This window comes from Sanguibacter biliveldensis (genome assembly GCF_033798665.1).
GTDB classification, from domain to species: Bacteria; Actinomycetota; Actinomycetes; order Actinomycetales; family Cellulomonadaceae; genus Sanguibacter; species Sanguibacter inulinus.
In genome coordinates this window covers 227,952-456,965 of the sequence record NZ_CP138359.1, presented here as the reverse complement: position 1 = coordinate 456,965, position 229,014 = coordinate 227,952, and the positions used below count along the sequence as shown (strand labels likewise).

Genomic DNA, 229,014 nt, shown 5'->3' with positions numbered 1-229,014 from the left:
GTCGGCTACGACGGCAGGGTCGACCCCGACGCCGAAGACTCAGCCGCTGGCCCGCTGTCGACCGACGACTTCATGCCCGGCATGGTCGAGCCCTTCGCCGTCGCCGAGCTGCCGACCGACCCCGACGCCATGGAGTCCGCGCTCCTCGCAACCATGCCCGCGGAGTACGTGGAGAACCCGGAGTACCGCGACACGCTGCTGGTCGAGGCGACCGCCAGCCTCTCCAGGACCTCGATCGTCCCGCAGGACGTCGCCTCGGCGATGCTGACGGTGCTCGCCGACGCGCCGTCGATCCAGCTGCTGGGGGACACGACCGACAGGCTCGGGCGCCCCGGGGTGGCTGTCGCGGTCCCGGACTCCCTCATGAAGGACTCTGACGTCGAGGCAGTCACGGTCCTCATCATCTCGCCGACCGACGGCCAGCTCATGGGCACCGAGACGGTCACGCTGACGAACCTCATGATCGACGTCGACGAGCCCACGGTCACGGGCTTCACGACGGTCACCGACCGACGCTGGGTCGCTGCCATCGGAGACTGACGGGCACGTTCGGTCCGCAGCGTGCCCTGCCGTCGCTGCCGACCGCTCGGGCAAGGCTGCCGGTCGGGCACGGTCAGCCGGTCAGACGAAGCCGACCGGTCGGGCACGGCCAGCGGTGTCAGCCGACGACGGGCATCAGACGGGCGGGAACCGCTCAGGCGGAGACGATCCTGCCGGAGGCGAGCTCGACGACCCGGTCGGCCGCAGCGGCGACGCACGAGCGTGCCGTCACCAGGACGACGGCGGCGCCGGTGAGCCGCGGCACGGCGAGCAACAGCCCGGCGACAGCGTCGGCAGCGTCCCGGTCGAGGGAGGTCGCCGGCTCGTCGGCGAGGACCAGGGCCGGGTCGAGGACGAGGGCCCGGGCGATCGCGACGCGCTGCCGGTCCTCCTCGCACATGTCGGCGGGCCGGCGGTCGGCGAGGTGCACGCCGCCGAGCAGGTCGAGCACCCCGAGCGCGCGCTCCTTCGCCGTGCGCCGCGCCGTGCGGCCGTGCCGGAAGTACCACGGCAGCATGACGTTCTGCACGGCCGAGAGGGATCCCTCGAGGTGGAAGGACTGGAAGACAGTGCCGACGCGGCTGCTGCGCAGGCTCACCAGCTCGGAACGGTCCAGGCCGCTCGTCTCGTGCCCGTCGACCGCGACGCTGCCCGAGGTGGGACGCCGGACGAGCGCCAGGACCGACAAGAGGGTCGACTTGCCGCTGCCAGACGCGCCTGTCACGGCGAGCGAGCTCGCTGCGTGCACGTCGAGGTCGACGTCGCGGAGCGCGTGGACGGTACCGCCCGGAGCGGCGAGGACGACGTCGACCGTCGTCAGCCGTGCGGCCTGGTGGCTCGCCACGAACGGCGCGCGGCGCGCGGCCTCGGTGCTGATGGACATGCTCTCCCCCCGGATGTGCAGGAGGGGTGCGTCCGGCGCGAGGTCTCCCTCAGCCAGCCGCACCCCCGTCCCTTGCGCCACGGACCGAGCCCACCAACCGGGAGACGCCCCCCTGCGACGTCCGGTTCCAGCGTGCTCGACCATGCCCTGCCCGGATGACCGGCCCGAGAGACGCAGCAGCGGTTCCCCTGAGCTGCTCGACTCTCGTGATGGCCTGCTCACCCCTGCGACGATGTTCCGTCGTACATACATCGCCGCTGCAGACCTGGTTGTCACACGTCGATCTGTGGCACGCATCACATTCTTCGGCCGCTGGCGAGAAGGTCGGGGTGCGCCGCGTCAGAGCGCGGGTCCGAGCCCTCTCGGCGGAGCGGTGGGACCGGCCCGGTGGCTGCCGACCACGTGGGTGTCGACCATCCCGACAGCCTCCATGAGCGCGAACATGGTGGTCGGCCCGACGAAGGCGAAGCCCTTCGCGCGCAGAGCCTTCGACAGGGCGAGGGACTCGGGTGAGCGTGTCGGGATCTCGGCGAGGCTCGCCGGGGCAGGTGCTGCGACAGGCTGGAAGGACCAGACGAGGTCGACCAGCCCGCCCTCGTCACGCAGGGCGAGGGTCGCGCGGGCGTTCGTCACAGCCGCGCGGATCTTGGCCCGGTTCCGGATGATGCGGGCGTCGACCAGCAGGCGCTCGACGTCGGCCTCCTCGAAGGCGGCGACCCGTCCCGGGTCGAAGGCGCAGAAGACCTCCCGGAAGGCGTCGCGCTTGCGCAGGATCGTCGCCCAGGACAACCCAGACTGGAAGGCCTCGAGGGTGATGCGCTCGTACAGCCCGTGCTCGTCCCGCACAGGGACACCCCACTCGGTGTCGTAGTAGGCGCGGAGCATCGGGTCGACGGCCGCCCACGGCGGGCGGGCGAGGCCGTCTTCGCACAGGACCAGCCCGTCGTCGCGGGCCGTCACCTGTGGCTCGCTGCGCAGGGGCGGCGGGCGGCGGGCTCGCAGGTGGTGCGGCCTGCTCCGGTGGTCTCGGTGCGCACAGCGCCTCCTCGGGGTGCACCCCTGCCAGAGCAGAGGAAGGGTCGGGCGGAGACGATCGTCCCACGCCCCACCCACGCTCCGGCGCCGGCGCCGCTGGACCTCGGCCCCACGCGGGGGTTGACTGGAGCGGTGACGACACTCTCGACGGCTGCGGCACAGCCGCCCACCGACGCGCCCGCGCCTGCAGACGCCCCGCTGCTGACCATCGCCCAGGTGGCCGGAAGGACCGGGCTCACGGCCCACACGCTCCGGTACTACGAGCAGGACGGCCTGCTGCTCGTGCCGGTCACGCGGTCGAGCAGCGGCCAGCGGCGGTACAGGGAGGAGGACGTGGCCTGGATCGTGCTCGTGACGCGGCTGCGGTCGACCGGGATGTCGATCACCGGGGTGCGCGAGTACGCGGAGCTCGTCCGGCAGGGTCCCAGCACCGAGCAGGCGCGGCTCGACCTGCTGCAGCGGCACCGGGAACGGGTCCTCGCCCAGCTCGCGGAGGTCACCGAGCACCTCGGAGCCGTCGACCGGAAGATCGACGTCTACACCGCCCGGCTCGCAGCACGAACCTGACCGGGCTCCTCGTCGCCTGCTGCTGCACCCCGCCACCCACCGTCGATCTCCGGGGCCCCGAGAGGTCTGCGACGGTCCGACGGTCCCGCCGTCGCAGGACCTGCGTCCGCAGGGCTTGACTTCGAGCGCACTCGAAGGAGTTGGCTGAGGTCATGACTCCTCGACCCACCCTCCAGACCCGCACCCTCGGCACAGCCTCACCCCTGACAGTCTCGACGCTGGGCCTCGGCTGCATGGGCATGTCCGAGTTCTACGGCACGACCGACGAGGCCACCGCGACCTCGACCATCCACCGGGCCCTCGACCTGGGTGTCACCCTGCTCGACACCGCGGACATGTACGGGCCCTTCACCAACGAGCGCCTCGTCGGCTCGGCTGTCGCCGGTCGGCGCGACGAGGTCCAGCTCGCCACGAAGTTCGGCAACGAGCGCCTGCCCGACGGGACCAGGATCGGCATCAACGGCCGTCCCGAGTACGTGCGGGCAGCCTGCGACGCGTCGCTCGAGCGTCTCGGCGTGGACCACGTCGACCTCTACTACCAGCACCGCGTCGACCCGGACGTGCCGATCGAGGAGACCGTCGGCGCGATGGCCGAGCTCGTCGCGGCAGGCAAGGTCCGCCACCTCGGCCTGTCGGAGGCCTCCTCCGAGACCATCCGCCGCGCGCACGCCGTGCACCCGATCACCGCACTGCAGACCGAGTACTCGCTCTTCACCCGAGACCTCGAGGACACGATCCTCCCGACGATCCGTGATCTCGGGATCGGGCTGGTCCCCTACTCGCCGCTCGGCCGCGGGATCCTCACGGGCACCGTGACGGGTGCGACCCTCGAGGCCGGCGACTCACGGCGCACAGCCTACTTCCCGCGGTTCCAGGGCGAGGCGCTCGAGCGGAACCTCGCCCTCGTCGACGCCGTGCGGCGCCTCGCCGAGGCCAAGGGCATCACCTCGGGTCAGCTCGCGCTCGCCTGGGTGCTCGCCCAGGGCGAGGACGTCGTCCCCATCCCCGGGACCCGGCGGATCCCCTACCTCGAGGAGAACGTGGGGGCAGCGGCCGTCCGCCTGGACGCCGACGACCTGGCCGCCCTCGACCGAGCCGTCCCGCGCGACGCCGTCGCGGGGGCCCGGTACGGCGACCTGTCCTCGATCGACGACTGACCGCCCTGCCTCCGGGCTAAGCCGCGGCCTCCGGCTGCGAGGCCGCGGCTCAGCGCGGGACGCGGGCGGTCCGCGCGGGGTCGAGGTCGAGCCCGACGACTGCCCCTCGGGCCAGCTCGACAGCACTCACTGCACCGCTGGCGCTGTCGGCACTGACCGGGCCGCTCCGGACGGAGACGCGGACCGGACCGTCGCCGAGGTCGGTCTCGACAGAGACCTCGGCGAGCCCGCGGCGGAAGGTCGTGCTCAGCACGGTCGCCCTCCAGCGGGCGGCCGAGGCGTCCCCGAGCACGAAGCCGTCGGGGCCGACGGCCGTCCAGCCGTCGCCGTCAGGCACGAAGGCCTGGTACCCGAGGAACGACGCGACCTCCAGGTCGGCCGGAGCCGCCCACAGGCGCGCCGGTGCGTCCACCTGCAGCAACCGACCGCGGGACATCACGGCGACCCTGTCGGCCACCGTGAAGGCCTCGTCGTGGTCGTGCGTGACGAAGAGGGCCGTCGTGCCGGTCTCGACGAGGGCGGCACGCAGGTCTGCCGCGAGACGCTCGCGCAGCGCGCGGTCGAGGGCCGACAGGGGCTCGTCGAGGAGCAGCAGACCGGGCTGGGGCGCCAGGGCTCGGGCGAGGGCCACACGCTGACGCTCGCCGCCGGACATGGTGGCGACCGAGCGACGGCCGCTGCCGGGCAGACCGACGACCTCGAGCAGCTCGGCGACCCGGGCGCGGCGCTGGTCGCGTGGCACCCGCTGCATGCGCAGCCCGTACTCGACGTTGCCCGCGACGTCGCGGTGCGCGAACAGCTGGCCGTCCTGGAACATGAGCCCGAAGCCGCGCCTGTGCACGGGCACCCCGGCGACGTCGGCTCCGTCCCACAGCACCCGGCCGCCCGCGACAGGCTCGAGCCCTGCCACAGCACGCAGCAGGCTCGACTTGCCGCAGCCCGACGGGCCGAGGATCGCGACGACCTCACCCCGTGCGACGTCGAGGTCCACGCCGTCGACGGCTGTCGTGGCGCTGCCCCGGTGCCGTCGGGCCGGGCGGGTGGTCGGCAGCTCGGCGTCCGTGACCTGCTCGTCCGCGGCCCCCGGGCCGGCCGCATAGGTCACGACCAGCTGCTCGACGCGCAGACCGCTCCCGGGTGCTCGGCTGCCGGGCGCCGCTCCTGCGGGGCGCGCTGTCGTGGTGCTCATCAGAACTCTCCTGTCCTGTCTCCGCGCAGCCGCTCGGCGAGGAGCATGACTGTCGCGGTGAGGAGCGCGAGCACGACGGAGGCGGCGAGCGCCATGCCGTAGTTCTCGGCGCCGGGCCGGCCGACGAGCCGGAAGATGACGACGGGCAGGGTCGCGCCGTCGGGTCGGGCGAGGAAGGACGTCGCCCCGAACTCGCCGAGGGACACGGCGAAGGCGAAGCCGATGGCGAGCCCGAGCGAGCGGGCGACGATGGGCCAGTCGACAGTCGCCAGGACACGTCCGGGCGGTGCGCCGAGGGTCGCGGCCACCTCCCGCTGGCGCGGGTCGATCGCGCGCAGCACGGGCAGCACGGTCCTCACGACGAGCGGGGTCGCGACCACTGCCTGGGCGATCGGGACGAGCAGCCCGGAGGTCCGCAGGTCGACGCTCAGGCCGAGCGGCCTGTCGAGGGTGATGAGGAACCCGAAGCCGACGGTCACCGCGGAGACCCCGAGCGGCAGCATGAACACCGAGTCCATGACCGAGACCGCGCGTCGGGCCGCCGGGTCGCGCGGGCGGCGTGAGGCGACCAGGGCGACGAGGCCGCCGACGACGAGCGCGACGACAGTCGCCCAGGCCGCTGTGCGCAGGGAGGTCGCGGCTGCCTCCCACACCGTGACGGTGAGCGCGTTGCGCCCGCCCGTCGTGCCGAGCGCGGCGTAGTTGCCGAGCCCCCAGCCGTCAGGGGTCCGGAGGGAGCGGAGCACGAGGTTGGCGATCGGCCAGGCGAGGAGCACGAGCACGACGACGGCCGTGAGCGCTGCGGGCAGGGCGTCGGCGCTGCGCAGCCGCAACGGGTGGGTCGAGCGGGTGGCGGCGGTGAGGGCGAGCGCGGTCTCGCGGCGCGAGCGCGCCCTCGAGGCGACCGCGAGAGCGGCGCTCACCACGACGAGCTGCGCGACGGACAGCACCGCGGCCGTGCGCAGGTCGAGGAACTGGACGGTCTGCATCCAGATCTCGGTCTCGATGGTGCCGTAGCGCTGACCGCCGAGGACCAGGACGACCCCGAAGGCCGTCGCGCAGAAGAGGAAGACGACCGCGGCGGCCGAGGCGACGGCCGGGCCGAGGGCCGGGAGGGTCACGGTCCAGAACGCCCGGGCGGGTGAGGCTCCCAGGGCGCGGGCGGCCTGCTCGGCGCGCGGGTCGAGGTGCTCCCACAGCCCGCCGACGGTGCGCACGACGACGGAGTAGTTGAAGAAGACCAGGGCGATGACGATCGCTGTGAAGGTCCCGTCGAGCCCGAGGGAGCCGAGCGGGCCGGACTCCGCGAGCAGCGCGCGGAAGGCGACACCGACGACGACCGTCGGCAGCACGAAGGGCACGGTGACGAAGGCGCGGACGGCCGCCTGCCCACGGAAGGTGCACCTGTAGAGGACGTAGGCGCCGGGGATGCCGAGCAGCAGCGACACGGCGGTGCCGAGCGTCGCCTGCGCGAGGGTCAGGCCGCCGATCCGCCAGGTGCGGGGCTGAGAGAAGACGTCGGCAAAACCGCCGAGGTCGAGCGTCCCGTCGGCCCAGAAGCCGCGCCCGACGAGCGCGCCGACGGGCCACACGAAGAAGATCCCGAGGAAGGCGACGGGCACGGCGACGGCGAGCACCCACGAGGTCCGGCGCAGCAGGGCCCCACGGCCGGCGGGACGCTCGGGGCGTCCGGCCGGTCGCGGGGCGGAGGGACCCGTGCGACCCTCGCGGGTCGTGGTGCCGTCCTGGAGGGTGGTCATGGGGCTCAGCCGACGACCTGGGCGGTCCAGTCCTTGATCCACGCGTCACGGTTCGCGGAGATCTCGGCGGGGTCGAGGGCGATCGGGTCCGTGGGCACGGGCGCGAAGGACTCCCAGTCGGCCGGGACCGTCACGTCAGGGCTCACGGGGTACACGTACATGGTCTCGGGGATGTCAGCCTGGAACTGGTCGCCGAGCAGGAAGTCGACGAAGGCCTGGGCGCCCTCGGGGTTGTCGCCGTTGGCCAGGACCCCGGCGTACTCGACCTGGCGGAAGCAGGTGTCGAGCAGGGCTGCCGTGGTGCTCGACGCACCGTCGTCGCTCAGCGTGAAGGCCGGGGAGGACGCGTAGGAGAGGACGATCGGGCGGTCGCCCTCGCCGTTGGCGGAGAAGTCCGTGTAGTAGGCGTCCTCCCAGCCCTCGACGACCTTGAGGCCGTTATCGGTGAGGCTCTTCCAGTAGTCGAGGTAGCCGTCGGTGCCGAAGTGCCCGATGGTCGCGAAGAGGAAGGACAGGCCGGGCGTCGAGGTCGCCGGGTTCGTCACGACGGTGAGGTCCTGGTACTCGGGGTCGGCGAGGTCTTCGAGGGTGACCGGGGCGTCGATGCCCGCCTCGGCGAACCATCCGGTGTCGATGTTGAGGCACACGTCGCCGTAGTCGACGGGGGTGAGGGTGCCGGAGTCGTCGACCGCGAGGTCGGCGGCGCTCTCGGGCAGCTCGGGGGAGGTGTAGGGCTCGAAGACGCCCGCGTCGATGGCGCGCGACGCGAAGGACGTGTCGATGCCGAAGGCGACGTCGCCGAGCGGGGAGTCCTTGGTGAGCACGAGCTTGTTGGCGAGCGCGCCGCCGTCACCGGTCGTGATGATGTTGAGCGTCAGCCCGCTCTGCTCTTCGAAGGCGGCCTTCGTCTCGTCGGTGATGCCGAAGGAGTCGTGGACGACGACGTCGACAGTCGTGGAGCTCCCTGACCCCGACGCGTCGCCTGTGCCGCCGGTCGCGGAGTCGCTCGAGCAGGCCGCGAGCGCGAGGACCAGGGTCCCGGCGATCGTCGCTGTGGTCAGCCGCACGGAGCGTGTGGTGCGTGCTGTCCTGGTGCTGGTGGTGCTGTGCATGATGCTGCGTCCTCCTGGACATGTGCCTCAGAAGGGGTACCACGCGTGCGTGGCGAGATAGCCCGACTCCCTACGCCGGTGCAAACCGGATCAGGTTCGAGGGTCTGCGGGTGGTTCCGCACTCTCAGCGCTCCTGCGCTCCCCTGTCGTTCGCTCCCAGGTTACCTCGCGGTCGGCGGTGCGGTATGCGGCTGCGAGCCCGGACGGCTAGCGTGGTGCGACAGGAGCGGATCACCTGCTCAGACGACCAATCGCGGAGGAATCGTGGCCCAGGACCAGTCGGTACCGATGAAGATCACCACGCTCGCTGTCTCGCTCGGTGCCGGGTGGATCGCCCAGAAGGCCGTCGCCGCGCTGTGGACCAAGGTCACCGGGCACTCCCCCGTGCACGGGGACGACGACGACGCGACGGTCGCGAGCATCGTGGCCTTCGCCGCGGTGACGAGCGCGACCGCCGCCCTCACCCGGGTGCTCGCCACGCGGGGGACCTCGCGCGTCGCGAAGCGTCTGCACGCCCGCAAGCGCTGACCCTGGCGCGGCTGCAGCGCCGCCGTGCGCTGCGGCACGGATGGGCGCTGCGGCCGCGTGAGCACCGCGGCCCGGCTGAGCACCCGCGGTCCGGTTGAACGTCGCGGTCTGGCTGTGTGCAGTGCTGCCGCCGGACGTCGCGGCACGCAGGCTCAGCGACGAGCAGCGTCCTCGAGAGCCCCGAGGTCCAGGACAGAGACCCCCCGGCGTCCCTGGAGCGCGATGACGCCCGAGGCCGACAGCGCCGCCAGGCGCCGGCTCAGGGTCTCGGGGGTGGTCCCGAGATAGGCGGCGACCTCGTGCTTCGCCATCGGCAGCAGCACCGTGGCCCGGCCGGTCCTGCTGGTGGTCGCCGTCACGAGGTCCAGCAGGTAGGCCGCGACCCGGACGCCGACGTCGTCCGACGTGATGGCCGACAGCAGCCGCTCGACCGAGGCGAGCCTGTCGGAGAGCGTCCGCAGCATCCGCTGGCTGATGTCGGGATAGTCGCGCAGCAGAGCCGAGAACCTCGCTGGGTGGAACACGCACATCTGGCTGTCGTCGAGGGCGACGACAGTGTCGAGGGGCGGGCGACCTGTCAGGAAGGCGCGCTCGCCCACGACGTCGCCGGCGGTGACTGTCCTGAGGATCTGCTCCTGACCGTCGGCGGACGTCCGGCTGACCTTGAGCTGCCCGCTGTGCATCACGAGCAGGCTCGACGCCGGGTCTCCGGGGTCGGAGACGACCTCGCCCTTCTGGAACGACACGGACCGCGCCGCCCCTGCCACCCGGAGCTGCTCCTGGCGCGACAACCCGTGGAAGATCGGGACGCGGGCCACGCAGAGGTCGTCCTCAGCCATGCCCCGAACCTACCCGGACCACCCGGCACCTACGGGTTGCCGAGGCTGCTCCGGCGCCTCCCGGCAGGCAGGGCCGACGGACGGTGCCGGTGCTTGACCTGCGTCAAGGAGTCTCCAGGAGATCCCTCCTACCGTGAAGGTGTCGCTGAGAACCGTCACCAACGAAGGGATCCGACCATGTCCACCTCGACAGCACCCGCCACCTCCACCACCCGCACAGTCCTGAGAGCCGAGGGGTTCTCCTGCCCGTCCTGCGTGGCCAAGATCGAGAAGCAGGTGGGCCGGCTCGACGGTGTCGAGCGCGTGCGGGTCCAGTTCGCCTCGTCACGCATCGAGATCGACCACGACGCCGGACGCGTCACCGTGGACCAGCTCGTCGCCGCCGTGGCCAAGGCCGGCTACAGGGCCGCACCCTCGAAGGTCTGACCTCTGATCTGTGCTCTCCGGGCACCCGCGGGTGCCCGACCCGTAGTTCCTCCAGGCGCGCCGGGCGACCGGCGCGCCCCGCAGAGAGGTGGTGCTCCGATGGGGAGCAGGTTCGAGAGATGGGTCCACGGGGACTGGTCGACGCCCGTCGTGTCAGGGGTGCTCGTCCTGGTCTCCTTCGTCCTCAGGCAGTCGGCCGGAGGCGCGGGTGAGGTCACGCTGAGCCCGCAGTGGTGGCTCGATGCCGGTGAGCACGCCACAGGCCCCGGCACGGTCTTCACCCTCGCGGACGCCGTCATGCTGGCCGCCGCGGTCACCGCCGGCTGGGGGATCACCATCACGGCCCTGCGCGCACTGGTCGCCAGGGTCGTCGGGATCGACCTGCTCGTGGCGGCTGCGGCGATCGGGGCCGTGGTGATCGGCAACTTCTGGGAGGCTGCGGCAGTCACGTTCTTGTTCGCGACAGGTCACGCCCTCGAGGCCGCGACCCTGGGCAAGACGCGCTCCGCCCTGGCCGAGCTGGTCGCGGTGGCCCCGGACCACGCCGTCGTCGTCCGCGACGGTGAGCAGCTGGAGATCCCTGCGGCGCAGGTGAGGGTCGGCGAGGTGGTCCTGGTCAAGAACGGCACGAAGGTCCCTGTCGACGGAGAGGTCCTGGACGGGACCGGTGCGGTCGACGAGGCGTCCATCACGGGCGAGTCGATACCGGCCGAGAAGTCCAGAGGTGACCGCGTCTACGCAGGGACGATCTCCCGAGCAGGCTTCTTGCGGGTGCAGGCCACCGGGACCGGAGCAGACACCACCCTCGCCCGCATCATCCACCGCGTCGAAGAGGCCCAGGACGCCAAGGCCCGCACGCAGGCCTTCATGGACAAGTTCTCCAGGTGGTACACACCCGCCGTGATGGTGCTCGCCGTAGCGGCCGGCGTCGTCACGGGTGACGTGGTCCTCGCGCTGACCCTGCTGGTCATCGGGTGCCCCGGCGCGCTGGTCGTCTCGATCCCCGTCGCGATCGTCGCCGGCATCGGCCGGGCCGCTCGTCGAGGGATCCTCATCAAGGGTGGTGAGTTCCTCGAGACCTCGGCGAAGATCTCCGTGGTCGCCATGGACAAGACCGGGACGCTCACCGAAGGCCGGCCCCGCCTGACCGACGTGGTGGTCCTGGACCCGCGCCTGGGTCGTGCCGACGTGCTGCGCTGGGCTGCGGCCGCCGAGGCCGGGTCCGAGCACCCGCTGGCACGTCCCGTCCTGGCGGCTGCGGACGAGGACGGGGTCGGTCCCTCAGAGATACCGAGCACGGTGGTCCCGGTGCCCGGCATGGGCATCATGGCCGAGGTCGACGGTCAGCGGGTGCTGGTCGGCAGCCCGCTGCTGCTCGAGCGGTACGGGGTGGCCGACGCCCGCGGAGCCTCCCAGGTCGCCGCGGCGCTCGCCGCCGACGGCAAGACGCCCATGACGGTGGCCGTCGACGGCTCCGTGATCGGCGTCCTCGCCGTCGCCGACCAGGTCCGCGCGGACGCCGCTGAGGCCGTCTCGATGCTGCACAGGGCCGGCGTCACGAAGGTCGTCATGCTCACCGGGGACAACCGGCTGGTCGCCGAGGCTGTCGGGAAGGCCACCGGGATCGACGAGGTCCACGCCGCGCTGCTCCCCGAGGACAAGCTGGACGTGGTCGAGCAGCTGCAGCGGCAGGGCCGCACCGTGGCCATGGTCGGCGACGGGGTCAACGACACCCCTGCCCTGGCGGCGGCAGACATCGGCGTGGCGATGGGGGCAGCAGGCTCCGCGGCGGCCGTGGAGACCGCCGACATCGCACTGATGGGTGACGACCTGCTCAGGCTGCCTGAGGCGATCAGCCTGGCCCGACGGACCGTGGCGGTGATGAGGCAGAACATCGTCGTCGCCCTGGGCACGGTCGTGCTGCTGCTGGCCGGCGTCGTCGCAGGGGGGCTGACCATGTCTGTCGGCATGCTCGTCCACGAGGCCTCTGTCCTGGTGGTGATCGTCAACGCGATGCGCCTCCTGCGCAGCAGCGGCCACGACGCGGTCGACCAGCGCTCCAGGCCCAGCCTGACGTCCGTCGGCTCCCGGGGTTGAAGATCTCGTCCCTGTGGACAACGTCCGCGCACCGCTGCGCGCTCCTAGTGTCGGTGCAACGGCAGCGACCGGTCCGAGGTCGCCGCCCTGTCACGGCAGGAGCAGGGCATGAAGTTTGCGATGGGGGCAGGCGTGCTGACGGCGCTCGCACGGAAGACGTCGACGTCGAGCGACGACCTCGGCGCCGTCGTCCGGGAGCTCTCCGCGGCGGCCGAGCCGCTCGAGGGGCGTTTCCACGGCGCTGGCCGGCAGGCCTTCGACAGGTTCCGCCGACGCACCGAGGAGATCGCCGTCGAGCTCGACGCGGCTCTCGCATCCGTGCTCGTGGGCATCGGCGGGATGGACCGCGCCTTCACCGAGGGCGACCAGACGATGGCCGACGAGACCCGGGCGACCGAGGGCAGCGCGTCCTTCGCCTCCGCGCGGTTCTCTGGCCGCTGACCACAGACCTGCTGACCACCGACCTCAGGAGACGACGACGATGAGCACGACGAGCACGACAGACCGCAGGGACTACGACACCGCAGCATCGACGGCTGCTCAGGAGAACTTCGACAGGGTGGCAGCGCGGCTCGACGGTCTGATGGACCAGCGCTCGGCCGACGTCCGGGACGCGATGGCCGACTACGAGGCCACAGGTGTCTCCGGTGACTACCAGGCGCAGGAGCAGCGCTGGGCGACGGTCGCCGCGGAGGTCCGCGGGATCGTCCAGGCCCTGCGCCGCGCGCTGACCGACAGCGACGCGAGCGCCCAGGACTCGCTGCGGCGAGCCCAGTCCGCGGTCGAGGCGATCGGCTGACCTGGGACGACGTGACGTACGAGCGCCGCGCCGGAGGTGCCGCACGGCAGGTCCCCTGTCGCGTGGTCCCCTCGGCGCAGAGCCGCGGATCTTGATAGCGTCGAGCGATGCCACGGACGCCACTTCCCAGCCCGCGCCCTGACCGACCGCTCCGAGCCCGATCGCTCCAAGCCCCTGGAGCCGCCACGCTGGTGGCCGCGCTCGTCCTCACCGGGTGCTCCTCCTCCTCCGACGACAGCGAGACCGAGCCCACATCGACGGCCTCGAGCACGTCGACGACCTCGACCCCGGTCGAAGAACCATCCTCCGAGCCCGCCGAGCTCCCCGAGGGCCCCGCGGGAGAGCAGGCCGCCTGGTTCCTCGAGCAGCTCGACCCCGAGACCACCGTGAGCGCCGACGAGATCACGTCCCGCGTCTCCGAGGCTGTGCTCGCCGAGATGAGCGCCGAGGACCTCGCGGCGACCCTGACAGCGCTCGCCGCAACAGGCCCGTGGACGCCTCGGGCTGTCGCTGGTGAAGGATCCGCCGTCTCGGTGACGATCGTCGACACGGCCGCGACCTACCTCGAGATGCAGGTCGCGACCGACGAGGCCGGCCAGGTGACGACCCTGTTCTTCGCGCCCGGGAGCAACCCCGACCGCGCACCGGCCGCGAGCTGGGACGAGCTGGACTCGCTGCTCGGCGACACCGGCGTCGACCACTCGCTCCAGGTGTCGACCGTCGACGAGGCCGGTCTGTGCACACCCGTCCACCAGGCCGGCGAGACGGCCACGCCGATGCCCGTCGGGTCGATCGTCAAGCTCTACGTCCTCGGGGCCGTGGTGACGGCCGTCGCCGACGGCACCCTCACCTGGGACACCGAGCTCACCCTCACCGACGACCTCAAGTCCTTGCCCTCAGGCACCCTGCAGGACCAGCCGGCCGGGACCACCGTGACCGTCCAGCAGGCAGCGGCGGGCATGATCTCGATCAGCGACAACACCGCGACAGACCTGCTCATCAGCACGGTCGGCCGCGACGCCGTCGTCTCCGCGATGGACGACATGGGCCACCACGACCCGGCGCTCAACACCCCGCTGCTCACCACGCGCGACCTCTTCTGGTTCGGCTGGGGCGCCCCGGAGTCCGTCCCGAGCTGGACCGACCTCGACGTGAACGCGCGCGAGGCGCTGCAGGACCAGGTGCCGGCGGGCGTGCTCGACATCGACCCGATGTCTGTCACGACCCCGCGCTGGGACGACGGCCTCGACTGGTTCGCCACGGCTGCCGACCTCTGCTCCGCGCACGCCGGCCTGCAGACCATGGCAGGGACCGAGGCCGGCGAGCCCGTCCGCGACATCCTGTCGGCGAACACCGGGATCACCCTCGACGAGGCCGACTGGCCTTACGTAGCCTTCAAGGGCGGCAACGCACCCGGTGAGATCGCCGGGTCCTGGCTGGCCGAGACCGCCGACGGGGAGACCGTCGTGGTGAGCCTCCAGCTCGCGACCGACGACCCGCTCGCCCTGCCCGCCCCCGTCGACCTGTTCTCCCTCGCCGAGGACGCCTTCGGGCTGTACGGGTCGTGACACAGCAGAGCCCGACGTCGGACCTCCGACGACGGGCTCTGCTCGGCGCCCAGGCCCCGGCGTCCGCCGTGCCTGTCAGGCCTCGGTGATCACCGAGCCGGCCGCCACGTCGGCCCGGGCGACGGCGAAGCCACCGGCCCGCACGAAGACCTCGCCGTCGACCTCGTCACCCACGAGCACCTGGCCCGCCCCGGGGACCACGACGTCCTCGGTCCCGTGGTTGAGCACCACGGTGAACTCCGTGGACCCGTCGACCGACCGGCGGCGCACGACCTCGACCTCGTCGGGCAACGTACGGTCCGGGACGATCCCCGCGTCGGCGTAGGCGCCGTCGAGGAAGGTCGTCAGCGACGCACCGGTCAGGCGCGTCGAGGTGTACCAGGCAGCACCCTCACCGTGGACGTTGCGGGTGATCGCCGCCTCGCCCTCGGCGGGGCCGTCCACGTAGGTCGCCACGACGTCGGCCGTCGTCACCACGAGGTCTTCGGCCCAGACGTCGGCCGCAGCACCCTCGAAGCGTCCGCCGGCCAGCGTCATCGAGTCGCCCTCGCGCAGCGGGAGCAGCTCGTCGACCCGGACACCCAGCACGTCGTGCAGCGCAGCGACCAGGCCACCGGCACGCACGGCATCGTTCTCGTCGACCAGCCCGGAGAAGCACGAGACGGCCAGCGTCCCACCAGCAGCCGTGTACGACGTGAGGTTCGCCGCCGCCGCGTCGGTCAGCAGGTACGACGCCGGGGCGAGCACGAGCCTGTACCCGCTGAGGTCGGCCTCGGGGTGGACCAGGTCAGCCGTGACGTCGTCGCGCCACAGCTGGTCGTAGAAGGCGACGATGCGCTCGCGGTGCGAGTGGTCGACGCTCGGTCGCCACTCGAGGTCCTGGGCCCAGAACGACTCCCAGTCCCAGAGGATCGCGACGTCGGCGTGCACCTGCGAGCCGCGCAGCTCGGAGAGGTCGGCCAGCGTGCCGCCGAGCTCGACGACCTCTTTCCACACCCGGCTCGAGGTGCCCGCGTGGGGCAGCATCGCCGAGTGGAACTTCTCGGCGCCCGAGCGCGAGGCCCGCCACTGGAAGAAGAGGATGCCGTCAGCCCCGCGACCGAGGTGGGACAGCGCGTTGCGGGCCATCTCGCCGCGGCGCTTGGCCACGTTGCGCGGCTGCCAGTTGACGCCCGAGGTCGAGTGCTCCATGAGGATCCACGGCTTGCCGCCCGCGAGCGAGCGGGTGAGGTCGGCGTCGAGGGCCAGCGTCACGTGGTTGCGGACCTCGGCGGCCGTCAGGTAGTGGTCGTTGCTCACGATGTCGACCTCGCGCGCCCAGCGCCACAGATCCATCGAGGGGCAGCTCGTCGCCATGAAGTTGGTCGTCACCGGGACGCCGGGCGAGAGCTCGTGCAGGATGTCACGCTCGGCCGTGAAGCACGCGAGCAGCGCGTCGGAGGTGAAGCGCGCGAAGTCGAGGCGCTGCGCGGGGTTGACGACGCTGGCCGACGTGGCCGGGGCCCCGACGTGCTCCCACTCGCGGTAGGTCTGGCCCCAGAAGGCCGTGCCCCAGGCGGCGTTGAGACCGTCGAGGGAGCCGTGGCGCTCCTGCAGCCAGGTGCGGAAGGCACGGACGCTGTGCTCGTCGTAGCTGTCCGAGACGGGGGCGCCGTACTCGTTGTGGACGTGCCACAGCGCGAGGGCCGGGTGGGAGCCGTAGCGCTCGCCGAGGGCGCGGGTGATGCGCGCGCAGGCCCGGCGGTAGTCGGGGGAGGACGGGCTGACCATGCCGCGCGAGCCGTGGCCCAGCACGACGCCGTCGCGGGTGACGACGCGCGAGTCGGGGTACGTGGCGTAGAACCAGGCCGGCGGGGCTGCGGTCGGGGTGCCGAGGTCGACCCGGATGCCTGCCGAGTGCAGGAGGTCGAAGAGCCTGTCGAGCCACTCGAAGTCGAAGACGCCCTCGGTCGGCTCGAGCCGGGCCCACGAGAAGATGCCCACGCTCACCAGGTTGACCCCGGCCTCGCGCATGAGGGCGACGTCCTCGACCCAGACCTCTTCGGGCCACTGCTCGGGGTTGTAGTCCCCGCCGTAGCTGATGGTTCCCACACCCGGGAGCCAGCCTGCTGGGGCTCCTGCGGTGCGGACGGCGGTGGACTCGCTCATGGCTCTCCTTGCCGACAGGCGGCGGTTGACGTGGATCTCTCAGCGACGTGCGGCTCCGGGCTCCTGCGCTCTAGACCCGCTGCCCTGTGCTCCCCTGTGCTCGCACCTGTGCGCGCTCACAGACTTCGACATCGCTGTACAACGACGAGGTAACACTATTTTCTGATGTTTGACAACCAGCAGGAGTGTGCCGGTACTGTGACCGGTCACAGGTACAGTGGCGTTTCTGAGTACGACGTCGTACCCCACCTCAGCGACGAAGCGGAGGTGACGATCAAGGAGGACACATGCGTCTGGCCCGCACACGACTCACCGCAGCTGCGGTGACGATCGCAGCACTCACCCTCGGCGTCGCAGCCTGCGGGAGCGACTCCGAGGGCTCGTCCGCCGACGGCCCCGTGAACCTCACGTTCTGGACGTGGGCCCCCGAGATGGAGGCTGTCGTCGACATCTGGAACGAGGCGAACCCCGACATCCAGGTGACCGTCAACAAGCAGGACGGCGGCGACGCAGCCGTCACCAAGCTGCTCACGGCCATCAAGGCCGGCAGCGGCGCACCCGACATCATGCAGGCCGAGTACCAGGCCATCCCGACGATGGTCTCGGCCGACGCCCTCGCGGACGTCTCGGCCGAGGTCGGGGACGACCTGTCGGGCCACTTCGCGGACGGCGTGTGGAACTCCGTGACCCTCGGGACCGACGCTGTCTACGGGATCCCGCAGGACTCCGGGCCCATGCAGTTCTACTACCGCGCGGACATCTTCGAGGACATGGGCCTCACCGTCCCGACCACCTGGGACGAGTACGCGGACGTCGCCGCCCAGCTGCACACGGCCGACCCGTCCAAGTACCTCGGGACCTTCTCGGCGACAGACGCCGGGTCCTTCACGGGCCTCGCGCAGCAGGCCGGCGCCTCGTGGTGGGGCATCGACGGCGAGTCCTGGACCGTCGACATCGACGACGAGGCCACCCTCAAGGTCGCGCAGTACTGGGGCGACCTCGTCGAGGCGGGCACGATCGACAACAAGCCGATGTACACGCCCGAGTGGAACGCCGCGCTCAACGACGGCTCGCAGGTCGGCTGGCTCAGCGCCGTCTGGGCACCCGGCGTCCTCGCCGGCAACGCCCCCGACACCGAGGGCCTGTGGAAGATGGCTCCGATGCCGCAGTGGGACGCCTCGGCCCCCGCGACAGGCAACTGGGGCGGCTCGGCCACCGCGGTGACCACGCAGTCCGAGCACGCCGAGCAGGCCGTCGAGTTCATCACCTGGATGAACACCTCCGAGGAGGGCGTCGCCGCCCTCGCGGACGTCTCCGGCATCTACCCGGCCGACATCCCCGGACAGTCGACCGCGCTGACCGACCCGCCGGCGTTCTTCGCCAACCAGCCGGACTTCTACGAGATCGTCGCCGAGACGGCCGGCACGGCCAACCCCTTCACCTACGGCCCGAACGTCAACGTCGCCTACTCGGCGTTCAACGACGCCTTCGGCAAGGCCGCCGAGTCCCGCTCGGCCGCAGGGTTCGTCGAGGGCATCGAGTCGATGCAGACCACCACGGTCGAGGACCTCAAGAACTCCGGCTTCTCGGTCGCCGAGTAGTCGCTGCGTAGCCGCCGAGCAGTCGCCGCGGGCCAGCGGCTGCTCGACCGGCACCAGCACCACCCGCACGACCCGGTCGGCCCCAGCGGCACGGCCGACCGCTCGACCAGCACCCTCAGCAGCACCCTCCCCGCGGGGCGTCACGTCAGCGACGCCCCGCGGCACGGCCCGGCCCTGCGCCGGGCACTCGACTCCGGCGCACCGCGCGCACGCCGACCCCCTCGCTCTGTAGGAGTACGACTCTCATGCCGCCGACCACCCAGAAGCTCGCCCCGCCGACACCCGGGGCCCCTGCGCCCCTCCCGACCACGCGCCGGGGTCGCAGCAAGGGCACCCGCGACCTGCCCGCCTGGGGCTTCCTCGCTCCGGCCATCGCACTCTTCGTCATCTTCATGGCGCTGCCCATCGGCTACGCCGCCTACCTCAGCCTGCGGACCGTCAAGGTGTCCGGGCTCGGCCTCGGGGCCGGGGCGCGGACCGAGAGCTGGGCCGGGTTCGCCAACTACTCACGGGCCCTGAGCGACCCGGAGTTCCTCTCGAGCGTCGGGCGGGTCGGTCTCTACGGGCTGCTGCTCGTGCCGACGATGATCGTCCTCGCGCTGCTCTTCGCCCTGCTGCTCGACTCGCGCGGTGCGCGGGCCAAGGGCTTCAGCCGCATCTCGATCTTCTTGCCCTACGCGGTCCCGGCCGTCATCTCGTCGCTGCTCTGGGGCTTCCTCTACCTGCCCGCGGTCAGCCCGTTCTACTACGTCTTCGAGAAGCTCGGCTGGGACGCTCCGTCGCTGCTCTCCTCCGACCTCGTGCTCTTCGCGATCGCGAACATCGCGCTCTGGGGCGGCGTCGGCTTCAACATGATCGTCATCTACACCTCGCTCAAGGCGATCCCGACGGACATCTACGAGGCCGCGCGGATCGACGGGGCCAACGAGCGCACCATCGCGCTGCGCATCAAGGTCCCGATCGTCACGCCGTCGCTCATCATGACCTTCGTCTTCTCGATGATCGCGACGCTCCAGGTGTTCGCGGAGCCCACGACGCTGCGCCCGCTGACCAACACCATCTCGACGACCTGGTCGCCCCTCATGAAGGTCTACCGCGACGCCTTCACGCGCGACGACCTCTACTCGGCCGCCGCCACGTCGATCATCATCGCGGCCGCGACGTTCATCCTCTCGTTCGGGTTCCTGCGCCTCGTGCAGAGCCGTGCCTTCAGCCAGGAGAAGTGACATGAGCACCACGACCCCCTCCCGGACGAGCGCGCACTCCCGTGGCTCCTCCGCCCTCCAGCACTCTGTCGTCCGCCCGACCCGTCGTCCGCGCATCGGCTGGGGCGGCACCATCGTGCTGCTCGTCGGCGCGGCGTACTGCCTGCTGCCCGTCGCCTGGGTGCTCGTCGCCTCGTCGAAGAGCGCGGCCGAGCTGTTCTCGACCTTCACCTTCGCGCCGTCGTCGCACCTGGTCGACAACATCTCGGAGCTCTCCGCGTACCGCGGCGGCCTGTTCTGGCGCTGGATGCTCAACACCGGTCTCTACGCGGGGGTCGGCGCGCTGCTCTCGGTCGTCGTCTCGGCGATGGCTGGCTACGGGCTCGCCAAGTACAGCTTCGCGGGCAAGAAGGCCGTCTTCAACACCCTGCTCGCCGGGGTGCTCGTGCCGGCCGTGGTCCTCGCGATCCCGCAGTACCTGCTGCTCGCCAAGCTCGGCATGACCAACACCTACTGGTCGGTCCTGCTGCCGAGCATCATCAGCCCCTACGGCATCTACCTGGCACGCATCTACGCGGCGGCGTCGGTCCCCGACGACGTCATCGAGGCGGCCCGGACCGACGGCGCCAAGGACTTCCGGATCTTCCGGACGATGGCCGTGCCGATGATGCTGCCCGGCCTGGTGACGGTGTTCCTGTTCCAGTTCGTCGGGATCTGGAACAACTACATGCTGCCGTACATCATGCTCGGCGACGACAAGCTGTTCCCGCTCACCGTGGGCCTCTCGGGCCTGCTCAACCAGGGCGCCTCACAGCCCGCGATGTACACCTCGGTCATCACCGGAGCCCTGCTGTCGATCCTCCCGCTCATCGCGCTGTTCCTCACGCTCCAGCGCTACTGGCAGGTCGACCTCGCCGCAGGCGCCGTCAAGAGCTGACCCGCACGACCGGCGCAGGGGTGCGGTCACCCGCTCCCCTGCGCCTCGTGGCACCACCAGGTGCCACCTGTTGACCTAGAGTCTGGAACGTGGAACCCGAGATGGAAGCACGCACCGCGCGCAAGCGCCCGACCATCCGCGACGTCGCGGCGGCAGCGGGAGTCTCCCGCGGGACGGTCTCCAGGGTCATCAACGGCGGCCACTGGGTGTCCCCCGAGGCGCTGACCGCGGTCCAGGAGGCGATCCGCACCACCGGGTACTCCATGAACCAGCACGCCCGCTCGCTCGCGACGGGCCGCTCCAACTCGATCGCCTTCCTGCTCACCGAGCCCCAGCACCTGCTCTTCGAGGACCCGACGTTCTCGATCTTGCTGCGCGGCGCCGCCGAGGCCCTCGGGCAGCGCGAGATGCCGCTGCTTCTCATGGTCGCGGGCACCACCGAAGAGCGCCGACGGATCACCGACTACATCACCGCCGGTCACGTCGACGGCGTGCTGCTCATCTCCTCCCACCGCGACAACCCCATGGTGAAGTCCCTGCTGCGCGCCGAGATCCCGGTGATCGCCTGTGGTGTGCCGATCGGCTACGAAGACTCCGTGGGGTACGTCTCGGCCGACGACGTCGGCGGCGCGCGCAAGATGACGCAGCACCTGGTCGACTCGGGTCGCACGCGGATCGCGACGGTCACCGGGCCGCTCGACACCCCCGGTGGGACCATGCGCCTCGCCGGCTACCGCGAGGCGCTCGGCGAGAGGTACGACGAGACCCTCGTCCGCCACGGCGACTACTCCCGCGAGGGCGGCCGCGCCGCGATGGCCGAGCTCCTCGAGGCCCGTCCCGACCTCGACGCGGTGTTCGTGGCCTCCGACCTCATGGCCGCGGGTGCGATGACCGCGATCAAGGACTCCGGCCGGTCGATCCCGGGCGACGTCGCCGTCGGCGGCTTCGACGACTCGGGCCTCGCCGCGACCCTCGACCCGCCGCTCACGACGATGCGTCAGCCCTTCGAGCGGATCTCCTCCGAGATGGTGCGGCTGCTCCTCGAGGTCGTCGACGGCCAGGAGCCCGCCGCGGTGACGCTGCCCGCGACGCTGGTGCGGCGCGAGTCGGCCTAGAACGAATGGGCGCTTCAGTAGACCACCGTTGAGTGTGGCAACACAGAACATTGCTGCACGCTAAGATCACTGCTGTCCACCAGAAGGACTGACGCGACGAGACTCGTCGAATCGGTCGAGAACTTCACCCGGCAACAGGGCCACGTAGGCTCTAGTCTGAGGCAATGATCTCACGCAACTTCCTCAAGTGCCCTGGTTGCGGTGAAAATTTTGTGGCTCGTATCGGCACCGACGCGACTGTGCAGACAAAATTCTACCTTCCATGCCCGTATTGCAGCTTGCCAATTCGAGCGCGAATGTCGGGCGAAGATCTCGATGATCATCGTGTTCGGTTCGAATGTGAGAAAATCTCAGAAGTTGATGTTTCCGAAGATACTCTCGTCATTACTGTGGATCCGTTCGTTCCGTCAAAATACAATGCAGACTCCCACGACGGCTTGGGTGCCTTCCCGACCCTAACCGTGAGGCAATTACTGAAGAACGAAGAGCACTCGGCGTACTACCACGACCGCAGTATGGCCGCATCGGCGATTGAGGGCTCCTGGCCTTCAACCCGAATGATCTTCGAGTACTATCTCCAACAAGATTGGGCTATGTTTAATTCTACAGTCAAATCGGCCCTAGAAATTTCCCGGCCCGGGGAGACAGCCCATGAGCGATCGACCATCGCGTACCAGAGCCTGGCCTTCGTCGCTTTCGCCGTTACAGGAAGCGCAAACAGACGAAGCGTGAGGTTGCTCGAGCGATTCAATAGCAAGCACACAGCGGCCATCAAGAAGGCGCCCTACGTCCGATTCCTAAGAGCACAGCGCGACCCCACCGCCCAACTCGAGCGCGAAACCTTCGACATGGTCGCCTCATTCATTGCCGACTACGAGTCTTGGTCCATGGGCAGAATCGCGCGTCACACATCCGATGAAGGCGAAGAGGCCTTGATGAAGCTCACGTTATTTCGTGACGAGTTCTCGCTACTTCGTGATCTTTACCAGCAGGGCTTCGAAGTCATCTGCAAATCTCTGTGGATCCTAGTCTCGGCACAGAATACTGCCATCAGAGGTGATCCAAACGGCTTCGGCTCGGCACACCCCGTCGAAGTTCCGCCCAAGAGCCATGTCCACACAATGGCGCAGTTTGCCCGCCTTCCAAATTCGCACAAGATCGCTTATGTGTCCCAAGTCCCGGGTTGGGAACCGCTCAGAGATTTCCTCAACAGTCGGCGTCGAAACACCATCGGGCATGCTAGCGCACGGCACGATCTTCGAACTGGTCAGATCTTTAGCGATCTCGATCCCACCGGGATCACTTATCTCTCATTCACACGCGAGGTTTTTGGTGTCTTCGAAGCGCTTGGCGTTACGTCGCAGATCCTCCGAGCCGCTCGCATTACTTCTTCGCCAGATTTCGTAGGTTAGCAGACTCAATTACTGCCAAATGCTCGACAACGCCCCTTAGGGGTCGCGGACGAGAACCAGTTACTTCTATCCCGTGTATTGATCGGCTTCTTCTGCTAGATCCACCCGTGCCGGCGGGCCGTCGCGGCGGCCTCGTGGCGGTTGGAGACGCCGAGCTTCATGACGGCTGTCGACAGGTAGTTGCGGACCGTCCCGACAGACAGCGACACCCGCACGGCGATCTCGTCGACCGGCGATCCGTCGGCTGCGAGCGCGAGGACGTCGGCCTCGCGGGCGGTGAGCGGGCTGTCACCCGACGCGATCGCCTCGGCGGCGAGCTCGGGGTCGACGTAGCGTCCGCCGGCGTGGACCGAGCGGATGACGTCGGCGACGACGAGGGCCGAGGCGGTCTTGGGCAAGAAGCCGCGGACCCCGACGGCGAGGGCACGCTTGAGGTAGCCGGGGCGGCCGTGGCTCGTGACGATGATGCAGCGGCAGCCGGGGAGCTGGGCCGCGAGACGCTCGGCGACCTCGATGCCGTCGAGGCCGGGCATCTGGAGGTCCAGCACCGCGACGTCGGGGGACGTGCGGAGCGCGACGGCGAGCGCCTCGTCGCCTGTCGCGGCCTGGGCGACGACGTCGAGGTCGTCCTCGAGACCGAGCAGCGTGGCGACGGCTGTGCGGATGAGGTTCTCGTCGTCGGCGAGCAGGACCCGGATGGTCGTCGGGACGGGGCCTGCGAGGGTCGGGGTGTCAGTCACGGTGCATGGCTCCGTCGGTGGGGTCGGTCGCGTCGGTCGAGACAGTGGGGCTGGTCGGCTCGGAAGGCACCGGGCTGCGCCCGTCGGCGTCCCGGGTGGCGGCACCCGAGCGCTCGGCGTGATCTCCTGCACTGTCCGCAAGGCCGGGGACCGTCGCGGAGACGACGAAGGTCCCGCCCTCGACCCGCACGTCGAGCCGGCCGCCGACGGCCGAGAGCCGCTCGCGCAGCCCGGTGAGGCCACTCCCGCTGACCGGTGCCGACGCGTCGGGCGCGATGCCGTCGTTCGTGACGACGAGCAGCACCGTGGTGTCGTCGTCGCCCTGCATGAGGTCGAGCGTGCACCGGCGGGCGTCCGAGTGGCGCACCACGTTGGTGGTCGTCTCCCGGACGACCCAGGCGAGCACCTCGCGCTCGGCCGGTCCGGGGAGCTCGGCGAGCATGGTCGTCCGGGCGTCGATGCCAGCCGATCGGAGCAACGACCGCGCCCCCGCGAGCTCTGCGTCGAGGTCCGCCGTGCGGTACCCGACGGCGAGGGTGCGGACCTCGCGGAGCGAGTCCTGGGCGATCTGCCGCACCTCGAGCATCTGCTCGGCGGCACCGTCGAGACCACGCCGGGCGAGCTCGGCCGCCAGCTCGCTCTTGACCGCGACGACGGACAGGGTCCGCCCGACGACGTCGTGCAGGTCGCGCGAGAAGCGCAGCCGCTCCTCGGCGACGGCAAGCTGGGCCTGAGCCGTGCGAGCCGCGTCGAGCTGCCAGACGAGCAGCAGCATCCAGCAGGTCATGCGGCCGGCGACGACCACCACGAAGAGCGGCCAGAGGAAAGAGAAGAGGACGATCAGCACGACGTCTTCTCCGGCGACGCCGTCACCCACCGCCAGCGCGACCACGGCGAAGGACAGCAGCAGCGAGGCGAGGGTGAGACGGCGGGCAGACCGGATCGGGGAGACTGCGTAGAGCGAGAAGGAGCCGACCACGAGCAGCGACAGACGGATCCCCCCGGCGAGGTCGTCGCCGCCCTGGAGCGCGAGGATGGCCGCGACCATGACGACGGCGGCACCCCCGAGCGCCCACCAGAGGCGGCGGTCCATCGGTTCCCCGCGGAGCATGGTCGCGAGGCTGCCGCGCAGCACGAGACCGCACACCGCGGCGTGCGCGAGGCCGAGCAGCGCGCCGAGGGCGACCCGCCCGCCCTGGCCGTCCCCGTCGCCGGCGAAGACCTGGGCGAGGAGGACGACCTCGAAGAGCAGGATGGAGTAGAGGGTCCCGCGGATGAGCAGGTCGAGGGAGTCGGTCTGGTTGCGCCTGGGACGCGAGACCTGGCGTAGTTCCACGGGTGACACCCTGTCACACGCGCCGGTCAGCGGCGCGGTTCCCAGCGGAAGTACCGGATGGTCGCCCACACCCCGATCGCACCCCAGGCGACGAGCACCACGAAGGGCAACGCCGCTGCGGAGAAGGTCCCGGCGAGGTCGAGGACCTCACCGGACCTGTCGACCCCCGCGATCCCGAGCTCGATCAGCTCGACGACAGGGCTCATCGGCAAGAAGCGCGCGACGGCGAGGAAGGTGTCCGGCATGACCGAGGCGGGGACGGCGAAGCCGGGGGCGGCCATGAGCACGAGGATGAGCGGCAGCGTGGTGACCTGGACAGACTCGACGGTGCTGCTGAAGGCCGAGCTCACGGCGGCGAGCAGCGCGACGACCACACCGCCGCCCAGGACGGCGACGACGACGAGCGCCACGTTGACGGGTGTGTAGGTCCCGACGAGCACCGCGGCGAGGACCGCCGCGACGACGGCCTGGACGATCATCGTGAGCATCGACGGCAGCGAGATCGACGTGAGGACGTCGAGCACCGAGCTCTCCCCCGAGCGCAGGCGCTTGAGGACGAGGTCCTGGCGGCGCGCGACGAAGGTCGAGACGAGGGAGTAGTACACACCGAAGAGCAGCGCGAAGCCGGTGATCGTGATGATGAGTCGGGTGGCCTGCATCTGCGTGGTGTCCCCGGAGTCGGGGAGGACGCGGAGCATGAACAGCCCACCGAGGATCGGCAGACCGGCCGAGTAGAACAGGAGCGCCCGGTTGCGGAGCAGCAGGCGGATCTCGGCGGCGGCGAGGGACCAGGTGCGGCGCACGGAGAGCCTGCGGTCGCTCGGCGACGTGGTGGGGGCCGACCCTGTGCGCGGCGAGGTGGCGGTCGTGCTGGTCAGGGTGCTCATGCTGCGTGCTCCTTCGGTGCGGTGCGCAGGGTGGTCGGCGCCATGGCGCCAGGCTGCTGGTCGTGGGCGGGCTGCTGGTCGTCGACGCGCGGCTGCGCGGCGATCGACAGGAAGGCCTGCTCGAGGGTCGACGCCCGTGCGTCGAGGTCACCGAGCACGACCTGGTGCTGCTGCGCCCAGGCGAGCAGCCGGGTGAGGTCGCCCTGGAGGTCGTCGGTCTCGACGAGCGCGCGGGGCCCGTCGCCGCGCAGCCCGCGGACCAGCTCGGGCGGGAGCGGCGGGGCGTCCGCCGGGAGCGTCGCGCCGATGCGTGACGGGTAGCCCGAGACGATCTCCGACTGGGTGCCGGTGACGACCACCTGCCCGTGGTGCATGATCGCGAGCCTGTCGGCCAGGCGCGCGGCCTCGTCGAGGTAGTGGGTCGTGAGCATGATCGTGGTGCCGGCGTCGCGCAGCGAGGCGATGAGGTCCCAGGCGGCGATGCGGCTCTCCGGGTCGAGGCCTGTGGTCGGCTCGTCGAGGAAGAGGACCGACGGGCGACCCATGACGGCGAGTGCGAGGTCGAGGCGGCGACGCTCACCGCCCGAGAGGCTCTGGATCGCGACGTCGGCGCGGTGGCCGAGGTCCACGAGGTCGAGGGCCTCGGCGACCGGGCGCGGGTCGGTGAGCGTCCCGGCCCAGGCCTTGGCCATGTCCTTGACCGTGAGGTCGGCCGGGAAGCCGGCGTCCTGCAGCATGATGCCGGTGTGCCGGCGGACCTCGGAGCGCTCCATGAAGGGGTCTCTGCCGAGGACACGGATGCTGCCGCCGCTCGGGGCGGCGATGCCCTCGATCATCTCCATGAGGGAGGTCTTGCCGGCCCCGTTGGTGCCGAGGAGCGCGAAGAGCTCGCCGCGGTGGATCTGGAGGTCGACCCCGCGGACGGCGTCGAAGCCGCGGGACGCACCCTTGCGGCTGGAGGCGGGCGCACCGTAGCGGCGCCTGGCGTCGCGCACGTCGATGACGAGGTCACCGCTCTGCGCGGGGCTGTGTGTCGTGTGCTGGCTCATACCTCCACTCTCCCGGCGGTCCGGGGCGGAGGTCAGTGCGCGGGCTCACCAGTGCGGGGTGAGGGTGTCCCGGGGTGGGCATGACATCTGTCATGCCTCTTGCAGGAGTCGGGTCCGAGGCCGCTGCCGGGAGGCTGTGAGCGGGCCCAGGGGCCGGCGGGCATCCTCCTGCGCGGGCCGACAGCCTGGGCAGGAGGACACCGGGACCGGCGGCTCGCCGGGAGGCCTCAGGCCGCCGCAGACACCGCGATCCGGTTGCGCCACGGGTCGTCGAAGCGGAGCAGCTCGCCCGGTCCGCCGGCGCCCTCGTGGGCGACGGTGACGGAGTGGTGCCGCAGCCTGTCGGCGAGGGCGCTGACGTCGTCCGCGGTCGGCACGACGATCGACACCTCGCCGAGGCCGAGCGACACCGCGCGCGGTCCGGCGCCCATCGAGGACCACGTGTTCATGGCCATGTGGTGGTGGTAGCCGCCCGCGGAGACGAACAGCGCGCTGTGCATCTCGGCGGTGGCCTCGAAGCCGACGGTGTCGACGTAGAACTGGCGGGCGCGCTCGACGTCGCCGACCTGCAGGTGGACGTGCCCGACGACGGCGTCCTGGGCGTTGGGGGCCGCAGCGACCTCGTCGGTCAGGTGGGTGCGGATGAAGCCGTTGGGGTCGAGCGGCCGGTTGTCCATGACGACGTGGCTGCCCTGCCAGGACCACTGGTCGCGGGAGCGGTCGACGTAGAGCTCGATGCCGTTGCCCTCGGGGTCGTCGAGGTAGAAGGCCTCGGAGACGAGGTGGTCGGCGCTGCCCGTGTAGAGCTGCGGGGCGTGCTCGGCGACGCGCAGCATGGTCGCGGCGAGGGCAGCCTGCGTCGGGAAGAGGATCGCGGTGTGGAACAGGCCGGCCTCGCCCGGGCGACGGGCGGGCATGTCGGGGGCGTGACGGAGCACGACGAGCGGCGTGCGGCCTCGGCCGAGGGTGACGATCCCGGACCGGCGGTCTGCGGCGGCCGACGAGGCGCCGCCCGCGGGTGCGATGACGTCGAGGGCGATCGCCGTGGAGTAGAAGGCGACCATCGCGTCGATGTCGTGGACGTAGAGCGTCACGGCGTCCATCGAGGTGTCGGCGGCGAGCAGGTCGACGGCGCCGAGGGCGTGCGGCGCCTGGACGCGCGCCTCGTGCTCGGCGGCGCGGGCGTCGGCCTGCGCGGGCGAGGTGGACGTGTCGATCATGTCGCGGCTCATGCGGGTGCTCCTCCGGGGTGTGGAAGAACTAGTTGATCATTCATTAGTTGTAGTGTCAAGTATCTAGGCGGCTCAGCCGCCCAGCCGTCCCGACACCTTCGAGAGCCGTCCGAGGTCGTCGAAGGTCGCGACCACGGCGCCGTCCGCAGCGCGCAGCGTCGTCTCACCGGCCGCCTCCTCGACGCCGAAGCCACGCATCCGGCCGTAGGACGACACGGCACGAGGCCAGTCCACGACCACACCCGAGGCTGCGACCTCCGGCAGCAGGGCCGCAGCCCGCACGGCGCTCGGCGCAGGCAGCGTCACCTCGGGCCCGTCGAGCAGCAGCGCCACCACGGTCCCCGCACCCACCACGCAGGTGTAGGTGGTCATGCCGCCGCAGACCGTGGCCGCGAGCGCCGCGTAGTGCCGCGCGTCCTCTCGCGGTGAGGAGCGCAGCTCCTGCTGGGCTTGCGAGAGCTCGGTGAGACCGTAGCGGGTGCCGAAGTCGCTCACGTGCCGGGCGTAGGCGAGGACCTCGTCGGGGAAGCCGGCGTCGTTCCCCCACGCCCACAACCACGTGCCGGGGCCCGGTGCCGCCGACCCGAGCAGGTGGGCGCGCAGCACGACAGGGGGCACACCCGCACCGGAGAAGGTGAGCGTCCCGGCCGCCAGGTCGACGTCGTAGCGCCCACCCGCGGCGGCCGCGTACGGCGTCCCCTCCCCCACGACACCCTCGAGGGTGCGCTGGTAGTCGCAGACGAGGACGAAGCCGTCGTCGAGCACGTCCTGGGCCGAGGTGATCTGCGTCGTCATGCACCCAGCCTAGGGAGGCGGTCCCCGGCTGTCGCGGCACCTGCGAAGATGAGCCCAGCACCCACCCCTCGACGGACGGACACCCGCATGGCCCTGCTCGACGGCAAGACGATCTTGGTGACAGGGGTCCTCACGGACCACTCGATCGCGTTCCACGTGGCACGCCTCGCCCAGCAGGAGGGCGCTCAGGTGATCCTCACGTCCTTCGGGCGTCAGCTCCGCCTCACCCAGGCGATCGCCAAGCGCCTGCCCGCCCCTGCTCCTGTCGTCGAGCTCGACGTGACCGACGACGCCCACCTCGCGGCGCTCGCCGACACCGTCCGCGAGCACACGGACCGCCTCGACGGGGTCGTCCACTCGATCGGCTTCGCCCCGCAGTCTGTGCTCGGCGGCAACTTCCTCGCCGGGCAGTGGGCCGAAGTCGCGACGGCCCTCCAGGTCTCGGCCTTCTCCCTCAAGTCCCTCGCCGTGGCGGCCCAGCCGCTGCTCTCGGGCGGCGGATCGGTCGTCGGCCTGACCTTCGACGCGAGCGTCGCCTGGCCGGTCTACGACTGGATGGGCGTCGCCAAGGCGGCCTTCGAGTCCACCTCGCGCTACCTGGCCCGCGACCTCGGCCCGCACGGCATCCGCGTGAACCTCGTGGCAGCAGGTCCGGTCAAGACCACCGCCGCGAAGTCGATCCCGGGCTTCGAGGCCGTCGAGGGCGGCTGGGACGAGCGCGCGCCGCTCGGCTGGGACGTCAGCGACCCCGAGCCCACGGCCCGCGCCGTGGCCGCGCTGCTCTCCGACTGGTTCCCCGCGACGACGGGCGAGATCGTCCACGTCGACGGCGGCGTCCACGCGATGGGCATGTAGCCGAGCAGTTCCGGTACCACCGGGCGGGCCGGGGACGTTGGTCCCGGGCCCGCCCCACCCCTCGAACCTACGGTTCAGTAACCTACGTCACCGTAGCCTGACAGAGGGGTCGATCCGTGACCGCACTCCCGTTCTCCCTGCCCACCCCGGGCCGGTCGCTCCCTCGTGTCATCCAGGGCGGGATGGGCGTCGCCGTCTCGTCGTGGCGGCTGGCCTCGGCCGTCGCCCGCACAGGCCAGCTCGGCCTGGTCTCCGGGACGGCCCTCGACCTCGTGCTCGCGCGACGCCTGCAGGACGGCGACCAGGACGGCGCCGCACGACGAGCGCTCGGCGCCTTCCCCGTCCCCCGCATCGCCCAGCGGGTGCTCGCCCGGTACTTCAGGGCCGACGGCCGCCGGGCGGGTCAGCCCTATGCACCGGTCCCCAGGCTCGCGCTGCGCCAGACCCGGCTGGCCCAGGAGCTCATGGTCCTCGGCAGCTTTGTCGAGGTGTGGCTCGCCAAGGAGGGGCACGACGGCCTGGTCGGCATCAACTTCCTCGAGAAGGTCCAGATGGCCACCCCGACCGCGACCTACGGCTCGATGCTCGCCGGTGTCGACTACGTGGTCATGGGTGCAGGTATCCCCCGAGACATCCCCCAGCTGCTCGACCACCTCTCCGGGCACGAGGCGGTCAAGCTCCCGGTGACTGTCACCGGCGGGTCTGGGCACACTGTCGACCTCGACCCCGAGGCGCTCCTCGGCATCCCGCTCGAGCCTCTCGTCCGGCCGACCTTCCTCGCGATCGTCTCCGCGCACGCCCTCGCGGCGCACCTCGTGCGGGACGAGAAGGTCCGTCCCGACGGGTTCGTCGTCGAGGGCCCGCCCGCGGGCGGCCACAACGCGCCGCCGCGTGGCCGGCTCACCCTCGACGACACAGGTCAGCCGGTCTTCGGACCGCGCGACCAGGCCGACGTGTCGAAGGTCGCCGAGCTCGGGCTGCCGTTCTGGCTCGCCGGGGCGCACGGGACGCCCGAGGCGCTGGCAGCGGCTGAAGAGTCTGGGGCTGCCGGGGTGCAGGTCGGCACGCTGTTCGCGCTCTCCGAGGAGTCCGGCCTCGACCCTGCGCTCCGCGACGACGTGCTCGCCCGGCTGCGGGCTGGCACCCTCGACGTCCGGACAGACCCGCTCGCCTCGCCGACAGGCTTCCCCTTCAAGGTCGTCCAGCTCCCCGCGACCCTCTCCGACGCCTCCGTGGTCGCCGAGCGCCCGAGGCTCTGCGACCTCGGCTACCTGCGGACCCCGCTCGAGCGCACCGACGGGACCATCACGTACCGCTGCCCCGCCGAACCTGTCCACATGTACGAGCGCAAGGGTGGCGACGCCGCGGACACCGTCGGACGGTCCTGCCTGTGCAACTCCCTCGCCGCGAACGTCGGGCTCGGCCAGACGCGCGGCGACGGCTACGTCGAGCCGCCGCTGGTCACCCTGGGGGTCGACGTCGACGGGGCGACACGACTGGCAGCGCGCCACCCCGGCACGTGGACGGCCGTCGAGGTGGTCGACTGGCTCCTCGGGAGCCCGCAGACCCGGCCGCTCTAGGCGCCGGGCGCCGCCACCCACTCGCGCAGCGCCGACGTGTCGGCCGCGGTCCAGCCCTCGGGCGGCACGATGGCGGCCCAGGAGTCGACGGTCCCGAGCTCGTAGCTGTGCCCGTAGCCGTCGGGCATGTCGATCGAGAACACCATGTCGACAGTCACCTGCCAGAAGGTGACGAAGGGGTACCACTGCATGTCCGGGTTGACCGAGGGCGCGAGGTCCTCCTTGAGCCAGTCGGGCTGGCGGAGGATGAGGTCGGGCGACCACCAGACGACAGGGTCTGTCGCGTGCTGCAGGTACACGATCCGCGGTGCCTCCCACGGGCCGAGGTCGGTCAGCCCGTCAGGGGTGTCGACGAAGCGCACGTGGTCGCCGCCGTCGACGACCGGCAGCCGCTCGGGCGAGCCTGCGTCGCGCTCGTCGGTGATCCGCCCCCACGGCTCGGAGAAGTTCGGGGAGCCGATCCACAGCGCGCCGTCGACCCGCGCAGCCATGTCGTCGACGCCGCTGAAGGCGGCCTGCCCGCCGTAGGAGCCGAGGCTCTCGCCGAAGACCACGAGCTTCGGCCGTGAGTCTTCGGGCATCTGGTCCCACACCGCGTAGACGGCCTCGAAGAGCGCCCGCCCGGCGTTCTCGGGGGTCTCGCGGTCGGCGATGAAGGCGAGCGGGCTCGGCAGGTAGGAGTACTGCATGGCGGCGATCGCGGTGTCACCGTTGTGCAGGTACTCGAGCGACGTGCTCGGGGCCTCGTTGACCCAGCCGCTGCCCGTCGTCGTCGCCACGGCCAGCACCTCGCGGTCGAAGCCGCCCTCGCGGGCGAGCTCGGCGACGACCGTCGCCGCGACCTCGCGCAGGTCGTCCGAGGTCTCCAGACCCGCGTAGGCACGGACCGGCGTCATCGCGGGCTCGCCGCTGAACTCTTCGAGCTCGTCGACCGTCGGGCCGCCCGCGACGAAGACCTTGCCGTTGCGGCCCATCCCGTCCCAGTCGACGAGGGAGTCCGGCGACCCGGAGCGCTCGGGGTCGACAGGCTGCTCGACACCCGGGACGTCCGCCTGGTCGGTCTGCGCCGCGAGACGTCCGCCGACGGCCAGGATGCCGGGCAGCACTCCGTCCTGGACCAGCAGCACGGCGACCACCACAGCCGTGACGGTGCCGAAGATCTTGGCGGGGAGCACGGGTACGAAGCGCGAGCCGAAGCGCGCGAAGATCTTGCCGAGCTGGATGAGGGCCCTGAACAGCCCGATGAGGGCGACCGCGACGAGGGCCGCGACCGGGATCGCCAGGACGTGGAACCAGCGGTTGTCGACGGGCATGCCGACCAGCTCGGCCGTCACGGTCTGGGCGTGACCGCCGAGGAAGAAGGCGAGCGGGACGACGACAGCCGTCACGACGGCCAGGACGATCCATGCCCAGCGGCGGCGGTTCGCCTTCCAGTCGGGCGAGAACCCGAGCCTGCGCAGCAGGGTCGCGATGCTCACCCCGACCCCGTAGCCGAGCGCGACGCAGATGCCCGTCGCGAGAGCCTGCAGGTACCAGGGGCGTGGGAGCAGGGACGCGCTCATCGACCACGAGTAGAAGATCACACCGAACCACGCGCCGACACCGTGCAGCGACCACCAGTGCGGGGTCTTGGGCACGGGCGGGAGGCGCGGGTCGTTGATGTGCGAGGCCCACCGGTGCCAGCTGCGCAGCGCCGCCTCCCCGAGGCTGACGGTGCCGACCTGCTGGACCGTCGTGGGGTCCGTGGCGGTGGCGCTGTCCGCAGTCTCCGTCCTGGTCGCGCTGTCCGCGGTCTCCGTGGCGCCTGCGGACTTCTCGACCGCGGCGGTCTCCTCGATGGTCGCGGTCGAGCCGCCGACCACAGCCTCGCCCGCCGCAGCACCCTCGTTGAGGGCTCGCGCCGCGGCGGCTGCGCTCGTGGCGTCGGGCGCCGCGGGGCGCTGCTCTGTGGTCATGCCGGTGAGCCTAGGCGACAGGCGGCCTCGTCGTCTCGGACGCCCGGCAGTCTCAGTCCTGCTCGGTGCCCGTGGTCGAGGGGCCGGGCTCCGTGGCGGTCGACGGTGCCGGCACGGCGCAGACACCGTCGACGCACACGCCGACGTCGTCCGAGCCGAGCATCTGGAAGGCGGGGACCACCTGGACCTGAGGGACGGCGAGCACGGGCGGCACGGCCACAGGGGTGGCTGGCTCTGCGGCAGCGGGCTCGGCATCCTCAGGCGCCGGACCAGCAGTCTCACGCCTGGCCGCTCGACCGGCAGCGAGGGCGTCGGGCGCGAGCGCCACGCCGCCCTCGCACGCACCGCTCGGCGCCGTGCCCGCCGCGTCGGCGGGCACGGCCGAGGTGCGGTCGTCAGCCACGGCTGGCGGCGTCGGCCGGGACGTCGGCGTCGGCCGCGGCCTTCTCGAGGACCTGCACGAACACTGCGGGCTCCTGCGCGCCGCTCACGCCGTACTTGCCCTCGACGACGAAGAAGGGCACACCCTGGATGCCGTAGGCCTGCGCCTGGGCGATGTCCTGGGCGACGTCGCCGGCATGCTCACCGGACTCGAGGACAGCACGAGTGGTGTCGGCGTCGAGGCCGACCTCGGCCGCGAGCGCGACGAGCTCGTCGACGCGCCCGAGGTGACGGCCCTCTTCGAAGTAGGCGCGCAGCAGGCGCTCCTTCATCTCGCCCTGGACGCCCTGCGCCTTGGCGTGGTGCAGCAGCTCGTGGGCCTTGAGGGTCTTGGTGTGCTGGAGCGCGTCGAAGTCGTAGCTCAGGCCGACCGACGCGGCGACCTCGGTCATCTGACCGAGCATCTGCGCGACCTGCTCGCGCGGCATGCCCTTGTGACCGGCGAGGAAGTCCACCTCGGAGCCGTCGAAGTCGACGGGGGTGTCGGGCGCGAGCTCGAAGGAGTGGTACTCGATCTCGACGGGGCGCGCGGCGCCTGTCGCGTCGAAGGCCACGAGGGCCTCTTCGAAGCGGCGCTTGCCGACGTAGCACCAGGGGCAGGCGATGTCCGACCAGATGTCGACCTTGAGGGGAGCAGTCATGCTCGGGTCAACCGGTACGCGGGCCGCAGCATTCCCGTCGGTCGTCCTCGCGTGGCGGGGGCCCGCCGGCGTGACCGTGGAAGAGTGGGCCGCTGGAGGACACCATGACACGAGTGACCAGAGCGACCAGCACGACCCGAGAGCTGTACGACGAGCTGGACAGGATCTTCGCAGCTCGTGACCGTGACGACATGGCGCCGACGATCGCCGCCCTGCTCCCGCTGCACGACGAGCACCCGCACGACGCCCGCGTCCTCTACGAGCTCGCCGGAGCCTACGACACGGCCGGAGACGAAGAGAGGGCCCTCGGGCTGTACGAGCAGGCGACCGCTGAGGGGCTCGAGGGGGACCTCCGCCGACGGTGCTACCTGCAGCACGGCAGCACGCTGCGCAACGTCGGGCGCGTCGAGGACTCCCTCGCGCTCTTCGCCCAGGCCCGGGCCGAGTTCCCGGAGTCTGTCGCCCTCGGCGTCTTCGAGTCGCTGAGCCTGCACGCTGCCGGGCGTGCCAGCACGGCCCTGGCGAGCGTGCTGCTGCTCCTCGCGGACCACGTGGAGTCCGAGGACCTCGACAGGTACAAGCCTGCGGTGCGGGGGAACGCGGAGTACCTGGCCTCGCTCGACGAGGCGTCGTCGGCGGCTGAGGCTGCGGCTCTCTAGCCGGTCGTCTGCTCGACCTCCGTGTCGCACAGGCCAGGCGACGGACGTCAGCGCTTCTGGGCTCCGACGGCGAGGCGCAGGTCCTTGTCGACGCGGACCTCGAGGGTCAGGCCGGTCTGGCTGCCGTCAGCCCACTCGGCGGTGGGGTACGTGCAGCTGAAGACGAAGTTCTGCCCGTTGCCTGTCGGTGCCTTGACGTCGCCGACGGCGCTGCGGTCTTCCGAGCCGTCGCTCGCAGACACGAGGCGATCGGCGTCAGGGTCGGACACCGTGAGGGTGGCCCACTGGTCCGCGAGCTCCGGGCAGCCGATCCCGACGATCCCGAGGTCCTCTGCCGAGAGGCCGTCGCCGGACTCGCGGTCGGTCATGGCGTAGCCGAGGGCGAAGATCGCGAGGCAGGCCAAGAACGCCGCGAGGATGCCGATCTTCACGGCCTTGGGGGTGCCCTGCGAGGGGGCGGCGTCGGCGGTCGGGACCTGCTGGGCGCCGCCGAACTGGAAGCCGGCGGTCGGCGACTGCGGCTGCTGCGGCTGGCGGGCCTGCGACTGCTGTGCTTGCCATGACGGCTGGCTCTGCGCGGGCTGCTGACCCTGCTGCTGGGCGGCGGTCTGCCACGAGGGTGTCTTCTGCGCGCCGGGCTGCTGGCCGCGGGCAGGCTGCTGGGCGCCCTGCACCCAGGCCGGGCGTGCGTCGTGGGTGGCGGCGGGCGACGAGGGCTGGGCCGCCGGCGACGACGGCTGGCTCGCGCCGGGGCGCGGGGCCGTCTGCGTGGTCCAGCTCTCTCCGTCGAAGTACCGGATCAGCTGCTGGTCCTGCGGGTCGTCGTACCAGCCGGCGGGGGCGCCCATGAGTGTGCTCCTAGAAGGTCGGGAGGCGCACCACAGCGCCCTCAGGAGACTAGGTCGCGCGCGGGGACGGCGCAAGGACGCCGACCTCGTGCCTCGCTCGTGATGACGACGCCGACACCTGCAGCGCACAGCGCGAGCCCGGCGACGGTCAGCGGCGTGAGCGGCTCGCCGAAGACCAGCGCCCCCGCGACGGCTGTCGTCGGTGCCACGCAGAACAGCAGCGCGTTGAGCACGGTGATCCCGAGGCGTCGCACGAGGTACCAGTAGAGGCCGTAGGCGGCGAGGGTCGGTGAGACGGCCACGAAGGCGACGGTCCCCCAGAAGACGGCCGTCGTCGGGGGCACGGCCTGTCCCGTGAGCAGCGCGAACCCGCCGATGACCACGAGCGCGACGGTCGCGTGCAGCAGGAGCGTGTCGACCACGGAGGCCTCGGACGGGTGGCGACGCTCGACCAGGGTCGCGGCCACGAGGCTCGCCATCGCGACGAGCGGCAGCAGGTAGGCCCACCAGGACGCCGTCCCCGACCCGAGGTCCGCAGAGACCACGAGCGCGACGCCCACGGCACCGGCGGCCAGGCCCGCCCACTGGGCGCCGCGGACCCGGAGCCCGAGGACCGGTCCGACGAGGGTCGCGACGACGAGCGGCTGGACGGCGTCGATGAGCGCCGTGGTCCCCGTGCTCACCCCGAGCCCGACCGAGACGTAGATCGGCACGACGTACCCGACCTGGGAGAACAGCCCGACGAGCCCGTGGCGCCCGAGCTCGTCGCGCCGGGGCGGCTGGTGCTGACGCCGGCGACGGACCACCCCGGTCGCGACCGCGAGCAGGAGCACGACGACCGCGAAGCGCCAGGTGAGGAGGGTGGCGACAGGCGCGCCGACGTCCACGGCGGCCACGAGGAACCCGGAGGACCAGCAGAGCACGAAGACGACCGAGAGCAGGACTGGCACGACGACAGCAGGTATACCGATCTGTTTAGTCATGGCGTTGACTATACAGATCGGTATACCTGGTGCTCCACCGATCGGTAGAGTGGCTCAGATGCAGACCTCCCCAGCCGCTCCCGTCCTCACGCCGGCCGCCCAGCGCGTGCTCGACGCGGCGTCCGAGCTGTTCTACGAGCGCGGGATCCATGCCGTCGGGGTCGACCTGGTGGCCGAGACCGCAGGCGTCACCAAGAAGACGCTCTACGCGCGCTTCGGCTCGAAGGACGCCCTCGTCGTCGCCTACCTGCAGGGGCGCGACAGGCGGTGGCGCGAGTTCCTCGACGGCTTCATCGCCGGTTCCGAGGCGACGGGACTCGACAGGCCGCTCCTCGTCCTCGACGCGGCGGCCGCGTGGTCCGACGACCACAGCCCGCGGGGGTGCGCGGCGATCAACGCGCGCGCCGAGACGGCCGAGATCTCGGACCCGATCGCACAGGAGGTCACCCGGCAGAAGGTGTGGCAGCTCAGCGTCTTCGCCGAGCTGTGCCGCGAGGCCGGGGTCGCCGACCCCGAGGCGATCGCGCAGATGCTCATGCTGTTCTACGAGGGCGCGATCGTCACCGTCGGGACGGCGACCTTCGCGGCACCCTTCGCCGTCGCCCGCGAGGCGGCGCGAGAGATCCTCGCGCGCGCCGCGCGGGTCGAGGTCGAGACGACCTGAGGTCGGCGGGCGGGACGGTCAGCGGCCGTCGGTGCACCGCGACGACGACACGACCTCGAGGCGCGAGACCGGTCACCCGTCGAGACGCTCGTCCCGGCCTCTCTCAGAGAGCGAGCGGCAGGCGCTCGGAGTAGACGGTCTTGACGGGCGGTGCCGCGAGGATCTCGCCGAGCCGGCCCTGACCCTCGGGCGTCGTGCGCCAGGCCGCGTAGGCGTCGTGGTCCGCGGTGGTCGCCCAGCGCTCGACGACGAGGACGTGCCCGGGGTCGGCGTCGTCGACCAGAGCCTCCAGGCCCTCGTTGCCCGGCCACGCCCGTGTCGCAGCCAGCGTCGCGCTGAGGTGCTCGGCGGCGTCGGCGAGGTGGTCGGGGTGGATCTGGATCTCGAGGTGGACGATCGTCGTCATGGTGGACGCCCTTCGGTCGGCTGGACGGCGCAGCACCAGCCACGCCCACCCGCGAGCCTAGGTCCGCCGACCCTCCGCAGCCCTACCAGTCGTGGATAGTCCCGTCGGCGAGGCGGTTCACCGGGAGGTAGGCCGGGGCGTAGGGGTAGCCTGCGGCCATCTCCTCGTCGAGCTCGACGCCGATGCCGGCCACCTCGCCCGGGTGCAGGTGGCCGTCGGTGAAGGTGAAGGCGTGCTGGAACACCTCGTGCGTACGGGCGGTGTAGCCGGAGTACTCCTGGATGCCGAAGTTGTGGATCGCGAGGTCGAGGTGGATCGCCGCGGCCATGCCCACGGGCGAGATGTCCTCGGGGCCGTGGATCGCGCTCTTGATGTTGTGCTGCGCGGCGTAGTCGAAGAGCTTGCGCAGCGGCGACACCCCGCCGAAGTGCGTCACGGCCGAGCGCACGTAGTCGATGAGCTGCTCCCCCACGAGGGTCTGGTAGTCGAAGACCGTGTTGAACACCTCGCCGATCGCGAGCGGGGTGGTCGTGTGCTCGCGCACCAGACGCAGTGCGTCCTGGTTCTCGGCGGGCGTGCAGTCTTCGAGCCAGAAGAGGTCGTAGGGCTCGAGGGACTTGCCCAGGCGTGCCGCCTCGATCGGTGTGAGCCGGTGGTGGGCGTCGTGCAGCAGCGGGATCTCGGGACCGAACTCGTTGCGGACGGCCTCGAAGACCGTCGGGATGTGCCGCAGGTAGGCGCGGGTGTCCCAGTCCTCGACGACCGGTCGAGCCGTCTGGTCGAGGCGCGGGGCCCCCGCGACGCCGTCGGCCTCGGCGATCGCGGTGCCCTGGTGCACGCCGTAGACGGTCTTGAGGCCGGGGACGCCGGTCTGGATGCGGACGGCCGTGTAGCCCTCGGCGAGGCGTGCGCGGACCGAGTCGAAGAGCTCGGGCAGGTCGGCGCCGTTGGCGTGGCCGTAGGTACGGACCCGGTCACGGCTCGCGCCGCCGAGCAGCTGGTAGAGCGGCAGGCCCGCGACCTTCGCCTTGATGTCCCACAGCGCGACGTCGACCGCGGCGATGGCGGCCATGGTCACCGGGCCGCGGCGCCAGTACGCACCGCGGTAGAGGAGCTGCCAGGTGTCTTCGATGCGGTGCGGGTCTGTGCCGATGAGCAGCGGCGCTACGTGGTCACGCAGGTACGACACGACCGACAGCTCGCGGCCGTTGAGCGTCGCGTCCCCGAGCCCTGTGTACCCGGAGTCGGTGGTGATCTTCAGGGTGACGAAGTTGCGTCCGGGGTTGGTGACGATGACCTGGGCGTCGACGATCTTCATGAGGTTCTGCGCTCTTCCTGTGGGGGTGCGGTACGGCTGTGCTGCGGACGGCCCCGGGTGGCGGACCGTGCGGTGGAGGCTGTGCGGTGGAGGACCGAGGACGTGCTGCGGTCGGGTCGTCGACGAGGAACTCTCGACGACCCGACCCGCGTCAGCCCTTCGTCGCTCCAGCGGTGAGCCCGGCGACGAGGTACTTCTGCCCGAAGACCGCGGCGAGGACCACCGGCACGGTCATCAGGGCTGCTGCGGCCATCAGACCACCCCAGTCGGTGCTCGCGTAGGAGATGAAGCTGAACAGCGTCACGGGCATGGTCTTGGTGTTCTCGTCGGCGAGGATCAGCGCGAACATGAAGTTGTTCCAGCTGAAGATGAAGGCGAGGACCGAGGCCGTCGCCGTGCCGGGTGCCGCGAGCGGCAGGGCGATCCGCCAGAAGGCCCCGAAGGCCGTGAGGCCGTCGGTCCGGGCAGCCTCTTCGAGCTCGACCGGGAGCCCCTCGAAGAACCCGATCATGATCCACAAGATCAGCGGCACCGAGACGAACATGTGGCTGAGGATCAAGACCGTGTACGTGCCGACGAGGCCCACCTGCGCGAAGAGGTAGTACCAGGGCACGAGCAGCGAGACGGCCGGCACGATGCGCGCGACGAGCACGACCGACCCGGTCCGCTGCATCGAGAAGCGCCCGACGGCCCAGGCGGCTGGCACGGCGATGACCACCGAGAGCGCTGTCGACGCGACACCGACGATGAGCGAGTTGCCCATCGACCGCAAGATCTCGCCGTCGGCGAGGATGCTGCGGAAGTTGTCGAGGGTCGGGGAGAAGATCAGGCCGACGCTCGGGTCGGTCACCTGGACGTTCGTCTTGAGGGCCGCGGCGATCATCCAGACGACGGGCATCGCGAAGATCAGCGAGACGACGGTGATCGCGACACCGCGCAGCCAGCCCCAGGGGGACCGGGGAGCCTCGCGCAGGACGACGGGCGGCCGGGTCCCGGTGCCCGCAGGACGGGGCGAGCCGGCAGCTCGCGTGGCGACGGCGCTCATGCGGACTTCCTTCCGGAGCGGAGACGCAGCAGGACGACGACTCCGATGATGAACAGGGTGAACAGGACGAGGACCGCCGAGGCGAGGCCGTACTCCTGGTAGTCGAAGGTGAGGCCGTAGGCGTAGACGTTGAGGGTCTCGACCTCGAAGCTCGAGCCACCCCCGGCACCCTTGGTGGCGTAGAGGATGTCGAAGGTCTTGAGGGCGTCGACCGCGCGCAGCACGAGGGCTGTGAGCAGGGTGGTCCACAGCATCGGCAGGATGATGTGCCGGAACCGCTGCCAGGCTGTCGCGCCGTCGACGCGGGCGGCTTCTTCGGGCTCTTCGGGCAGGGTGGTGAGCCCGGCGAGCAGCAGCAGGGTCATCATGGGCGTCCACTGCCACACGTCGATGAGCATGAGGGTCGGCAGCGACTGGCTGACCGAGCCGAGGAACTCCTGCGGCGGGATCCCGACGAAGCCCAGCAGGTGGTTCGCGATCCCGTTGGTCGGGTCGAGGATGAGCAGCCAGAGGATGCCGATCGCCACGGGCGTGGCGAGCAGCGGGATCATGAGGACCGTGCGGACCATGCGCATGCCGCGGAAGGCCTTGCGCATGAGCATCGCGAGGGCGAGCCCGAGGACCACCTCGAGGGTCACCGCGACGACGGTGAAGATCACGGTGCGCCAGGCTGCGGGCCAGAAGCGTCGGGCGTCGCTCAGCGCGTCGGCGTAGTTCTGCAGGCCGATGTACCGGTTGTCGGCGTTCACGGCACCGAAGGCGTCGGTGAAGCTGAGGTTCACGGTGAAGATCAGCGGGAACACGATCATCAGCCCGACGAAGGCGAGGGCCGGGGAGAGCATGAGCCACTTGAGCCGGCGGTTGGCCTGCTCGAAGGTGCGGGGCGCCTTGAGGCCCCGCGCGGTGCGGCCAGCCGGCCGGGTCGAGGTCGGGCGGGTGTCGGGGAGCGACGGGGCGTCCGTCGTGCTGCGGCTCATCAGAACTCCTGCTGACGGTTGTCACGGTCGAGGAAGTCGCGGAACTCCGCGTCGGCGTCGGCCGCGACCGACGCGACGTCCTCGCCGAGGATCCCGGCGACCAGCGGGCGGCCGACGATGTCGCGGGCGCGCCCCACCTGGATGACCTCGGGGCGGTCGTGCCCGATGCCGTTCTCGGCGTTGATCCGCATGGTCTCGGCGAGCTCGGGCGGGAAGGACGCGAGGGTCTCGGGGTCCGACCACGCCGACTGGCGTGCGCCGGGGATGCCCTCGGCCTGGAGCCTGGCGACCATCTCGGGGCTCGACGCCCACTGCACGAAAGCCCACGCGTCGTCCTGCATCCGCGAGAACGCGTTGACGCCGATGCTCCACGACGGGATGTTGTGCGGCTTCGAGCCCGCCGGGCCGGCCGGGAAGGGCGCGAAGCCGACGGTCTCCTGGACCGTCGAGATCGACGGGTCGAGGAAGTTGGAGTAGATCGCGTCGGCGTCGACGTAGAAGGCGGCCTTGCCCTGCGCGAAGATCGGCATGGCCTGCTCGAGGCTCATGTTGGTCGCCCCGGGCGGACCGGCCTCGTGCAGAAGACGGCCGTAGTACTCGTAGGCCGCGACGGCCTCGGGCGTGCCGATGCCCGACGAGCCGTCCTCGAGGGTGAAGTCGCCGCCGAAGGAGTAGAGGAAGCTCGACCACTGGCTCACCGCACCGGCGCGCTGCCCGCGGCCGACAAATCCGAACTGGCCGTTGTCGCGGTCGGCGAGCTCGAGGGACATGGCGAGCAGGTCGTCGAGGGTCTGCGGGGCACCGCCGAGGCCCTCGACGAGGTCCTTGCGGTAGTAGAGCGCCGGGCGCTCGGTGACGACGGGGACGCTGAGGACGTGGCCTCGGGTGACCGAGCGGTCGCGCGGAGCCTCCTGGAAGTCCGCCCAGTCGAAGGCGGTGTCCTCGACGCGGTCGGTGAGGTCGGCCATCCAGCCGTTGCGCGCGAAGAGCAGCTGCTCCTGGAGGGCGCGGACCATCATCACGTCGATGTCCGTCGCCGAGGCGTTGAGCTTGACGTTGTAGGAGTTGGACAGCTGGTCCGCCGTGAGCATCTGCATGGAGACGCGGCGGCCGATCATGTCCTCGAACTCGGGGAAGTACGCCGAGATCGCCTGCGACCAGACGTGGTTGATGGCCATGACGCGCAGGGGGGCGTCGGGGCTCGGGGTGCCGCTGCGGGGGGCGCAGGCGGTGAGCGCTGCCGTGCCGGCGGCTGCGACGAGCAGCTTGCCGAAGGACCTGCGGGACAGCGCGGTGCGCGCGAGCGAGCCGCTCGTGAGCCCGCTGCTCGCGGCATCGGCGCGGCCGGGCACGGGGGACCCGGGGGTCGCAGGGTCCGGGCTGCCGGTCGTGCCGGTGGCGGGGCGGATCAGGGACATCGTCATCCTCGTCGCTCTCTGCCCCGCAGCGTCGCGGGGCCTCGTGCTCTGGGTGTGCGTGATCTGGTGGTGTGCTGCTCTACGGTGCTGGGGTCGTGCCGGTGAGCTGGGTCCGCTGCCCGTCGGATCCACTGGTCCAACTGGTAGGACCAGTTGGACCGTACCAAAGTCCACGGAGTGACACCAGTCCCGCCAACGCTGCAGTCCGGGTCCGTCTCTGCCGATAGACAAGGAGCAGCGGACGTCTCCGCGGCCTCTACCCGTGTCCCAGGAGGACAGCCATGCGCACCCGTCGCACGTCGGCTCCCCGCTCGACTCTCCACCGAACCTCCGGCCTGCGCCGCGTAGCCGCGGTCGCACTCGCCCTGCCGCTCGCACTCGGCGCGCTCGCCGCCACGGCGCTGCCCGCGTCGGCCGGGGTGTCACTCGCCCACATCGAGCACAGCCAGCAGGCCTACGCCGGGATCCCCGGACCGGCGACCTTCACGTGCGAGGACACCCCAGAGCGGCCGCTCGTCGAGGCACGCTGGGACGCGTCGGGGCAGAGCAGCGGCTCGGCCAGCCCTGCAGCGCCGGGCAACGGCACCTTCTCCTTCACCACAGACGTCACGTTCTCCATCCCCGGCACGATGTGGACGCTCGGGCTCACCTGCGACTACTCCTCCGACGAGACCGACGCGGACTACGCCAACGTGATCGTGCACGTCGAGGCCCAGAAGCAGGGCACGTCGACCGTCATGACCCTCGACCCCGCACGCGTCAACCCCGGCTCCGCGGTCTATGCCACGGTGGCCGTCACCACGGCCGACGGCCCCGCGACCGAGGGCTCCGTGCAGTTCTCCGTCGACGGCAACCAGCTCGCGGGCACCTCAGAGCTCGACGGTGCCGGCACGACGATGGCCGTGATCCCTGGCCTGGGCACCGGCTCGCACGAGATCTTGGCCGAGTACTCCGGCTCCGGCACCCTGGCCTCCTCGTCCTCAGTGGAGACAGTCTGGGTCAAGGCCGTCCCGGGGATCGACCTCAGCGTCCCCGTCTCCGCCACCTCCGCCGAGGTCGTGCTCTCCGCCACCGCGACGGCATCCTCAGGCTTCGGCACCCCGACCGGGTCGGTGACGTTCTTCACCGACCAGGAGGTCGCCCTCGGCCAGGCGGTCCTCGTCGACGGGCACGCGACCCTCTCGATCCCTGGGCTGCTCCTCCCCCGCGACTACGAGATCTTCGCCGTGTACTCAGGAGACGACGACTACACCGGCAAGGCCTCCGCAGCACGGGGCCTCACCGTCGTCCAGCCGCCCGTCGCGCAGCAGACCACGACCACGCTGAGGTTCTCGCCCACGCCGGTCTACTCCGGTGACCCGATCATGGCGACCGCAGCCGTCACCACGACAGACGGCACTCCCGTGACCACCGGGACCGTCCAGTTCTCGTTCAAGGGCCAGGACGTCGGCAGCCCCGTCGGGCTGGGCACGGACGGGACCGCGAGCATGCCCATCGCGTGGCAGGCAGCAGGCGAGTACAAGGCCGCGGCCACCTACACGGGCGTCGAGACCTTCTCCGGGTCGAGCACCGAGGGCCAGAAGCTCACGGTCCTCCAGCGCCCCCAGGAGACGTTCAAGGCGACCCCGACCGTGACGCTCACCGTCCCGGCGAAGATCTCGACGCCGAAGGTCGAGGTGTCGGTCGCCGTCACCGGTGAGGTCATCTGGACCCTCGCCGACGTGACGGCCGCCAGCCCGGTCCCGTCGACGCCGACCGGCACTGTCACCGTGAGGTTCGTCAAGGGAGGGACGCCGTACACGGGGACGCTCGTCGACGGCGTCGCGACCTTCACCGTGGACGCGCCGGCTCCTGGCACCTACGAGGTCGAGGCGTCCTACTCGGGCGACGACTTCTACTGGGCAGCCTCCGACGTCGCCCCCACCGTCGTCGAGGCTCCGGTCGTCACACCCCCGGTCACTCCGACGCCGGACCTGACCGGGTCGACCACGACGCTCGCGCCTGGCGAGAAGATCACGCTCGTCGCGCGCGGGTTCCTGCCCGGCGAGACCGTCGAGTTCGTCCTGCACTCTGACCCGGTCGTCCTCGGCACCGCCGAGGCCGACGCCGACGGCGTCGCGACGCTGGTCGTCGCCCTGCCCGCCGGGGTCCCGGCCGGTGAGCACCACGTCGAGGCCACCGGGATGACCTCCCTGCGGACGGCCCAGATCCCGGTGACGGTCACCGCGGACGTCGCCGTCGTCACCCCGCCGGTCGTCACGGCACCTGTCGTGACGGTGCCCGTCGCCGCTGCACCCGCCGCCGCCCCGGTCGTCACCGCGCCGGTCGTGGCCGTGGCTTTGCCTGCGGCTCCGCTCGCGTCGACCGGCGCCGAGCTCGGGTCGACCGCGCTGCTCGTCAGCGTGCTGCTCGGGTCGGGCGTGCTCCTGGTCGTCGGGCGACGCAGGTTCGGTGCGCTCGCGGGCTGAAGCGTCCCGCCGCACCGCCAGAGCCCTCGACCGTCCGACGGTCGGGGGCTCTGGCGTCTCCGGGTATGAGATTCCACCGCGGGCACCTCTCACGGGTGCAGCGGTCCTGCCGATAGATCGTCAGCAGCGGACGTCTCCGCCGCTTCGGCCCTTGTCCCAGGAGGACAGCCATGCGCACACGTCGCACCCCGGCTCCCCACACGTCCCAGCCCCGTGCCACCCGACTCCGCGGCCTCGTCGCCGCGCTCCTCACGGCGCCGCTCGCCCTCGGCACGCTCGCCGCCACGGCGCTGCCGGCTGCAGCCGAGCCCGAGGCACCGAAGGGAAAGGTCACGGTCGACTCGACCGTCCCGGTCGGGGAGCCCGTCCAGGTCTCGTTCACCTGCCCGACCGACCCGGACCACGTCCTGGGCTCCATGGGGTACATGGTCGACGAGACGACGGGCCTGGTCTCCCTCGGTGAGGGCTTCCCGGTCACCCCCGCCCCCGGAGTCACCTCCTTCACCGCCGAGCGCACCGTGACCTTCCCGGTCGCCGGCGAGTACCGCGTCGAGCTCTTCTGCCACAACGGCTTCGACGGTGACGCCGTGTGGATCCAGGCCGGCGACCTCGCACCCGTCGCGGAGGCCACCTCGGTCGAGATGCGCTTCTTCCCGGACGTCGTCGAGTCGCACAACCCGATCAGCGTCGAGGCCACGGTCACGACCAAGACCGGCCGCGCCACCGCAGGCACAGTCCAGTTCTCGATCGGTGGCACGCCCGTCAGCCAGGTCCTCAGCGTCGACTCTGCAGGTTACGTGTCCACGACCTTCCCGAGCCCGGGCCCGGGCACCCAGAGCGTCACCGCCACGTACACCGGCACCGAGCTCTTCACGGGCTCGTCGAGCAGCCGCGACGTCTTCGTCAAGGCGAAGGCCGTCGTCTCGACCGTCGTCCCCGACCGTGTCCGCGCACCGCACACCGCCCTGAGCGCCACGGTCGCGAGCGCCGGGGGCCTCCCGGTCCCGACCGGCACGGTCACCTTCCGGTACAGCGAGGGCGCCGTCCTCGGCGAGGCGCCGCTCGTCGACGGGACTGCGAACCTCGCCCTCCCCGACCTCGCCCCCAGCGTCTACGACGGTGTCTTCGCGGTCTACTCGGGCGATACCTCCTACAGCCAGGGTGGGAGCGCCCGTCGCGACATGATCGTCGACCGGCCGCTCGCGCCGCTCAAGTCCCCCGCCGTCGTCACGGTCGGCGTCCCCCTCGCGATCACCGGCACCCAGGTCCCGGTCAAGGTCACGGTCGCGCCCGGCATGCACGAGACGTCCACGAGCGTCGCCGGTGTCGGCACGCCGTCAGGCACAGTCGCCGTCTCGCTCGGCAAGGGCGGACCGCGCCAGACGGTCACCCTCGTCGACGGGACCGCGAGCGCCGTCTTCGACAGTGTCGCACCAGGCACCTATGAGGTCGAGGCCTTCTACACCGGCGACACGCACTTCGACGTGGGCGCTGGCTACGCGCCGACCACGGTCACCGCGCCGGTGGTCACCCCACCTGTCACTCCCCCTGTCGTGACCCCGCCGGTCGCGCCCGACCTGTCCGGCTCGACCTCGACCCTGCCCGCCGGCGGGACCATCACCCTGGTCGCCCGTGACTTCCTCCCCGGGGAGACGGTCAGCTTCTACCTCCACTCCGACCCGATCTTCCTCGGGACCGCTGTCGCCGACGCGAACGGTGTCGCGACCCTCGTCGTCGCGATCCCGGCGGGTGCTCCCGCCGGCGAGCACCACGTCCGCGCGACAGGCGCCACCTCGCTGCGCACCGCGGAGATCCCGGTCACCGTCACCGCGGCTCCGGTCGTGACGGCCCCGATCGTCACCGTCCCGGTCGCCGTGCCGGTCGTGACGCCCGTCGCCGCGGCACCCGTCGCAGCAGCGGTCCCGGCCGTCGCTGCTCCGCTCGCCTCGACAGGTGCCGAGCTCGGCTCGACGGTGCTGCTCGTCAGCGTGCTGCTCGGCTCGGGCGTGCTGCTGCTCGCCGGTCGCCGACGGTTCGCCTCCCTCGCGGGCTGAGTCCTCCAGCTCCATCTCCAGAGCCCTCGACCGTCCGACGGTCGGGGGCTCTGGTGTCTGCGCTCCCGCGCAGCCCCGCTGCGCCTGCCCGGTCGCACGGGCCGCACCAGCTGCGCAGCCGGCAGCTGCACGGCCGGCCCCGCGGCGACGAGGCGGCGAGGCGGCGAGGCGGCGAGGCGGCGAGGCGAGTCTCTCGACGTGATTTCCACCGCCTGCACCTCTCACGCGCGCTGCGGTCCTGCCGATAGACCGTCTGCAGCGGACATCTCCGCAGTCTCGACCCTTCGCCCAGGAGGACAGCCATGCGCACTCGTCGCACCCCGGCTCCCCACACGTCCCGGCCCCGCGCCACCCGACTCAGCCGGCTCGTCGCCGCGCTCCTCGCCGCACCGCTCGCGCTCGGCACGCTCGCAGCGACGGCTCTGCCCGCCGCAGCGGTGCCTGCTACGCCCTCGATCACCCTCACAGGGAGCGAGGTCGTCGTCGGCAAGGAGTACCGGGCGGAGATCGTCTGTCCGGAGAACGTCGACTTCCCGCTCCTCAGCGCTGCCTGGGAGGCCTCTGACGAGAGCGGCGGTCCCGCCTACGAGAGCGGCAGCGACGGGTCGCAGCGCTACTACGACGCGTCGGTGACCTTCGCGACCCCCGGGACCCACGGCCTCGTCGCGGTGTGCAGGTACTCCGACATCGACGACGTCCGGAGCCAGCCTCAGCAGGTCGTCGTGGCCTCCGACGTGCCCGAGGTCCGCGAGACGACGACAGGCCTCAACGTGTTCTCGAGCGTCGTCGAGCCTGGCGAGAAGATCGACGCCCAGGCCGTGGTCTTCAGCGAGAGCACGCCGGTCACCGGAGGGAGCGTCACGTTCTCCCTCGACGGCACGCCGATCGTCCCCGCGTCGCTCGTCGTCGACGGCACAGCCTCCGCGCTCATCGACGCCGCACCCGGTCACCACGAGCTGATGGCGACCTACAGCGGCTCGAAGGACCTCAACCTCAAGGAGTCCGTCTCCCTGGTCCAGGACGTCCGCGTCAGGTGGAAGTCCGACGTCCTCGCGCCGGTCCCCCCGCTCGTGACTGGTTCGGAGGTCACCCTGACGGCCCAGGTCGTCCAGGCTCCGGAGCTCTCGACCCCCCGGGGCACGATCACCTTCACCTACGACGGCGGGAAGCCCCTCGGCACGGCCACCGAGCTCGACGGCGGCGCCGTCTCCCTGGTCGTCTCGGGCCTGGTGCCGGGCGTGTACAGGGACGTCATCGCCACCTACTCGGGTGACAAGAGCTATTCGAAGGGCGTGTCCGAGGGCATGCAGATGGTCGTCGAGGCACCCCGGCCGGCGGCCAAGGCGCCCACCACCGTCACGGTCGACGTGCCCAAGACCAGCAGCCCGCGCGTCGAGATCACGGTGACGGTCGAGCGCGCTCAGCTGCCGACCTTCGCCGGCGTCGCCGAGGTCGTCCACCCGACGGGCACAGTCCTCGTCAGGCTCGGCACGAAGGGCATGCAGAAGGAGGCCGCCCTGGTCGACGGCGTCGCGACCGTCGTCTTCGACGGCACACAGCCGGGCGACTACACAGTCGACGCCTCGTACTCCGGAGACGAGCGCTTCAAGGAGTCCTTCGGCATCTCCTCGACGACCGTCGGAGCTCCGCCCGTCACCCCGGTGACCCCGAAGGTCACCGTCCCCGCGACAGTCACCACCACCGTCGGCACCCCGGCGACCTTCACAGTGGGCCTGCCTGCCGAGAACCGTCCCGCAACCCTGCGGATCACCGGGGCCCGGGAGCCTGTCGACATCCTCGTCCCCGCCGCCGGCGACGTCACCGTCACGGTGCCCGTCCTCGACCTCGGCACGCACGAGATCGTGGTCGAGACCGCGGCCACGAAGACCCTGGACGCGACCGCGCACACCGTCCGGATCGTCGTCGCCGGTGAACCCGCCAGAGGCTCGTCCACCCCGGACGCCGACCTCACCGGGTCGACCACGACTCTCGTGACCGGCAAGAAGATCACGCTCGTGGCCCGCGACTTCGAGCCCTTCGAGACTGTCGCGTTCTTCCTGCACTCCGACCCGGTCTTCCTGGGCACCGCCGTGGCCGACGAGAACGGCGTCGCGACCCTGGTCGTCGCACTCCCGGCGGGCGTGCCCGCAGGCGCGCACCACGTCCAGGCGACCGGCGGGACCTCGGGCCGCTGGGCCGAGATCTCCGTGACCGTCACCGAGGGCACACCTGCCGCCGAGGCCCCAGTGGCGACAGGTCCGATCGTCACTGTGCCCATCGCCGCACCGGTGGCACCCGCAGCGCCCGCTCCCGTGGTCGCCGCACCGGCAGCACCGGCGGCGGTCACGGCAACCCCGCTCGCCGCGACAGGCGCCGAGCTCGGCTCGTCCGCGCTGCTCGTCAGCGTGCTCCTCGGCTCGGGCGCTCTGCTCATCGCCGGACGCCGACGGTTCACCACGTCGGCCCGCTGAGCATCAGCACGACGCACCTGCTCGACCAGGAGAGCCCCCGACCGCCAGTGGTCGGGGGCTCTCCTGCATCACGGCGCACTGCCCTCCGAGGCACCCGCGGTCTGGCAGCCTTCGGAAGCCCCTCGGCCCCGGTGCCAGCCGCCGTCCTGCGCGGGGGGTCACCCGCCCTGCTGGCTCCGGAGCAGCGTCTCGATGTGCCGGGTGGCCATGACGTCGAGGGACACGTCGAGGTCGGCGCCGTAGGTGCGCAGGCCGAGGGACAGGTGCTCGCGCATGCGGTGACGGGCGAGGTCGACGTCGCGGGCCTTGACCGCCTCGAGGATCTCCGGGTGGTGCGGCACACCAGGCTCGCCGATCGACGGGTCAGAGTTGGACCGCAGCATCATCTCGAACATCATGCCGCTGATGGACGACAGCATGATGCGCAGCACAGGGTTCCCCGAGGCCGCCGCGATCGCGTCGTGGAAGTCGAGGTCGGCCCGGGCCTGCGTGACGACGTCCTGAGCGGTGAGCAGCAGGTCGTTGGCGACGGACATCGCGGCGATGTCGGCCTCGGTCGCGCGCTCGGTCGCGAGGCCGATGATCTCGACCTCGAGCGGGATGCGCGCCTCGATGAGGTGCCGGGCTGTCGGCCGCTCGGCGCGGTAGAGCGCGTCGTAGCCGCGGGCCTGGGCCGAGGAGTGCTCGCTGACGAAGGACCCGCGCCCGGGCGCCACCTCGATGAGGCTCTGCGCCTCCAGGCGCCGCAGCACCTCGCGGACGACGTTGCGGCTGGCACCGAACTGGACAGCGAGCTCACGCTCGGAGGGCAGCTTGGCGCCGATCGCTATGTCACCGGAGCGGATGTCGTGCTCGAGCCTGCGGGCGATCTGCTCGGTGAGCAGCCCGCGCTGCTGCGGCGGGACAGGGTCGTGCCGGGTGCTCGGTGCTGACGTGGTCGCCCGTGCACCCGCTCCCCCGGTCGGGCTCGACGTCGTCTGGTCGGGCGTCGGTTCCGGCGGCACAGGCATGACCCCGAGGATAGTCGAGCACGTGGTCAGGGCAGGAGGACCCGAGCACCGAGCAGCGCCGCCCCGAGCACGGAGAGCCCACCGCGCAGGCTGTTGGCCGTCGTCCACTCGCGGGCGAGCGACAGCCACCGGGCCTGGTCCGTCACGGAGATGGGGTCGAGCGCAGCGACCAGGTCGTTGCGCGGCACGTTGTAGACGACGGTGACGACGAGGCTGGCGAGGGCGAGCGCAGCCCCGACCAGGCCCGTCACGGTGCCGACGCCGATCCCGCCGTCGGTGCGCGCCCGGACCACCTCGACCACCACGACGGCGACCGCTGCTGCCGCACCGCCGAAGAAGACGAGCATGAACGGCGCCCGGACCGCCTGGACGTTGATGTGCTGCATGGTGGCGATCGCGTCGGCGGCGGGCCGCGAGCGCAGTGCGGGCATGACCATCGCCGAGAAGGCCAGGTAGACCCCGCCGGTGACGGCGGCCGCACAGGCGGCGACGAGATGTGTCGATGAGAAGAGCATGCGCCCAGTCCACAGCCTGTGGACGAGACTGTGAATAGTTCATCCGCGTCAGGACATACGCGAGCGTCTAGGGTCGAGGGATGGACCCGTTGTCCGGTCTGCTCGACCACCCCCGCGCTCGCGGAGCCTTCACGCTCCGCGTCGTCATGGACCCGCCGTGGTCGATCGACGTCCGGGACGAGGCGGCACTGACCCTCGTCGTGGTCCTGCGTGGGAGCGGAAGACTGGTGGCCGACGGCCGCAAGACCGAGATCCGGCCCGGCGACGTGGCGGTCGTGAGGGGGCCGCAGCCCTACGTCGTGGAGCACCTGGAGGACGACACCGACGACGGGACGGGGCCTCCGGCACAGGCCGACGCACTCCCTTCCGTCCCGGCCCACCCCTCCCTGACCAGTGCGGTGATCGGCCCAGACCAGTCCTGCACGACCCCCGACGGCACCGACCTGCACCTCGCGATGGCCCACGGCACGCACACGTGGGGCAATACCGCCGACGGCACCGACTCCCTGCTCGTGGCGACCTACCCGGGCGCGAGCGAGGTCGGCCGGCTCGCGACCGAGGCCCTCCCCCGGGTGGCGCACGTCCCCGCCGGCTCCGGACCTGAGACGGCGCTCGTCGACCTGCTCGTCCACGAGCTCACCGCAGACCAGGTCGGGCAGAGCACCGTCGTCGACAGGCTCGTCGACGTGGTGCTCGTGGCCACGGTCCGCGCCTGGCTCGCCGCCCACCCTGACGATGCACCCGGGTGGCTCTCGACAGCGCACGACCCCGTGGTCCACGGGGCACTGCGAGCGATCCACGACCGCCCGGCCGAGCCCTGGACGGTCCTGACGCTGGCCCGGGAGGTCGACGTCTCGCGCGCGACCTTCGCGGCACGCTTCCGCATGCAGGTCGGCTCACCGCCGATGGCCTACCTCACGCGCTGGCGCCTGACCCTCGCGGCCGACCTGCTGACGACGACAGACCGCACCCTCGCCTCGATCGCCGCCGACGTCGGCTACAGCAGCGCCTTCGCGCTGAGCGCGGCCTTCTCCCAGCAGATGGGCACGAGCCCGAGCCGCTACCGCCGCCAGCACGTCTGAGCCTCTCCGGTCGACCTCGTCGTCGTCCCGCGAGTGCGAGCACACGTGTCAACGTATGACGACACCTCATGCATGTCGTCATACGTAGACATGCATGAGGTGTCGTCGTATGCTGACACCATGTCCGGCCAGTCGATCGCGCTCGCTCGCTCGCTCCCCAAGCTGGGGGAGGCCGTCCGACGTCTGCGCTCCGACCGCGGCTTGACCCAGGCGCAGCTCGCCGAAGCCGCCGGCGTCTCTCGACAGTGGGTCGTCGCGGTCGAGAGCGGCTCGAAGCACGGCCTCAAGGTAGGGCTTGTCATGCACCTGCTCGACACGCTCGACGCCTCGCTCATGGTCCGCGACGACAGGCCCGACGAAGACCTCTGACAGTCCGCTTCGTCGCTACGCTCCGCGGCGGGCTCGCCGAACCCGACCGTCGATGTCGCATGCTCGGACTCGAGGTCGCCTAGACACGCCGGTTACAGTCACGCTTGCAGCCGGTCTGGCGTGTTCGTACGACCTCGACGTCAGGCGTCCGACCTGGTTGGGGACGGGAGGGACCGTCGAGTCAGACCTCCGCGCCGAGCGCTCCTAGCAGGTGCTCGCTCCGCTTGCTGCGGTACTGGTTGATGGTCAACGTCTGGAGCCTGGACCCGCGGCCTGTCGGGTTGTCGACGTATCCCACAGCGGAGATGAACGGCTCGATGACGTGGATCTTCTGCAGCGGCGTGACGATCAGCAGCTGCAGCCCGAGGTTGCGGAACAGCTGGAGCGCGAAGCGCGTCGACTCGTCGGACCCGCGCCCGAAGGCCTCGTCGATGACCACGAACCTGAAGGCCTTGGACCGGACAGCGCCCCAGTCGAGGCGGAACTGGTAGGCCAACGACGCCGCGAGGATCGTGTACGCGAGCTTCTCCTTCTGCCCACCCGACTTTCCACCCGAGTCGGAGTAGTGCTCGAGCTCGACGTCGTCGGCCTTGGAGCGCTCCGAGGCAGACAGCACGAACCAGTTGCGGACGTCGGTGACCCGGCGCGTCCACGCCTGGTCGGCCTCGGTCTGGCCCTCGCGCCCACGGAAGCGCTCGATGATCTCCTTGACGCGCAAGAACCGCTGCTCGGAGTACTGGTCGAGGTCCTCACCCAAGATGCCGTCGGTGCAGGCCCGCAGCTGGGTACGGAAGTCGCGCACCTCCGTGTTGGGGGTGTTCGTCATCTCGAGCCGGATGTAGGTGCCGGGGTTGTAGTCGATCGCGCGCAACGAGTCGTTGATGACGTCGACGCGGTCGCTCATGAGGTCAGACTGCTTCTGCAGCTCGGCCGCGAACTGGGCGACGTCTCGGATCGTGTTGGTGTTGAGGTACTCCTTGAAGTTCTCCTCGAAACGCGGCAGGTCGTCGCGCTCCAGGCGCTCGAGCAGCTCGCGGTACTCCCCGGCAGCCCGCACGTCGTTGTCCATCTCGGAGGTCTCGACGGGGAACTGCTGGCTGAAGGCCGTCATCTGCTTCGCGATGCTCGTGGCCAGCTGACCCTGCTCGCGCTGGCGCGCCTCGACGACCCCCGTGAGCTGGGTGCGCAGAGCGGCCTCGGCCGCGTCGATCTCCGACATCGTCGCAGCTGCGTCACCAGAGCCTGGTCCGCCGGCGCTGGCGGCGCCAGCACGGCTGCCACCCTGCTCGGGCAGCGCCTCCCACAGGGCAGCGACGGCGTCGAGCGCCTCCTGGGCGACACCCGAGACCGTGGTTCCGGACGCCGTGCCCGCCGCAGGCGCAGCACCCGTCGGCGCCGACGCGCCCACGCTCGCGGCAGCGACCCCGCCGATCTTCCGCGCGGCCTCGCGCTGCGTCCGGAAGGACTCGACGGCGTGCCGCTCCCCACCGTTGCGGCTGATGAGCCTGTCGCGCTCCTGCGCCAGCTCGGCGCTGCGGTGGGTCTGCTCCTGGAGGGTCGCCGCGAGCTCGGCGAGCTCGACAGAGTTGGCCTCGATGCGGCGCTTCTCGGCAGTCAGCTCGCCGACCTGGTGGACGACCTGCTCCCAGTCGAGCTCGGTGAAGTCGCGGAACATCTCGAGGCGGTTGAGCGCGTGCGCGCGGTCCACCACGGCGTCCTTGGTCGCGATGAGCACCGCACGCTGCTCGGTGAGGTCGGTGACCGTCTCGGAGACCGTCGTCGCCTGGGCGAGGAGCGTGTCGACCTTCGTCTGGTTGCTCCACCCGAGCACGTAGGTCGAGCGGTCGTCGACGCGGTTGCGGTCGTTCTTCACGTGGTGGCTGGCCGAGTGCTTGATCTGCCCCTCGCGCGTCACGGCGCGGTGCGCGCGGCGGAACTCGTCGAGAGAGTCGACGCAGGCGTAGTCGGCGCGGCGCGCGAGCTCCTGCTCGAGCCAGCGCGAGACCGTCGACTCCTGGATCTCGAGCATCTCGGACAGGTGCGGCCAGTCGGCGCCGCCATCAGCCTCGACGCGCGGACGGACCTCGGCCGGCACGCGGTAGTACTCGAGCCGCTGCCCGAGGTGGTTGCTGTTGATCCACCCGGACACGGCGTCGTAGTGAGCTGCGGGTACCAGCAGGGACAGCGCGAAGCTGCGGAGCACACGCTCGGCGGCGCCCTCCCAGTCGCGGTGGTCGTCGCGGACCGCGATGAGCTCACCGGCGAAGGCCAGCTCGTCCTCGGCGATGCCCAGCTCGTCGCTGATCTGCGCGCGGACCTGCAGGCTGCGGGCGGGCAGGCTCGAGCTGCGACCCTGGAGGCTGCGGATCTCCTCGGTGATCTCGCGGGAGACCACCTTCTGCTCGCGCAGCGCGTAGTCGAGCTCGCCGATCGCGGTCTCGACCTGCTGCAGCTCAGACTTCTCGGTCGCGACCTGGGCGAGGACCTGCTCGCGGCGGGCCGCGAACTCAGGCCCGTCCGCGACGCCCTCGAGCCCGGCGGCCTCGAGGTTGCTGCGGTACTCCGCGGCGCGCTTCTCCCGGTCGGCACGCACAGACTCCAGGCGCGCAGCCTCGGCCTCGATCTGGGCGAGACGGTCGCCACCGTGCCCAGCCCGCTCGAGCTCGAGGCGACGGCGCTCGGCCTCGACGGCCTTGATCTCGGTGTCGAGGGCGACGAGGCGCTCGTCGCGCGCCCGGATCGCCGCGTCGTAGGCATCGATCTGCTGCGTGAGGACCGTGTCCTTGCGCTGAGCCGTGAACACCCGCAGCGCGTCACGCTGCGCTGTCGCCGCAGCTGCCTGGTCGACGAGCCCGGCGAACCTGTCGCAGTCGGCCACGAGCGGGGTCAGCTGCATGATCTGCGCGCGGGCCCGGGTGACGGCGTCGTGCGCGCGGGTGAGGTCGTCGAAGTGCGCGACGAGCCTGTCGGTCCACTGCCCGGAGTCGAAGGGCTCGAGCATGTGCTGGCGGACGAACTCGTTGAGGTCGCCGACAGACTTCATCGACACGGTCTGGTGGAACAGGTCCATGGCCTGGTCGGACTCGATGCCGAGCAGCCTGCGGAAGTCCTTGCCGTACTCGGGGAAGGTGTCACGAACCTGCGCACCGGCCTCGCGCAGACGCTTGCGCAACCGCGTGATGTCCCCGTCGAAGTTGGCGAAGTGCTCGGCGATCGTCATGCTCGACGTCGCCGTCACGTAGAAGCGGCTCGGCTGCCCCTGGTCGCCCTCCTTGAGCCAGAACACCTGCGCGAGCACGCCTGTTGACTCGAATCCACGGTTGACGAACTCACCGAGGATCACCGAGTACGTGGAGCCCTCCCGCAGCCCGACGGGGCGCGAGGTCCCAGTCGCCTCGTTGCGCTCGGACTTGTAGTAGCCGGACACGTAGGAGCGCAGCGTGCGCTCCTTGGCCTCCGCGCCGGCCGCCTTGTTGTAGCTGATCCGGTTGGCAGGCAGCAGGAGCGTGGTGATCGCGTCGACGATGGTCGACTTGCCCGAGCCGATGTCACCCGTGAGCAGCGCGTTGCGCCCCTCCAGGTCGAAAGACCACGTGGTCCTGTCGAAGGTGCCCCAGTTGAGCACCTCGAGGCGTTCGAGCCTGAACCCGGCCCGCTGGTCGACGTCAGCCTCCGCGTCGTGCAGCTCGACTGCGCTGAACAGGCCTTCCATCACTCCACCGTCCCGTCGGTCTGCACGTTCTGCCCTGCTGCCGCGTACCCCGAGTACTCCGCGAGGCGCGCGTCGAGGTCGGCCAGCCACTGCGCGTCGACGAAGGCCTTGAGCACACGCCGCACCTCGTACTGCCCCTCACCGAGCGCCCTCAAGAACCCGAGCTCGACGGCCCTGTGGACCATGCCCTCGACCCGCGTCACGAGGCGGACCTCGTTGCTCGAGGACGGCAGGAACACCCGGACCATCTCGACGATCTCGTCCCGCCCGAGGATCAGGCGCGTCTGCCCGCCCTCGGAGTCGAAGAGCGCGAGGCGCTTGCGCAGCAGCGCGAGCAGCAGGCTGACCTCGAAGGGCAGGGCGCGCCGCGCGACGAGGCGCAGGGTGCCCTCGCGCTCTTCGTCGTCGTCGGCCATCGACCGCAGGTAGGCGTAGCCCTCGGTGTCGTCGACCACGACGCTCAGCCCGATGACGGCGACGTAGTCGCGCACCTGCGGCTGGAGGGTGACGAGGTCGGCGAAGAGCTGGGCGTGGGTGTCGCGGTACACGACCCCCTTCATCAGGGCCGTGACGACGTGCGACAGCTCCGACTCGGCGCGGGCCGTGGGCTGGCTCATGAGGTCTCCTCGTGCGGTGCGTGCTGTGCGTCTGATGCTTCTGGGGCGGCCCCTGCAGGTCCGTCGCCCGGGGCTGGTACGTCGGTCTGCACGGAGGCAGGTGCGGATGGCGTTACCGGTGCCGCGCCCCCGGGCTCCCGCCTGCCGGGCGCTGCGCTCGGGTCCGGTCCTGTCCCGACCACCGGGGTCGACCCCGCCCTGCGGACGAAGGTCACGCGCGGCACGGTCGCGACGCGCTCGACGTCGCCGAGCATCCAGCGGACCTCGTCGGTGTGCTCGGCGTCCACGACGATGGTGAAGCGCGGGTCGTCGAGCGACAGGTACGTGACGAGCTCGGCGAGGCCCTGGTCGAGGGGCTGCGCGGCGACCACGTCGGGCAAGGACACCTGCGTCTCGTGCCGCAGCGCGTCGCGGACGCCCGCCACGAGGCGGGCCGGGTCGACGTGCACCTGGTCGAACAGTCGGCTCGTGTCGAAGTCGACCTCACCGGGTGCCACGTGCTCGGAGTCGATCTTCGCGACAGCCTGCGGCCTGAACAGCGGGCGCTCCATCGGCAGCACGATGTCGAGGCTGACCCCGTCGATCTCGGTCACCAGGTCCGGCGAGCGGTCGCGGAGCGCGAGCGCGTGCCCCTCGATGCTGCGCAGCAGGTCCATCACGCGGCGGTTCTCGAGCCACACCTGGTCGTCGAGGAACCTGCGCAGCTGCTCGGACAGCACCCGGACCGTGGCCTGGGTGCGCTCACCGGCGTCGAGCCAGTCGTAGTGGATGCGGCGCAGCCGCTTGTCCCCGCCGCTCATGGCGCTCACGGCGTCGAGGGTCTGCACCTTGGTGATGAGCTCGGTGAACTCTTCCTGCCGCTCGCGGGAGAGCAAGAAGTCGTAGAAGGCGTGGAAGGAGCGGCCCTGGTCGGACTCGGCGATCGCGTCGCGGCTGCCGACGACCTGCTCGAGCAGCTCGCCCTTGGCGCCGTCCCACCCGGTGATGCGCTCGCGCATCTCACGGTCGAGGGTGCGGAAGTTGTCCTCGACCTCGCGGAAGTCGGAGAGCAGCTCGGCGGCCATCGCGGCGAACTGCTGGTAGCGGTCGCGCTGCGACCCCGCGTCGAGCACAGGCACCACGCCGGCGCGGACCTGCTCGATCTCGGCGTCGATCTGCGCGCGCCGCGCCTCGAGCTGACCGAGGCGGACGTCGGGGTCGGTCTCGGTGCCGACGGCCAGCTGACGGAGCAGCTCGAACACGGTGTTGAGGCGGGACTCGGTCCCGACGAAGGACCGCCCGCGCAGGGTCGCGACCCAGCCGACGGCCTTCTCGACCGAGGGCGTCGCGTCGTACTGCGGCTCGTCCGACCCTGGCCTGTAGTACTTGCGCAGCCACCCGGCGTCGGGCGCAGCCCAGGTGTCGAGGTACGCCTTGGGGCTGCGGGGGTAGGGGGCCGGTTCGTGGCCGGCGTTGAGGTCGTAGAGGGCGTCGTCGAGCAGCGAGACCAGCTCGGTCTCCCCGATGGCCCGGACGTTCTGCTCGATGAACACCCGCCCGAGGAAGCTCAGCACGAGGGGCGCAGAGTCGGCGCGGAGCAGCCGCCAGGCGGCGTTGTCGCGGCGCAGGGACTCGACGTCGTCGTGGTTCATCGCTCACTCTCGTGGCTCGGCAAGGGGTGGGGAATCGGGGCTCAGCCTACGTGGTCGAGGGCTCCTGGACGGCAGGCGTCGGGAGCCTGTGGACGACGCAGCGGCACACCCCTAGGTGGGACCGAGGGCTCGGTCTTCGGCCCTGCGGGCGGGCTACGGTGATTCTCAGCGGCACGGCCCCACCGACGAGGAGATGCGCGTGACGACACCGACGGAGACCGATCTCACGACAGAGCAGCGCAGCCGGTACGCGCGGCACCTCTTGCTCCCGGAGGTCGGCCTCGCAGGGCAGCGCAGGCTGCTGCGGTCCAGGGTGCTGGTGATCGGTGCGGGCGGGCTCGGCTCACCCGTCCTCACCTACCTGGCGGCGGCCGGCGTCGGGACCATCGGCATCGTCGACGACGACACGGTCGACCTGACCAACCTGCAGCGTCAGGTCGTCCACAGGACGGCTGACGTCGGACGCCTCAAGACCGAGTCTGCCGCCGAGCGTCTCGCCGCGATCAACCCGGGCGTCCGCACGGTCCTGCACAGCGTCCGGCTGACCGCCGAGACCGTCTGGGACCTGCTCGAGGGCTACGACGTGGTGGTCGACGGCACCGACAACTTCGCGACCCGCTACCTCCTCGGTGACGCGTGCGCCCTGCGCGGGCTGCCGTACGTCTGGGCGGCGCTGTTCAGGTTCGACGCCGCGCTGTCGGTCTTCGACGCGACGACAGGGCCCTGCTACCGCTGCGTGCACCCCGTGCCCCCGGCCCCGGGGTCCGTGCCGTCCTGCGCCGAGGGCGGTGTGCTCGGGGCGATGGCGGGTGTGGTCGGCGCCGCCCAGGCCACCGAGGCCCTCAAGCTGCTGCTGGGGGTAGGCCGCCCCCTGGTGGGTCGGCTGGCCACCTTCGACGCCCTCGACGGCGAGTGGCGCTACGTCACCGTCGCCAAGAACCCGGGCTGCGCCCTGTGCGGGCCTCGCGCGACGATCCTGTCGCGGGCCGACGTGGCCGACGCCTGGGTCGAGGCGTGCTCGGTCGACGCTCCGGCGCCGACCGCGGGTCACGTCCGTCCGGTCGACCTCGCCCTGTACCTGTCGAGCCGGCCGGGCACCGTGCTGCTCGACGTGCGCAGCCAGGACGAGGCCGCGATCGTCTCGATCCCCGGTTCGACGCTCCTCCCCCTGCCCGACCTCCTCGACGACCCTGGCGTGGTGGCCCAGGACCGGCCCGTCGTCGTCGTCTGCAGGTCCGGCGCACGGTCGGCACGTGCGGCCGACGCGCTGCGCGCCGCCGGGCACCCCGACGTGGCAGAGCTGGCGGGCGGCGTGCTGCGCTGGGTCTCGGACGTCGCCCCCGACCAGCCCACCTACTGACAGGCCCTGGCCAGGACCTTCGCCCCAGTCACTGCGCGGAACCGGCGGCGAGACTGGACAAATGGCCTCTTCGAGACACACGGGCGGAGAGGGACGCAGGCCCCGCCGACGGGCAGGGTCCCTCCCTGCCCTCGTCTCGGTGGTCGCCCTCGCGCTCTGCGGCACGTCCCTCGTCGGCTGCACCCCGGGATCTGCCGGCTCGAGCGCCGACCAGGGGTTGCAGGGGGCACAGGGGTCGCAGACCGTCACAGTCCTGGCCGCGGCCTCGCTCACCGACTCCTTCGAGGCGATCGCCGCAGACCTCGAGGCCGCCAGCCCGGGCACCGAGGTCGTGCTGTCCTTCGGGAGCTCGTCCACCCTCGCACTCCAGGTGCGTGCAGGGGCACCCGCGGACGTGCTGGCGACAGCCGACCCGACCACCATGGCCACAGCCCTCGACGGACTGACGCTCGAGGGTTCCGGAGCCGCTCCGTCCCCAGTCGTCTTCGCCCGCAACGACCTCGTGATCGCGGTGGCCCCGGGGAACCCGCTCGGCATCACGGACCTGACCGACCTCGCTGCCGACGGCCTGGTCGTGTCCCGGTGCGCCCCAGCCGTGCCCTGCGGCACCCTCGCCGACGCTGCGCTCGCAGCCGCAGGGATCACCCTCGTCGGGGCGAGCGAGGCCCCCGACGTCAAGGCGGCGTTCGCGCCCCTGGTCGCCGGGCAGGTCGACGCCGCGCTCGTCTACCGCTCCGACGTCGTCGCGTCGACAGGTGCCGACCACGTCGAGCTGGCTCCTGCCGTCGCCCAGACGACCGCCTACCCGATCGTCTCGCTCACCGGGACAGCCGTCGCTGACGCCTTCGTCGAGGGCGTCCTGTCCGAGGCAGGGGCCGCCACCCTCGCAGAGCACGGTCTCCACGCACCGTGACGACCGCGGCCTCACGACCTCCCCGCACGGCCGGCGCCGTCCACCCAGTGCCCGCCTGGCTCTGGCTGCCAGCGGGGACTGCCGTCGTCGTCCTCGTGCTGCCGCTCGTCGTGCTGCTCGCCCGCACGCCGTGGCCCGACGCGATCACGCTGCTGTCCTCGTCCACGGTGCGCGACGCCCTCGCACTGTCCCTCTGGACTGCGACCACGGCGACAGCCGTGTCAGCGCTGCTGGGGGTCCCGCTCGCCTGGTGGTTGGGCACGGGCACCTCCAGGGGGCAAGGCCTGGTCCGGCTGCTGGTGACCATCCCGCTCGTGCTGCCTCCGGTGGTCGGCGGAGCGGCGCTGCTCTTCACCTACGGGCGGGGAGCCCCTGTCGGGTCGCTCGTCTGGAACCTCGCCGGGGTGACGGTCCCCTTCACGACGGCGGCTGTGGTGATCGCGCAGGTCTTCGTCGCCATGCCCTTCCTCGTCGTCTCCCTCGAGGGTGCGTTCAGGGCCCGCGGCATCCTCCTCGAAGAGGCTGCCCTCACCCTCGGCGCCGACCCGTGGACGGTCTTCCGCCGCGTCACCCTGCCGGGGCTGCGGCCCGCGCTCCTCGGCGGGATCGCCCTGTGCTGGGCACGCGCCGTCGGCGAGTTCGGCGCGACGATCACCTTCGCCGGGTCGATCCGGTCGGTCACCCAGACGCTCCCTGTCGCGATCGACGAGCTGCTCGGCCACGACCTCGACGCGGCGATGGTCGCCTCGTCGTTGATGATCGGGCTCGCCGTCGTGGTCCTCGTGCTCCTGCGCGGGAGGTGGCTCGGTGCACGGTGAAGCCTCGCCAGGCGCACCGCTGCGGGCCCGGCTGACAGGATCCGTGCCCCGCAGCCTCAGGCTCGACGTCGACGTCGAGGTCGGCCCCGGGGAACGCCTGGCGCTCGTCGGGCCGAACGGGGCGGGCAAGACGTCGGTCCTGCGGCTCCTGGCGGGTCTGGACAGAGCCGCACCCGGCAGCAGCGTCACGTCGGGCCGGACTGTGCTGGTCGGCGACAGGGTCCACGTGCGGGCCGGCGACAGGCGGCTGCCGATGACCTTCGCCGAACCGCGGCTGTTCCCGACCATGACGGCCCTGGACAACCTGGTCTTCGGGGCGGCACGCAGCGGCCGCTCCCAGGCCGCCACGACGCGGCTCAGGGCTCTCGCCGCGCTCGACGCGCTCGGGCTCGGGCACCTCGTCGGACGCCGGGCCGGGGAGCTCTCGAGCGGACAGTCGGCAGTCCTCGCGGTCCTGCGGACTGTGCTCACCCCAGCTGTCGGCGTGCTCCTCGACGAACCCTTCTCGTCGCTCGACACCGAGGTCGCCGCTGACGCCCGCTCAGCCGTGCACGGCTGGCTCGACCAGCTCCCGGTCCCGCTCGTGCTGGCGACCCACTCGGTGCTCGACGTCATGGCCCTGGCCACGCACGTCGCCGTGCTCGACGACGGCGTGCTCGTCCAGCACGGGACCGTGGACGAGGTCGCCCGCCGCCCGACGAGCCGTTTTGCGGCGTCCTTCGTCGGCCTGGACCTCTTCGCGGGGCACTCCCACGGCACAGAGGTCCTCGTGGACGGGACCTTCCCAGGACCTGCGTCCGCCCGAAGCGACCGGGCCGTGGCTGCCACCCGTCCGTCGGCCGGGCCGTGGACCGTCCGGCTGTCGTCCTCGACACCTGCCGACGGCCCGGTCTGGGTCGCCGTCGCACCCCGGGCGACGACGCTGCACGCCTCACGGCCCGCCGACGGGGCGAAGAACATCTGGGAGACGACTGTCGCGACGGTCGAACAGCTCGGCGCGGCTGTGCGCATCACCTGCGCAGCGCCGCTCCCCCTCCGCGTCGACGTCGCAGCGGCCACGGCGATCCGGCTCGGCGCCCGGCCGGGCACCACGGTGTGGGGGCAGATCGACCCGTCGGCCCTCGAGGTGTACCCAGCATGAGCGGGGTCGAGGCGAGCAGGGAGCTCGAGGGACGGATCGGGCTCGAGGGGCAGAGCGACCTGCAAGGGCAGAGCGGGCTCGAAGGGCAGGGCGAGCTCAAGGGACGGAGCGTGGGCGCGGCGCGGTGCGCGGTGGTGGTCCTGGCAGGCGGCACGTCACGGCGGCTGGATGGGGTCGACAAGGCATCGCTCGTCCTCGACGGCACACCGCTGCTCAGCAGGGTGCTCGACGCCGTCGCAGGCCACGAGGTGGTCGTCGTCGGACCTCGACGTCCCGTGCCCAGCGGGCGGCTCGTCACCTGGACGGTCGAAGACCCACCCCTCGGCGGACCTCTTGCCGGGCTCGCCGCAGGCGTCGAGGCGCTGCACGGCACCACGAGCCTGTGGGTGCTGGCACTCGCCTGCGACCTGCCGCACGCAGCCGACGCCGTCCCCACCCTGCTCGCAGCCGCGGCAGCCCGCCCAGAGGTCGAGGCCCTCGTCGGCCACGACGTCGACGGCCGGGCGCAGCCGCTCCTCGCGGTCTACGCCCTCGACCCGCTCCGACGTGCCCTCGCCGGCGCAGGGGACCTCGTCGGGGCGCCGCTGCGCAGGCTGCTCGCGCTGCTCTCGGTCGAGGCTGTCCCCCTGCCGGCCCGCGCGACGAGGGACGTCGACACGTGGCAGGACGCCGCCCTGCTCGGCGTCACCGTGCCCGACGCACGGCCGAGCACCCGCAGCACAGCCTCAGCCCGCGCGCCCGGAGCGGACCACGAGCGCGGCGGGACGCCGGCCCCCACCCCGCCGACCACTGGTCCAGCTCCTGGCTCACCGCTCAACCCTCTCGACCCGCCCTCCCCTCACGACCGGAAGGACCTCTCATGACCACCCAGCCCTCGACCCTCGACGCGTGGTGCGCCGAGCTCAGCCAGGCTCTCGGCCTCACCCACGACGTCGCGCTCCGCCCGGACGTCCAGCTCCTGCTCGACCTCTCCCGCGACGCCGCACACTCTGTCGCCCGGCCTGCCGCACCGTTGACCACGTACCTCGTCGGGCTCTGCGCAGGCCTCGCCGGAGGGACCCCCGAGGCTGTCCAGGCCGCGTCAGCGATCGCCCGTGACCTCGCCCTTGGCACGAGGCCCGGCACGGACACGGACGGGGCCTGACATGGCCACCGTCACCGTGCGCTACTTCGCCGCGGCCCGCGCCGCCGCCGGGGGCCTCGACCAGGAGACCGTCGAGGCCGACACCCCCGAGTCAGCCTTCGCCGCGCTCGTCGCCACGCACGGCCCCGAGCTCGCCCGGGCCGTCGGCATCAGCTCCTACCTGCTCGACGGGGTCTCGCTCAGCCGCGAGGCGCTCGGAGAGCGTGTCGTCGGGGCGGTGCGGATCGACGTGCTCCCGCCCTTCGCAGGAGGCTGACCGACCCCGGGCTCAGCCGCCGGGCTCATGAGCCGGGCGGCTGGGTCCGGGCGGGCAGGTCGACCCCGCCGTCCAGACCACACAGCCCGGCCACGCAGACCAGACCACGAGGCCTCGGTCCCTCACCCCCCGATCGCCGACATCCCCCGTCCGGGCTGCTCGAAACCCGCCTGCCCGACAGCGTGCCCGGCCGCCTTCTGCGCGACGCTGAGCCCGAGGGCCGCCGAGATCTGCTCGTCGGTGCCCCCGGACCTGAGCAGGGTCCGCAGGTCGGTCTCCTCCTGGGCGAACAAGCAGCTGCGCAGCTGGCCGTCGGCCGTGAGGCGGATCCTGTCGCAGGCCCCGCAGAAGGGCCGGGTGACCGACGCGATGATCCCGACGGCGGACTGCGTACCGTCGACGGACCACCGCTCGGCGGGCGCCGAGCCACGCCCCGGGACCGGGACGAGGTCGAAGTGCTCGCTCAGCAGCGCCTGGACCTTGTCGGCACGCACCATCCCCTCCATGGTCCAGGTGTGACCGGCGTCGAGGGGCATCTGCTCGATGAACCGCAGCTCGTACCCGCGCTCGAGGGCGAACCTCAGCAGCGCCGGAGCCTCGTCCTCGTTGACGCCTCGCAGCAGCACTGTGTTGATCTTCGTGCCCTCGAAGCCCGCAGCGTCGGCGGCGACCAGCCCGGCGAGGACCTGCCCCAGCCGGTCTCTGCGCGTGAGCTGCTGGTAGCGCTCGCGGCTGAGCGTGTCGAGCGAGACGTTGAGCCTGGCGAGCCCGGCGTCCTTGAGCCCCTGCGCGAGCCCGCCGAGCCGCAGCCCGTTGGTGGTCATCGACACCTCCGGGCTGCCCGGCAGGCCCGCGAGCGCCTCGACCACCTGGACGACGTCTGGCCGCAGCAGCGGCTCACCGCCGGTGAGCCGGATCTCCTCGATCCCGTGCTGGACGGCGACAGCCGCGATCCGGGTGGTCTCGGCGAGGGTCAGCAGCGTGCCCGACGGCAGCCAGGGCATCCCCTCGGCGGGCATGCAGTACGTGCAGCGCAGTGAGCACCGGTCGGTCAGCGAGATCCGCAGGTCGCGGTGCCGCCGCCCGAAGCTGTCGACGAGGGGTGCGGCGGTCACAGCGCCCCCACCCACTCGTCGGACCCGTCGGCGAGGACCTGGTGCTTCCACACGGGCAGGCTCGCCTTGACCCTCTCGACGAGCTCGGCGCAGGCGGCGAAGGCCTGACCGCGGTGCGCGGAGGCGACAGCCGCGACGAGCGCGACGTCGGTGACCTCCAGGGCACCGACACGGTGGGACACCGCGATCACGGTTCCGGGGAAGAGGTCCGCCACCTGACCGGCGATCCGGGCGACGACCTGATCTGCGTCGGGGTGCGCCTCGTAGGTCAACCTGTCGACAGCACGCCCTCCGTCGTGGTCTCGGACGACCCCGGCGAAGATCGCTGTCGCACCAGCCCAGCGTGCGGCGACGGCCTGCTCGTGGGTCGCGACGTCGATCGGCTGGTCGGTGACCGCTGCCAGCACGACCACGCTCGCCGGGACCACCTCTGCTGCCCGCCTCATCGGGTGCTCCGTGCGCTGGGGTGGTCGCCGTCGCCCAGCTGGTCGAGCAGGTGCTCGACGACCTCCGCGAGCACCCGTGCTCCGTCTCGCACCCCTCCCGGGGACCCGGGGAGGGTGACCACGAGGGAGCGTCCGACGATCCCGGCGACGCAGCGGGAGAGCAGCGCCCCCGGGGTGCCACGACCAGCGTCGCGGACCGCCTGGGCGAGCGCCGGCAGCTCTTTGTCGAGCAGCGGTCGGACCGTCTCGGGGGTCACGTCCCGTGAGGTGACACCGGTGCCCCCTGTCGTGAGGACCAGCCGCGCCCCGCAGTCCACGGCATCTCGGACGGCCTCGGCGATGGCCTCGGCGTCGTCGGCGACGACAGCCCTGCTCACCTGCGCGCCCCACCCCGTGAGGATCTCGGCGAGCACAGGTCCGGACACGTCGTCGCGCTCCCCGGCCGAGCACCTGTCGGAGACGGTGACGACGACGGCCTGGACCTCGGCACGAGGGCCCTGGACCTCCCGCCCGGCGCTGGCGCTGGCGCTGACGCCGGTTCCGGTTCCCGTGCCCGTGCCCGTGCCCGGAGTCTGCGCCTCGTCCGCCGCGACCTGCTTCCCACGCTCCCAGGTCCCGGACGCTCCGCCCTCTTTCCGCTCGACCCACACCCTGCCGATGTGCGCGGCCCTGTCGACGGCCTTGACCATGTCGACGACTGTGAGCGCCGCGACTGTCACGGCGGTGAGCGCCTCCATCTCGATCCCGGTGCGCTCGGCCGTGCGGACCTGCGCCCGGATCTCGACCCCGTCGGCGACGAGCTCGACGCTCACCTCGACCCCCGTGATCGCCACGGGATGGCACAGCGGCACCAGGTCGGGGGTGCGCTTCGCGCCGGCGATGCCCGCGATGCGGGCGACCGCGAGCGCGTCACCCTTCGCCAGCTCTCCACGCCGCAGCGCCTCGACAGTCTCCGGGGCGCAGAGGACCCGTCCGACGGCGACGGCTGCTCGCTGCGTGACGGGCTTCGCGCTGACGTCGACCATACGGGCGTGGCCTGCGGTGTCGAGGTGCGTGAGGTGGCCGGCCCGTTCGTCCCCTGCGGGGGCCACGGGGTCGTGGGGTGCTCGTGCTCGGACTTCTCGGAACTGGGTCATCTCGGGCACACTCGTCTCTTGTGATGGATCATGACTCTCTCCTCGAACCGTCGTGGGCCGACGCCCACGCTGCTGCGTACGCCGCCGCGCGACCTGTGCCCGCCGAGCGGGTGCCCCTCGTCGAGGCTGTGGGTCGGGTGCTGGCCGAGCCGGCGGTCTCTCTCATGGATCTGCCCAGGTCGACCACCTCGGCCATGGACGGGTGGGTGGTCTCCGGCGTGACCGGCCCGTGGGAGCTCGTGGGTTCCTCCCTCGCCGGGCACCCGATGCGTCGTGCCCTGGCTCCTGGCACGGCGGCCGTGATCGCGACGGGCGGGGTGGTCCCTGCCGGGGCCTTCGGGGTGCTGCGTCGCGAGCTCGGCTCGGTCCGCACCGCGGACGGCGGAGCGTGGGCCGAGGGTGACGGACCGGCGTGGGTGCACGCCGACCCTCCCGCAGACGGGCCGCCCGCCGAACCAGCTGCGGGGAGCCACGTCAGACCAGCCGGTCTGGAGGCTGCGCAGGCCGACGTGCTCGTCGCACCGGGCCGGGTGCTGACACCTCCGCAGGTCGGGCTGGCCGCGATGGCGGGCAACGACGAGCTGACGGTGCACCGCCCGGTGACCGCCGCCCTCCTGGTCATGGGGGACGAGGTGCGCCACGACGGCCTGCCCGGCGAGGGCGAGGTCCGCGACGCCTTCGCCCCTCAGCTGCCGCACCTGGCACGGCTGCTCGGCCTGGAGACAGGTCCGGCGACCTTCGTCGCCGACACCCTCGACGCGGCTGTCGAGGCGATCCGCGCCTGCGAGGCCGACGTGGTGCTCACGACGGGCGGCACGGCGGCAGGCCCGGCGGACTACCTGCACAGGGCGCTGACGGTCCTCGGTGCCGAGCTGGTGGTCGACACCGTCGCCATGCGTCCGGGGCACCCCGTGCTGCTGGCGAGGCTGCAGGACGGGCGGTCCCTGGTCGGCCTCCCCGGCAACCCGCTCTCGGCCATGGCTGGTGCGCTCACGATCGTCCGACCGCTCGCCCTCGGTCTGCTCGGTCTGCCGCCCGTGGTCCTCGGCCGCGTGGTCACCGCCGAGGCCGTGGGCGCTCCAGCCCACGACAGCCGGCTGGTGCCGTACGTGCGGGTCCCGGACGTCGACGGTCTCGGCGACCTCCTCGAGCGCGACGTGGCCGTGGGGACCACCCGCGGTGTCCTGGCCCGGCCGACGGCGTGGCTCGGCTCGGGGATGCTCCGCGGGCTGGCGGGGGCGGACGGCGTCCTGGTCGTCCCTCCGGGCGGCGTCCGGGCCGGGGCCGTGGTCCCGGACCTGCCCCTGCCCTGGTAGGTGGTCGGTGGTCATCGACCGGCACTGCTCCGTGGCCGGGACGACCTGTCCCGGTGCTGCTCGCGCGGGGGGCCGGCGACCGCGGTGCGCCGCCTGTAGACGACATAGGGGCGGCCGAGGTACGCGATCGGCACAGACCACACGTGGACGAGCCGGGTGAAGGGCCAGACGGCGAGGATCAGGCAGGCGATGACCGCGTGCCACGCGTAGACGGCCGGCGCCGAGGTGATGAGCGAGGGGTCGGGCTGCAGCACGAAGAGCTGGCGGAACCACACCGAGACGGTCCCCCGGTACTCGTAGCCCTCACCGAAGACGTTGATCGCGACGGTCTGCCACATGCCCACCGCGATCTCGACTGTCAGCAGCGCGTAGAGCACCCGGTCCATCCCGGTGGTCACCACGCGCACGCGCACGGAGAAGACGAACCTGCGGAGCAGCAGGATGACCAGCCCCGTGCACAGGACGACGCCGGCGACCGTGCCGGCGACCACGGCCACGAGGTGGTACGCGTGGTCGGAGATGCCCAGAGCCTGCGTCCACGAGGTCGGGACGAGCAGGCCGGCAGCATGACCGAGGATGGCCATGAGAGCCCCGACGTGGAAGAGCGGGGAGCCCCAGGCCAACCATCTCTTCTCGAAGAGCTGGCTGGTCCGGGAGGTCCAGCCGAACTGGTCGGCACGGTAGCGCCACACGTGCCCGACGACGAAGACCGCCAGGCAGACGTAGGGCAGGACGATGAACAGGGCGACGTCCACGGGTCAGGCCTCTCTCGGGGAGCAAGGGTTCTCGGGCGGTCCCGCGACCGCGGTCACGGCTGCCGCCCTGCCGGGGCGCAGGTGTACTCGGGCGGGCCGAAGGGTGTCCCCGGGCTGCCTGTCCAGCCGGAGCCGTAGGGCATGGCCGCGATCTCGAGCCCGGCGTCGTCGCTCGGTGGTCCTGAGGACGCCAGCTGGTCGGCCTCGGTCCGGTGCCTGTCGGAGACGGGCCCGAGCAGGACCGAGACGGCCTCGAGGATCTCCTGGTACCAGGAGCCACGGTCGGCGAGGGAGCGCCGGATGAGCTCGATGCCGGGGCGGTGCGCGCGCAGCACGCCTTCTCCGGCACCGGTCCCGGCCCGCGACGCGAACTCCAGGACCATGGGCAGGTAGTCGGGCAGCTCGCCCTCCTCGGGGGTGAAGCCGCAGGCCCTGTAGCGCTGCTTGAGCGAGAGCAGCGCCATGCCGCGCTGGCGGGTGTCTCCGTGCAGGTAGTAGCTGAGGAACAACGACGACCTGCGGCGCAGGTCGAAGGTCTCGACGTAGTGCGCGCGCGCCTGCGCCGGGGTCTGGTCTGTGAAGGCACGCCAGAACACCGCCAGGTGCGCTGCCGGGGCTGACGCCGGCAGCGCGGCCACGGCCTCTCCCAGCAGGTCGAGGTCGGCGTAGAGCGCCTCGTCGGGGTACCCGAGGAGGACGCTGCACAGGGCCAGGACGTCCGCCCGGGCAGGGACCTCGACGAGGTCCCTGCGGCGTGAGCGCCGCAGCAGCGGGATCGAGATCTTCCTGCGGGGAGCACGGCCCTGCACTGTGGCCGTGGTGCCGCCAGGTGCCGATGCAGCGCGCCCCGCTGCCGAGAGCGCGGGTGAGGTGGCCGGCGACAGCGCTGCCGAGGCGGAGGTCGGCGTCGTCATGACGGCCGCCGCACCTGGAGCGAGACGGCCACGGGTCCTCCGCGGGTCGACGCTGCGCTCATCCCTGGCCCGCCCGGGGAGTCGAGGGAGCAGCCGGAGGCCCACGAGGCCATCTCGGCGGCGTCTTCACGGTGCGCAGACGGGATGACGTAGCGGTCTTCCATCTTGGCGATCGCCAGCAGCCTGTAGAGCTCTTCGACCTCCTCGGCCGTCAGCCCGACCCTCTCGAGCAGAGCCGTGTCGACCTCGCCGTCGAGGGTCCGCTGGCGCATGTGGGTGCGCATCGCGGCCAGGCGCATGAGCACCCCGGCCACGACGTCGACGTCCCCTGCGGAGAACAGGCTCGCGAGGTACTCGAGCGGGATGCGCAGCGAGGCGATCGTGTGGAAGACGTCGTCGGCGTCGGCGTCGTCCTTGCCGAGCTCGGTCGTCACGTCGAGCACGGGCGAGAGCGGCGGGACATACCAGACCATGGGCATGGTCCGGTACTCGGGGTGCAGCGGGAGGGCCACCTTGAACTTCTGGATCAGCTTCCAGATGGGTGAGTCCTGCGCAGCCTTGATCCAGTCCTCGGCGATGCCCTCGGCCCGCGCCGCGGCGATCACCTCGGGGTCGGTCGGGTCGAGGAAGACGTCGCGCTGGGCGTCCAGCAGGTCCTTGGGGTCCTCGACCGACGCTGCGGCCTCGACGGCGTCGGCGTCGTACAGGACCAGCCCGATGTACCGCAGCCGTCCCACGCAGGTCTCGGCGCACACCGTCGGCTGGCCGACCTCGATCCGCGGGAAGCAGAAGGTGCACTTCTCGGCCTTGCCGGTCTGGTGGTTGATGTAGACCTTCTTGTACGGGCACGCCGAGACGCACATGCGCCAGCCGCGGCACGCGTCCTGGTCGACGAGCACGATCCCGTCCTCGACGCGCTTGTACATCGCCGACGACGGGCACGCCGAGACGCACGCGGGGTTGAGGCAGTGCTCGCAGATGCGCGGCAGGTGGAACATGAAGGTCTGCTCGAAGGAGAGCTGGACCTTGTCGACCATCGAGGCGAGGTTCGGGTCCTTGGAGGCGATCTCGGGCGAGCCGGCGAGGTCGTCGTCCCAGTTGGAGCCCCAGGTGATCTTCATGTCCTTGCCCGTGATCGCGCTCTTGGGGCGGGCGACCGGGACGTGCTGGCCGGCAGGTGCCGAGACCAGCTGGTCGAAGTCGTAGGTGGCGGGCTCGTAGTAGTCGTCGAGACCGGGCATGTCCGGGTTGGAGAAGATGTGCGCCAGACGGCGCAGCCGTCCGCCCGAGCGCAGCCGCAGCCGGCCCTTGCGGTCGAGCTCCCAGCCCCCGCGCCAGCGGTCCTGGTCTTCGTAGCCGCGGGGGTACCCCGTCCCGGGTTTCGTCTCGACGTTGTTGAACCAGACGTACTCGACCCCGTCGCGGTTGGTCCACGTCTGCTTGCAGGTCACCGAGCAGGTGTGGCACCCGATGCACTTGTCGAGGTTCATGACCATCGCGACCTGTGACATGACACGCATCAGTACTCGACCTCCTGGTTGCGGCGGCGGATGACCGTGAGCTCGTCGCGCTGGTTCCCGGTCGGTCCGTAGTAGTTGAAGGCATAGGTGAGCTGGCCGTATCCGCCGAGGAGGTGGGTCGGCTTCATCATGATCATCGTGAGCGCGTTGTGGATGCCCCCGCGCTTCCCCGAGGCCTCGGCCTTGGGCACGTCGATGTTGCGGTCCTTGGAGTGGTACATGAAGACGGTCCCCGTCGGCATGCGGTGCGAGACCACGGCGCGGGCCACGACCACGCCGTTGCGGTTGACCGCCTCGATCCAGTCGTTGTCCGCGATCCCCGCCGTCGCGGCGTCGGCCTCGGAGACCCAGATCGTGGGGCCCCCGCGGGAGAGCGCGAGCATGTAGGGGTTGTCCTGGAACTGCGAGTGGATCGACCACTTGGAGTGCGGGGTGAGGTACCGCACGGTGACCTCGGTCGACCCCGGCTCGGAGAAGCCCTGGTGCCCGAAGTGCCGGGCCATGTCGAGCGGCGGCCTGTACACGGGGAGCTGCTCCCCGAGCTCGGTCATCCAGTCGTGGTCGACGAAGAAGTGCTGGCGCCCGGTGAGGGTGTGCCAGGGCTTGTGCCGCTCGACGTTGATGACGAAGGGCGAGTACCGCCGGCCGCCCTTCTCCGAGCCGGACCACTCGTAGCTCGTGAAGACGGGCTGTGGACCGGTGAGGGTCTGGGCGAAGGTCACCTGACGCTCGTGGTTCTCCTCGGCGAGGTCGGCGAGAGGCTTGCCGACCCGCTTCTCCAGGGCGGTGAACCCGGCCAGCGAGACTCCCCCGTGGGTCGTGCCGGACAGCGCGAGGATGGCCTCGCACATGTGCGCCGCGGTCTCGAGCGACGGTCGGCCCTTCGCGACCCCGTCCGGGCGCACGCCGTTGGCCTTGGCGAGGAAGGCGACCGAGGACTCGGGGACGACGGTCACGCCCTTGGTCGTCGTGCCGAGGGTCGAGACGAGCGGCCCGACGGCCCGCATCTTCTCGCCGATCTGCGTGTAGTCGCGCTCCACGACGACGAACCGCGGCATCGTCACACCCGGGACCGCCTCGCACTCGCCCTTCGACCAGTCACGGACGACGCCGCCAGGCTGGGCCATCTCGTCGGGGGTGTCGTGGGTCAGGGGTGCGGCGATGACGTCGGTGCGTGTCCCGAGGTGGACGGCTGCGAGCTCAGAGACCTTGTCGGCCAGGCCGAGGAACGCGTCGTAGTCGGTCCGCGCCTGCCACGGCGGCGCGATGGCCGCGTCGAGCGCGTGCACGAAGGGGTGCATGTCGGTCGTCGAGATGTCCTGCTTCTCGTACCAGGTCGCGGCTGGCAGGACGATGTCGGCGAACAGCGAGGTCGACGTCATGCGGAAGTCGATGTTGGTCAGCAGGTCGAGCTTGCCCTCGGGCGCGTGCTCCCGCCAGACGACGTCGCGGGGGCGGCGGTCGGGTGGTGTCTCGGTCGCGCGCAGCGAGGAGTCTGCGCCGAGCAGGTGCTTGAGGAAGTACTCGTTGCCCTTGGCCGAGTTGCCGATGAGGTTGGCCCGCCACACCGTGAGGACCCGGGGGAAGTTCTGCGGGTCGTCAGGGTCCTCGACGGCGAACTTGAGGGTGCCGTCCTTCAGCTCGGAGACGATGTGCTCCGCGACGGGGACGCCAGCCTCGGCGGCCTCGTCGCACAGGTCGAGCGGGTTCCTGTCGAATCCTGGGTGGGAGGGCGACCAGCCGAGGCGGGCGGCCTGCGTGAGGCAGTCCATCATCGACCGCTGCGTGAGCCTGCCGGGTCCGGCCGGCGAGACCAGCTCGTCGGCGCCGAAGCCCTCGTAGCGCCACTGGTCTGTCGCGGCGTACCAGAAGGACGTGCTCGTCATGTGGCGGGTCGGTCTCTGCCAGTCGAGCGCGAAGGACATGTGCTGCTGGCCGGTGAGGGGTCGGGCCTTCTCCTGCCCGACGTAGTGCGCCCACCCTCCTCCGTTGACACCCTGGCAGCCTGTGAGGGTGAGCAGGGCGATGAAGGTCCTGTAGATGGTGTCGGAGTGGAACCAGTGGTTGGTCCCCGCGCCCATGATGATCATGGACTTCCCCTCGCTCACCTCGGCGTTGCGCGTGAACTCGCGGGCGATGCGCACGCACTGCTCGGCGGGCACCCCGGTGAGGTCGGCCTGCCAGGCGGGGGTCCCGGGCGACTCGACGTCGTCGTAGCCCGTGGGCCACGTCCCCGGCAGACCGCCGCGACCCACGCCGTACTGCGCCATGAGCAGGTCGAAGACCGTCGTGACGAGGACCGTGCCCACCCGGAGGGCCGGGACCCCGCGCACGATCGTCCCTCCGCCCTCGGTCGCACCGACGTCGAAGCGCGGCAGGGTCACCTCCACACCCTGGGCGGTCTGGCCCTGGTGGGTCAGGCCGAGCAGGCTCAGCGCCGGGTCGTTCTCCTCGAGGTCGAGGTTCCACCGGCCGACGCCGTCGTCGGTCCACCTGTCGGCGAGCGTCCCGTTCGGGACCGTGAGGGCGTCGGCTGCGGTGTCGAGGAAGACCGGGCGGAACTCAGGCCGCGCCCCGGTGGCCCCGGCGACCGGCACACCGGCTGCGGTCGCGGCGGCCGAGGTGAGGAACTTCGACGGGTGGAAGGTCGCCTCCGGGCCTTCGCCGTGCTGCTCGAGCGTGACGAGGAAGGGCGCGTCGGTGAAGGTCCGCGAGTAGGCCTCGAAGTACGGGACCTGCCTGTCCCTGTAGAACTCGGTGAGCAGGACGTGGCCCATCGCCTGGGCGAGCGCACCGTCGGTCCCCGGCGCCGGCGCCATCCAGTCGTCGGCGAACTTCACGCTGTCGGCGTAGTCAGGGCTCACCGCCACGACCTTGGTGCCCTTGTAGCGCGCCTCCGTGAGGAAGTGCGCGTCGGGGGTCCGGGTCACGGGGACGTTCGAGCCCCACATGATGATGTAGCTCGAGTTCCACCAGTCCCCGGACTCGGGGACGTCGGTCTGGTCGCCCCAGACCTGCGGGCTCGCCGGCGGGAGGTCGGCGTACCAGTCGTAGAAGGACAGGAGCGTCCCGCCGATCATCGACAGGAAGCGCGTGCCGACACCGAAGCTCGCCATCGACATGGCCGGGATCGGTGTGAAGCCGACGCAGCGGTCGGGGCCGTAGGTCTTGATCGTGTAGACGTGGGCGGCGGCCATGATCTCGGTCGCGAGCTCCCAGTCGGCGCGGACGAGGCCGCCCTTGCCACGGGCACGCTTGTAGAGCGTCGCCTTGAGCGGGCTCTCGACGACCTCGGCCCAGGCCGCGACAGGGTCTCCGAGCCTGCACCGGGCGTCCAGGTACATCTCGAGCAGGACGCCACGGACGTAGGGGTAGCGCACCCGCGAGGGTGAGTAGGTGTACCAGGAGAAGGAGGCGCCGCGCGGGCAGCCGCGCGGTTCGTACTCCGGGCTGTCGGGTCCTGTGGTCGGGTAGTCGGTCCCCTGGTGCTCCCAGGTGATGAGGCCGTCCTTGACGTAGACGTCCCACGCGCACGACCCCGTGCAGTTGACGCCGTGGGTCGAGCGGACCACCTTGTCGTGCGCCCACCTGTCACGGTAGAAGGAGTCCCACTCCGAGGGGTCGGTCTCGATCATCGCGTGGGCGGAGTCGAGCACCTCGGTCCCCGGGAAGTGGCTCCGGGTGGTCAGCAGCTTCTTGAGCAGGGGTGACATCGGGGCGAGATCAGGCTGAGGCACTGGAGAGCTCCTTCGGGCACGAGGACGCTGGGGCTTGAGGACGCTGCGGCTTGAGGGTGTGGTCGCCGGGGCCTGCTGCAGCCGGGGACTTTTGTGCTTGAATCGGGGGAAGCGGGTGTTTCGCGGCACCTGTGCACGTTGTCCGCGCAGGGCCCCTGCAGGAGCACGAGGAGGAACGGTGACCAGACGTCAGGGCCAGGCCGGCTACGACGGGACGACCGGACGCACCGACCACGGGGGTCGGCGGACGCACATCATCCAGATCCTGCGTGACTCCAGAGAGCCCTTGTCGGTCTCTGACGTCGCCCGGGAGGTCGGCGTCCGCGCCGCGGCAGCGCGTTCCCACCTCGAGTCGCTCGTGGACGCCGGGCTCGCCGAGCGCACCCACCAGGCCCGGTCGACGCCAGGCCGGCCGCGGGTCCTGTACGTGGGCACCCTGCCCAACCAGACGCACGAGCGGGCTCAGGGCTACAGGGTGCTCGCCGAGGCCCTGACCTCGACGGTCGCGGCCCACGTCCCGGACGCGCACGCCGTCGTCTACGGCGTCGGACGCGCATGGGGTCGCCAGCTCGCCGACCCACCGAACGTGCTCGGCACCGTCGACGAAGACTCCGTCACCGAGCACCTCGTGGCCAAGATGGACGCCCTGTGGTTCGCACCGTCGCTCGACGGCGCCGAGCCCGTCGTCCCCTCGACGAGCGCGGGGCTCCTCGTGCTGCACAACTGCCCCTTCACCGTGACGTCGCGGTGCGACCCGCAGGTGGTGTGCTCGCTGCACGCCGGGCTCGTCAACGGGACGCTCTCCGAGCTCGGGTCGAACCGGCGCGTCGTCGCGCTGCACCCGTTGGTCGGCCCGCACCGCTGCGAGGCCCACCTCGAGGAGGTCGACCGGACCACCCACGACGAGACCGCGCCGGTACCGATCGTGCTGACGGGCCGACCGTCGCCGACAGTCGCAGGCGCTGTCGACCGAGGGGCGGGCGCTGCGGCAGTCTCGGGTGCGCATCAGCTCTTCGCCTCGGCGCCGGGGCGGGCGTAGTAGTACCAGGCGATCGCGGCGCACACGAGGGCGTAGACGATGATCCCGGAGAACACGACGGTCCGGGACAGGTAGTTGAAGAGCATGGAGAACACGAAGGGGCCGAAGGCGGCGATCGCCGCAGTCCACCCGATGACCCCGCCCGCCTGGCGGGCCGGGAAGATCATCGGCATCTGCTTGAAGGTCGCGGCGTTGCCGATCCCCGAGAAGAAGAAGATGCAGATCATGCCCGTCATGAAGATCGTCAGCGACGGCGCACCGTCCGCCGGGGCCGTGAGCTGGCCGTAGAGCACCAGGCCTGACGACAGCGCGACGCCGGCTCCTGAGACGACGGTCCAGACCCCACCGCCGAAGCGGTCGCACAGCGGACCCCAGCAGATGCGCGCCAGCGAGCCGACGAGGGCCCCGAGGAACACGAGCCTGAGGTGGCCGGGGCCGAACTGCGCCTTGAGCAGCATGCCGAAGGTCCCCGCCAGCCCTGAGAAGATGCCGAAGGTCAGGGCGTACTCGGCGGTCATGAGCCACGTGTGCTTGGTCGAGAAGATGTCGAACTGCTGGCGGACGTTCGCCTTCACGGGGATCGACCTGAGCGTCGTCCACGAGAGGACCACCGCGACGACAGCGAAGGGCAGGAAGATCAGACCCGGGTTCTGCAGCCACACCTGCCTGGGTTCCTCGCCCTCGGGCCGGGCCAGCTGGCCCGCCATGCCGAGCATGCCGAAGCCGATCGCCCACGGCACCACGAGCTGCACCACGGAGACGCCGAAGTTGCCGATGCCAGCCTGGAGACCGAGCGCCGTGCCCTGCTTGCTCTTGGGGAAGAAGTACGACGTCGAGGGCATGTAGCCCGAGAACGCCCCGCCGCCGATACCGGCCGCGAGCGCGAGCGCGACGAGCAGCGCGTAGGACGGCTGGCTGGGGAGCATGACGACCCAGGTCCACCCGACGAGCGGGATGATCATGAGCAGAGCCGAGAGCGTCATCATCCTGCGGGTGCCCAGGAGCGGCGGCAGCGTCATCCAGACGATGCGCAGGAACCCGCCGCTCAGGCCGGGCATGGCGAGGAGCCAGTACGACTGGCCCTCGGTGAGGTCCCAGCCCGTGACGGTGCCGAGCGTGGGCACGAGCGCCCCGGGCAGGTACCAGACGACGAAGGCCAGCACGAGGTTGAAGGTGGTGACCCACAGGGTGGACCAGGCGACCCGCGGGTCCCACCTCTCAGGGTCGTTCGGGTCCCAGTCGAGGAGGTCCCGCCGGGCGTCGTCGGTCACGGCGTGGGTGGGGTGCGCATCGGCGTCGGCTGCGGCCACGGGGCTCCGTCCTGAGGTGGGGCGAGGTGTTGATGGCCGACCGTACGGATCCAGGCGCCGGGGCAGGTGAGACCTTCGTCCTGTTGTGCTCTGTTTGAGTGGACATGTCGCCAGGCTCGGGGTAGAGCACCCCTGTGGAGGCCCTGTATTGCTGCGCATCAACGGGGAGGCGTGACGCCTCCGGGCCGGGTGGAGCGTCGGCACAGGGTTGGCTCGGCCTCAGGAGGCGACAGGCCCTCGCAGACCTGGGGGGACGACGGGCCCTCGCAGGCCTCCGGGTGACGGGCCATCGCAGACCGGCCGCCCGGGGAGCATCGCGAGACCCTCGCCACCACCTCGGCACCGGCATTGCGTCGGAACAAAGAGACGGCCCCCGGGTGGCGCTGAGTCCCCGTCCTCGAAGGTCACGATCGTGTGAAGATCGCCCGTCGCCGGAAGGCCACCTAGACGTAGGTGCCGGCCACCCTCGGGACGACGCGGACCGTGCGCCCGAGCATCCAGCAGGCGTCCGTGCGCACGGCGGACGCCCGTCGGGGCGCCCAGCGCACCCGCCGGTCGGCACGAGTAGATAAGGTTCGAGCATGACGCCCGACCCGGTCTCCTTCGACGTGCTCGACCGCGCCTCCGGAGTCCTGCTCGGGCAGGCGTGCGGAGACGCGCTCGGTGTCCCCTACGAGTTCGACTACCCGCCCGAGGGCGAGGCGGAGATGCGTGGCGGCGGCCTCGGCCCCTACGCACCCGGCGAGTGGAGCGACGACACCCAGATGGCGATCTGCGTGGCGCGCGTGAGCGAGCGCGGCGGCGCCCTCGACACCGAGGCGGAGCTCGACGAGATCGCCGCGGCCTTCGAAGAGTGGTTCGCGCGCGGCGCGACAGACGTCGGCGCCCAGACCCGCACGGTCCTCGGCGACGCCGCACGGATGCAGGGGTCGCCGTCGGCGCGGCTCGTGGCCGCCTCGGAGCAGCTGCACACCCGGACGGGCAAGACCGCCGGCAACGGTGCGCTCATGCGCACGGGCGTCGTCGGGCTCGTCGCGCTGACCGACCGCGAGGCGACGGCGCGCGCGGCGACGGCTGTCGCGCGCCTCACGCACGCAGACCCGCTCGCGGCCGAGTCGTGCGTCCTGTGGTCCGAGGCGATCCGGGTCGCCGTCACCGAGGAGCGCCTCGACCTACGGTCCGGGCTCGACCTGCTGCCCGAGGACAGGCGCGACCGCTGGGCCGCGTGGATCACGGACGCCGAGTCCGAGCGTCCCGTCGCCGACCTGCAGAACAACGGGTTCACGGTCACGGCCTTCCAGGCGGCGTGGCACGCGATCTTCCGCTCGCCGTTCTTCTCGGCAGGCCAGATCACCGAGTACGACCACATGGTGTCCCACCTGCCCGACGCCCTGCACCGCGCCGTGCGCATCGGCGGGGACACGGACACCGTCGCGGCGATCGCCGGGGCGCTGCTCGGCGCGCGGCACGGCACGCGGTACATCCCGCGCGAGTGGGCCTTCGCCGTGCACGGCTGGCCCGGGGTCCGCGGCATCGACGTGTCCCGGATGGGCCGCCGCACGGCCCAGCACGGGCTGTTCGAGGCGGCGTCGACGGAGACCGAGACCGCCGAGGTGGCCCTCACGACCCCCGAGACCGGCCAGACCTGCCCGGTGTGCGGGACGGTCAACCGGCAGCTCGAGCGCTACCCCGACCAGGTGTGCCTGTGGTGCGTGGCGTGGGCGACCGACGAGACCGGGCGCGGCGTGCTGCTGTTCAACGCGAGCTTCTCGGGCGGCCTCGACGCCCAGTACGACGACGGCACCCCCGCGACACCCGCGGCACGGTCCGGTCGCATCCTCATCGGCGGGCGTCGCTACTACGCCCAGGAGGCCCGCTTCGGCGGGATCGTGGTCCTGCCGGCGGACTGAGCAGGCCTCTGCGCAGGCAAGTCTTCCGTCCGCGCTCGGACGAGCGGGGCCCGTCGAGCGCGGGCTCCGCCGAGTGCGGACCCCGTCGAGTGCGCTCCCCTGCAACCCGCCACCGGGCATCCGTGCCCCACGCGCCTGCGCCCTCTCGACCGCACCCCGGGTCGAGGGACGCCTATCGGCAGGTCAGGGCACCCCCATGAGGGTTCCATCAGAGTTTCACCCGGGTTAACCCTGGGTCCACAGCCAACGCACAGGGTTGTCGGTGTCCGCTCCTGATGAGTACCTCACCAAGGAAGAGTCCATGACTTCACGCGTTCCCTCCGCCTGGCTGAAGGTCGCCGGCACCGGCGCCCTCGCCGGTTCCCTCGCGCTCGGGGCATCGACGCCCGCGCTCGCCACCGACGGCGCCCCCGCCGGACCGAAGAACATCATCGTCCTGATCGGCGACGGGATGGGCTACAACCACATCGACGCCACGAGCCTGTACCAGCACGGCACCACGAACCACCAGGTCGCTGTCGACCCCGCCGCCGGGACCGTCGAGCACGTCCCGGGCACACCGTCCCAGGTGTTCCAGTCCTTCCCCGTGCAGGTCGCCATGTCGACCTACTCCGCCAACGGCCGCGCCGGGTACGACCCCACCAAGGCGTGGGCCGACTTCACGTGGATCGCCGAGGGCGCGACCGACTCGGCAGCCGCCGGGACCGCGCTGGCGACAGGCGTCAAGACGAACAACGGGATCCTCGGCGTCGACCCCGCAGGCAACGTCGTCAAGAACGTCGCCGAGCGCGCCGCCGAGCTCGACAAGGCGACGGGTGTGGTCACCTCGGTCCCCTTCAACCACGCGACCCCGGCCGCCTGGGGCGCGCACAACGCGAGCCGCAACGACTCGACGGGCATCTCGACCGAGATGATCGACGGCCCCCTCGACGTCATCATGGGCGCCGGGCACCCAGGCTACGACGACGACCACCAGCCCCGCGACGCCGACTACTCGCTCATCAGCGAGGGCGACTTCCAGCGCCTGCAGGACGGCCAGACCTCTCGCACCTTCGTCGAGGACCGCGCAGACTTCGAGGCGCTCGCCACGACCGAGGGCGGACCGACCCAGGTGTTCGGTCTCGCGCAGGTCGCCAACACGCTCCAGCAGGGCCGCTCGGGCGACTCCGAGGGCCAGCTGCCCTTCACCGTCGCGCAGAACGACGTCCCCTCGCTCGAGACTATGACCAAGGGCGCGCTCAACGCCCTCGAGCAGGACGAGGACGGTCTGTTCCTCATGGTCGAGGGCGGCGCGATCGACTGGACCGGCCACGCGAACGAGACCACCCGCAACATCGAGGAGACCGTCGACTTCAACGCCTCCGTCGAGGCCGTCGTCGAGTGGGTCGAGACCGAGTCCAGCTGGGACGAGACCCTCGTGATCGTCACGGCCGACCACGAGACCGGCTACCTCGACGGGTCGTCCTCCGACCCGACATGGACGCCGATCACCGGTGAGAAGGGCCAGCTGCCCGACCAGAAGTGGTTCTCCGGCAACCACACCAACCAGCTCGTGCCGCTCTTCGCCAAGGGCGCAGGCTCTGACCTCCTCGGCTCCTACGCGGTCGGCTCCGACCCGGTCCGCGGCGCGTACCTCGACAACGTCGACGTCGCCCGGGTGGCCTTCGAGTCCTGGGGCCGGGAGGACGCCCCCGAGCAGGAGGGCATCGAGATCCAGGCGAAGGTCCCCGAGATCGGCGAGGCCGAGGGCAACCTCACCCTCACGGTCGCGGACGGCGTCGTCGCGCTCGACGGTGGCAAGAACATCGGTGACAGGCTCCGGTTCCTCGGTCAGCTGCCGACGGTCTCGGTGACCGACTCCCGCTCGAACGCCGTCGCGGGGACGGGGGGCTGGACGGTCTCCGGGCAGGCCACCGACCTGAGCTCGCAGGGCCGGACCATCCGCGCCCAGCACCTCGGCTGGACCCCGAGCACCGCCGCCGCGAAGCCCGGCGTCACGCTCGGCTCCCCGGTGCGCACGGTCATGGGCGAGGGCACGGGCCTCGGCGCCCCCGCGACCCTCGCGACAGCGAGCACCGAGGGACGCCTCGGCACCACGGACCTGGGGGCCGAGATCGGCCTCGAGGTCCCCGTCGACACCCGCGCCGGCGAGTACACGGGCGCGCTGAGCGTCTCACTCTTCCCGGTCGACTGACCCTGGTGAGGTGCCGGTCGGTCCGCGCGACCGGCCGGCACCTCGCGTCGTCGGGACGCCCCGACCCCTCGATCCCCCTCGCCCGTGGCGCGTCGGACGACGCAGCCCGACCCTCACCCTCGGACGTGCCCCATGACCTCTCGGCTCTCTCGTGCCACCCACCTGCTCGTCTCGACCGCTGTCGCGGCAGTCGTCGTCACCGGAGTCGTCGCGCTGCCTGCGGCGGGCGTGGCACCCGCCGGACCGGCGCTCTCGACTCTCCCCGCGACGGCGCTCCCCGCGGCACCCACCGGGTCGGCACTCTCTGCTCTCGCAGCCACGTCGCTCCCCTCGACGACCGACGACGCTGCCGGCTCGACCACCTGGACAGTCGAGCCCGCGACGGCCGACGGCCCGGACGGGCGCGTCTCGCACCGCATCGACGCGGGGCCTGGACAGACCGTCGCCGACCACGTCGCCGTCACCAACTTCTCGGCGCACCCCGCGACCTTCGAGCTGTACGCGAGCGACGGGCTGGTCACAGCCGACGGCCAGTTCGACCTGCTGCCCGCCGGGACCACCCCGACAGACTCGGGCGCCTGGGTCGCGCTCGGCGAGGGCGGGGTCCCCGCCGCCGAGGGATCGACGCCTCTGCGCGTCGAGGTCGGGCCCGAGGCGACGGTGAACGTCCCCTTCACGCTCACGGTCCCCGCCGACGCGACACCCGGCGACCACCCCGCCGGGATCGTCGCAGCGCTCGTGCCTGCCGCGGGCGAGCAGCAGGTCAGCTTCGACGCGCGCGTCGGCGTGCGCCTGCACCTGCGGGTCGCGGGGGACGTCCTGCCCACGCTCTCGGTGTCCGACGTGCAGGCGACGTACACGTCCTCGTGGAACCCCTTCGCCGCCGGTGCGGTCGAGGTCGACTACACGGTGACGAACGAGGGCAACGTGCGGCTCGGCTCCGGGACGGCTGTGGAGGCATCGGGCCCCTTCGGCTGGGGCGAGGCCTCGGCCGAGGGCACCCCGCAGCGCGAGCTGCTGCCCGGCCAGAGCGCCACGTCGACCGTCGTGCTCGACGGGACGTGGCCGCTCGGCCGGATGTCCGGTGACGTCACGGTGATCCCGGTGGTCGTCGGTGACGACGTGGTCGAGGTCGAGGTGCAGCAGGTCTCCGTGGGCTGGTCCGCGTGGGCCGTGCCGTGGGCTCAGCTCGCGCTCGTGGTCCTCGCGGTCGCCCTGGTGCTGCTCGCCCGCCGGAGCCACCGCCGCCGCGAGGCGGCGACCCAGCGCCGCATCGACGCAGCCGTCGCCGCCCGCGAGCGCGAGACTGTCGACGCCTGACGGTCTTCAGAAATTCAGCGCGTAGACCTTTCCATCTTTCCTGCTCAGACGAATAGAGTGACGTCCGGCAACCGCCACACACTTTCCTGCAGGGGGAATAATGATTGAAGACGAAACGACATCGGCCAGCTTTTCTGACGGTCTTGTCAGCCGACGTTCCGCGCTCCGTGGCGCTGGCGTGATCGCTGCCGCGCTCGCGCTCGGGACAGCATCGACGCAGGCCGCGGTGGCCGCGGTGCCCGCCCGTGCGGAGCAGTTCGTCGCACTCTGCGAGTCGCAGAAGGGGAAGAAATACGTCTGGGGCGCGGCAGGACCAGATTCATTCGACTGCTCTGGCCTGATCTACTGGGCGCTCGCCCAGATGGGGATTCCGTCCGTCCACCAGTCCGCGTCACTCATCAACGCGACCTCGAGGATCACGACAGCGCAGGGCGCCACCACCCGAGGTGCGCTCCTCTACCGTCCGGGCCACATCGCCGTCTCGCTCGGTGACGGGCGGACCATCGAAGCCATGAACCCCGCCAACGGCGTGAGGTACGGCTCCGCGACCCCCTCGTCGTGGACAGCAGCCGGCATCATCCCGCAGCTCGCGGCCGCTCCCGCCCCGAACCCGCCCGCCGTCCCTCCCCGGATCGCCGTGCTGGGCGGGGACGGGCAGGCTGTGGTCAAGGAGGGCAACCTCTGGGAGTCCTGGCAGAACATGGGCATCGCGGGCAAGCAGGTGATCGTCGAGGGCTGGCGGACCGGTGTCCTGACTGCTGACGGGGTCCTCTACGTCAAGGAGGGTGCTCTCAACGCGCAGTGGTCTGTCCTGTTCCGCGGCGCGACCTCCTTCGCGATGTCCGGCCAGCGGGTCGGCGTGATCGACACCGCCGGGACCGCCTGGGTCAAGGAGGGTGCTCTCAACGCGGGTTGGACCAACATGTCTGGGGCGGTCACCCAGATCGCTCTCGACGGCGATCGTGTCGCGATCCTCGGCTCGAACGGCGTGGCCTCCATCAAGGAGGGGAGCCTGCTCTCCGACTGGGTCGCGCAGTACAACGCCGCGAAGAGCATCGCCCTGGGCGGGACTCGCATCGGCGTCATCACGAGCACCAACGCCGCTCTCGTCAAGGAGGGCAACCTCTGGGAGTCGTGGACCGAGGTGGCAGGCGACGTCGCCGTGCTGACTCTCACGCCGGACCGGGTCGGGATCGTCGGACGGAACGGCGTCGCCTCGATCAAGGAGGGTGGCCTGAGCACGGGCTGGCTGGGGCAGACCCCCGGCAACACCACGGACATCAGGCTCGTCCGGAACCGGATCGGTGTGCGCCTGACCGACGGGAGCATCTTCGTCAAGGAGGGCACTCCCTACGAGGCGTGGGTAGGACAGCTCGCAGGCAAGTCCGTCAGCCTGAGCTGAGGCCCCGGACGTCCGAGACGACGGCGCGCTGCCCCTCAGGTCGATGGGCAGGGCGTCGTCGTCCGGCGCGGAGTCACCGATCACCCGGTGCACGAACCGAGGTCGTCCGTCGACCGCCGAAGTCGCACGTCAACCGCCGAGGTCGCACGTCGACCGTCGAGGTCGCACGGACACGCCAGAAGGGCCCCGCCTTTAAGGTCGTCTGGCGTGTTCGTACGACCTCGTGGCAGGGCGTACGACCTCGTGGCAGGGCGTACGACCTCGTGGCAGGGCGTACGACCTCGTGGCAGGGCGTGCGACCTCGTTCCCTGGCGTGCGACGTGGTGCGGCGAGAGTGCGGGACGGGAACCGGTCGGTCAGGCCCTGTAGCGGCCGGGGCGGTGGTTCATGGCGAGGATGACGTTGAGGACCACGACGCCGAGGACCGAGGCCAGGACTGTCGGGACGTCGGCGACGAAGAGCGCGCAGAGGACGATCACGGCGTCGAAGCACAGCTGGACGACGCCTGCGCTGACGCCGAAGCGGTCTTGCAGGTAGAACACGAAGATCCCCAGCCCGCCCGCGCTCGCCCCGTGGCGGAACAGCGCGAGGAAGGCCAGCCCCATGAACATGCCGCCGAGCGCGCAGGCGTAGAACGGCGTGATGTGCTCGATCGTGATGTTCGCGGCGTGGAAGCTGGTGAGCACGGAGATGAGCCCGACGACGGCGAAGGTCTTGATGGTGAAGGGCCAGCCCATCCTCACGATCGCGAGGGCGTAGAACGGCAGGTTGATGAGGAAGAACACGAGGCCGAAGGGCCAGCCCGTCGAGTAGTTGACGAGGAAGGCGATCCCCGCGATCCCGCCCGACACCCCGCCGACGTCTTTGAGCAGCATGAGCCCGAAGGACAGCGCCAGAGAGCCGATGAGCAGGGCCACGACGTCTTCGACCAGGCGGTGCGGCCGGGTGACGAGGTCCGCGACGGGGTCGGGGACGGGTGCGCCGTCGTGGACGGGGGCGGCGGCCCCGTCGGGTGCGGCAGGCCCGTCGGGAGCGGCGGGCGCCCAGGGACCGTTGGCGGGGGCTGCGGAGAGCGGCGTGTCTCCCGTCGTCGGTCTCGGTGTGGGCGCGGCGGCGGAGGGCGTGCTCTCGTCTGTCACGGGTGCAGCGTGCGCGCCCCCGGCCGTGCACGCCACCCCGTGCACGCCTGCTGGTCGATCTGTGCTCGCGATGCGGACAGACCGTCACCTCCCGTGGGCGGCAGCGGCTCGGAGGATCGCACTCCGTCTCGCCCACGAGGCTGACGGCGGTGCAGGGCCTGGACGGCTGCCTTCCGTGGTCCGTACCGACGTTTCACCCGCGCAGACCTCTCACGTGATGCCGGTGACACTCTGTCATGTCGAGTTCGCAGGGTGTCCGGAGGCGTCGTAGCGTAAGAGACGACGCCCGCCGCAGCGGGACGCCTCGACCCCCCGGAGGAGAGCTCGTGCCGCAGACCACCCAGGCCCCGCACGTCGTCGTGGTCGGAGGTGGCTTCGCTGGCATCGCCGCCGTCAGGGCGTTCGCCGGCGCGAACGTCCGCGTCACCCTCCTCGACCGTCGCGTCTACAACACCTTCCAGCCCCTGCTCTACCAGGTGGCCACCGGCGGCCTGAACCCCGGGGACGTCACCTATTTCCTCCGCGGCCTCCGCCTGGGTCAGAAGAACGTCCGGGTGGTCCACGAGCACCTGGCGAGCATCGACCACGCGAACAAGCGCATCCGTCTGCTCAACGACGAGTACATGGACTTCGACTACCTGGTGCTCGCCAACGGCGTGACGACCAACTTCTTCGGCACCCCCGGTGCGAAGGAGAACGCCTTCCCCATGTACTCGCGCAGCCAGGCCGTCAAGATCCGCGACGCGCTCTTCGTCCGCCTCGAAGAGGCCGCGCACACCCCGGGCACGGACGACGGTCTCCGCGTGGTCGTCGTCGGCGGTGGCGCGACGGGTGTCGAGGTCGCCGGGGCCTTCGCCGAGCTGCGCAACGCAGGTCTGCGGCCTGCCTACCCGGAGATCCGCGGCGACGCCTTCGAGGTGACGATCGTCCAGCGCGGCACCGAGGTGCTCAAGTCGTTCCCGAAGCGTCTGCGGGAGTACACGGTCTCCGAGCTCGAGCGTCGCAACGTCAAGCTCCACCTGGGCGCAGGGGTCGCCGAGGTCCTCGCCGACGGGGTCGTGCTCACCGACGGCACCAAGCTCCACTCAGACCTGACCATCTGGTCGACGGGTGTGCGCCCGCACGAGGAGGTCGACGCCTGGGACCTCCCGCGCGGCGCTGGTGACCGCGTGGTCGTGGGCCGCGACCTCCAGGTCGACGGACGGCCCGGGGTCTTCGCCGTGGGCGACATCGCGATCACGCCCGACGACCTGCCGCAGCTCGCGCAGCCCGCCATCCAGTCCGGGACGCAGGCCGCCAAGAACATCCTCGCGCTCATCGACGGCAGGCCGATGAAGCACCTGAGGTACTTCGACAAGGGCACGATGGCCGTGATCGGGCGCCGCGCTGCGATCGCCGACATCCTCGGCAAGGTGCAGCTGACCCGCGGGACGGCATGGCTCGCGTGGCTGTTCGTGCACATCATGGGTCTCATCGGGCCGCGCAACCGCCTCACGACGCTCGCCGGGATCGTCACGCGGTACGGGTTCCCCTTCCACCGCAAGCAGATCCCGATCGTCGGCGACGTGCCGACCATCCGCCCCTCGCGCGAGGACCGCGAGAGCACGGGTCGGGGCGAGCCCTCCGAGGAGCGCGAGACGCCGCCGGCCGAGCCGTCGCGAGACTGAGGCGTCGCCAGACCGTCGTCAGGTCGCCGTGGCATACTCGGCAGCCGGACGAGGCTGCCACGCGGAGGAGCACCCCAGGTGAGACACCAGAAGACCCGTGAGCGCACAGCGCCCGGCGAGCGCAGCCGCGGTGGCGTCGGTTCCGCGATCCTCGGCGGCGTCGGCGAGCTCCTCATCACCGCTGGTCTGGTCATCGGGCTCTTCGTCGTGTGGCAGCTGTGGTGGACGAGCGTCGAGGCGAACAACGAGGCCGCCCAGCTGGTCGAAGAGTTCCAGGACACGCTGCCGCCCGCTCCACAGGTGAAGGCCGAGCTGCGGACCGACGACCCTCCGGTGCCCGCCAAGGCCGCCTACGGGGAGACGACGGGGGTGCTGATCGTCCCCAGCTGGTACGGCAAGACGAACAACACCATGCCGATCGTCGAGGGGACCTCGCTCGAGCTCCTCGACCGTGCGACGGCTGGTCACTACGAGCACACGCAGCAGGTCGGCGAGGTGGGCAACTTCGCGCTCGCCGGGCACCGCCGGACCTACGGCAACTCCTTCAGGTACGTCAACGAGCTGGTCGAGGGTGACCAGGTGATCGTCGAGACCGCCGAGGCCTGGTACGTCTACGAGGTGACGTCCCACGAGATCGTGCTGCCGAGCGCCATCGAGGTCACCGCGCCTGTGCCGAACCAGCCGGGCGTCGCGCCGACCGAGCGGATGCTCACGCTGACCACCTGCCACTCACTCTCGCTCGGCGAGTACGGGAACGACCACCGCTGGATCACCTACGCGAAGTTCGTCGGCTGGATGCCTCGCGCCGACGGCATGCCCGAGCAGGTCCTCGAGAACCCAGGAGTCGTCTGATGTACCCGTGGATCTTCCGGCACCTGCCCGGACCGCTGCCCGTGCGGATCCTGCTCGCGCTCGTGCTGATCGCGGCTGTCGTCGCCGCGCTGTTCGTCTGGGTCTTCCCCTGGGCCGCCGAGAACATCGACTTCTTGTCCCGCGACCCCGGGATCAGCTGACCGACCTGGGTCAGAGGCCGTGGCGGCGGTCTCCGGCGACGGCCAGGGCGACCTCGGACTCCATCGCTGCGGAGAACGGGGCGCGGCGCTCGGCGACAGCGCGGGCGAGGTCGGCTACGGCGAGGTCGCCGTTGACGGCTGCCCCTGCCATGACTCCCGAGGCTGCGGCGGCCGCGACCATCGCCATGAGGTCACCCGAGTTGCCTGCGACCCAGACACCGGGGACGGCCGTCGCCCCGCGGGGGTCGGCGACGATCTGCTCGCCGAAGGGCGAGAGGGTCTTCTCCCCGCCGAGAGCCTCGTAGAGCTCGGTCCGGGCGACGAACCTCGGTCCGACCGCCACGGCGTCGACCGCGAAGGACCGACCTCCCTCGACCTCGACGGCGCGCACCTGCGTCCCGTCCACCACCAGCCGCTCGACCCGCGGCGTCACGACCCGTACCCCGAGGGCCGCGAGCTGATCCCACTGCTCCTCGGTCGGCTCGGGGGCGTCGTGCAGGAACAGCGTGACGTCGTCGCTCAGCTGACGGAACAGCATCACCTGGTGCAGGGCGTTCTCGGAGGTGGCGAGCACGGCGATGCGCTGGTCCCGGACCTCCCAGCCGTGGCAGTACGGGCAGTGGAGCACGGTGTGCCCCCAGGCCTGCGCGACACCGGGGACGTCGGGCAGCTCGTCGACGAGGCCGGTCGCGAGGATCACGCGGCGCGCGGTCACCTGCTGGGTGGTGCTGGCGACCGGCGCGCCGTCGATCTCGAGCGTGAAGCTGTCGACCACGCCCGACGCGCCCGTCACACGACCGCTGACGAGGCGGACACCGTAGGCCTCGGCCTCAGCACGGCCGCGAGCCAGCAGCTCGAGGGGCGAGATGCCCTCCTGGCCGAGCACGTTGTGCGCACCCTCGGCCGGGGCGTTGCGCGGCTCGCCCGCGTCGACGAGGACGACGCTGCGGCGTGAGCGGCCGAGCGAGATCGCGGCAGCCAGACCTGCGGCGCCACCCCCGACCACGACGACATCTGCGGTCAGGGTGGTGCTCGGGTCGGCTGTCGACGATGCGGCAGTCAGGTCGGCGGTCATCGGTCTGCTCCTTCGCGGTCTGTCACGGGGTGGTCCACGGAGACGTTCGGGGCGCCGGCATCAGCGGCGGCACGCCCGGTCTGCTCCCCCTCGCCGGGCGGACGGACCTCGTCGAGCGGTCGCACGGCGACCCAGACGACGCGGCCCGAGACTGTCCGCACCTCCGAGGTCCCGGCGCCCAGCGCGAGGATCACGGCGTCGAGCGCAGCGAGATCGTCTGCGGAGAGGTCGTCGGCGATCCTGTCGCGGTTCCTCGACAGCTGGATCGCGAGGTACCGCGCGCCCTCTGCCGTGGTTGCGGACGCCTCGAAGGACATCTCGTGGCGCTCGACGGGGGCGAAGCACGCCTCGCCGAGCGCGGTGGTCCACTCGGCGGTCACGGGGTAGCCGTGCGCGGCGAGCGCGGCCGTCACGCGGTCACCGAGACCGTCGCGTGCCGAGCCGAGGTCGCTCGGCTCGAAGCGGGCGCCACTCATCTCCGTCACGATCAGCACTCCTCCAGGACGCAGTGCGCCATAGGCCTGGCGCAGCACGCGCGCGGGTTCTCTCACGTGGTGCAGCGAGAGCGCGGCCCACGCGAGGTCGACCTGCTCGGGCAGCACGGCAGGCCAGTCCCCGTCGAGGTCGGTGAGGTGGGTGGTCACACGGTCGCCGACTCCGGCTGTCGCGGCGCTCGCCGTGAGGTGGTCGAGCATCGAGGCCGTCGCGTCGAGGCTGTGGACGTGGGCCTGCGGGAAGCGGCCCGCGAGCGCGAGGGTGCCTGTGCCGGTCCCTGCACCGAGGTCGACGATGCTGCGAGGCTCGGTACCGAGGACGGCCGCCGCGGCGTCGAGAGCGTCGGCGAGGACCGTGGCTCCGAGGGCCGCGTCGAGGTCGAGGAGCTCAGCCATGTCCGAGTCGCCTTCAGGTGCGGGGCCGTGGCCGGGGCGGTCGGCGTGGATATGAGCAGCGTGGGCATGGGCGCCGTGGGCCACGTGAGCGCTGGCGTCGTGCGCGCTGCCAGCACTGCCGTGGTCTTCCGCGCTGCCGCCGGTGAGTCCGGCGGGGCCCGAGCCGTGCGAGGTGTGATCGGTGTGCGTCATGCCCTCCACGCTAGACGAGAGATGCGCGAGAGACATAGGCTCTTGCGTATGACGCAAGAACTGCTCGACGACATCGTCCGCCAGCGCATCCGCGGTCTCCGCCTGGCGAGGGGGTGGACCCTCGACGCGCTCGCCTCGCGCTGCTTCCTCTCCGCGTCGACACTGAGCCGCATCGAGACCGGTCACCGACGCATCGCCCTCGACCAGCTCGTCCCGATCGCACAGGCGCTCGGGACCACCCTCGACCAGCTGGTCGAGCCCGAGGGCGACGAAGACGTCGTCATCCGTCCCGAGCCCGAGTCGATGACGGGGTCGACCGTGTGGTTGCTGTCCCGCGAGCGCGACCGCCGCGGCGTGACCATCGCGAAGTTGCGCATCACCCCCGAGCGCGAGTGGCGCGAGGGCCAGGTGCACCCGGGCTACGAGTGGTTCACGGTCCTCAGCGGGGTCGTCCGCCTGACCCTCGGCGAGCGCACGATCTTGGTGCGCGAGGGGCAGGCCGCAGAGTTCTCGACCATGACCCCGCACGTCATCCAGGCCCACGAGGGCCCCGTCGAGATCCTCACGATCTTCGACCACGACGGCGAGCGCGCCCACCTGCCGGGGCACCGTCACGAGAAGTGAGGCGTCGCGCCGCGGGCCTCGCTAGGCTGCCCGAGACGAAGGTCCGGCGCGAGACCTGCACCTCGCCCCGGAGCTACCTGAGCCCCCGAGGAGACGCATGAGCATCGAGATCGGCCCGACCGACTGGCAGATGACCGGCACCATCGGCGTCGACGTCAAGGGTGACGTCTGGCCCTGCGTCGAGATCCCTGGGTCCGCCGAGGCCTTCGGCACCGGGAAGTCCGTCAAGGTCGTCGCGACGGTCGACGGTCAGCCCTGGAGCGGCGGCCTGCTGCCGACCGGCACGGGCGGGCACATGCTCTCGCTCAACGCGAAGGTGCGCAAGAAGCTGGGTAAGGACGTGGGCGACGAGGTGACTGTGCGGATCACCGAGCGACTCACCTGAGGCACACCAGCAGTCACCGCACGCTCTCGAGGCTACGGGCGTGCGTCCCGCAGCGACGTGATGCTGCGCGCCAGCAGGTCGGCGAAGACCGCCTGCTCGGTCTCGTCCATCCCGGACTTCATGCGGTCTTCGACCCCGCGCACGGCGGCGCTGGCCGTCGCGAGCTGGCGTCGACCGGCGTCGGTCAGCTCGGTCGGCAGCACGCGACCCGTCGTGGCCTGCTCGGCTCGGGTGACGAGGCCGTCGCGCTCGAGCGCCTGCAGCAGCACGTTCATCGACTGACGCGTCACGAAGGTCCCGCGGGCCAGGTCGGAGCTGGACAACCCCGGCCGCTGCGCGAGGAGCTCGAGGCAGGAGTAGTGGGTGATCGTCATGCCCAGAGGTCGGAGCACAGCCTCCATCGCGCTACGGAGGGCACTCGACGCCTCTTTGAGCAGATAGCCGACAGAGGTCTCGAGGTGGATACCGGGCCCGTCTTGACTCATGTCAGTAGTCTGACATAGGTTCGCTGGTGTCAGATAACTGACACCCACTCGCCAGCTCGTCCGACGGAGGCGCACCATGACCGCAGCAGCATCAGGCCCAGGATTCATCTCGCTCCAGGTCCGTGACTACGACGCCTCCGCGGCGTTCTACGAGTCCTATCTCGGTCTCACCCGCCAGCCCGGACCGCCCCACGCCGTCGTCTTCGACACGAAGCCCGCGTCCTTCGCCGTGCGCTCACCCCTGCCGGGGGTCGACCTCGACGCCGTCGCCCAGCCCGGCGTCGGTGTGGGGATCTGGCTGCACGCCGCCGACGCGCAGGGCATCCACGACCGCATGGTCGCCGACGGCATCATCATCACGTCGGCCCCCGTCGACGGGCCCTTCGGCCGCACCTTCACCTTCGCCGACCCCGACGGCTACCAGATCACCCTGCACAGCCGCGCCTGAGCCCGCGGCACCAGCGGTCGCGGCGCGGGCGGGTTTCGCTCAGACTCGACGAGGAACGCACCGCACGTGACCTCGAGAGGCGAGCACCATGACCCGCATCGGCATCATCCTGGGCAGCACCCGACCCAACCGCAACGGCGAGCAGGTAGCCCGGTGGGTCCTCGACATCGCCTCGCAGCGCGAGGGCGTCGACTACGAGCTCGTCGACCTCCGCGACTTCCCGCTCCCCCACCTCGACGAGCCCGTCCCGCCGTCCATGGGCGAGCACACCCAGGAGCACACCAAGCAGTGGGCCGCGAAGATCGCGTCATTCGACGGGTACGTGATCGTCACCCCCGAGTACAACCACTCCACCTCCGGGGTGCTCAAGAACGCGATCGACTACCTGTTCCACGAGTGGCACGACAAGGCCGTGGGCTTCGTGTCCTACGGCTCGGTGGGCGGTGCCCGCGCCGTCGAGCACCTGCGGCTCATCGCCGGAGAGCTGAAGATGGCCGACGTCCGCCAGCAGGTCACCCTGCCGCTCGCGTCGGAGTTCAAGGACTACTCGGAGTTCACGCCCTCCGACGCGTCGGTCGACGCCCTCGGCACGCTCCTCGACCAGGTGACCGCCTGGAGCGAGGCGCTCGCACCGCTACGCGCCCAGGCCTGACGGAGGGCCCCGACGCCCGGCTCCGGGCTACGGACTCCGGGTCCTGACTCCCATCGACCGGGCTCCGGGCTCCGGGCTCCGGCAAGCCCGGCTCCCACCAGCACGCAGCACCACCACGACGAGGCCGGGCATCACCCTGGGGACAACTCCCCAGGGTGGTGCCCGGCCTCGACCCGTAGGCTCGTGACGTGCTCAGACTGATCGCCTTCGCTGCCCTCGGTGCTCTCCTCGGAGGGGTGGTCGTCGCGATCGTCGGCCCGCCCGGGGCGGGGATCGCGATCGCCGGGGTCTCCTTCACGGTGCTGGTCTTCGCGACGGTCATGACCCGGGTCGCCGGGTCGCTCGGCGGCAGCGTCGCGGCCTCGCCGAAGGCCGTGCAGCAGGCGCGCGACGTACGACGTCTCGGCCTCGCCCGCGTCGACGCGCTGCGCCAGACCGGGACGCAGATCAACGACCAGCCGCTCTGCGACATCGACGTCACCGTGCAACCGCTCACCGGCTCTGCCTTCGCGACGACAGTGCGGACCGTCGTGCCGCTCACCGCCGTCCCGAGGTTCCAGCCCGGCGCAGAGCTCGAGGTCGCGATCCTCCTCGACGGCGGTCCAGAGGTCGCCTTCGTCGACGGTGAGCTCTCGCCGCGGGACCGCGAACGGCTCACCGTCCCCTCGCGCAGGTCCGTCCCGGTCCTCAAGGTCGAGCCGCACACCCGCGTCGTCGACGGCCGTCGCAAGGGGCCGATCCTCGGCGTCGGGCCGAAGGGCCGTCCGGTGCGCCTGGTCCTCTTCGCCCTCGTCGCCGTCGCCGCCGCGGCCGCCGTCGTGGCCCCGTACCGCGTCGCCGTCGCGCAGACCGTCGACGCGATCCAGGACGGGCACCTGCGGCCCGATATGCGCCACCCCGACCTCGTCGCCCAGGCCCGGGAGGCCCTCGTCGAGGAGATCGGCCACGACCAGGTGACGTCGATCGTCGTGACCAAGGACTTCGTGACCGTCGACGCACCGCTGCGCGCCGGCGAGACTGCCACAGATCGCTGGACGTACCGCGGCGGACGGGTCAGCAACGAGGGCGCCGCGACCATCCAGCCCGGTCTCGCGGAGGAGCAGTACGCCTGGTCCGACGTCGCCCTCGACCAGGTGTGGGGCCTCATGGAGACCTCCGCCGCGGAGGTCGGCCTGCCCGTCGGCGACGCGAGCTTCTCGGTCCGCCGCTCCGCCGACGGTGACATCGACAGCGAGACCTTCGCCGAGGCTGTCGGCCCACCGGTCATCACCTTCAGCATCGGCGACGACTACGGCAGCACGTCGTTCCGGTTCGCCGCAGACGGTACGGCGATCGAGGACTAGGTCACGACCACGGCCCAGCCGACAGGTCCGACCTGCCCGCGAGCTGCTCGCCGAGCTCGCTCGTGCGGTACAGGACCGACCGGCCGTGACGGGCCCGGGTCAGCAGACCGGTGTCGTGCATCACCCGCAGGTGCTGGTTCACGGCGCTCGGGCTCACGCCGTAGCGGGTGGCGAGCTCTGAGGACGACGCCGGCTCGTGCAGGGCGTCGAGCAGACCCGCGCGGGTCGCGCCGAGCAGGTCCGCGAGCGCTCCGCTGCCGCGCACGGGGGCCGGGTCCCAGAGCGTGGCTGCGCCGCGGACGGGGTAGATGACCGACGGGCGGTCGTCGTCGGTCACGGGTGACGACGCGCGCTGGGTGAAGAGGCTGGGGATGAGCGTGAGCCCCGCCCCGGCGACGTCGACAGTGCGGGTCCGCGGGTCGCGCAGCGCGATCGACACCGTGCGCCCGTCGAAGCTCACGGCAGGGGCGAGCCCGGCGAACATCCCGGCCAGGCCGGACCGTCCGATCTCGCGGCCACGGAACACGACGTCGGCCTCGAGGAGGGTCCGCATGCGGGTCCACGTCGACCTGAACGACACGCCCCAGTAGAGCCCGACGGCGTCGACCACGCGTTGCCGCACGTCCGCAGCTGGGCCTGTGAGCACCGCCGGGCGCACGTCGTGCACGGCGTCGAGGTCGTGGTCGAGGCGACCGAGGTCGATCTGGGCGAGCGCCGCGAGCTCGTCGTCGAAGCGGGTCAGCGGCGTGGTGGGGACGGGGTTGAGGAAATCGGGCACCCAGCTCCTGTCGTCCACGAGAGCCCTGAGCACCTCGAGCTCCGGGCTGGGGAGGTCGTCGACCACACGCTGGACCCAGCGCAGGTGCGCGGGGTAGAGCGCCGGGTCGCGCACGGCACGCAGAGACAGACCGGCCTCGTTGAGCGGGGAGAGCCCGAAGCGGATCTCGGAGAGGGCGGAGTCGGACAGCCTGTACTGGAGCATGAAGCCACAGTCTTCATCATTACGCGGACGTCGTCGACCACGATGAGATGTCTCCCATGCCCACCACCGATGCCCCGCGGGTCGAGCGCGCGCGGACCCGCCGTCTCGTCTCTGAGGTCTCCAGCACCTTCCGCCCAGCAGACCCCGTCGCCCGGGCCCTCACAGCGGCATCCTTGTCGCTGACCGTCGCCAACGGGATGTTCTACGCCGTGTCCGCGCTGCTGTTCACGCGGGCCATGGGCATCCCCGCCGTGACCGTCGGCATCGGGCTCACGGTGTCCGGGGCGGTCGGTGTGCTCACGTCGCTCGGCGCCGGGTACCTCGCGGACCGGGTCGGGGCGCTGCGCCTGCTCACCCTCTGCGTCGTGGCCCAGGGCCTCTCGCTCGCCTCCTTCTCGGTCGTCGACGGTGTCCCCGCCTTCGTGGCCGTCGCCTGCCTCGCGACGGGGGCACGCCAGGCCGGTGCGTCAGCCCGGTCGGCGCTCGTCGCGCGCTCGTTCACAGGCCCGTCCAGGGTCGAGATGCGAGCCCGGCTGCACGTGGTGGTCAACGTCGGGATCGGGCTCGGCACCTGCGTCGCCGCCGCGGCGCTGCTCGTCGACACCCCGGCCGCCTACAGGATCGCGGTCTTCGCGGTCGGGTGCGTGACCACGACGGGGGCGCTGCCGCTCGTCAGGCTCGCGCGCAGCACCGAGGCCGCGCGGCGCCTCGCCGAGCCGGCGGCGTCAGCGGGAGAGGAGACGGCGGGGCCGGAGATGGCATCGCAGGGCGCGACGGACGGGGCGGGCGGGCCGGCGGCGTCAGGCCCCAGGCCGGACGAGGCCACCCCGGCAGTCGGCCCCGGCCGGTCGCCGTTCCGCGACCCGCAGTACCTCGTCGTCGTCGGCCTGACGAGTGTGTTCGCCGTGCACTTCGGCCTGCAGACCGTCGGCCTGCCGCTGTGGATCGCCAGCCACACCGAGGTGCCCTCCGTGATGATCTCCGTGCTGCTCGTGCTCAACACCGTGCTGGTCGCGCTCTTCCAGGTGCGGTTCGCCCGGGGTGCGACCACGGTCCCGTCGGCCGCGCGCACCATGACGCGGGCCTGCGTGGTGCTCGCAGTCGCCTGCGGTCTCTACGCGGCGGCAGCGGTCGGCAACGTCGCCCTCGCGGTCACGGTGCTCGTCGTGGCGGCCCTCGTCCACGCCGCGGCAGAGCTGTGGGGTGAGGCCGGCTCGTGGACGCTGTCCTTCGACCTCGCCGACGAGCGCACCGCAGGCGCCTACCAGGGCCTGAGCACCATGGGCTACGCGGTCGCCACGATGATCGCGCCGCTGCTCGTCACCACGACGGTCATCAGCCACGGGCCGGCCGGCTGGGCGATGCTCGCCGGGCTGTTCGTGCTCGTCGGTCTCGCCTTCGCCCTCGGGGCGCGGCGGTGGGCGCCGCACCCCGCGGACCACGGGTAGCGGGCGCCGGGCGCTCGCCGGGACCGCACAGGTTCGCGGTCGGCGGCGCCTTCGCACCGAGCGACGAGGACCGTAACCTGAAGCCATGAAGCGCATCGGATTCTTGTCCTTCGGCCACTGGACCGACTCGCCGCACTCCCAGACCCGCTCGGCCTCCGACGTGCTGCTCCAGTCGATCGACCTTGCCGTCGCTGCGGAAGAGCTCGGCGCTGACGGCGCGTACTTCCGCGTGCACCACTTCGCGCGGCAGCTCGGCTCGCCGTTCCCGCTGCTCGCCGCCGTCGGCGCCCGCACCAGCCGGATCGAGATCGGCACGGGCGTGATCGACATGCGGTACGAGAACCCGCTGTACATGGCGGAGGACGCCGGTGCGGCCGACCTCATCTCGGGCGGCAGGCTGCAGCTCGGCATCAGCCGGGGATCACCCGAGCAGGTCCGCGAGGGCTACAGGTACTTCGGCCACGAGCCTGCCCCGCACGACCGCGACGGCGCCGACATGGCTCGCGAGCACACGGCGGCCTTCCTCCACGCGATCGGTGGCGAGGGCTTCGCCGAGCCGAGCCCCAACCCCATGTTCCCGAACGAGCCCGGGCTGCTGCGTATCGAGCCGCAGTCCCCCGGTCTGCGGGACCGCATCTGGTGGGGTGCCGGGTCGATGGCGACGGCCGAGTGGACCGCCGAGCAGGGCATGCACCTCATGAGCTCGACGCTGCTCTCCGAGCACACGGGCAAGCCCTTCCACGAGCTCCAGGCCGAGCAGATCGCCCGGTTCCGGGCCCGCTGGGCCGAGGTCGGGCACCCGGGTGAGCCGCGGGTGTCGGTCAGCCGGAGCATCTTCCCGCTCATGGACGACCGCGACCGTGCCTACTTCGGGCGCGACGCCGGCTCCAAGGACCAGGTCGGGTCGCTCGGCGGCACGCTCGCCACCTTCGGCAAGTCCTACGCAGCCGAGCCCGACATGCTCGTCGAGCAGCTGGCTGCTGACGACGCGATCACCGCGGCGGACACGCTCCTGCTGACCATCCCCAACCAGCTCGGCGTGGACTACTGCGCGCACGTGCTCGAGGGGCTGCTCGAGCACGTGGCACCGGGGTTGGGGTGGCGCTGACCTGACCGACCGGGCTCGTGCGTCGTGCTGTCACTGACAGCGCGACGCGCGAGCCCGGTCGAGCGGCACCTAAGTTGACAAAATGGGACAGGCGGGGCAGTCTTGATCTCGTTGTTCCCCGCCGTCTCCGGATTGGCGGGGTTTTTTTATCCCAAGGGAGGGTCCGTGCTGCGCGCCTCTGTGGTCGTCGAGCGCGACCGCCGGGCACGATTGCCGCCCGCACGACGACGGGTGGGGCTCATGATCGTCGCAGTCGCGATCATCGCCGCAGCGGGGTGGTTGATCGTCAGCCACCAGCAGTCGACGGCGGTTGCCGAGGCGCGCGAGCTGCGCGACCTGCGGGCCGCCGAGCTGACCACCGCTCACGACCAGCTCTCAGAGGACCTCGACACCGCCAGGAGCGTCCTGGCCAGCTCGGTCGGCATCGCCGAGGTGGGTCGCCTGAGCGACGGCCTCTCCGTCCAGGTCGACTCGATGTCGACCTACGAGATCCTCTACGCCGAGCCCTTCAAGAACCCCTCCGACAGCGACGTCGACGCTCTGCGGCGCCAGGCAGACCTGCTCACCAGGTACGTCGAGAACATCGAGGAGGGGCGACCCGGGCTCGTCGAGGCGACGACCGCGCTCGAGGAAGCACTCGGTGCGCCCGGGGTGTCCTGAAGACACCTTCACCTGCACCTTCACCTCACGAGTGCCTCCAGGCTGCCGATGTGACATCCAGTCTTGATCCACCCCCTGGAGGTCGTCATGAGCACGTCGCACGGTGCACGTCGGTGGTTCAACGACCGGAGCGTGATGACCCGCGTCTCCGCGATCGTGCTGGTCCTCGTCCTGGGGCTGGTCGTCGTCGCGGCGACCGCCCTCCAGGGCGCAGCGAAGATCTCGTCCCTGCGGGCCGAGGCCGACGCCGCTGTCGAGATCCAGGCCGAGGTCGAGGCCGGGCGCTACGGCATGCTGTGGGCGGCCGACTATCTGGCGATCATGGCGTGGTCGTCGCGCGTCGACGGCGGCGACGTGAGCGCCGCGGAGGACGGTGACAACATGACCGGCTACCAGCAGGGCATCACCGACTTCGAGGAGTCTGTGCTCACCCTCGACCCGTCGAGGCTCACCTCCGACGGGAGTGCCGCGGTCGCGGCGATCAACGACGGCTGGTCCACCTACGTCGACGCCGACCAGAAGATCTTCGACGCGTGGCGCGCGGGCGACCTCGACGCCGGTGACGCGATCTGGGTCGGCGAGCGCTGGGACGCGTACTTCGTGGTCTCCGGCGCGCTCGACGAGCTCCGCACAGCCGTCCAGACGCAGGTCGACGACCTCCGCGCCCAGGTCGCCGACCGCGAGTCCACCAACCGCTGGGTCACCCTCGCAGCGGTGACCCTCGCGATCATCATCGGTGCGGCCCTCGCCTGGGTCGTGGCCCGCGGGATCGTCCGACGCCTGCACGCCGTGCGCGACGCCCTGCGGGGCCTCGCCGACGGCGACCTCACCGTCCGCGTCGACGTCGACTCGGCCGACGAGACCGGTCAGATGGGTGAGGCGCTCAACGAGGCCGCCGGCAACGTCGCGGCCCTCGTGCGGGACATCTCCGCGACCACGACGGCCCTGACCAGCGCCAGCCAGGAGCTCGAGACCGTGTCCGCGGCTGTCGCGACAGCCTCCGACAGGGCGTCGCAGCAGGCCGACGAGGTCACCCGCGCCGCCGCTGGAGTCTCGGAGAACGTCTCGACCGTCGCCGCCGGCTCCTACGAGATGGAGACCTCGATCCGCGAGATCTCCCGCAACGCCAACCAGGCCGCCGAGGTCGCCGCGACGGCCGTGGGCGCCGCGCAGAAGACCGACACGGCCGTGGTGAGCCTCGCGGACTCGAGCACCGAGATCAGCAACGTGGTCCGGCTCATCACCGCGATCGCCGACCAGACGAACCTCCTGGCGCTCAACGCGACCATCGAGGCAGCCCGCGCCGGGGAGGCCGGCAAGGGCTTCGCCGTGGTCGCCGGGGAGGTCAAGGAGCTCGCGCAGGAGACCGCCCGGGCCACGGACGAGATCTCCCGGCGCGTCGACGCGATCCGCACCGACTCGCAGGGCGCAGCCGACGCCATCCGCGAGATCGGGCAGATCGTCGCATCGATCAACGACTACCAGATGTCCATCGCGTCGGCCGTCGAGGAGCAGACCGCGACCACCAACGAGTCAGGCCGCAACATCACCGAGGCCGCGAGCGGGTCGGAGCAGATCGCCGGGCACATCTCCGGCGTCGCCCAGTCGACAGGCGAGGTCGCCCGCGGGATCGCCCAGGCGCGGGAGAGCATCGAAGGCCTTGCGGCACTCGCTCAGGAGCTCAGCTCGCAGGTGGCGCGGTTCAGGCACTGACCGCGACCCGGCTCGCCTGACGAGCCGGGCGCGGCACCTCCCCTCCGGACCGGAGGTCGCCACCGCGGGTTGCAACGTTGTAACCTCCGGGGATGGCCACAGGACCAGAGGGGAGGGCAGCCCCGACGCTGCGCGACGTCGCGCGGGTCGCTGGCGTGTCCTTCAAGACCGTCTCCAACGTGCTCAACGACCACCCGCAGGTGCGGGAGTCGACCCGGGCGAAGGTCCTCGCAGCGGTCGACTCGGTCGGCTACAGACCGAACCTGGCCGCGCGCAACCTCCGGCTCGGGCGCAGCGGGGTCATCGGGCTGGCCGTGCCCGAGCTGAGCCAGGCGTTCTTCGCCCAGCTGGCCGACGAGGTGATCCGCGTCGCCGCCGAGCAAGACCTCGTGGTCCTCGTCGAGCAGACCGGAGGCCTGCGCGAGCGTGAGCTCGAGGCGCTGCGCAACCCGCGCCTGTCGTTGACCGACGGCCTGCTGCTCGCCCCGCTCGGCCTCACCCACGACGACGTCCTGCCCGACCCCGCCGGAAGGCCTCTCGTGGTCCTCGGCGAGCCGCTGTTCCCCGGACCCGTCGACCACGTGACGATGCAGCACGAGGCGGCCGCCCGCGCCGCGACCGAGCACCTGCTCGGCCTCGGACGTCGCCGCGTCATGCTCCTCGGGGCGCACGCGACCGAGCGCACGGGTGTCGCAGCGCTGCGGTACGCGGGGTACCGCGAGGCCCTCGAGGCGGCAGGCCTGACCGTCGACGACGACCTCGTCGTGCCCGTCGAGACCTGGGACCGCAGCAACGGCGCCGAGGCCATGGCCCGGGTGCTCGGCTCCGGCGTGCAGATGGACGCCGTCTTCGCGATGAACGACGACCTCGCCCTCGGGGCCCTGCGGTCCCTCCAGGAGCGGGGCGTCACAGTGCCGGGCGACGTCGCCCTCATGGGCTTCGACGACGTGGCCGACGGGCGGTACACCTACCCGAGCCTGACCACTGTCGAGCCTGGACGGCACGACATCGCCCGTGCCGCGGTGACGATGCTGACCGAGCGGATCGCCGACGGGGCGAGCGGCGCGCTCGCACCGCGGGTGACGGCCCCGGAGTTCCGGCTGGTCGTCCGGGAGTCGACAGGCGGCTGACCGGCAGCGGTGCCGCCCGGTCAACAGGCGCGTGACCCACAGCGTCGTCCACGGGTCGACAAGCGGCTGACCCGCGGTGACGTCCGGGAGTCGACGGTCACCGACCGGCAGCGTCGCCCCCGGCGACCTGCACGAGCACACGTCTCACCCGAGACAGGGTTGACAAGCCCGTGCCGCGCGCCGCAAGATCTCACTTACAACGTTGTCTTACAACGTTGTAAGTGGGTTCCCTGAAAGGACAACGCAATGAAGCGCATCCCCGCCCTCGTCGCCGCGCCGGTCGCCCTGGCGCTCTTCTCCCTCTCCGCCTGCTCTGGTGACAGCGCCTCCGACACCGACGGCCCCGTCGAGCTCACCTTCTGGCACGGCTACACCGAGGCCGACGGTGACGTCCTCGAGCAGATCGTCGACGACTTCAACGCCGCGCACGACGGCGAGATCACCATCACCACCCAGGTCAACCCCTGGGACGTCATCGACGACACCTTCCTGCCCGCCCTCTCGGCGGACAACGGCCCCGAGATCGTCGCCATGCCGGCCGAGCGCCTGCCGGTCTACGCCGACCGCGGCGCCTTCGTCGACCTCGACGACTTCTACGACGCCGACGCCTCGACCCCCGACCTCAACACCGGGGCCCTCGACATGGTCACCGTCGACGGCACCCGGTACGGCGTCCCGACAGGCTTCGTCCCGCTGACGATGTTCTACAACAAGGCCCTCTTCGACGCCGCGGGCGTCGAGGTCCCCACCACCTGGGACGAGTGGGTCACCGCAGCCGAGGCGCTCACCGTCGACCAGGACGGCGACGGCACCCCCGAGCAGTACGGGCTCGCCCTCGCCGACCACGCGACCGTCGGCAACGGCGTCTGGCCGTCGCTGTTCTACGGCAACGGCGGCGCCGTCGTCGAGGACGGCAAGGCCGTGATCGACTCCCCCGAGAACGCCGAGACCCTCGAGTTCTGGCACGACGCGATCACCGCCGGGAAGATCAGCCCCACGGGAGTCGACGGGGTCAGCGGCGACGGTCTCTTCAGCAGCGGTCGTGTCGCGATGTACATCGGCGGGCCGTGGATGGCCTCGGTCTCCGAGGAGAACGGCGTCGACTACGGCATCGCCCCGATCCCGGCCGGACCCGAGGAGCAGGCCGCGTCGGCGATCGGCGTCTCGATGGCCCTCACCGAGCAGGCCGACCAGGCCCAGCAGGAGGCCGCGCAGGAGTTCTTCAGCTACTTCCTGTCGCAGGAGCAGGCGACCACCTGGGCGCTCGGCTCCGGCTGGCCCCCGCTGCGCACCGACGTCGCGTCCGCGGACGTCGCTGAGAACCCCGTCGTGGCTGCGCTCACCGAGCAGGCCGAGCTCGGCCGCCCGCTGCTGCCGGGCGTCGTCAACAGCACAGACGTGCTCACCGCCGTCGACAACCTCACGCAGCGCGCGATGGCGGGCGAGCCCGTCGACGCGCTGCTCGCCGAGGCCCAGACCGCGATCCAGTCCGCGCTCGACGACTGACCGGGCCGCAGCCCGCCCCACCCCGGACCGGCCGCTCCCGGGACCCCCGTCCTGGGGGCGGCCCCCACCCCGAGAGGCACCCTCATGACCACCGCGCACGTGGACAGGCCCCGCAAGCGGGCCTATCGCGCACCAGCCCCGCTCGGCGGCCGCGGGGGCTCCGGCGTGCAGCGCACCCGCTCCGGCGGCCGTCGCTCCCGCGCCGCCCTCGCCTTCCTCGCCCCATCCCTGATCGTCCTGGCGGTCTTCGTCGTCTGGCCGATGATCTCCGCCCTGCAGATGTCCTTCACGGACGCGAGCGGCTTCGGCGAGGCCGAGTGGGTCGGGCTGGACAACTACGCCCGGATCTTCACCGACCCCGACATCCGCGACGCGGTCGTCAACACCGTCGTCTACGCGGTCCTGTTCACCCCGACCGCCGTGGTGGTCGCACTCGGTCTGGCCCTGCTGCTCACGAGCGACAGGCTGCCGTTCCGCGGCATGTTCCGCACGGCGCTGTTCCTGCCCTTCATCATCTCGCTGGCCGTGGCGGCCCTCGCCTGGTCGTACCTCATCGACCCGCAGGTCGGGCTGCTGCACTACTGGTTGCGCGGCATCGGCATCGACCTGGGGAACGTGCTGCAGGACCCGACGCTCGCCATGCCCGCTGTCGCGCTGGTCGCGGTGTGGAAGAACTTCGGCTTCTACATGGTGATCTTCATGGCCGGCCTCCAGGAGATCCCCGGATCCCTCTACGAGGCCGCCAAGATGGACGGCGCCAACGCTTGGACCCGCTTCTGGCGCATCACGCTGCCGATGCTGTCGAGCACCACGGCCTTCGTGCTGATCTTCGCGACCATCGCCGCGCTCCAGGCCTTCGACCAGATCTACGTCATGACAGGCGGCGGGCCCTACGGCAACACCCAGACCGTGGTCATGGAGATCTACGAGTCCGGCTTCCGCAAGCTCGACCTCGGCTTCGCGTCCGCGCTGTCCTACGTGCTGCTGCTCGCCACGCTCGTCCTGAGCATCGTCCAGTTCGTGTTCTTCGGACGCCGCGAGGAGGAGTCCTGATGTCCGTCACCACCCCCGCCCCTGTCCGCGCCCCAGCGCACACACCTGCTGCGCCGCCGCGCCGCCGCCGGCGCGTCCGCGCCTCGACCGTCGTCATGACGGTCGGTGTCACGGTCGCGACCCTGGTCGCCCTGCTCCCCCTGTTCATCGTGCTGTTCACGGCGTTCAAGCCGACGTCGGAGGTCAACGCCTTCCCGCCGACCCTGCTGCCCGACGCCTGGACCACGGCGAACTTCGAGCGGATCTTCTCCGACCTGCCCTTCACCCGGCTCATCGGCAACAGCTTCGTGTTCGCCGGCGGGGTCACCCTGTTCGCGGTGAGCTTCGACGCCCTCGCGGCCTACGCGCTGGCCCGCATCGACTTCCGCGGGCGCAAGCTCTTGCTCGTCGCGATCGTGGCCACCCTGATGATCCCGTTCCAGGCGACGCTCGTCCCCGTCTACCAGATCGTCAGCGACCTCGGCTGGGTCAACTCCTTCGCCGGGCTCATCGCGCCGCGCGCCGCCGACGCCTTCGGCATCTTCTTCCTCCGGCAGTTCTTCGTCGCGCTGCCTCGCGACCTCGACAACGCCGCCCGGATCGACGGGGCCTCAGAGTTCCGCGTGTTCTGGCAGATCATCCTGCCGAACGCCCGCCCCGCGGTCCTCACCCTCGCGATCTTCGTCTTCGTCAACAACTGGAACGACCTGCTCTGGCCGCTGGTCTTCACCACAGACAGGGAGATGGGCACCATCACCTCAGGACTCACCCAGCTGACAGGCCCCGGCGGGATCGTGCCGTACGGCGTCATGATGGCGGGCTCGCTCGTCGCCGTCGTCCCGCTGGTCTTCGCCTTCATGCTCGTGCAGCGCAAGTTCATCGAGTCCATCGCCACGACGGGGCTCAAGTGAGCGCCGCCGACCGCGCGTCGGGCCGGGCACCGGACCGTGACTCAGGCCGTGACTCAGGCCGCGCGCCGCGGTGGTACGAGGACGGCGCACTGCACTTCGGCCTCGGCATCGAGGACACCTTCGTGCCGCAGGGCGGCCCGGGCGAGCGCCCGATCGACGAGTACGAGCTCACCGACCACTACGCCCGCTACTCCGAAGACCTCGGGCTGGCCTCCGACGCCGGCGCGACCTTCATGCGGTGGGGTGTGCCGTGGCACAGGGTCAACCCGGAGCGAGGGACGTGGGACTGGTCCTGGGTGGACCGGGTGGTCGACAGGTTCGGCGAGCTCGGTCTGCGGCCTGTCATCGACCTGCTGCACTACGGCACCCCGCTGTGGCTCGACGGGCAGTTCTCGAACCCCGACTACCCGGAGGTCGTCGCCGAGTACGGCGTGGCCTTCGCCGAGCGCTACGGCGACCGCGTCACCGACTACACCCCGGTGAACGAGCCGATGATCCACGCGCTCTTCTGCGGCGTCTACGGCTACTGGCCGCCCTACCTCACCGGCGACTCAGGCCTCACGACCATGGTCCGAGCGCTCGGCGAGGGCTTCGTCCGCACGCAGCGCGGCATCACCGAGGTGCTGGGCGACCGCGCGACCTTCATGCACGTCGACGCCTCCATGCGGTACGCGGGCGACGTGCACGGCCAGCACCGCGCGACGGCCGAGAGGCTGCGGCACCAGGCGCACCTGGTCGAGGACCTCGTCACCGGGCGGGTCGACGACCAGCACCCGCTCGCCGGCGTGCTGCTCGGCCACGGGATGGACGACACGTCGCTCGCGTGGTTCGCCGACCACGCTGTCCGCCCGGACATCGTGGGGGTCAACTACTACCCGCGGATCTCGACCGAGCTGTTCGAGGAGGGGGTGCACCACGCGGGCGGTTTTGCCGACCCGCGCCCCGCCCAGGACGCCGGCGTCGCCGGGCTCGTCGAGGTGCTGCTCGAGGCCGAGCGCCGGCACGGCGCACCCGTCATGCTCACCGAGACGGCCGTCACCGCCCCGGTGGCCGACAGGGTCGCGTGGCTGCACGAGTCCGTCGCCGCGATCCGCACCCTGCGCTCGCTCGGCCACGACATCGTCGGGTACACGTGGTGGCCGGTGTTCGACATGTACGAATGGACGTACCGCCACGGCACGGCGCCGCGCGAGGAGTACCTGCTGACGATGGGTCTGTGGGACCTCGTCGAGGACGGCCGCGGCGGCCTGGACCGTCGGCGGACACCTGTGGCCGACACCTTCCGTGCCCTTGCGACTGACGTGCGCGCCAACGGTGCTGTCGGTGCTGATGGCGCTGACGGGCCGGACGATGCCGATGACAGCACCGGCACCGACAGCGCTGCCGGTGCCGCGGAAGAGACGAGGGTGGCATGAGCGAGGTCGTCGAGAGCGAGAAGACGGCCGGGCTGATCCCCAACCCGATCGTCCTCCAGCGGGCCGACCCCTGCGTGCTGCGCCACGACGGTCAGTACTACTTCACGGGGTCCCACCCGCTCTACGACAGGGTGGTCCTGCGGCGCGCGGAGCGGTTGGACGACCTCCAGGGGGCCGAGGAGGTGACGATCTGGGAGCGGCACGCCGACGGCCCGATGTCGCAGCTCATCTGGGCACCCGAGATCCACCGCGTGGACGGCGCCTGGTACATCTACCTCGCGGCTGCGCCCGACGCGCAGGGAACTGTCGACGTCCCGGGGTCGGCCGAGACCTTCAACCACCGGGTCTTCGTGCTCGAGAACACCGCCGACGACCCCTTCACCGGGGGGTGGGTCGAGCGCGGCCAGGTGGACACCGGGTGGGAGTCCTTCGCCCTCGACGCCACGAGCGTCGTGATCGACGGCGAGCAGTACCTCGTGTGGGCGCAGCAGGCCTTCGACGTGCGGGGGCACTCCAACATCTACATCGCCCGGATGGCGGACCCGTGGACCCTCGCGACACCTGCCGTGCTGCTCACGAAGCCTGAGCACGACTGGGAGACCGTCGGGTTCTGGGTGAACGAGGGCCCGTCGGTGCTGGTGCGCGAGGGACGGGTCTTCCTCACGTACTCGGCCTCGGCGACAGGCGTCGAGTACGCGATGGGTCTGCTCACCGCCGACCTCGGTGACGACCTGCTGGACCCGGCGTCGTGGACCAAGAGCCCCGACCCCGTGCTCGTGTCCGACCCGTCGGTCGGCCAGTACGGACCCGGCCACAACTCGTTCACCGAGCTGCCCGACGGGACCCCCGTGCTCGTCTACCACGCACGCAGCTACACCGAGATCGCCGGAGACCCGCTCTGGGACCCCAACCGCCACGCCCGGGCTCAGGTGCTGCCCTTCGACGAGGACGGCAACCCTGTGTGGGGGACGCCGGTGCCAGATGTGCGGCCTGTGCCGACGAGCCAGGAGGTGCTGCCGCCGGGTGAGGTGTGAGCGCGGGTCCGCACGCGCGCGTCCCCGACAGTCGGAGCACCACAGCCCTAGGAAGGCCTACAGGGGTACCGGGAGGAGATCGCGCAGAGGCTCAGCAACCGTCCGGACGACTGCCATGTAGGACGCCGAGGCCAACCACAGCAACGGGAAGCCGCACCAGGCGAAGGTCCGGATCGAGGTCCGCACCTCGCGGGCCGGCGGAGGTCCGGCGTCTGGTCCCCCACCATGGCGAGACGCCCACTGCTCCACCCGGCCGACGTGGCGGACCGGACGCAGCCGCGGGAAGAGGTCTTTGAGTGTCGAGTCCCCGTAGGCCACGCAGTCGATCCGGCGCTCGTCGTCCAGGACGATCGCCAACCCGCTCTGAGCCTCAGCACCGCGCACCCTGGCCGCGGGGACGGTGACCGTCGTAGCGACGTTGACGACCCTCAGCTGGTCGCCGACGCCATCTACCCGCGTCGAGGCGATGAGGATCAGCACCCAGGAGAGCAACGCGAGCCCGGTGGCGTTCGCCAGGTACTCAGACCACGGGTCGGCCGCAGACACCGAGACCGTGACGATCGCGAGCACCCCCGCCGCACCCGTCAGGAAGATCCCGACGAAGGCACCGATAGCCCGGTTCCACGGGACCACGGTCTCGGTGCCCCGACGGCGCCCACCTGTCGACCCACTCCACGTCTCAGGTGGGCCGACATCAGGCACCGTGCACCTCCAGCCACAGGTTGAGCTGGTCGGCCTTTCTCTGCACGCCACCTCGGCGTCTCTCGACGAAGGAGTACTGGGCGAGCTGCACGAGGCTGTGCTCGCCCCCGTCAGGCACCACGACAGTGACGTAGCTGTACGCCAGAGGGAGCATGTCCATCTCCCGCTGGTCGACCCGTGCGAAGGACCCCCGAGGGAAGGCCTGCCGGGTGACCACACCTCGGACCTCGACGCCCTCCGCCGAGCGGCGCGCCCCCATCGTCAGGCCTCTCAGCACCAGGCCCAGCCCGACCAGCAGCGCTGGAGCCAGCAGCAGCACATCGAGGACTCCGACAGGTCCGTCCGTGAGACCGGCGACACCGAGGGTCAGCCACACGAGTCCTCCAGCGAGGCAGGCGCCGTTCTTCCAAGAACGCATCGTGCGATCCACCTGTGGGTGCCTCTCTCGTCTCGGGCGCACTGCTCGCGGCGGCAACGCACGAGAAGACTACGACGCACTCGCCGGCCGCGAGGCACCACATCCGAGGGTTCACCCACGGACGTCGGGCGGGCAGACCCGTCATAGTGTGGCGTGATGGATCCTCTGGTCGCTCTGGCGTGGCGCGGCGAAGAAGCACTGCTCTCACCTCGCGTGCGGAGCAGCTCGCGACTGCTGGACGAGCATCTCGCCCCAGACTTCTCTGAGATCGGGCAGTCCGGGAGGCTGTGGAGCCGGGCGGAGATCATCCCAGCCCTGCTGGACGAGACCGCCGCGGCCTCTGAGGCGACGATGAGCGACCGCGAGGCACGGAGCACCGGTCCAGACACGGTCCTGCTCACCTACCGGCTCCAGCTCGACGGCAGACAGAGCTGGCGATCGTCGCTGTGGCGGAGAGAGGGCGACACCGCGCAGTGCTCCTTCCACCAGGGGACGACGATCCCGCCAGCGTAGGTCCTGACGTGGTGAGGGCTGGTCAGGAGACGCTCCCCCACCCTTCTGCGGCCAGGGCCCGGCAGGCGAGCTCGTCACCCGAGGCGCAAGACAGTGTCAGCATCCGACGAGCCTCGTCCAGCTCGCCGACGTCGATCAGCAAGATCCCCAGGTTGGTCTGGGCGTTCTCGTCTCCGCGTCGTGTCGCGTCTTCGAGCACGGCCCGGGCGCCCGCGACGTCACCACGCTCTTCGTAGCGCCTGGCCAGCGTCACGAGCACCGGGAGGGGGTCGGTCTCGAGGAACGACTCGAGCAGCTCGACAGCCTCCTGCCCTGACACGCTGCCGCCGATCACGCACTCGACGGCAGACTCAGGGCTGACGAACCGCGTCTCGTAGACGAGCGCGGCGGCCTCGTCGCTCCTGCCGAGCGCACGGAGCACCGCGCCGAGCCGCACCGCGGCCTCCGGCATGGCCGCCGCGCGCCTGTAGAAGTGCTCAGCACGGTCGAGGTCACCCCGGTCGGCCGCGTGCTGGCCCGCCATCAAGGCACCCTTGACATCGCCTGACTCCGCCGACCGCTCGAACCACGACGCGGCCTCGTCGTCCGCGCCGGAATCGAGCTTCGCGATGCCGAGGTTCAGCAGGGAGTCGGAGACCCCACGCTTCTGCGCCTCGAAGAAGAACAGTGCTGCGACCGACGGATGACCCGCCTTGAGCAGGGCGTTCCCGAGGTCGTGCAGGGCGTCGACGTCTCCCTCGAGCAGACCGTCGACCGCGAAGGCCACGTCACCTTCGAGGTCGTCGTACGGTTCGTCGTCCATGAAGCCCCCCACAGCTCTGCAGGCCCGGTCGGGACTGGCTGCAGCAGCCTACGGCGTGGTCGGCGGGACGTCGGCGAGCGGCCCGGGTGTCTGGCCTCAGCGCTCGGCCTGCATCCGCCCGACCCACGCCTCGAAGGGGTCCGGGTCTGCGGCCGGCCAGAGCGACGGGACGTCGGTGTCGAGCTCGGCCTCGACCCATGCCCGGAACGCGGAGTGCGCCTCGACGGCGTCCTCGTCCTCGGGTTCCTCTCCGAGGTCCCACGAGCCGAGCTCGTGATAGCCGACAGCGATCAGCCGGAGGAAGTCGACGGGCGAGTCCGCGAGCAGGTACGCGTCACCGTCGGAGCCGAGTGCGACGAACCGCACCTGGTCCCCGTCGATCCACACCGCCCCGGTGCCGCCGTCGCCGGAGATCTGCGCGATGGGCACCAGCTGGTCGAAGCCCGGGTCACCCGGCTCGAACCAGCCGTCGAGCGACTCCTGCGCGGAGAACACAGCCCCGAGCTGACGAGGCCCGGGGTACGGCGTGACGAAGTAGCCGTTCGGCCCGTCAACCACCCACCCCTGCTGCTCCATCCACGACCAGGCACTGTCGAGAGGCTCGGGGACCGTGAAGCCCTCGGGAAGTCGCGGGGTCAGGAGATCGGTGAGCCTGGACATCGGCGGTTCCTCTCGGTGGCTGACCTTCATGGTCGCGGACCTGGGCCCAGGAGTCTCGGGCAGGAGTCCCCATCGGGCCGCTCGCCCCGCGGGGGTCAGTCGAGGAACCCGCGCGGTGGCCCGTCGGTGACGGTGATGCTCTTGACCGCGGTGCCGTCGGAGGTCAGCGCGTGGATCCAGCCCCGGTCGAAGTCCCACACGTAGCCGCGGTCGCCGAAGGTCCCGGGGCGGCTGAAGGCGACGTCGTCGATCACCGGGGCGCCGGGCATCCCGTCGACGAAGGCACCGAAACGCTCGCTCTGGTGACCGCTGGTCCCGATCTCGACCGACGCGACGACACCCTTGCTCAGCCGGACGCGCACACCGGGCAGGCTGCTCACCCGCGCGACGAGGGCGTTCGACGAGGGCCGTCCCAGGACGTCGAGGAACATCGTGAACTCGCCCGAGCGCCAGCGGTAGAACCGGTCTGACGGTGTCACTCCGCGCAAGACCGCCGTCATCGACGTCGGGACCTCGCCGCTGCCCGCGCTGAGCACGCCGTGCTTGCCGACGACGCCGTGCTCGACGACGAGGTCGCGGTGCCCGAACCTGTAGAGGTCGGTCCGGCCGCTCGACGCGACCGGTCCGCCGAGGGCCGCGCGGAGGCTCTCGCGGGTCAGTGGCTCATCTGCACCCGGGACCAGGTCTGCGGCGCTCCGGTAGCTCGAGTCACCAGCCTCAGGGCTCAGGCTGACCTGCACGCTGATCACGCGGTCGTCCTGCACCTGCATCTCGACGCCACCGTCGAAGGTGAGGAGTCGGCGACCGACACCGGACGAGGCCGCCCACCGGCGGTGCGTGGTGCCCGCGAGTGCCGCGGCGGCCTGGAAGGCCGGGCTGGCCTCGGGTTCGCCGACGGCGGCGAGGAATACGCCGATCTGCCCGGCTGGTGGTGGCACGGAGGGGGTGCGCTCAAGCACGACCTCGACGAGGCCGTCGTCGGCGAAGGTCAGGTGGACGGGGTGGCCCTCGATCTGGAAGGTGTCGGTCTCCGGCTGGACAGGAGCGCCGAGGATGGCGCGGGCCTGGTCGCGGGTGCTGCCGACGGTCAGGCCGCCGATCAGGGCGGCCGGGCGCGGGTAGGCGCGGTCGCCGATGAAGGCGAAAGTCATGCGGAGCACACCCTCGGGCTCGGTGACGACCTCGGCCGTGCCTGCCGAGAGCTGGCGGGAGATCTCGGCGTTCTCGCTGTCTGCAGGCTCCCCGAGCGCGTCCACGTGCCACCAGATCTCCCCGCGGCACGGGTCCGGGAGCCGGCGCGTGCGCGAGGCGGACCAGCGCTCCGGCCGCCACGTCCTCCCGCTGGGATAGTAGAGAAGCTTGTCGTTGTGCTCCCCGCGCCAGCACTCCATGACAAAGCTGCCCTCGACGGGCTCGCCGGCCATCTCCGAGGCGTAGTGCTCGTCGGTCAGCGCGAAGAGCGCGTCGGCCGAGCCGTGGCCGACCTGCTGGTCGACACCGACCCAGGGGCGGCCGGTGGTGAGCTCGATGCCGAGGCTGGGGCGTTGGTTGACCTGGACGAAGTGCTTCGGGTCCGGGCGGTCGCGCTTCTTCCGAGTCATCGTTGGCCTCCTGTGACAGCCGCTCGCACCTGCGGACTCACGCGGGCACCTCGACACCTGGCTCGTCGAGGCTCCGCCTCCAGAACAGTGGTCACCCTATCTCGGGGCGTCCCGGACCAGCCCGGATACCTGGCGCCCCGTCGTCGGACCACGTGCCCTTCCGGGTCGACCACTCAGGCGTTGTATACCTCGGACGGGATCGACGACGGGGACTCGTGGAGCCACACCGTCACGTCTGGATTCCAGCCGGCCAGCATCGTGAACCGTCCTCCCCCGAGAGGGAGCGGACGGTACGCAGACGACAGGTGGGCGGCGACAGACACGTGGACCCCGGGAAGATCGTCGGAGAGCGCCCGCCAGTCGACATCGAGCCAGGTGTGCTCCCCGCCGGCGAAGCGGTCCCACTCCGATGCTGACGCCCCGGTGCGAGGAGTGGGGTACCTGGCGACGAGCTGCTGCCAGTCCTCCGCACACCTCACCTCGTAGACCCGGTTGTCCTGCGGCACGAAGGACGACCACCTAGGCGGTTCGACGGGTACCCAGTGATCTTCGGAGAGCACCAGGCCGACGGGCACACCGAGCGACGACGGTCGAGACGTGTGGACGATCTGCGGCCCTGTCGGGGCTGACCACCATCGTGCTGGCCAGGCACTCAGCGAGCGTTCGTCGACGACACCGAACCCGGAGCACCCGGCCGCGACGAGCTGGACCTGGCCGATCGAGTCCCACCACCAGCTGTTCGCAGGAGCCTCCGTCAGAGAGTCCGCGTGGGGCCGGAGATCGTCTGCGGCACTCTCGAGGCCGTCCAGCAGCGCCCGGTCGTCCATCAGGTCCCCGTGCGCAAAGCTCGACACGACGCGACCCATGAGGTTCAGGAGCGAGTCATCAACCGACGTCGCCAGCTCCGTGGCGGGGTCGAGACCTTCCCTGACAGCTGCACGGATGCGGTCTAGGAGGCTCGCCGGCCCCCGACTGGATTCGCTGACAACTCCATCCTGCAGCGGAGCGGAGGTCTCCTGAAGGATCTCCCAGAGGACTCTTCGTCCTACGGGTCCCCCGACGAGCGAAGCGCTGCGTGGATCCACCTCTACAGCTCACTCTTCGTCACGCTGCGCGTCGTCATCCAGACGACACTACGAGGAGCGATGGACCTCACCGAGACAAGAAGTCCTAGATGCCAAGCATCTCTGCCGCTAGGTATCGAGACGTCATGGCAGATCTGCAACCAGCCCGGCGGACCCGACCGCCGCAAGAACATTCAGAATGTGTCTAAAGGCCCAGATCCTGGGCCGATCGGCACCCTATGGTGCTCGAGAGCCGCCCACCAGCTCTCACAGCCGAGAGCGGAGCACCGACCCCGTGACCTGCTCCTCCGAGGTGCGACCTCATCTCGAGCCTAGGAGCTTCCCTGTGAAGATCGCACCGTTCGCCGTCCCTGTCCTGGTCCTCCTCGCTGCGTGCACAGCGTCGCCGGACCCCGTCTCGACGCCGCCCGAGCCTGCGGGGACTCGCACCACGGAGAGCCAGCCGGTCGAGGAGGAGCCGTCGGAGGAGACCTCAGCTGCTGCCGAGGAGCCGACCGCCGAGCCGTCGCCGGTCGTCAGCACCCCACCCACGGACGAGCGCGGCGACATCATCAAGGTGGTCGGAGAGCTCGGCGGCATGACCGACGCCAACGACGAGTGGACCGTCGACTTCACAGCGACGTCGATCTCGCTCGGGACCTGCTCGTCGTCCTTCGCCGAGCCTGCGCTCAACGGGCACTACCTGGTGCTCGCCTTCGACGTGAACACCCACCCGGCGCTCGACACCACGTACGGAGGATTCAGCTTCAACCCCTACGACTTCGTGGTCTTCGACTCGAACAACATGCGGGTCAACGACCCCGTCGGCAACGCCTACAGCTGCCTCGACTCGACCGAGACGCTCCCCCAGGAGATGGGCCCGAGCGAGTCCGCCTCCGGGAAGATCGCCTTCGACGTCCCGACCGAGACGGGATCGATCGCGTACCGGCCTGCTGACGTCGACAACGGGTGGACGTGGAGCTACTGAGCGGTCGGCGGGCTCTAGCCTGCTGACCCATCTCTGCGCCCGATGCCCGTCTGCCGCAGCAGACGGGCTGCCGATCACGCCGAAGACACAGGCCTCCCCGACCTCGAGCACCGCGCTTCCGCGGCCACCACTGCCCTAGCGGCTCACCGTCGTGAAGGCCAAGGCCGGTCCGTGCCCCGGTGCCAGCGAGCCCTGGAGCGTCATCGCCGCCCCGCCGATCGCCGCAGCGTCGCGCGGGTTGGCCGAGAGGTCGACAGACACAGCGTGGGAGCGTCTGGCGAAGGAGCGCTCGAGAGCCGCCCGCGTCTCGCGCGCGTAGATCGAGCCGGCGTTGGCCATCGCCGGCCCGGTGAGGACGATCTCGTCGAGGTCGAAGAGGTTGCAGAACGTGAGCGTCGCCCTCGCGACGGCTCGCGCACCCTGCGTGATGAGCTCTTCGGCGACCCCGTGCCCGGCGATCGCCGCGAGGGCGAGGGTGTCGTAGTCGAACTGGACGAGGCTCTGCTCGAAGCTGAGGCTCAGGCCGCCGAGCTCGTCGCGGCGCGTCGCGGCCGCTCGCAGGATCGCGCCGGGTGAGGCGACCAGCTCGAGACAGCCGTAGTTGCCGCAGGCGCACTCGGCTCCCGCGGAGTCGACCGAGATGTGACCGATCTCGGTGGCGTTGGAGCTCGCCCCGCGGTAGAGCGACCCGTCGGTGACCACACCGGCCCCGATCCCCGTCCCGAGGTAGATCGCACCGAACGTGGAGTAGCGGGAGATGCCTCGGCTCCAGAACTCCCCGAGGGCGGCGGCACTCGCGTCGTTGTCGACGAGGACAGGGGTGGCCAGCATCTCCTCGAGGTGCTGACGCAGCGGGAAGCCTGTCCAGGCCGGGAGGGTCGGGGCCTCGACGATGCCACCCTGGTCATGGTCGAGCGGGCCGGGCACCACCACCGCGACACCGGTGACATCAGTGACGGTGACGCCAGCCAGCTCGAGGAACTGCCTGTAGGCGTGGCCGATCCGCTGGACGACCTCGATGGGCGGGGCCGTCTGCGCACCCCAGAACCCCTGGCGGGCGACCACACCCCCGTTGGTGTCGGTCGCGACGAACGTCATCGTGTCGAATCCGAGCTGGATCCCGATGCCGATGCCGGCCCGGCTGTTGATGTCGAGGAGCCGGCGAGGCTTGCCCCCGGTCGACGGCGCCAGTCCCTTCTCGACGATCACGCCGTCGTCGAGGAGCTTGCGGACGATGACCGACACGGCGGGCTGGGTGAGGCCGGTGGCCTGCGTGAGCTCGACCCTGCTGATCGGCCCGGACGATCGGACGAGGTCGACGATGAGCGCCCGGCTGCCGGGGGACTCCGGCGTGGACTCTCGTCGTGCCATCTCGGTGACCTCTCGGTTCGACGTGGGCGCGGTGCCCGGCTGCTCGCCCAGCGTAGGGTCTCACTGTGCTACAGGATCACGCCCCGATCGGCATCGCGCTCGTCCGTCCCGCCGAGATCATGGGGGCCGAGCCATACTTCCACGACTTGATCGCCGGGATCGAACGGGTGACGCTCCCGCACGGATACTCCGTGCTCTTGCGCGTCCTCTCCTCGCACGACTCCGAGGTCGTGACGTACGAGGAGTGGGCCACCGACGACAAGGTCAGCGCGGTGCTCCTCGTCGACCTGGCGGAGGGCGACCACCGTCCACCTCTGGTCCAGAGGCTAGGCCTGCCTGCGGTGATCATCGGCCCGCCGGACCATGCCGGCTTCACCGCGGTGTGGACCGACGACGACGAGGCGATGCGCGACACCGTCCGGCGCCTCGCGGCGCTGGGGCACAGCTCGATCCTCCACGTCGGTGGTCCAGCCGACCTCACCCACTCCCGGCGGAGGCGGGCGTCGTTCACCCAGACCTGCGCAGAGGTGTCGGCGCAGCCGTACTACGGCGCCGGGGACTACTCGCGAGCGTCGGGCATCGCCGCGATGGAGTCGGTCTTCGCCGGTGACGAGCGTCCCAGCGCCGCCATCTTCGACAGCGACCTCATGGCTCTCGCCGCCCTGGACGCCGCGCGCGACGCGGGGCTCGTGGTACCCCAGGACCTCTCGATCGTCTCGTGGAACGACTCGGCCCTCTGCCAGCTCTCCACTCCCCCGCTCTCGGCGGTCGCGCGCGACGCCCAGGCGGTCGGTCAGCTGGCTGGTGAGGCCGTGCTCGACCTGCTCCGGGGCGGGCAGCCGAAGCTGCTCCACGGCACTCCAGCTGTGCTCGTAGAGCGCGGGAGCACCGGCGAGGCCGTTACCCTTCCGTAACATAAATAATTTATGTAAGCCCTTGACGGGCTAGCCGGGACCAGGCGAGGCTTGGTCGCGTCGTCATTCGACGCCGCCTCCATGGAGGTCACCCGGCAAAGGAGCCTGGACTTGACCCAGCAGCCCGTCAGAAGCCGCCACGCGAACCGCTGGCGTCTCACCGCCGCTCTCGCCGCGTCAGCAGTACTCGCGCCTGCTGTCGCAGCCGCCTCGCCATCCGCAGCAGGCTCGGCCCCCGTCCATGCGGCCGTCAGCGCCGCCCCGCCCGTCTCGGTCAACACGGAGTTCGTCACCCGCGACGGCACCGAGCTCCGCCTCGACGGGGAGCGGTTCCGGGCGAGCGGCGCCAACATCTACTGGCTCGGCCTCGACGAGAACGTCGGTGGAGTGAACTTCCCGACGTACGTCCGGATCAAGGACTCGCTCGACACCGCCCAGCAGCTCGGCGTGAACGTCGTCAGGTCGCACATGGCGACCTCGACGGGACAGGGCGGCGAGAACCCGCTCGCGCTCATGCCAGAGCTCGGCGTCTACGACGAGACAGCCTTCGAGACCATCGACTACGCGGTCGCCTACGCGGGGAGCCTCGGCATCCGCCTGATCCTGCCGCTGACCGACGAGTGGAGCTACTACCACGGCGGCCACCGGGACTTCACGACACCCCTCGGGCTCGAGTCGGCAGACTTCTACACCGACCCGGCGGCCGTCGCGGCCTACCAGGAGTACGTAGACCTGGTCCTGAACCACGTGAACCCGCACACCGGCCTGCGGCTGGCCGACGACCCGACGATCCTCGCGTGGGAGCTCGGCAACGAGCTCGAGGGCATGACCCTCGGGTGGATCGACGAGCAGGTCGCCTTCATCCGCGAGCGCGCCCCCGAACAGCTCGTCGCGGCCGGCCGTCGCTTCGACATCGACCCCGACACGCTGCAGTCGCAGGACCTCGACATCGTCGACGTCCACTACTACCCGCCGACCGCGGAGAAGGTCCGAGCCGATGCCGCGACAGTCGCCGCGGCAGGCAAGGTCTACATCGCCGGCGAGTACGCCTCGACCGCGGCGACCGACACCGTGCTCCAGCCCGCGGCCCAGGACCCCAACGTCTCGGGCATGTTCTTCTGGTCGCTGTTCGGCAACGACGACCGCGGAGGTCTCGTCCCCCACGACGACGGCTTCACGCTCCACTACCCCGGGACCACCGACCGCATGCGTGCCTCGGTCGCGGCGATCCAGCGCTACAGCACGGCGCTCCGCCTGCCCGTCGACACGCTCGACGTCCAGGCGCCCCTCGTCACGGCGGTCGAGCAGACCAACGGCATCAACCGCGTCTTCTGGCGCGGGAGCGCCGGGGCCGTCGGCTACAGGGTCCAGCGGTCGACCGACGGTCTGGCGTGGACGGACGTCTCTGGCGTCGTCGCCCCGGGCACTGCGCAGGTGACCGACCTCAGCTCCCCGGCCGGCGCCACCTACCGGGTCCTCGCGGTCGCGCCCGACGGGAGCACCGCGGCGTCCGACGCCGTGGCCTCGGCTCCGCTGGGCGCCGTGCTCGTCGACCCGCTGGCTGACTGGAGCCTGACGGCCGCGCACGACGGCGCCAGCATCGTCGTGCCCTCCGGTGCCCGGGCGACCGCCGCTGCGTCTGCGCAGTGGGACGTCACGGGCGTGGACTCCGCGTCGTTCCTGCTGTCGGCCGCGGACGGGGTGTCGGTCAGCGCCAGCAGCGACGGCGTGGCCTGGACCGACCTCACGACCACGACCGACGTGGTTCCCGGTGGCGTGTCCGTCACGGCCGACGGCATCGGCGCGGACCACGTCCGGGTGTCCTGGCCGGTCGGGGCCGTCCTCGACCGCGCCACGATCAGCAGCCGGTCGACCGACGCCGAGACCGGAGCACCGTCGCCTGTCGAGCTCGTCGCACCGGCCGACCGGGCGGCGGACCTCCAGGCGACACCCGCCTTCACCTGGGCTGCCGACGAGGCCGCCGCCTACTACCGCTTCACCCTCGCGACGGCGGCGGACCTCGCCGACCCCGTCGACACGGCGACCGGGATCACCGGCTCGTCGTACCAGCCCACCGTCGACCTCGCGCCCGGCACGACCTACTACTGGCGCGTCGACGCCGTGAACGGCAGCGGTGAGAGCTCGTCACCCGTCCGGTCCTTCACGATGGACACGCTCCCCACGGAGCCGCTCATCGTCGACGACTTCGAGTCGTACGCCGACGACGCAGCGCTCTCGGTCGCCTACCTGCCCAACGCCGGCGGGGGCACCGTGACCCCGTCGCTCATCACCGACGGCCCCACCGGTTCGACGGCCGGCATGTTCGCCTTCGACCTCGGGGCGCCCGGCTACGCGGGTGTCGTCCATGAGTTCCCGGAGCCCCAGAACTGGTGGGGCTTCGAGAGCATCGGGCTCACCCTCGATGCCCCCGTCGGCACGACCGTCAGCGTGCAGTTCGTGGCCGGCGGGTCGTACTGGGAGTCCAGCGTCGAGGTCGCCGAGGTCGGCCCGCAGCCCGTCGAGATCGCCTTCGCCGACTTCGCCCCACCCGCATGGGCAGGTGACGGACGCCTCGACCTCTCCTCGGTGACCCAGTACGCGCTCTACGTCGCCGACACCCCGGTCGGTGCCCTCGTGGTCGACGACGTCGTCGCGGTGCCTCCAGCCGCCGTGGATCCCGAGCCGACACCCGAGCCGAGCCCCACCCTGGAGCCGAGCCCGGAACCCGCACCCACCGGGACACCGGTCGAGCCGACCGGGCCGCCCGCCCCGGTGCCTCCGGGCACCGGGGCGGGCGGCCCGGTGCCTCCGGGCACCGGTGGTGGAACTCCCCCTGGCAGCCCCGGAGACGGGTCCACCGGGGAGTCCGGCGCTGGTGGTGGCACGACAGGCGACACCCCGGCCCCCGGGGCAACTCCCGAAGGCTCCCTCGCGAGCACCGGCGCCGGCGCGGTCGCCGCCGCCACGCTCGCCCTCACGCTCACCCTGCTCGGCCTGGCGGCCCTCCGTCGCCGCGCGAACCACCTCCCTCAGCACGACGCGTAACCCCCACTGCCGACACCGCTGTAGGCAGCAACCGAAGGAGAAGTCCCCCTGTGAACAGAAGATTCGTCACCCTGACAGCGCTGGCCACCACGTCAGCCCTCGTCCTCGTCGGCTGCTCGAGCAGCTCCGGCCAGGAGAGCACTGACGAGAACCCGGCCGGCGAGATCACCGTGCTCACCAACCGCACCGACCTGGTCGACACCGTCTTCCAGGACTACGCCGACACGTTCAACGAGACGTACCCCGACGTCGAGGTGAAGTTCGAGGCCCTCACCGACTACGAGGGCGACCTGCGGATCCGCCTGAACTCCCGCGACTACGGCGACGCCCTCCTCATCCCCACCTCGAACGTCTCCCCCAACCAGTTCGCGGACTTCTTCGAGCCCCTCGGGACCACCGACGAGCTCGGCGAGACCTACCGCTTCATACACGACGGCAGCTACGACGGGACCGTCTACGGCCTCTCGACCTTCGGGTCGGCCATGGGCTACGTGTTCAACCGGGACGTGTGGACCGAGGCGGGGATCACCACGCCTCCCACCACCGAGGAGGAGTACCTCGACGCGCTCCAGAAGGTCAAGGACACCACCGGCGCCGTGCCGTACTACACGAACTACGCCGACGGCTGGCCGCTCGACACCCTGGCAGGGAACATCGGCGGGGTCACCGGCCCCGACGCCCTCAACGAGATGATCACCGACGAGTCGCCGTGGACCGAGGGCAAGGACATCTACGCCATCGACAGCCTGCTCTACGAGACGGTGGCGGCGGGCCTCACCGAGGCCGACCCGACGACCACCAACTGGGAAGAGTCGAAGACCCTGCTGGCGAGCGGCGACATCAGCTCGATGGTCCTCGGCTCGTGGGCCGTCACCCAGATGCAGGACGCGGCCGAGCTGGCCGGCAAGCCCCGCGAGACCATCGGCTTCTGGCCGATGCCGTGGGCGACCGACGGCCAGTTCGAGTCCGTCACCGCGACCGACAAGCTCATCGCCGTGAGCAAGAACTCCGACAACAAGCCGGCCGCTCGCGCCTGGGTCGACTGGTTCACCAACGACTCCGGCTTCGCCGAGAGCCAGGGTGCCATCAGCCCGCTGCTCTCGGCTGAGGAGCCCGACACCCTCGCCGACTTCACCGAGCTCGGCGTCGACTACGTCGAGCTCACGCCCCGCCCGACCGGCGACGAGAGCCTCATCAACGACATCGCGAACTCCGCCGAGATCACCCTGTTCGGCAACCAGTACCGCCAGCAGCTCATCGACACCGCGCGCGGGGCACGCGACGGGGACAAGGCCGCCTTCTTCGACGACCTCAACGCCCGCTGGGCCACGGCCGTCGGCCAGAACCAGTAGCTCCGCCGGTCGGTGCGCGCCCGACGACCACGTCGGGCGCGCACCTCGACTGCTGTGCCCTCGGAAGGAGCACTCGTGTCCATCGCACCCAGCGCCGCCAGACAAGACGTCGCACGTCCATCGACCAGGCCTTCAGCGCGACCTCGCCGCAGGAAGACCGCCGGGTGGGGAGCCACCCCTTGGCTCTTCCTGCTGATCCCCCTGGCCTTCCTCGTCACCTTCACCTACGTCCCCGTGGCGAACATGTTCTGGTACAGCGTCACCGACTGGGACGGGCTGGCCCTCGAGAAGGGCTTCGTCGGCGCCGACAACTTCGTCAGCATCTTCACGCGGCCCGAGTACTTCCGCGTCTTCGCCGTCAGCCTCTACTACCTGGTGGGCGCGGGAGCCCAGCTGATCCTCGCCCTGTACTTCGCGACGCTGCTGAGCTTCAACACGCGGTTCAAGAACTTCTTCAAGGGCGTGATCTTCTTCCCGTACCTGCTCAACGGTGTCGCGATCGGCCTGATGTTCCTCTACTTCTTCAGGCCCGGCGGGACGCTCGACAGCACGCTCGCGATCTTCGGGCTGCAGGACCCTCCGCTCTGGCTCGGCGACCCGTCGATCGTCAACATCTCGCTCGCAGCGACGTCGGTGTGGCGGTACATGGGCCTGAACTTCGTCTTGTTCCTCGGCGCGATCCAGTCTGTGCCCTCCGAGCAGTACGAGGCTGCGGACCTCGACGGCGCCAGCTCCTGGCAGAAGTTCCGGTTCATCATCCTGCCGAGCATCCGCCGCATCCTCGGGCTCACCATGATCCTCGCCGTCTCCGGAGCGCTGTCGGCCTTCGAGATGCCGTACATCATGACCGGCGGCGCGAACGGGTCGACGACCTTCGTCATCCAGACCGTCGACACCGCCTTCCGCTTCGCGAACGTCGGCCTGGCCTCCGCGATGGCGATCGTGCTGCTGGTGATCGTCCTGCTCATCACCGCTGTGCAGCGGAAGTTCTTCCCCGACGAGAAAGCGACCGTCGAATGACCACGACAGAGCGGGCCACAGTCTCGCCACCTCAGAGCACCGCACCGCAGCCCCAGACGCCGCGTCGTCGACGCGTCGACCTCGGGTTCCTCGGGACCGTCCTCAAGTACGCGTCGCTCGTCGCCGCCTGCGTCGCCGCGCTCATGCCGATCGTCACGATCTTCATGCTCGCCTTCAAGACCAACGAGGAGTACAGGACGACAGGGCCGCTCGACGCCCCGTCGAGCTGGTTGAACTTCGACAACTTCGTCACCGCCTTCACGCAGGGCGGCATGGTGACCGGGTTCCTCAACACCGGGTTCATCTTGGTCGTCTCGATCACCGGCACCATCTTCACCGGGACGATGACCGCCTACGCGATCGACCGCTTCAGGTTCCGCGGTCGCCCCCTGGTGACAGGCCTGTTCTTGCTCGCCACCCTCGTGCCCGCAGTGACGACCCAGGTCGCGACGTTCCAGATCATCAACGGCATGGGGCTGTTCAACACCCCATGGGCCGCGATCGTGCTGTTCACCGGGACGGACATCGTCGCGATCTTCATCTTCCTGCAGTTCATGGCGTCGATCCCGATCTCCCTCGACGAGGCCGCGATGCTCGACGGCGCCAACCGGTTCACCGTCTACTGGCGCATCATCCTGCCGCTGCTCAAGCCCGCCGTCGCGACCGTCGTGATCATCAAGGGCATCGCGGTCTACAACGAGTTCTACATCCCCTTCCTCTACATGCCCTCGAGTGATCTCGGGGTCATCTCGACCTCGCTCTTCAGGTTCATGGGGCCCTTCGGGTCGCGGTGGGAGGTCATCGCCGCCGGCGCGATCTTGGTGATGATCCCGACCCTCGTCGCCTTCCTCTTCCTTCAGCGATTCATCTACAACGGACTAGTCTCAGGAGCCACCAAGTGACCACCGCACCGACCCAGCAGACCGCCCTCCCGAGCAGCCAGGTCCTGCCCGTCGGCTGGCAGCTCCGCGCGCTCGACGGTCCCGTCCCGGCGTCGATCGCCGGGGTCGTCGTCGAGGCGACAGTCCCCGGGCTCGTGCACACCGACCTGCTGACCGCGGGACTCATCCCCGACCCGTTCTTGGACCGCAACGAGCACGCCGTCACCTGGATCGGCGAGACCGACTGGGAGTACTCGACGACCTTCGAGTGGGCACCCGACGGGAACACCCGGCACGACCTCGTCTTCGACGGCCTCGACACCTTCGCCACCGTGGTGCTCAACGGTGCGACCCTCGGGTCCACGCGAAACCAGCACCGTACGTACCGCTTCGGCATCGACGAGCACCTGCGCGAGGGCGTCAACGAGATCACCGTGACCTTCGCGTCGCCCGTCCGGGAGGCAGACCGGGCGAGCCTCGAGATCGGCTACCGTCCGCACACGTACTCCCACCCCTTCAACGCGGTCCGCAAGGCGGCGTGCAACTTCGGCTGGGACTGGGGCCTCGACGCTGCGTCGTCGGGGATCTGGAAGGAGGCGCGGGTCGAGGGGTGGTCGGGTGCTCGGCTGGCCAGCGTCCGGCCGGTGACCGGGGTCGAGGGCGACCGCGGGACTGTGGCGGTGCATGTCGACATCGAGCGCGATGGTGGCGAGGGTGACGACGAGTTCATCCTCGAGCTCTCGGGGTGCGCCGATGCCTCGGCGACCGTCGGCGCGGGTGCCACGTCTGCCACGGTCGAGGCGACTGTCGAAGACGTGCAGAAGTGGTGGCCTCGCGGCTACGGCGAGCAGCCCCTCTACGACCTCGACGTCACGCTGCGCCGCGACGCCGACGTGCTCGCCGGGCGCTCGCTGCGGATCGGCTTCCGGACGATCGAGGTCGTGCTCGAGCCCGACGCCGACGGCACGTCCTTCGAGTTCGTCGTCAACGGCGAGCGCGTCTGGGTCCGCGGCGCCAACTGGATCCCCGATGACGCCTTCGTCACCCGGGTGAACCGCGAGCGCCTCGCCGCCCGCCTCGACCAGGCCGAGTTCGCCAACCTCAACCTGCTGCGCATCTGGGGCGGTGGGTACTACGAGTCCGACGACTTCTACGACCTCTGCGACGAGCGCGGCATCCTCGTCTGGCAGGACTTCCTCTTCGCCTGCGCCGCGTACGCCGAGGACGAGCCGCTGTGGTCGGAGGTCGAGGCAGAGGTCCGTGACAACGTCACGCGGATCATGCCGCACCCCAGCCTGGCGCTGTGGAACGGCAACAACGAGAACATCTGGGGCTTCGAGGAGTGGGGCTGGGAGAAGCGCGTCCAGGGTCGCACGTGGGGCCTGGGCTACTACCTCGACCTGCTGCCGCGCCTCGTGTCTGAGCTCGACCCTGCTCGCTCGTACACGCCCGCCAGCCCGTGGTCGGGGACCACGGAGATCTTCGCCAACGACGTGGACCACGGCTCCGTGCACCTCTGGGAGCTGTGGAACCGGGTCGACTACCCGGCATACCGCGACGTCCACGCGCGCTTCGTCGCAGAGTTCGGCTGGCAGGGCCCGGCCACGTGGTCGACGATCACGCAGTCGATCTCCGACTCGCCCCTGACGCCGGAGTCCCCCGGGATGATCCACCACCAGAAGGCGACCGACGGCAACGACAAGCTCACCGACGGGCTCGTCGCGCACCTGCCGCTGCCGGACGACACCGAAGACTGGCACTGGGCGATGTCGCTCAACCAGGCACTGGCCGTCACGGTCGCCATCGAGCACCAGCGCTCGGAGTCTCCCCGCTGCATGGGGTCGGTCGTCTGGCAGCTCAACGACTGCTGGCCGGTGACGTCGTGGGCCGCGGTCGACGGGTACGGGCGGGCGAAGCCGCTGCTCTATGCGCTCAAGCACGTCTTCGAGGACCAGCTGCTGACCATCGAGCCCCGGGGTGCTGGGCTGGCGGCGGTCGCCGTCAACGACTCGCCGAGCCGATGGGACGAGGAGACGGTCGCTCGTCGGGTGCGGTTCGACGGGACCGTGCTCGCCGAGCACCGCTACCAGCAGGCGCGGGACGCGCGCAGCGCCGAGACGACCGTGCTGCCGGACGAGATCGCGGTGCCTGGCGACATCGCAGACGAGCTGGTCGTCGTGGAGTCGGGCGGGCGGCGGGCCTTCTGGTTCTTCGCCGAGTACCGGGACTCTGCGCTGGCGGCGGCCGAGCTGACGGTCGACACGATCGCGGTCGACGGCGGGTACGCGGTGACTGTGAAGGCCGGTTCACTGGTGCGGGACCTGGCGCTGCTCGTCGACAAGATCGACCCAGACGCCGTTGTTGACGACATGCTCGTGACGCTGCTGCCCGGTGAGCAGGTGACGTTCACCGTCACGATGACGGAGAAGGTCGCGCTGGAGCGCTTCGCGCAGTCGGACGTGCTGCGGACAGCCAACCAGCTCGTCGCCGACTGGGCCTGAGGTACCGGGTGGGGGTGCTGTCGGCGCCCCCACCCGTGCGGCCGTCTCGACCGTTGCTGTCCTTGCTCGTGCTCTACCTCGTGTTCTTGCTCGACCCGTCTCATGGAGGACTGCGTGACCCAGACGACCGACGACGCTCACGGCACCGCCGAGAGGTCGCCCACGCCCCGCAATAACGAGCACGTCCTCGTCGTCGGCGAAGCGATCATCGACGTGGTGCACCGTGCCGACGGGACCGTCGACTACCTGCCCGGCGGGAGCCTCGGCAACGTCGCGCTCACCCTCGGTCGCCTCGAGCGCACGACGACGCTCGCGACGTGAACCGGGGCCGACGACGCCGGGGCGACGATCGACCGGTGGATCGGAGAATCGGAGAATCGGGGACCACGCTGATGCCAGGGAACGCCGGGGCTACGTCGACCAGCACCGCGACCGCGCGCCGCGACGCGGAAGGCGCCGCGCCCTACGACTTCGACGTGGAGTGGTGGGTTCCTGAGGGGAGCGCTGTCACGCCAACGACGGTTGCCGTCCACACCGGCTCGATCGCCGCCGTCCGCAAGCCCGGTGCGGCGGCGGTCTACGCACTCGTGACGTCGCGTAGCACGGCGACGACCATCACCTACGACCCGAACGTCTGCCCCGCGCTGATGGGCGACCCGGTCGACGCCCGCCGGTCGATCGAGAAGCTCGTCGCACTCGCCGACGTCGTGAAGGTCAGCGACGAAGACCTCGCGTGGCTGGTTCCGGACGCGGACCCAGTCGAGGTTGCCCGGGACTGGGTCGCGCTCGGACCGGCGATCGTGATCGTCCCGCTCGGCGGTGCCAGGGCGGTCGCGGTAACCGCGGCTAGAGAGATGCGTGTGGCAGCACCCCGGAGGCACGTCGTCGAAACCGTGGGCGCTGGCGACTCGTTCAGGGGAGAGCTCATCGGCGGCCTCTGGGATGTACAACTGCCCGGCGCCATTTGTAGGGATACGTTACGGTCGAGTGCCTCCTCGACCATTCGACACATGCTCGAGCGCTGCGTCGAGGTCGCCGCGATCGCTCTCGCCCGACCTGTGGCGAACCCTCCATGCCGCAGAGACTTGGGACAGACGACTTCGCTGACGCCCACCGATTCCAGTATTCCGGACAAGCCCCGCAGCGGCTGAGGTCGAAGATCCGAGTGCTTGAAGCCGGGTCGGCACATCCCTCGTTCCGAGGGGATAGAGGGTTGCCGGCGCAGTCGACGCGTGGCAGCGATCCCAACCGGATGAAATCTGGCCCTCACCCTCTCAAAGGGACCTACACTCTCAAACATGGCCCCAGCACCAGAACGTCGCTCCCCGCTCTCGCGACCGCTGGGCCCCCGCTAACCACCTGCCTTCACGAAGGTAGTCGGACTACGCCTCATGACCGGAGAAGCTGTTGAAACTGACTCGCATCGACGTTAGGTTCTTCCGTTCGCTGAACTACGACTTCGAGAGGCGCGCTCGAGGCAGTGACGCCGCCGCGCCTTGGGAGGACACTGATCCCTGGCTCCCATTCGTGCGAGTTTCGATCGAACCGGACATCTCAGCGGTCGTCGGAGCCAACGAATCGGGCAAGAGCCAGTTGCTCAAGGCGATACAGGCGGCGCTTACTGGCGATCCCATACGACGCGAAGACTTCTGTCGGTATAGCGAGAAATACTCAGTCGAGAGCGGCCAAATGCTCCTGCCAGAATTCGGGGCCACGTTCCAGGTTGAAAAAACGGACCAGCTGGCCAATGTCCCGTTCCTTGATGGAACCTCCACCTTCTCTCTATATCGACCTGGATCAAACCCTCCATTCCTCGTCATCGACAACCAGAGACTAGATATCTCCGCTTCGCAACTTGGCGCCCTCGAAGCCGTAATCCCTCGGACGTTTGAGCTCAAGACAGGAGTCGCAATCCCAGATAGCGTCTCTATTGCAGAGCTTACCGGGCACTCTAGAAAACAATTGCACGACCGCTCGCAGCGCACAGCCGTTCTCAATGAGGTACTCAACCTCGAAGATCCTACTGCGGCATCGGTCGGAGCACTGATAACCCCCTATCTGACTTCTCCCGTTGGAGACGCATTCGAGCAAGTGGAGAAGAAGCGTCGCGAGGAGTTCGAGCTGGCACGCCTGCTTCTACTGGACGCCGCTCGAATCGACCCCTCCGCCTTCGAGGAACTAAGAGCCGCGATAGCGGCCGGCCGCGAAGGACAGGTCGAGGCAGTAGTAGGCGCCATGAATTCCGCAATTCGCGACAACCTCAATGTACAACGATGGTGGTCCCAAGACCGTGACTTCGAACTTCTTCTCGAGGCAAGAGAGTATGAACTTGCATTCATCATTCGCGACCGCACCGGTGCAACCTACTCATTTGGTGAAAGAAGTCAAGGCCTTCGATACTTCTTAAGCTATTTCGTTCAACTTACCGCGCACCGACTTTCTCAATCCAAACCCGACGTACTCTTGCTCGACGAGCCCGACGCGTTTCTATCGAGCATCGGGCAACAGGACCTGCTGCGCGTGCTTCATGACTACGCACTGCCCGAAGACGGCAGTCATGGCAGCCAGGTCGTTTACGTGACACATTCTCCATTCTTGATCGACAAAAACGCCCCCGAGAGAATTCGAGTTCTCGACAAGGGAGTCGAAGACGAAGGAACTCGCGTGGTCCGCGATGCCGCGAATAATCGGTACGAACCGCTTCGATCTTCCCTAGGTGGCTACGTAGCCGAAACCGCCTTCATCGGCGGACAGAATCTTTTTGTAGAGGGTTTCGCGGATCAGATATTGATTGCCGGACTTTCAGCTCACCTCGCACGACTGGCAGGAAACAACTCTCCTACTCTAGACCTCAACGAAGTGACGATTGTTGCATGCGGCGGCGCGGACTCAATACCCTACATGGTCTATCTCGCTCGCGGACGAGATGCCATAAAGCCGCCGTGCGTCGCTTTGCTCGACGGAGATGCGGCCGGCAAAGCAGCAGAGACGGTCTTGCTCCGAGGCGAGGCACGTAAAAAGAAGGTCTTAAGCAGCGACTACATTATTAGGTTGGATCAGTGGGCACTAACCTCCGACCTCCATTTTGATGATGGCGTGGTCGTCACCGAGATCGAAGACCTGCTTCCTGCCGCGATTGTGCATCGCGCAGCCCTGTCGCATCTCTCACGGTTCATGCCGATAGAACAGATCGATGCCTCCAAGTTCTCGTTGGCAAAGTTCAAATCCGCACTTAAAAGCGGAACTGGCTTATGGGACCACCTAGACGATGCCTACAGGAAGGCATTCCCGGGTGAACACATCGAGAAAGTCGGCCTTGCCCGCGAGATCCTGCTCTTGCTAGACACCTCACCGGAAGCGCCCGGTGCCGACGAGCTGCGGGAACGATTCGGGGCTCTGTTGTCACACTTGGCCGAGCGTCTAAACTCGGCCGCTCAGGTCGAAGATCAGAACCGTAGCGACGATAAAGTTAAACGTGTCGTTAAAAGTTTCTCTCAAACCTACAGGCGCGGCATCACTAAGAGAGAGGCGCGGAAGACGCTGAGGCAAATCCACGACGCATTCTCTAGCAGCCCTTGGGTCGAAGAAGCCGCCCAGAGCATCGATCAAATTCGGACGAAGTTTGAGATTGACGACAACTTGTCACCGGTCGTCTCAGACTTCGAGGAATTTCGCGAGGCGATCCGGGCCTTGGGGTTGCGTGAGAGGCAAGAGTATCAGGATGATGCCACAAAAGATCCGGCTGCCACTCTTCTTTAATGACCTCGCTGGGAATGTACCCAATGTCGTCCGCTAGACTCAGCCGCCAGTCGAGCAGACGTCGCGATTGCTCCGTCGCTCGACCGATCTCGATAGTGAGCTGTTGGATCTTATTGCCACATCTTTTTAACGCTGTCCGCAGCTCCACCGGTTGTGCACCCCAAACGAGAGGCCAGGGCTCCGTTCAAACCACCAAAGTTCGCGTCAGTTACGCCGCGGATAGTTCCCGGTTTGTAGCCCCGGCGGGGTCGATACCGCGGCGCCGAGACTCCCACCGGGCGCAATCAGCGAGCGACGGTCATCGGCGCGATCTGGTGGCCCTCGCCGGTCACCTCGAGGTGGATCTGGCGGGCGGTACCTTGTAGTGCGGCGCAGGCCCTCGATCCGTTCCACGAGCACCTGAGCAGTCGGGGTCGGCTGGGATCGAGGGGCGCTGGACACATCGACCAGGGCCCCTGACCGTGCTCGTCGTAGCGGCGCAGCCAATTCGTCAATGTCTGGGGAGCCACGCCCCCCTCTCGGCGGCCTCGCGAGTGCGGGCGGTGCTGGCATCGCTGGACAAGGAGCAGTCTTCCGGCTGGATTCAACGGGACTCCAGTGCGTGTCACTAGAGATAGGTCTTTCTCGCGGGCGGATGTAGAGGTACTACCATCCTTCGCTCGTGACCTACCCCTGCCTCATGTCCGCAGTTCCCGGCTTATCACTGACGTCATGGCTGACAACAGCTAGAATTCCCTAGATCCCAGAAGGACCAATCTCCCGACGGCCGTTGCCGAAATGAGCCGCCGGCGCCCATCCTCCTCATCGGTTTCATACGTCACCAAACCAACATTACGAAGCGCCTTGACTCGCACAATTAGTTGGGGCATGTCGCTGTATCCAAATTCACTCGATGAGCTTGGGCTGCAGACTCCAGACAGTTTCGTGACCAAGGTCTTAAGCACCTTCCAGTCAGCCTTTGTTGGATTTTTTCTGAGCTTCGATAGTTCATCATCACCACGACGCGTCAGGTACCCCTGGAACATCAACTCGCGATCGTCAACTGATGACCCCAGAAACTTCTCAACATCCATCGAACTGGCGTACGAATCTGCCAGCCCGAATGCAAAGCGAAGATTGTGTCCCGTTGCCTCGTAGAGCCGTCCAAATGCTGAGGTGGAAACGGGAAGCTCCGCATCGGCGCGCGTCTTTAAGCTCTCAGCCCTGGCTTCAATGACTCGCGGAATATCATTGGAATTCAATGGAGGTACGTCGATCGCGGGATGGAAAGTCCCGAAAATCTTTCGAGAGCTAAAAGACTCTGTCACCATACCTTCTGCGCCGCAGACGATCCATACAACCCCCGGTCTCCGAAAGACCCCGTCCCTGAGCGACTCGAAGAGTCGCTCAGCGTTCTTGAAATGACGGAGGTTCTCCAGATTGTCGAGGACGCAGATCACTCCGGCTGGACGATTGCCGCGAGAGATTTCCGCCAACCAGGAGTCGATCATTGTGTAAATCCCGGAGTCATTGAAGCCTGGCGCGGAATTGACACCAGAACTTCTCCCCAAGTTCAAATTGAACCCGCCGATGGCGGCCAGGCTTGCACCGATCCCCGCGGACCACCCCGATCCAGACGGCCCGTTCAACCACCTAGCGAATGAATCCATCTGCTTTAGTTCAAAATTGTTTGATTTCAGCATTGCCTCGTTCGAGATAAATGCGGCGGCAATACGATAGTACACACGCTTCTTGAAGGAGTCCGGAGACTCGTCCTCCTGAAGCTCCAGCGCTTCCATCCCGATGGCGGGAATGAATAGGTTATCACCCTCTAAATGCCATCGCGAAGCTTCGTATGCGGCAACCGTTGCCAAACTAGATTTGCCAACGCCGTAATCGCCTTCAATTGCAATCAAGTTGACGCCATTCACCAACTTTCGATGGATTTGTTCCATCTCAACCGCCCGGCCGATCAGCAACTTCTCGCCACGTTCTCCAGATGGAATCTGAGCCGTAGAGTATGGGGTAGAAGAATAACCTAGCTTGGTCCAACTACTAATTGGCGCTGGCATAGAGCTCCGTCCGATCGACTGATGGTCGTACCATATCCGAACTGCGGGCTGTCATCGTGATCGCTTCGGGCGAGGTCGTGAGACGCTGGCCCACCCGAGGCATACGCTACTCCCTCCGATTAGCCGGTTGACACCAGGTCCGAAAGAAAGTCATCCTGCCTTGAGCTCGACGCGCACTTCGACCGCGAACGCGCTCGACCATAGGGGGCTAGGTGGCCGAAATCCACCGACGCCCATGCCGAAACCTGTCGTGCGCCTCGATAAAGCCACCGACGAAGCTGTCCCCCAGGCCGATCGTCGTCGGTGTTCGGGCGTCAAGGACGAACGCAGGGATAGCGACGGTCGACTCGCTGTCGCGAGATTCAAGCGTCTGACTTAGAGCCGCCCCCTCCCGATGGACCAAGAGCCGCCCAACCGCCTCGTAGTCCCCGGCCGTGAACCCGTCCCCGTAGCAGTACCGGGTGCTGGCCATCGTTATCCCGCCCTGAAGAGCTTCCCGCAACTCTGCCGCACGCTGCCCCCGGGCGAGCGACCAGTACTTGGTGTGGACCACGAGCGTCGCCGCGGGGATCGCGGTGTGCAGGTCTTCGAGCGCGCGCTCCACATCGTCAACATCCAGCAGATCCACCCCACGCCCGAGGTACGCCTGCATCTCGTCCTCGTTCATCGAGTACACGTCGATGCGGTCGAGGATCCGGTCCCGCACCCGCGTCGCGAACTCCGGGATGTGATAACCAGCGTCTTCGTAGAACACCAGCGACCCCGCCGGCATTCGGTCGATATCGTCAGCGATCCGCGCCAGCCGCTCTTCGAGCAGCACCTCGTCCTGGATGACGTTGAACCCGGCCACCATGAACACGTCAGCCGTGCTCAGCACGTCCCCGAGCTCCTCCGCGATCACCAGGTCGCGGTTCGGTGGGTCGTTCGCATAGATGATGCGATTCGGGTGCGGCGCCGTGAAGTCGATGTCCCCGGCAGCCACCCGCACCCCAGCCCCGAACTGCACGATGAGGTGCGGGTCCGTCGAGTCCTGCTCCGCAGAGCAGATGTACGCGCACCCCTCCGGCAGCAGCCGGCGCACGTGGTCGTCGATGCTCACCAGGTGCAGCGTGCACGTCACCCCGAGGGTCCGCATCGCGATGGCCGCACGCACGCACGTCCCACCGAGCGTGATCTCCCGCTCGAACCGCGCGGAGAACGTCTCGATGATCTCGGACGACGCGACGAACCGCTCCCCGCCGACCCCGTCCCGCACGAAGGCCAGCAGCGTCACCACCAGCGCCCGCTCGCTCGTCACGGGCACGGAGGTCGTGAGCTCGTCGGCGCGGATGTCGTACTCGCGGATCAGCCCCTCGAGCACACCCGAGTCCCACACGATCTCGTAGTCGACGGTCCCGCCGAGGCCGAGCACCAGCCGCTTGTTGTCCATGGTCGTCCTGTCCTCCGTGCGCCCGCGCTCCGTCGCGCGTCGCCTCATCCTGTGCGAGTACGCCGCTGACCGCCCTCCTTGTGCAGGTGGGCGGCCAGGGCCATCTAGGGGGTCGTGCCGGTCAGTACAGCGAGGCCTTGCCGGCCGCGTTGAACAGGTCGATCTTCTGCGCGGCGACGACCTTCATCGCTGCGACCGACGGCGGCTGGATGCTGTTGGGCTCGCGCTCTCCGGCGTCCAGCAGGACCTCACGCATCTTGCGGTGGTAGGCCGCCTTGATGTCGCTCGAGATGTTGATCTTGTTGACGCCGAGCTTCACGGCCTGGCCGATCTCGTCGTCCGGGTTGTTCGAGCCGCCGTGCAGCACGAGCGGGATCGGCAGCAGGTCCTTGATCTTCTCGAGGAGGTCGAGGCGCAGCTCGGGCTTGAGCGTCGACGGGTAGAGCCCGTGGCTGGTGCCGATCGCGATGGCGAGGGAGTCTACGCCGGTCTCCTTGACGAACTGCACGGCCTCGTCGGGGACCGTGTAGATGATCTCGCCGCCGGCCTCGGCCTGCTCGTCGAGCTTGCCGATGGTGCCGAGCTCGCCCTCGACCGAGAGGCCCACGGCGTGCGCGGTCTCGACGATGCGCTTGGTCAGCGCGACGTTCTCGTCGAAGGGCAGCATCGACCCGTCGATCATCACGGAGGTGAAGCCGGCCTGGATGGCGGTGAGCACCTGCTCGTAGCTGGCGCCGTGGTCGAGGTGGATCGTCACCGGCACGGTCGAGCGGTGCGCGCGGGCGATGATCGAGTGGAGCATGTCCGTCCCGATGTGGCTCAGCTCGTCGGGGTGGATCGCGATGATGACGGGCGAGTTCTTCTCCTCGCTGATCTCGAAGATGCCGTTCATCATCGCGTAGTCGCTGACGTTGAACGCGGGGACCGCGAAGTCGTTGTCGTTGGCGACAGCGAGCAGGTCCTTGCCGTTGAGCAGCATGTGAGAATTCTCCTTCTGAGGGTGTGGAGCGGTGGATTGAGGGGGTCAGCTCTTGACCGACCCGGCGGTGAGCCCGCCGATGAAGTACCGCTGGAAGAAGAGGAAGAGGATGAGCACGGGGATGCACCCCAAGATGCTCATCGCCATCATCTCGTTCCACTCGTACGAGTGCTGGCCCATGAGGAGCTGGATCCCGATGGGCACGGTGCGCATGTCGTCCGTGCGGGTGAGGGTGAGCGCGAAGAGGTACTCGTTCCACGCGATCATGAAGGTGTAGATGCCGACCGAGACGATCCCGGGGATCGCGATCGGCACGAGGATCCGCCAGAGGGCTGTGAGCGCCCCGGCGCCGTCGACCTTGACTGCTTCGTCGAGCTCTTTGGGCAGGGTGTTGAAGTACCCGGTGAGCATGATGATCGCGTAGGGCAGCGTGAACACCATGTAGGTGAGGATCAGGCCCTGGTAGGTGTTGTAGAGCTTGAGCGTGACCATCAGCCCGAAGAACGGGATGAGGAGCGTGATCGGCGGGACGGCCTGGACCGTCACGATGATCACGCTGAGCGCCCGCTTGCCGCGGAACTCATAGCGGCTGAACCCGTACGCCGCGAAGATCGCGACGATCAGCGTCAGTGCCGTCACGGACAGCGACACGACGTAGCTGTTGACGAAGAACCGCACCTTGACGGGGTCGCCGAGGATGGTCGTGTACGCGTCGAAGGAGAAGTTCTCCGTGATGATGCGCGGCGGGAACTGGAAGATCTCGGAGTTCGCCTTGAAGGAGCTCGAGAGCATCCAGAAGACGGGGAACCCTGCGAAGAGCGAACCGATCACGAGGGCGATCGACACGCCGATCTTGTGGAGCCGCTGCTCCTTGGCGCGCTTCTCGCCGGCCGGCCTGGTCTTGATGGTCTGCGGCGCCGAGGTGGGCGCCGGGGTCACTGTGGTGGTCATGTCAGTCCCGCGCATTCTGGTGACGGGCGTAGAAGAACGCCAGGACCAGGGTGGCGAGCAGCACGATCACTGCGGCCGCCGAGGCCATCGAGAACTCGTACCGGGAGAACGCCAGCTTGTAGGTGAAGGTGCTGACCATCTCGGTGACGTTGAGGGGGCCACCCCCCGTGGTCATCCAGATGAGCGCGAACTGCTGCGACGTCCAGATGAAGTCGAGCATCGCCATCGAGATGATGATGGGCTTGAGCTGCGGGAGCGTGACGTTGAAGAACTGCTGCCGGGCGCTGGCCCCGTCGACGGTTGCCGCCTCGTAGAGGTCTTTGGGGATCCCCTGGAGCCCTGCGAGCAGGCTGATCATGTAGAAGGGGTAGCCGGCCCAGATGTTGATGAAGGTCACGGCGAACAGCGCTGTCGACGGCGAGGACAGCCACTCGACGTTCTGGTCGATGATCCCTGCGACGTTCAGCAGGTAGTTGACCACGCCGTTGGGGTTGAGCATGAGGCGCCACAGCACCGCGATGATCGCGACGGTGAACAGCCACGGCAGCACGTAGATGACGCGGAACAGGGCCTTGACCTTGTTGCCGAGCAGCTTGGTGTTGAGCAGCATCGCGAAGCCGAGCCCGAGCAGCAGGTGGGCGACGACGCTCGAGCCCGTGAACACCAGGGTGTTGCGGACCGCGACGAGGAACGTCGGGTCGGTGAGGATGTCGACGTAGTTGCCGATCCCGACGAACACCGGGTTCTTGTTGGTGATGACGTTGTCCATCAGCGAATAGCTGATGACCATGATGATCGGCACCAGCAGGAGCACGATCATCAGGATGCCGGTGGGCGACAAGAACGCGTAGGGGACGAGGGCCCTCTTGAGGGACTTCCTCCGTCGCGGTGTCGGCGCGACCTCCGTCGACCGGTCGAGACCGGTCTTCGCGTCACGGTCTGCGAGTGCAGGCCTCATGGCGCTTCCTCCTCAGGTTTGCGGTCGCGCCGCCGGGTTCAGGGGGGATCCCCCGACGGCGCGACCTGCTAGATACCAGGAACGGTCTAGAACTCAGCCGTCCAGGCGTCTTGCGACGCCTGCAGCATGTCGTCGACCGACTGGTCACCGGTGAGTGTCTTCTGCAGCTGCTCGTCGAAGAGGCGCATGAGCTGCTCTGCGACGGGGAGCCCGACGAACTCGTTCGCGGGGTACCCGGACTTGTAGATCTCGAAGGCGGCCGCGAAGGTCTCGTCGTCTTCCACGAAGTCGGGTACGGAGGTGGTGTTGCCGGGGAAGGCGTTGGCCATGGACGAGAGGTCCGAGTTGGTCTTCTCGCTCATGAGGAAGTCCACGAGCTTCCAGGCCTCTTCTTTGTGCTCGGAGTTCTCCGAGACGCCGATGCCCCACGACGCGTACGGGATGCCCCGCTCGCCTGTGAAGTCGTCCTCAGCGGGGACTGCTGAGACGGAGAAGTTGAGGTCCGGGTTCGACTCGCGGATGAGGTTGATGTGCGCGAGGGAGTCGATCATCATGCCGACGCGGCCGTTGGTGAACTCTTCGACCTTGTCCTGCTCCTTCATGGTGAGGGAGCCCGGTGCGACGACGCCGGCGTCCCAGAGGGACTTGACGTAGTCGACCGCGGAGGTGACGTCGGGGTTGGTGAGGTCCGGCTTGCCGTCGGCGAGCATCGTGCCGCCCGAGGCCCAGGCCCACGACATGACGTCGTTCTGGATGCCGTTCGGCGCCTCGAGGGACAGCGGGACGATCCAGCCGTAGGTGTTGTCACCGAGGGCGGTGACGGCCTCGGCCGCCTCCGTGAACTCGGTGCGGGTCGACGGCGGTGCGTCGACGCCGGCCTGGGCGAGGAGGTCGTCGTTGGTGAACATCGGGTAGACGAAGTTCACGACCGGGATCATGTACGTCGAGCCCTCGATCTGCACCTGGCTCGCGAGCTGGCTGTCGTCGTACTTGGCGTCCGTCATGAGCTGGGACATGTCGGCGAGCGCGCCCTGCTTGGCGAAGTCGCTCACCCACGCACCGTCGAGACCGACGACGTCGGACATGGTGCCTGTCGCGGCTCCGGCGACGACCTGCTCCTTGGTGGAGGCGTAGGGGCCGCTGAGGAGCTCGACCTTGATGCCGGGGTTCTCGGACTCGAAGGTGTCCATGAGGGCCCGGAGCTCACCCTCGGGGAGCTCGGGCTCCCACCACTGCGCGAACTCGATGGTGACGCTGCCGTCCGCCGAGGCGTCGTCTCCGCCTCCCGAACAGCCCGCCGCGAGCAGTACTGCCATCGTCGCGGCGACAGCGCCGACGACCTTTGTCGAACGAGCGTCGTTGCTCATCTCTCTCCCATCAGACACGTGCTGGATTGCGCCGACTTCTGCGTCTTAGTGCACGATTAGCAGCACTGTAGGCGCGTCTCTGACCAGCCGTCAAGCACTGGATGCCTGGGAAGTTGCTGAGATCGTGACGCAGGTCACCCGGTTTGGGCCGACTTGAGAGGCTCTGAACCGCAGATTCGTGCATGTGAGTGCGGTTTTCTTCGGCTCTTCGCGGCCGGGGACTCCCCAGAAGACGCATGGACGTGCTAGAAACGGGGGATGGTAGCCATCACAACGACGGGCAGCGATCGTGCCGGCACACCCCGCCGCTTCCCCGCTGGCCGCAAGGCAGAGCTCGCGGCATACGTCTCCGAGGCAGGTCAGGTGACCGTCGCGGAGATCGCCGAACGCTTCGACGTCTCCACGGACACGATCCGCCGAGACCTCGACCGCCTCGCCGAGGACGGTCTGCTCGTGCGCACCCACGGGGGCGCGATGAGCAAGACGGCACTCCCCCAGATCAATACAGGCTTCGACACCCGGCTCGGGTACCAGTCGGAGGCCAAGGAGAAGATCGGGGCGCTCGCCGCGACGCTGGTCGACGACAACTCTGTCGTCATGATCAACGCGGGGACCACGACCGTGGCGCTGGCGCGCGAGCTCAAGGACCACCGCGGGCTGACGATCGCGACCAACAGCCTGCGGCTGCCACCCGAGCTGTCGACAGACTGCTTCCGCGGGCTGTACGTGTTCGGCGGGGCCGTGCACATCGCCGACCAGAAGACGATCGGGCCGGTGAGCTTCCACTCGTCGACCGGCAACCACGACCTCGACGTACAGTGCGACCTCGCTCTGCTGGGGGTGGGAGCGGTCTCAGCAGAGACGGGGTACTCCACGAGCAACCTTGAGGAGGCGACCATGATGAGCGAGATGATGGCGCGGGCTTCGCGGGTGGCGATCTTGGCGGACTCGTCGAAGTTCGGGCGCAGGTTGTTCGCGCAGATCGCGAGTTTGGGGCGGGCGGACTACTTCGTTACTGATGAGGAGCCGCCGGAGGAGCTGGCGGGGGCGTTGCGGGAGAGTGGGGTCGAAATATTAGTGCCCAACTGACCTCGCCGGACGATACAAAACACCGCCTTACGACGCGAAGGACGACAAGTTCTAGGTTACCTTCCAACCCGAATCGAAGCCCCGCGACCAAAGGCCCTCTGAGGCCACCTATAGACTCAGTGCTGCGCGGGGCTCCGACCTACGACGGGCGAACTCGAACGTCAAGACCTTACGCTCGATAACAAGCAATGGCTAGAAGGGAGAATTCCCCCCCTGCCAATTGGCAATATCTGAGCTTAGCGACTTGAGGTGCTGCGACCGAGATGACGGCGCCTTCGAAGTCTCGTCGTCGAAGTACCCAGTATCAAACCAACCGGGCTCAATCGGGAATCCCATGTGGCCGTTTAGGTCCGCAAATAGCTGACGCGCACGCTTGTCTCCGACCTCCGTCACAAATGGGTGAGAGTCGTCGCTGATGTCGACCGCGATAGAGTGGTAGGCACCAGAGAGCACGCGAAGGATCGTAACCGACCCGAGGAGACTACTGCTCCGAATTTCGACCGGACCCACTTCGTCCTCGGAGAGACCTTTCAGCTCGTCGAAACTTGAGACCAAGGCCGCGAAGAAGAGCTCCACCATTTCTGCGATGGCACTATCTTTCATCCGACTTTCACGGCCCACGGTCATCCGACCGTCAATCCCGACTGCCACGTGGCGAACTATGTCAACCAAATTGCTTGCCGAGATAAAATTCTCATTCTTCCCTGTAACACGATCTTTTTCGAAGTCAACACGGCCATCAAGGATATCGATCGACTCCGCCACGTCCATTGCGACACGGTTCAGCTTGCTTCGACGATCAAAAGAAGTTGTTATGGACTTCGTGATTCCACGCGCGTTGACCGCAATATCAGTAAAGAGCTGCTTGTGATCCTCTTCCGTAACGCCCTCCATGATCTCAAGCGAAGCGTATTCCTGCTCAAACCGCTTCTGCTCGATCGCCAAGCCGTCTACCTTTGACTGCCACGTGGCGATTCCGATTTCATCTCCAGCCTCTCGACTCCCGAGCAGGCTAGTTCGGGCTCGCTTGGTCTCGTCCGCGATATCCTGTAGCGCGATAGCCCAACCAAGCGTGCGGTGCTGACCATCGAGGATCTCAACCTCCGCGGCCATGTTGTGGGGGAGCCTCAGCACACCCACCTCAACGCCCCCCACCTCATAAAGAACTTCGAAGTTGTCGGCAGAACTCAATGGGTAAGTTGTGTCGAGGAGAAGCGGTGGCGCAACACGCTTATCCTTCTTTCGCCAATATTCTCCGAACTTTTCTGCACGTCGCCTTTCAACCCTGCGGTTCCCTGGCAACTTGTTGTCCGGATCAGGAACAGGAAGATGCGATGGGACCAGATTCAGGGGTAGGGCGATGGTATAGACCCACTTGCCCCCCCGCCTGAAGCGTTGAGCCAGGATCTTCTTCTCGTTCGAGTATCCGCTGAGTTCAAGCTGTGTCGCCATGAGGACTCCAAGGAAGGACCAAGCCGATTAAGCGTCTTAACCGACATGTAGCAGCCTAGATGAGTCGTCCCGCGAACGCAATAGACGAGCTGGCACCAGATTAAGCCGCTTAATGCGCGAATAAGTCCTGTTTGCCGTAATATGAAACGGTGCTTTGAGGTTTTTATGAGAAACGTTCTGTTTGCGCGACGGAAGCTCGACCGATCGCACCGCACGCACAGCGATCCGGCCCGACCTCGACGCGCGGAACGCGTACCTGGTCTCCGCGTGGACAGACGACGCAGTACAGCCATTCGAGACCATCGGCATGAGGATGGGCCAGGATTCGCAGCAGGAGCCCATTGCTCTTCACTAACTCGAGGACTCTATTGCAGCCAAGTCCGACGGCATGCTATGAGTGCACACTTGCCAGCGCTCCGGTCGCGAGCCTCTGCCCTGGGTCTCTCCTAGCTGACCCGTGCGTGGAGTACGAGGGCGCCTAGACGGTGAAGGGGGTAGGTCACCGACCCGGCCCTGGATGCCACTCGGCCATGACGTCGGTGACGCTCAGGACTTGAAGAGGGAAGCCCCAGGGGAGTGGTAGTGGTATCTGTCATCTCTCCTAAACCGGAGGCCTTCGTGTCTGACTGCAATGCCCGCATGACCATTCACGACAGGCCGCTGCTCGTCCAGCGGGTTCTCGATCGCGGGAGGCCTCTGGCTCACGTGGATAGGGAGTTCAGGATCTCCCGCCAGTGCGCCAACCGGTGGGTACACCGTGTCGACGCCCAGGGCTCGGGCGATCTGGCCGATCGCTCGAGCCCGCCTCGGTCGATGCCCGCCAAAACCAGGCCCATGCGTTAACGGCCCTGCTCGCCGCCCGAGCCCAGCGCCGCTTCGTCTCGGCACGACAGGTGGCCCTCGCGGGCGTGCCATCGCGCACGATCTCCCGATTTTTGGTCCGCTACCACGTCCCATCGTCGGCATGTGTCGACGAGGCCACCGGTGCCCCAATCCGCGCTTCTAGGTCAAGCACGACCCGCCACGGGCACGAGCGCCCAAGCGACCTGGTCCACATCGCCACCAATAAAACCGGGTGCATCCCCGACTAAACGGTCGGCGCGCCATGCCCAGCCCCAGTCGTAACGGACAGACTCGTAGATCATTCCTTGCGGATCATGATTCTCAGCTGAAGAGTGTCGCCGCTGACGTCTCCCCGTCTGAGATGTGCCCCAGTTGCAACATGAGCGCACGTACAACCGCTTTTCCGAGGCCAAGCGGCACCGCGTTGCCGAGCTGGCGTTGCACCTCTGCTCGAACTCCGTCGATCTTGAAGTCATCCGGGAAAGACATAAGACGTAGCATCTCGTTCACCCGGAGCCTGCGGGCACGTTCCTCGCCCATCGAGTTTCGAACATTCTCCCAATGGAAGGGGCCGACCCATGGCCCGGGCTGCGCCTGCAACGTTGTTGAGGGTCGACTGGGGTCCAAACGCAGCAAGAAAGTCCAGTACCGACTGCGCCATTCAAAGCGGTTTCTTCCACCATAACGATCGGTGTGCCACAAATAGTTCTGGCCGGGAGGAATTTCCGAGGCTAGCTCCCCGTACTGTCCGTCGACAATTTCATCTAGAGACACGGACTCAGGCACGGGAAGATCGGTGAACGCCTTCGCTGCCGTGACGTGAGGAATCTTATCTAGGTCAATCTTTCGATCCCGCTCGCTCCAGCCAGAATGAGTGGGCTCGGGAAATTCAAACTTCTTCCCGTCGCGCCGCCCAACAACAAAGACGCGGCGGCGCAGTTGCGGAACTCCGTAATCTGCCGCAAGAAGAACTTTCCACTGCGGATTATAGCCAAGCTCTCCGAGGCTTTTCAACAAGCGCTCGAATTGCTCCTTGTGCGTCTTGTACGTTAGGCCCTGAACATTCTCGAGAATAAACGATTCGGGGCGCGACTCTCGAACTACTCGCACGTACTCGTCCAACAAGGAAGCGTTGGGGTCTCGACTCTCGCGCTTCTGCTCGAGCCAGAATCCGGACTTCGAGAACGGAGTACAAGGAGGTCCTCCGACTACCAGGACCGGATCAGCGGGACGCAAGCCGGCCGTCTCGAGAATCTGCTCCGTGGAGACCTTGCGGATATCTCCGGAGAGAGTCGCCACTTCGGCGAAGTTCGCTCTTAACGTCTGTAGCGCAGGCTCGTTGTAGTCTGTTGCGACCGAGACCTTGAGTAGCCCCGTTCCCGCATCACTAGGCTCGAAAGGTTGAGCGTCCGCCCGTTCTACAGCGAGGTCGAGTCCGCCCGCGCCAGAGAACAGGCTGACCACTGGAAGCTGCTGACCCATTTGCCACCTTAATCTTCAATTTCACCCGGGCGCCGCGTGGGCCACAGGCTGACTGCTGGTTAGTATCGTCGGAGTCAGTCTGCCAACGCCCACCGACATGCCCTACGTGCCGCCCGCCACCTGTGGACACGGAGGATGGACAGGAGTCCTGTGGAGGAGACATCGCTCGCCGGTCGCAACATCGGGGAGGTGTATCGGGTACAGGGACGCGGCGATCTGCATCAGTTCCTTGCCGAGGCCGTGCGGCAGTCGGGAGGCAAGCTCTTGTACGCGAGCGGTCCGAACCGGGCCCCAGTGTACCTCGGAGTTCAGCTGGGATCGGACGAGCGCGTCGGGATGCTCGTGTACCCCTTCAGGATCACTCGAACGGTGACGAAAAACCGTCCGAAGGATGAGGTCCGTGGCCAACTACGCTATGGCTCCGAGGCGTCCTGGGATCAAGAACACCCCGTTGGACGTGATCTCGCAGGTGTCGATGTGAGCATGATCCTTGGCATCGATCTCGAGGCTGGCGTCTTTCTCGGACTCGATGCGAATCTTTGGGATCCTTTGCCCATGGGAATCTCCTTCTACGCTAAGAATGCTGAGATTGAGCAAGCAAGATCCACAGGATGGCATGTCTGGGAGCGCATCAATAAGACCGGAACAAAACGCTCTTCACCGCGCTCTCCGTCAAACCTGGAGACGGTGGTTGCTTTCACCCCCGATAGACTAATGGACTACGCCCGCCTTGAGCGTCGCTCGACATCGCTCCGCTTGGACCCAGCATTGCGATTTGCAGCCGCCAGAGCGTTCCCTGAAGATGACGGCACCGGGGCACCGCCCAGCACCCATGTCCTCGAAAGTCAGTTCGCTCTTTCCAGCGAAGAGATTCTCGATATCATCAGCGGGCGAAACCGTCTTTCTGTAGCGGTCCGAGGCGGTGTGGCCGAGCACCACCTCGAGAAACAGCTCCGGGAGCTTTCTGATGTGGCTTCGGTGGAACGGCTCGACGTCGATGCGATGCACGATTTCAATGTGCAGCTTTCGGATGGCCGCCATCTCCGAATTGAATGCAAGAATGCTAGCCCAACCACGAATGCAAATGGCGATTTCAAAGTCGAAGTTCAGAAAACCCGTTCCTCGAAAAATGACCCGGCGTCCCGCTTCTACCCGATCGACCGTTTTGACGTAGTTGCAGCTTGCCTCTATTCTTCGACTGGGCACTGGGAATTTCGATACGGCCGCACCTCCGAGATGCGCAGCCACAAAGACTTCCCTGACCGACTTGCTGCCATCCAGGTCATCGATGAAAGCTGGTCATCGTCGATCATCGACCTACCCGTTTAGTTTCCCGCTGGCAGTGGAGTCCCCAATTTCGGAAATACCAGAACGTGAACTTAGACGTCTACGTTAACCCAAAATTCGACTTGTGGTGATCGGCACGATCAAAGCTGGTACCGATGCCGATCACCCGCAAGGTTAGCAAGTTTTTCCGAATCGGATCTCGGTACCCCCTCTCCACCCCCTTTCGAGAGACTAGGGTGAAATCATCTAACGGAAGCCAACGTCGCCGAGCCGCTCTCCGCTGACTCGATGTTCTCCGCGACAGCCACTTCTTCCTTGATGTCAGCCTCAGCAACGTCACTAGGTTTGTCGTCGTCCGGCTTGGCGCCTAGGTCACCGCTGATGCCGGCGGGCACGACCGGTACGAGGTAGTCGCCCTGTCCACGGAATGCGTTGGTCGGCATGGGGTCCTCCTCAGCGTCGTTGCGAGGTCTTAGAGGCTCCCTCTCTGACCTGGGCCGCTATCGGACGTCGAGACCAGGCAAGGTCGGTCAGCCCTGCAGCTTGCCGACCGGCTCCGCGAGCTCCTCGTCCCGCGCGAACACCGGGATGACATCGAGCGGTGCGTCGACTTCGACCCACGCCCCACCGTCAGACCGCTCCCCCCCTAGCCAGCGAAGACCAAGCGCCCCGGCCGGTAGGACCCTCTGCGACCTCGCCCCAGCCTCCAGCACGGGAGCCACCAGCAACGAAGTCCCATACAAGAGGAACAGCCCCCGCGTGACCGGCTGCCCCTCAACGTGCGCAGCCGCCGTTAAACCACACATGTACTCCCGCACCTACTCGCACGGGGGTACGCACCGCGACAAGATCCCGTAGACCTCGTCCGCGTAGCTCCACAGCTTGTAGTCAGCCCTGGAGTTGCGCCGCCGCGACCCGTCAGCCGCACGCACCTCTTGCGACAGCCCCCGGTCTCCGTGCAGCCGCGTCACCGGCATGAGAGCCCCCATCTGGAACCACCGCACCAGTAACTCGTCGGACGCCGGGTCGTGGGCCCGCCCTCCCCCAGACCTGTCGATGTCCCTCTTGGATCGGTTCTAGCAGCCATCACAAAGGCGGCTACTCGCGCTCCGTCTCAGGCTGCAGATTCTTGAACGCCGCATCGCTCTCCGCCGACTCGATGTTCTCTGCGACAGCAGCCTCTTCGTTGACCTCTTCCTCGGAAGCATCCCGCGGCTCGTCGGCGTGCGGGTTGACGTCCTGGTCTTCCTTAAGGTTCACAGGGACCAGGGGTACGGGGTAGCCGCCCTGTCCACCGAATGCGTTGGTCGTCATGGTGTCCTCCTCAGCGTCGTTGCGGATCGGTCTTCTCCCATCCTCGCTGACGGTCGGAGTCCTCACATCTCGAGGACGACTCAGTCCTGTGGACGCGGAGCGTCAGGTCGAGCAGAGGGCAATGCTGCAACACCGATCCATCCGCGTCCGCGCCCAGCCCACCCACCTCAGTGGCACACCGTCGTGCCTATCCCGCACCATCCCCAGTGCTCATCCTCCGCTCCACCACCCCGCCCACAACGCCACACGTGCTCAACCCCACCCCCACCGCCCCTGAGCACCACCCCTCCCGCCGCACGGTGGATTCATCGAACGACACGATGGAGGTGGGAACGATGTACCAGCTGGGAAGTGCTCAGACAGCACCGCTCCTCGCTGCCACAGGAGCCATGGCGACCGGGTACTACGCGGTGGGCGCGTGGACGTTGCTCGTCGCAGGTCTCGCGGCCCTCACGACGGGGCGCGTCCTCGCGCGCCGCTGGGCGGGACGGTCGTGAGCCGGGGCCTGGGCGCGACCACGCCGCGCGTGGTCGCGCTCGTGCCCGCGCACGACGAGGCGGACGCCCTTCCCGCGACCCTCGCGTCGCTGCGCGCCCAGACTCGTCCGGTCGACCGCGTGGTCGTCGTCTCGGACAACAGCACCGATGCGACGGTCGACGTGGCCCGCTCCCTCGGGGCGGACGTCGTGTGCACCGTGGGGAACACGGGCCGCAAGGCTGGAGCGCTGAACCAGGCGCTCGCGCAGACCGAGGCGGAGAACGTGCTGGTCCTCGACGCGGACACGTCGATCGCCCCGACCTTCGTGGAGGAGGGTCTGGCGCTGCTCCACGCGCGCCCTGCCCTCGGCGCTGTGGGCGGGGTGTTCCGGGGCACGGAGCCGACGTCGGTCCTCGAGCAGCTGCAGCACAACGAGTACGAGCGTTACGCCGTGCAGATCGACGTGACGCGCCGAACCGCGGTCCTCACCGGGACGGCGGCGCTCGTCCGGACGGAAGCCCTCGCCGCTGTCGCCCGGGCTCGCGGCGTGCCCCTGCCCGGCCCACCGGGGGCGGTCTACGACCCTGGGGCGATCACGGAGGACTCGGAGCTGACGCTCGCGCTGCGCACGCTCGGGTACGAGCTGGCCTCGCCGCTGAGCATGTCGTGCACCACCGAGCTCATGCCGACGCCCCGTGACCTGCACCGACAGCGGGTGCGCTGGTACAAGGGCATGCTCGACAACCTGCGCGCCTACGGGCTGACGCGGGTCACCGCCCGGTACTACGGGCAGCAGGTCATGCTCGCCGTCAGCACGCTCATGCTCATGAGCCTCGTGCTGATCACAGCCCTGACCCTCGTCACCGGGACCTTCCAGGTGGTGCCGTTCTGGTTGGGCGCCAGCGCGGTGATCGTCACCGAACGGCTCGTGACGGTGTGGCGCGGTGGCCCCAGCGGGCGTCTCTTGACGGCTGCTGTGCTACCGAAGGTCGGCTACGACATGTTCCTCCAGCTCGCGTTCCTGCGGGCGTGCTGGCTCACCGCCACCTCGCGGGACGCGGGGTGGAACCACGTGCACCGGGGGAAGCCGGCCACCACACATCTCCGCGCCGAGAGTGCACCCAGTAGGTTCGTCCTATGGGACTACAGCTCCAGGCAGACCTGACGCCAGCGGGATGGCTCGTCCGGTCGACGGTCCCGTGGGATCTGCTGGTGACGTGGGGACCAGAGGGCTTCAGCTCCTACGCCCGTCTGCGCTACATCCCCGACCCGGTGAGGCCTGGCCAGGACGAGGCGGACGCAACGCTCCCGGACGACCACATGAGCGACCAGATGCAGGCACGTCGAGCGATCAAGTTGCTCTCGACCTTCACCTCGACCCCCGATCAGGCGTACTTCTGCTGGTGGGACGGTGACCCGGACTACTCAGCGCCACCGGACCTTCCGCTGGTCACCCTCGAGCATCGTCGGTTCGCGCTTCTCAGCGGACGAGTGACCGATATCGACTCATGGCCGTCCTCATCGGGCGGGTCTCTCCCTGCGTTCGCCTGGCCGGAAGACCGAGCCTGGTGCTTCACGAGCGACGTGGACCCGCACTGGGCCGGGATCGCCGGGAGCGACGAGGCGATCAGCGCTTTGGTCGACGATCCCCACCTCGATGTCGTGCGAGCCAGCTTCGGGGAGGCGGCTCCGTCGTACTACTGAGTCGCTCAGGGGCTCAGTGCACCCTTGACTGACAGCGGGACCGCAGGGCAAGCATCGTCGCCTCCCGAGGAACATCCAACGAGCAGAGGGGGCGCCGAACGGTGTCACGGACGGAAGATCGGGCCCGGGCCCGCCAAGACGTCGCCCCTATGGTGGCCTTCGTCGTCACAGCCCTGCTCTGCATGATCGCGACGACCATCGCGATCGTGGCGCCGCTGACCCCCGCACTGGGTTCGTCGTCAGGAAGCCTGTGCCACAACGTCACGGAACCTGACGAGGTCTACGCCGACCATGGGGAGGCGTCCGAGGGCACGACTCCGGAGATGCACCTGTCGATCGTCCCGTACGGACCAGCGTGCACCTGGGTCCTCTCCGACGGGCGCCACGTCACCCGTGATCCGGGGTGGGGGTCAACCGTGCTCATCCTCGTTGCGGGGGCAACGAGCGTCACCGCGGTCGTCGCGCTCACGCGAAGAGTCCGGAGAACCAGGAACGTCCGAGGATGACCCAAAGCGTATCGGCCGTGCGGAAACTCCTTCCGCACGGCCGACATGCATACTGCCCCGAAGCGGGCAGCCGTTCGTACCTTGCGTCAGCCGACGGTCCGACCGACCAGCTCCGCGAACGCCTCGTCCCGCGCGAACACCGGGATGACGTCGAGCGGAGCCTCAACCTCGACCCACACCCCACCGTCGAACCGCTCCCCCGTCGCGAGCGACGTCCACGACGCCCCCGCCGGCAGGTACACCCGCCGCGTCCGCGCCCCAGCCTCCAGCACCGGAGCCACCAGCAACGAAGGCCCGTACAAGAACTGGTCCGCCACGTCCCACGCCGCAGCATCCTCCGGGAAGTCGTGGAACAGCCCTCGCATGACCGGCTGCCCATCGACGTGCGCCGCCTCCATCAATCCCCGCGTGTACTCCCGCATCTCCTCGCGCAGGTGCACGTACCGCGACAAGATCCCGTAGACCTCGTCCCCGTACGACCACAGCTCGTTGTCCGCGCCAGAGTTACAGCGCCGGCTCCCGTCAGCAGCCAACACCTCGTGCGACGGCCCCCGGTCCCCGTGCAGCCGCATCACGGGCATGAACGTCCCCATCTGGAACCACCGCACGAGCAGCTCGTGGAAAGCGGGATCGTCGATCCGCCCTCCCCCGAAGCCGCCGATGTCCGTGGTGAACCACGGGATCCCCGCGACACCCATGTGGATACCAGCAGTCACCTGCCGCCGCATCGACGGGAAGGACGAGTGGATGTCCCCCGACCACACGAGCGCCCCGTACCGCTGCGACCCAGCCCACGCGCAGCGGACCAAGTTCACCGGGTCGGACTGCCCGTCCTCGACCTGCCCGTCATACACAGCCCGTGAGAACAGCTGTGGATAGACGTTCCCCACCTCGAGCACCTGCCCGGCGTAGTACGAGTACGCGCCGAACTCGAAGAAGGCGTATTCCGGTTCCGCCTCGTCGAGCCAGAACAGCTTGACGCCCGGGTAGTTGACGCGCAGCTTCGCCCACAGCCACTCGCGCGCGGCAGGGTTGGTCACGTCGAGGAACCGGCTCGGTCCCTCGAAGCTCATCTGGATGTCCACACCCCGGTTCGACCGCACCAGGTACCCCAGGCGGTCGAGCTCGGCGAAGTTCTCCGACTCGAGGGACACCTGCGGCCACACCGACACCATGAGCTCGATGCCCATGCCTGCGAGCTCCGCGACCATCGCCTCCGGGTCCGGCCAGAACTCATCCTCGAACCTGAAGTCGCCCATTGTGGGCCAGTGGAAGAAGTCCGCGACGATCACGTCCATCGGCAGCCCGCGCCGGTGGTGCTCGCGCGCGACCGTGAGCAGCTCCTCCTGCGAGGAGTACCGCAGCTTGCACTGCCAGAACCCGAGGCCGTGCTCGGGCATCATCGGCGCGTGCCCGGTGGCGTTCGCGTAGTTCCGCGCGATGTCGGTAGGGGTCGCGCCGGCCGTCACCCAGTAGTCGATCTGGGTGGTCGACTCGGCCACCCACTCGGTGCGGTTCGTCGCGAAGGTCGCGCGGCCGATCGCCGGGTTGTGCCAGAGGAAGCCGTAGCCCGCGCTCGACATGACAAACGGCACGGACACCTGCGAGTTGCGGTGCGCGAGCTCGACGGTCGAGCCCTTGAGGTCGAGCAGGTCTTGCTGGTACTGCCCCATGCCGTAGAGCTTCTCGTCGCGCGCACCGACCAACGACACCCGCGCACGGTGCGTCCCGCCCGGCAGTGCGTCGTAGTCGCGAGCCCGCAGCTTGAGCGCCCCGCCGTCTTCCTCCTCGGCGAAGAGCAAGGTTCCACGTGAATCGAAGAACTCGAGCCGGCACCGCGACCGGCTGTACTGCGCCTGCCAGTCGTAATACTCCCTCGACGTGGCCACCACCCGGATCTCACCGTGGGTGAGCGTCGCGACGTCACCGTCGACAGTGACGCTCACCCCGGACGGTGCCTCCTGCGGCAGCAGCGCCCAGTCGGTGTCGACCACCGGCCCACCGAGCGCGGCGCGCACGCGCACCGAGTCGGCGCCCCAGGGTTCGACCACGACGGTCTCGCCGCTCCCCCGCCAGACGAGACGGTCGGATTCGATGACGAACGCGTCAGACACGTGAGGTCTCCTTGCTGAGATCAGTGGTCGCACCCGCATCGTCGCGGGAGGGAGGAAGAGGAACCGGATCACCCGACGCCCGCGGCAGCACACCCGTCTGCCACACGTACCCGACGATCGCGAAGGCCGGGGCGACGACCCCGAACACGATCCCCAGACCGGGCAGCACGTAGTACAGCCCGAGCGCGACGGCGAGCACAGCCGCGCACATGAGCGCGAGCACAGGCCGCGCGATGGTCAGCACAGCGCTGCGCCGCAGGATCCGCCCGGGGCTCTCCGCGAAGTGCGCGTGCAGCACGAAGACCGTCGAGCTCATGACGAGCAGCAGCAGCGTGAGCAGCCACAGCACGCCCTGGAGCGCGGGCCCGGCGACACCCATGTCGACGGCGCGGAGCAGCCGGTGGTCGTAGACGACCACCGCCCACCCCGCGGTGAGCACCACGCCGATGACGTTGGCGCTCACCAGCTCCGCCCGCCACGCGTCGTGGAACTCCCGCCAGACCGACGGGCGGTCGGCCGCGCCGGCCCACCCGTCGGCCTCCATGCGGTCCCGCCGCAGCACCGCGAAGACTGCGGCGGTGGCCGGGTAGGCGCCGAAGACCACAGCGCCGAGCAGCGTGTGGATGATCCACAGCAGCTGGAGGTACGCGAGCCGCAGACCGGCGTCGCCGATGCGGGTGTGCCATCCGAGGACGCGGTTCATCCCTTCACCGACCCGATCATGACGCCCTTCTCGAAGTACTTCTGCAAGAAGGGGTAGAGGATGATCACCGGCAGCGTGGAGACCACGATGACGCCGTACTTGATCTGGTCAGCGAACTGCTGACCGTACCCACCACCCGTGCCGCCGGCCCCACCCGCACCGCCGGCGAAGGCGGTGTTCGAGATGAGGATGTCGCGCAGCACGATCTGCAAGGGTTGCTTGTCGTAGTCCCTGATGAAGATCAGACCCGTGAAGAAGTCGTTCCAGTGCTGGACGATGTAGTACAGCATGATGACCGACAAGATCGCCTTCGACAGCGGGATTGCCATCTTGAAGAAGAACTGGAAGTGGTTGGCCCCGTCGAGGGTCGCCGCCTCGTAGAGCTCCTCCGGCAGCGAGTGCTCGTAGAACGCCCTCGCGATGATGAGGTTGTACACGTTGAGGGCCGACGGCAGGATGAACACCCACATGTTGTTGAGCAGGCCGATCTCCTTGTACAGCATGTACGTGGGGATCAGACCGCCGTTGAAGAACATCGTGAAGGCGAAGAACAGCATGAGCGGACGCCGTGCTGCGAAGTCGCGACGCGACAGCGCGTAGGCCGCCGGGATCGTCACGAGCATGTTCACGGCCGTGCCGAGCACCGTGTAGATGAGCGTGTTCTTGTAGCCGTTCCAGATGCGGGCGTCGTTGAGGATCTGCTCGTACCCGAACCAGTTGATGCCCTTGGGGATGAACGACACGTCGCCCGCCTGCACCAGCGCGGGTGCGCTGACCGAGGCGATCATGACGAAGTAGATCGGGTACAGCGTCACGAAGACGATGACCACGAGAGAGACCGACACGAGGACCGTGAAGGCGATGTCGCCGGGTGTGCGGCTCCGGAGCCGTGTGAGCGTGCTCATGAGTTTCCCTTCACCACAGGCTCGTGTTGGAGACGCGTTTGGCGATCTGGTTGGTGATCACGAGGAACGCGAAGTTGATGGCCGTGTTGAACAGCCCGATCGCCGTCGAATAGCTGAACTGCGAGCCGATGATGCCGATCTTGTACACGTAGGTCGAGATGACCTCGGAGACCGGCAGGTTCAGCGTGTTCTGCATGAGGAAGATCTTCTCGAAGCCCGCGTTGAGCACGCCGCCCATGTTGAGGATCAGCAGCACGACCATCGTCGGCACGAGCGCCGGGAAGTCGATGTGCCGGATCACCTGGAACCTGTTGGCCCCGTCGATCCGCGCCGCCTCGTACAGCTGGGTGTTCACGCCGGCCAGCGCCGCGAGATAGATGATCGAGTTCCACCCGCAGTGCTGCCACACCTCGGAGATCACGTACACCGGCACGAAGGTGCTGGTGCTCCCGAGGAAGTTGACCCCCTCGATGCCGAAGAACCCGAGGAACCGTGTGATGAGCCCCGTGCTCGGCGACAAGAACACCTGCAGCATGCCGACGATCACGACGATCGAGATGAAGTGCGGCAGGTACGTCGCGGTCTGCGTGAAGCGCTTGCGGCGTCGGCTGATCACCTGGTTGACGAGGATCGCGAGGATGATCGGCGCGATGAACCCGAACACCAGCGTGGTGAGGCTGATGGTCGCGGTGTTGCGCATGAGCGTCCAGAACTGGGGCGACTCGAAGAACTTGACGAAGTACTTCAGGCCGACCCACTCACCACCGGTCAGACCTTTGGTGAAGTCGAACTCCCGGAACGCCAGCTGGATCCCGTACATGGGCCCGTAGGCGAACAGCGCCGTGAACCCGATGGCAGGGATGAGCATGACCCACAGCTGCCACTGCCGGGAGAAGTGCCGCCTCATCCGCGGGCCAGCCCCGGTCGGCTTCCCGACGACCGTGATCTTCCCTGCCTTCGGGGGCTTGTCGAGCGTCAGTGCCATGACGGGCTCCTACTTCGACGCGATGTAGTCGTCGTAGTACTTCTGGTGCAGCTCGTCGTTCTGCGTCACGCCGAGGCCCTCGAGCTGGGTCACGTAGTCGTCCCACTGCTCTTCGACACCGCCCGAGGTGATCCACTCGGCGAACTTGGGCATCGCCACACCGAAGATCGCGGTGTTGTTGAGCGAGATGGTGCTGAGGTCCTCCGACGACATCTTGATGAACGGTCCGGGCCACACGTTCGCGTCGACGTCGAGGGCGTCGAAGGCGGGCTGGAGGGGCACGGCGTCCTCGACGGCCTCGGCGAGGTCGGCCGGGAGCTCGACCGTCGCGTCTTCGCGGATGTAGAACGCGCCGTTGTCCGCGAGGGACGAGGTCCACTTCCACGTCGACGGGTCGAGGTTCGTGTCAGCGGGCGGCAGCACCTTGTACTCGGTGTCCGAGACCTTCTCGACGTTGGGGCCGATGTCCCCGAAGAGCTCCTGCATGGAGGTGTCTTCGCTGTACAGCTCGTTGACGACGCGCAGCACGGCGTCCTTGTTGGCCGCCTGGGCGGACATCGTCAGGTGGTTGCGCGTGAGGTTCTCGTAGTCGTAGGACCACGACGGCGTCTCCGACTGGCCGGCCTCGGCCATGAGAGGTGCCATCGGCGCGTACTGCTCGTACACCCCGGGACCGAAGCGGTCCGAGCCGGACCAGCCCCACGAGAACCCGACCCGTGCCTGGTCACCCGTGCCACGCGCGACCGACTGGTACGTCGAGTAGTCCTGCGTGAAGGCCTCCTCGCTGATGAGCCCGGCCTCCCAGCACTGGTTGAGGAAGGCCACGACGTCCTTGTAGCGCTCGTCGACGAAGAAGTTCGCGACCGTGCCGTCCTCGACGAAGATCCCCGAGCCGCCACCGCCCGAGATGGTCATGCCCGTGCTGCCGAGCAGCGCGGTCGGCTGGAAGTACCCGAAGCCCGTGGTGCCCACAGGCGAGAAGTCGAGGGGGATCTCGTCCGCCTGGCCGTTGCCGTTGGGGTCGCCCTCCTTGAAGGCGACGAGCACGTCGAAGAGCTCGTCCCAGGTGGTCGGCGTCTCGAGACCGAGCGTGTCGAGCCACTGCTGGTTGATGTACTGGTGCGTGATCGCCTGCGGCCAGAACCGCTTGTACGAGGGCAGCGAGTAGACCGGGCCCTCGAGGGAGGTGGCCATCGCCTCGGCGCCGTCGACCTCGTCGAACATCGCCTGCACGTTGGGCAGGGCGTCCATGTCGTCGCCGAGGTCCTCGAAGAGCGTGCCGAAGGTCGCGAGGTCGGAGTCGGTGATCGCGTTCGGGCCGATGATGAGGTCGGGCACGTCACCTGCGGCCAGCAGCGGGTTCTTCTTCTGGTCCCAGTCGGCCGAGACCTCTTCCCAGCGGATCGTCACGTCCGCCTTCTCCTCGAGCTCCTTGACCCACGCCATCTCGCTCATGGGCTTGGTGAGCGGGTGCTTGGTCACGAGGATCGTCACCTCGTTGCCGTCACCGCCGCCGGCGTCGGAGTCGCCGCCGCCTCCGCAGGCAGACAGGACGAGCGACGCTGTGGCCATGAACGCCACGGTGACCGCGGCCTTCCGCGACCGGGCGCTTCGGTGCTGGGACATGGGTCTCCTCCTTGAGACGCGCGCCGACGCTGGCGCGGGTGGGGGTGCAGCAGTGCAGGTGTGGAGCAGTGAGGGTGGAGCGGGCCGTGCGACGGGACGAGAGGGGGTCGTGCGGTCACGGACCCGGCCGGGCGGCCGGGTCCTCGGGCGGATCAGGTGCGGACGGGGAGCCAGACCCGCATCGCGCCTGGGCCAGCGTTGCCCCAGGTCGAGAACGGGATGGCCGGGACTGTGAAGGTCGTGGTGTCAGCGGCCTGGCTGTCGGCCGCCCCTGAGGGATAGAGGTCGTTCTCGGTCGCAGCCGAGGTCACGGTGACGTGCAGCTCGCGCGGTCCGGCCTCGACGGCGGCGTCGCCGGTGAGCACGAGGTCGTCGACGACGGCACCCTCGGGCAGGCTGGCCTGCTCGATGCAGTAGACGACAGGACCGCGCTCGAGGGCGAGGCACCCGCGGATCGCGTCCACCTTGTGGTGACCGCGCGTCCACCGAGGCGAGACGTCGAGCTCGAGCGTGTACGTCGCGCCCTCGACGAGGTCGACGTGCGCGTAGCCGTCGGCGCTCGCGGCGACTGCTCCACCCGGCGCAGCGAGCGTGCTCGCCGCCGACCAGCTCGGCACGCGGACGGCGAGGCGTGCGTCGGGCTCGACGCGACCGTGCACGGTGATCTCGACGGTCGCCCCTGCCGGGTAGGTCGTCTCGACGCGCAGCACGCCGTCGCCGAGGTGCTCGGGCAGGTCGATCTCGGCCGCGGCGATCTGGTGCAGCCACAGCTCGCCGCCGGGCTGGCCGCCCTGTGCGGGCGTGGTCGAGGCGACGTACGAGGACAGCTGCGCGACGGTCCGGGCGATGTTCGGCGGGCAGCACGCGCAGGCGTACCAGGGGGTGCGCTCGCGCGGGGCGTTCTCCTCGGAGAACCGGTCCGGGCGCTGCTGGAGCGGGTTGGAGTAGAAGAACTTCGTGCCTGTCGCGTCGATCGACGCGGCGAGGGCGTTGTGCACCTCGCGCTCGATGGTCTCCGCGTAGCGCGCGGTCCCGGCCGCGCCGCCGGCGAGCAGCATGCGCCACGTCCAGTGCAGGTCGGCGATGGTCGCGCAGGTCTCGGCGTAGGCACGCTCGCTCGGCAGCTCGTAGTCGTCGCCGAAGGCTTCGTCGCGGTGCCGGGAGCCGAAGGCGCCGGAGAGGTACATCTTGCGCTCGTGCACGCTCGACCACTGGGCGTCCATCGCGGCCAGGAGCGTGGTGTCGCCGTTCTCCAGGTACGCGTCGGTGACACCGGCGTCGAGGTAGAGCTGGCGGACAGCGTGGCCGACGGCGTCGGTCGCCTCGCGGACCGGCGCGTGGTCCTGGAAGTACCGGGCGCCGAGCCCGCCGACCTTGAGCAACCCGGTTCCGCGCAGGTCGATCATCCGCACGGCGAGCGTGAGGTACCGGCGCTCGCCGGTGTGGCGGTAGAGCTCGACGAGGGCGGTCTCGATCTCCGGGTGTCCGCAGATGCCGTCGTCCCGGCCGGGACCGAAGCGGCGGTCGACCAGGTCGACGAAGGCCCGGGCGATGTCGAGCAGGTCGTGCCGGCCGTTGGCGCGGTCGAGGGCGACGGCCGCCTGGACCATGTGGCCCAGCACGTACATCTCGTGCGTCCACTCGAGCTCGGCGAACTTCTTCTCGGGGTGCACGCCCTGGATCCAGCTCATGACGTAGCCGCTGGGCTCCTGCGCACGGGCCACGAGGCCGATCACGCTGTCGAGCCAGGCGTCGTGCTCGGTCGTGCCGGTCCGAGCGATCTCCCACGCGACGGCCTCGATCACCTTGTACAGGTCCGAGTCGGCGAAGACGAAGCCCCGGTACTCGGCGCCCGACTCCCCGACCACACGGCGCAGGTTGTCGATCACGCCCGAGGTCTCGAGGTTCTCGATGCAGTGCGGGATGGTCGCGGCGGCGTTGAGCGTCTGCCAGTCGGCGAGGGTCCCGGTGGTGAGGCGGACGGAGCGCAGGTCGAGGGGGCGGTGCGCGGCGATCTCGGCGACCGGCACGGCCGGTGCTGCGGCCGCTCGGGGCGCAGACGTGAGGGGAGCAGGGAGTGCTGTCACGGGTTCAGGTCCTTCATCGTTGAAGTGGCTGACTGGAGTCTGGACCCGATGGTTCAGCGTTGTCAACAGTGAGACAAGAACGAGATCTGGACGTGACGTTCCGCCGCAAGGTCGCACCGCTAACCGCGAGGTCGTACGCCCCGTCCTGACGTCCCACCCCTCACCGCGAGGTTGAACGTCCTACGCCGAGGTCGCCCTCCCGGCCGCGAGGTCGTACGAACGCGCAGGTTCGCCCGGCGTGTCGGGGCGCTGTCGGCGTGTCCGTACGACCTCGGCGCTGCGGGTGCGACCTGGGTGCCGAGAGCGGGGGTGCGCCGGGGGTGCGGACTGGGTCAGACCGACGCCGTCGAGTCCCGGACCACGAGGTCCGCCCCGGTCCGGACATGCCGTCCAGGGCCTTGCAACCCGCCGATCCGCTCGACGAGCATCGACACCGCGTGCTCGACCATCTCGGGCTTGCGCGGGCTGACCGAGGTGAGCGACGGGACTGTGAACTCGCCCTCGTCGGTCGCGTCGAATCCCGTCACGGCGACGTCGTCGGGGACGCGTCGGCCGTGGCTGCGCAGCGCGCGCAGGGCGCCGACAGCGATCGCGTCGTTGACGCACAGTGCCGCGTCGAAGCGCACCCCCGAGCGCAGCAGCGCGACCATCGCCTCATAGCCCGAGGTGCGGCGGTCCCAGTCGGACCCGCTCGCGTAGAGCGAGGGGTCCAGCTCGACGCCGAACTCCCCGATCGCCTGCCTGTATCCGTCGTACCTGTCGCCGCTCGGCAGCTCGCCGTCGGGCGAGTTCCACACGAGGGCGATACGTCGCCGGCCCGACTCGAGCAGGTGGCGCGCTGCCAGGTAGGCACCCTCACGCTCACCCATGACCACGCAGTCGAGCCTGTCGACGGCCGCACCGCCCAGCTGGACCACGGGCCGGGTCAGCTCGACGCCCTCGATCATCGGCCCGACGAACTCGTGCGGGCAGATGATGACCCCGTCGACGTCCGGGGTGCTGGTCCCGAGCACCGCGGCGCGCTCGGCCTCGGCGTCGGCCGCGATGAGCAGCGTCGTGGAGAGGCCGTGCGCCTCGAGCGCGAGGATCGCCCGCTCGGCCATCTCCGCGAAGTACGGCTGGTAGAGCATCGGCACGACGACGGCGACGCGGCCGGTGCGCCCGGAGACCAGCCCGCGGCCTGCCTGGTTGACCACGTAGCCGACCTCGGCGACGGCCTGGTGGACACGCTCACGCGTCGCGGCCGAGACGCCGGGACGCTCGAGCAGCACGTTCGAGACGCTCTTGGCCGAGACGCCCGCGACAGCCGCGACGTCGGCGAGGGTCGGCCGCCTCATCGCAGGCCCGCCCCGAGCGTCGACTCCCGGCGCACCAGCTCGACAGGCGAGATGACGCGCCTGGCGGTCTCCCCGCCGGTCCCCGCGAGCCTGTCGGCGAGCAGCTCGACGGCCGCGCGCGCGAGCCGGGCGGCCCCGGGGTCGATCGTGGTGAGCGAGGGGGTCGAGAAGGTCGCGTCGTCGAGGTTGTCAAAACCGATGATCGCCACGTCGTCGGGGACCGCGACCCCGGCCTCGACGAGCGCGTAGAGCGCGCCGAGCGCGAGCTCGTCGCTCCCGCACAGCAGCGCGTCGGTCGCGGGGGCGCGGGCCAAGATCTCGCGGGCCGCGCGGGCACCATCGGCCCGACCGACCACACCGTCGACCCGCGCGACAGCGGGGGCGATGCCGGCCGCGGCGAGGGCGGCGGTCATCGCGTGGTTGCCCTGCCGGGTGCGGTCCTGCCCGACGAGGGCGGGCCGCGAGCGCCCCATGACCACGAGGTGGCGGGCGACGAGGGAGGCGGCCTCGACGAGGTCCGGGTCGACCGAGTCGAGGGCGGCGGTCGCCTCGTGCTGGACGAGGACCACGGGGTCGGTCGGCCGGAGTGCGGCGAGGGCGTCGGCGGGTTGGGCCGGGTCGACCGTCCGACCCTGGGTGCCCTGGGTGCCCTGGGTGCCCTGGGTGCCCTGGGTGCCCTGGGTGCCCTGGGTGCCCTGGGTGCCCTGACCAGCGTGCGGGCCACTCAGGTCGACGGCCCCGGGGTGGCTCGCGGCCGGGCCGATGAGCACGAGCCCGTCGAAGAGCCGCCCTCGGGCGGCGAGCAGAGCGGCGAGGCGGTCGGGCTGGTCGTGCGTGGGCTCGACGGTCGCCTGGAGACCGCGGCGGGTGAGCTCGGAGACCACGGCCTCGGTGATCATCGACAGGTACGGGCGGCGCAGCTCGGAGACACCGACGCCGATGACACCGGTCCGTCCGGTGCGCAGCGTGCGGGCGCTGCCGTTGGGGACCCACTCGAGCTCGGCGATGGCCGCGCGGACGCGGCGGACCACCTCGGGGCGGGTGTGGGGCTCGAGGTTCACGACGCGCGAGACGGTCTTGACGGACACCCCGGCCAACGCCGCAACATCGCGCATCGTCGCTGCCATGCGCACCATCGTAGGGCTGAGCAGGTGGGACGCAGCGCGCTGGGTGTGGGTGAGACGGTTCACCGGACGGGCCTGGGACCGTCGGCCGGGCGCGGAGGGCACCGTGCCCGTGGGAGCGAGGACCGCGACCACGAGAGGGGTGACACATCCGACCGGTGTTGTTAACGTTCACAGACCGCACCCCTCACGAGGAGCTCACGCATGGCAAAGACGCCGTCACCCCGCCCACCCCTGGGCTGGAACAGCTGGGACTGCTACGGGACCACCGTCACGGAGGCCGAGGTGCTCGCCAACGCCGAGCACATGGCGCAGCACCTGCTGCCCTTCGGCTGGGACACCGTGGTGGTCGACATCGACTGGTCCGACCCGACAGCCCGGTCCCACGGGTACAACGAGGGCGCGCCGCTGCACCTCGACGACCTCGGGCGGCTGATGCCCGACCCTGAGCGGTTCCCCAGCTCTGCTGGCGGGGCAGGTTTTGCGCCTCTCGCCGACAAGATCCACGGCCTCGGGCTGAAGTTCGGCATCCACGTGATGCGCGGGATCCCGCGTCGCGCGACGGCTGAGCGACTGCCTGTCGCCGGTGCTGGCGACGCGGCTGCTGGCGTCCCGGCCGGGACCGGCGCTCCTACCAGCGCCGAAGACGCGAGCGCGCCCGTGACGGCCGACCAGATCGCCGACGAGACCAACCGCTGTGAGTGGAACCCCCACATGGACGGCCTGCGCCACGACCACCCAGGTGCGCAGGCGTACTACGACTCGGTCGTCGCGCTCTACGCCTCGTGGGGCGTCGACTTCATCAAGGCCGACGACATGCTCTGGCCCTACCAGGCCGCCGACATCGAGGCCTTGTCGCTGGCCATCGAGCGATCCGGCCGGCCCATCGAGCTGTCGCTCTCCCCCGGGCGCGACCTCTCGCTCACCCGCCTCGACCACCTGCGCGAGCACGCGACCATGTGGCGCATCTGCGACGACCTGTGGGACGTGTGGGAGGACGTCGAGGCGAACTTCGCGCGCTTCGCCCGCTGGGCACCGGTCGCGAGCGAGCACGGCTGGCCCGACGGCGACATGCTGCCGCTGGGCCACATCGGCATCCGCGCCGAGCGCGGCGAGCCGCGCGACTCGCGGTTGACGCAGGCGGAGCGGGTCACGCTCATGACGCTCTGGGTGGTCGCCCGGTCGCCGTTGATGATCGGTGGCGACCTCCCGACGTCGAGCCCGGAGACTCTCGCGCTGTTCACGAATGCTGACGTGCTCGCGGTGCTAGAGGCGGGCGGGTCCCGCGAGGTATTCCGTGAGGGGGACCTCGTGCTGTGGACGGCGGACGGGGTTGCCGGTGAGTCCGGCTGGGTCGCGGCCTTCAATCTCGGGACGGAGCCGCTCAGCGTGGCGCTCGATGCTGGGGACGTGGGGGTCCCGGCCGACGGGGCCCTGCGGGTTCGCGAGCTGTGGACGGGCGAGGACGTCGCGACGCACTGGGTGACGGTGCAGAGCGACGAAGCGCGCGGTGTCGCGCCGGGGAGCGTCGCGATCCCGGCGACGATCGAGGGGCACGGGGCTCGGTTGTTGCGGTGGGAGGTGTGACGCGCCCTCGGCGCTCTCTCAAGCGGACCAGGGCAGGCAGATGCGTCGAAGGTGGGAACTTCGACGGGAGCGAGTAGTGCATGCTCAAGACGCAAGAGCCCGACGAGGGAACTATCAACCCTGAGTTGATAGTTCAACCAAGAAGTATCCACCGGGCAGCCGAGAGTTGAAGGTCGGCAGCCTCAAGATGCTCCCGACCGCTACCGCGAACTGGCTGCGCCTGTCAGTCATCGCGGCTCCATCTCGACACTCGTCAAGTCAGGCCAGCGCCTCTGTCTCCTTGCCGCATCCGACGCTCCCCCCCGTCACGTTTACTGCGAACAGACGTTTACTGCGAACAAACAACACGCTACGCTTGCCACCTCAGTCACGAGGAGCGTTCATGGATAGCGAGACCGCAGGAGCCGTCGCCGCGCTCGCACGCCACGACATCAAGATGACGATCAACGGCGACATGGCGCGTGTCGAGGTTGACGGGCGGGCCGTAGAGAGGCGGTGGGTGACAGGCGTGAACTACCCCCCCTCCGGACGCGAGCCCACGCTGGTAATCGGGGCACGCATCCCGCCACGCCTGGTCGCGTCCATCCGCAACAACGGTGACTGGTACGTCGATGCACTCGGCAACGCCTACATCAGCTCAGCCGGGCTCCGGGTAGACATCCGAGGACAACGCCCGTCTGAGACTTCGCCGCGCACGACGCGCGCAAAAAACCTCTTCAGCCCCCGGCGCGCGCAGGTCGTGTTCTGTCTCCTTACATGGCCTGAGCTCCTGACCGCGCCAGTTCGAACGGTTGCCCGTGCGGCCGGCGTGTCCCCTGCGATCGCAAACCAGACCGGTCAGGCGCTGCGCGAAGAAGGCTATGGATACCCGGGGGCCACGCGCCTAGAGAGGTACGACGAGCTCCTCGACCGGTGGGCCGACTCATTCCCCCTAGGCCTCGGTCGCGATCTGACTCTCGGCCACTTCGCTGGCGGGACCGATCCAAGCGCGTGGGTCGAGTCGGGCATTCCCGTCTACCTCAGTGGCGAGAGTGCGGCCCCGAGCATCCGTGGCACGACCTTGACGATGTACGTGCCGAAGATCAGCGTTCCGGCCGTCATCGGCTCACGGTGGCGCCCGCTGAGAGCAGACGAAGAGCCGGTGATCACCGTGCGGCGGACCTTCTGGGAAGATCCCCGTCGAACGTCAAACACCGAACTAGGCGTGAAGAACGCGCCAGATCTCCTGATCTACGCGGACCTGCTGTCCTCTCGTGACCCCCGGCAGCGGGAAGTCGCCCTGACGATGAGAGAGGCTCTCCGTGAACTTGGCACACGCTGACAAGTTCGTCGCTGACAACGTCGGCGATATCGTCGACGCTCTGGCTTCGGTTTGCTCTACGCTTCCGCCGATCATGCTCGTCGGTGCGACATGCCGCGATGCACTCCATATAGGTCAAGGGCACGCCTTCCAGCTGCGCGGGACCGACGACCTGGATCTCGCGCTTGCCGTCGCCGGCCTGGACCAGTTCGAGCAGCTGAGATCCAACTTCCCCCGTCTTCGATCCGGCGCAGGGCAAGTTCGACACCAGATCGCGGGCGCAGCAGTCGATCTCGTACCGTTCGGGCCAGGAGTGGAGGAGCCGGACGGCTTGGTCACAGCCCAGGAGACGATGAGCGTCTTCGGGTTCCAGGACGCACTTGCCTCAAGCCGCCCCGTCGTCCTGAAGTCCGGGACCGTAGTCCATCTTCCCTCGGTGGCGGGATACACGCTTCTCAAGCTGAAGGCGTGGGCTGACCGGTCGGCCTTTCACCAGTACAAGGACGGCGGCGATCTGGCGTGCGCCATGTTCTGGTATCAGAACGATCCCAACGTCACTGAAAGGTTGTATGTGGAGCCTCACGCGATCGGGCACCTCGTGGCTGCAGACACCGACCCCAACGTCGCGGCCGTCCGCCTCCTTGTCGACGACGCGCTGCGCCTGCTCCCGGCAGATCGTCGTACCGAGCTGCGGAGCACATGGGATCGCCTCCCGGGCGGAGATGCCTCGCTCGCCAGACATCTCTCGAACAACTTGCTCAATCCGTGGCCGAAGGGAACTGACGCTCCGACTCGACTCGCCGCGTACTCCTCCGCAGTCCGGAACGTCATTGCGGCCGCGTAGGTCACCACCAGAGTTCAGTCACGAACTCTCAAGACTGGATCGAGGTGATGACCACTCAACCACCCCTGGGGCCTCGGCAAAGATCACCTCGCCGTCTACGCTCCGGAGTCCGGGCTTCGTGAGCTCCAGGCTGGCGAGGTGCTTCTGCAGCTTCCTGGACATCGGGAGGAAGGTACCCAGCGTGAGGCCACCCGACAGGATCGCACCGACGACCGGGATGGCCTTCGCGACTCCGCTCGCGAAGAGCTTCTTGGTCATCGACACGCCGAGATACCCCGCCACCTTCTTGACGATCGGGTAGATCGCACCCTTCGTGAGCGCCTGCTGCGGGAGCTTCTTCGCTACCTGAGCCGCGATCATCGTGGCCACCTTCGACACGCCACCCTGCGCGACCTGGACCCCGACCATCACGCCCACGAAGAGCGTAAGGATACCCTCGGTAGCCTCGTCGATCTCCTCGCCGTCACCGGCGAAAAGATCGGGCCAGCTATAGATGTACGCAAGCTTTTGCGCGACACGCAGCATGTGACCGACGTACTGCACAAGATCTGCCGGCACTGTTCCGAGCATCGCAAGCCCACCGGGAAGACCCGCGAGGGCTGATATCCCCGTCACCTTGCTGGTCTCGTACGTGATCGATCCGTTCGCCACCTCGGTGATGACCTTCAGAGAGACACCTGCAGCCGCAGGACTCTCAGACACCGCCCGATCGATCTGCTCCGCTGTGCAGTGTCGCTTGAGCGCCGCTCGGAGGTACGTCTCGCGGTCGATCCGCACTCCAGGCAGCTTCGCCGCCAGGTCCAACACCTGAGGAAAGCTGAATCCTGGCTGCTCGAGATCTTGGTTCTTGGCCATGAACAGATGCTAGCGGCGGGACCACACGCACTCCCTTCTCGACTAACAACCAAGTGGGGTTAAATCTCCGCGCCAACCCGCATCGCACTGCAAACGTCAGGCCAGCATCTCCCGCACCAGCGGCACGACCTTCGTCCCGTACAGCTCGAGGCTCTTCATGAGCTTGCCGTGCTCCATCGGGCCGTTGGCGTACTTGAAGTCGAAGCGGTCGAGGTCGAGGCCCTTCACCACGCGGACGATCTTCTTGGCGACGGTCTCGGGGGACCCGATGAAGTACGCACCGTCAGCCCCGACCTGCGCCCTGAACTGGCCCTCGCCCATCGCGCGGCCGCCGCGCTCGATCGCGATCTTCGAGAAGTACTTGCCGAACAGCGGCCAGGAGTCCTCGAAGGCCTGCTCGTCGGTCTCGGCGACGTGGCCCGGTGCGTGCACGCCGACGGGCAGCTGAGGGTGGCCGAGCTCGGGGAGGGCGCGGCGGTAGAGGTCGGTGAACTGCTTGAAGGCGAGCGGGTCGCCGCCGATGATCGCGAGCATGAGCGGCAGGCCGTGGCCGGCTGCGCGGATGACGCTCTGCGGGCTGCCGCCCACGGCGATCCAGGCGGGCAGCAGACCGTTCTCGACGTGCGGGAACACGTCCTGGTCGGTCAGCGAGCGGCGGGTGCTACCCGACCACGTGACGGGGTTCTGCTCGCGGACCTTCATGAACAGGTCGAGCTTCTCCTCGAAGAGCTCTTCGTACTGCTGGAGGTCGTAGCCGAACAGCGGGAAGGACTCGATGAAGGAGCCGCGCCCGAGGATGACCTCGGCGCGCCCGTTGGAGATCGCGTCGATGGTCGCGAAGCGCTGGAACACCCGGATGGGGTCGTCGCTCGACAGCACGGTCACGGCAGAACCGACGCGGATCTGCTCGGTCTTGGCGGCGATCGCAGTGAGGACGGTGTCGGGGGCGGAGATCGCGTAGTCGGGACGGTGGTGCTCGCCGATCCCGATGAAGTCGAGGCCCACCTGGTCTGCGAGGACGCCCTCCTCGACGACGTCGCGGATCACCTGGGCGTGGCTCTTGAGCTGCCCGTCCGGCCCGGGGGTGACGTCTCCGAAGGTGTCGATGCCGAATTCGAGTGCGCTGCTCATGTCCGTCTCCTGCTCGCCGCGGTGCCGACGTCCAGCCGACACCTCGATGGTAGTTGATGATTCAACCAATCACGACTCGCACAACCTCACAGGGTCCGCGGTTGTTCCCGCCAACCCTCTCGGCCCCGCCGCACCCGCTACGCCGACGCGACCGTCATGTGCCCCCCGAGGAACCCGCCCACACCGAGCGCGCCGCCCGCGACGAGCCCGAGCAGCACCCCCGACGTCCGCTTCCCGCGCCGACGCTGCACGAGCGACGCCGTGTACAGCGTCAGAGCCGTCGCGTTCGCCGCGGCGTGCACGACGCCCACCCGCTGCGTCTTCTTCGGGGCCGACCCCCAGTCCGCCCACCCGGACAGGGCCGTCGGCACCGCTGTGGCGATCCCGAGCGCGACGAGCGCGTCGGCAGCCTTCGCGGACTTCTCGCCCTGGAGCACGTCGAGGGTCGTCGCCGAGGTCCAGAACCCGATCGGCAGGTCGGACATCACCGGGTGGAGCGCATGCCCGAGCCACACGCCCTGGAGCGCGGCGCGCCGCAGCGGACCGGCGGTCAGCCGCTGGGCCCACGGGCGGGCGAGGTCGGCCGGACCGTCGAGGGCCTCGTTCTCCTCGAGAGCCCAGGCAACCCCGAGCAGCGGCGACACCGCGTCGTCGTGGTTGAAGGGCGGGGCGCCGCCATCCTGGCGGTGGCGGGCGTCCGTGGCGTTCGCGTCGTCGGTCACTGGGGGCTCCGATCGGTGGAGGGGAGGCCTGCGAGGGCCCTCGAGGATGGTGCAGGCACGTGTCTCGACCTCGTCCCACCTTCGCAGCGCACCCGGCACCTCGCCACAGGTCGCGAGATGTCTCAGACCTGCGACATCGCCGCGACACCCCCGCGACCTGCAGCAGGCAGCACGTCGCTACCGTCGTCCTCATGACCTCGACGACGGTTCTGACGACACTCCGCGGCACCTGCGCCGCCCTCGCTCTCGCCGTGCTCCTCACAGGGTGCCAGGCCGACTCCGACCGCACCGCGACCCCGGTCCCGGCAGCGTCGGCGACCACAGCCGCTGCACCGACGCCCGACCCGACCGACGAGCCGTCGACCGACCCTGCAGACGACCAGACCACGGACCCGGCGTCGAGCACCACAGCAGTCGCCGGCTACGCACCCGGCGAGATCCCGCCCGTCCCGCTCATCACCATCCCAGACCTCTCCATGCTCGACGCCTCGCTGTCAGGCTTCACGCACGAGATCACCGAGCTCGTCGGCGGCTACCCGGGGCTGACCGTCGCCCCGGCGTCCTGCGACGTCTCCGGGACGGTCCGCTCCGGCGCAGGCAGCATCTTGCTCTACGGCGACGGGTCGGGCGTGTACACGGGGCCCGACGGAACGACGGTCAACTACGGCGACGGCTCGGGGACCTACGTCGTCGACGGCGTCTCGGTCACGGTCTACGGCGACGGCTCAGGGGTCTTCGCGAGCGGCGACGTGTCGGTGTCCAACTACGGAGACGGGTCGGGCGTGTACGCAGACGCCGAGGTCTCGCTCGCGGTCTACGGCGACGGCTCGGGCACCCGGACCGACAGCACCGGGACCATCACCAACTACGGCGACGGCGGCGGCGTCTTCGCGGGGGCAGACGGCGTGACCATCACCAACTACGGCGACGGCTCAGGCCTGTACTCCGACGGCTCCGTGACCATCCAGAACGACGGTCAGGGCACAGCGACGGTGAACGGGGTCCCCGTCCCGGCAGACCCCGTCCCGCCGGTCCCCGCGATGGGCGTGTTCCCGCCGATGGGCACCATCGAGCCGATCACGTCGTGCGGCACGACGATCTCGCTCTCCGACGCAGCGCTCTTCGACTTCGGCACGAGCGACCTGCGCCCCGAGTCCGAGCAGACCCTCGACTCTCTCGCCGCGGCGCTCGCCGAGACCGGCGCCCCGACGCTGCAGATCGGCGGGCACACGGACTCGATCAGCGACGAGGCCTTCAACCAGCAGCTCTCCGAGGACCGCGCCCAGGCCGTCGCCGACGCACTCGTCGAGCGAGGGGTGACCACGACCCTCGAGACCACCGGCTACGGCGAGACCCGCCCTGTCGCCCCCGAGACGACGGCCGACGGCTCGGACAACCCGGCTGGTCGCCAGCTGAACCGCCGGGTCGAGATCTTCGTCCCGACCTTCTGACAGACTGCCTCTGGCTCGACGACACCCCACCCGACGCCGTGCACCCGAAGGAGCACAGATGACGCCCCGGCCCCAGACCGCGAGCGCGACGTCCCCTCACGGCCGCACCCGCCCGTCGGCCCTCGCGTGCCTCGCCGCTGCCATTGCGGCTGCGCTGCTGCTCGCCGGGTGCACGGTCGAGGTGGTCGACCGCCGCGACACCGCGAGCGCGTCGGACGACGCGAGCAGCCCCTCGAGCACGAGCACGACGTCGGGCAGGTCCGCGCCGGAGGACGCGAGCACGACGGACGACGCAGCGACGGACGGCGGGCAGACCACGCCCGACAGCCCGGAGACCTCCGAGGGCGGTGACCCCTCGGACGACCCGGCGGCGTCTGCGCCCGACGAGGCCCCCGGTGGGCCAGGTGCCCATCCCTCGCCTGTCGCCACCCCGGCCCCGCCGACCACCACGGTCGGCTGCGGCGCGGACGGCACCCTGGACCTCTGGCGGGCGTCGCAGGCTGTCGAGCTCACGGAGGCCTGCGAGCACGTGACGATCTCTGCGGCGGACGTCCAGCTGACGGCTCGGGAGATCACGACGCTCGAGATCGCGGCGGCCGGTGTCGTCGTGCACGTGACGTCGGTCGGCACGGTCTCCGTCGCCGGCGCGGACAACACGGTGACGTGGGACGAGGGCTCCCCCGAGGTGTCGGACGAGGGCGCGGGCAACGTGCTGGTGGCATCGTGACAGGCCGTCCGACGGTCCTGCTCGTCGACGACGAAGAGGCGATCACTGCGGCGCTCGCACCGTTCTTGGAGCGGTCGGGCTTCGAGGTCCGCGTCGCAGAGGACGGTCAGGCGGCTCTGGAGACCCTCGACCTGTGGCACGCCGACGTGGTGGTCTCCGACGTGATGATGCCGCGCGTCGACGGACGCGAGCTCGTGCGCAGGCTGCGCACGCGCGACGACTGGACGCCCGTGGTCCTGCTCACCCAGGTCGGGGAGTCCTTCGAGCGGTCGGCGGCTCTCGACGAGGGGGCTGACGACTACCTCAACAAGCCTTTCAACCCGCAAGAGCTCGCCGCACGGATCCGTGCGGTCCTGCGGCGCCGGGCCCCGGGTGGTGAGAAGCCGTTGAGCACCGCAGAGCGTCTGGTGAGCGGTGACCTGGTGGTCGACAGGTCGGCCCGGCGGGTGTTCCTCGCCGGGAGCGAGGTGGTGCTCACCCCGCGCGCCTCGGTGCTGCTCGACTACCTCATGGCGCACCCCGGCGAGCTGCACACCCGGGACCGCCTGCTCCAGGCGCTCTGGGGCTTCGACCTCGTGCCGAGCACCCGCGCGGTCGACCACAGGGTCGCGGAGATCCGCCGCGTGCTGCGCGACGACGCCGGGGCGCCGCGGTTCGTGGAGACCGTCCCGAACCTCGGATACAGGTTCTGCGGTCAGGTGAGGCGCGGGTGACCGGGTCCGTGCACCGAGGCGCTCGGGGGCGCGCCGGTTCGCCGTGGGCCAGCCCGTGGGTGATCGTCCCGGTCGCCGTCGGGCTGGTGGTCGCCGCTGTGCTGGTCGCCGCGGGCAACCCGAGCGGTCTGCGGTTCACCGTCCCGCTCGCGACAGCTGTCGCTGCTGCCGGGGTGGGCGCCGGGATCGTCGCGCTCCTCGTGCTGCTGCTCCGCCGGGCGGTCCGCCGGGCCGGTGAGGTGGGGGCAGCATCTGCGCGCCAGGAGGAGAAGGCCGCGCACCACAGGTTCCTGGCCCGCCTCGACCACGAGCTCAAGAACCCGCTGACTGCTATCCACGCCGCCGCCGCCTCGGTGTCGTCGACCAGCCTCGCCGACGGCTCGGGGCCAGGCTCCCCCGGCGGCACCGGAGCGGTCCACCTCTCCCCCGTGGCCGTGATCGACGCGCAGGCCGCGCGCATGGGCCGGCTCGTCGGCGACCTGCGCAAGATCTCTTCCCTGGACTCCCAGGAGATCGAGCAGGAGCCCGTCGACGTCGCCGACCTCACCGCCGAGGTGGTCGCCGCGCTGCACGAGGAGCTCGCCGTCACCCGGCCCGCCCGTGCTGGCACGGTCCCCGGTGCCCTGTCCGACGTGAGTGTCGCGTTCCCGCGTGTCCCGTGGCCGTTGCCGCCGGTGCGCGGGGATGTCGACCTGCTGTTCGTCGCGCTCTACAACATCGTGTCGAACGCCGTGAAGTTCTCGGCCGACGGTGCCCCGATCGAGGTCCGCGGCTTCGAGGAGGAGGGCGCTGTGGTGGTCGAGGTCGCCGACTCCGGAGCGGGCATCCCGGCCGACGAGCTCTCGCTCGTGTGGGACGAGCTCGCCCGCGGGTCGAACACGCTCGGGGTGCCGGGGTCGGGTCTCGGGCTCGCGACGGTCCACGCGATCGTCCGCAGGCACGGCGGCCAGGCCATGCTCACCTCCCGCCTGGGCCACGGGACGAGCGTGCGGCTCAGGCTCCCGACAGCACAGCCTGGTTGACCGGCTGCGGCTGCGGCTGCGGCTGCGGCTGCGGCTGCGGCTGCGGCTGCGGCGAGGATCACCCGGCGGGCTCCCCGAGCACACCGCCGACCGGCCCTACGATGCGAGTCGTATCTCCGCGCGTGGGCAGCTCGCGGGTCTGGCCCGGTGCTGCCCTCCTCACCACGCGGCCGACCCCCTGGAAGAGCTGCCGATGTCTGCCCGTCTGTCTGCCCCCGCGTCCCGCTCGACCGCCGGTCGTCACCCCGCGCGACCGACCTCCCGCGGCCTCCGCGGGACCGCCGCCGTCCTGCTCGCCGCCGTGCTGCTCGCCGGCTGCTCGGCCGAGGCCGACGAGGCCCGCCCGATGGCTGCCGCGACCACAGAGGCTCCCGAGCCGACCGAGACGCCCGCACCGCTGCCGTCACCCGAGCTCGCCGAACCCGTCGACGTCGCGGCTGTCACCTCGACCGCTACCCCGCAGACAGCGCTCGCGACGGTGCCGCTCCTCGAGGTCAAGGGGCGCGCCCCTAAGACCGGCTACTCCCGGGATGCCTTCGGCGCGGCGTGGGCCGACGTCGACCGCAACGGCTGCGACACCCGTAACGACATCCTCGCCCGGGACCTCACCGACGTGACGTACAAGGCCGGGACCAAGGACTGCGTGGTCCTCACCGGGACCTTCGCCGACCCCTACAGCGGCACGACCATCGCCTTCGAGCGTGGCGAGAAGACGTCGACCGCCGTGCAGATCGACCACGTCGTGGCCCTGTCGGACGCGTGGCAGAAGGGCGCCCAGGGCTGGGACGAGGCGAAGCGCACCGCCTTCGCCAACGACCCGCTCAACCTCTGGGCTGCCGACGGGCCGCTCAACGGGCAGAAGAGCGACGGTGACACCGCGACGTGGCTGCCGCCGAACAAGGACTTCCGCTGCGAGTACGTCGCCCGCCAGGTCGGCGTGAAGTTCACCTACGGCCTGTGGGTCACCGACGCCGAGCAGGTCGCGATGGCCTCGGTGCTCAGCACCTGCCCGGACCAGCCGCTGCCCGAGGGGTCGGCCGTGCCCGAGATTCCCGCGCCCGAGCCAGCACCGGAACCCGAGCCGGCGACCGCGCCTCCCGCACCGGCACCAGCCCCGGCGCCGGCTGTCGAGCCCGCCCCTGCGCCCGTCGTCGAGCAGGCACCCGCCCCGGCGCCCGAGCCCGTCGTCGTCCCGGAGCCCGCGCCGGCCCCGGTCGAGGTGTACTACGAGAACTGCGACGCGGCCCGCGCCGCCGGAGCAGCCCCGGTCTACGCAGGCGACCCGGGCTACGCCAAGAAGCTCGACCGCGACGGAGACGGCGTCGGCTGCGAGTAGCCGCAGAGCCACCTCCCGACGGCTGCGGGCCGGCGCCCCACGAAGGGCGCCAGCCCGCAGCCGTCTCTCGTGCCGTCAGCAGACGTGGCTGATCAGCCGCCGCCGCCTCAGCCCACGTCCCGCCGGCGGAAGGTCACGAGCCCCACGGCGACCACCACGGCGAGCAGCACCACCAGACTGACCGCACCGTTCGTCAGCGACACCGTCTTCTCGATCGTGTCGCACATCGTGCCGGAGGCGTCGGTCGTGCAGTCGTCGACCCAGTACATCGACTCCCCCTGCAGCACGGCCTCGAACTTCAGGGTGAGCAACCACGGCTTGAGGGCGTCGACCGCCGAGCCGATGATCCCCTCGACGACGATCACGTACCCGAGCAGCAGACCGATCGCCGCAGCGGTGCTCCGCACGACCATCGCGACGGCCGCGCCGAGCACTGCGACCCCGATGGCCGTGAGCGTCAGCCGCAGACCGCCCACGGCGAGGTCCGACCACAGCTCGCCCGTGACGTCGCCGAGCGTCCCCCACATCCTGAAGATCGCCCACGCTCCCCCGACCACGAGCACGGCGGCGAGGATCGCCGGGACGACGACCCCGAGGCCTGCGGCGGCCAGCTTCGAGGCGTAGACACGGGTCCTGCGCGGTTCGAACGTCAGCCAGCTGCCCATCGACCCCGTCGCGAACTCGGCCGCCACGAAGCTCACGCCGACGAAGAACGCGTAGAGCAGGACCGCGTACCCGATCCCTGTCAGGACCGACCCGGCCTGGTCGGTGAAGAGCTGGTCGGGCCAGAGATACGTCTCGGACTGAGGGGCCATGGACTCGCAGTAGTACGTCGCCGTCGGGTCTGTCTCCTGGGCGGCCTCCTCCTGCTCGTAGCAGTCGGCGAGCGTCGCCTCGCCGTTGACCTCCCAGTCGGCGAGGGCCTCCTCGTAGTACTGCTGCGAGAGCGCTTTCTCCTCCTCGCTCGCCGGTGCCGACGACTGCCAGACGGCGACGAGCGCGAGGACGACCACCCCGAGCAGCCCGAGGCTCGCGACACGGGTGGTGCGGCGGCTGAAGAACCTGTCGATCTCGACCCTGAGCAGGCGCATCATCGGGAGCCTCCTCGGCGTGAGCGGCGGGTCGGTCTCCCGGACTCTTCGGCGCGCGTCCCGGGTCCCTCACCTGCGGTGAGCTCGAGGAACACCGCTTCGAGCCCGGCCTTGATCGCGACGAGCTCGTGGACGTACTGCCCGTGCTGGGCGAGCACCTGCGTGATGTCGGCGGGGTCGGCAGCACCGTCGACCAGCAGCGCCTCGTGGTCGGCGCGGACGGTCAGCCCGGCTCGCTCGAGGATCTCGCGTGCCTCGCCGGGCTGGCGGACACCCACCCGGACCGTCGTGGCAGACCCCGCGACGATGTCCTCGACGCGGCCGCTGGCCAGCAGCCGTCCGTGCCCGATGATCGAGACCGTGTCGGCCACCTGCTCGACCTCCGCGAGGATGTGGCTGCTCACCAGGACAGTCTTGCCCTGGTCGGCGAGCGTCCGCATGGTCGTGCGGATCTCCCGGATCCCTGCCGGGTCGAGGCCGTTGGTCGGCTCGTCGAAGATCAGCAGGTCGGGGTCCTTGAGCAGCGTCGCGGCGATCGCCAGGCGCTGCTTCATGCCGAGCGAGTACGTCTTGTAGCGGTCGCCCGCGCGGTCGTCGAGGCCGACGGCCTCGAGGACCATCCCCACCTCGGACGAGGGGACGCCGATGGCGCTCGCGAGCAGGTCGAGGTTCTTGCGCGCCGTGAAGGTCGGGAAGAACTTCGGCTGCTCGACGATCGCGCCGACGCGGCCGACGATGTCGGGCAGCGCCCGCGGGACCTCCTGGCCGAGGATCGTCATCGTCCCCGAGTCCGCGCGGACCAGGCCGAGCAGCATGCGGATCGACGTGGTCTTGCCCGAGCCGTTGGGCCCGAGGAACCCGTGCACCCCACCGATCGGGACGTCGAGGTCGAGGCCCTGCACGGCGACGTGGCGACCGTGCCGGTTGCGGTAGGTCTTGCGCAACCCGCGCGTGCTGATCGCGAGCGACCGGGGATCGACGTCGGGCGGCGGGCTGGTGGTCTGGGCGTGTGCGGGCATCGGCTCCCCCTGCTGGCGGCACGGCGCCCCGCTGCGGGGCACCCTGACGGAGCGTAGCCAGTCGCAGACCTCCCCGTCTGTAGTCCTCTGGGTGGATATCGCCAGGTCAGGGCGATCGAGACGAGGCATGAGGAGGGTCGTCGACCCTCGACAGGGCCCGAGGTCACACCGGCGAGTGCTCGCCCGACCGCTGGACGGACGGCCAGACCGACGACGGTCGAGGGGTCCGGCCCCCTGGCCCCTGACCGACTCCCTTGTTAACGTTCACAGTGCGCACCGACGCGCCCGCGCAGCCTGGCTGCGCCCCACGCCGCACCCTCGGAGGACGTGCTCGTGACCGAGAACAGCACCACCACACCCACCCCCTCGAGCGGCACCGGCGCCGCTCCGGACTGGGCCGGGTACGTCATGGTCCACCACGACGACGCGACCCACGAGGTCCACGCCATGCTCTCCGACGGCGACGACCCGACGACGTGGCGCGCCCTCGACGGCGGTGCCGGGATCCTCGCCTCCACGATGGGCGAGCAGGGCCTGCGCGACCCGCACCTGCTGCGCTCGGCCGACGGATCGACCTTCTACCTGCTCGCGACAGACCTCGACATCCGCGTCACCGAGCGCCCGGGCGTGACGGGCAGCTTCTGGGACTGGCTCGGCCGCCACGGCAGCAGGTCCATCAACGTGTGGGAGTCCTCCGACCTCATGACGTGGGGCCCGCAGCGTCAGGTCGAGGTCTCGCCGCCGAGCGCCGGCATGGCCTGGGCGCCCAAGACCGTGTGGGACCCCGAGGCCGAGGCCTTCCTGGTGCTGTGGTCCGCCCGGCTCTACGCCGACGACGACCCCGAGCACACGGGCTCGGGCCACCACAGGCTGCTCGGCGCGCACACGACAGACTTCGTCACCTTCACCGAGGCCGTCGACCACGGGCACCCGACCCGGTCGGTGATCGACGCCCTCGTGGTGCCCGACCCCGACAGCGACGGTGGCTACGTGCGCTTCGTCAAGGACGAGGCCGCGGGCCTGGTGTTCTCCGAGCGGTCGACCGACCTCCATGCCGAGGCGTGGGACCCGGTCTCGGACAGCGTCACGGCGGGGACCGAGACCGGGATCGTCGAGGGTCCGCTCGCCTTCAGGTCCTTCACCGACGGCGAGTGGTACCTGTGGGTCGACGAGTACACGGGCGCCGACCGCGGCTATGTCCCCTTCCACGCGTCGTCGCTGACCGCCGAGCGCTGGGAACCCGTCGAGGGGTACACCTTCCCGGGCAAGATCAAGCACGGGACGGTCCTTCCTGTGACGGCGCAGGAGTACGCGCGGCTCGCGACACGCCTCTGAGGACGACGAGCCTCGGCGCGGCGGGTCTGAGCACAGCGGGTCTGAGCACAGCGAGCAGATCCTCATCGAGGCACGGCTCGCCACCTCACTGCGCCTGGCCTCCGGCCCTGGTGAGCGAGCGCAGCGTGCCGAGCACGGCGAGCACCGCCTCGGACGTGACGTCCGGCAGCATGGCCGCGCCGATGTCGCGGCGCGCCCCTGCGTCCGAGAGCGGCACCTGGACGCACCCGGCCGGGGTCGTCGTGGTCTGCGGCGCGACCGCGACGCCGAGCCCTGCGGCGACCAGACCTGTGAGGGTGTGCAGGTCTTCGCCCTCGAAGGCGATCGACGGCGACACCCCCGCGTCGGCGAAGAGCTCGTCGACCGACCCGCGCAGCCCGTAGCCGACCTTGAGCGTCACGAGGGGCTCGTCCGCGAGCGCAGCGACCGAGACCGCTCCCGCACCCGCAGCCGCGTGGCCCGCCGGGACGAGGAGCACGAGCCGCTGCTCGAAGAGCGGGACCACGCGGAGCCCGTCAGGCGCAGGGTCGAGCCGCGAGACGAGGGCGATGTCGGCCTCGCGGGCACGGAGCGACTCGAGGCACGAGGCGCGGGCACCCTGGCTCAGCACGAAGCGGACCGACGGGTCGTCGTCCCGGACGGTCCGGATGAGCTCGGGCACGAGCTGTTCGCCGAGGGAGGTCTGGAAGGCCAGACGGACCGTCGTCTGCGCGCGGCGCCCCTCGGTCTCGACCGCGGCGAGGCCGTCGGTCAGCACGTCGAGGGCCCGCTGCGCGTACGGGACGAGGGTGCGGGCGGCGGCGGTGAGCCGGACCCCGCGCCCGTCAGGTTCGAGCAGGGGTGCCCCGATCTGGCGCTCCAGACGTCGGACCGTGCGGCTGACCGTCGGCTGCGGGACGCCGAGCATGGCGGCGGCGATGGTCACGTGCTCGACCTCGCCGAGCGCCACGAGCATCCGCAGGTGCGGCAGGAGTGCGGCTACCGGATCGTCTCTCATGTCGTGAGCGTATGAGAAGGAGCGGCCCGATGCATTAGAGGTATCAGATCCGCACACCTAGCGTCGTCCGGGTGACCACGACAGCCACCCGTCCCACGGCTCTGAGGCCCGCCCGCGAGCTCCCGCAGGTGATCGGCGAGCGCCGGCTCGCTGCTGCTCTGTGGTGTGCGGGCCTGGGCACCTTCGCGCTGCTCTACGCACCGCAGGGGCTGCTCACCGACGTCTCGGCGTCGCTCGCCGTCAGCCCGTCGCGTGCCGCCCTCCTCGTGTCGGGCGCGACCCTCGGCCTGGCAGCCTCGGTGATCCCCTGGGCATGGCTCTCGGACCGGATCGGCCGGCCCGAGGCCATGCGCGTCGCGGCGGTCGCCTCAGCGGTGCTCGCCGTCCTCGTGCCGTGGCTGCCCGGTTTCGAGCTGCTCGTCGCCGGGAGGTTCCTCCAGGGCGCGGCGCTCGGCGGCATCCCGGCCCTCGCGATCGCCCTCGTGCACGACTGGTCGCTCCCGGCCAGAGCCGGTGCGCTGGCCGGTTCCTACGTCGCGGCAACCTCGGTCGGGGGTCTTGTCGGCCGGCTCGTCTCGGTCCCGGTGGCGCAGCACCTGGGCTGGCGGCTCGGGCTCGTCGCTGTCGGTGCCTGCCTCACCGCGGTGATGGCCCTGCTGGTCTTCCTGCTCCCTCCCGGGACCCCTCGTGGTCAGCGTCCGCACCGGGCGGTCGGCGCACGAAGCCCGAGCCAGCTGGCCCACCTGCGGGCGCACCTGCACGACAGGACGCTCGTCGCGCTGTTCTGCGTCGGCGGTCTGCTGGTCGGCGGGCTGGCGGCGATCTTCAACTACCTGCCCTTCCGGCTGGAGGCCCCGCCCTACGGGCTCGCCCCGACCGTCGTCTCTCTCGTGTTCCTCACCTATCTCGCAGGGACCGTCGGATCACGTCTCGCGGGTGCGCTCAGCGACCGATGGAGCCCTCGGACGGTCTTGGTGATCGCGTGCTCCCTCATGGGCGTCGGCGCTGTGGTCACGCTGGCCCGGCCGCTGCTCGTGGTCGTCGCGGGTGTCACCGTGCTGACCCTCGGGCTGTTCGTCGGGCACGCCGTCGCGGCCAGCCGGGTGGGAGCCCGGGCGACGACGGGTCGGGCGCAGGCGACGGCGCTCTACACGGTCGTCTACTACGCGGGCGCCAGCCTGTTCGGCTGGGTGGCCGGCCACGCCTGGGGCCTCGTCGGATGGGTGGGGGTTGTCGGACTGGTCGTCGCACTGGCCGCTGTGGCGCTCATGCTGGTGCTGTCCGTGCCCACCCTCACACGAACATGTGCAGCGTCAGGTCCTGCCGGCTCGTGAAACCGAGCTTGTGCAGCAGGCTCGACATGTGGTTCTCGACGGTCCGCACGCTCAGCGTGAACTCTGTCGCGATCTCACGGTTGGACAGCCCGTCACGAGCCAGCAGGGCGATCTGCCGCTCACGTGTGGTGAGCAGCGGGGAACCTTCTCCAGGGTCGCCGGGGTCTGCAGGCGCCAGTGCCGAACCGTCTCCGGGCCTGCCTCCCAGCATGGTCCACGCTGTCCGGCGGGGTGCGTCGTTGACGATGGTCGTGGCCGGACCAGCCAGCACCTCGAGCACCGCGAGGTCCCCTGCCGAGAGCGCCTCGTGGAGCCTCACGAGGGAGTCGAGGAGCGGCACGTGGCACCTGGCGTAGAGGTCACGGACCTGACGCACCCGCTCTGGGCTGTGCGGCCCAGGATGTGCGAGCCAGCACCAGAGCGCGGGAAGCAGCAGACCGGCCTCGACGTGCCGCTCTCCGGCGACCCAGAGCTCCTCCACCTTCTCGGGGTCGGGGTCCAGCGCCGTCCGGGCCACCTCACCCATGGACTGCAGCAGAGGGCTGTACCCGCTCGGCGTGAGGTCGAGCTCGGTCGACAGAGCCCGCGCGAGATCACTGTCTCCCACCCGGGTCCTCAGCAGGGTGCCCAGGGCGAGCGACCTCCTGTAGTAGGTGTTCTCGAGCGGGCCAGGGCTGCCGAGGCGCAGGGACACGGTGAGCGTCCGCCAGGCCTCCTCAGACTGACCACGGGTGCCCAGGACCACGGCGAGAGCGCAGGCGTTGACCCGGATCCCGAGCCCGTCGAGAGCGTCGAGGGCGCGCTCGAGAGCGGCGCGAGCGTGATGCTCCGCCTCGCTGACACGGCCGAGCATGAGGAGGGACTCGCTCTGGATCCCGTCGAGATAGTGCATCTGCTCGGTGCTCTCGATAGTCCCGTCGACCTGCTCGCACACGGCGAGCGCCAGATCAGGCCGCCCGGCCTCGAGGAGCGCGCTGGACTCCAGGACCGGCGCCCAGCCCGCGACGGGGACGCCCGCTGCTGCTTCCCGCGTCGTCGCACGGATGTCCTCGTCCTCGCCGGGCCGTGCGGCTGCCCGCTCGGCGGCGACCCGGGCGCGCTGGGCAGCGACGGGGCCGGGACGAGTCGTGGGGTCAGAGCCGACAGAGCTGTCGCTCCACACGGCCCACCGGGTCGCGAGCACGTCGAAGAGGGCACGCGACTCAGGGGTGTCGCCGTCGGTCTGCTCGGTGGCGGAGAAGATCGTCTCGACCTCGACAGGGTCGGCAGGACGGCGCAGCAGGACCCCGAGGAACGCGTTCGCGTGGTCGACCGTCGGTGCCAGCAACCAGGTGGCGCGGTGGCGCGCGACCTCGTCCTCGGACCTGGCGTGCACCAGCACGGCGATCTCTGCAGCCCAGCGCGGGTACTCCTCGGGTGCCGCAGGCAGCGAAGCCGAGGCTCGGGTCTGGACAGCGGAGCGGTCGAGGCGTTCCTCGCCGGACCCAGAGCCTCGGTCCGCACGATGCCCACCCTGGTCCGCCCTGCGCACCCCCTGGCCCTCGCCCTGCGCGGAGGAGTCGCCGGAGATCGCGCGTGGACCGAGGGTCCCTGTGCGCAGCGCACGACCCAGCGCGGGCGGGGAGACGGCGACGACGGTGTGCGTGCCGTCGCACCTGTGCATGACGACCCGACCGCGCCGGACGAGCGCAGAGAGCACGTCGCCGCCGACCAGCAGGGCGGCGTCACGCTCGTCGAGGGTGCCGTGCTCGGCGAGCACGACGAGCGCCTCGAGCTGCTCGGCAGGGACCTGCGGCAGCAGCCCGTGAGCGACCGAGTCGACCGCGATCGAGTCCATCGTCCCGGCCTTGACCCAGACGCCGCCCTCGACACGCACCACGCCCTCGACCCTCGCGGCGTCGGCGAGCGCGAGCGCGACCCGCGGGTTGCCTGCGGACCGGGTGGCGATCGCCGAGACCACACCGATGCTCGCCGGCCCGCCCAGAGCCGACGTCAGCAGCCGAGACGTCTCCGACAGCCCCATGGCCTCGACGCGGACCCGGGCGGGTGCACGCTCGGCGACGAGCAGTGCCGCCGGGGACGTGTACAGCGCGCGGACGTCTGTCCCCACGGTCGCGACCATCCGGGCGTCGACGACCGACAGGAAGGTCCGGACGACCGCGACCGTCGCGTCGTCGACCCTGTCGAGGTCGTCGACGAGGAGGAGCGGTCGTCGCCCGGACAGCTCTTCGCGCATCCACGCGACCCAGGACTTCTCGGAGAGCTCCCCGCGGGGGGCGGAGTCGTGCGCGCGGAAGGGCCCGAAGGGTCGCAGGGTGTGCTGCGCACGGATCGAGAGGACCGAATAGCTCCCTCGGGCCGTGGCTGTCGTCGCGACGTCGCGCAGCGCCCAGCTCTTGCCGGCTCCGGCGTCACCGGTCAGCAGGACGTCCCGGCCGACCGCCAGCCATCGCGCCGCTGCCGAGCTCGATGTGCTCATGAGGTGCTCCCCGTCGATCGAGGTGCGCCCCGGCGCTACGTCGCCGGGGTCGCACACGTGACCCTCACCCCTCGCGAACGCGTCGAGACTTCGCGAAAGGGATAGAACCGTACCTCGACAGCATCGCACGTCGACGGGGCAGCGAGTAGCCCCGTCCGCCAGCCTGTGGACGCTGCACCGGAGCCACCCCGCCCGGCACCGTGGCCGGGACGGCAGGGGACGACCGGCGTCAACCTCGCCGGTCTCGTCGACGACCGGCCGTCCCCCGGTCCGGGCTCAGCGCATCTGCGTGAAGTCTGCCGTCGCGGGGTCGGCGCCCGTGCGGTTCCCGGCCTCGAGAGCGTCGACCTGGGCGATCTCGTCGGCGCTCAGCTCGAATCCGAAGACGTCGAGGTTCGCAGCGATGCGCTCGGGGTTGTTCGACTTCGGGATGACGATGGTGTCCTGCTGCAGGTGCCAGCGGAGCACGACCTGCGCGGGGGTCACGCCGTGAGCCTGGGCGATCGCCGTGACCTCGTCGGACTCGAGGTCAGCGCCGCGGCCGAGCGGGCTGTAGGCCTCGACGGCGATCCCGGCCTCCCGCGAGACGCGGACCAGCTCGGACTGCTGGAAGGTGGGGTGCACCTCGATCTGGTTGACGGCGGGGACGACGTCGGTCTCCGCGAGAAGCTTCTCGAGGTGCTCGGGCAGGAAGTTCGACACCCCGATGGCCCTGACGGCCCCGTCGGCGAGAAGCTTCTCGAAGGCACGCCACGTCTCGACGTACAGACCCTTGCTCGGGACCGGCCAGTGGATGAGGTAGAGGTCGACGTAGTCGATGTCTAGGGCGGCGCGGGACGCCTCGAAGGCCGCGAGCGCCTCCTCGTAGCCCTGGTTGCCGTTGCGGAGCTTGGTCGTGACGAACACGTCCTCACGGGCCAGGCCGCTCGCGCGGACGGCGGCGCCGACGCCCGCCTCGTTGTAGTAGCCGGCGGCGGTGTCGATGTGGCGGTAGCCCGTCTCGATCGCGGACTCGACGATGCGCTGGGTGTCGTCCTCGGCCACCTGGAAGGTGCCGAAGCCGAGCTGGGGGATGGTGACGCCGTTGTTGAGTGTGATGTCAGGGATCTGTGTCATCTCTCTTTCCTACCCCAGCGTGCCGGGCTTCTCATCCGGAACGGTGCGGGCCTCCACCCGTCGAGCTCCACCCTTCCCGTCCGCTCTCCCGTGGGACACCACGCGGGCTGTAGGTTGCTCCGTGTGAACGAGACCACCCCCACGACGACGACGTCGCAGCCCCGCTTCACCATCCGCCCAGCGCGGACCACGGACCCCGCCGAGGTCGACCGCCTGTACGACATCTGCCTGCGCACAGGTGCGTCGGGCGAGGACGCGTCACCGCTGTCCGAGCGTCCGCGACTGCTCGGCGACGTCTACCTCGGTGCGTACCTGCACCTCGAGCCCGAGCTGGCCTTCGTGCTGGTCGACGGATCGGTCGAGGGCCCCGAGGCCGTGGTCGGCTACGTGATCGGCACCCGCGACACCGCGGCCTTCGAGGAGACCCTCGAGCGCGAGTGGTGGCCCGAGGTCGAGCAGCGGTACCCGGCGGGCTCTGCGCCGGAGGGGTCCTACGACGCCGGGATCGTCAGCCGCGTCCACGACAGGTCACGCACCGACCCAGCCGTCGTCGCGGAGTTCCCCGCCCACCTGCACGTCGACCTCCTGCCGGAGGGGCAGGGCGGCGGCAACGGACGGCGCATGCTCGAGACGCTCTTCGACGCCCTGCGCGACCTCGGCGTGCCGGGGGTGCACCTCGGGGTCGGCGCCGACAACACCCGCGCGATCGGCTTCTACGAGCACCTCGGCTTCCGCCGCCTCGGCGACGGCGGCTGGCAGCTCGGCCTGGACCTGCGGCGCTGAGGCGGAGCCGGGTCTGGCTGGGCTGGGCCGCGTCTGGCTGGGCAGAACCGGGCTGGGTTGGGCTGGGCCGGGTCTGGCTGGTCTGAACCAGGCTGGACTGGTCTGGACTGGACTAGGCTGGGCCGGGTCTGGCTGGTCTGAACCAGGCTGGACTGGTCTACGTCGACGGGCGTCGTGCGACGGTCGCCGCAGCAGCGAGGACCGCGACGAAGACGCCCGCGGCCACAGCGCCCCGCAGGCTCGGGGTCAGGCCGGCGAGCAGGACGGCTGCCGTGAGCGCGCCCGCGACCGAGGCCGCGAGCGGTGCGCCGACAGACCTCGCAGGACCGTGGCCGGGCGCGAAGACCACGACGGTCGCCGCCGCGAGCACGCTCGTGGCGCCCACCAGCAGACCCGTCCCGCCCCAGAGCAGGACAGCCCAGGCGGCAAACCCGCCCGAGGAGTCGAGCAGCGCGAGCACGAACCCGACGACAGACCCGATGACGCCGCCAGCCCCGACCAGGCTGAGCCCGCGCGCGACGGTGCGCGACGGGACGACCGGCGTGGTGGACGGCTGGGGCCTGCGCATCGAGAGCATGGCGTCATCGTAGGTCTGCGCCGGACCGTCAGGAGCGCGGGGTAGGTTTCGGGGCAGGCATCCCTGCCCGGCGGAAAGGCCATCTGTGTTCTTGCGTGACGAGGTCCTCATCAGCAGCGCGACCGACCTGGCGGTCGCCGCCGAGTGCGAGCTCGCGCTGCTGACCGACATGGACGAGCGGCTCGGCCGCTCTCCGCGGACCGTCGCCCCCGACGCGATGCTGGAGCGCACGACGAGCCTGGGGCTCGAGCACGAGGACAGGGTGCTCAGCGGGTACCTGTCACGCCTGGCGGCTGCCGCAGCCGAGGCAGCAGGCACCGAGGACTACGCCTTCACATCGACAGCCGTCCCCGGCTTCGTCTCCTTCGCAGGCCAGGACTGGTCGACGCTCGACGACCTGCGCGCGGCCCACGACCGCACGGTCGCGGCGCTCCGCGACGGTGCCGCGCTCGTGTACCAGGGGGTGCTGTTCGACGGTCGGTTTCTCGGTCGCCCCGACTTCCTCGTCGACGATGCCGCGCTCGCCCGGGCCACGCCGGCCGCCGGCGCGGAGAGCTCCCTGCTGAACGGTGAGGCGCACGGGGAGGACGGAACCGACGAGCCCGGCAGCCCGGACTCCCCCGGCGTCACCACCTCCCCGCTGGTCACGGTCGTCGACACCAAGCTCGCGCGGCACGCCCGGGTCACGGCGCTGCTGCAGCTCGCCGCGTACGCCGACCAGCTCGAGCGTGCGGGGGTCCCCGTCGCACCGTCGCTGCGCCTCGTCCACGGCGACGGGTCGGAGTCCGAGCACCCGCTCGCCGACGTCCTGCCGGTGTACCGCGAGCGCCGCGCCCGGCTCGAGCGGGTCGTCGACGCGCACCTCGCCGACGAGGGACCTGTCGTCTGGGGTGACGAGAGGTTCTCAGCCTGCGGGCGCTGCCCGGCCTGCACCCGGCACGTGGTCGCGCAGCGCGACCTGCTGCTCGTCGCAGGCCTCCGCACGACCCAGCGCACCCGCCTGCGCGCCGCCGGCATCTCGACGATCGACGCAGTGGCCTCGAGCACCGGACCTGTCGAGGGCATGCCGGACCGCATCCTGGCGGACCTGCGCGACCAGGCCGCGATGCAGGTGGCGCAGGACGCCCGGCCGCCGCTGCCCGACGGCCGCTCTGACGTGCGGGCCGCGGTCGTCTCGCCCGTCGCCCTCGAGGCTCTCGCGGTCCCGGACCCGGGTGACGTGTTCTTCGACTTCGAGGGCGACCCGCTGTGGACCTCCCCCGGGTCGACCGACTGGGGGCTGGAGTACCTCTTCGGTGTCGTCGAGGCGCCGACCGAGGCCGGCGCCTCGCCGGTGTTCCGCGCCTTCTGGGCGCACGACCGCGCGCAGGAGAAGCAGGCGCTCCTCGACTTCTTCGCATACCTGCGCGATCGCCGGGCGCAGTTCCCCGGCATGCACGTGTACCACTACGCCCCCTACGAGAAGACGGCGCTGGGCCGACTGGTCGGCCGGCACGGGGTGGGCGAGGAGCAGCTCGACGACCTGCTGCGCCACGGTGTGCTCGTGGACCTCTACGCGACGGTCCGTCAGAGCGTGCGGGTGTCGCAGCCGTCGTACTCCCTCAAGAAGCTCGAGCCCTTGTACATGGGTGACCAGCTGCGCGACGCCGACCTCGACAACGCCGCCGACTCGATCGCGCAGTACGCGCTGGCCTGCGCCGCGCGGGACGAGGGACGCAGTGACGAGGCCGCCGCGACCCTCCAGCTCATCGAGGGCTACAACCGCTACGACTGCGTGTCGACGCTGCGCCTGCGCGACTGGCTGCGCACCCTCGCCACAGAGCACGGCGTCACGCTCCGGCAGGCCGACGACCCTGCAGACCTCGTCGACCTCGCTGACGTGGAGGACGAGCCGTCCGACCCGCTCGTCGACGCGCTGCACGCTGTCGCAGGAGACGCGCGCGACCTCCCAGCGGGTGAGCGCGGTCCTGACGACCAGGCTGTCCTGCTGCTCGCCGCGGCGCTCGGCTACCACCGCCGCGAGGACAAGCCGTTCTGGTGGGCGCACTTCGACAGGCTGACCTCACCGCCCGACGAGTGGGCCTCGAGCCGCGACGTGCTCGTCGCCGACGAGGCCACGGTGCTGCGCGACTGGTTCAAGGAGGGATCACAACGGTCGCTGCGCCGGGAGCTGAGGTTCGTCGGCGCCCTCGCGACAGGCAGTGCGCTCGGCGTCGGCTCGGGCGTCTGGTGCATCTACGACGCACCTCTCCCCGAAGGGCTCACGCCCCCGGTCGGCGGTGTCCGCCAGGTGAGCGGCACGTCGACAGTGCTGTCGGTCGAGACCGACGCGCTGGGTCGTGACGTGGTCGTCGTCGAAGAGGTCCTCAAGAAGGGCCTCGAGCCGTACCCCGAGGTCCCGATGGGTGTGGGACCGGGGAGCCCGGTGCCGACAGGACTCGTCGAGGGAGCCGTGCGCGAGGTCGCGGAGCACGCCGTGCGTTCCCTCGACGGTGGCGCCGGACGCTTCCCCGCCCAGCCCGCGCTCGACGTCCTGCGCCGTCTGCCCCCGCAGCTCAAGGCCGACGAGCGCGCCGAGGTCTCGGCCGACGTCGACGGCTCCGACCTCGGCCTGCCGCCCGTCGGCAGCGGCAAGGGTGCGTACATCTCGGCGATCACTGACGCCGTCCGACGCCTCGACCGCTCCTATCTCGCCGTGCAGGGACCGCCCGGGACGGGCAAGACCTACGTCGCCGCCCGCGTGATCGAGCGGCTGGTGCGCAGCGGGTGGCACGTGGGTGTCGTCGCGCCGTCGCACGCCGTGGTCGAGCACCTGCTCGACAAGGTCGTCGAGGCCGGCGTCCCCGCCTACCGCGTGGGCAAGAAGCCGCAGGGCTCGGGCGAGCACACCAAGGCCTGGACGGCGATCGGCGACAAGAAGCAGGGCAAGTTCCTCGGCGAGCACAAGGACCACGGCTGCGTGATCGGCGGGACAGCCTGGGACTTCGCGAACGCGAACAAGATCGGGCGCCGGGCGCTCGACCTCCTCGTGGTCGACGAGGCCGGTCAGTTCTCCCTCGCGAACACCGTCGCGGTGTCCGTCGCCGCGGAGAACCTGCTGCTCCTCGGTGACCCCCAGCAGCTGCCGCAGGTGAGCCAGGGCACGCACCCCGAGCCCGTCGACGGATCGGCCCTCGGCTGGGTCGCCGACGGTCACGACGCCCTCCCCGCCGACCTCGGCTACTTCCTCGAGCGCACCTGGCGTCTGCACCCCGAGCTCTGCGCACCGGTCTCGCGCCTGAGCTACGAGGGACGCCTGCACTCGGAGGAGGAGGCCACGACTGCACGGCGGCTCGACGGCGTCGCGCCGGGCGTGCACGTCGTCGAGGTCGAGCACCGCGGCAACGCTGTCTCCTCGATCGAGGAGGCCGCCGTCGTCGTCGAGCAGGTGCAGGGTCTGCTGGGCCGGACGTGGCGCGATGGTGACCACGAGCGTCCGCTCGCCCCCGAGGACCTGCTCGTCGTCGCCGCGTACAACGCGCAGCGCGCGCTCGTCGAGACGCACCTGCGGCGAGCCGGGATCGAGGGTGTCAAGGTCGGGACGGTCGACAAGTTCCAGGGCCAGGAGGCCGCTGTGGTCCTCGTGACGATGGCCGCCTCGTCGGTCGAGGAGGTGCCGCGCGGCATGGGGTTCCTGCTGTCCCGGAACCGCGTCAACGTGGCTGTCTCCCGAGGTCAGTGGGCTGCGGTGATCGTGCGGTCCCCTGCGCTGACGGACTACGTGCCGACGACACCCGAGGCGCTCTGCGAGCTCGGGGCCTTCATCGGTCTGTGCGCCTCCGGTGGAGATTCGTCGATCCTGGGTCTAGCCACGACGCCCTCGACCCTGTAGTGTCGTTCTTGAAGTTGCAGTGCCTCTCATGTCTTTGCCGCACCGGGCCACATGCCCACGCGGATCTTGTTCTTTCAAGAGTTGACGACGGAACACCGTGACGAGCGTCCTCCACACGGGAGGGCGTCCGACAACTCTTGAAGGAGTATCGAAATGACTGTTGGAACTGTGAAGTGGTTCAACGCTGAAAAGGGCTTCGGCTTCATCGCACCCGAGGACGGCTCGGCTGACGTGTTCGCGCACTACTCCGCGATCGCCTCCTCCGGCTACCGCTCGCTCGACGAGAACCAGAAGGTCGAGTTCGACGTCACCCAGGGCCCGAAGGGCCCGCAGGCTGAGAACATCCGCCCCCTCTGATTCTGGATCTGCTGACCTCAGCCCTCGGCTGACGGTCGCTGCCTGAATCTTTGACGAGTGCCCCGGGTCCATCGGACCCGGGGCACTCGTGCGTCCGGGGTCAGGAGTACCGCACCGCAGGCTGGCCGTCGGCTGGAGCCGGACGGGGAGTCTCTGACCTGCCCGGCCTCCCCTGCGACGCCCTGGAACGTCGACCTGCACCGGATCACCCCACGGCCCCACCTCCGCGCCCAGCGGGACAGGGGCCCGAGCGGCTAGCCTCGTCAAGAGAGAGTCACCCGCTCACCAGCGGGTCCCCGAGCACAGCGAGGAGCCGCCCGTGTCCACCCCCGTGAGCACCCAGGTCGACACTGCCCAGGGAACGGTCCGTGGCACGACCACACCGACAGGCCTGCGAGCCTTCCGCGCGATCCCCTACGCGGCTCCCCCTGTCGGCAACCTGCGCTTCCGCGCGCCGCAGCCCCCTGCACCGTGGACGGGTGTCCGCAACGCGATGCACCACGGTCCCGTCGCGCCGCAGCGCGTCTCCCAGGCCTTCTCGGCGGCCGGTCCGGACACCGACCAGTCCGAAGACTGCCTCACCCTCAACGTGCTCGCCCCGGCCGAGCCCTCTGACACGCTGCGGCCCGTGATCGTCTGGTTCCACGGCGGCGCGTTCTCCCAGGGGTCGGCCTCCGCCCCCGCCTACGCCGGCGACTCCCTCGTCGAGCGCGGGGACGTCCTGGTCGTCACGGTCACCTACAGGCTCGGGGCGCTCGGCTTCCTCGACTTCAGCCAGTTCTCGACGCCCACCCGGACCTTCGAGTCGAACCTGGGCCTGCGCGACCAGATCGCAGCCCTCGAGTGGGTCCAGCAGAACATCGCAGCCTTCGGCGGGGACCCGGATGCTGTGACCATCGCCGGGCAGTCCGCCGGAGCCACCTCGGTCACCACGCTCATGTGCATCCCTTCGGCTACCGGGCTGTTCCACCGCGCGATCGCGCAGAGCCCAGCCCTCGGTGCCGCCTACGGCCCGGAGCGTGCGGCCGGCTGGGCCCGCGACTTCATCACCTGGCTCAAGACCACCGAGAGCCTCGCCGTCGACGCGCTGCTCTCGGCCCCGCCGGAGGAGCTCGTCTCCGCGGGTGCCCGCCTCGTGGCCCTCTCCCACAGGGAGGCGCCCGGTGCTCTGTGCATGAGCCCCGTCGTCGACGGCGACCTGATCCCCGAGCACCCCAGCGACGTCTTCGCGTCGGGGCGCGCGGCAGCGGTCCCGCTGCTCGTCGGCTCGACCAAGCACGAGGGCGCAGCCTTCGGCGCGCACGGCTCGCTGCTGCCCACCAGCTCAGAGTCCATCAACCTCATGTTCGAGATCACCGACCCCGGCGCCCAGCTCAAGGTGCTGTCGGCCTACCCCGGCTACCCGAGCCACCGCGCCCGGGCACAGCTGGTCGGCGACGCCACGTTCTGGGTCCCTGCGGTCCAGGCCGCGCAGCACCACTCCCGCACAGCGCCGACCTTCGTGTACCGCTACGACTTCACGACGCCCATCCTCAACCTGCAGGGGCAGGGCGCGTCCCACGGGACCGACATGCTCGCGGTCCTGGGCTCCCTCGACTCCTCGCGCGCCCGCTCGGCCACCCTCCTCGGCGGCGCGGAGGAGCTCGCGGCCCTCAGCGGACGCATGCAGGACCACTGGCTGGCCTTCGCCCGCTCGGGTGATGCCGGCTGGCCGGCCTACGACGACGACGACCGCCCCACCAAGATCTTCGCCGCCCACCACCGCGTCATCAGCGACCCGGGTCGCGAGCGTCGCCGCGCCTGGGAGGGCGTGGCTCGGTACCGCTGACTCGCGCGGGCAATCCCACTCCTCTGACCTGCACAGACACCACTCAGACGACGCTCGCCGCCCCCTGGTGGACGGCGGGGCGACGAGCGTGTGCTAAGGACAGCCACTCAGGGCACCGCACAAGTTCTCCACAAGGTCTAGCCTCCGCGCCGGAGATGTGGCTAAAGTAGGCCGCGAAGTTGCAGTGCCTCGCACGTCTTACCTGCACCGACGCGAGTCGGGGTAGTTCTTGGTCTTCAGGAGTGGACGACGAACACCGTGACGAGCGGCCTCCACAGGGGAGGCCGTCCGACAACTCTTGAAGGAGTATCGAGATGGCAGTTGGGACCGTGAAGTGGTTCAACGCAGAAAAGGGCTTCGGCTTCATCGCACCGGAGGACGGCAGCGCTGACGTGTTCGCCCACTACTCTGCGATCCAGAGCTCGGGTTACCGTTCGCTCGACGAGAACCAGAAGGTCGAGTTCGACATCACCCAGGGCCCGAAGGGCCCGCAGGCGGAGAACATCCGCCCGCTCTGATCGCCACGCGATGATCTAGACATCTGACGTGGGGCCCTCGCCGAGACGGCGAGGGCCCTTCGCCGTCTCGGCGAGCCCGGCAAGCCCGGCAAGCCCGGCACGAGCCGACCGACCCCAGACCTGCAGAATCCGGCAGATCAGTGCTCGGCCAGCCTGGCACCCCAGCTCAGCGTCGCGACGTCGCGGGTCACACCTGCCGCGATATTGATCTCGGTCGGAAACCGCGAAGTTCCGCCGTTCGTCACCGCCCATGGGTAGAAGTACCCATGGAGACCACCCCATCAGCCGTTGAGGGTCACGACAGGTCGTCCTACTGTCGCAGTGTGATCAGGCAGACACTCTCCACCACCGACGCGGCACCCGCGACGCTCGTCTCGCTCGCGCGCGCCGGGTTCGCCGGCCTCCGGCTGGCCGAGCTCCGCGTCCCGGCCGCCCTGGTGCCCCCGGGCCAGCTGGTCCTGCCCCACGCGGGACCGCTCCCCCGTCGCACCTCGGCACGCCGCTCCACCTCCGCCACAGCCTGACGGCCGGCACGCCCCCACGCTCGTCGCACGGTCGTCAACGACGCCGGCTGTGCGGCGGAACACCACCGCGCTCGATCACCGTCGTGCGATCCAGCGCCACCAGATCGGCTAGCCTCCCTGGATGGGATCCCGACCTGTGCCCCTGGACGCGCACTACACCGACCCCCTCCTCGTCTCCCTCTACGACGCGGAGAACTCGGGGCGTGACGACACCGACTTCTACCTCCGGCTCGCCGCAGGGCTCGAGGCCCGCACGGTCGTCGACATCGGGTGCGGGACCGGCGTCCTGGCCGTCGACCTCGCACGCGACGGTCGGGCTGTCGTCGGCGTCGACCCCGCAGGCGCGATGCTCGACATCGCCCGGGCGCGACCTGACGGCGACCTCGTCACCTGGGTCGAGGGGACAGCCGACGATCTCGTCGAGCTCGTGCCGCCGGGATCGGTCGACCTCGTCGTCATGACGGGGCACGTGGCGCAGGTGTTCCTCACCGACGACGACTGGGCACAGGTCCTCGAGGTGGCAGCCCGCCTGCTCGGCCCCGGAGGTCATCTCGCCTTCGAGACCCGCGACCCCGACGCCGCGGCCTGGGAGCTGTGGACTCCCGAGCTCACGCACGAGGAGGTGGTCACCGACGACGGCAGCACGAGCACCTCGTGGGTCGAGGTCACCTCGGTCGACGGTGGCCTCGTCACCTTCGACGGGCACACGGTGCTCGAGGGCGGCGTCGACAGGGTCAGCACGAGCACACTGAGGTTCCGGGACCAGCGCGAGGTGCTCGGCTCCGTCGAGCGCGCGGGGTTCGAGCAGGTCACCGTGCACGGCGGCTGGGCCGGAGAACCGGTGGGACCGGGCACCACGGAGCTCGTGGTCGTCGCCACGGCACCGCGACAGGCCTGATGCTCCGGTCCGCATCCGCGGGTCCTGCAGCTGGCACCCGTGCAGCCGCCAGCCCTGCAGCCAGACCCGAGCAACCGGCAGTCCTGCAGCCGCCAGCCCTGTGCGTCAGCCGTTCAGCACTGGGCGTCAGCCCCGCTCGACGATCCCCCGGACGTACGCGGCCTGGCCGACGTGCTCGAGGTCGTCGGCCAAGATGCTCAGCACCCGGACGCCGACAGTCAACGGCGGGTCGTAGGACTCGTCGATCACCCGCGCGAGATCGGCCTCGCTGAGGCCTGCGAGGATCGTCCGGGTCCGCTCGAAGGTCGCGTCCTGGTACCCGACGAGCTGCTCTGGGGTGATGCCCCGCACGGCTGCCACCTGGTCGTGGTCGTGACCGTAGCCCGTGTCGGAGGGGTCGAGGGAGAGCCCGAAGGAGTCGGCCCAGCCCTCCGTGAGCCAGACCTCCTCAGACTCGGCGAGCGCCGCCATCTGGGCGTCCTGCACACGCGAGGTGTGCCAGAGCAGCCAGCCGATCGAGTTCGCGTCCTCGTCGGGGCGCGCCTCGAGCTGCTCGGCCGACAGCCCGTCGGCGGCCTCGCGCACACCGTCACGGACCCGCTCGAATCCTTCGGTCAGCACGTCGAGAGCAGTCATGGAGGTCCTCCGAGAAGTTCGGTCCTGGGGGTCGAGCACCGGTCCGGTGCGACACCCGCTGTCCTCTTCACCCTCGCACAGGCACCTGCTCAGAGCACGCCGGTGTGCTCCAGGACGATCGAGGTGCCGATGCCGATGAGCACCAGCCCTCCGAAGATCTCCGCAGGCCGCCCGACCCGCGCACCGACGCGTCGGCCCACCACCACACCGACGAAGGCCAGCGCGGCCGTGGTCACGCCGATGAGTGCCGCCGCCCCGACGATCGGCACGTCGAGGAAGGCGAGGCTGATCCCGACCGCGAGGGCGTCGATGCTCGTCGCGACGGCGAGGAGCCCGAGCTCGCGCAGGTCGAGAGAGTCTGTGTCGACGGCGTCGTCCTCACCGGGCCGGACGGCCTCCCAGATCATCTTGGCGCCGATGATCGCGAGCAGACCGAAGGCGACCCAGTGGTCGACGCTGACGATCGAGTCGGCGAACCGGGTCCCCAGCGCCCAGCCGAGCACCGGCATGACAGCCTGGGCCAGACCGAAGGCGACGGCGATCACGACGGCGTGCCGCAGGTTGAAGGTCTTCATGTGAAGGCCTTTTCCGAGGGCCACCGCAAAGGCGTCTGCGGAGACGCCGAGCGCGACGAGAACGAGCGTCCAGAAGCTCATCGGAGGAGGGCCTTTCGTGGGCGCGCGGCAGGTCCTCAGGAATTCTGCGCCGCGACACGAGAACGTGCCTGCAGCCCAGGACGACACGAGCCGTGGCGGGGAGATCGGGGGGAGGACGGACGTCGGCGCTGGTCCGGAGACGGTCCAGCGGCTCCCGACGGTGCGGCACCGTCGCGTCCGAGAACCGACACTATCGCGCTGGGGAGGCCCCGGAGGCGCTCAGCCGTGTGAGGCTGATCTCCGAAGAATGCGGTCGGGGGAAGCACCCGAAGAATGCACCCGCACCGCGGAAAGAGAAGTTCGGACATCCGAATTCTTGGCCCGCCCGGACGGCCGTTCAGCCCCAGACGGCGACATTCTTGCGGCGCGGCGCGACACCCGTGTTGGTCGCGAAGAGCTCAGGCGAGTGCCGCCTGACGCTCTCGATGTCGTCGAACACGCCCCGCAGGTGCTCGCGGAGCAGCGCACGGGCCTCGTCGTGACGGTTCTCCAGGACGGCGTCGAAGATCCCGCGGTGCTCGTCGAGGAAGCCCTGCGTGGTGGCCTTCTCCTGGAGCCCGAGGTGGCGCGCCCTGTCGAGGTGCCCCTTGGCCGCGGAGACCGTCGGCCAGGTGCGCTCGTGCCCGGCGAGCCGCAGCAGGTCGTGGTGGAACGCCTCGTCGAGCTCGAAGAACCTGTCCATGTCGCCGCCGGCCTCCTGCTGCTCCTGCAGGTTGGCGCGCATGCGCTCGACGACGTCGGCGTCGGGGGTGTCGGGGAGGTCGTCGAGGGAGGCGAGCTCGACGGCCTCGCGGAGGAACTGCGCGTCCGAGACCCGTGCCGGGTCGACCCGCGAGACGAAGGACCCGACCTTGGGGAACACCTGCACGAGCCCCTCCTGCTGCAGCAGGATCAGGCTCTCCCGGACCGGGGTCCGCGAGACACCGAGCGCGGCCGACAGCTCGTTCTCCGACAACGGCTCCCCGGGCGCGAGGTCGAGCGTGATGATGCGCCGGCGCAGCTCGTCGTAGACGGCTCTGCGGCTGGAGGTGCGGGGAGGTGCGGCGGGCATGGACCCATCGTAGTGAACAGCGCTGGTCGACATCTGGGACTTGACGGTTCTGGCATGCATGGTCTTACATACAAGAGATGTATCGCAGACTTCCAGCGGTGCTGACGCCGATGACGCCGTCCGAGGAGACACACACCATGAGCACGATCGAACGCGCCGAGGTCTTCGTGGCCGGCCCGGGCCGCAACTTTGTCACCCTGCGCATCACCACCTCCGACGGGGTCACCGGGATCGGCGACGCCACCCTCAACGGGCGCGAGCTCTCGGTAGCCAGCTATCTGCAGGACCACCTCGTGCCGTTGTTGATCGGCCGCGACCCCGCGCGCATCGACGACATGTGGCAGTACCTCTACCGTGGCGCCTACTGGCGCCGGGGCCCCGTCACCATGACCGCGATCTCCGCGGTCGACACGGCGCTCTGGGACATCAAGGGCAAGGTTGCCGGGCTGCCCGTCTACCAGCTGCTCGGCGGGCGCTCGCGCGACGGCGTCATGGTCTACAGCCACGCGAGCGGCCGCGACACCGCCGAGCTGCTCGACGACGTCACCCGCTTCCAAGAGCTCGGCTACAAGGCGATCCGCGCCCAGGCGGCGGTCCCCGGCGTCGGCGGCTCCTACGGCGTCCGCAAGGGTGCGATCTACGAGCCCGCCGCGACCTCCCTCCCCGACGAGCAGCCGTGGTCGACCGAGGCCTACCTGCGCTTCGCCCCGACCTACCTCGAAGCCGTCCGCGAGCATGCCGGACCCGAGCTGCACCTGCTGCACGACGTCCACCACCGGCTCACGCCCATCGAGGCTGCGGCCTTCGGCAAGAGCGTCGAGGCCGTCCGCCTGTTCTGGATGGAAGACCCGACACCTGCCGAGAACCAGGACGCCTTCAGGCTCATCCGCCAGCACACGACGACCCCGATCGCCGTGGGCGAGGTGCTCAACAGCATCTGGGACGTCAAGGACCTCATCACGAACCAGCTCGTCGACTACGTGCGGACGACGGTCGTGCACGCCGGCGGCATCAGCCACCTGCGACGGATCTTCGACCTCGCCGCCCTCTACCAGGTGCGCACGGGCTCCCACGGCGCGACGGACCTCTCACCGGTGACCCTCGCGGCGGCCGTCCACCTCGACCTCACGGTGCCCAACTTCGGCGTCCAGGAGTACATGGAGCACGCCCCCGAGACCATGGAGGTGTTCCGCAGCGGCGTCACCCTCGCCGACGGCATGCTCAACCCGAGCGAGGCCCCCGGCCTCGGTGTCGAGTACGACGAGAAGGCCGCAGCGCGCTTCCCCTACGACCCCCGCTACCTGCCCGTGGCCCGGCGCCTCGACGGCTCCGTCCACGACTGGTGACCACCTCCGGCTGAACCCCTCGGCACCCCGGGTCGACGCAGACCCTGGGCCCCCCACCCCCGCGCGCCGACGCGGACCCCCTGCGCAGCATCGTTCCGCCCACGCGGAGCAAAGGAGCACACGATGACGCACGACAAGCCCACGACCGAGAAGCCCGGACCCGTGACCCGCACGACAGGTGACCTCAAGCGCGCCGCCGTCTCCGGATGGCTCGGGACGGCCATGGAGTTCATGGACTTCCAGCTGTACTCCCTGGCCGCAGCGATCGTCTTCAACGAGATCTTCTTCCCCGACGTCAGCCCCGCGATCGGCCTCATCGCCGCGATGGGCACCTACGGTGTCGGCTACGTCGCGCGCCTCGCCGGGGCCGTGTACTTCGGACGGATGGGTGACCGCATCGGGCGCAAGCAGGTCCTCTTCATCACCATCGCGCTCATGGGTGCCTCGACCACCCTCATCGGCGTCCTGCCCACCTACGCGCAGATCGGCATCGCCGCCCCGGCGCTGCTCGTGGTCCTGCGGCTCGTCCAGGGCTTCGGCGCCGGAGCCGAGATCGCCGGCGCGACGACCATGCTCGCCGAGTATGCCCCGGCCAAGCGCCGCGGTGTCATCGCCTCCCTCGTGAGCCTCGGCACCAACTCCGGGACGCTGGCTGCGACGGGCCTGTGGGCCATCCTCATCGCGGTGCTCTCCGAGGAGCAGCTGCTCTCGTGGGGCTGGCGCCTGCCGTTCCTGCTGAGCTTCTTCCTCATGATCCTCGCGGTCTGGATCCGCCGGAACCTCAAGGAGAGCCCGGTCTTCGAAGACCGCGCCGACCTCGACGAGGACGGTGTCGCCCTCAGCCGCGAGGAGATCGCCGCCCAGGCCGCGACGAGCGAGGAGAAGAGCGTCCTCGACGCGGCGCTCAAGCAGCGCAAGGGCAAGGCCTTCTTCATCGCGCTCGGTCTGCGCTTCGGCCAGGCCGGCAACTCGGGCCTCATCCAGACCTTCCTCGTCGGCTTCCTCGCCACGACCCTGCTGCTCGACCGCAGCATCGCGACCAACGCCCTGCTCATCAGCTCGGCTGTCGGCTTCGCGACGGTCCCGCTCGTCGGTCTCATCAGCGACCGTGTCGGACGCCGCCCGGTCTACATGGCGCTCACCGTGATCTCGGGCATCCTCGCTTTCCCGCTCATGCACCTCATCGCCCAGGGGCACACGGTCGCGGTGACCATCTCGATGATCCTGCTGCACAACCTCGCGGTCCTCGGTCTGTTCTCGCTCGAGTCCGTGACGATGGCCGAGCTGTTCGGCGCCCGCACCCGGTTCACCCAGCTCGCCCTCGCCAAGGAGATCGGCGGCATCCTCGCGACAGCGATCGGTCCGTTGCTCGCCGCGACGCTCACCGCCGCGACAGGGTCGTGGTGGCCCATCGCCGCGATGCTCGTCGCCTACTCGGCCATCACACTGATCTCCGCTGTCGTCTCCCCTGAGGTCCAGGGCCGCGACCTCGTCCTGCTCGAGGACGCAGCATGAGGGCCGTCGTCGTGCACGGCGCCGGAGACCTGCGCGTCGACCAGGTCGCCGACCCCGTCGCGGGCCCGGGCGAGGTGGTCGTCGCGATGGAGTGGGGCGGCATCTGCGGCTCCGACCTCGCGTACTGGAAGCACGGCCGGTCAGGCACGGCCGTGCTCCGGCACCCGATGGTCCTCGGCCACGAGGTCGCCGGGCGCATCACCGCCCTGGGTGAGGGTGTGCGCGGGCTCGAGACCGGGCAGGCTGTCACCTTCCAGCCCGCCCAGCTGGTCGGCGACGGGGTCATGCCCGAGCGCCTCGCCGGACGCACGAACCTCTACCCCCAGGTGCGGTACTTCGGCTCAGCAGCCTTCGACCCGCACACCGACGGCGGGTTCAGCGAGCTCCGCGCCGTCCGGGCGGAGCAGGTCCGACCGCTGCCCGACTCGGTCTCCACCCGCCGTGGTGCTCTCGCCGAGCCGCTCGCCGTCGCGCTGCACGCGGTCGGCCGGGCGCCCGACCTCACCGGGCGGACCGTGCTGGTCAACGGGGCGGGCCCCATCGGGTCTCTCGTGGTGGCCGCCGCGAAGCACGCCGGGGCGGCCCACGTGATCGCCGCCGACCTCGCACCGGCCTCCCTCGAGGTCGCCCGCGCGATGGGCGCGGACTCGACGGTCGACCTGACGACAGGCACGCTGCCCGAGGACGTCGAGCTCGTCTTCGAGGCCTCGGGCGCACCGGCCGCGATCGGGGCCGTGCTGCGCGCGACCGCGAAGGGCGGGACCGTCGTCCAGGTCGGCAACCTGCCCGGGACCGCCGCCGAGGTCACCCTCGGTGACCTCGTGACCCGCGAGCTCACGTGGATCGGGTCGTACAGGTTCTCCGAGGAGGTCGACGACGCGATCCTCGCGCTCGCCGACGGCCTCGACGTCGACCCGCTGATGACCCACACCTTCGGCATCGAGGACGCGGACGAGGCGCTGCGGACGGCGGCAGACAGGACGTCCGGGAGCAGCAAGGTCATGCTGCGGCTGGGCGGCGACACCGCCTGAGCACCCAGCCCGTGGACACACCCGACGCGTCCACGGGCCCCTGGCTCAACGCCTCTCACCTCGAGAGGAGCACCCGGACGAGCCGGAGCTGACGGCCGAGGCTCCGGCGGCGCCCGATAGCGTGGGTGCATGACTGCTTCTCGTCCGACGATCCTCGCGACGAGTGCCGGGTTCGTCCCGCACCCTCGTCTGCGCTTCACCTTCGGCCCGATGATGGCGCTGGCCGTCGACCTCGCCTCTGAGAGGGGCGTGGTCGACGGTCGGCGCGCGCGCATCTGCGTCGTCGGGACGGCCTCGGGTGACGACGCGCGCTTCCAGCGAGACATGGACGAGGCCGCGCGGGACTCCGGGTACGAGCTGCACCACCTGTCGCTGTTCTCGCAGCCGAACGTCGACGACGTGGAGTCTTACCTCCGGGGCTTCGACGTCGTGTGGGTCAACGGCGGGTCGGTCGTCAACCTGCTGGCCGTGTGGCGGGCGCACGGGCTGCCCGAGATCTTCCGCACCCTCTGGCAGGACGGGGTCGTGCTGGCCGGGATCTCGGCGGGCTCGCTCTGCTGGTTCCAGGGCGGCACGACAGACTCCTTCGGGCCGGAGCTCGCCCCGGTGACCGACGCACTCGGGTTCCTCCCCTACGGCAACAGCGTCCACCACGACTCCGAGGACGGACGCCGTCCGCTGATCCACCGGCTCGTCGCCGACGGCACCTTCTCCGAGGCGCACTGCACCGACGACGGTGCGGGTCTCGTCTACCGCGGCACCGAGCTGGCCGAGGCCGTCACCGAGAAGGAGGGAGCGTCAGCCTGGCGGGTGCGGCGTGACGCGGACGGCACGACGGTCGAGGAGCAGATCCCGACGCGGCTGCTCGCCTGAGGGCGGCCGCGCGCCGTCAGCGCCGATACTCCGGCGTGGGCAGAGGGACACGGTCGGGGTTGCGCAGCACCCAGCGCACGGACTTCTCGGTCAGCACGTCGACAGCGGTCCTGTCGAAGCGGCCTCCACGGAGTCTGCCGAGGGCTCTCTCGACACGTGAGAGCGACGTCTCGTCGAGCGTGGCGCCGCTCCGGACGTGCTCGCCGAAGGCGAGGAGCATCCGGTCGAAGTCGTCGTCCCAGCACCCGGCCCGGAGAGCCTTCTCTTGCGAGGTCAGGCTCCGTCGAGCCTCGGTGACCGTGCCACCGGACCGCTCGCGATCCCCGTGCTGAACACGGAGAGTGCGACCTCGGACCGTCGCAGGCCGAGCCGACGGCGGAGAGCCCCGTGGGCGGCGGGCGAGTCGACCACCTCCGAGTGCGGTGCGACGGCGAGTCCTTCGACGTGGGCGTGCAGCCAGAGGCGCTGGAGCGCCCGACCGGCCTCGACGGCTGCGTCCTCGGGGATGCCGATGCGGCTCTCGACAGGCTGCGTCACGGTGGCGCGTCCGGCGCCGCTGACGCCAGCGGTGCCGGCACGAGACCCGGGGTCCGCGACGAGCACGAGGTGACGGACCCTGACGTCGGACCGGTCCTCAGGACGCCGTGGCAGCGGGCGGCCGCGGCCGAGCCCTTCGGCCGCGCGGCCGACCATCCCAGCCATGGCGACCAGCGGGTCGTGCAGCGCGGGGCGCCGGGTGAAGGGCGCGGCCAGACGCGCGACAGGTACGGGCAGGCCCAGCATCTGGTCGGTCATGCCGTCGAGCGCGTAGCGGGGGTGGTCTGGGCTCAGGCGCAGCCACCGGACCAGCTCGGCAGCGACGGTCGGCCGCGACGCCGTGTACGCGGTGCCGAGGCGGACGAGCTGTCGCATCGCAGGGTCGTCGACCTCGAGCAGACGCAACCAGCCAGGTAGCCGCGGAGAGTCGCGCCAGACGTCCGGGGCCGGCAGGAGCGTCCCACGGAACACCCGCCGGTCACGGACGTGCGCCGCTGTGAAGCCGTCCGTGGTCGTCAGGCCCGGGGTGCCGCCGCCGGCAGAGGCATGGGCATGGACGTCGGTATCGGCATCGGTGAACGTCAGCCGCAGCACCGGGCGCTCAGGGTCGGCCGGACCCTCGACCGGGAGGTCTTCGAGCAGGCACAGCGCCGGAAGCGGCTCGACCGAGACGACGAGCCCGTCCGCAGCCGCGACGACGGCGAGGCTCTCGACCCAGGTCCCGAGAGACAGCAGCAGGTCCCGGAACGTCGGGTCGCCCGCGGGCAGCGTGCGGCTCGGGACGACCGACACCTCGACGGCTCCGTCGACGACGCGCGGCGCCCACGGCTGCGTGTTGTGCGCGGACGGGGCACGGCCGGCTGCCCGGACGTAGCCTGCGAGCCGGGCGTCCAGGGCGTCGGGCGCCGCTCGGCGATCCACGGGGTCGTCGGTGCTGCGGCGGTCGGCGTGGGCGCGGTCGGTCATGTGAGTCCTCTGTCCGGTCGGGCGGTCGAGGGGACGACGCCCCGGGTGTAGAAGGTGTACCCGTGCAGCGGGCGTCCGCCCATCCGGGCGAAGGCTCGCGCAGAGCCGGGGTTGTCGCGGCCGACGTAGGTGCTCCGTAGCCGCGTGTACCTGCCGGCGGCGAGGTTGGCGTGCAGCTCACGGGTGAGCAGCGACAGCACGCCCTGCCCCTGCCGGGCGGGCTCGGTGCCTTGCACCACGAGCACGGCCTCCTCGCGGTACCGACTGCGGGTCGCGAGCAGCTGCAGCTGGCGCAGCGGGCCGAGCCTGCCGCCGCAGCGTTGGAGGAACCGCGTGATGTCGGGGATGACGAGCACGAAGCCCACAGCCTCACCCGACCCAGCGTCCCGTGCGAGCAGCAGGAGCCTCTCGTCGAGCAGGAAGGACAGGCCGTCGGTCGCCGCAGCCATCTCCTCGGGAGTGATCTGCGTGTAGTACGGCAGCTGCGCGAAGGAGGAGTTGAGGAGAGTGAGCAGCTCGGGCACCAGGTGCCGGACCTTCCGCCGGGTGCCGTGCTCGAGCGTCAGGCCGGCGCGCGACCACTCGTCGGACGTCGGCCTCTCCGCGGCCGTGCTGCGCTCCCCAGGACCAGCACTCGCTCCGTCGCCGACGAGCGCGGCACCCGGCGCGGGGACGTCGACCACCCACGTGTCGGACTCGCCCCACCGCTCGAAGCCGAGGGCCTCGTACATGCTCGGGTACCACTGCGGGTTCCACGCCGAGTCGACGAAACCGCGCTCGTCGAAACCCGAGGTGATGACACCACCGGCCTGGTTCGGCAGGAGGGACACCGGACCGAAGAGCTGCTCTGCCCCAGCGGCACGGGCCCGCTCGTCGAGGGCGTCGACCAGCGCCGCGGCAGCCGCGTCGTCGGCGATCTCGGTCGCCCCGAAGAGCAGCGAGCGCACGCCGAGCCGAGCGTCGAGACGGGTGTCGGTGTGCGCGGTCGAGCGTCCGACGACGGTCCCGGACGGGTCGCGGACGAGCAGCAGCTCGACCGGGCCGGGGTGCGGGCTCGTCCCGCGCCACCACGACTCGACGGTCGAGGCGAGGAGCGGGACGGCGAGGTCCCGGGGGTGCAGCCGTCCGGGCAGGTCGAGGAACTCCCGCAGCTGGCGCCGCGTGCGGACGGTCTCGACCATCACGCGAGGCCCCCGGCCGGGTGCTCGTCAGCCGTGCCGTGCGTGTCCGCGGCGTCGCGGTCGCCGACCGGGCGGTGCACGCCCACCCGGTCGCCCCCATCCGTGGTGCCACGGGGCTCGGCGGCGACGTGCAGCCGGATGTACCCGCCCGTCCCGTTGCGCGTCCCCCGGGTGATCCACTGCATGAGCCGACGGTGCTCGGGCAGCCGCGCGAAGACCAGCAGGTCGTCGCGCGTCTCGAAGAACGCGAGCGTGCCGAGCGTGAACGGCGCCTCCCAGTACACGGCGTGCCACAGGTACCCGTGCATGCGACGCATCTTCGCGACCATGGGGAACCATTCCCGCGAGAGGACCAACCACGAGCGCAGCCCGCGGTACCGGGTGGCACCGATGAACATCGCGTGCGCGTCGACCGGTGACCCGGGGACTCGCACAGGCCCCCGAGGCCTGCGACCTGCACGGCCGCCTCGTCGACTGCTCGCGCCCCGCTTGGTGACGCGAGGGTCGGCGACGAGCGGCGGTTCGACCCCGTGCTCGACCTCGCGGGTCACTGGCGTGAAGCGCTCGACGTGCGCCATCGTCGGCCCCTCCGCGCGCCACACGCCGTTGGAGTACCCGGACTCCTCTGCGACCAGGACGCGGGTGCGGACCGTCGCTCCCCGGCCGTCCGCCGCGAGCGCCCCCGCGAGCGCGAGCGCCTGCTCCGCTGTCTCCAGGTAGGCGATGACACCTCGGACCCGCTCGGGCCCGCGCAGTCTGTAGGCCGTCTGCCAGACGGCACCGTCGACCGTCGCGGAGGTCCGGCGAGCACGGCGCGCCCAGGAGAGGGCTACCCGGCGCACGTCGACGCTGGTGCCGCTTCGGCCACTGCTGCCACTGCTGCCCGACGCCCTCGCGCCTGGCGCGTCAGGCGAGTCGGTGAGCTCGGGCATCTCGGCCACCTCGGCGACGACCATCGCCGCGGCGCGCGCCTGCCGCGGCGCTCGGGAGAAGTCCGTGGTCCGCATCAGCGCTCGCGGGCGTCGTCGACAGCCGCGGCTGGCAACTCACCGGCAGAGCCCGGGCTCCGGTCGGACTCGTCGACGAGGTAGACGTTCTTGATCTTGGTGCTCCCGCCCTCGAAGGGCCCGGTGCCGTGCGTGTGGACCTCGATGCGCACGTCGGCCGCGGTCGGGTCTTCCTCGAGGGACTGGGCGATGTCCCGTGACACAGCGGCGAGGTGGGTGAGGACACCGGCAGCAGAGCGCTCGGCCAGCTCGGCGCGTCCAGCGTCGTCGAGGTGGGCGTCGGCGCGGAGCTGGAGGTGGATCACCGGGCGCTGCTCGTGCGCGCCTACGTCGACGAGAGCGAGGCGGAAGGACTCGATGGAGCCGGCGTGCGGGTTGTCGAGGTAGAGGCCGTTCTCTACGTCGAGCGGGTAGATGTTGGCGCCCATGTACGAGATCGTCGAGTCCTTGCGGCCGAAGAGCAGCACGAAGGGCAGCTTCATCCGCTGGGCCGCGAAGACCCGCTCGAAGGCCAGAGCAAGACGGGACCGCTCCCCGCCGGGCTCACGGAGCACGGCCGCGCGCATCTCGGGGAAGGTGACGATCTTCGCCTCGTCGCCGATGTCGTAGCGGAGCTTGGGGCTCATGATGTCCGAGGAGTTGAGCGTGACGAGCAGCTCGTCGTCGGCGGTGGTCTCGAGGTAGGTCTCGAGGGGGTTGTACTGGAAGATCATCGGCGTACGGTGCTCCTCCTCGCCGAGGATCTCGGTGCGCAGCCTGTCGTTGGTCAGCAGCGCGCGGCGCAGCCACACCGACAGGTCGCTCTCCCCCGCCATGCCGATCGTCAGGTCGGAGGCGCCGTAGCCGGAGTACACGCGCCCGAAGCGCTCTTCGAGATAGTCGCGCAGCCCTTCGGTGAGCGCCTCGCCGCCGACGAAGCCGTTGAGGTCGTAGCGGTCCCAGTCGAATCCCTCGGCGTCGAGGCGGTCGCGCAGGTGCTTGAGGAACGGTGGGTAGGCGCTGACCAGGTAGGTGTACCGGGGCCCGAAGTGCCGGAGGGTGTCGACGATCTTGTCGATCTCCGGGCCGGTGTTCTTGACCATCGCGATCTTGGACATCGCGATGCCGGTGTTGGTGCCCGTGGCCCAGGCCCCCATCGAGAAGGCGTTGATGGCGAAGAGCCGCTGCGTGCCGAAGAGCTGGGTGATGTAGCCGGCGACGTTCTTGTGCACGGTGTTGAGCTCACGCCTCGACCGCATCCAGTTGTACGGCGTGCCCGACGAGCCGCTCGACTCGTCGACGACGGTCCCGACGGTCTCGATGACGCCGTGCCAGCAGCGCTCGTCCTCGGGGTAGCGGTCCACGTAGTCGTGCTTGGAGGTCGGGCGGTAGCTCGTGAGGTCCCACCAGCGGAACCTGAAGCCGCCCTCCTCGACGTATCGCGTGTACGCGGGGACGTCGAGGTAGGCGTGCTGACAGATCATCCAGGCGTTGAGCCTGGCGAAGCGTTCCATCGCCGGGTGGTAGTTGCGGGCCGTGAAGCGCCAGATCGCCGGGTGGATGCGGTAGACCCTGAAGGCTGTCGTGACCGCGGACGTCGCGAGCCGCAGCGCCGCCTGACGCAGGGCGCTCGTCGGCCGGTCGTCCGGGACGGTCGAGCCGGTCGAGCCGGGCGGTGCTGGTGCTGTCGGCACCGGTCGTGACGGCTTGCTCACGGAGACCTCCTGCCGGGCGCCCCACCTGCCGTGGGGAGCGGTGCGCCCAGTCTGCCGCCTCAGGCAGCAACCGCCCATGGGGACATCAGTCCGGCGTGGGCAGGCGGGTGGTGACTCCTCGGCGGACTGAGGCTTCGGGCGGCAGGACTCAGCCAGCGGCGCGACGGCGCGGCGTGCTCGACCTCTCACGGTCCCTGACAGTGCTGAGCTGATAGACGCGTTGCTTGCTGATACCGAGGACGTAGCTCGTGTCGATCACGGTCCACCCCTGCTCGAGGAGCGCGTCGACCGCGGCGCGTCGCCGTGCGGCAGCCTGCACCTGCGCCGCTCGCGCCTGCTCCTCGTCCAGGGCGGCCTGCCTCCACTCCGCCAAGACGCTCTCCGGCGTCCGCACCGAGACGTCCACCGAGACCGACTCCGGCGGCACGTCCAGCCACATCGCAGCGACTCCCTGCGCCTCGTGCTCGACCTCCGCCAGGCTCATCGCCTGCCCGCCCGTCCCCAGCTCGGGGATCTCGAAGACCCACCAGCGTCCGTCACGGACGACCTCGACGGCGTACGTTGCCTTGTCCATCGACCGACCTCTCTACTGCCACGACTCGGGGAGCGACACGCCTGCGCGCCTCAGCTGCTGCAAGACTCCCGCCGACACTTCCTTGTGCCCAGCAGGGATCACGATCTTCGCCGAGCCGTCAGGAAGCCCCCAGACCTCGTGGCTGCCTTGTCCGTCCCTGAGGAAGACCCACCCCAAGTCCCGCAGGTGCTTCATGACGTCGCGGGTCTTCTGCGGCTTCACGCCACGATTCTAGGCCCGGGTTGAACGGCCAGACAAGAGGGGGTGGACAACACCGTCGACCACCTGCGGTCAGCTGAAGCCGACCACCCGTTGCGCGACCCTGTACGCCAGGACGGAGACGCGGCGGCCGGCCGGGCCGGGGAGGTTGGTGAGCTGGCCGATGGCGCTCCAGCGCAGGCGTCGGTAGAGCCACGGGTCCTCGCGGCGGATCTCGCCCCACAGCTGGTCCTTCTCCGCGAGCGAGGCGCGGGTCCCGGACCGGACGAGCAAGATCGACGACACCGCGCAGATGATCCGCACGTAGTGCAGCCTGTAGTCGCGCATCCGCTTGTCCTCGACCTCGGTCGAGCGCAGGTGGCGCAGCATCATCCAGTTGACCCGGAGCTGCTGGTCGAGGCGCCGGAGCATCACGGACTCGTGGACCGACTGGTCCTCGCGGCCGATGAAGTACCTGTAGAGGTCGACGTCGAGGTAGTACGCCGACCGGACGCGGGCCAGCGGCACGAAGGCGTACAGGTTGTCGACGTAGAAGGTGTGCTCGGGGAGCTCGAGGCCGACCTCGCGCAGCAGACCTGTGCGGTAGATCATCGAGTGCATGAGCAGGTACTGGCGCTTGCGGAACCGCCGCGTCTGCGACCAGGAGAACACGCGGCCGCGCGGCAGCGCGTTGCGGTAGCGGACCGCGACCTTGCGCCGCTTGCCGACCTTCTCGTAGACGAAGTTCGACACCACGAGGTCGACGTCCGACCCTGACACCGCGAAGCCGCGGAGCGTGTCGAGGACCTGGGCGAGCGCCGTCTCGTCGACCCAGTCGTCGCTGTCGACGACCTTGAGGTACCGGCCCCGCGCCCGCGCCAGCCCGGTGTTGATGGCGGAACCGTGACCGCCGTTCGGCTTGCTCACGAGCACCACCGCACCGGGGAACCTGTCGACGTAGGTCTGCGCGAGGGCTGCGGTGCCGTCGGTCGAGCCGTCGTCGACGACGATGATCTCCAGCTCGGACCCTGCGCCCACGAGAGTGTCGAGGCACCTGTCGAGGTAGTCCTGCGAGTTGTAGCTCGGGACCACGACCGACAGCAGCGGCTCGGGGACCGGCGCGAGGACGTCGACCCTGGCGACAGGTACGACGGACACCCCCGTCCGGGGCCCGGCCGTCGCACCCCGTCGACGGGGTGCCGGCACGTCGTGCCGGGTGTGGGTGGGGACGTGCGCCTGGGTGCTCATGCCTTCTGCTCGCTCGGCTCAGCGGCGGCCCCGGAGACGGGGTCGCTCTTGAAGATCACCTTGAAGATCGGGAAGAAGACCCAGAAGGAGATCGCGCTGTTGATGATGACGGTGACGAAGTCGGCGAGCGTCTCCCCCGTCCCACCGAGCCCCCAGGTGTCGATGAGCAGGTCGTAGATCGGCGCCTTGTACAAGCCCTGGAGGGCCGCGGCACCGATGGTGATGAGGACGTACGCCACGAGGTACCAGAACGCCGCCCGGCCGATGCTGCTGCTCGACTTGAAGGTGATGCTCCGCTGGGCGAAGAAGTTGATGACCTGCGCCACGAGGATGGTGATCTGGACCGCGAGGAAGTATGCCAGACCGCCCCCGCCGAGCGGCAGGGCGCCCGCGGCGTAGTCGAAGACGTAGTACGCCGAGCCGTCGGTGTTCGACCCGATCTGCCAGTGCTGGAACGCTGTGTCGATGAGCGCGGTGTGGCTGAAGGCCCACTTGACGAGGGGCATGAGCGCGAGCTGGAGGGCGGTGACCCCGTTGCTCAGCGCGAAGAACACGACGAACTGCGCGACGCCCGGTCGGGCTTCGGCAAATCGGCTCCAGGCGGCCTTGAGGCGCGTGACCATGATGTTCGATCTCTCTTCGGTCGGTGCTCGGGTAGCGGTGGGGGGGTGCGCGGTCAGGACGCGTCGCGCAGCGCGCGGGCGGTCCGACGGTTGGCGCGCAGGTTGCGGACGAGGCCGCGCACCGTCGCCGCCCCGCCGGTCAGCAGGTGGCCGTTGACGACCCGGACGATGCCGTCGACCATCTCGGTGCTCACCCAGCCGTTGGTCATCTTCCCGATCGCCCGGAAGGGCATGTTGAGCAGGAAGAGCGTGTTGAGGTCGGGCGTGCCCTTCTTCTCGCTGCGCCGCAGCTGCCAGGTCAGGACCCTGTGGGCGAGGCGCGCGAGCGGGCTGCGCGCGGTCCCCATCCGTCCGAGGGCGTCGTTGGGACCGAGCTCGCCGGTCCAGCGGGCCTGCGGCAGGGACCTCCCGAGCAGCGCGGCGAACTCGGCGTCAGGCACAGACTGCACCCGGCCCGAGACGTAGCCGGGCAGCGCCGGGTCCGGCTGTCCCGCGGGCTTCGTGCCGCGGACGGTCAGCGGCGCGGAGAGCCTGAGGTCGTCGACGTGCGCGCCGACGAGCACCGTGTACTCGCCCTGCTCGACCTGCCACGCACCCGACTCGACGTCGTAGTGGCGGAAGGCCTTGGCGTCGAGCGGGATCGTCACGACCACGCTCTCCCCCGCGGCGACCTCGACGCGGGCGAAGGCCTTGAGCTCACGGTCAGGCCTGTGCACACCCGCCGAGTCCCGTCGGACGTAGACCTGGACGACGTCGGCGCCGTCGCGCTCGCCGGTGTTGCGGACCGTGACCTGCACGCTGTCCTGGGACACCACGAGGTCGCTGTGCTCGAAGCTCGTGTACGAGAGCCCGAAACCGAAGGGGAAGGCGACGGGGACGCCGGCCGTCGTGTAGTACCTATAGCCGACGTAGAGGCCCTCGCGGTACTCGGCTGTGCGCTCGGTCCCGGGGAAGGTCAGGGCTGTCGGGGTGTCGGCGAGCGAGAGCGGCACGGTCTCCGCGAGCCGACCCGACGGGTCGACGACCCCGGTGAGGACGTCGAGGAGCGCACCGGCCCCGGCCTGCCCGGCCAGGTACCCGTGGACGAGCGCACGGCACGACCCGGCCCACGGCATCTCGACGACACCTCCGGCGCTCAGCACGACGACCACCTCGGGGTTGGCCTCCGCGACGGCTGCGAGCAGCTGGGTCTGGGCGTCGGGCAGCCGCAGGTGCGTCCTGTCGAGCCCTTCGGACTCGGCGATCTCGTCGAGACCGAGGAAGAGCAGGACGACGTCGGCTCCGCGGGCTGCCGCGACGGCCTCGGCCACGAGGGCGGCGTCGGGCGCACTGCCCCGCCGGAAGCCCTGCGCGAAGCCCGTCGTCGTCAGCCCGCTGCCGTCGATCGTGTCGAGGATGCTGTCGAGTCGGGTGGGGTTCACCGCCGACGAGCCCGCCCCCTGGTAGCGCGGGGTCTGCGCGAAGTCGCCGATCACGGCGACCCGGGTGCCTGCCGCGAGCGGGAGCCGGGCGTCGTCGTTCTTGAGGAGGACGGCGCTGCGGGCCGCGGCCCGGCGGGCCAGGGCGTGGTGGGCGTCCTGGTCGACCGGGGCAGCGGTCCCCGGTGTGCGGGACTCGGCCACGAGGGTGCGGAGCTCGGCGACCCGGGCGTCGAGGTCGGCGAGCGGCAGACGGCCGTCCTCGACCGCCGCGACCAGCTGCCGCGCCGAGTCGAGGCCCGCAGCCGGCATCTCGAGGGTGCTGCCTGCGCGCACGCCCTCGACGATGTCGTTCGAGCCGCCCCAGTCGGTCACGACGGCCCCTGTGAAGCCCCACTCGTCGCGCAGGATCGTCTGCAGCAGGTGGGGGTTCTCGTTGGCGTAGACGCCGTTGACGAGGTTGTACGCGGACATGATCGCGCGGGGCGCAGACTCCTCGACGACGATCTCGAAGCCGGTGAGGTAGATCTCGCGGAGGGTGCGCTCGTCGACGACGGAGTCGTTGACCATGCGGCGCAGCTCTTGGCTGTTGGCCGCGAAGTGCTTGGGGCAGGCCGCGACACCCTGGGACTGGATGCCACGGACGTACCCCGCGGCAAGCTTCCCGGAGAGGATCGGGTCCTCGGAGAAGTACTCGAAGCTCCGGCCGCCGAGCGGGCTCCGCTTGATGTTGAGCCCCGGGCCGAGCAGCACGTCGACCTCCTGGTGGGCGGCCTCGGCTCCGAGCGCCCGGCCGATCTCCTCGGCGAGCTCGGGGTCCCAGCTGTTCGCGATCGTCGCGGCCGTCGGGAAGCAGGTGGCCTGCTGCGAGGCGTGCAGCCCGAGGTGGTCGGAGGAGCCCAGCTGCTTGCGGACGCCGTGCGGTCCGTCCGCGAGGAACAGCGACCGGATGCCCGCCCGCGGGACCGCGCGGGTCTCCCACACGTTCTTCCCGCTGAGGAGCGCGGCCTTCTCGAGGACCGTGAGTTCTGCCGTCATGACCTGCTGCTTCCTTCGTGTGTCCGGGGGTGGGCGTCCGGCGGGTGCTGGGTAGGGCGGGTCCAGCACCTCGTGAGCCCGGTCTGGGACAGGGCTCCGTCCAGGGGCCAGGTCCAGGGCCGCGTCAGGCAGGCGGTGGAGACCACCTGCCTGACGCGGGGCGACGACTCGTCGTCAGGCGGAGACGTGCTCGTCGTGCGTCTCGGTCGCGACCACGGAGCTGTCGGCCCCGCGGTGACGCCGGACCCGGCGCGTCACCATGAAGATGCCGCCGGCCACGAGCAGCCCGAGCAGGATGCTCGCGCCGATCTGGACGTAGACCCAGGTGGGCGGCGTGTAGTCGACGGTCGCGCCGGGGGCGATCCCGTTCATCGCGTTGGAGTTGGTGACCGTGAACAAGATGTTGTGGGTCGCCTCCCGGATGTCGGTCCGGGCCTTGGCGGACTCCGTGTCGGCGAGGGACTTCGACGGCTGGAAGGTCAGCGTGAGGTCCGTGCCGGCGCTGATGCTCTGGTTCGGGTTCATGTACGGGTAGAGGTTGAAGTCCGAGATGGCGAAGCCCTCGAAGCCCCACTCCCCGCGCAGCACGTCCGTCATGAGCGCCTCGGAGCCACCGGCCCACACGGCGCCGATCCGGTTGAAGGAGCTCATGATGCCGCCGGCGCCGATGGTCGTCTCGGCGATGGTGCCCTCGTCGTCGGAGATGTAGCGCACAGGCATCGAGGTGTCCTTGACGACCATCTCGAAGGGCTTGAGGTAGACCTCGCGGATCGTCTGCTCGGTCGCCCACGTCGCGATGCCATTGTTGACGCGGTTGGTCTCCTGCTCGTTGAGCGCGAAGTGCTTGAGCATCGTGTAGACGCCCTTGCTCGCTGCGCCGTTCGACACTGCTGTCGCGAGCGCTCCGGACAGCAGCGGGTCCTCGGAGTAGTACTCGAAGTTGCGTCCGCCGAAGGGCGAGCGGTGCAGGTTGACCGCAGGGGCGTACCAGCCGTTGAGGTCCTTCTGGAGCACCTCGTTGCCGATCATCGTGCCCATCGCGGAGCCGAGCTCGACGTCCCAGGTCTGGGCGATGAGCACCTGCGACGGGTAGGCGACACCGTTGATCGAGGAGTTGATGAAGGAGGACAGCCCGGCGGGGCCGTCGGGCTCGACGGTCGCCGGCTTGGCGATCGAGCCGATCGCAGCCGTCTGGTACGCGCCGTTGAGCAGCATGTCGGTCATGTCGCCTGTCGAGAGCGAGTCGAGGAGCGAGTCCCAGGCGGGGTCGTCCTTCGGCAGGCCGCGGAGGTCGACGAGCGCCGTCTCGGTCGCTGCGTCAGTCGTCGGGTCTTCACCGTCGAAGGCAGCAGCCTGTGCCTCGTGGTCCCAGGGCTTGAAGTCCTCGACCGTCGCGTCGCTCGCGACGAAGAGGTCCGGGGTCGGCGCCGTCGGGAAGGTCCCGGCGAAGTCGGCCCGCGACATCGAGAGGACCTTGCCCTCTGTCGGCTCCGTGCTGAACTGGGCCGAGACGTCGTCGAAGCGGTTGGTGACCTCGGAGAGGTCGGTCGACCTGTGGTCCTCGCCCGAGTACACGACGTCGGAGTCGACCGTGTAGGTGATCGGCTCGGTGCCGGGTGCGACGGTGTGGGAGTCGGTGCGCAGTGTGAGCGCGTAGTCGCCGGCCTCGAGCACGTAGGCCTGCTGGTCGAGGTGGTCGTAGGAGGCCATGTCCTCGACGGCGATCTCGAGGGTCACGGTCTCGCTCGCACCGGGCTCGAGCAGCCCGGTCTTGGCGAAGCCGCCGAGCACGACGTCAGACTTCTCGATGCCACCGGGGGTGTAGGGCGCGGAGTAGTAGAGCTCGACGACGTCCTTGCCGGCGACGTCACCGGTGTTGGTGACCTCGACAGTCGCGGAGATCGTCCCGTCTACGGCACCGGCCTCGCTGCCCACGAGCTCCCACGCGAAGTCGGAATAGCTCAGGCCGTAGCCGAAGGGGTAGACGACGGCCTCGTCGTAGTCGAGGAAGCCCTCGGCCGCGGCCGTCTCGTAGTAGCGGTACCCGACGTAGATGCCCTCGGCGTAGTTCACGAAGGGGGCGTCCGGGGTGACGGTCGCGTTGGAGGTGGCGGTCTCGATCGCGGCGACGGGGAAGGACGCCTCGATGTTGTCGTAGACGAACTCGCCGAAGTTCGCGAAGGTCGGGTCGGCCGTGAAGTCCGCGGCCCAGAGGTCGGCGGTGCGACCCGAGGGGTTCACGTCACCCGTGATGACCCGACCGAGGGCGTTGAAGCCCGTCGCGCCGGGCGAGCCGGCGAGCAGGATCGCGTCGATCTCGGGGTCGTCCTGGAGGGCGCCCATCTCGAGGGTCGTCGAGGCGTTGACCACGACGACCACGGTGTCGAAGCTGTCCTTGGCGAGCTCGACGAGGTCGCGCTCGTCGGCGTTGAGCTCGAGCTGGTGCTCACCGGGCTCGGCGGTCTCGCCCTCGGCGACCATGTCCTGCGTGAGGTCGCCGCCCTCGCCGCCGGGTCGGCCGATGAAGATGATCCCCGCGTCGGGGTTCTCCGCGAAGGAGCCCGCCTGCGCCTCGTAGGAGGTCACCGGGAGCTCGCCGACGGTGTACGTCGACGCCTCGGGGTTGTCCATCTCGATGTGCCCGCGAGGGTTCTCCTCGGCGAAGGTGCTGATGACGCCGAAGACCGTGTCGTTGACCGTGAGGCCCGCGTTCTCGAGCCCACCGCGCGCGGTGACGGCAGAGTTCGTGTCGACCGAGCCCGAGCCGGAGCCGCCGAAGACCGGGTCGGCCGCCGCGCGGCCGAGCATCGTGACCTTCGAGGACGCCGCGAGGGGCAGTGCGCCGGCCTCGTTCTTGGCCAGGACGATGCCCGAGGCCGCGATCTCCTCGACGAGGGCCTTGGCAGCCTCGTCGACCTCGTCGATCGAGGCGAAGTCTGAGCTGTAGTAGTCGGTGTCCCACTCAGCAGACTTCTCGGCGTTCGTGAAGGTGTACGTCCCGGACCCGAGCTGGGACGCGACCCAGCCGCCCGCGACGTTGAGCCCCACGTTGGCCACCACGGTCACGACGGTCACCGTGGCCAGCACGGGGACCCAGATCCCCAGGTACTTCTTGTTCGACATCGGCGTCTTCGCGCGATCGGCATTCTTCGCCTTGGCGTTCACTGCGTTCTCCCTCGGGTGCGAGCGGTGATCAGGTCAGGGGGTGGGATGCTCGCTGCTCACCGCTGCCTTGCGATCGGGTGGTGCTGCGGTGCGCCGGAGGCCCGGCGTCCCGCGGGGTGCCCGGCCTGAGGACCGGGCGCTGCTGCTACTCGGCAGCAGTGATGGTGCCGTCCTGGTCGATCACCCAGGTCTCGCCGGTCGCGGCGGAGTCGGCGTCGATCGTGTACGCGCCGTCGGTGATCGTCACGGTGCCCTGCACGCGCGAGGCGGCGTCCGAGGGCGTGTACGGCACGACGAGCATGCCGTACTTGACGGTCGGCGCCTTGACGTCGCTCGCCAGCATGATCTGACCCCAGGAGTCGTCCTCGGCGAGCGCGTCGGCGACGGCCGTGCGGGCGGCCTCGAGGTCTTCGGCGACGTCGACGTCCGCAGCTGCGGTGTCCGACCCTCCGTCGGCTGCTGCTGTCGTGGCGCTCGCCGAGGAGTCGGTCGAGCTGCTGTCGTCGCTCCCGCAGGCGGCGAGCCCGAAGGTCGCCGTGACCGCGATGGCCAGACCGAGGCTCCTGGTGAGCATCGTGTTCCGCTTCATGTCTTCTCCTGTGAGGTGAGGTGGGGTGTGGCGGCGGGCCTGTCCCGCTGCCTGTCGTGCGTCCCGGTACCTGCGGGCGCTGGTCGCGCCTGCCGGGCCGGTCCCCGGGTGGCCGGCGGCGTGCGCCGCCGACCACCCGGGCTCGTGCTCTGGTTCAGTCGGTGATCGGGCCTGAGTAGCTCAGACCGAATCCGAACTCGTAGGCGTTCCCGGCCGAGTCGACGTAGGGCTCGGTGTCTTCGCCGACGTCTTCGAGCTGCGCCTCGACGGCGTCCATCGACGCCGGGAAGCCGATCGGCAGACGGCCCTGGGGCTCGTGCAGGCCGAGGGCGACCTCGATGAGCGCCTGGTCGCTGATGCCGAAGCCGACGAGGATCGCGTCGGAGGCGGCCTCGAACTCGGTCGGGACCGTCGGGTTCTTCGCCTTGAGCAGCGTGATCACCGGGATGTCCTTGCCGCTGGCCTCGACCGCAGCCGTCGCCCGCTCGAAGGAGTCGAGGGCCGACTCGTTCGCGATCCGTGACGTGGCACCGAGGTAAGAGCGGTTCTCCTGCGTGCCGTCCGGGAGGATGTCCCCCGAGATCGAGACCTCACGGACGTTCTCGCCGTCCGCTGTGTACGGGCGGTACTGCAGGGACAGCGGGTACCAGGCGCCGGTCTCGGCGTCCTGGCCTGCGCTCGTGAAGTTGCTGCCGTTGTTCGGGCTGGTCATGCCGACCAGGACGAGGTCGACGTCGGTGAGGTCGGGAGCCGTGTAGCTGGTGACCACGCCGTCGGCGTCCTCGACAGCCTCGTCCGTGACGACGGTGCCGAAGTACTGCTCGGCGGTCTCGACGTCCAGACCAGGGCCCTCGACGTACTCGCCCGGTCCGAAGGTGCCGTCGAAGCCGGTGTCGTAGGACCGCGGGATGTAGACGGTCTTGTCCTTCCACGACTCGACGTCGGAGGCGGCGACGGTCTCGCCGTCGTTCTTGAGCATCACCGTCGAGGCGAGCTGCGCCGCGTAGCCGGCGGCCACCTTGTCCTCGGAGGCCAGGACGGCCTCGGACTCCTCGAGGTCGAGGAAGGCGTTCTCGTAGAGGCCGGGCTGGAACAGCATCGTGAGGATGCGGGTGCCGGACTCGCGGAACCGGGTGTCGGCGTCCACGTCGTTGGTCCCGGCCTCGAAGTCGGCCTGCCACATGTCGTAGGCCTCGAGCACGGGCTCGACGGCGTTGTTGCCGCCGAACATGTCGACGTCGTTCTTGAGGACCGCGTAGTGGCGCTCGGCGACGGTCATGTCGTCGGCTCCCCACGAGGTGCCGATCATCGCGTCGGGGTCGGTGCTGCCGCCGGCGGTGACGGCCCAGTCGGTGACGACCACGCCGTCGAAGCTCTCGCGCAGCAGACCCGTGCGGACGGAGTCGTAGGCGCTGCCGACGCGCTCGCCGAACAGCGGCTCGCCGTCGCCGTCGAGGGCGATCGAGTAGGCGGTCATGACGGCCGCGGAGTCGACGGCACCGAGGAAGGCCTCGGTGTGCGCGTCGAAGTTGTCGCCCGGGTACACGCCGTACTTGCCGACCGAGGTGTGCGACTCGCGACCGCCCTCGCCCGGTCCGTCGCCGGCCCAGTGCTTGATCATCGCGGCGACGGACTCCTCGCCCCAGCCGTCGGTCTCGGGCGAGCTCTGCAGCCCGTCGACGAGGGCCGCGGCCATCTCGCTCGTGAGCTCGACGTTCTCGCCGAAGGTCCCGTCGACCCGGAGCCAGCGCGGCTCGGTCGCGAGGTCGATCTGCGGGCTGAGCGCCGTGGTGATGCCGAGCGCGCGGTACTCCGCGGAGGACATCTCGGCGAAGGCGCTGACGTGCGCGACGTCGAAGGTCGAGGCGAGGCCGAGGTTCGAGGGCCAGCGCGAGATGTCGCCCGAGGCGTTGTAGCTGCCGCCGCTCTCCGCGGTCGAGCGCGGGTCAGAGCTGAAGTTGACCGGGACGTAGGGCTCGTCCTCGGTGACCAACGACTCGGCGTGCGCCTGGAGCTGGTTGGACCACGTGACGTTGGCCTCGACGTCGTTGGGGCCGGCGTTGAGCACGTTGCGCAGGCGCGACTCTTCCATGTACGTCTTCTGCGCGTCGGTGATGCCGTCGGCGGGTGAGCGCTCGTGCGAGCTGAAGAGCATGAGCCCGGCGATCTGCTCGACCGAGAGCTCCTCGGCGAGGGCTGCTGCGCGGACGCTGTCGTCCTCGCGCCAGTCCTCCCACGTGTCGAGGGTCCCGTTGGCGTTCATGTCCTTGAAGGCGAGGGTCGAGCCGTCGACCTCCTCGGAGAGGATCTCGACGCCGCTGTCTGCGCCGTAGGAGAGGACAGGTCCGTCGCCCGGGTTGGTGACGACGGTGAAGGTGGTCTTCCCGTCGGTGACCTCACGCGTCGTGAAGGTGCCTGTGGCGCCCTCGGTCGTGCCGTCCGCCGGGGTGCTGCCGGAGCACCCGGCGATCGCGAGCATCGCCAGACCGGTGAGCGCCGCTGCTCCCTGGATGCCCTTCGTCGTGCGGTGGCGACGTGGTGCCGTCGTCGTAGTCTTCATCGACCTTCCCTCTCCTTGCGCGTGCCTGACGCACGCGTGTCGTCATCGACTGTCGGGCCCCCACCACAGTCGTCGGGTCCCAGCGAGACCACTGAAGCGCACCCCGGGAGCCGCGCCTGGCCGTCCTGCAGAACCTGTCGTTCTGGGTGCACAACCTGTCGCCGGGAGCGGTCCCAGGCGGGGGCGGAGGGGCTGGGCCGGGCGTCGGGGTGGGGTGGGGAGACCGGGGCAGGTGGGGCTTGGTGCGCGGTGGTGCTCGGGCCGGACGAGACGGCTGCGCGGACGAGGCTGCGTCGGACGAGACGACCGCGCAGGCGTGGCTCGCGTCGGATCAGCGCGCGTGAGCGCCGCCCTCGAGAGCCGGCCAGGCACGGCCCCGTGGGTGCCTCGGGGCGCCGCGCGCCCCGGGCCCGCCGGGCAGCCGCGGACAGCCGGTCAGCTGATCTCGAGAGCCGTCGGCTCGGTGCGGACGAAGTCGCGCGGGACGGGGATCAGCAGCCGCACGACGAACCAGCCGCCGTCGGTACGCACGGTCATCGAGCCGCCGTACTTCTCGGCGGTGTACCGGATGCTCTTGAGGCCGTAGCCGTGCCTGTCGCGGTCGCCGCGACGGGTGACGATCTGCCCGCCCTCGGTGCGCACCTCGCCGTCGAAGTAGTTCTCGAAGGTCATGACCACGAGGTCGTCCCGGGCGAAGAGCGCCATCTTCACGAGGCGCTTCTGCGGGTCCTCGACGCGCGACGCCCCCTCGATCGCGTTGTCGAGGGCGTTGCCGAGCAGGGCGCTGACGTCCATGACCGTCATGAAGCCGAGCAGGCTGCCGTCCGCGACGCAGGTGAGGTCGACACCCCGCTCGACGCACTCCAGGTGCTTGGTGGTGAGGATGACGTCGAGGACGCTGCTGCCGGTCTTGCTCTGCGACTCGACGTCCTTGATGGTCGCCTCGAGCTCGTCGAGGTACGACTCCTGCTTGCGCGGGTCGACCTCGGCGCGGATCACGCCGACCTGGTGCTTGAGGTCGTGGTACTTGCGGTTGACCCGCTCGATGCTGCGCTTGGACTGCAGGTACTGCTGGTGCTGGCTGCGCAAGATCTCGTCGATCGCCTTGAGCTCGCCCTTCGCGTGCTGCTGCAGCCGCTGGCCCTGCTGGGCGTAGAGCGCGACGAAGCCGCAGAGGTCCACGAGGGTGCGGATGTAGAAGATCTCGAAGCCGAGCCGCCCGCTGAAGGGTGTGCTCGCGTTGAGGAAGCTGAGGTTGCTCATGCCGAAGGTCACGAGGGCGATCGCCGCAGCCGAGGCGAGGTCGCGCCCCGTGACGTCGAGGGGCTGCGAGGGCCTGAAGTGGCGTGCCTCGACGAGGTACGCGATCGCGAAGGCGGCCACGTAGACGACCGCGAAGGTGAGGACCCGCGCCGGGCCACCCAGCCCGGCGTCACCGGGGTGGGCATCACCGAGGAGGAAGAAGAAGCAGTGGATCTGCCAGTGCAGCGCCGCGACGAGCTCCGCGAGCACGAGCGCGCGGGCGCAGAAGTACCCGGCGTCGCGGACCGGTGCGCTCGTCGCCGCGTAGAGAAACAGGTACATGCAGGCCGCCGACGCCGCCATGCCGACGGGCCACCACCCGAGCGGCAGCATCCCCGCACCGGCCTGCACCCCCACGAGCACGCCGAGCGCGACAGCCGACAGCAGCGCGAGGCGCGTCGGCCTCAGGCGGTTCTGGCGCAGCAGCACGTAGATCATGCACGCCGCCCACTCCGCGAGCCCCGTGAGCTCGCGCGGGATGTCCGGGAGGACGTCGAGAGTCATGCGCCGCGGCCGCCCACGTAGTCGGTCAGCGCGTCGAGGAAGCCCCGTTTGCGCGGCCGGCTGATGGTGAGGTCGTGGCCGCCGACCAGCTGGCAGGTGCTCTGCTTGACGCCTGTCACGTGCCGCAGGTTCACCAGGTAGCAGCTGTTGCTGCGGAAGAAGTTCTTGCCCTCGAGCTGTGCCTCCATGGCCTTGAGGGCACCCACCATCGAGTACTGGCCGTCGGTCGTGTGCACCACGACGCGGTGCTTGATGCTCTCGATGAACACGATCTGCGCTGTGTCCACGCGGATGAGCGACCCGTCGACCGACAGCATGAGGTAGTCGGCCGACCGCCGCCGGATGCGCTGGAGCGACCGCTTGATCTCCTGCGAGAACGCGAAGTACGGCACGGGCTTGAGCACGTAGCTCAGCGCGTCGACCTCGTAGCCGCGGATCGCGTACTGGGCCATGTTGGTGATGAACACGATGATGACGTCGCTGTCGACCTGCCGGATCTTCTCCGCGGCGGTGAAGCCGTCCATCTCGGCCATCTGGATGTCGAGCAGCAAGATGTCGTAGTCCGGGCGGTAGCCAGCGACGACCTTGCTGCCGTCCTCGAAGAGCGAGATGGCGAAGTCTTCGTCGTGCTCGCGCTCGTAGCGGCGCAGGTGCTCGACGAGCAGACGTGCGCTCGCCGCGTCGTCCTCGACGATGCCGATGCGGATCACAAGTGCGCTCCTGGGTGCGGTGGCCAGCGCGGGGTGCACGGGCGCGTCGGCGCGCCACGTCTGCTGGCCGGGGTCGGACTGAGAGTACCGACAACGCCTGAGAGCGAGAACTCCCGCAGGTCAGGGCAGCGGGGTGAAGTGGCATCATCTGGGCATGGACCTGCGACCGCCCCCGGCCCTGGGCCCGCTGCGCCCCGCCGGGCGTCCCGGCCCACCCGGGCCCTGGCGGCTCGCTGGACGCACGCTGGCCGTGCTCGCGGTCGTCGCCGTGCTCGGGGTCATCGTCAACATCCGACCGATCTTCTTCGCCTACCTCGAACGTCAGAGTGAGCGGGCGATGGCGGACATCGACGCAGCGATCGAGCGAGACCGCGCCGAGAACCTGACCCTCGGCAAGGACCTCGCGGGGGTGATCGTGGGAAGCCACCTCGATTACGAGACGGGCAACCACGGCCTCTACCACTCCGACTATCACGCGCCGTCTGGCCAGGCCCCCGAAGGGTGTGCTGACGGGACACCGTGCGTCGTGGTGACGGTCCTCTCGGTCCGACCGTGCGACCAGATCGAGGTGAGGTTCTGGGTCAACCCGGAGCCCGGCACCCGGACCGCGGAGCCGGTCGAGATCGAAGACGTCCCCGCAGGTGTGCCGACGGAGGTAGGGCTTGCCACCGACGACCTCGACGTCACGTCGAGCCCCGATGCCTGGTGCTCGTGATCCTGGTGCTGAGCGGGCGCCTGCCCGCCTGACAGCGGAGGTAGCCGCTGCGCCAAGCGACGCATCACGCCGGGGTCCGGTCGGCGAGGCACGTCGGCGTGCCACCAACGACGAACGGCCCCAGTCCGAGGACTGAGGCCGTTCGTTCGGGTGGTGCGCCCGGAGGGATTCGAGTGATCGGGACATCAAGACTGAGCGCCCCGCTCCTTCTCGTGAGGTGGCGGGGCGCTTCCTCTGTGCCAACGCTCAGACGTCGCGCACCCAACCCTCATACCCGTCGTACATGTTGAGGTAGGTGAATCCGACTGCTTGCACCATGTTGCGACTGGCCTTGTTCCTCGGATCGACGTAGGTGAACACGCCAAGGTCCAGATCGTAGGTTTCCTTCGTCGCCTTCATCACCGCTAGAGAGACCTCGAGCGCCTCACGCCCGTAGCCCAGGCCCGAGCAACGATGAGCACGAGCCACCGACCAGATCATGAACTGGGACCGGGTGTCGTCGAACCCAAAATGGGCAGCTGCGGCAACCCCATGTTCGTCGAGCCCCAGCGCTAGCGCTTCCCCCGGGCCAGCAGGAGTCCTGAGGCCACGGAGGTGGGACTGCACTTCGAGTTCCCACGGCCTCGGATGGTGCCGTCCGCGGTTGCGGTCGTATGTCCTCTTTGGCGGGTCCGTGCAGACGAACTCGCTGAGAGCTTGCCTGTGGTGGTCGCCCGCGTTATGCCAGGAGAGCGTTGTCACGCTGGGTGCGTAGCCAATTTGCTACATCTTCAAGTTCGCGCTCACCCGGTTGGCGTCCGGGACCTCGGCGGTAGTCGGCCGCAAGTGTCTCGCGCTCAGCGTCAGTGAGCCCATCGTTGCCAACGGCCCGCAACTGGCGGCACTCCGAGTTGGTGGTTTCAGGACGAACCAGCGTCAGGGTCGGAACCACGTTCATCTTCCTTTCGCCAGATGGATCCAAGGACTCGGCCACCATAAGTGACATGAGTCCCGGTGCTCATAACCTAACAGGAACATGCTAGGCATGACAGATGATCAACTTCACAGTCTGAGATCTTCACCCAAGTCACCGAACGACCGACGGCGCGAACCGACGCACTCGCGCACACCTGTTGCTTCCGTTGACGCGATCACGGGTCTGCAGCCCATCCCCTCGAGGCTTGACTCACGCTCGGCCTCAACGTTCGCCCACCCTCACGGGCGGGCGGGGGGCTCTGTCGTGCGGCATGGTGCCGAGCTCAGGGTTACTCAGAGATGAGCACCCTCAGCCGCGAGCCCAGGCCGAAAACAGAGGAGAGGCCCGAGATCGCAATGATCTCGAGCCTCTCCTGTGGTGCGCCCGGAGGGATTCGAACCCCCAACCTTCTGATCCGTAGTCAGATGCTCTATCCGTTGAGCTACGGGCGCCCGGTGAACCGAGAGAAACGTTACAGGGGCCGGGACCCAGACGCCAAATCAGGTCTGCGTGACCCACGACACGCTGCCGGTCTCAGCAGCAGACCTCGCCGTCAACCAGTCTCTCGACGGACGACCAGTCGTCGCGCGGCCGGCTCTCGCAGTCCCCCCGCCTGCCCACCGCAGGCGGCGGCGTCAACCCTCCGACCGGCTCCGCGAACCGCGCCCTCGCGCCGATCCCGCCCGCGACCCGGCCGGCACCTTCGGCCCGAGCACAGGGTTGCGCGGCAGCACCCGGTCGATCCCGACGATCACCAGACCGAGCACGAAGAACCCGACGCCGTAGAGCACGACGTTCTGCACGAGCCCGAGGTACCCGATCTCGGCGACGTCGACGAAGCCGTAGGGGTAGTCCGTGTCCGGCAGCACCACGCCGCGGATGGTCGTGAAGGCGCAGTACGCGACCGGGTAGAGCAACCACAGCGCGGCGTTCTTGACCCGCAGGCGACGGTGCGGGTCGAAGAGCAGGAAGTCGAGCAGCGCGAGTGCCGGCGTGAGCTGGTGGACGATCTGCCCGTCGGTCAGGCCGAGCACGACAGTCGGCTCTCCGGGCGCGTCGGGCGGCAGGATGAAGTACGCCACGAGCCCGGTGATGAGGATGAACAGCGTGACAGCACCCTTGAGCCAGGCCGGCGGCTGGGGCTGACGGGCGAAGGACGCGAACCCGGCCCACACGAAGACGACCGCGAGCAGCAGGTTGGACTGGTTGGTGAAGTAGACGAGACCCGAGGGGTCACCGTCCCGCCAGATCTCCTGCGTCCCGATGAGCGCGAACACCGCGACCGCGATCCTGTACAGCCCGACGACGACGCCCATGGACGACTCCTCCACCTCGTTGCGCGGCCGTCCCACACAGGGGCGGCCGGCTCCTCGACCAGCGTGCAGACCACAGCTCTCGGTCCGCACCGCACGCTCGACGGAGCGGCGGTCCCGAGCCTAACTGGCGTCCTGGCCAGGTGCCTTCCCCAGCCGACGCATGGGCCGTCGGGACGCCCTCCCGAGCGCGCCCGGGGTGCAGGGCCACGAGGACCCCGTCCCCCTGACAGGTGACCCACCGCCCACCCGGCTCCCCCCGGAGACCGACCCCCAGACGTCCCAGACCCGTCCCTCGCCCGATGTGGGGGGACCACCGCGGACGAGAGGCTGGACGTATGCAGCCCACACCCCCGCCCCCAGCCCCTGTGCTCCTCGCCACCCGGTCGTTGCAGATGGTCTATGGCACCGGCCCGACAGCCACCCACGCCCTCGCGGGAGTCGACCTGTCGATCGCCCCCGCCGAGTCCGTCGCGATCATGGGCCCCTCGGGCTCCGGCAAGACGACGCTGCTGCACTGCCTCGCCGGGATCGTGCGACCGACGTCGGGGTCGGTGCTGTGGAGGGAGCAGGACATCGCCTCCCTCAAGGACACGCAGCGCACGGCTCTGCGGCGCTCCGACTTCGGCTTCGTCTTCCAGTCCGGCCAGCTGCTGCCCGAGCTCCCGGCCGTCGAGAACGCCGCGCTGCCGCTCATGCTCGGCGGCATGCCGCGGGCGCAGGCCGTCGCGACTGCCGCCGTGCGGCTGGGCGAGCTCGGCCTCGCCGGGATGGAAGACCGTCGCCCCGGCGAGCTCTCGGGCGGTCAGGCGCAGCGCGTGGCGATCGCCCGGGCGCTCGTCGGCTCGCCCGGCGTGATCTTCGCCGACGAGCCGACGGGCGCGCTCGACCAGACGACCGGAGCCGAGGTGATGGCCGTCCTCACCCAGGCCGCGGCTCGCAGCGGCGCGGCCCTCGTGGTGGTCACGCACGACCCGACGGTCGCGCGCTGGTGCTCGCGCACCGTGGCGATGCGCGACGGCCTGGTCTCGGGCGAGTTCTACGCCCCGGCGGGTCACCAGCCCCCGGCACCCGCCACTCAGCAGGCGACCGCGCCGTCCGCCCCGCAGGCACCCGCACCCCAGCAGGCACCCGCACCCCAGCAGCCCGGAGGGCAGGCCCGATGACCGCGACCTGGTCTCTGTGGCGGCTGCTGCGGCGCCGGGGCGCGTCGAGCAGCGACCCGCAACGGCTGACGACCACCCTGGCGATCATCGCCTTCGCGGTCGCGACAGCGCTCCTGCTCGTCGTGCTCGGCGGAGTCGGTGCCTTCGTCGACCGCGCGGCCGCACCGGGAGCGGACGCAGACGCCGAGTCCTACGTCATGTTCGCGTGGATCGCCTCGGGGCTGCTCGTCGTGCCGCTGACGACCCTCGGGGCCGCAGCCGCACGCCTGGCCGTGGCCCGCCGGGACGCCCGGCTGGCCGCGCTGAGGCTCGCCGGTGCGTCGACGGGCCAGGTCACCGGTCTCACGGTCCTCGACGCCACGGCGCAGGCCGTCACGGGCGCCCTGCTCGGTGTCGTCGGGTACCTCGCGCTGATCCCGCTGGTCTCGTTGCTGAGGTTCCAGGGCCGCACCTTCGAGCTCGCCGAGCTGTGGACGGGGGTGCCGATCATCCTCGCGGCCCTCGCCGGGGTCGTGCTCATCGCCGTGGTGTCCTCGACCATGAGCCTGCGCAGGGTCGCGATCACGCCCCTCGGCGTGGCCAACCGGGTCCAGCCGCCCGGGCTCACCTGGTTGCGCGCCGCCGTCGCGGTGGGTGCCGTCATCGTCTTCGCGGTCGTCACCACGTCCTTCGGACAGGTGGGGCTGTCGGTCATCGGGGTGATGCTCGTCCTCGGCTTCACCACGCTCAACCTCGTCGGACCCTTCACGGTGTGGGTCGTCGGGCGGGTCACGGCCCACAGGGCCCGCACCGCCGCGACGCTGCTCGCAGGGCGCCGGATGATCGACGACCCCAAGACGGCGTGGCGCAGCGTCGGCGGGGTCGCGCTCGCGACCTTCATCGCGGGGCTCGCGAGCATCACGTCGCTGTTCTCGTCGGCCTCGTCGGGCGCCTCGCCCGAAGACGCCCAGTTCCTCGGGGACGTCGCGACCGGCGGGTACCTCACGCTCGGCATCGCCGGGCTGCTCGCAGCCGTCTCGACGGGCGTGATGCAGGCGGGCAACGTCATCGCGCAGCGGGAGGAGTACCGCGCCCTGTCCCTCGCCGGGACGGACCTGCGGGTCCTCGACTCTGCCCGGATGCGCGAGACCTTCATCCCGCTCGTCGTGACCGTCGGGACGTCGGCAGGCTTCGCGCTGCTCTTCATGCTGCCGGTGCTCGGCGCGGGGATGATCGCGCAATGGTCTGTCGTGGTGCAGTTCGTGGTGAGCGTGGGGGTCGCGGCGGGGCTCGTGCTCGCGGGTGCTGCGGCCTCGCGGACGGTCGTGCGGGAGGTCGTGCGCGTCTGACGACGACCACGTCTGAGGACGACCACGTCTGGAGACGACAGAGCGCGGCGCTCCGACCGGATCACCGGTCGGAGCACCGCGCTCTGTCGTCTTGCTGGCCGTCGTCCTGCTGGCCGTCGTCCTGCTGGCCGTCGCGCCTGGCGACGGCTCCGTCTCAGGAGTGCGGGACGGTCGCCTGGATGAGCGTGCCGTCTTCGCGCCGGTTGCCCGAGAGCCGCCGCATGCTCGGGCGACCCGAGCGTCGCGGCCCCTGGTCGGCGAGGGCGACGACTGTCGGCTCGCCCGGGCGGACGTCGACCTGCTCGCCGCGGACCGAGACGTGCGCACCGTCGCCGGTCTCGCAGGTCAGCTCGATCGCGTCGGCTGTGAGGTGGACGCGCAGACGCGAGCCCTTGACCGTCACCCGGAAGGTGAGCGAGTCCCACGACGCCGGCAGGCGCGGGTCGAAGGCGACGTGCCCGTCGTGGTCGCGCATCCCGCCGAAGCCGAAGGCGAGCGCCGACCACGAACCACCCGCCGAGGCCACGTGGACACCGTCGGAGGCGTTGGCGTGCAGGTTCGCGAGGTCCACGTAGACGGACTTCTCGAAGTACTCGAGCGCGAGGTCCTGGTACCCGACCTCGGCAGCCACGATCGACTGCACCACGCCCGAGAGCGTCGAGTCGCCCGTGGTCAACGGGTCGTAGTACTCGAAGTCCGCGAGCTTCTCCTCGGCGGTGAACTGGTTCCCCTGGAGGAACAGCGCGAGCACCACGTCGGCCTGCTTGAGCACCTGGTAGCGGTAGATGACGAGCGGGTGGTAGTGCAGCAGCAGCGGTCGGCGGTCGGCCGGGGTCGCCGCGACGTCCCACACCTCGCGCTCGAGGAAGTGGAAGTCCTGCGGGTGGATGCCCAGGTGCTCGGCCCACGGGATCGACATCTTCTCGGCGGCCTTGGACCACTCGTGCACCTCGGCGGGCGTGATGCCCAGCCGGGCGTCGACGTCGGCCCTGGACGCAGGGTCCGTCTCGCCGATGATCTCGAGAGCCCGCACAGCGGCACGCAGGTTGAAGCGCGCCATGACGTTGGTGAAGAGGTTGTCGTTGACGACGGTCGTGTACTCGTCAGGGCCGGTGACACCGTGGATGTGGAACTCGTCGTCCCCGTTGACCCGCCAGAACCCGAGGTCGGCCCACATGCGCGCGGTCTCGACGAGGATGTCGACACCCTCGCGCTCGAGGAACTCGCGGTCCCCTGTCGCGAGGACGTACTGGACGAGCGCATAGCTGACGTCGGCGTCGATGTGGTACTGCGCCGTGCCTGCGGCGTAGTACGCGGACGCCTCTTCGCCGTTGATGGTGCGCCACGGGAACAGCGCGCCCTGCTGCGACACCTGGCTCGCGCGCTTCCGCGCGGCGTCGAGCATCTGGTAGCGGAAGCGCAGCGCGTTCCGGGCGTACCGGGGGCTCGTGTAGGTGAGGAACGGGAGCACGTAGATCTCCGTGTCCCAGAAGTAGTGGCCTCCGTAGCCAGAACCCGTGAGGCCCTTGGCGGGGACACCGCTGCCCTCGGCGCGGGCCGTCGCCTGCGCCAGCTGGTACAGGTTCCAGCGCACGGCCTGCTGGATCTCCGGCTGGCCGGGGATCTCGACGTCGGAGCGTGCCCAGAACTCGTCGAGCCACGTCCGCTGCGCACGGAAGGTGCCCTCGAGCCCGTCACGCCGCGCGCGGTCGAGGGTGCGGCCGCACCTGTCGACGAGCTCGCGCGCCGGCACGCCGCGGGAGGTGTGGTACGCCACGGTCTTGGTGAGGTGGATCGGCTGGCCGGGCTGCGCGTCCACGCGGAACACGTGCTTGGCCACGTCACCCTCGACGAAGGTGTGCAGGTCGACGAGGTTGTCCGTCACCATGTGGTGCTCGGCCGCGACAGCCAGCGTCATGCCCGAGTTCGCCACCGAGTACGAGAGCACCAGACGGTCGTCGTCCGCCGACTGCATCTGCGGGTGCAGCACCCTGTCGGTGAACTGGTTGGCCTTGCGCGGGTCGAAGCCCTCACCCATGGCGGCGGCGCGCACGTGGTACTCGTCCTCGCCGTCCTGCCGGTTGAGGATCTGCGAGGAGATCGCGACGGGCGCAGACTCGTCGAGCATCGTCACCTCGAAGGTCATCACCGCGAGGTGGCGCTCCGCGAAGGACACCATGCGCTGCGACCGGATCCGCACCCGCTTGCCGCCGGGGGTGATCCACACGATCTCGCGGCGCAGCACGCCGTCGCGCATGTCGAGGGAGCGCTCGTAGTCGACGAGCTCGGCGACGGGCAGCAGGAGCGGCTCGTCGTCGACGTACAGGCGGATCACCTTGGCGTCGGGGGCGTTGACGATCGTCTGGCCGACCTGCGCGAGGCCGAAGGCCTCCTCGGCGTGACGGATCTGCCACGTCTCGTGGAAGCCGTTGACGAAGGTACCGTGGGTGTGGGACTCGCGCCCTTCCTCGACGTTGCCGCGCAGCCCGAGGTAGCCGTTGGCGACCGAGAACAGCGTCTCGGTGACACCGAGGTCTTCGGTCGAGAAGCGTGTCTCGACGAGGCGCCACTCGTCGGCCGGGAACCTGCTGCGGTCGACGTGGTGCTTCTCGGCAGGCGTGCGGTGGATCACTGCTCTCCCCCGTCGGTGCGCGCAGAGCTGCCCTCGGCCGGACCGGCCGACGGACCGGCTGAGCGGGTCAGGATGGATGCGTCGAGCTCGCCGAGGTCGGAGACCACGAGGTCCGCGCCGGCGGCGAGCAGCGCGTCGGGTCCGACACCCCGGTCCACGCCGAGCACGAGGCCGAAGCTGCCGGCTCGCCCGGACCGGACGCCCGAGAGCGCGTCTTCGACGACGATCGCCTCGGCTGCGGTCACACCGAGCAGCTCGGCGGCGCGCAGGTAGGTGTCGGGGGCGGGCTTGCCGGGCAGGCCGTCACGCTCGGCGACGGCTCCGTCGACGACGACCTCGAAACGGTCGGCGATCCCGGCGGCGGCGAGCACCGACGGGGCGTTGCGTGACGAGGACACGACGGCGACGTGCGCACCGGCGGCGGTCACGGCGTCGAGGAACCGGACAGAACCCGGGTAGGGGTCGATGCCCTCCTCGACGAACATCGCGTTGACGATCTGGTTCTTCTCGTTGCCCAGGGCGCAGACGGTCGACTCACCGGGCGCGTCGTCGGTCGAGCCCCACGGGAGCTCGACGCCGCGCGAGGCGAGCATGGTGTGGACGCCGTCGAAGCGCGGCTTCCCGTCGATGTGCGCGAAGTAGTCGGCGTCGGTGTACGGCGCGAGCCCACGGGCGGTGCAGAACGGCGCGAACAGCCGTTCCCACGCGCGCATGTGGAGCTCGGCGGTCGGTGTGAGGACACCGTCGAGGTCGAAGAGCACAGCACGGAGCATGGAGGCGGATCCTTCAGGTCGGACCGGGAAGGGCAGGGGTGTGGCAGGGGTGGCTCGGAGGTGCGGTCGTCGTACCGCCCCCGGCACACCCAGCCTACCGACGAGCGCGCGCACGCCGTCCGCGCCGCGCCCCGCTCCCCTCCCACACTGCGCCGCGCTCCCCTCCCACCCTTCGGGAACGAGATCGTGACCTTCGAGCGAGATCGTGACTCCGGAGGATCGATCTCGCTCCGAAGTCACGATCTCGCACCTGACAGTCGGCGGTCGGCCAGTCGGCTGGTCGCGTAACGCGCACGGAACACTGCGGCCGTAGGCTCCCGGGCATGGCGACCACAGCCCTGCCCCCGCACGACGCCGCGCTCCTCGACGCGCTGGCCACCCACCTCGGGGTACGTCTCGCACCGCGCGACTTCACGCTCCCCGGCGGGGTGCGCGTCGGGGTCGACGGCGCGGGGGTCGGTGCCCCCGACAGCCTCGGGGTCGCCGGTGCCGTGCTCGTCCAGGTGACCTACGCCGCAGGCCCGGTCAAGTCCGCGCAGCGCAACAAGGTGCTCGCCGACGCCTTCAAGCTCGCGTGGCTGCGCTCGCAGGTCCCCACCGCCCGGACGGTGATCGTCGTGAACGAGCCCTTCGAGAGGCTCTTCGTCACCGGGGCGTGGCTGCCCGCCGCCCTGACGCAGCAGGGCGTCGAGGTCGCACTCGTGCGCGGGGGTGCGACGCCCGAGGTCGCCCGGATGCTCGCCTGAGGTCTCCGCAGTTCGTCGCACGCTCGTAACACTGGGCGTCTGATCCGGAAACACACGGCCCGTAGCGTGACGCCTGTCAACGATCCCCGCGGGCCGTCGACCATCACGCTTCCGCCCGCTCTCCGACGCACCTCACCCCTCGGGGCGAGGTACCGACAAGGAGGGCCCATGGGCCAGTCTTCTGCCTACGCACTCGTAGGGAACCCCCGGCAGGGCTCGCGCACCGCGAGCGCCGCCACCACCTTTCTCTCCGCCCTCGCGGGGGACCTCGACCAGTCCGTCGTGGACCTCGCGGACCTTGGTCCGGCGGTCCTCGACCCCGGGTCGGTCCCGGCGTCTGAGGCCGTGACCGCGATCGGCGCGGCCCGCCTGCTGGTCGTCGCGAGCCCCGTCTACAAGGGCAGCTACACGGGCCTGCTCAAGGCATTCCTCGACCGTTTCCCGCCCGGCGGGCTCACCGGCGTCGTCACCGTCCCGGTCATGGTCGGTGCCTCCCCTGGTCACGCTGTCTCCGCCGAGGCGTACCTGCGTCCGGTGCTCCTCGAGCTCGGCGCGACGTGCCCGACGCCCGCGGTGTACCTGCAGGAGCAGTCCCTCGTGCACGTCGGGTCCGCAGCGACCGAAGACCCCTCGGTCCGGGACCCCATAGCCACCTGGTGCGCGCAGCACGCGTGGCTCGTGAGGTCGGCGCTCGCCGGCTCGCCCGTCGCCGCCTGAGCGCACCCTCCAGGCCGCAGCCGGCCGGACCTCTCCGGAACGCCGGGGCAGACCACCCCGCCTGAGCGGCCTCCCCCTGACGGCCCAGCCGTCCGCACCAGAGCACCGTCGCCCTCGTCGACCGCGCAGTCCTCGCAGCCCCCGTCCCCCGGGCAGCTCGAGACACCGCGCGTCGACCTCCGCGACGGCGCTCCCCTCGTCGTCCCCGCACGCACCGCTCATCGAAGGAGCCCCGCGCATGACCACCTCACCCGTCACCCTCACCTCCGTCGACACCAGCACGAGCACTGCCACGACTCCCCAGCCCGTGACCGACATCGCCGCGAACCCCGCAGCCTTCCGCGAGGGCCTTGCGCAGATGGTCACCTCGGTCAGCGTCGTGACCGCCGAGGTCGACGGTGCGCGATACGGCTTCACCGCGAACTCGGTCACCTCGGTGTCGATGAGCCCGGCCCTCGTGCTCGTCTGCCTCGCAGACACGGCCGAGTGCCACGACGCCTTCCTCGTGGCCGAGACCGCCTCGATCAACATCCTCGCGGCCGACCAGGCGCACCTGTCGAAGATCTTCGCGACGCGGGGTGCCGACAAGTTCGCCGCGGCCGACTTCCCGGCCGGTCCGACAGGCGCCCCGGTGCTCTCGGGTGCGACTGTCGCCCTCGAGGGCCGCGTGCACGAGAGGTACACGGCGGGCGACCACACGGTGATCCTGCTCGAGGTGCAGCACGTGCACCTCGGCGAGCGCGAGCCGCTCACCTACCAGGGCCGGATGTTCCGCGCGCTCGCCCAGGTGGCGTCGTGAGCGCCGAGGCCGTCGCACCCGACGCCCACACCTCGGGAGCCGCCGCGGGTGTCAGCACTGCCGGGGCCCTCGCCCCGCACGTCGTCGCGGACCCGGACCACATCGTCGTCCGCGGGCTGCACAAGACGTACCCGGGGACGAGCGTCGCCGCCCTCTCGGACGTCGAGCTGGTCGTGCCACGTGGCACCTTCGTCAGCCTCATCGGCCCGAGCGGCTGCGGCAAGTCGACGCTGCTGCGTGCCGTCGCCGGTCTCGAAGGCTTCGACGACGGGTCGATCACCATCTTCGGGGCCACCCCTGAGGAGGCCTGCACGGCCAAGTCTGTCGGGCTCGTGCCGCAGGCTCCCGCGCTGCTGCCGTGGCTCACGGTCCGGCAGAACGTCGAGCTGCCCCACAAGGTCAACCGTCGTGCCGACCGTCGCCGGGCGGAGCGCGAGCGCAAGCACCCCGTCCCGTCAGCGCCGGGTCTCGACGCCTTCGCGGACGTCGACTCGTTGCTCGACATGGTCAACCTCACCGACGCGGCCGACAAGCACCCGGGCGCGCTGTCGGGCGGCATGCAGCAGCGGGTCGCGATCGCCCGGGCCTTCGGCCTGCGCCCGGAGATCCTGCTCATGGACGAGCCGTTCTCGGCCCTCGACGAGTTCACCCGCGAGGCCCTGAGGCTCCAGCTGCTCACCCTGTGGCAGCGGATGCGCACGACGGTCCTGTTCGTCACGCACTCCGTCCGCGAGGCCGTGACGCTCTCCGACCAGATCGTCGTGATGTCGGCCCGCCCCGGTCAGGTCCACGAGGTGATCGACGTCGACCTACCCCGGCCGCGCGGCGCCGACGTCCTGCTCAGCCCGCAGCTGCACACCATCGAAGACCGCGTCCGCGCGAGCCTCCAAGGCGCGTGGGAGGCCGGAGCAGCCCCGGTCGACCTCGTGGCCGGGTGACGCCGGTGACGACCACCCCGTCGACGCCGGCCCGCCCGACGACCTCCGGCCGCCCCTCGACCCCGACCCGCCCGACCAGCCCGAGAAGGAGGCCCACGATGGCTGCTCACGGCACCTCGACAGCGCAGGACGGCACATCCGCTGCGTCGCCGCACGTCTACACCGCGAGCGCCGCGCACGGCCTCGCCGTGACCGCGGTGACGGACACGACGCCCGCCGGCGGCACCCCGGTGGTCCCGGCGCCCGCCGAGCAGTCAGGTCCTGCCCTGGCGGCGCAGACCACCTCTCCAGCGGGTCGCGTCTCCGCCACCAGCCGCGGTCGGTCGCGATTCCCGCGCAGTCTGCGCCCCTCGACCTGGTTGCCGACGACGGTCTCGGTCGTCGTGGTGGCCCTCGCGTGGTCGTGGGTCGCGTCGGAGAACAAGTACCTGCTGCCGCCGCTCTCGGCTGTCGGCGACCTGCTCGTCGAGGACTCGGCACTCTTCGCCTCGAACGCGTGGGCGACCCTGCAGATCGCGATCGTCGGGCTGGGCATCGGCTTCGGCGCCGCCTTCGTCCTCGCAGTCGTGATGAGCGAGATCGGGGTGCTGCGCCGGGCGATCATGCCGCTCGCGATCGTCCTCAACGTGACGCCCGTGGTCGCGCTGGCCCCGGCGCTCGTCGTGGCCTTCGGCTTCGGCATGACACCGAAGGTGATCGTCACCGCGATCATCACGTTCTTCCCGGTGCTCATCAACGTCACGACGGGCTTGCGGTCTGTGCCGGTCCCCGTGCTGCACGTCTTCTCGACGCTGCACGCCTCGCGTCTCGAGGTGCTGCTGCGCCTGCGGATGCCGAGCGCCCTGCCCTTCACGCTCGCCGCCCTGCGCGTCGTGCTCCCGCTGTCGATCGTCGGGGCCGTGGTCGCCGAGTTCGTCGCCCCGGGCTCGTCGTCTGGCCTCGGCACGATGATCAAGACCTCGGCCGCGAACTCCCAGCTCGCCCAGCTCTACGCGGCGATCGCCTGGCTGGCCGCGATGGGCGTGGTGATGCTCCTGCTCATCACCGTGATCGAGAAGCGCCTGCTGTTCTGGCACGAGTCCCAGCAGGGCGCGACCAGCTGACCGTCGGGTCCCTCTGCCGATGGCACCTCCCGACCGTCGCCAGGACCGCCGGTCACCAGCTTCCCGACGTGCCAGACCCGGCACCGCCCGTGTCCCGCCCGCTGCCCCTGCAGCCTCCTAGCCCCTCGGGCCTGTCCCTGGCCCCGAGACCGTAGTCCCGCGTCCGAAGTCCCCGCAGTACGTGCACCCCCACTCCCCGGCTCTTCTGCGAAAGGCACCACCATGGCTCCCCGATACCGCCGTCAGCTCAGCGCCTCCAGCTCGTCCCGGCCCGTCCTCGCCGCGACCGTGGGGGCAGCCCTGCTGCTCTCCCTCGCCGCCTGCTCGGGCGACGCGGAAGGTTCCGACGACTCCGCCCCGTCCGGGTCGGCCGCCGCCGAGGGCAGCGCGATCTCCGCCGAGCGCTGCGCCGAGAACGAGGCCGCGGGCACGATCACCTACATCACCGGGTACCAGTACCAGTCCTCCGCGGGCATCCTCGAGGCCCTCGCCGCCGACTCCCTCGGCTACTTCGACGCCCTGTGCCTCGACGTCGAGATCCAGCCGGGCACCGGCGACACCGCGGCGAACGCGCAGCTCGTCGCGGCCGGCACCGCCCAGATCACCTCGCTCGGCAACGACGCGGAGGCCCTCAAGGCCGTCGCGGGAGGCATCGACGTCACGGGCATCGCGACCTGGGGCCACGTGCCGATCGCGACCCTCATGACCGGGACCGACATCGCCGACCTCACGCAGCTCGAGGGCACGACCCTCGGCCACAAGGGCTCCCTGCCCGCCCCGCTGCGCGCGATGCTCGTCGAGGAGGGCGTGGACCTCGACGCGATCGAGCAGGTCGAGGTCGGCTACGACCCGACCGTCCTACCCCGCGGCCAGGTGCAGTCGCTCACCGGATACAAGTCGAACGAGCCGCTGCTGCTCGCCGCCATGGGCGAAGAGGTCACCGAGTGGAACCCCGAGGACTACGGCATCTCTGGGTCCTTCGGCACGATCGTCGCCAACCCGGCCTTCGCTGACGAGCACCCGACCGCTGTCGAGGACTACCTGCGCGCGACGTCCAAGGCCTTCGAGTACTGCGAGACCAACGGCGCCGAGTGTGTCGGCTTCGCGGCCGACGTCGCCGAGTCCGGCTACGACGAAGAGCACAACCTCAAGATCTGGGAGACCGAGTCGGCCCTCGTCACGGAGTCGACCCCCGAGGGCAGCCCGCTCGGCTTCCACGACGACGCGCTGACCACCTCCGAGGGCGAGGCGCTCCTCGCCTCGGGCGAGCTCGACGAGCTGCCGACGGTGAGCGACGTCTTCGACCCGGCCTTCCTCACCGCGATCTACGACGGCACCGAGCTCGTCTGGCCTGCTC

General features: G+C 70.0%; 200 protein-coding genes, 1 tRNA gene and 1 riboswitch (2 of these 202 running past the window's edge). Of the genes, 101 read left to right on the top strand and 100 right to left on the bottom strand.

The window, feature by feature from the left end:
- Nucleotides 1-540, top strand: partial view of a CU044_5270 family protein gene (locus SANBI_RS02000; protein WP_319158462.1) — the end only. The gene continues 669 nt to the left of window position 1, outside the view; 540 of the gene's 1,209 nt are visible here — the last part of the coding sequence; its start codon lies beyond the left edge, outside the window; it ends in the stop codon at nucleotides 538-540.
- Nucleotides 541-694: 154 nt separating this feature from the next.
- On the opposite strand, the gene SANBI_RS01995 is transcribed toward SANBI_RS02000, so the two are convergent.
- The gene (locus SANBI_RS01995; protein WP_319158460.1) at nucleotides 695-1,423 is read right to left on the bottom strand and encodes an ABC transporter ATP-binding protein; all 729 of its coding nucleotides are present in this window, start codon (nucleotides 1,421-1,423) and stop codon (nucleotides 695-697) included.
- Nucleotides 1,424-1,762: 339 nt separating this feature from the next.
- Nucleotides 1,763-2,383 (bottom strand): DNA-3-methyladenine glycosylase I, encoded by a 621-nt coding sequence (locus SANBI_RS01990; RefSeq protein ID WP_319158458.1) that lies wholly within the window; start codon nucleotides 2,381-2,383, stop codon nucleotides 1,763-1,765.
- A 207-nt stretch (nucleotides 2,384-2,590) separates the two neighbouring features.
- Here SANBI_RS01990 and SANBI_RS01985 point away from each other — a divergent pair, with 207 nt between their 5' ends.
- Entirely contained in the window at nucleotides 2,591-3,025 is a 435-nt protein-coding gene (locus tag SANBI_RS01985; protein WP_319158456.1) for a MerR family transcriptional regulator, read from the top strand.
- Between the two features lie 152 nt (nucleotides 3,026-3,177).
- Nucleotides 3,178-4,182: an aldo/keto reductase gene (locus SANBI_RS01980; protein ID WP_319158455.1), complete on the top strand. Its 1,005-nt coding sequence runs from the start codon at nucleotides 3,178-3,180 to the stop codon at nucleotides 4,180-4,182.
- A gap of 49 nt (nucleotides 4,183-4,231) precedes the next feature.
- On the opposite strand, the gene SANBI_RS01975 is transcribed toward SANBI_RS01980, so the two are convergent.
- Genes SANBI_RS01975 through SANBI_RS01965 form a run of 3 tightly spaced genes read right to left on the bottom strand, consistent with a single transcriptional unit; the run spans nucleotide 4,232 to nucleotide 8,243 of the window.
- Complete coding sequence (locus SANBI_RS01975) at nucleotides 4,232-5,371, bottom strand: ABC transporter ATP-binding protein (protein ID WP_319158453.1); 1,140 nt, start codon at nucleotides 5,369-5,371, stop codon at nucleotides 4,232-4,234.
- The gene (locus tag SANBI_RS01970) at nucleotides 5,371-7,131 is read right to left on the bottom strand and encodes an ABC transporter permease (RefSeq protein WP_319158451.1); all 1,761 of its coding nucleotides are present in this window, start codon (nucleotides 7,129-7,131) and stop codon (nucleotides 5,371-5,373) included. Before SANBI_RS01970 ends, SANBI_RS01975 begins: the two co-directional genes overlap by 1 nt.
- Nucleotides 7,132-7,136: 5 nt before the next feature.
- Nucleotides 7,137-8,243, bottom strand: a complete 1,107-nt coding sequence (locus tag SANBI_RS01965; RefSeq protein ID WP_319158449.1) for a thiamine ABC transporter substrate-binding protein — start codon at nucleotides 8,241-8,243, stop codon at nucleotides 7,137-7,139.
- A 50-nt stretch (nucleotides 8,244-8,293) separates the two neighbouring features.
- A riboswitch (TPP riboswitch) is annotated at nucleotides 8,294-8,398 on the bottom strand.
- A gap of 133 nt (nucleotides 8,399-8,531) precedes the next feature.
- Between SANBI_RS01965 and SANBI_RS01960 the strand changes: the two genes are divergently transcribed.
- Nucleotides 8,532-8,771, top strand: coding sequence for a DUF4235 domain-containing protein (locus tag SANBI_RS01960; RefSeq protein WP_319158447.1), 240 nt, complete (start codon nucleotides 8,532-8,534; stop codon nucleotides 8,769-8,771).
- A gap of 152 nt (nucleotides 8,772-8,923) precedes the next feature.
- On the opposite strand, the gene SANBI_RS01955 is transcribed toward SANBI_RS01960, so the two are convergent.
- Entirely contained in the window at nucleotides 8,924-9,610 is a 687-nt protein-coding gene (locus SANBI_RS01955; RefSeq protein WP_319158445.1) for a Crp/Fnr family transcriptional regulator, read from the bottom strand.
- Nucleotides 9,611-9,787: 177 nt separating this feature from the next.
- Between SANBI_RS01955 and SANBI_RS01950 the strand changes: the two genes are divergently transcribed.
- The 5 genes from SANBI_RS01950 (at nucleotide 9,788) to SANBI_RS01930 (ending at nucleotide 14,500) form a co-directional block, all read left to right on the top strand.
- On the top strand, nucleotides 9,788-10,036 hold the full coding sequence (locus SANBI_RS01950; RefSeq protein ID WP_056135629.1) for a heavy-metal-associated domain-containing protein: 249 nt from the start codon (nucleotides 9,788-9,790) through the stop codon (nucleotides 10,034-10,036).
- Between the two features lie 99 nt (nucleotides 10,037-10,135).
- Entirely contained in the window at nucleotides 10,136-12,133 is a 1,998-nt protein-coding gene (locus SANBI_RS01945) for a heavy metal translocating P-type ATPase (protein WP_319158443.1), read from the top strand.
- Nucleotides 12,134-12,241: 108 nt separating this feature from the next.
- Nucleotides 12,242-12,574, top strand: coding sequence for a hypothetical protein (locus SANBI_RS01940; protein ID WP_056135624.1), 333 nt, complete (start codon nucleotides 12,242-12,244; stop codon nucleotides 12,572-12,574).
- A 40-nt stretch (nucleotides 12,575-12,614) separates the two neighbouring features.
- Entirely contained in the window at nucleotides 12,615-12,932 is a 318-nt protein-coding gene (locus tag SANBI_RS01935) for a hypothetical protein (RefSeq protein WP_056135621.1), read from the top strand.
- Nucleotides 12,933-13,123: 191 nt separating this feature from the next.
- Nucleotides 13,124-14,500: a serine hydrolase gene (locus SANBI_RS01930; protein WP_319158441.1), complete on the top strand. Its 1,377-nt coding sequence runs from the start codon at nucleotides 13,124-13,126 to the stop codon at nucleotides 14,498-14,500.
- Between the two features lie 75 nt (nucleotides 14,501-14,575).
- On the opposite strand, the gene SANBI_RS01925 is transcribed toward SANBI_RS01930, so the two are convergent.
- Entirely contained in the window at nucleotides 14,576-16,648 is a 2,073-nt protein-coding gene (locus SANBI_RS01925; RefSeq protein WP_319158439.1) for a beta-galactosidase, read from the bottom strand.
- A gap of 287 nt (nucleotides 16,649-16,935) precedes the next feature.
- Here SANBI_RS01925 and SANBI_RS01920 point away from each other — a divergent pair, with 287 nt between their 5' ends.
- The 5 genes from SANBI_RS01920 (at nucleotide 16,936) to SANBI_RS01900 (ending at nucleotide 22,918) form a co-directional block, all read left to right on the top strand.
- The gene (locus SANBI_RS01920) at nucleotides 16,936-18,249 is read left to right on the top strand and encodes an ABC transporter substrate-binding protein (protein ID WP_319158437.1); all 1,314 of its coding nucleotides are present in this window, start codon (nucleotides 16,936-16,938) and stop codon (nucleotides 18,247-18,249) included.
- A gap of 245 nt (nucleotides 18,250-18,494) precedes the next feature.
- Complete coding sequence (locus SANBI_RS01915; protein WP_319158435.1) at nucleotides 18,495-19,475, top strand: carbohydrate ABC transporter permease; 981 nt, start codon at nucleotides 18,495-18,497, stop codon at nucleotides 19,473-19,475.
- 1 nt (nucleotide 19,476) lies between these two features.
- Nucleotides 19,477-20,391: a carbohydrate ABC transporter permease gene (locus tag SANBI_RS01910; protein ID WP_319158434.1), complete on the top strand. Its 915-nt coding sequence runs from the start codon at nucleotides 19,477-19,479 to the stop codon at nucleotides 20,389-20,391.
- Between the two features lie 101 nt (nucleotides 20,392-20,492).
- Nucleotides 20,493-21,506, top strand: coding sequence for a LacI family DNA-binding transcriptional regulator (locus tag SANBI_RS01905; RefSeq protein WP_056135608.1), 1,014 nt, complete (start codon nucleotides 20,493-20,495; stop codon nucleotides 21,504-21,506).
- A 164-nt stretch (nucleotides 21,507-21,670) separates the two neighbouring features.
- Nucleotides 21,671-22,918, top strand: coding sequence for a hypothetical protein (locus SANBI_RS01900; RefSeq protein ID WP_319158432.1), 1,248 nt, complete (start codon nucleotides 21,671-21,673; stop codon nucleotides 22,916-22,918).
- Nucleotides 22,919-23,013: 95 nt separating this feature from the next.
- On the opposite strand, the gene SANBI_RS01895 is transcribed toward SANBI_RS01900, so the two are convergent.
- From SANBI_RS01895 to SANBI_RS01870, 6 genes are all read right to left on the bottom strand, one after another.
- Nucleotides 23,014-23,658: a response regulator transcription factor gene (locus SANBI_RS01895; RefSeq protein WP_319158430.1), complete on the bottom strand. Its 645-nt coding sequence runs from the start codon at nucleotides 23,656-23,658 to the stop codon at nucleotides 23,014-23,016.
- A complete protein-coding gene (locus tag SANBI_RS01890) occupies nucleotides 23,651-24,994 on the bottom strand; it encodes a sensor histidine kinase (RefSeq protein WP_319158428.1) in 1,344 nt (447 codons plus the stop codon). Before SANBI_RS01890 ends, SANBI_RS01895 begins: the two co-directional genes overlap by 8 nt.
- A gap of 26 nt (nucleotides 24,995-25,020) precedes the next feature.
- Complete coding sequence (locus SANBI_RS01885; protein WP_319158426.1) at nucleotides 25,021-25,881, bottom strand: ABC transporter permease; 861 nt, start codon at nucleotides 25,879-25,881, stop codon at nucleotides 25,021-25,023.
- On the bottom strand, nucleotides 25,878-26,930 hold the full coding sequence (locus SANBI_RS01880; protein ID WP_319158424.1) for an ABC transporter ATP-binding protein: 1,053 nt from the start codon (nucleotides 26,928-26,930) through the stop codon (nucleotides 25,878-25,880). The genes SANBI_RS01885 and SANBI_RS01880 overlap by 4 nt, the downstream gene beginning before the upstream one ends.
- A gap of 227 nt (nucleotides 26,931-27,157) precedes the next feature.
- Nucleotides 27,158-28,162: a VOC family protein gene (locus tag SANBI_RS01875; RefSeq protein ID WP_319158422.1), complete on the bottom strand. Its 1,005-nt coding sequence runs from the start codon at nucleotides 28,160-28,162 to the stop codon at nucleotides 27,158-27,160.
- 72 nt (nucleotides 28,163-28,234) lie between these two features.
- Nucleotides 28,235-28,957 (bottom strand): DUF6882 domain-containing protein, encoded by a 723-nt coding sequence (locus tag SANBI_RS01870; RefSeq protein WP_319158420.1) that lies wholly within the window; start codon nucleotides 28,955-28,957, stop codon nucleotides 28,235-28,237.
- 87 nt (nucleotides 28,958-29,044) lie between these two features.
- Between SANBI_RS01870 and fabI the strand changes: the two genes are divergently transcribed.
- Both fabI and SANBI_RS01860 read left to right on the top strand, forming a co-directional pair.
- The gene (gene fabI / locus SANBI_RS01865; RefSeq protein WP_319161142.1) at nucleotides 29,045-29,812 is read left to right on the top strand and encodes an enoyl-ACP reductase FabI; all 768 of its coding nucleotides are present in this window, start codon (nucleotides 29,045-29,047) and stop codon (nucleotides 29,810-29,812) included.
- Nucleotides 29,813-29,928: 116 nt separating this feature from the next.
- A complete protein-coding gene (locus SANBI_RS01860; RefSeq protein WP_319158418.1) occupies nucleotides 29,929-31,392 on the top strand; it encodes a nitronate monooxygenase in 1,464 nt (487 codons plus the stop codon).
- On the opposite strand, the gene SANBI_RS01855 is transcribed toward SANBI_RS01860, so the two are convergent.
- Genes SANBI_RS01855 through SANBI_RS01845 form a run of 3 tightly spaced genes read right to left on the bottom strand, consistent with a single transcriptional unit; the run spans nucleotide 31,389 to nucleotide 34,429 of the window.
- Nucleotides 31,389-33,347: an alpha/beta hydrolase gene (locus SANBI_RS01855; RefSeq protein WP_319158416.1), complete on the bottom strand. Its 1,959-nt coding sequence runs from the start codon at nucleotides 33,345-33,347 to the stop codon at nucleotides 31,389-31,391. The two genes, SANBI_RS01860 and SANBI_RS01855, sit on opposite strands and share 4 nt — an antisense overlap.
- Nucleotides 33,348-33,399: 52 nt before the next feature.
- Nucleotides 33,400-33,750: a hypothetical protein gene (locus SANBI_RS01850; RefSeq protein ID WP_319158415.1), complete on the bottom strand. Its 351-nt coding sequence runs from the start codon at nucleotides 33,748-33,750 to the stop codon at nucleotides 33,400-33,402.
- Complete coding sequence (locus SANBI_RS01845) at nucleotides 33,743-34,429, bottom strand: DsbA family oxidoreductase (protein ID WP_179914514.1); 687 nt, start codon at nucleotides 34,427-34,429, stop codon at nucleotides 33,743-33,745. Before SANBI_RS01845 ends, SANBI_RS01850 begins: the two co-directional genes overlap by 8 nt.
- Nucleotides 34,430-34,533: 104 nt before the next feature.
- Between SANBI_RS01845 and SANBI_RS01840 the strand changes: the two genes are divergently transcribed.
- A complete protein-coding gene (locus SANBI_RS01840; RefSeq protein WP_319158412.1) occupies nucleotides 34,534-35,088 on the top strand; it encodes a tetratricopeptide repeat protein in 555 nt (184 codons plus the stop codon).
- A 47-nt stretch (nucleotides 35,089-35,135) separates the two neighbouring features.
- Here the strand turns inward: SANBI_RS01840 and SANBI_RS01835 are convergent, their stop codons facing one another.
- Nucleotides 35,136-35,936: a DUF2510 domain-containing protein gene (locus SANBI_RS01835; protein ID WP_319158410.1), complete on the bottom strand. Its 801-nt coding sequence runs from the start codon at nucleotides 35,934-35,936 to the stop codon at nucleotides 35,136-35,138.
- A 41-nt stretch (nucleotides 35,937-35,977) separates the two neighbouring features.
- Complete coding sequence (locus tag SANBI_RS01830; protein ID WP_319158408.1) at nucleotides 35,978-36,919, bottom strand: DMT family transporter; 942 nt, start codon at nucleotides 36,917-36,919, stop codon at nucleotides 35,978-35,980.
- 58 nt (nucleotides 36,920-36,977) lie between these two features.
- Here SANBI_RS01830 and SANBI_RS01825 point away from each other — a divergent pair, with 58 nt between their 5' ends.
- Nucleotides 36,978-37,583 carry a TetR/AcrR family transcriptional regulator gene (locus SANBI_RS01825; RefSeq protein WP_319158406.1) on the top strand — a complete coding sequence of 202 codons (606 nt, stop codon included), beginning with the start codon at nucleotides 36,978-36,980 and terminating at the stop codon, nucleotides 37,581-37,583.
- Nucleotides 37,584-37,686: 103 nt separating this feature from the next.
- Here the strand turns inward: SANBI_RS01825 and SANBI_RS01820 are convergent, their stop codons facing one another.
- The 5 genes from SANBI_RS01820 to SANBI_RS01800 all read right to left on the bottom strand — a co-directional run bounded on the left by SANBI_RS01820 (nucleotide 37,687) and on the right by SANBI_RS01800 (nucleotide 42,747).
- Nucleotides 37,687-37,989 (bottom strand): putative quinol monooxygenase, encoded by a 303-nt coding sequence (locus SANBI_RS01820; protein ID WP_056135579.1) that lies wholly within the window; start codon nucleotides 37,987-37,989, stop codon nucleotides 37,687-37,689.
- 82 nt (nucleotides 37,990-38,071) lie between these two features.
- Complete coding sequence (gene manD / locus SANBI_RS01815; RefSeq protein ID WP_319158403.1) at nucleotides 38,072-39,307, bottom strand: D-mannonate dehydratase ManD; 1,236 nt, start codon at nucleotides 39,305-39,307, stop codon at nucleotides 38,072-38,074.
- 151 nt (nucleotides 39,308-39,458) lie between these two features.
- Nucleotides 39,459-40,352, bottom strand: coding sequence for a carbohydrate ABC transporter permease (locus SANBI_RS01810; protein ID WP_319158401.1), 894 nt, complete (start codon nucleotides 40,350-40,352; stop codon nucleotides 39,459-39,461).
- Complete coding sequence (locus SANBI_RS01805; RefSeq protein ID WP_319158399.1) at nucleotides 40,349-41,329, bottom strand: carbohydrate ABC transporter permease; 981 nt, start codon at nucleotides 41,327-41,329, stop codon at nucleotides 40,349-40,351. The genes SANBI_RS01810 and SANBI_RS01805 overlap by 4 nt, the downstream gene beginning before the upstream one ends.
- Nucleotides 41,329-42,747, bottom strand: coding sequence for an ABC transporter substrate-binding protein (locus tag SANBI_RS01800; RefSeq protein ID WP_319158397.1), 1,419 nt, complete (start codon nucleotides 42,745-42,747; stop codon nucleotides 41,329-41,331). Before SANBI_RS01800 ends, SANBI_RS01805 begins: the two co-directional genes overlap by 1 nt.
- Before the next feature lie 281 nt (nucleotides 42,748-43,028).
- On the opposite strand from SANBI_RS01800, the gene SANBI_RS01795 reads away from it, so the two are divergent.
- From SANBI_RS01795 to SANBI_RS01785, 3 genes are all read left to right on the top strand, one after another.
- Nucleotides 43,029-45,215 carry an Ig-like domain-containing protein gene (locus SANBI_RS01795; RefSeq protein ID WP_319158395.1) on the top strand — a complete coding sequence of 729 codons (2,187 nt, stop codon included), beginning with the start codon at nucleotides 43,029-43,031 and terminating at the stop codon, nucleotides 45,213-45,215.
- Nucleotides 45,216-45,385: 170 nt separating this feature from the next.
- Nucleotides 45,386-47,269, top strand: coding sequence for an Ig-like domain-containing protein (locus tag SANBI_RS01790; RefSeq protein WP_319158392.1), 1,884 nt, complete (start codon nucleotides 45,386-45,388; stop codon nucleotides 47,267-47,269).
- Between the two features lie 302 nt (nucleotides 47,270-47,571).
- Nucleotides 47,572-49,740, top strand: a complete 2,169-nt coding sequence (locus SANBI_RS01785; RefSeq protein ID WP_319158390.1) for an Ig-like domain-containing protein — start codon at nucleotides 47,572-47,574, stop codon at nucleotides 49,738-49,740.
- Between the two features lie 158 nt (nucleotides 49,741-49,898).
- Here the strand turns inward: SANBI_RS01785 and SANBI_RS01780 are convergent, their stop codons facing one another.
- Together SANBI_RS01780 and SANBI_RS01775 are read right to left on the bottom strand one after the other, a co-directional pair.
- Nucleotides 49,899-50,750: a FadR/GntR family transcriptional regulator gene (locus SANBI_RS01780; RefSeq protein WP_319158388.1), complete on the bottom strand. Its 852-nt coding sequence runs from the start codon at nucleotides 50,748-50,750 to the stop codon at nucleotides 49,899-49,901.
- A gap of 26 nt (nucleotides 50,751-50,776) precedes the next feature.
- A complete protein-coding gene (locus tag SANBI_RS01775; protein WP_319158386.1) occupies nucleotides 50,777-51,265 on the bottom strand; it encodes an anthrone oxygenase family protein in 489 nt (162 codons plus the stop codon).
- A gap of 80 nt (nucleotides 51,266-51,345) precedes the next feature.
- On the opposite strand from SANBI_RS01775, the gene SANBI_RS01770 reads away from it, so the two are divergent.
- Both SANBI_RS01770 and SANBI_RS01765 read left to right on the top strand, forming a co-directional pair.
- Nucleotides 51,346-52,347: an AraC family transcriptional regulator gene (locus tag SANBI_RS01770; protein WP_319158384.1), complete on the top strand. Its 1,002-nt coding sequence runs from the start codon at nucleotides 51,346-51,348 to the stop codon at nucleotides 52,345-52,347.
- A gap of 120 nt (nucleotides 52,348-52,467) precedes the next feature.
- Entirely contained in the window at nucleotides 52,468-52,716 is a 249-nt protein-coding gene (locus SANBI_RS01765) for a helix-turn-helix transcriptional regulator (RefSeq protein WP_319158381.1), read from the top strand.
- A gap of 181 nt (nucleotides 52,717-52,897) precedes the next feature.
- Here SANBI_RS01765 and SANBI_RS01760 read toward each other — a convergent pair whose 3' ends face one another.
- The 3 genes from SANBI_RS01760 to SANBI_RS01750 are packed head-to-tail and all read right to left on the bottom strand — an operon-like array spanning nucleotide 52,898 to nucleotide 58,676.
- Nucleotides 52,898-56,428 carry an ATP-binding protein gene (locus SANBI_RS01760; protein ID WP_319158379.1) on the bottom strand — a complete coding sequence of 1,177 codons (3,531 nt, stop codon included), beginning with the start codon at nucleotides 56,426-56,428 and terminating at the stop codon, nucleotides 52,898-52,900.
- The gene (locus SANBI_RS01755; protein WP_056135541.1) at nucleotides 56,428-57,045 is read right to left on the bottom strand and encodes a DUF4194 domain-containing protein; all 618 of its coding nucleotides are present in this window, start codon (nucleotides 57,043-57,045) and stop codon (nucleotides 56,428-56,430) included. The genes SANBI_RS01760 and SANBI_RS01755 overlap by 1 nt, the downstream gene beginning before the upstream one ends.
- Nucleotides 57,042-58,676, bottom strand: coding sequence for a DUF3375 domain-containing protein (locus tag SANBI_RS01750; RefSeq protein ID WP_319158376.1), 1,635 nt, complete (start codon nucleotides 58,674-58,676; stop codon nucleotides 57,042-57,044). The genes SANBI_RS01755 and SANBI_RS01750 overlap by 4 nt, the downstream gene beginning before the upstream one ends.
- 199 nt (nucleotides 58,677-58,875) lie before the next feature.
- On the opposite strand from SANBI_RS01750, the gene moeB reads away from it, so the two are divergent.
- From moeB to SANBI_RS01715, 7 genes are all read left to right on the top strand, one after another.
- A complete protein-coding gene (gene moeB, locus SANBI_RS01745; RefSeq protein WP_319158374.1) occupies nucleotides 58,876-60,036 on the top strand; it encodes a molybdopterin-synthase adenylyltransferase MoeB in 1,161 nt (386 codons plus the stop codon).
- Between the two features lie 61 nt (nucleotides 60,037-60,097).
- A complete protein-coding gene (gene modA / locus SANBI_RS01740) occupies nucleotides 60,098-60,949 on the top strand; it encodes a molybdate ABC transporter substrate-binding protein (RefSeq protein ID WP_319158372.1) in 852 nt (283 codons plus the stop codon).
- A gap of 47 nt (nucleotides 60,950-60,996) precedes the next feature.
- Entirely contained in the window at nucleotides 60,997-61,767 is a 771-nt protein-coding gene (gene modB / locus SANBI_RS01735; RefSeq protein WP_319158369.1) for a molybdate ABC transporter permease subunit, read from the top strand.
- A gap of 43 nt (nucleotides 61,768-61,810) precedes the next feature.
- A complete protein-coding gene (locus SANBI_RS01730; RefSeq protein WP_319158368.1) occupies nucleotides 61,811-62,908 on the top strand; it encodes an ATP-binding cassette domain-containing protein in 1,098 nt (365 codons plus the stop codon).
- Complete coding sequence (mobA, locus tag SANBI_RS01725) at nucleotides 62,905-63,771, top strand: molybdenum cofactor guanylyltransferase (protein ID WP_319158365.1); 867 nt, start codon at nucleotides 62,905-62,907, stop codon at nucleotides 63,769-63,771. Before SANBI_RS01730 ends, mobA begins: the two co-directional genes overlap by 4 nt.
- On the top strand, nucleotides 63,768-64,052 hold the full coding sequence (locus SANBI_RS01720; RefSeq protein WP_319158362.1) for a DUF6457 domain-containing protein: 285 nt from the start codon (nucleotides 63,768-63,770) through the stop codon (nucleotides 64,050-64,052). Before mobA ends, SANBI_RS01720 begins: the two co-directional genes overlap by 4 nt.
- A 1-nt stretch (nucleotide 64,053) precedes the next feature.
- Nucleotides 64,054-64,308, top strand: a complete 255-nt coding sequence (locus SANBI_RS01715; RefSeq protein ID WP_319158360.1) for a ubiquitin family protein — start codon at nucleotides 64,054-64,056, stop codon at nucleotides 64,306-64,308.
- 122 nt (nucleotides 64,309-64,430) lie between these two features.
- On the opposite strand, the gene moaA is transcribed toward SANBI_RS01715, so the two are convergent.
- Genes moaA through moaCB form a run of 3 tightly spaced genes read right to left on the bottom strand, consistent with a single transcriptional unit; the run spans nucleotide 64,431 to nucleotide 67,005 of the window.
- Nucleotides 64,431-65,423, bottom strand: coding sequence for a GTP 3',8-cyclase MoaA (moaA, locus tag SANBI_RS01710; protein ID WP_319158358.1), 993 nt, complete (start codon nucleotides 65,421-65,423; stop codon nucleotides 64,431-64,433).
- Nucleotides 65,420-65,869: a molybdenum cofactor biosynthesis protein MoaE gene (locus SANBI_RS01705; protein WP_319158356.1), complete on the bottom strand. Its 450-nt coding sequence runs from the start codon at nucleotides 65,867-65,869 to the stop codon at nucleotides 65,420-65,422. The genes moaA and SANBI_RS01705 overlap by 4 nt, the downstream gene beginning before the upstream one ends.
- Nucleotides 65,866-67,005 carry a bifunctional molybdenum cofactor biosynthesis protein MoaC/MoaB gene (gene moaCB, locus SANBI_RS01700; RefSeq protein WP_319158354.1) on the bottom strand — a complete coding sequence of 380 codons (1,140 nt, stop codon included), beginning with the start codon at nucleotides 67,003-67,005 and terminating at the stop codon, nucleotides 65,866-65,868. The genes SANBI_RS01705 and moaCB overlap by 4 nt, the downstream gene beginning before the upstream one ends.
- Before the next feature lie 23 nt (nucleotides 67,006-67,028).
- On the opposite strand from moaCB, the gene SANBI_RS01695 reads away from it, so the two are divergent.
- Entirely contained in the window at nucleotides 67,029-68,321 is a 1,293-nt protein-coding gene (locus tag SANBI_RS01695) for a molybdopterin molybdotransferase MoeA (protein ID WP_319158352.1), read from the top strand.
- An 11-nt stretch (nucleotides 68,322-68,332) separates the two neighbouring features.
- Here SANBI_RS01695 and narI read toward each other — a convergent pair whose 3' ends face one another.
- The 4 genes from narI to SANBI_RS01675 are packed head-to-tail and all read right to left on the bottom strand — an operon-like array spanning nucleotide 68,333 to nucleotide 75,223.
- Entirely contained in the window at nucleotides 68,333-69,076 is a 744-nt protein-coding gene (narI, locus tag SANBI_RS01690; RefSeq protein WP_319158350.1) for a respiratory nitrate reductase subunit gamma, read from the bottom strand.
- 53 nt (nucleotides 69,077-69,129) lie between these two features.
- The gene (narJ, locus tag SANBI_RS01685; RefSeq protein ID WP_319158348.1) at nucleotides 69,130-69,990 is read right to left on the bottom strand and encodes a nitrate reductase molybdenum cofactor assembly chaperone; all 861 of its coding nucleotides are present in this window, start codon (nucleotides 69,988-69,990) and stop codon (nucleotides 69,130-69,132) included.
- The gene (gene narH, locus SANBI_RS01680) at nucleotides 69,987-71,510 is read right to left on the bottom strand and encodes a nitrate reductase subunit beta (RefSeq protein ID WP_319158346.1); all 1,524 of its coding nucleotides are present in this window, start codon (nucleotides 71,508-71,510) and stop codon (nucleotides 69,987-69,989) included. The genes narJ and narH overlap by 4 nt, the downstream gene beginning before the upstream one ends.
- The gene (locus SANBI_RS01675; protein ID WP_319161140.1) at nucleotides 71,510-75,223 is read right to left on the bottom strand and encodes a nitrate reductase subunit alpha; all 3,714 of its coding nucleotides are present in this window, start codon (nucleotides 75,221-75,223) and stop codon (nucleotides 71,510-71,512) included. Before SANBI_RS01675 ends, narH begins: the two co-directional genes overlap by 1 nt.
- A gap of 202 nt (nucleotides 75,224-75,425) precedes the next feature.
- Between SANBI_RS01675 and SANBI_RS01670 the strand changes: the two genes are divergently transcribed.
- Nucleotides 75,426-76,286 carry a helix-turn-helix transcriptional regulator gene (locus tag SANBI_RS01670; RefSeq protein WP_319158344.1) on the top strand — a complete coding sequence of 287 codons (861 nt, stop codon included), beginning with the start codon at nucleotides 75,426-75,428 and terminating at the stop codon, nucleotides 76,284-76,286.
- Here the strand turns inward: SANBI_RS01670 and SANBI_RS01665 are convergent.
- The gene (locus SANBI_RS01665) at nucleotides 76,253-77,596 is read right to left on the bottom strand and encodes an MFS transporter (RefSeq protein ID WP_319158342.1); all 1,344 of its coding nucleotides are present in this window, start codon (nucleotides 77,594-77,596) and stop codon (nucleotides 76,253-76,255) included. The two genes, SANBI_RS01670 and SANBI_RS01665, sit on opposite strands and share 34 nt — an antisense overlap.
- A gap of 581 nt (nucleotides 77,597-78,177) precedes the next feature.
- Between SANBI_RS01665 and SANBI_RS01660 the strand changes: the two genes are divergently transcribed.
- The 4 genes from SANBI_RS01660 (at nucleotide 78,178) to SANBI_RS01645 (ending at nucleotide 84,422) form a co-directional block, all read left to right on the top strand.
- Entirely contained in the window at nucleotides 78,178-79,506 is a 1,329-nt protein-coding gene (locus SANBI_RS01660) for an ADP-ribosylglycohydrolase family protein (RefSeq protein ID WP_082544114.1), read from the top strand.
- Nucleotides 79,507-79,807: 301 nt separating this feature from the next.
- Entirely contained in the window at nucleotides 79,808-81,700 is a 1,893-nt protein-coding gene (locus SANBI_RS01655; RefSeq protein ID WP_319158339.1) for an alkaline phosphatase, read from the top strand.
- Nucleotides 81,701-81,832: 132 nt separating this feature from the next.
- Nucleotides 81,833-83,020, top strand: coding sequence for a hypothetical protein (locus SANBI_RS01650; RefSeq protein WP_319158337.1), 1,188 nt, complete (start codon nucleotides 81,833-81,835; stop codon nucleotides 83,018-83,020).
- Nucleotides 83,021-83,198: 178 nt separating this feature from the next.
- Nucleotides 83,199-84,422, top strand: coding sequence for a C40 family peptidase (locus SANBI_RS01645; protein WP_319158335.1), 1,224 nt, complete (start codon nucleotides 83,199-83,201; stop codon nucleotides 84,420-84,422).
- Between the two features lie 356 nt (nucleotides 84,423-84,778).
- On the opposite strand, the gene SANBI_RS01640 is transcribed toward SANBI_RS01645, so the two are convergent.
- Entirely contained in the window at nucleotides 84,779-85,561 is a 783-nt protein-coding gene (locus tag SANBI_RS01640; RefSeq protein ID WP_319158333.1) for a YitT family protein, read from the bottom strand.
- 326 nt (nucleotides 85,562-85,887) lie between these two features.
- On the opposite strand from SANBI_RS01640, the gene SANBI_RS01635 reads away from it, so the two are divergent.
- From SANBI_RS01635 to SANBI_RS01625, 3 genes are all read left to right on the top strand, one after another.
- Complete coding sequence (locus tag SANBI_RS01635) at nucleotides 85,888-87,228, top strand: NAD(P)/FAD-dependent oxidoreductase (RefSeq protein ID WP_319158332.1); 1,341 nt, start codon at nucleotides 85,888-85,890, stop codon at nucleotides 87,226-87,228.
- Between the two features lie 78 nt (nucleotides 87,229-87,306).
- The gene (locus tag SANBI_RS01630; protein ID WP_319158330.1) at nucleotides 87,307-88,080 is read left to right on the top strand and encodes a class E sortase; all 774 of its coding nucleotides are present in this window, start codon (nucleotides 87,307-87,309) and stop codon (nucleotides 88,078-88,080) included.
- Nucleotides 88,080-88,241, top strand: coding sequence for a hypothetical protein (locus SANBI_RS01625; protein ID WP_319158328.1), 162 nt, complete (start codon nucleotides 88,080-88,082; stop codon nucleotides 88,239-88,241). The genes SANBI_RS01630 and SANBI_RS01625 overlap by 1 nt, the downstream gene beginning before the upstream one ends.
- Nucleotides 88,242-88,251: 10 nt before the next feature.
- Here SANBI_RS01625 and SANBI_RS01620 read toward each other — a convergent pair whose 3' ends face one another.
- Nucleotides 88,252-89,316, bottom strand: a complete 1,065-nt coding sequence (locus SANBI_RS01620) for an NAD(P)/FAD-dependent oxidoreductase (protein ID WP_319158326.1) — start codon at nucleotides 89,314-89,316, stop codon at nucleotides 88,252-88,254.
- Nucleotides 89,313-90,398, bottom strand: coding sequence for a class I SAM-dependent methyltransferase (locus SANBI_RS01615; protein WP_319158324.1), 1,086 nt, complete (start codon nucleotides 90,396-90,398; stop codon nucleotides 89,313-89,315). Before SANBI_RS01615 ends, SANBI_RS01620 begins: the two co-directional genes overlap by 4 nt.
- A 48-nt stretch (nucleotides 90,399-90,446) precedes the next feature.
- On the opposite strand from SANBI_RS01615, the gene SANBI_RS01610 reads away from it, so the two are divergent.
- Together SANBI_RS01610 and SANBI_RS01605 are read left to right on the top strand one after the other, a co-directional pair.
- The gene (locus tag SANBI_RS01610) at nucleotides 90,447-91,022 is read left to right on the top strand and encodes a helix-turn-helix domain-containing protein (RefSeq protein ID WP_319158322.1); all 576 of its coding nucleotides are present in this window, start codon (nucleotides 90,447-90,449) and stop codon (nucleotides 91,020-91,022) included.
- Between the two features lie 97 nt (nucleotides 91,023-91,119).
- On the top strand, nucleotides 91,120-91,407 hold the full coding sequence (locus tag SANBI_RS01605) for a DUF1905 domain-containing protein (protein WP_319158319.1): 288 nt from the start codon (nucleotides 91,120-91,122) through the stop codon (nucleotides 91,405-91,407).
- Nucleotides 91,408-91,439: 32 nt separating this feature from the next.
- On the opposite strand, the gene SANBI_RS01600 is transcribed toward SANBI_RS01605, so the two are convergent.
- Nucleotides 91,440-91,892, bottom strand: coding sequence for a MarR family winged helix-turn-helix transcriptional regulator (locus tag SANBI_RS01600; protein WP_319158317.1), 453 nt, complete (start codon nucleotides 91,890-91,892; stop codon nucleotides 91,440-91,442).
- Nucleotides 91,893-91,968: 76 nt separating this feature from the next.
- Here SANBI_RS01600 and SANBI_RS01595 point away from each other — a divergent pair, with 76 nt between their 5' ends.
- The 3 genes from SANBI_RS01595 (at nucleotide 91,969) to SANBI_RS01585 (ending at nucleotide 94,335) form a co-directional block, all read left to right on the top strand.
- On the top strand, nucleotides 91,969-92,340 hold the full coding sequence (locus SANBI_RS01595) for a VOC family protein (RefSeq protein ID WP_179914046.1): 372 nt from the start codon (nucleotides 91,969-91,971) through the stop codon (nucleotides 92,338-92,340).
- Between the two features lie 88 nt (nucleotides 92,341-92,428).
- Nucleotides 92,429-92,992, top strand: a complete 564-nt coding sequence (locus tag SANBI_RS01590) for an NADPH-dependent FMN reductase (RefSeq protein ID WP_319158315.1) — start codon at nucleotides 92,429-92,431, stop codon at nucleotides 92,990-92,992.
- Nucleotides 92,993-93,180: 188 nt separating this feature from the next.
- Entirely contained in the window at nucleotides 93,181-94,335 is a 1,155-nt protein-coding gene (locus SANBI_RS01585) for a hypothetical protein (RefSeq protein ID WP_319158314.1), read from the top strand.
- Nucleotide 94,336: 1 nt separating this feature from the next.
- Here SANBI_RS01585 and SANBI_RS01580 read toward each other — a convergent pair whose 3' ends face one another.
- Nucleotides 94,337-95,317, bottom strand: coding sequence for an ArsR/SmtB family transcription factor (locus SANBI_RS01580; RefSeq protein ID WP_319158312.1), 981 nt, complete (start codon nucleotides 95,315-95,317; stop codon nucleotides 94,337-94,339).
- Between the two features lie 56 nt (nucleotides 95,318-95,373).
- Here SANBI_RS01580 and SANBI_RS01575 point away from each other — a divergent pair, with 56 nt between their 5' ends.
- From SANBI_RS01575 to SANBI_RS01530, 10 genes are all read left to right on the top strand, one after another.
- Nucleotides 95,374-96,765: an MFS transporter gene (locus SANBI_RS01575; RefSeq protein ID WP_319158310.1), complete on the top strand. Its 1,392-nt coding sequence runs from the start codon at nucleotides 95,374-95,376 to the stop codon at nucleotides 96,763-96,765.
- An 85-nt stretch (nucleotides 96,766-96,850) separates the two neighbouring features.
- Nucleotides 96,851-97,873, top strand: coding sequence for an LLM class flavin-dependent oxidoreductase (locus tag SANBI_RS01570; protein WP_319158308.1), 1,023 nt, complete (start codon nucleotides 96,851-96,853; stop codon nucleotides 97,871-97,873).
- A gap of 240 nt (nucleotides 97,874-98,113) precedes the next feature.
- Nucleotides 98,114-98,533, top strand: a complete 420-nt coding sequence (locus tag SANBI_RS01565; protein WP_319158306.1) for a hypothetical protein — start codon at nucleotides 98,114-98,116, stop codon at nucleotides 98,531-98,533.
- Between the two features lie 87 nt (nucleotides 98,534-98,620).
- Nucleotides 98,621-100,246: a methyl-accepting chemotaxis protein gene (locus SANBI_RS01560; protein WP_319158304.1), complete on the top strand. Its 1,626-nt coding sequence runs from the start codon at nucleotides 98,621-98,623 to the stop codon at nucleotides 100,244-100,246.
- A 92-nt stretch (nucleotides 100,247-100,338) separates the two neighbouring features.
- Nucleotides 100,339-101,376 carry a LacI family DNA-binding transcriptional regulator gene (locus tag SANBI_RS01555; protein WP_319158302.1) on the top strand — a complete coding sequence of 346 codons (1,038 nt, stop codon included), beginning with the start codon at nucleotides 100,339-100,341 and terminating at the stop codon, nucleotides 101,374-101,376.
- A 246-nt stretch (nucleotides 101,377-101,622) separates the two neighbouring features.
- A complete protein-coding gene (locus SANBI_RS01550) occupies nucleotides 101,623-102,882 on the top strand; it encodes an ABC transporter substrate-binding protein (protein WP_319158300.1) in 1,260 nt (419 codons plus the stop codon).
- A gap of 84 nt (nucleotides 102,883-102,966) precedes the next feature.
- Entirely contained in the window at nucleotides 102,967-103,935 is a 969-nt protein-coding gene (locus SANBI_RS01545) for a carbohydrate ABC transporter permease (protein ID WP_319158298.1), read from the top strand.
- Nucleotides 103,935-104,825: a carbohydrate ABC transporter permease gene (locus tag SANBI_RS01540; RefSeq protein ID WP_319158296.1), complete on the top strand. Its 891-nt coding sequence runs from the start codon at nucleotides 103,935-103,937 to the stop codon at nucleotides 104,823-104,825. Before SANBI_RS01545 ends, SANBI_RS01540 begins: the two co-directional genes overlap by 1 nt.
- A complete protein-coding gene (locus SANBI_RS01535; protein ID WP_319158294.1) occupies nucleotides 104,822-106,240 on the top strand; it encodes a family 1 glycosylhydrolase in 1,419 nt (472 codons plus the stop codon). The genes SANBI_RS01540 and SANBI_RS01535 overlap by 4 nt, the downstream gene beginning before the upstream one ends.
- Nucleotides 106,237-107,274, top strand: a complete 1,038-nt coding sequence (locus tag SANBI_RS01530; RefSeq protein ID WP_319158292.1) for a glycoside hydrolase family 43 protein — start codon at nucleotides 106,237-106,239, stop codon at nucleotides 107,272-107,274. The genes SANBI_RS01535 and SANBI_RS01530 overlap by 4 nt, the downstream gene beginning before the upstream one ends.
- A 57-nt stretch (nucleotides 107,275-107,331) precedes the next feature.
- Here SANBI_RS01530 and SANBI_RS01525 read toward each other — a convergent pair whose 3' ends face one another.
- Together SANBI_RS01525 and SANBI_RS01520 are read right to left on the bottom strand one after the other, a co-directional pair.
- Nucleotides 107,332-107,976, bottom strand: a complete 645-nt coding sequence (locus SANBI_RS01525; protein WP_319158290.1) for a hypothetical protein — start codon at nucleotides 107,974-107,976, stop codon at nucleotides 107,332-107,334.
- Entirely contained in the window at nucleotides 107,969-108,394 is a 426-nt protein-coding gene (locus SANBI_RS01520) for a hypothetical protein (protein ID WP_319158288.1), read from the bottom strand. Before SANBI_RS01520 ends, SANBI_RS01525 begins: the two co-directional genes overlap by 8 nt.
- Before the next feature lie 156 nt (nucleotides 108,395-108,550).
- Between SANBI_RS01520 and SANBI_RS01515 the strand changes: the two genes are divergently transcribed.
- The gene (locus tag SANBI_RS01515) at nucleotides 108,551-108,907 is read left to right on the top strand and encodes a nuclear transport factor 2 family protein (protein WP_319158286.1); all 357 of its coding nucleotides are present in this window, start codon (nucleotides 108,551-108,553) and stop codon (nucleotides 108,905-108,907) included.
- A 22-nt stretch (nucleotides 108,908-108,929) separates the two neighbouring features.
- On the opposite strand, the gene SANBI_RS01510 is transcribed toward SANBI_RS01515, so the two are convergent.
- The 4 genes from SANBI_RS01510 to SANBI_RS01495 form a co-directional block, all read right to left on the bottom strand.
- Nucleotides 108,930-109,709, bottom strand: coding sequence for a tetratricopeptide repeat protein (locus SANBI_RS01510; RefSeq protein ID WP_319158284.1), 780 nt, complete (start codon nucleotides 109,707-109,709; stop codon nucleotides 108,930-108,932).
- 96 nt (nucleotides 109,710-109,805) lie between these two features.
- Nucleotides 109,806-110,369, bottom strand: coding sequence for a hypothetical protein (locus tag SANBI_RS01505; RefSeq protein ID WP_319158282.1), 564 nt, complete (start codon nucleotides 110,367-110,369; stop codon nucleotides 109,806-109,808).
- A gap of 95 nt (nucleotides 110,370-110,464) precedes the next feature.
- Entirely contained in the window at nucleotides 110,465-111,970 is a 1,506-nt protein-coding gene (locus SANBI_RS01500; RefSeq protein ID WP_319158280.1) for a hypothetical protein, read from the bottom strand.
- A 173-nt stretch (nucleotides 111,971-112,143) separates the two neighbouring features.
- Nucleotides 112,144-112,836, bottom strand: a complete 693-nt coding sequence (locus tag SANBI_RS01495) for a hypothetical protein (protein ID WP_319158278.1) — start codon at nucleotides 112,834-112,836, stop codon at nucleotides 112,144-112,146.
- 544 nt (nucleotides 112,837-113,380) lie between these two features.
- Between SANBI_RS01495 and SANBI_RS01490 the strand changes: the two genes are divergently transcribed.
- On the top strand, nucleotides 113,381-114,022 hold the full coding sequence (locus SANBI_RS01490) for a DUF4352 domain-containing protein (protein WP_319158276.1): 642 nt from the start codon (nucleotides 113,381-113,383) through the stop codon (nucleotides 114,020-114,022).
- A 135-nt stretch (nucleotides 114,023-114,157) separates the two neighbouring features.
- Here the strand turns inward: SANBI_RS01490 and SANBI_RS01485 are convergent, their stop codons facing one another.
- Nucleotides 114,158-115,393: an ROK family transcriptional regulator gene (locus tag SANBI_RS01485; protein ID WP_319158274.1), complete on the bottom strand. Its 1,236-nt coding sequence runs from the start codon at nucleotides 115,391-115,393 to the stop codon at nucleotides 114,158-114,160.
- A gap of 65 nt (nucleotides 115,394-115,458) precedes the next feature.
- Between SANBI_RS01485 and SANBI_RS01480 the strand changes: the two genes are divergently transcribed.
- The 9 genes from SANBI_RS01480 (at nucleotide 115,459) to SANBI_RS01440 (ending at nucleotide 128,865) form a co-directional block, all read left to right on the top strand.
- Nucleotides 115,459-116,307, top strand: a complete 849-nt coding sequence (locus SANBI_RS01480; protein ID WP_319158272.1) for a LacI family DNA-binding transcriptional regulator — start codon at nucleotides 115,459-115,461, stop codon at nucleotides 116,305-116,307.
- 111 nt (nucleotides 116,308-116,418) lie between these two features.
- Entirely contained in the window at nucleotides 116,419-119,352 is a 2,934-nt protein-coding gene (locus tag SANBI_RS01475; protein ID WP_319158270.1) for a cellulase family glycosylhydrolase, read from the top strand.
- A gap of 50 nt (nucleotides 119,353-119,402) precedes the next feature.
- Nucleotides 119,403-120,704 (top strand): ABC transporter substrate-binding protein, encoded by a 1,302-nt coding sequence (locus tag SANBI_RS01470; RefSeq protein ID WP_319158268.1) that lies wholly within the window; start codon nucleotides 119,403-119,405, stop codon nucleotides 120,702-120,704.
- A gap of 75 nt (nucleotides 120,705-120,779) precedes the next feature.
- The gene (locus SANBI_RS01465; RefSeq protein WP_319158266.1) at nucleotides 120,780-121,724 is read left to right on the top strand and encodes a carbohydrate ABC transporter permease; all 945 of its coding nucleotides are present in this window, start codon (nucleotides 120,780-120,782) and stop codon (nucleotides 121,722-121,724) included.
- Nucleotides 121,721-122,626 (top strand): carbohydrate ABC transporter permease, encoded by a 906-nt coding sequence (locus tag SANBI_RS01460; RefSeq protein WP_319158264.1) that lies wholly within the window; start codon nucleotides 121,721-121,723, stop codon nucleotides 122,624-122,626. The genes SANBI_RS01465 and SANBI_RS01460 overlap by 4 nt, the downstream gene beginning before the upstream one ends.
- A complete protein-coding gene (locus SANBI_RS01455) occupies nucleotides 122,623-125,106 on the top strand; it encodes a glycoside hydrolase family 2 protein (protein ID WP_319158262.1) in 2,484 nt (827 codons plus the stop codon). The genes SANBI_RS01460 and SANBI_RS01455 overlap by 4 nt, the downstream gene beginning before the upstream one ends.
- A 114-nt stretch (nucleotides 125,107-125,220) precedes the next feature.
- Nucleotides 125,221-125,427 (top strand): hypothetical protein, encoded by a 207-nt coding sequence (locus SANBI_RS01450; protein ID WP_319158260.1) that lies wholly within the window; start codon nucleotides 125,221-125,223, stop codon nucleotides 125,425-125,427.
- Nucleotides 125,428-125,462: 35 nt separating this feature from the next.
- Complete coding sequence (locus SANBI_RS01445; protein WP_319158258.1) at nucleotides 125,463-126,257, top strand: PfkB family carbohydrate kinase; 795 nt, start codon at nucleotides 125,463-125,465, stop codon at nucleotides 126,255-126,257.
- Between the two features lie 256 nt (nucleotides 126,258-126,513).
- Nucleotides 126,514-128,865 (top strand): TOPRIM nucleotidyl transferase/hydrolase domain-containing protein, encoded by a 2,352-nt coding sequence (locus SANBI_RS01440; protein WP_319158256.1) that lies wholly within the window; start codon nucleotides 126,514-126,516, stop codon nucleotides 128,863-128,865.
- A gap of 725 nt (nucleotides 128,866-129,590) precedes the next feature.
- On the opposite strand, the gene SANBI_RS01435 is transcribed toward SANBI_RS01440, so the two are convergent.
- The 6 genes from SANBI_RS01435 to SANBI_RS01410 form a co-directional block, all read right to left on the bottom strand.
- A complete protein-coding gene (locus SANBI_RS01435; protein ID WP_319158254.1) occupies nucleotides 129,591-130,916 on the bottom strand; it encodes a hypothetical protein in 1,326 nt (441 codons plus the stop codon).
- A gap of 208 nt (nucleotides 130,917-131,124) precedes the next feature.
- On the bottom strand, nucleotides 131,125-132,327 hold the full coding sequence (locus SANBI_RS01430; RefSeq protein WP_319158252.1) for an ADP-dependent glucokinase/phosphofructokinase: 1,203 nt from the start codon (nucleotides 132,325-132,327) through the stop codon (nucleotides 131,125-131,127).
- Between the two features lie 139 nt (nucleotides 132,328-132,466).
- Nucleotides 132,467-133,324, bottom strand: coding sequence for a ketose-bisphosphate aldolase (locus SANBI_RS01425; protein WP_319158250.1), 858 nt, complete (start codon nucleotides 133,322-133,324; stop codon nucleotides 132,467-132,469).
- Nucleotides 133,325-133,369: 45 nt separating this feature from the next.
- A complete protein-coding gene (locus tag SANBI_RS01420) occupies nucleotides 133,370-134,275 on the bottom strand; it encodes a carbohydrate ABC transporter permease (RefSeq protein WP_319158248.1) in 906 nt (301 codons plus the stop codon).
- A gap of 1 nt (nucleotide 134,276) precedes the next feature.
- Nucleotides 134,277-135,233 carry a carbohydrate ABC transporter permease gene (locus tag SANBI_RS01415; RefSeq protein ID WP_319158245.1) on the bottom strand — a complete coding sequence of 319 codons (957 nt, stop codon included), beginning with the start codon at nucleotides 135,231-135,233 and terminating at the stop codon, nucleotides 134,277-134,279.
- A gap of 86 nt (nucleotides 135,234-135,319) precedes the next feature.
- The gene (locus tag SANBI_RS01410) at nucleotides 135,320-136,600 is read right to left on the bottom strand and encodes an ABC transporter substrate-binding protein (RefSeq protein WP_056135394.1); all 1,281 of its coding nucleotides are present in this window, start codon (nucleotides 136,598-136,600) and stop codon (nucleotides 135,320-135,322) included.
- Between the two features lie 258 nt (nucleotides 136,601-136,858).
- Between SANBI_RS01410 and SANBI_RS01405 the strand changes: the two genes are divergently transcribed.
- Entirely contained in the window at nucleotides 136,859-137,689 is an 831-nt protein-coding gene (locus SANBI_RS01405) for a DeoR/GlpR family DNA-binding transcription regulator (protein WP_319158242.1), read from the top strand.
- 192 nt (nucleotides 137,690-137,881) lie between these two features.
- On the opposite strand, the gene SANBI_RS01400 is transcribed toward SANBI_RS01405, so the two are convergent.
- A complete protein-coding gene (locus SANBI_RS01400) occupies nucleotides 137,882-139,141 on the bottom strand; it encodes a DNA sulfur modification protein DndB (protein ID WP_319158241.1) in 1,260 nt (419 codons plus the stop codon).
- A 639-nt stretch (nucleotides 139,142-139,780) separates the two neighbouring features.
- On the opposite strand from SANBI_RS01400, the gene SANBI_RS18800 reads away from it, so the two are divergent.
- Nucleotides 139,781-139,984, top strand: a complete 204-nt coding sequence (locus SANBI_RS18800; RefSeq protein WP_408669729.1) for a helix-turn-helix domain-containing protein — start codon at nucleotides 139,781-139,783, stop codon at nucleotides 139,982-139,984.
- Between the two features lie 321 nt (nucleotides 139,985-140,305).
- Here SANBI_RS18800 and SANBI_RS01395 read toward each other — a convergent pair whose 3' ends face one another.
- The gene (locus SANBI_RS01395; protein WP_319158239.1) at nucleotides 140,306-141,466 is read right to left on the bottom strand and encodes a DNA cytosine methyltransferase; all 1,161 of its coding nucleotides are present in this window, start codon (nucleotides 141,464-141,466) and stop codon (nucleotides 140,306-140,308) included.
- A 150-nt stretch (nucleotides 141,467-141,616) separates the two neighbouring features.
- Here SANBI_RS01395 and SANBI_RS01390 point away from each other — a divergent pair, with 150 nt between their 5' ends.
- The gene (locus SANBI_RS01390; protein ID WP_319158237.1) at nucleotides 141,617-142,795 is read left to right on the top strand and encodes a hypothetical protein; all 1,179 of its coding nucleotides are present in this window, start codon (nucleotides 141,617-141,619) and stop codon (nucleotides 142,793-142,795) included.
- A gap of 200 nt (nucleotides 142,796-142,995) precedes the next feature.
- On the opposite strand, the gene SANBI_RS01385 is transcribed toward SANBI_RS01390, so the two are convergent.
- The 4 genes from SANBI_RS01385 to SANBI_RS01380 form a co-directional block, all read right to left on the bottom strand.
- Nucleotides 142,996-143,196, bottom strand: a complete 201-nt coding sequence (locus SANBI_RS01385) for a hypothetical protein (RefSeq protein ID WP_319158235.1) — start codon at nucleotides 143,194-143,196, stop codon at nucleotides 142,996-142,998.
- Nucleotides 143,197-143,283: 87 nt separating this feature from the next.
- A complete protein-coding gene (locus SANBI_RS18795) occupies nucleotides 143,284-143,559 on the bottom strand; it encodes a hypothetical protein (RefSeq protein WP_408669751.1) in 276 nt (91 codons plus the stop codon).
- Nucleotides 143,560-143,571: 12 nt separating this feature from the next.
- Entirely contained in the window at nucleotides 143,572-143,811 is a 240-nt protein-coding gene (locus SANBI_RS18790) for a TIM-barrel domain-containing protein (protein WP_408669750.1), read from the bottom strand.
- Nucleotides 143,812-143,851: 40 nt separating this feature from the next.
- Nucleotides 143,852-144,067, bottom strand: coding sequence for a hypothetical protein (locus SANBI_RS01380; protein WP_319158233.1), 216 nt, complete (start codon nucleotides 144,065-144,067; stop codon nucleotides 143,852-143,854).
- A 335-nt stretch (nucleotides 144,068-144,402) separates the two neighbouring features.
- Between SANBI_RS01380 and SANBI_RS01375 the strand changes: the two genes are divergently transcribed.
- The 3 genes from SANBI_RS01375 to SANBI_RS01365 are packed head-to-tail and all read left to right on the top strand — an operon-like array spanning nucleotide 144,403 to nucleotide 146,248.
- Nucleotides 144,403-144,564: a hypothetical protein gene (locus tag SANBI_RS01375; RefSeq protein WP_319158231.1), complete on the top strand. Its 162-nt coding sequence runs from the start codon at nucleotides 144,403-144,405 to the stop codon at nucleotides 144,562-144,564.
- Nucleotides 144,561-145,709 (top strand): glycosyltransferase family 2 protein, encoded by a 1,149-nt coding sequence (locus SANBI_RS01370; protein ID WP_319158229.1) that lies wholly within the window; start codon nucleotides 144,561-144,563, stop codon nucleotides 145,707-145,709. Before SANBI_RS01375 ends, SANBI_RS01370 begins: the two co-directional genes overlap by 4 nt.
- Nucleotides 145,682-146,248, top strand: a complete 567-nt coding sequence (locus SANBI_RS01365) for a hypothetical protein (protein ID WP_319158227.1) — start codon at nucleotides 145,682-145,684, stop codon at nucleotides 146,246-146,248. Before SANBI_RS01370 ends, SANBI_RS01365 begins: the two co-directional genes overlap by 28 nt.
- Nucleotides 146,249-146,840: 592 nt before the next feature.
- On the opposite strand, the gene SANBI_RS01360 is transcribed toward SANBI_RS01365, so the two are convergent.
- The 8 genes from SANBI_RS01360 to SANBI_RS01325 all read right to left on the bottom strand — a co-directional run bounded on the left by SANBI_RS01360 (nucleotide 146,841) and on the right by SANBI_RS01325 (nucleotide 157,638).
- Nucleotides 146,841-148,868: a glycoside hydrolase family 31 protein gene (locus tag SANBI_RS01360; protein ID WP_319158225.1), complete on the bottom strand. Its 2,028-nt coding sequence runs from the start codon at nucleotides 148,866-148,868 to the stop codon at nucleotides 146,841-146,843.
- Nucleotides 148,861-149,571 (bottom strand): YesL family protein, encoded by a 711-nt coding sequence (locus SANBI_RS01355; RefSeq protein ID WP_319158223.1) that lies wholly within the window; start codon nucleotides 149,569-149,571, stop codon nucleotides 148,861-148,863. Before SANBI_RS01355 ends, SANBI_RS01360 begins: the two co-directional genes overlap by 8 nt.
- Nucleotides 149,568-150,476 (bottom strand): carbohydrate ABC transporter permease, encoded by a 909-nt coding sequence (locus tag SANBI_RS01350; protein ID WP_319158221.1) that lies wholly within the window; start codon nucleotides 150,474-150,476, stop codon nucleotides 149,568-149,570. Before SANBI_RS01350 ends, SANBI_RS01355 begins: the two co-directional genes overlap by 4 nt.
- 10 nt (nucleotides 150,477-150,486) lie before the next feature.
- Nucleotides 150,487-151,461, bottom strand: coding sequence for an ABC transporter permease (locus SANBI_RS01345; RefSeq protein ID WP_056135347.1), 975 nt, complete (start codon nucleotides 151,459-151,461; stop codon nucleotides 150,487-150,489).
- A 9-nt stretch (nucleotides 151,462-151,470) separates the two neighbouring features.
- Entirely contained in the window at nucleotides 151,471-153,087 is a 1,617-nt protein-coding gene (locus SANBI_RS01340) for an ABC transporter substrate-binding protein (RefSeq protein WP_319158218.1), read from the bottom strand.
- 152 nt (nucleotides 153,088-153,239) lie between these two features.
- Nucleotides 153,240-155,174, bottom strand: a complete 1,935-nt coding sequence (locus SANBI_RS01335) for a glycoside hydrolase family 127 protein (protein WP_319158216.1) — start codon at nucleotides 155,172-155,174, stop codon at nucleotides 153,240-153,242.
- Nucleotides 155,175-155,506: 332 nt separating this feature from the next.
- Complete coding sequence (locus tag SANBI_RS01330) at nucleotides 155,507-156,511, bottom strand: LacI family DNA-binding transcriptional regulator (RefSeq protein WP_319158214.1); 1,005 nt, start codon at nucleotides 156,509-156,511, stop codon at nucleotides 155,507-155,509.
- Nucleotides 156,508-157,638 carry a LacI family DNA-binding transcriptional regulator gene (locus SANBI_RS01325; RefSeq protein WP_319158212.1) on the bottom strand — a complete coding sequence of 377 codons (1,131 nt, stop codon included), beginning with the start codon at nucleotides 157,636-157,638 and terminating at the stop codon, nucleotides 156,508-156,510. Before SANBI_RS01325 ends, SANBI_RS01330 begins: the two co-directional genes overlap by 4 nt.
- A gap of 201 nt (nucleotides 157,639-157,839) precedes the next feature.
- Here SANBI_RS01325 and SANBI_RS01320 point away from each other — a divergent pair, with 201 nt between their 5' ends.
- The 3 genes from SANBI_RS01320 to SANBI_RS01310 all read left to right on the top strand — a co-directional run bounded on the left by SANBI_RS01320 (nucleotide 157,840) and on the right by SANBI_RS01310 (nucleotide 161,366).
- The gene (locus SANBI_RS01320) at nucleotides 157,840-159,222 is read left to right on the top strand and encodes a glycoside hydrolase family 27 protein (protein ID WP_319158210.1); all 1,383 of its coding nucleotides are present in this window, start codon (nucleotides 157,840-157,842) and stop codon (nucleotides 159,220-159,222) included.
- 382 nt (nucleotides 159,223-159,604) lie between these two features.
- Nucleotides 159,605-160,543: a type IV toxin-antitoxin system AbiEi family antitoxin gene (locus tag SANBI_RS01315; RefSeq protein WP_319158208.1), complete on the top strand. Its 939-nt coding sequence runs from the start codon at nucleotides 159,605-159,607 to the stop codon at nucleotides 160,541-160,543.
- The gene (locus SANBI_RS01310) at nucleotides 160,524-161,366 is read left to right on the top strand and encodes a hypothetical protein (RefSeq protein ID WP_319158206.1); all 843 of its coding nucleotides are present in this window, start codon (nucleotides 160,524-160,526) and stop codon (nucleotides 161,364-161,366) included. The genes SANBI_RS01315 and SANBI_RS01310 overlap by 20 nt, the downstream gene beginning before the upstream one ends.
- Nucleotides 161,367-161,384: 18 nt before the next feature.
- Here the strand turns inward: SANBI_RS01310 and SANBI_RS01305 are convergent, their stop codons facing one another.
- From SANBI_RS01305 to SANBI_RS01295, 3 genes are all read right to left on the bottom strand, one after another.
- A complete protein-coding gene (locus tag SANBI_RS01305; RefSeq protein ID WP_319158204.1) occupies nucleotides 161,385-162,221 on the bottom strand; it encodes a hypothetical protein in 837 nt (278 codons plus the stop codon).
- A 96-nt stretch (nucleotides 162,222-162,317) separates the two neighbouring features.
- Nucleotides 162,318-163,352 carry an LLM class flavin-dependent oxidoreductase gene (locus SANBI_RS01300; protein ID WP_319158202.1) on the bottom strand — a complete coding sequence of 345 codons (1,035 nt, stop codon included), beginning with the start codon at nucleotides 163,350-163,352 and terminating at the stop codon, nucleotides 162,318-162,320.
- A gap of 137 nt (nucleotides 163,353-163,489) precedes the next feature.
- Nucleotides 163,490-164,074 (bottom strand): DUF2231 domain-containing protein, encoded by a 585-nt coding sequence (locus SANBI_RS01295; protein WP_319158201.1) that lies wholly within the window; start codon nucleotides 164,072-164,074, stop codon nucleotides 163,490-163,492.
- A gap of 191 nt (nucleotides 164,075-164,265) precedes the next feature.
- On the opposite strand from SANBI_RS01295, the gene SANBI_RS01290 reads away from it, so the two are divergent.
- From SANBI_RS01290 to SANBI_RS01270, 5 genes are all read left to right on the top strand, one after another.
- The gene (locus tag SANBI_RS01290; protein ID WP_319158199.1) at nucleotides 164,266-165,525 is read left to right on the top strand and encodes an OmpA family protein; all 1,260 of its coding nucleotides are present in this window, start codon (nucleotides 164,266-164,268) and stop codon (nucleotides 165,523-165,525) included.
- A gap of 58 nt (nucleotides 165,526-165,583) precedes the next feature.
- A complete protein-coding gene (locus SANBI_RS01285) occupies nucleotides 165,584-166,252 on the top strand; it encodes a DUF3060 domain-containing protein (RefSeq protein ID WP_319158197.1) in 669 nt (222 codons plus the stop codon).
- Entirely contained in the window at nucleotides 166,249-166,965 is a 717-nt protein-coding gene (locus tag SANBI_RS01280) for a response regulator transcription factor (RefSeq protein WP_056135318.1), read from the top strand. Before SANBI_RS01285 ends, SANBI_RS01280 begins: the two co-directional genes overlap by 4 nt.
- Nucleotides 166,962-167,987, top strand: coding sequence for a sensor histidine kinase (locus tag SANBI_RS01275; protein WP_319158196.1), 1,026 nt, complete (start codon nucleotides 166,962-166,964; stop codon nucleotides 167,985-167,987). Before SANBI_RS01280 ends, SANBI_RS01275 begins: the two co-directional genes overlap by 4 nt.
- 193 nt (nucleotides 167,988-168,180) lie before the next feature.
- A complete protein-coding gene (locus SANBI_RS01270; protein WP_319158194.1) occupies nucleotides 168,181-169,323 on the top strand; it encodes a GmrSD restriction endonuclease domain-containing protein in 1,143 nt (380 codons plus the stop codon).
- A 107-nt stretch (nucleotides 169,324-169,430) separates the two neighbouring features.
- On the opposite strand, the gene SANBI_RS01265 is transcribed toward SANBI_RS01270, so the two are convergent.
- Together SANBI_RS01265 and SANBI_RS01260 are read right to left on the bottom strand one after the other, a co-directional pair.
- Nucleotides 169,431-170,417 carry an ABC transporter permease subunit gene (locus SANBI_RS01265; RefSeq protein ID WP_319158192.1) on the bottom strand — a complete coding sequence of 329 codons (987 nt, stop codon included), beginning with the start codon at nucleotides 170,415-170,417 and terminating at the stop codon, nucleotides 169,431-169,433.
- Nucleotides 170,414-171,433 (bottom strand): ABC transporter ATP-binding protein, encoded by a 1,020-nt coding sequence (locus SANBI_RS01260; RefSeq protein ID WP_319158190.1) that lies wholly within the window; start codon nucleotides 171,431-171,433, stop codon nucleotides 170,414-170,416. The genes SANBI_RS01265 and SANBI_RS01260 overlap by 4 nt, the downstream gene beginning before the upstream one ends.
- A 333-nt stretch (nucleotides 171,434-171,766) precedes the next feature.
- Between SANBI_RS01260 and SANBI_RS01255 the strand changes: the two genes are divergently transcribed.
- Nucleotides 171,767-172,768 (top strand): glycoside hydrolase family 43 protein, encoded by a 1,002-nt coding sequence (locus SANBI_RS01255; protein ID WP_319158188.1) that lies wholly within the window; start codon nucleotides 171,767-171,769, stop codon nucleotides 172,766-172,768.
- 85 nt (nucleotides 172,769-172,853) lie between these two features.
- Here the strand turns inward: SANBI_RS01255 and SANBI_RS01250 are convergent, their stop codons facing one another.
- A complete protein-coding gene (locus SANBI_RS01250; protein WP_319158186.1) occupies nucleotides 172,854-173,765 on the bottom strand; it encodes a LysR family transcriptional regulator in 912 nt (303 codons plus the stop codon).
- 71 nt (nucleotides 173,766-173,836) lie between these two features.
- Here SANBI_RS01250 and SANBI_RS01245 point away from each other — a divergent pair, with 71 nt between their 5' ends.
- Nucleotides 173,837-175,099, top strand: a complete 1,263-nt coding sequence (locus SANBI_RS01245) for an MFS transporter (RefSeq protein WP_319158184.1) — start codon at nucleotides 173,837-173,839, stop codon at nucleotides 175,097-175,099.
- Here SANBI_RS01245 and SANBI_RS01240 read toward each other — a convergent pair.
- Complete coding sequence (locus tag SANBI_RS01240; protein ID WP_319158182.1) at nucleotides 175,059-177,578, bottom strand: helix-turn-helix transcriptional regulator; 2,520 nt, start codon at nucleotides 177,576-177,578, stop codon at nucleotides 175,059-175,061. The genes SANBI_RS01245 and SANBI_RS01240 overlap by 41 nt on opposite strands.
- Before the next feature lie 276 nt (nucleotides 177,579-177,854).
- Nucleotides 177,855-178,694 carry an aldo/keto reductase gene (locus SANBI_RS01235; protein ID WP_319158180.1) on the bottom strand — a complete coding sequence of 280 codons (840 nt, stop codon included), beginning with the start codon at nucleotides 178,692-178,694 and terminating at the stop codon, nucleotides 177,855-177,857.
- Nucleotides 178,695-178,817: 123 nt separating this feature from the next.
- On the opposite strand from SANBI_RS01235, the gene SANBI_RS01230 reads away from it, so the two are divergent.
- Nucleotides 178,818-179,477: a GNAT family N-acetyltransferase gene (locus SANBI_RS01230; RefSeq protein ID WP_319158178.1), complete on the top strand. Its 660-nt coding sequence runs from the start codon at nucleotides 178,818-178,820 to the stop codon at nucleotides 179,475-179,477.
- Nucleotides 179,478-179,634: 157 nt separating this feature from the next.
- Here the strand turns inward: SANBI_RS01230 and SANBI_RS01225 are convergent, their stop codons facing one another.
- Complete coding sequence (locus SANBI_RS01225) at nucleotides 179,635-180,054, bottom strand: hypothetical protein (RefSeq protein ID WP_319158176.1); 420 nt, start codon at nucleotides 180,052-180,054, stop codon at nucleotides 179,635-179,637.
- 85 nt (nucleotides 180,055-180,139) lie between these two features.
- On the opposite strand from SANBI_RS01225, the gene SANBI_RS01220 reads away from it, so the two are divergent.
- The 6 genes from SANBI_RS01220 to SANBI_RS01195 all read left to right on the top strand — a co-directional run bounded on the left by SANBI_RS01220 (nucleotide 180,140) and on the right by SANBI_RS01195 (nucleotide 188,050).
- Nucleotides 180,140-183,925 (top strand): TM0106 family RecB-like putative nuclease, encoded by a 3,786-nt coding sequence (locus SANBI_RS01220; RefSeq protein ID WP_319158174.1) that lies wholly within the window; start codon nucleotides 180,140-180,142, stop codon nucleotides 183,923-183,925.
- Between the two features lie 153 nt (nucleotides 183,926-184,078).
- On the top strand, nucleotides 184,079-184,282 hold the full coding sequence (locus SANBI_RS01215; protein ID WP_042437666.1) for a cold-shock protein: 204 nt from the start codon (nucleotides 184,079-184,081) through the stop codon (nucleotides 184,280-184,282).
- A gap of 319 nt (nucleotides 184,283-184,601) precedes the next feature.
- Nucleotides 184,602-186,110 (top strand): carboxylesterase/lipase family protein, encoded by a 1,509-nt coding sequence (locus SANBI_RS01210; protein WP_319158171.1) that lies wholly within the window; start codon nucleotides 184,602-184,604, stop codon nucleotides 186,108-186,110.
- A 314-nt stretch (nucleotides 186,111-186,424) separates the two neighbouring features.
- Nucleotides 186,425-186,628 carry a cold-shock protein gene (locus tag SANBI_RS01205; protein WP_012865286.1) on the top strand — a complete coding sequence of 68 codons (204 nt, stop codon included), beginning with the start codon at nucleotides 186,425-186,427 and terminating at the stop codon, nucleotides 186,626-186,628.
- A gap of 323 nt (nucleotides 186,629-186,951) precedes the next feature.
- On the top strand, nucleotides 186,952-187,152 hold the full coding sequence (locus SANBI_RS01200; protein WP_179913650.1) for a hypothetical protein: 201 nt from the start codon (nucleotides 186,952-186,954) through the stop codon (nucleotides 187,150-187,152).
- Between the two features lie 121 nt (nucleotides 187,153-187,273).
- Complete coding sequence (locus SANBI_RS01195; protein WP_319158167.1) at nucleotides 187,274-188,050, top strand: class I SAM-dependent DNA methyltransferase; 777 nt, start codon at nucleotides 187,274-187,276, stop codon at nucleotides 188,048-188,050.
- Between the two features lie 126 nt (nucleotides 188,051-188,176).
- Here the strand turns inward: SANBI_RS01195 and SANBI_RS01190 are convergent, their stop codons facing one another.
- From SANBI_RS01190 to SANBI_RS01180, 3 genes are all read right to left on the bottom strand, one after another.
- On the bottom strand, nucleotides 188,177-188,686 hold the full coding sequence (locus SANBI_RS01190; RefSeq protein ID WP_319158165.1) for a mycothiol transferase: 510 nt from the start codon (nucleotides 188,684-188,686) through the stop codon (nucleotides 188,177-188,179).
- Nucleotides 188,687-188,775: 89 nt separating this feature from the next.
- Nucleotides 188,776-189,261, bottom strand: a complete 486-nt coding sequence (locus tag SANBI_RS01185; RefSeq protein WP_319158163.1) for a manganese efflux pump MntP — start codon at nucleotides 189,259-189,261, stop codon at nucleotides 188,776-188,778.
- A gap of 418 nt (nucleotides 189,262-189,679) precedes the next feature.
- Nucleotides 189,680-190,393, bottom strand: a complete 714-nt coding sequence (locus tag SANBI_RS01180; RefSeq protein WP_056135265.1) for a GntR family transcriptional regulator — start codon at nucleotides 190,391-190,393, stop codon at nucleotides 189,680-189,682.
- A gap of 137 nt (nucleotides 190,394-190,530) precedes the next feature.
- On the opposite strand from SANBI_RS01180, the gene manD (SANBI_RS01175) reads away from it, so the two are divergent.
- The 4 genes from manD (SANBI_RS01175) (at nucleotide 190,531) to SANBI_RS01160 (ending at nucleotide 195,158) form a co-directional block, all read left to right on the top strand.
- Nucleotides 190,531-191,739, top strand: coding sequence for a D-mannonate dehydratase ManD (manD, locus tag SANBI_RS01175; RefSeq protein WP_319158160.1), 1,209 nt, complete (start codon nucleotides 190,531-190,533; stop codon nucleotides 191,737-191,739).
- A 123-nt stretch (nucleotides 191,740-191,862) separates the two neighbouring features.
- Nucleotides 191,863-193,254 carry an MFS transporter gene (locus SANBI_RS01170; protein WP_319158158.1) on the top strand — a complete coding sequence of 464 codons (1,392 nt, stop codon included), beginning with the start codon at nucleotides 191,863-191,865 and terminating at the stop codon, nucleotides 193,252-193,254.
- Nucleotides 193,251-194,285: an L-idonate 5-dehydrogenase gene (locus SANBI_RS01165; protein WP_319158156.1), complete on the top strand. Its 1,035-nt coding sequence runs from the start codon at nucleotides 193,251-193,253 to the stop codon at nucleotides 194,283-194,285. Before SANBI_RS01170 ends, SANBI_RS01165 begins: the two co-directional genes overlap by 4 nt.
- Before the next feature lie 129 nt (nucleotides 194,286-194,414).
- Nucleotides 194,415-195,158 (top strand): Type 1 glutamine amidotransferase-like domain-containing protein, encoded by a 744-nt coding sequence (locus SANBI_RS01160; RefSeq protein ID WP_319158155.1) that lies wholly within the window; start codon nucleotides 194,415-194,417, stop codon nucleotides 195,156-195,158.
- A 16-nt stretch (nucleotides 195,159-195,174) separates the two neighbouring features.
- Here the strand turns inward: SANBI_RS01160 and SANBI_RS01155 are convergent, their stop codons facing one another.
- The 15 genes from SANBI_RS01155 to SANBI_RS01085 form a co-directional block, all read right to left on the bottom strand.
- Nucleotides 195,175-195,378, bottom strand: coding sequence for a hypothetical protein (locus SANBI_RS01155; RefSeq protein ID WP_319158153.1), 204 nt, complete (start codon nucleotides 195,376-195,378; stop codon nucleotides 195,175-195,177).
- 53 nt (nucleotides 195,379-195,431) lie between these two features.
- Nucleotides 195,432-196,661 (bottom strand): hypothetical protein, encoded by a 1,230-nt coding sequence (locus SANBI_RS01150; RefSeq protein ID WP_319158152.1) that lies wholly within the window; start codon nucleotides 196,659-196,661, stop codon nucleotides 195,432-195,434.
- Nucleotides 196,658-197,842, bottom strand: coding sequence for a hypothetical protein (locus SANBI_RS01145; RefSeq protein ID WP_319158150.1), 1,185 nt, complete (start codon nucleotides 197,840-197,842; stop codon nucleotides 196,658-196,660). Before SANBI_RS01145 ends, SANBI_RS01150 begins: the two co-directional genes overlap by 4 nt.
- Entirely contained in the window at nucleotides 197,842-198,849 is a 1,008-nt protein-coding gene (locus tag SANBI_RS01140) for a hypothetical protein (RefSeq protein ID WP_319158148.1), read from the bottom strand. Before SANBI_RS01140 ends, SANBI_RS01145 begins: the two co-directional genes overlap by 1 nt.
- Nucleotides 198,849-200,543, bottom strand: coding sequence for a phenylacetate--CoA ligase family protein (locus SANBI_RS01135; protein ID WP_319158146.1), 1,695 nt, complete (start codon nucleotides 200,541-200,543; stop codon nucleotides 198,849-198,851). Before SANBI_RS01135 ends, SANBI_RS01140 begins: the two co-directional genes overlap by 1 nt.
- Nucleotides 200,544-200,691: 148 nt before the next feature.
- Nucleotides 200,692-201,117 (bottom strand): antitoxin HicB, encoded by a 426-nt coding sequence (locus SANBI_RS01130; RefSeq protein WP_319158144.1) that lies wholly within the window; start codon nucleotides 201,115-201,117, stop codon nucleotides 200,692-200,694.
- Between the two features lie 12 nt (nucleotides 201,118-201,129).
- Nucleotides 201,130-201,339: a type II toxin-antitoxin system HicA family toxin gene (locus SANBI_RS01125; RefSeq protein WP_319158142.1), complete on the bottom strand. Its 210-nt coding sequence runs from the start codon at nucleotides 201,337-201,339 to the stop codon at nucleotides 201,130-201,132.
- Nucleotides 201,340-201,408: 69 nt separating this feature from the next.
- Entirely contained in the window at nucleotides 201,409-202,563 is a 1,155-nt protein-coding gene (locus SANBI_RS01120) for a glycosyltransferase family 2 protein (protein WP_319158141.1), read from the bottom strand.
- Nucleotides 202,560-203,186: a hypothetical protein gene (locus SANBI_RS01115; RefSeq protein ID WP_056135231.1), complete on the bottom strand. Its 627-nt coding sequence runs from the start codon at nucleotides 203,184-203,186 to the stop codon at nucleotides 202,560-202,562. Before SANBI_RS01115 ends, SANBI_RS01120 begins: the two co-directional genes overlap by 4 nt.
- A gap of 53 nt (nucleotides 203,187-203,239) precedes the next feature.
- Nucleotides 203,240-205,642 (bottom strand): glycoside hydrolase family 3 C-terminal domain-containing protein, encoded by a 2,403-nt coding sequence (locus tag SANBI_RS01110; protein ID WP_319158138.1) that lies wholly within the window; start codon nucleotides 205,640-205,642, stop codon nucleotides 203,240-203,242.
- Nucleotides 205,643-205,816: 174 nt separating this feature from the next.
- Entirely contained in the window at nucleotides 205,817-208,807 is a 2,991-nt protein-coding gene (locus SANBI_RS01105; protein WP_319158136.1) for a glycoside hydrolase family 3 C-terminal domain-containing protein, read from the bottom strand.
- A gap of 145 nt (nucleotides 208,808-208,952) precedes the next feature.
- A complete protein-coding gene (locus tag SANBI_RS01100) occupies nucleotides 208,953-209,396 on the bottom strand; it encodes a hypothetical protein (protein WP_319158134.1) in 444 nt (147 codons plus the stop codon).
- Between the two features lie 154 nt (nucleotides 209,397-209,550).
- Complete coding sequence (locus SANBI_RS01095; RefSeq protein WP_319158132.1) at nucleotides 209,551-211,956, bottom strand: glycoside hydrolase family 3 protein; 2,406 nt, start codon at nucleotides 211,954-211,956, stop codon at nucleotides 209,551-209,553.
- A 435-nt stretch (nucleotides 211,957-212,391) separates the two neighbouring features.
- Entirely contained in the window at nucleotides 212,392-213,762 is a 1,371-nt protein-coding gene (locus SANBI_RS01090; RefSeq protein WP_319158130.1) for an ATP-binding protein, read from the bottom strand.
- Nucleotides 213,759-214,472, bottom strand: a complete 714-nt coding sequence (locus tag SANBI_RS01085) for a LytR/AlgR family response regulator transcription factor (RefSeq protein WP_319158128.1) — start codon at nucleotides 214,470-214,472, stop codon at nucleotides 213,759-213,761. The genes SANBI_RS01090 and SANBI_RS01085 overlap by 4 nt, the downstream gene beginning before the upstream one ends.
- A gap of 154 nt (nucleotides 214,473-214,626) precedes the next feature.
- On the opposite strand from SANBI_RS01085, the gene SANBI_RS01080 reads away from it, so the two are divergent.
- Nucleotides 214,627-215,187 carry a hypothetical protein gene (locus SANBI_RS01080; RefSeq protein ID WP_319158126.1) on the top strand — a complete coding sequence of 187 codons (561 nt, stop codon included), beginning with the start codon at nucleotides 214,627-214,629 and terminating at the stop codon, nucleotides 215,185-215,187.
- Nucleotides 215,188-215,433: 246 nt separating this feature from the next.
- Here the strand turns inward: SANBI_RS01080 and SANBI_RS01075 are convergent, their stop codons facing one another.
- The 3 genes from SANBI_RS01075 to SANBI_RS01065 form a co-directional block, all read right to left on the bottom strand.
- Complete coding sequence (locus tag SANBI_RS01075) at nucleotides 215,434-215,928, bottom strand: GNAT family N-acetyltransferase (RefSeq protein ID WP_319158124.1); 495 nt, start codon at nucleotides 215,926-215,928, stop codon at nucleotides 215,434-215,436.
- Between the two features lie 590 nt (nucleotides 215,929-216,518).
- A tRNA-Arg gene (locus SANBI_RS01070) sits at nucleotides 216,519-216,594 on the bottom strand.
- Between the two features lie 183 nt (nucleotides 216,595-216,777).
- Entirely contained in the window at nucleotides 216,778-217,458 is a 681-nt protein-coding gene (locus tag SANBI_RS01065) for a Pr6Pr family membrane protein (RefSeq protein ID WP_319158122.1), read from the bottom strand.
- Nucleotides 217,459-217,793: 335 nt separating this feature from the next.
- Between SANBI_RS01065 and SANBI_RS01060 the strand changes: the two genes are divergently transcribed.
- Together SANBI_RS01060 and SANBI_RS01055 are read left to right on the top strand one after the other, a co-directional pair.
- Entirely contained in the window at nucleotides 217,794-218,621 is an 828-nt protein-coding gene (locus SANBI_RS01060; protein WP_319158120.1) for an ABC transporter ATP-binding protein, read from the top strand.
- Nucleotides 218,618-219,949 (top strand): FtsX-like permease family protein, encoded by a 1,332-nt coding sequence (locus SANBI_RS01055; protein ID WP_319158118.1) that lies wholly within the window; start codon nucleotides 218,618-218,620, stop codon nucleotides 219,947-219,949. Before SANBI_RS01060 ends, SANBI_RS01055 begins: the two co-directional genes overlap by 4 nt.
- A 154-nt stretch (nucleotides 219,950-220,103) precedes the next feature.
- On the opposite strand, the gene SANBI_RS01050 is transcribed toward SANBI_RS01055, so the two are convergent.
- Nucleotides 220,104-222,581 carry a glycoside hydrolase family 65 protein gene (locus SANBI_RS01050; RefSeq protein WP_319158116.1) on the bottom strand — a complete coding sequence of 826 codons (2,478 nt, stop codon included), beginning with the start codon at nucleotides 222,579-222,581 and terminating at the stop codon, nucleotides 220,104-220,106.
- Nucleotides 222,578-223,354 carry an HAD family hydrolase gene (locus tag SANBI_RS01045; protein ID WP_319158114.1) on the bottom strand — a complete coding sequence of 259 codons (777 nt, stop codon included), beginning with the start codon at nucleotides 223,352-223,354 and terminating at the stop codon, nucleotides 222,578-222,580. The genes SANBI_RS01050 and SANBI_RS01045 overlap by 4 nt, the downstream gene beginning before the upstream one ends.
- A gap of 323 nt (nucleotides 223,355-223,677) precedes the next feature.
- On the opposite strand from SANBI_RS01045, the gene SANBI_RS01040 reads away from it, so the two are divergent.
- From SANBI_RS01040 to SANBI_RS01015, 6 genes are all read left to right on the top strand, one after another.
- On the top strand, nucleotides 223,678-224,100 hold the full coding sequence (locus SANBI_RS01040; RefSeq protein WP_319158112.1) for a hypothetical protein: 423 nt from the start codon (nucleotides 223,678-223,680) through the stop codon (nucleotides 224,098-224,100).
- 168 nt (nucleotides 224,101-224,268) lie between these two features.
- Nucleotides 224,269-224,817 (top strand): NADPH-dependent FMN reductase, encoded by a 549-nt coding sequence (locus SANBI_RS01035; RefSeq protein WP_319158110.1) that lies wholly within the window; start codon nucleotides 224,269-224,271, stop codon nucleotides 224,815-224,817.
- A gap of 238 nt (nucleotides 224,818-225,055) precedes the next feature.
- Nucleotides 225,056-225,616 (top strand): flavin reductase family protein, encoded by a 561-nt coding sequence (locus tag SANBI_RS01030; protein WP_319158108.1) that lies wholly within the window; start codon nucleotides 225,056-225,058, stop codon nucleotides 225,614-225,616.
- Nucleotides 225,613-226,554, top strand: a complete 942-nt coding sequence (locus SANBI_RS01025) for an ABC transporter ATP-binding protein (protein WP_319158107.1) — start codon at nucleotides 225,613-225,615, stop codon at nucleotides 226,552-226,554. The genes SANBI_RS01030 and SANBI_RS01025 overlap by 4 nt, the downstream gene beginning before the upstream one ends.
- 98 nt (nucleotides 226,555-226,652) lie before the next feature.
- On the top strand, nucleotides 226,653-227,657 hold the full coding sequence (locus SANBI_RS01020; protein WP_319158105.1) for an ABC transporter permease: 1,005 nt from the start codon (nucleotides 226,653-226,655) through the stop codon (nucleotides 227,655-227,657).
- Between the two features lie 222 nt (nucleotides 227,658-227,879).
- Nucleotides 227,880-229,014, top strand: the 5' portion of a protein-coding gene (locus tag SANBI_RS01015; RefSeq protein ID WP_319158103.1) for an ABC transporter substrate-binding protein. The gene runs 5 nt beyond the window's last position; only the first 1,135 of its 1,140 coding nucleotides appear in the window; its start codon is at nucleotides 227,880-227,882; its stop codon lies off the right edge, out of view.

Coding starts and splice junctions, on each gene's coding strand:
- SANBI_RS01830 (WP_319158408.1), bottom strand. CDS start 36,919: ATGACTAAACAGATCGGTATACCTGCTGTCGTCGTGCCAGTCCTGCTC.
- SANBI_RS01150 (WP_319158152.1), bottom strand. CDS start 196,661: ATGACCGACCGCGCCCACGCCGACCGCCGCAGCACCGACGACCCCGTG.
- SANBI_RS01325 (WP_319158212.1), bottom strand. CDS start 157,638: ATGGCAGCGACGATGCGCGATGTTGCGGCGTTGGCCGGGGTGTCCGTC.
- SANBI_RS01625 (WP_319158328.1), top strand. CDS start 88,080: ATGTACCCGTGGATCTTCCGGCACCTGCCCGGACCGCTGCCCGTGCGG.
- SANBI_RS01080 (WP_319158126.1), top strand. CDS start 214,627: ATGGACCTGCGACCGCCCCCGGCCCTGGGCCCGCTGCGCCCCGCCGGG.
- SANBI_RS01555 (WP_319158302.1), top strand. CDS start 100,339: ATGGCCACAGGACCAGAGGGGAGGGCAGCCCCGACGCTGCGCGACGTC.
- SANBI_RS01235 (WP_319158180.1), bottom strand. CDS start 178,694: ATGACACAGATCCCTGACATCACACTCAACAACGGCGTCACCATCCCC.
- SANBI_RS01055 (WP_319158118.1), top strand. CDS start 218,618: ATGACCGCGACCTGGTCTCTGTGGCGGCTGCTGCGGCGCCGGGGCGCG.
- SANBI_RS01605 (WP_319158319.1), top strand. CDS start 91,120: ATGAGCATCGAGATCGGCCCGACCGACTGGCAGATGACCGGCACCATC.
- SANBI_RS01315 (WP_319158208.1), top strand. CDS start 159,605: ATGGATAGCGAGACCGCAGGAGCCGTCGCCGCGCTCGCACGCCACGAC.
- modA (WP_319158372.1), top strand. CDS start 60,098: ATGGCCTCTTCGAGACACACGGGCGGAGAGGGACGCAGGCCCCGCCGA.
- SANBI_RS01300 (WP_319158202.1), bottom strand. CDS start 163,352: ATGAGCAGCGCACTCGAATTCGGCATCGACACCTTCGGAGACGTCACC.
- fabI (WP_319161142.1), top strand. CDS start 29,045: ATGGCCCTGCTCGACGGCAAGACGATCTTGGTGACAGGGGTCCTCACG.
- moaCB (WP_319158354.1), bottom strand. CDS start 67,005: ATGACCCAGTTCCGAGAAGTCCGAGCACGAGCACCCCACGACCCCGTG.
- SANBI_RS01065 (WP_319158122.1), bottom strand. CDS start 217,458: ATGGGCGTCGTCGTCGGGCTGTACAGGATCGCGGTCGCGGTGTTCGCG.
- SANBI_RS01575 (WP_319158310.1), top strand. CDS start 95,374: ATGCCCACCACCGATGCCCCGCGGGTCGAGCGCGCGCGGACCCGCCGT.
- SANBI_RS01510 (WP_319158284.1), bottom strand. CDS start 109,709: ATGGACGACGAACCGTACGACGACCTCGAAGGTGACGTGGCCTTCGCG.
- SANBI_RS01775 (WP_319158386.1), bottom strand. CDS start 51,265: ATGCTCTTCTCATCGACACATCTCGTCGCCGCCTGTGCGGCCGCCGTC.
- SANBI_RS01485 (WP_319158274.1), bottom strand. CDS start 115,393: ATGGCACGACGAGAGTCCACGCCGGAGTCCCCCGGCAGCCGGGCGCTC.
- SANBI_RS01820 (WP_056135579.1), bottom strand. CDS start 37,989: ATGACGACGATCGTCCACCTCGAGATCCAGATCCACCCCGACCACCTC.
- SANBI_RS01285 (WP_319158197.1), top strand. CDS start 165,584: ATGACGCCCCGGCCCCAGACCGCGAGCGCGACGTCCCCTCACGGCCGC.
- SANBI_RS01090 (WP_319158130.1), bottom strand. CDS start 213,762: ATGACTCTCGACGTCCTCCCGGACATCCCGCGCGAGCTCACGGGGCTC.
- SANBI_RS01840 (WP_319158412.1), top strand. CDS start 34,534: ATGACACGAGTGACCAGAGCGACCAGCACGACCCGAGAGCTGTACGAC.
- narH (WP_319158346.1), bottom strand. CDS start 71,510: ATGCGTGTCATGTCACAGGTCGCGATGGTCATGAACCTCGACAAGTGC.
- SANBI_RS01920 (WP_319158437.1), top strand. CDS start 16,936: ATGCGTCTGGCCCGCACACGACTCACCGCAGCTGCGGTGACGATCGCA.
- SANBI_RS01330 (WP_319158214.1), bottom strand. CDS start 156,511: ATGAGGCGGCCGACCCTCGCCGACGTCGCGGCTGTCGCGGGCGTCTCG.
- SANBI_RS01160 (WP_319158155.1), top strand. CDS start 194,415: ATGACTGCTTCTCGTCCGACGATCCTCGCGACGAGTGCCGGGTTCGTC.
- SANBI_RS01045 (WP_319158114.1), bottom strand. CDS start 223,354: ATGCTCCGTGCTGTGCTCTTCGACCTCGACGGTGTCCTCACACCGACC.
- SANBI_RS01375 (WP_319158231.1), top strand. CDS start 144,403: ATGTACCAGCTGGGAAGTGCTCAGACAGCACCGCTCCTCGCTGCCACA.
- SANBI_RS01970 (WP_319158451.1), bottom strand. CDS start 7,131: ATGACCACCCTCCAGGACGGCACCACGACCCGCGAGGGTCGCACGGGT.
- SANBI_RS01395 (WP_319158239.1), bottom strand. CDS start 141,466: ATGGGTCAGCAGCTTCCAGTGGTCAGCCTGTTCTCTGGCGCGGGCGGA.
- SANBI_RS01940 (WP_056135624.1), top strand. CDS start 12,242: ATGAAGTTTGCGATGGGGGCAGGCGTGCTGACGGCGCTCGCACGGAAG.
- SANBI_RS01365 (WP_319158227.1), top strand. CDS start 145,682: ATGGGACTACAGCTCCAGGCAGACCTGACGCCAGCGGGATGGCTCGTC.
- SANBI_RS01205 (WP_012865286.1), top strand. CDS start 186,425: ATGGCAGTTGGGACCGTGAAGTGGTTCAACGCAGAAAAGGGCTTCGGC.
- SANBI_RS01170 (WP_319158158.1), top strand. CDS start 191,863: ATGACGCACGACAAGCCCACGACCGAGAAGCCCGGACCCGTGACCCGC.
- SANBI_RS01140 (WP_319158148.1), bottom strand. CDS start 198,849: ATGCGGACCACGGACTTCTCCCGAGCGCCGCGGCAGGCGCGCGCCGCG.
- SANBI_RS01130 (WP_319158144.1), bottom strand. CDS start 201,117: ATGGACAAGGCAACGTACGCCGTCGAGGTCGTCCGTGACGGACGCTGG.
- SANBI_RS01935 (WP_056135621.1), top strand. CDS start 12,615: ATGAGCACGACGAGCACGACAGACCGCAGGGACTACGACACCGCAGCA.
- SANBI_RS01600 (WP_319158317.1), bottom strand. CDS start 91,892: ATGAGTCAAGACGGGCCCGGTATCCACCTCGAGACCTCTGTCGGCTAT.
- SANBI_RS01320 (WP_319158210.1), top strand. CDS start 157,840: ATGGCAAAGACGCCGTCACCCCGCCCACCCCTGGGCTGGAACAGCTGG.
- SANBI_RS01560 (WP_319158304.1), top strand. CDS start 98,621: ATGAGCACGTCGCACGGTGCACGTCGGTGGTTCAACGACCGGAGCGTG.
- SANBI_RS01805 (WP_319158399.1), bottom strand. CDS start 41,329: ATGAGCCGCAGCACGACGGACGCCCCGTCGCTCCCCGACACCCGCCCG.
- SANBI_RS01240 (WP_319158182.1), bottom strand. CDS start 177,578: ATGAGCACATCGAGCTCGGCAGCGGCGCGATGGCTGGCGGTCGGCCGG.
- SANBI_RS01545 (WP_319158298.1), top strand. CDS start 102,967: ATGACCACCGCGCACGTGGACAGGCCCCGCAAGCGGGCCTATCGCGCA.
- SANBI_RS01880 (WP_319158424.1), bottom strand. CDS start 26,930: ATGAGCCAGCACACGACACACAGCCCCGCGCAGAGCGGTGACCTCGTC.
- SANBI_RS01355 (WP_319158223.1), bottom strand. CDS start 149,571: ATGAACCGCGTCCTCGGATGGCACACCCGCATCGGCGACGCCGGTCTG.
- SANBI_RS01910 (WP_319158434.1), top strand. CDS start 19,477: ATGAGCACCACGACCCCCTCCCGGACGAGCGCGCACTCCCGTGGCTCC.
- SANBI_RS01810 (WP_319158401.1), bottom strand. CDS start 40,352: ATGAGCGCCGTCGCCACGCGAGCTGCCGGCTCGCCCCGTCCTGCGGGC.
- SANBI_RS01995 (WP_319158460.1), bottom strand. CDS start 1,423: ATGTCCATCAGCACCGAGGCCGCGCGCCGCGCGCCGTTCGTGGCGAGC.
- SANBI_RS01885 (WP_319158426.1), bottom strand. CDS start 25,881: ATGAGCACCCTGACCAGCACGACCGCCACCTCGCCGCGCACAGGGTCG.
- SANBI_RS01185 (WP_319158163.1), bottom strand. CDS start 189,261: ATGAAGACCTTCAACCTGCGGCACGCCGTCGTGATCGCCGTCGCCTTC.
- SANBI_RS01265 (WP_319158192.1), bottom strand. CDS start 170,417: ATGATGCGCCTGCTCAGGGTCGAGATCGACAGGTTCTTCAGCCGCCGC.
- manD (WP_319158160.1), top strand. CDS start 190,531: ATGAGCACGATCGAACGCGCCGAGGTCTTCGTGGCCGGCCCGGGCCGC.
- SANBI_RS01145 (WP_319158150.1), bottom strand. CDS start 197,842: ATGGTCGAGACCGTCCGCACGCGGCGCCAGCTGCGGGAGTTCCTCGAC.
- SANBI_RS01650 (WP_319158337.1), top strand. CDS start 81,833: ATGACCTCTCGGCTCTCTCGTGCCACCCACCTGCTCGTCTCGACCGCT.
- SANBI_RS01760 (WP_319158379.1), bottom strand. CDS start 56,428: ATGGAAGGCCTGTTCAGCGCAGTCGAGCTGCACGACGCGGAGGCTGAC.
- SANBI_RS01675 (WP_319161140.1), bottom strand. CDS start 75,223: ATGTCACCCCTGCTCAAGAAGCTGCTGACCACCCGGAGCCACTTCCCG.
- SANBI_RS01695 (WP_319158352.1), top strand. CDS start 67,029: ATGGATCATGACTCTCTCCTCGAACCGTCGTGGGCCGACGCCCACGCT.
- SANBI_RS01290 (WP_319158199.1), top strand. CDS start 164,266: ATGACCTCGACGACGGTTCTGACGACACTCCGCGGCACCTGCGCCGCC.
- SANBI_RS01835 (WP_319158410.1), bottom strand. CDS start 35,936: ATGGGCGCCCCCGCCGGCTGGTACGACGACCCGCAGGACCAGCAGCTG.
- SANBI_RS01800 (WP_319158397.1), bottom strand. CDS start 42,747: ATGTCCCTGATCCGCCCCGCCACCGGCACGACCGGCAGCCCGGACCCT.
- SANBI_RS01040 (WP_319158112.1), top strand. CDS start 223,678: ATGGCGACCACAGCCCTGCCCCCGCACGACGCCGCGCTCCTCGACGCG.
- SANBI_RS01570 (WP_319158308.1), top strand. CDS start 96,851: ATGAAGCGCATCGGATTCTTGTCCTTCGGCCACTGGACCGACTCGCCG.
- SANBI_RS01795 (WP_319158395.1), top strand. CDS start 43,029: ATGCGCACCCGTCGCACGTCGGCTCCCCGCTCGACTCTCCACCGAACC.
- SANBI_RS01400 (WP_319158241.1), bottom strand. CDS start 139,141: ATGGCGACACAGCTTGAACTCAGCGGATACTCGAACGAGAAGAAGATC.
- SANBI_RS01855 (WP_319158416.1), bottom strand. CDS start 33,347: ATGACCACAGAGCAGCGCCCCGCGGCGCCCGACGCCACGAGCGCAGCC.
- SANBI_RS01705 (WP_319158356.1), bottom strand. CDS start 65,869: ATGAGGCGGGCAGCAGAGGTGGTCCCGGCGAGCGTGGTCGTGCTGGCA.
- SANBI_RS01270 (WP_319158194.1), top strand. CDS start 168,181: ATGTCTGCCCGTCTGTCTGCCCCCGCGTCCCGCTCGACCGCCGGTCGT.
- SANBI_RS01655 (WP_319158339.1), top strand. CDS start 79,808: ATGACTTCACGCGTTCCCTCCGCCTGGCTGAAGGTCGCCGGCACCGGC.
- SANBI_RS01550 (WP_319158300.1), top strand. CDS start 101,623: ATGAAGCGCATCCCCGCCCTCGTCGCCGCGCCGGTCGCCCTGGCGCTC.
- SANBI_RS01790 (WP_319158392.1), top strand. CDS start 45,386: ATGCGCACACGTCGCACCCCGGCTCCCCACACGTCCCAGCCCCGTGCC.
- SANBI_RS01415 (WP_319158245.1), bottom strand. CDS start 135,233: ATGAGGCCTGCACTCGCAGACCGTGACGCGAAGACCGGTCTCGACCGG.
- SANBI_RS01100 (WP_319158134.1), bottom strand. CDS start 209,396: ATGAAGCGGAACACGATGCTCACCAGGAGCCTCGGTCTGGCCATCGCG.
- SANBI_RS01495 (WP_319158278.1), bottom strand. CDS start 112,836: ATGGGTCGCGTCGTGTCGAGCTTTGCGCACGGGGACCTGATGGACGAC.
- SANBI_RS01945 (WP_319158443.1), top strand. CDS start 10,136: ATGGGGAGCAGGTTCGAGAGATGGGTCCACGGGGACTGGTCGACGCCC.
- SANBI_RS01520 (WP_319158288.1), bottom strand. CDS start 108,394: ATGCGTTCTTGGAAGAACGGCGCCTGCCTCGCTGGAGGACTCGTGTGG.
- SANBI_RS01905 (WP_056135608.1), top strand. CDS start 20,493: ATGGAAGCACGCACCGCGCGCAAGCGCCCGACCATCCGCGACGTCGCG.
- SANBI_RS01925 (WP_319158439.1), bottom strand. CDS start 16,648: ATGAGCGAGTCCACCGCCGTCCGCACCGCAGGAGCCCCAGCAGGCTGG.
- SANBI_RS01845 (WP_179914514.1), bottom strand. CDS start 34,429: ATGACTGCTCCCCTCAAGGTCGACATCTGGTCGGACATCGCCTGCCCC.
- SANBI_RS01915 (WP_319158435.1), top strand. CDS start 18,495: ATGCCGCCGACCACCCAGAAGCTCGCCCCGCCGACACCCGGGGCCCCT.
- SANBI_RS01095 (WP_319158132.1), bottom strand. CDS start 211,956: ATGAAGACTACGACGACGGCACCACGTCGCCACCGCACGACGAAGGGC.
- SANBI_RS01620 (WP_319158326.1), bottom strand. CDS start 89,316: ATGACCGCCGACCTGACTGCCGCATCGTCGACAGCCGACCCGAGCACC.
- SANBI_RS01610 (WP_319158322.1), top strand. CDS start 90,447: ATGACGCAAGAACTGCTCGACGACATCGTCCGCCAGCGCATCCGCGGT.
- SANBI_RS01215 (WP_042437666.1), top strand. CDS start 184,079: ATGACTGTTGGAACTGTGAAGTGGTTCAACGCTGAAAAGGGCTTCGGC.
- SANBI_RS01195 (WP_319158167.1), top strand. CDS start 187,274: ATGGGATCCCGACCTGTGCCCCTGGACGCGCACTACACCGACCCCCTC.
- SANBI_RS01595 (WP_179914046.1), top strand. CDS start 91,969: ATGACCGCAGCAGCATCAGGCCCAGGATTCATCTCGCTCCAGGTCCGT.
- SANBI_RS01120 (WP_319158141.1), bottom strand. CDS start 202,563: ATGAGCACCCAGGCGCACGTCCCCACCCACACCCGGCACGACGTGCCG.
- SANBI_RS01115 (WP_056135231.1), bottom strand. CDS start 203,186: ATGGTCACGCGCCTCAAGGCCGCCTGGAGCCGATTTGCCGAAGCCCGA.
- SANBI_RS01020 (WP_319158105.1), top strand. CDS start 226,653: ATGGCTGCTCACGGCACCTCGACAGCGCAGGACGGCACATCCGCTGCG.
- SANBI_RS01590 (WP_319158315.1), top strand. CDS start 92,429: ATGACCCGCATCGGCATCATCCTGGGCAGCACCCGACCCAACCGCAAC.
- SANBI_RS01870 (WP_319158420.1), bottom strand. CDS start 28,957: ATGACGACGCAGATCACCTCGGCCCAGGACGTGCTCGACGACGGCTTC.
- SANBI_RS01420 (WP_319158248.1), bottom strand. CDS start 134,275: ATGACCACCACAGTGACCCCGGCGCCCACCTCGGCGCCGCAGACCATC.
- SANBI_RS01965 (WP_319158449.1), bottom strand. CDS start 8,243: ATGCACAGCACCACCAGCACCAGGACAGCACGCACCACACGCTCCGTG.
- SANBI_RS01500 (WP_319158280.1), bottom strand. CDS start 111,970: ATGACTCGGAAGAAGCGCGACCGCCCGGACCCGAAGCACTTCGTCCAG.
- SANBI_RS01540 (WP_319158296.1), top strand. CDS start 103,935: ATGTCCGTCACCACCCCCGCCCCTGTCCGCGCCCCAGCGCACACACCT.
- SANBI_RS01765 (WP_319158381.1), top strand. CDS start 52,468: ATGTCCGGCCAGTCGATCGCGCTCGCTCGCTCGCTCCCCAAGCTGGGG.
- SANBI_RS01350 (WP_319158221.1), bottom strand. CDS start 150,476: ATGAGCACGCTCACACGGCTCCGGAGCCGCACACCCGGCGACATCGCC.
- SANBI_RS01260 (WP_319158190.1), bottom strand. CDS start 171,433: ATGCCCGCACACGCCCAGACCACCAGCCCGCCGCCCGACGTCGATCCC.
- SANBI_RS01755 (WP_056135541.1), bottom strand. CDS start 57,045: ATGAGCCAGCCCACGGCCCGCGCCGAGTCGGAGCTGTCGCACGTCGTC.
- SANBI_RS01960 (WP_319158447.1), top strand. CDS start 8,532: ATGAAGATCACCACGCTCGCTGTCTCGCTCGGTGCCGGGTGGATCGCC.
- SANBI_RS01785 (WP_319158390.1), top strand. CDS start 47,572: ATGCGCACTCGTCGCACCCCGGCTCCCCACACGTCCCGGCCCCGCGCC.
- SANBI_RS01515 (WP_319158286.1), top strand. CDS start 108,551: ATGGATCCTCTGGTCGCTCTGGCGTGGCGCGGCGAAGAAGCACTGCTC.
- manD (WP_319158403.1), bottom strand. CDS start 39,307: ATGAAGATCGTCGACGCCCAGGTCATCGTCACCAACCCCGGACGCAAC.
- SANBI_RS01875 (WP_319158422.1), bottom strand. CDS start 28,162: ATGAGCCGCGACATGATCGACACGTCCACCTCGCCCGCGCAGGCCGAC.
- SANBI_RS01660 (WP_082544114.1), top strand. CDS start 78,178: ATGACGCCCGACCCGGTCTCCTTCGACGTGCTCGACCGCGCCTCCGGA.
- mobA (WP_319158365.1), top strand. CDS start 62,905: ATGAGCGGGGTCGAGGCGAGCAGGGAGCTCGAGGGACGGATCGGGCTC.
- SANBI_RS01180 (WP_056135265.1), bottom strand. CDS start 190,393: ATGCCCGCCGCACCTCCCCGCACCTCCAGCCGCAGAGCCGTCTACGAC.
- SANBI_RS01565 (WP_319158306.1), top strand. CDS start 98,114: ATGATCGTCGCAGTCGCGATCATCGCCGCAGCGGGGTGGTTGATCGTC.
- SANBI_RS01405 (WP_319158242.1), top strand. CDS start 136,859: ATGGTAGCCATCACAACGACGGGCAGCGATCGTGCCGGCACACCCCGC.
- SANBI_RS01435 (WP_319158254.1), bottom strand. CDS start 130,916: ATGCCAGCGCCAATTAGTAGTTGGACCAAGCTAGGTTATTCTTCTACC.
- SANBI_RS01460 (WP_319158264.1), top strand. CDS start 121,721: ATGACCACGACAGAGCGGGCCACAGTCTCGCCACCTCAGAGCACCGCA.
- SANBI_RS01975 (WP_319158453.1), bottom strand. CDS start 5,371: ATGAGCACCACGACAGCGCGCCCCGCAGGAGCGGCGCCCGGCAGCCGA.
- SANBI_RS01580 (WP_319158312.1), bottom strand. CDS start 95,317: ATGCTCCAGTACAGGCTGTCCGACTCCGCCCTCTCCGAGATCCGCTTC.
- SANBI_RS01385 (WP_319158235.1), bottom strand. CDS start 143,196: ATGCCGACCAACGCATTCCGTGGACAGGGCGACTACCTCGTACCGGTC.
- SANBI_RS01155 (WP_319158153.1), bottom strand. CDS start 195,378: ATGCTCCTCGCCTTCGGCGAGCACGTCCGGAGCGGCGCCACGCTCGAC.
- SANBI_RS01720 (WP_319158362.1), top strand. CDS start 63,768: ATGACCACCCAGCCCTCGACCCTCGACGCGTGGTGCGCCGAGCTCAGC.
- SANBI_RS01425 (WP_319158250.1), bottom strand. CDS start 133,324: ATGCTGCTCAACGGCAAGGACCTGCTCGCTGTCGCCAACGACAACGAC.
- SANBI_RS01380 (WP_319158233.1), bottom strand. CDS start 144,067: ATGACGACCAACGCATTCGGTGGACAGGGCGGCTACCCCGTACCCCTG.
- SANBI_RS01225 (WP_319158176.1), bottom strand. CDS start 180,054: ATGCTCTCGATGCGCAGGCCCCAGCCGTCCACCACGCCGGTCGTCCCG.
- SANBI_RS01715 (WP_319158360.1), top strand. CDS start 64,054: ATGGCCACCGTCACCGTGCGCTACTTCGCCGCGGCCCGCGCCGCCGCC.
- narJ (WP_319158348.1), bottom strand. CDS start 69,990: ATGACGACGCCGACCTCCGCCTCGGCAGCGCTGTCGCCGGCCACCTCA.
- SANBI_RS01780 (WP_319158388.1), bottom strand. CDS start 50,750: ATGCCTGTGCCGCCGGAACCGACGCCCGACCAGACGACGTCGAGCCCG.
- SANBI_RS01165 (WP_319158156.1), top strand. CDS start 193,251: ATGAGGGCCGTCGTCGTGCACGGCGCCGGAGACCTGCGCGTCGACCAG.
- SANBI_RS01950 (WP_056135629.1), top strand. CDS start 9,788: ATGTCCACCTCGACAGCACCCGCCACCTCCACCACCCGCACAGTCCTG.
- SANBI_RS01035 (WP_319158110.1), top strand. CDS start 224,269: ATGGGCCAGTCTTCTGCCTACGCACTCGTAGGGAACCCCCGGCAGGGC.
- SANBI_RS01615 (WP_319158324.1), bottom strand. CDS start 90,398: ATGACGCACACCGATCACACCTCGCACGGCTCGGGCCCCGCCGGACTC.
- SANBI_RS01770 (WP_319158384.1), top strand. CDS start 51,346: ATGGACCCGTTGTCCGGTCTGCTCGACCACCCCCGCGCTCGCGGAGCC.
- SANBI_RS01060 (WP_319158120.1), top strand. CDS start 217,794: ATGCAGCCCACACCCCCGCCCCCAGCCCCTGTGCTCCTCGCCACCCGG.
- SANBI_RS01955 (WP_319158445.1), bottom strand. CDS start 9,610: ATGGCTGAGGACGACCTCTGCGTGGCCCGCGTCCCGATCTTCCACGGG.
- SANBI_RS18800 (WP_408669729.1), top strand. CDS start 139,781: ATGACCATTCACGACAGGCCGCTGCTCGTCCAGCGGGTTCTCGATCGC.
- SANBI_RS01345 (WP_056135347.1), bottom strand. CDS start 151,461: ATGGCACTGACGCTCGACAAGCCCCCGAAGGCAGGGAAGATCACGGTC.
- SANBI_RS01305 (WP_319158204.1), bottom strand. CDS start 162,221: ATGGCCAAGAACCAAGATCTCGAGCAGCCAGGATTCAGCTTTCCTCAG.
- SANBI_RS01750 (WP_319158376.1), bottom strand. CDS start 58,676: ATGAACCACGACGACGTCGAGTCCCTGCGCCGCGACAACGCCGCCTGG.
- SANBI_RS18795 (WP_408669751.1), bottom strand. CDS start 143,559: ATGTGTGGTTTAACGGCGGCTGCGCACGTTGAGGGGCAGCCGGTCACG.
- SANBI_RS01340 (WP_319158218.1), bottom strand. CDS start 153,087: ATGTCCCAGCACCGAAGCGCCCGGTCGCGGAAGGCCGCGGTCACCGTG.
- SANBI_RS01410 (WP_056135394.1), bottom strand. CDS start 136,600: ATGAGCAACGACGCTCGTTCGACAAAGGTCGTCGGCGCTGTCGCCGCG.
- SANBI_RS01110 (WP_319158138.1), bottom strand. CDS start 205,642: ATGACGGCAGAACTCACGGTCCTCGAGAAGGCCGCGCTCCTCAGCGGG.
- SANBI_RS01505 (WP_319158282.1), bottom strand. CDS start 110,369: ATGTCCAGGCTCACCGATCTCCTGACCCCGCGACTTCCCGAGGGCTTC.
- SANBI_RS01190 (WP_319158165.1), bottom strand. CDS start 188,686: ATGACTGCTCTCGACGTGCTGACCGAAGGATTCGAGCGGGTCCGTGAC.
- SANBI_RS01250 (WP_319158186.1), bottom strand. CDS start 173,765: ATGAGAGACGATCCGGTAGCCGCACTCCTGCCGCACCTGCGGATGCTC.
- SANBI_RS01980 (WP_319158455.1), top strand. CDS start 3,178: ATGACTCCTCGACCCACCCTCCAGACCCGCACCCTCGGCACAGCCTCA.
- SANBI_RS01530 (WP_319158292.1), top strand. CDS start 106,237: ATGAGCGAGGTCGTCGAGAGCGAGAAGACGGCCGGGCTGATCCCCAAC.
- SANBI_RS01030 (WP_319158108.1), top strand. CDS start 225,056: ATGACCACCTCACCCGTCACCCTCACCTCCGTCGACACCAGCACGAGC.
- SANBI_RS01900 (WP_319158432.1), top strand. CDS start 21,671: ATGATCTCACGCAACTTCCTCAAGTGCCCTGGTTGCGGTGAAAATTTT.
- SANBI_RS01825 (WP_319158406.1), top strand. CDS start 36,978: ATGCAGACCTCCCCAGCCGCTCCCGTCCTCACGCCGGCCGCCCAGCGC.